Origin of the sequence: Microbacterium testaceum (assembly GCF_020781835.1) — a bacterium.
GTDB classification, from domain to species: domain Bacteria; phylum Actinomycetota; class Actinomycetes; order Actinomycetales; family Microbacteriaceae; genus Microbacterium; species Microbacterium testaceum_H.
In genome coordinates this window covers 1-188,522 of record NZ_JAJGNJ010000008.1, presented here as the reverse complement: position 1 = coordinate 188,522, position 188,522 = coordinate 1, and the positions used below count along the sequence as shown (strand labels likewise).

Here is a 188,522-nt window from a genome sequence, read left to right as displayed (position 1 = left end):
CCCAACCCACCCACCCGTCCAATCCACACCACACCCCGGGCGTGTCGCACCCCCACACACCCTGAAAAACCGCGGAATGACAACGATCGGGCGGCAGGTGGCGCGGTGGCGCCTCGCGGGGTCAGATCAGCGACGGGATCGATGACAGGGCGGACGCGGCATCCACCGATCCCCCGGTGAACTCGATTCCGCCGAAGAACATCGCCCCGATCACGAGCACGTAGACGAAAGCGATCGCGAGGAAGAGCACGGCCGAGCCGGCGATCGCCAGGAGCAGGGGAAGTCGAGATGCCATGCGTCCATTGTTCCGAACAGGTGGGAAGGGCAACGGGGGCTTGCGCGAGAACGGCCGAAGGCCGATACCTCCGTGGAGGTACCGGCCTTCGGTTGAGGGTGGAGATCAGCGGCCGCTGAGCTTCTCCCGCAGAGCGGCGAGGGACTCGTCGTCGGCGAGGGTGCCCTGGGCGGGCGACTCCGACGAGAACGAACCACCGAACGAACCCGAGTCGATCGGGTTGGCGGCCTCGGCCTCGAGGGCCTTGGCGACGGCGGCCTTGTGAGCCTCCCAGCGACCCTGGGCCGCGGCGTACTCCTGCTCCCACTGCTCGCGCTGGGCGTCGAAGCCCTCGAGCCAGGCACCCGACTCGGGGTCGAAGCCCTCGGGGTACTTGTACTCTCCGCGCTCGTCGTACTCGGTGACCATGCCGTACAGCGCCGGGTCGAACTCGGTGCCGTTGGGGTCGACCGACTCGTTCGCCTGCTTGAGCGACAGCGAGATACGACGACGCTCCAGGTCGATGTCGATGATCTTGACGAAGACCTCTTCGCCGACCGACACGACCTGCTCAGCGAGCTCGACATGCTTGCCGGACAGCTCGGAGATGTGCACGAGGCCCTCGATGCCGTCAGCCACGCGGACGAACGCACCGAACGGAACGAGCTTGGTGACCTTGCCCGGCGCGATCTGGCCGATCGCGTGCGTGCGGGCGAACACCTGCCACGGGTCTTCCTGGGTCGCCTTGAGCGAGAGCGACACGCGCTCGCGGTCGAGGTCGACCTCGAGGATCTCGACGGTGACCTCCTGGCCCACCTCGACGACCTCGGAGGCGTGCTCGATGTGCTTCCACGAAAGCTCGGAGACGTGGACGAGACCGTCGACGCCGCCCAGGTCGACGAACGCACCGAAGTTGACGATCGACGACACGGTGCCCTTGCGGACCTGACCCTTGTGGAGGTTGTTCAGGAACGTGGTGCGCGACTCGGACTGCGTCTGCTCGAGCAGGGCGCGGCGCGAAAGCACGACGTTGTTGCGGTTCTTGTCGAGCTCGAGGATCTTGGCCTCGATCTCCTGACCGAGGTACGGAGTGAGGTCGCGGACCCGGCGCAGCTCGATGAGCGAGGCCGGCAGGAAGCCGCGGAGGCCGATGTCGACGATGAGACCACCCTTGACGACCTCGATCACGGAGCCGGTGACCACACCGTCGTTCTCCTTGATCTTCTCGACGTCGCCCCAGGCGCGCTCGTACTGGGCGCGCTTCTTGGACAGGATGAGACGGCCTTCCTTGTCCTCCTTCTGGAGAACGAGGGCCTCGACGTGATCGCCGACGTTGACGACCTCGTTGGGGTCGACGTCGTGCTTGATCGAAAGCTCGCGCGAGGGGATGACACCCTCGGTCTTGTAACCGACGTCGAGGAGGACCTCGTCGCGGTCGATCTTCACCACGGTGCCCTCGATGAGGTCGCCGTCGTTGAAGAACTTCAGGGTCTTCTCGACCGCGGCCAGGAAGTCTTCAGCAGAGCCGATGTCGTTGATCGCGACCTGCTTGATGGCCGGGGCGGTCGTTGCGGTAGTCATGTAGTGGGTTGTCCTAGTTGGGTTTGGTGTCGGGCTTCGACTCTTGCGCCGCGATCCGGGGCGGATCACGCCGGCCGGAGCGTCTGCTGCCTGAGGGCGAGCGGATGCCACGAGCCGAAGCGAAGCGGAGTGTTTTCATGCGATGCCACACGGGCCGAGGCCCGGGCGTGCGGAACGAGCCACACGAGTGACACTCAAGGCTACCAGAGTCCGGGTCCGATTCGCCGGGCGAAGGCGACGATCCGCCGGGCTCAGCCGTGGGCGGGCAACCCAAGGGCGGGAAGCACGATCCTGTCGACGATCGAGACGAGGAACGATCGCGTCACCGGCTTGCGCTCCATCAGCAGGCGTTGCGCGACCATGGCCGAGCCGATCGACGAGATCAAGTCGACATCCACGTCTCCGGAAATCTCTCCGCGGGCGATGGCCCGCTCGATGAGCACGCGATTGGCCGCCCGCCGCGGCGCCACCAGGGCCTCCTCCGCAACCTCGGCGAGTTCGGGGGACGTGGACAGCATCGACACGATGCCCGCCATCACCCGCATCTTCCGCTGCGCGTCGGCGATCGAGGGCTCCTTGATCATGGCGACGAGGTCGCCGCGCAGCGTACCCGTGTCAGGAAGCGCCGAGACGTCGTACGCACCCTTCTTCATGCAGGCCACCGCGTCGATGACCAGGTCCGCCTTGGACGCCCACCGCCGGTACAGCGTCGCCTTGCCGGCACGTGCCCGCGTGGCGACCTCGTCGATCGTCATCCGCTCGAACCCGGTCTCGGCGAGAACGTCCAGTGCCGCCTCGAGGATCTCGGGATCGCGACTCAGGTCGCGCTTACGACCGAGGCGGGGCGCCTCGTTCACGGTGCGCTCGGGGGCCGTCGTCATCGAACGTCCTTCCGTCGGGTTGGTCCGAGCCTACGCCATTGCGGAACACAGTGTTTCAGAAACATTTCATTTCCGAAACTCAACAGTTCCGTATATGTTGTGCCCATGACCTCCTTCCCCGCCGCGCCATCCGCCGCGCCGGCCTCCTCGATCCCGTCCCGCCGGCGTTGGCTGACCCTCGCCATCGTCGGCATCGCCCAGCTGATGGTCGTCCTGGACGCGACCGTCGTGAACATCGCCCTCCCGTCCGCTCAGGCCGATCTCGGCTTCTCCGACGGCGACCGCCAGTGGGTCGTGACCGCCTACTCCCTCGCCTTCGGTTCGCTTCTCCTCCTGGGCGGGCGACTCTCCGACCTCTTCGGCCGCAAGCGCACCTTCATCACGGGCCTGATCGGCTTCGCCGCCGCCTCCGCGCTCGGCGGAGCGGCGCCCGACTTCGGCGTCCTCGTCGCCGCCCGCGCGCTCCAGGGCGTGTTCGGAGCCCTCCTGGCACCGACCGCGCTGGCGGTGCTGACCACCACCTTCACCATTCCCCGGGAACGGGCCCGCGCGTTCGGCGTCTTCGGCGCCATCGCCGGAGCCGGCGGAGCCGTGGGGCTCCTCCTGGGAGGATTCCTCACCGAAGCTCTCGACTGGCGCTGGAACCTCTACATCAACGTGGCGTTCGCGATCGCCGCGATCCTCGGCACGATCCTTTTCGTCGGCCGCGTCGAGAGCGACGGACCGCGGCCCCGCCTCGACCTCCCCGGCACGCTCCTGGTGTCCGCGGGACTGTTCGGCGTCGTCTACGGGTTCGCCAGCGCCGAAACCGAGGGTTGGGACTCCCCGTTCAGCTGGGTGCCGCTCGCAGTAGCCGTCGTGCTTCTCGCCGCGTTCGTGCTGTGGCAGCGCCGGGCCCGACACCCGCTCCTGCCCCTGACGATCGTGACCGAACGCAACCGTTCCGCGGCTTACCTGTCGATCCTCATCGCCGGGGCGAGCATGTTCGGCATCTTCCTCTTCGTCACGTACTTCCTCCAGGCGACGCTGCGGTTCAGTCCCATCCAGACGGGGCTGGCCTTCCTGCCGATGGTTGCGATGCTGGTCCTCGCGGCGCAGCTGTCCACGAACCTTCTGTTCCCCCGCCTCGGCGCGAAAATCATGGTTCCGGTGGGCATGATCCTGGGGGCGACCGGCATGCTGCTGCTGACACGTCTGACCGTCGACAGCATCTATGTGACCGACGTGCTGCCCGGGCTGATGCTCCTCGGTCTGGCCATGGGCTCGATCATGCCCGCGTCGATGCAGACCGCGACACTCGGGGTCGACCGACACTTCGCGGGTGTGGCGTCCGCGATGGTCAACACGAGCCAGCAGGTCGGCGGGTCCATCGGCACCGCCCTGCTGAACACCATCGCGGCCACCGCCACCACCGCCTACGTGAGCGAGCATCTCGCCGACGGGTCCGCAGCCCTCGGACCCGCGGCGGTCGCCGGTTACACGACCGCGTTCTGGTGGGGTGCCGCGTTCTTCGCGGTCGGCGCGCTCCTGTCGGCCGTCCTGTTCCGTCGTCGATCCCGCACCCCGCAGGCCACGGCGATGACGCCCGATGAGGCGAGCGAGGCCGTCGTCGTCGGATGAGCCGGTGGGGTCGAGGCCGCCGCGAGGCCGCCCCGACCCCACCGCCAATGAGCCACGGATCAGCCCTTTTCCCTCCCACCCAAAACGCAGTCCGCCCAGGTTCCGTCCAGACTCGCGTGCCAGGCTCCCCGTTTCGTGCCCGCTTTTCGCGGGTCGGACGTGCGAAACCCGCGCCGTCCCCCTGACACGAAACCGGTTATATGCGCTCTGATTCGACGCCCCCTTCCAACCGCCGCGACCGCCGTCTGGCTTCCCGCCGGGCACGTCGTCGGCCCGCACTGACCGCCGGCGTCCTCGTCGTCGGCGTGCTCGCGACAGCCGCCCTCACGGGCACCGCACCCCTGGCATCCGCCGCCTCCCCCACCGACCTCTCGTCGGCCTCGTTCCGTCTTGCCGCGTACAGCGCGCCGGCGACGACCGCCGCTCCGGAGGCCATCGCCGCCCGCGCCGCCGTGTCGGGAGCCGACACCACCGCACAAGCCGCGGCCTCGGTGCAGAACGACATCTCGGCGTCCGGTCTCGATATCGGACAGCCCGCCACGGTGGACACCACCGCGCTCGCCGCAGCGACTCAGCGCCTCACGGACGCGCAGTCGCTCCCCGCCACGTTCCTGCCCGAGTTCACCGCTGAGGTGACGGAGGCCGCGTCCGCCGTGGACCAGCGGGTCGCCGAACTGCGCGGCAGCCTCGACGCCGCCGTGGCCAAGAAGCAGGCTGAGGAAGCCGCCGAGAAGGCGCGTCAGGAGGCCGAGGCCGCCGCCCGCGCGAAGGCCGAGGAGGAAGCCGCCTCCGCGCGGGCGACATCCTCGACGGGTGGATCATCGTCCGCACCCGTCGCACGGCCCGCCGCCCCGACGGGCGGCGGTGGCTCCGGGGACAACAGCCCCGGGGGCGCCCAGGCCACGGCGCGCGGGATGCTCGCCGGCTTCGGCTGGGGCGACGATCAGTTCTCGTGCCTCGTGTCGCTCTGGAACAAGGAGTCGGGCTGGAACTACCGCGCCTACAACTCCGGGAGCGGTGCGTACGGCATCCCCCAGGCCCTGCCCGGCAGCAAGATGTCGTCCGCGGGTGCCGACTGGGAGACCAACGCAGCGACGCAGATCTCGTGGGGACTCGGGTACATCTCGGGTCGCTACGGCAGTCCGTGCGGGGCGTGGGGGCACTCGCAGTCCGTCGGGTGGTACTGACCCCGAAGGAACACCGAAGCGCCGTGCCGGGACCCCCGGTACGGCGCTTCGGTGTTCCTTCGGGTGGACGGCGCACGCGTGCGGAGAACGTCCGTGGCGGCCCGGACGTCGTGGCCGGGCTGCCGGACGGTTCAGGCCGCACCGGTGCGGGAGGTTCTCCCCCGTGTCCGGGCCGGTGTCACCGGGGTGATCATCGGCATCCGGCGTCCTGGCTCGTCATCCGCGGACCGCGCGTCGCCTCGCGGGCGGCGGCGGCCGATGGTCACCGACCGCTGCGCCGCGCGATCAGCCCCGCGAGGAGCGCGTGAGCCAAGGGCCCGATCGACACGACCATCAGGAGCGTGCCGAGGAACGCCTGCTCCGCCTGCAGCAGGATGCCGCCGAGGAGAAGTCCCGTGAACAGCACCGCCGAGACGACCCGACGCATCATGCGCTCCAGGTCGCGCAGACGGCGCTCGACCCGTGGCACCTGGGCGGAGACGCCCCCCTCCTCGACCCGGTCGATGAGGGCATCGAGCCGTCGTGGCAGGCGGGCGGTCAGCGCGGCGACGGACGCGGCCTCTCTGGCCAGCGCGTGAACGGTGTTGCCGCTCTCCTCGCGGATGAGGCGCTGGGCATAGGGCTCGACGGCGTCCCAGATGTTGAAGGCCGGATCCAGCGCGCTGCACATCCCGCTGGTCAGCGACATGGCGCGCACGATGAGGAGGAAGTTCTCGGGCAGTTGGAACGGAAGGGCGCGCACCACGTCGCCGAACTCGACGGCGAAGGCTCGGAACTCGCGCGGATCGACTTCCTGCAGTTCGGCGAACCCCATACCGCCGAAGCGCGAGAACAGTTGCGTCATCGCGCGTTCGAGTTGAACCGTGTCGGCGGACGGCAGAAGCACACCCACGTCGCGAATGCCCTCGACGAGGCCCTTCCCGTCGCGTGAAGCGGCGGCGATGAGAACCCGGCGAAGACCGCGGCGGAGAGTGGGCGGCACCTCGCCCATCATCCCGAAATCGATGAAGGTGAACCGCCAGGCCGGGGAGCCGGCATCCGTCGATCCGGAAATCGGCGTCACGAAGACGTTCCCCGGGTGCGGGTCGGCGTGGAAGAACCCGTCGTCGAAGAGCTGATCGAACATCACGCCCGCGAAGCGCGTCGCCACCTCGGTCGGGTCGATTCCCGCCGCGCGCAGGGCTTCGACGTCGTTGATCTTGATCGCGGTGACATCCTGCAGCGTGAGCAGTCGGCGGGTCGTGCGCTCCCACACGACGCCCGGCACCGCGACTCCCGCATCGCCGCCGAACTCCTGGGCGAACCGCTCGGAGTTCGCGGCCTCGTGGAGATAGTCGATCTCCTCCAGGCTCGTCGCGGCGAACTCCTCCACCAGCGCGGGCATGTCGACGCGATCGCGCACGAGTGCGACGCGACTGAGCCATCCGCCGACCTTGCGCAGGGCACGAAGATCGACGTCGACGATCCTGTCGATGCCGGGGCGCTGGATCTTGACGACGACCTCGCGCAGACCCGTGTCCTCCGCGAGCGCGTCGGTGAGGATGGCGCGGTGCGCCTGCCCGAGCGAGGCGGCCGCGAGCGGTCGCTCGTCGACGCTCGCGAACGCGCGCTCCAACGGCATCCCGAGCTCCTCCTCCGCTCGCGCCCGCATCTGCGCGAACGGCACCGACGGCACCTCGTCCTGCAGGCCCTCGAGCTCCTTCGTGATGACCGGCGGGAGCACGTCGAGCCGGGAGGACATGAACTGCCCGACCTTGATCATCAGACCGCCGAGGTCGATCGCCAGCGCGTGGAAGCGACGGGCGATCAGCTGCAGTCGGCGGGTTCGGCCTCGGGCGGAGATGCGCTCGAGGCCGAACCTGGGAAGGAACAGCTCGTACCACCAGGCCTGGACGAGGTAACGCGCGGCGAAGCGCGTGATGCGCCGGTAGCGGGCGCGCATGAGGGCGTCGTCGGTCATCGGATCTCCGGGATGCCGATGCCCCGGCGACTGCCGTCGGGCTCGGGCACCCTCAGCTCTGGGCGAGGATGGCGTAGAGCTTACGGCGGGCGTCGTCGAGGATCTCCACGGCCTCCGCGATCTGCTCCTTGTTGCCCGTCCGAGCCACCTGTGCCGCCGCCTGCGCGAGCTCGACGCCGGCCTTCGGCAGTGCCGTCATGCGGCCGCTGTCGCGGGTCGTCGCCGACTCCCAGGGCGCGGTGCGCTCGGTGGTCTCGTCGCCGGCGGCGGCTCGTCCCTCTTCGGTGAGCGAGTACGTCTTGCGACCGCCGGACTCCTCCGCGCGGACAAGGCCCTCGTCGGTGAGCAACTGCAGCGTGGGGTACACCGAACCGGGACTCGGCTTCCACGTGCCGCCGCTGCGCTCCTCGATCTCGCGGATGATCTGATACCCGTGCATGGGCTGCTCCAGCAGCAGCGAGAGAACGGCGGAGCGCACGTCCCCCTTGTTCATGCGCGAACCACCCGATGTCTTCTGCTCGAACTGCGCGCGCAGCTGCTCCATCGCGTCGAGGATGTTCGACATCGGCCAACCCTGACCGCCGGCGCCGCCACGAGCGCCGAAAGCATCTCCCAGGAACGAACCACTCATGATGACCTCCCGAAAAGCGGACCCCGGATGGGTCCAGCGATATACAACGATATATCGCTGGAGCGGGGCGCGGGCTGGGAATTCGGGATCAATACCAGTTGTTCGCCTGCGAGTGACCCCACGCCGAGCAGGGGGTTCCGTAGCCGCGTGAGATGTAGTCCAGTCCCCACTTGATCTGTGTCGCGGCGTTGTTCTGCCAGTCGTCGCCGAACGTGGCCATCTTGCTCCCGGGAAGCGATTGCGGGATGCCCGTGGCACCGCTGGGGTTGTAGGCCTGGTAGTTCCACCCCGACTCCTTGGTCCACAGCGATTCCAGGCAGGAGAACTGGTCCGCGCCCCAGCCGTACTGCTCGGCCGCGAAGGCCGCGGCGAACTCCTTCGCCCCCTCCGGAGTGTTGACTCGCGCGAGCGCCTCGGCCGCCTCCTTCTGACGCTGGGCCTCAGCCGCGGCCGCGGCCTCGGCCTGGCGCTTCGCCTCGGCGGCGGCGTCGGCCTCCGCCTTGGCGGCCACCGCGTCGTTGAGACTGTCGCGCAACTCGACGACGCGGTCGGCGACGCGCTCCGTCTCGGTCGCCACGTTCTGACTGAGGGCGGGAACCAACACGACCGGAAGGAGATCGGATGCCGACAGCCGGTCGGCCGCGGCCTCCAGCGCGGAGGTGTCGACCGTGGTGTCGCCGACCGCCAGCGGGAGTCCGGCCTGCGCGATGTCGGACTCGATGGTCGCGGCCTCCGTCAGCGTCGCCTGCGCGCGTGACCGTGCGGAATCGGCGTCTCCGACCACGCCTTCCAGCGTCGCCGCACCGGTGACCGGGACCGTGCGGAACGCGGGTGCCGAGAACGAGGATGCCGCAGCATCCGGGAGCGAGACTGGTGCGGCCGCGGCCAGTCCGGTCGTGGCTACGATGCCCAGCGCGACGCCGGCGCATGTGGCGGCGGCGGCGAGGGAACGGCGGGCGTGGTGGACGTGGCGGAGCTTGAGATCGGAACGCAGCAAAACGGGTGAGTCTTTCGTCGGGGGCGCGTCTCGTCGGGTACGAGCGCGGAAGCCGTGCCGTCGGGTCGACACGAGTCCCCGAGTGTGTGGCTCCGTTCTGAGCGTTATCTCTTCGTTACCTGAAAGCCCCGTGAGTGCCGCTGACGCGACCGCGGACTCGGAGCGACCCCCGCACGACGGACCGCCGACCATGTGGCACGTCGAAGGGCGCGTCGCAAATAGCCGCCCTGATCAGGAATTAACGAATGTCCGGATATACGGGACCGCGACGACCCCCCGTCGCTGAGAGTCGTCTCCGCCGCGCGAACGACGAACGGGCCGACAGGCGAGAAAAATCTCGCTCATCGGCCCGCTCGTGTGCGTTCAGAGGCGGTGATCGCGGCCCGCGCGCGGCGAGACCGTCATGCCCGGTGCGCGCGGTAGTAGCTCAGCAGCGCCGCGGTGGAGGCATCCTGAGACGCGAGAGCGTCATCATCGCCCTCGATCGCGGGCGCGATCTGCAGCGCGAGCTGCTTGCCGAGTTCGACGCCCCACTGGTCGAAGGAGTTGATGCCCCAGATCGTGCCCTGCGTGAAAGTGATGTGCTCGTACAGCGCGATCAACTGGCCCAGCACCGCCGGGGTCAGCGCCGGGGCGAAGATCGAGGTCGTCGGCCGGTTGCCGGGGAAGGTGCGAGCGGCCACGAGCGCACCCGTGGTCCCCTCAGCCTCCACTTCTTCGGCCGTCTTGCCGAAGGCCAGGGCCTTGGTCTGGGCGAGGAAGTTCGCGAGGAACAAGCCGTGCACGTCACGGCCGCCATCGGCGAGCGGGTAGGCGGGGTTCACGAAAGCGATGAAGTCCGCGGGGATGAGGCGCGTCCCCTGGTGGATGAGCTGGTAGAAGGCGTGCTGGCCGTTCGTCCCGGGCTCGCCCCAGAAGATCTCGCCCGTGTCGGTCGTGACCGGCGAACCGTCCCAGCGCACGGACTTGCCGTTCGACTCCATCGTGAGCTGCTGGAGGTACGCGGCGAAGCGGCTCAGCTGCTGCGCGTACGGCAGCACCGCGTGCGACTGCGCGCCGAGGAAGTTCGTGTACCAGACGTTCAGCAGGCCCATGAGGACGGGGACGTTCTGCTCGACGGGGGTGGTCGCGACGTGCAGGTCGACGGCGTGGAAGCCGCTCAGCAGTTCGCGGAACGCCGCGGGGCCGAAGGCAATCATGAGGGAGAGCCCGATCGCCGAGTCGACGGAGTACCGACCGCCGACCCAGTCCCAGAAGCCGAACGCGTTGGTGGGGTCGATGCCGAAGGCTTCGACCTTGTCGAGCGCCGTGGACACGGCGACGAAGTGGTGGGCGACCGCGTCGACCCGGGCCGCGTCGCTGTCGTCGATCGCGCCCGCCCCGGCGAGCCCCGCCCACAGCCAGTCGCGCGCGAGCCGCGCGTTGGTGAGGGTCTCGAGCGTCGTGAAGGTCTTCGACGCGACGATGAAGAGCGTCGTCTCGGGGTCGAGGTCGGCCGTCTTCTCGGCGATGTCGGTCGGGTCGATGTTGCTGACGAACCGGGCCTGGATGCCGGCATCCGCCGACGGCTTCAGCGCCTCGTAGACCATCACGGGACCGAGATCGGATCCGCCGATGCCGATGTTGACGACGTGCGTGACCTTCTTGCCGGTGACACCCCGCCATTCGCCGCTGCGCACGCGATCGGCGAACTCCGACATCGCGGACAGGACGGCCTGCACGTCGTGATCGACGTCCTGACCGTCGACGTGCAGCGCGGGCGTGGCGTCCGCGGGACGACGCAGCGCGGTGTGCAGGACCGCGCGATCCTCGGACGTGTTGAGGTGGACGCCGCGGAGCATCTCGGCGAACCGCTCGCGCACGCCCGTCTCGTCGGCGAGCGCCACGAGGGCCTCGAGGATCTCTGGCGTGACGAGGTTCTTCGAGAGGTCGACGTGCAGGTCGCCGACCGTGCGCGTGAAGCGGTCGACGCGACCGGGGTCGGCGGCGAACCATGCGCGCAGATCGGGGTCGAAGCTCTCGCGCAGGGCCGTGAGGCGGGTCCAGGCGGACGTGGTGGTGGGATCAACGGGAGCAGTCACGATCCCCACGCTAGCGACCTCCGGGGGCGCGGGAGTGCGGGATGACGAACGGAAAGGAAAAGGCTAGAGGTCGGATGCCCGGGGAGGAGGGGCGCTCACCACGGGCAGGGCGATCTCGCGCGTCCGATCCCACGGCTCCGTCCACCCCAGACGGTCGAACATGCCGTTCAGCAGCATCGCGGTGAAGCCCCACACCACGTGGATCCCGGCCGCGTGCGGCACGACGAACGCGGGGCCGCGCCACTCCCGGCCGTCGCGGCGGATCGTGGTGACTCCGCGCCGGGCCGGATCGACGAGGTCGGCGACGGGGGCGCGGAATACGGCGGCGGACTCCGCGGCATCCACCGCGCGCACGGGGGTCGGTCGCTCCCACCACGCGACGACCGGGGTGACGACGTGGCGCGAGTAGGCCAGCGGCACACGCGGCAGCGTCCCGATCACGCCGACGCCCGCGGGATCGAGGCCCGTCTCCTCCTGCGCCTCGCGGAGCGCGGCATCGACGGGTCCGGCGTCGTCCGGGTCGACGCGTCCGCCGGGGAACGCCACCTGTCCGGGATGTGCGCGCAGGGTGTCGGCGCGGGAGAGCAGGAGCACGTCGAGGTCGGACGGGACCGCGCGTGCGGTGTGGACGCTGGGCACGGCATCCAGGGTTCCGAAGAGGATGAGCACCGCGGCGTCGCGGGCGCCGCCGTCGACGGGCAGCGCGCGGAGCTCCGCGAACATCTCGCCCGTGCTGCCGTCGACGAGGGTCCGGAGGTCGTCGCGGGGGGAACGCATGCGGTCGAGGGTAGTCCTGGGACGCGTTCCCCGCCCGGGCAGGGGCGCACGTGTGAGGATGATCGCGGGAGGTGCCCGATGACCGAAGAACTCCACGCCGTGACCCTCGTCGTCGACATGCCCATCACCAAGATCGACGCCCTCGACGTCATCGCGTTCGCGGCCGACGGCGGGGTCGACGACGCCGGCACGTCGCATCCGCGGGTGTGGCTCGCTCCCCATGCCTGGGCCGAGGTCGAGATCCCGAAGTTCGCCGACCCCCCGCCGTTCGCGATCGACGTGTACTCCGACGTCTCCGGCGAGGTCGCGTGGGCGCAGGCGCGTCGCCTGCACACCGCGCTGGAGCGGCTGGGCTGGACCGTCGAGCCGCCGCGGGCCGGCGTGCGGTGACCGGGTCGGGACGGCGATGAGCATCGGCGACGCGCGGCGGCCGAGCCTGCTGTACGTGGAGGACGACGGGGAGATCTCCGCCATGACCATCGAGGTGCTCGGCGAGGTGTACGACGTCGCGCACGAGAGCGACGGTCTCGCCGCGCGCGACCGTGCGCTGCGCGAACGGTTCGACCTCATCGTGCTCGACCGCCGGCTGCCCGGGCTCGACGGCGAGCACGTCGTGGCGGCGCTGCGCACGGCACGGATCACCACGCCCGTCCTCCTTCTCACCGCGCTCGGTTCGATCGCCGACCGCGTCGACGGACTGGATGCCGGCGCCAACGACTACCTCGTGAAGCCGTTCGACTACGACGAGCTGCTCGCGCGGCTGCGCGCGCTGCATCGCGGCTTCCGCGCCGAAGGGCGCCGCCGCACGGTCGCCGGCTGGACGTACGTTCCGGATGCCGCGACCGTGTACTCCCCCGATGGCACGCGTGTCACCCTGACGGCGACCGAGAACGCGCTTCTGGAACTGCTGACCTCGAGTCCCGACCACGTGTTCTCGCGCGAGGAGATCGCGCACGACGTCTTCTCGTCGGTCGACGCGGTCACCTCCGTCGACACCTACGTCCACTACCTGCGACGCAAGTGCGCTCCCGACCTCGTCGAGACGGTGCGCGGACGCGGCTACCGCGCGGGCGGTGCGCGATGAGCGGCGCGGAGGACCGGCGGGTCGTCCGGCGCGCGGCTACGCGCGTCGGTCTGCTCGTCGGCGGCGCCTCGGCGATCGCGCTGACCATCGGCGTCGGGATCCTCGTCGCGATGCTGCTGGCGGGCGCGCGGCGCGAAGGCGACCGACACGGTCGGCCCGGCAGCCTCCCGGGCGACCGCATCGTGGTCGACTTCGACGATGTGCTGCCCTGGGTGCTCGGCCTCGGACTCGTGGGCGTCGCCGTGATCGGCGTGGTCGGATGGGCGGCATCCCGATGGTCGGTCCGCCCCCTCGACGAGGCTCTCCGGCGTCAGCGCGCCTTCGTCTCGGATGCCAGTCACGAGTTGCGCACTCCCCTCACGGCGCTGAGCAGCCGCGTGCAGATCGCGCAGCGGCGCCTCGCCCGCGGCGAACCGCTCGACGACACGCTCGATCGCCTCCGCCGCGACACGGACCTGATGGACGACATCCTCACCGACATGCTGCTCGCGGCGGAGGGAGCCGCATCCGCGGACGGTGCGACGGAGGTCGCGGAGGGGATCCGGAGCGCGGTCGCGGTCATCGCCCCGCTCGCCGCCGAGGCGGGGGTGACGATCGAGGCCGATGCGGGCCCGGCCGGGCTGCGGGCCGCGCTGCCGCCGGTCACCCTCACTCGCGTGTGCACGGCGCTCATCGACAACGCCGTGAGCCACGCCCCGAGCGGCAGCACCGTCACCGTGACGGCACGCGTCGACGACGACACGATCGAGGTTCGCGTCGCCGACGCGGGAAGCGGCATCCCGGTCGAGGACCGCGACCGCATCTTCGAGCGCTTCGCCCGAGGCGCGGAGTCGGGGCGCCGCCGCGGGTTCGGCCTGGGGCTCGCTCTCGTTCGAGAAGCCGCGACCCGTCACGGCGGGACGATCGCCGTGGAGAGCACGTCATCGCGCGGAACGGTGTTCCTCCTGCGGCTCCCCCGGGCGCAGTGACCCGTCGACCGGGTCGCGGAACCGGTCGATCTCGACGCCACCCGCCCAGCGGCGGACGCGGCCGTCGCTCCACACGATCCCGGATGCCACGGGCGCGGCGCGCACCGGATCGAGGTCGTCGATCCCGGTGACAGCGGCCACGGTGGCCCAGACGTCCGCGACGGCGACCGTGTCGGCGACGACCGTCGCGGACACGAGGCCCGGGATCGGTCGCTCGGACCGCGGGTCGACCAGGTGCGCCCCGCGTTCGGCCGTCCCCGAGGTCGCGACCGCGCCCTCGCCGACCGCGATCGTGGCGAGCACGGCGGAGGAGTCCTCGGGGTCGGCGACGCCGACGTTCCAGACGTGAGCGCTGCCCGGCGCGCGCAGCAGACGCATGTCGCCGCCCGCGTTGATCGCGGCGGCCTCGACGCCCGGGAGGCTCAGAACCCCGGTGAGCGCCGTCGCCGCGGCATCCACCGACCAGCCCTTCACGACCCCGGTCGGGTCGAACCAGCCGCGCCACCATGCGTCGAAGACGCCGCCGGTGTCGTCCCGCAGCCGTCGGCACAGCGTCTCGACCTCGCGCACGCGCGGGTCGACGTCGTCGAGGGCACGGAGTCCGTCGCGCAGCAGACTCACGTCGGAGTCGGGGCGGTAGGTCGAGAAGACGCGTTCGTCGTCCCGCATCCGCGCGATCACCGCGGCGACGGCGGCGTCCACCTGTGCGCGCACGTCGACGTCGGCCGTCGCGCGCCCTCGCACCTGAACGGTCACAACGGTGCCCATCACGGGCTCCACCACCGTGACCGACGGAAGACGCGAGCTCACGCCCGCGCCTCGTCCAACGCGGACTGCAGCGACGTGATGTACCCGCGGCTGGTGTAGGTGGCGCCCGAGACCATGTCGATGTCGGCCGACTGCGCGGCGAGGGTCTCCTCCACGAGGATCGGGACCGCCCGGGAGTTGATCTGCTGATCCCGCCCGTTCGCGGCCGGATAGACCGGCACCTGGACGTCGGTCACCGTACCGCCGGACACCGTGATCTGGACCTGGACGGGGCCGAACCGCGTGTCCGCGGCAGAACCGAGGTAGGTGCCGTCGGCCAAGCCCGACGTCGCCGGAGCCGCCGCGGCGGAGGACGAACCCGACGATTCCGACGAACCGGATGCCGACGCCGAGGGAGACGGCGAGGCCGACGCCGACGGAGACTCCGAGGCCGACGCCGAGGGGGACGGAGTCGCGCGCTGCGCCGACGCGGGCGCCGGCGTCGTGTCGGGCAGCGCTTCCGCGGACGCCGTCGCGCCGAGAGAGGTCCGGTAGCTGAACAGCAGCACGAGCCCCGTCAGCGTAGCCATCAGGGCGTAGAAGATCTTCTTCATGTCGGGTTCCCTCGCGCTCAGACGGTGAATGATTCGGCGTGGATGCGGGTGGATGCGACCCCGGCGCGGCGCAGGTCGGCGCGGACGGCATCCATCCACGGACCGGGTCCGCACAGGAACACGTCGTACTGGTCGAGGTCGGGCGCGACGTAGCGCAGGAGATCGGCGCCCTTCCACCCTGCATGTCCGGCAGGCAGCCACGGGGACACCCCGGGCGCGCGCGGCCCGACGAGAGCGGCGTACCGGAGGCCCCGATCGCGTTCGAGGCGCGCGATCTCTCCGCGGCGAAGCGCATCGCCCTCGGCGTGGTCGCGCACGAGCAGCGTCGCCTCTCCCGGCGCCCACGCCGCCTCCTCGGCCAGCGCGATCAGCGGCGCGACTCCGGCACCGGCGCCGATGAGGAGAAGCTTGCGGCCGATGCGGACGTCCGCGGTCATCTCGCCGTAGGGTCCTTCGATCAGCACCCGGGTGCCCGGACGGAGGGATGCCAGCCGGTGGGTGCCGTCCCCCACGAGCCGCGCCGCGACGGTCAGAGAGCGACCGTCCGGGGCGGCCGCGAGCGAGAACGGGTGGCCGCGGGTCCAGCCCGGGCCGTCGAGGAACCGCCACACGAAGAACTGGCCCGCGCGCACCGGCATCCGGTGAAGGCCCCGTCCCGCCATCGTGACGGCGACGCCGCGGTCGCCGTCGCGGGCGACGGTCGATACGCGGAGGTCGTGCCGCAGTGAGCGTGCGAGGGGCAGACCGACGCGGAAGACGAGCACCGCCACCGCCGTCGCGCCCCAGAGCGCCCACCAGTACACCGAGGCGAGGGGGTGGGCGGTGAAGTCGGCGCCCGTCCACAGCATGTGCGGGACGGCGAGCCCGACGCCGAGGTAGCCGTACAGGTGCAGCAGATGCCAGGACTCGTAGCGCAGCCGGCGCCGAGCCCGACGGATCGACGTGGCCACGACCAGGAGCAGCAGGAGCGTCCCCGCGGTGGCGAGCAGCATCCCGGGGTAGTCCCAGACGAACTCCCACAGCTGCACGAACGGGTTGATCCCCGCCGTCGCGGCGTATCCGAGGGTCTGCAGCACGATGTGCGCGGAGAACAACCAGAACGACCAGAAGCCGACGAAGCGGTGCATCCGCGCGATCCCGTCGCGCCCGAATCCCCGCTCGAACACGGGCACCCGGGCCATGAGCAGCACCTGGTAGAGCAGGAGGTTCGCCGACACGAGGCCGCTCAGGCGACCGAACGTGTTCAGGGTCTCCGCATCCAGGGCGATAAGAGCCTGGAGACCACCTCCCGCGACCCAGAGCGCCACCACGACGAGGCTCGTGAGCCAGATGATCGCGGTGGCGGCGAGGTGCCAGACGAGCCGGGCATGCGGACGTCCCACCCGAGAGCGCTCGCGGCGCGTGGCGACGAGACCCGCGGGGACGGGAACGGTGGTGGTGGCGGTCATGCCGTCAGGATGGCGGCACCCCTCCCAGACGACGCCAAGAATCCGGCATCCTGGGTCATCGCATAGGGAACGGATAGCTCCCTACGGGGCGAGGCCCACGAGTTCGGCGCTGCGATCCCAGAGCGAGCGCGCGAGAGCGGGGTCGTCAGCACGCCGATGGGTCGTGGCGGGCTTGTTGTTGGCGTAGAAGCCCCCCGGCTGCCAATCGACGCCGGGCTTGCCGAGCGCGAGCCACGTCAGGCGGGCACCGCCGACGTCGGTCGAGGTCATGAAGCGTTCTGCGAGAGGCCCGCCGTACAGGAACTTCCACGAACCGCTCGACGTCGACCCGAAGCTGGAGGCGATCACGCCGGGATGGAACGCGACCGCCGCCATCCCCGCATCGCCGAAACGCCGATGCAACTCCTTCGTGAAGAGCACGTTCGCGAGCTTGGCGTTGCCGTACGCGCGGGATGCCGAGTAGCGGCGCTCCCCCTGCAGGTCGTCGATGTCGAAGCGAGAGAACAGGCGCGCCGCCGCGCTCGAGGTCTGGATGACGGAGGCCCGCGACTCCAGCAGCGTCTCGCGCAGCAGGTTCGTGAGGAGGAACGGCGCGAGGTGATTCACCTGGAGCGTGACCTCGAACCCGTCGCCCGTGAGCTTCCGGTCACCGAAGATGCCGCCCGCGTTGTTGGCGAGCACGTCGATGCGGGGGAACTCCGCGCGCAGGGCGTCGGCGAGCGCACCCACCTGTGCGAGGTCGGAGAAGTCGGCGGTGAACGAGCGCACGCCGAGCGCGTCGGCGACCCGGCGCGTCTTGTCGGGATTGCGGCCCACGACCACGACCTCCTCGCCGATGTCGTGGAACTGGCGGGCGGCGGCCGCGCCGATTCCGTCGCTGGCTCCGGTGATCACGATCGTGCGGGGCATGGGTCCTCCAGGGGGTGTGGACCGGCCACGCTAGCGAGCCCACCGAGCAGAACCTGAGGGGTTGCCCCGCGGCATCCGGAACTCCCCCGAACTCACAGCCCGCTCCCAGCCCCGCGGGACCAAAACGACAGGGGCCCGCGTTCTCCTCAGTGATGCCCGAACCGGCATCGCAGGCGAAAGGACCACACCGTGACCACGGAGTACCGCAAGACGTCGGAGGCGCTGGGACGCCTCACCGACCGCCAGTTCGCCGTCACGCAGGACGACGCGACGGAGCCGCCGTTCCGCAACGAGTACTGGGACAACCACGAGCAGGGGATCTACGTCGACGTCGTGTCGGGGCAGCCGCTGTTCTCCTCCACGGACAAGTTCGACAGCGGATCGGGCTGGCCGAGCTTCACCAGACCGATCGACGCCGATGCCGTCGTGCAGAAGACCGACCGGACGCTGTGGATGACGCGCACCGAGGTGCGCTCGAGCGGAGCCGACAGCCACCTCGGTCATGTCTTCGACGACGGCCCCCGCCAGGCCGGCGGACTGAGATACTGCATGAACTCGGCCGCTCTGCGCTTCGTCCCCGTCGACGAGCTCGAGGCCCAGGGCTACGGTGCGTACCTGGCGCTCTTCCGCGAGAGCCGCGCCTCGTGACCCCCTTCTCCCTCTTCTCCCACCGCGATCGCAAAAGGAGCGACACCATGACCAGCGGACCCACCGACACCGGCGAGATCACCCGCCGCCCCGGCACCGAGACCGCCGTCCTCGCGGGCGGCTGCTTCTGGGGCGTCGAGGATCTCATCCGCCGCCAGCCCGGCGTGCTCGACACCCGCGTCGGCTACACCGGCGGCACCAACGATCACGCGACCTACCGCAACCACCCCGGTCACGCCGAGGCCGTCGAGATCGTCTTCGACCCCACGAAGACGTCGTACCGCGACATCCTCGCGTTCTTCTTCCAGATCCACGACCCGTCGAGCCTGAACCGTCAGGGCAACGACATCGGCACGAGCTACCGCTCGGCGATCTTCCCGCTCTCCCCCGAGCAGGAGCAGGTCGCGCGCGACACCATCGCCGACGTCGACGCGTCCGGCATCTGGCCCGCGAAGGTCGTCACGACCATCGAGCCCGAGGCTCCCTTCTGGGAGGCCGAGCCCGAGCACCAGGACTACCTGGTCCGCATCCCGAACGGCTACACGTGCCACTTCGTGCGCCCCGGTTGGGTGCTGCCCAAGCGCGAGAGTGCCACCGCGTAAGTCACGAGCGAGGGCCCGGATGCCATGGCATCCGGGCCCTCTGGCGTTTCCGGCACGCCGGCGGTTGGTACGGTGGCGGCACCATGGACATCCGGTTGGACACCGCGTCGTCGACGCCGCCTTTTGCGCAGGTGCGCGCGCAGATCATCGCGCTGATCGACGGCGGCGAGCTGCCGACCGGGACCCGACTCCCTCCCGTGCGCACGCTCGCGACCGACCTCGGCCTCGCGGCCAACACCGTGGCGCGCGTCTACAAAGAGCTCGAAGAGGCGGGCTTCGTCGAGACCCGCGGCCGGGCCGGGACGTTCGTCTCAGCCGGGACGGATGCCACGCGCGCCCGCGCCGCGGACGCCGCGGCCGCGTTCGCCCGCGCGATGCGCGATTTGGGCGTCGACGCGTCGGACGCGCTGGATCTTGCGCGGGCCGCGCTGGGGAACGAGCGCTGACTCAGCCCTGGCCGGGCGCGCCCCAGCGCGCACCGGGGCCGGGGTCCGCGCACGTCGCGTCGGCGGCGAGCGCGGCGACCTGCGCGCGGATGACGACCGATCCGTCGTCGATGCGCATGACGCTGAACACGATGCCCTCCTGGCTGTCGGGAGTGGGGAGTTCCCCCACGTTCATCTCGCCCGTGTTCCCGGCCGGGTAGTGCGGCATGAAGGGAATCGTCAGGCCGGGAGTCGGGTTCGCGGCCATCCAGTTCACGGTGTCGACGGCGTCGGCATCCGGGATCCGCCAGTACCCGGTGAGAGTGGCGACGGGGGTGCACGGCCAGGCTTGGTGGGAATGGAACGCCGGGACGTCCCCCGCCTCGACGCGAACGGCTCCCTCGGGCACCGAGGCGGAGTCGAGCCAGGTCTGGGCGCGTGCGACCGCGCCGGCGTCGGCCGTGGGGGTCGCAGACGCGGATGAATGGGGTGACTCCTGCGACGCGGGCGGCGGACCCGTGCGTGTCGGCGACGGGTCCGCACTCTCCGCCGGCGTGGCACATCCCGCGAGGACACCGACGAGAAGCATGCCGGCAATGACGAGGGGCCCCCGCCCCCGGGGTCGCGTACGCATGCCGCCACCCTACGGCGGATAGCGTGAGGATATGGCGCGGATCCTGCTCACCGGCATGTCGGGCGCGGGCAAGTCGACGTTGCTCGCAGAGCTCGCGCGGCGTGGTCATCACACGGTCGAGACCGACCTCGAGGGATGGACCGACGGGAACGGTGGCCCGTGGAACGAGGACCGGATGACAGGTCTGCTCGAGAGTCATCGAGACGTGGTCATCTGCGGAACGGCGGAGAATCAGGGTCGATTTCGCGCGTGGTTCGATCACGTGGTGCTCCTCAGCGCTCCCCTGGACGTGCTGATCGACCGGGTTCGCGCAAGGACAGACAACCCCTACGGGAGGACTCGCGCACAACAGGAGGAGATCCGGGGATACGTGCGAGACGTGGAGCCGGCGCTTCGCCGGATGGCGACGGTGGAGTTCGACGGACGCCGAGCGGTGAGCGACCTCGCTGACGCTGTCGAGGCCCTGACCTGACGAGTCGCAACCCCCGTCCCCGCCCTGACACGGATGCCTACGCTCGATACGTGAGCGGATACGACGTCGTGGTCATCGGAGCGGGGCTCGCCGGGCTGCGGTGCGCCACACGCCTCGCGGAAGCGGGGCGGGATGTCGTCGTCCTCGAAGCGGAGGACGCGGTCGGAGGGCGCGAACGCACCGACATCGTCGACGGATTCCGCCTCGATCGGGGATTCCATGTGCTCAACCCGGCGTATCCGGCGGTCCGACGGTGGGTCGACGTCGGCGCACTGGCGCTGCGGAGATTCCCGGTCGCTCTCGGCGTGCGGCTCGAAGACGGTGTGGCGAGGATCGCCCATCCCCTTCGCCAGCCGGCGACGATCCCGGCGTCGCTCGGGAGCGGGCTCGTTCGCCCCGCCGACCTGCTGCCCCTCGCGCGGTGGACGCTTCCCGTCCTGCTGAGTCCGCGCGCGGGGAAGCACGGACCGGATTGTCGACTCGCCGAGGCGTGGGATCGCGCGGGCCTGCGCGGACCGCTGCGCGAGAGCGTGCTCGAGCCCTTCCTCGCGGGCGTCCTCGCCGACGATCGACAGGAGACGTCCGACGTCTTCGTGCGTCTTCTCGTGCGCAGCTTCGCGCTCGGCGCCCCGGGCGTGCCCGCCGCGGGGATCGGCGCTCTCCCCACGCAGCTCGCCGACACCGCGCGGCGGGCGGGAGCCGGCATCCGCCTCTCTCATCGAGTGAGCGCCACCCGGCCGAACGGTCGGGGATGGCGTGTGGATATCGAGGGGATGGATGCCGTCGACGCCCGTGCCGTGGTGCTCGCCACCGGGCTCGCCCCTGGTCTGGACGTCCCCCTCCCCCGCCCTCGCGGGCTCCAGACGTGGTGGTTCGCCACCGACGAACGCCACAACGACGACGCGGCCCTGCGCGTGGACGGGCTGCGTCGCGGACCGATCGTGCACACCGCGATCGTGACCAACACCGCGCCGACGTACGCGCCGCGCGGTCAGCACCTCGTCGAGGCGACGACCGTGCTGCCCACCACGGCGACGGAATCGGACGTCCGCGGCCAGCTCGCCGAGCTGTGGGGAACCGACACCCGGCCGTGGCGACTGCTGCGACGCGACGACATCGCCGCCGCGCTCCCGGCGCAGCACCCGCCGCTGCAGCTGCGGCGCCCGGTCCGCCTCGGCGACGGACGGTACGTCGCCGGCGACCACCGCGACACCGCGTCGATCCAGGGCGCGCTCGTCTCGGGGCAACGGGCCGCCGAGGCCGTACTCGACGACCTCGGTCAGCGCTGAGCGAGCGCCTCCAGCGCCGCGCCGGTCACACGCCGCGTCGTCCACTCCTCCATCGCCTCGGCGCCGAGCGCACGGTAGAACCCGATCGCGGGCTCGTTCCAGTCCAGCACCGTCCACTCCAGGCGCGGGTACCCCTCCGCGAGACACTCCGCGGCGAGCGCCGACAGCAGCGCCACGCCGTACCCGTTCGAGCGGTACTGCTCGTGGACGTAGAGGTCTTCGAGCCAGATCCCGTGCTTCCCGGTCCACGTGGAGTACGTGAGGAACCAGATCGCGATCGCGCGGATCTCGCCGTCCCCACCGTCCACGACGAACGCGAACGCGCGGGGGTCGTCGCCGAACAACGTGGTCGTGAGCATCTCGACGGTGTTGTCGACGGCATCCGGTTCGCGCTCATAGTCGGCGAGGGCCTGGATGCACGCGAGGATGCCCGCCTCGTCGCCGGGGCGGGCGCGGCGCAGCACGGCGCCGTCGGTGAGTTCTGTCATGGCTGAGGCTCCCAGCTCTCAAGGGCGACGCGGCGGAAGTTCCCGCCGAGGACCGCCTGGATATCGGTGTCGTCCCACCCGCGGTCGCGCAGCGCCGCGCCCAGGCCGACGAAGGTCTCGGGCGGCATCCATTCGACCGGTCCCCAGGCGGTATAGCTCGCGTCGTACAACCCGGGGCTGTCGGCGAGCGCATCCCGGAAGGTCTCCCAGTCGAACGAGAAGTCAGTGCTCACCCCGCCGTGCCGGATGCCGATGACCTCCACGGCGTGTTCGATGTGGCGCACCATCGCCTCGAGCGTGGGGGTGTTGGGACCGAGGAAGATGCCGACGCCGGTGACGCCGACGACTCCCCCGGTGTCGGCGGCCGCGCGCGCCTGGTCGTCGGTGATGTTGCGGGGGTGGTCCCACACGGCCCGCATGCACGAGTGGCTGAAGACGACCGGGCGCGTGGACGCCGCGCACATGTCGAACGTCGTCCGCGCGCCGACGTGCGAACCGTCCGGCACCATTCCGTGGCGGTTCATCTCGGCGATGAGATCGCGGCCCCATCGGGACAGGCCGGGGTCGACGGTGTCCAAGCACCCGCCGCCGGCGGCGTTGGCATAGTTGTAGACCGGACCGAGGGTGCGCACGCCCCGCGCGACGAGGGTTGCGACGGCGTCGAGGTCGCCCCCGAGGGGCGCCGCGTCCTCGAGGTCGAACACGACGGCGGTGTCACCGGCCGCGGCGATGCGGTCGACGTCGGCGACCGACGCGGCGAGCTCCAGCCCGTCGATGCCGTCGATCTGCGCGCGGAAGGCGCGGAGGAGGGATGCCGTGACCTCGGGGCCGTGCGGGGCGTAGCCGACGTTGAGCGAGACGAGTCCGCCACCCGCCGGTCGGTAGCGGTGGAGCTCGCTCAGGTCAGCGGTCTCGACGAGCTCGGCGCACGCGTGCTGGTCCCACAGCATCAGGCGACGCCCGCGCGGGCGGACAACGCCGGGTCGAGGGCCTCGCGCTCGTCGAAGACGAAGCAGTCGCCCTTCCAGTGCGCGTCACCCTCGGCGGCGAACCAGCCGAGGATGCCGCCGTCGAGCTGGTACGCGTCGAGTCCCTGGTCGCGCAGGTACAGCGCCGCCTTCTCGCACCGGATGCCGCCCGTACAGAAGCTCACCACGGTCTTGCCGTCGAGGTCCGCGCGATGGGCGGTCGCGGCATCCGGGAACTGCGTGAACCGCTCGATGCGCCAGTCCCGTGCGCCGGCGAACGTGCCGTAGTCGACCTCGAACGCGTTGCGCGTGTCGACGAGCACGACCTCGCGCCCCTCGTCGTCGGTGCCGCGATCGAGCCAGCGGCGCAGCGTGGCGGGCGACACCGCCGGGGCGCGGCCGTCCTGCGGGCGCACCTCCGGCCGATCCATCCGGATGATCTCGCGCTTGACCTTCACGAGCAGTCGCCCGAAGGGCACGGCATCCGACCAGCTCTCCTTCGTCTGCAGCGCGGCGAAACGCGCGTCGGAGTGCAGCTCGTCGACGAACCCGCGAACGGGGTCGGCCTCCCCCGCGAGGAAGAGGTTGATGCCCTCCTCGGCGAGCAGGATCGTCCCGCGCAGCCCCGCGTCGGCGGCGCGCTCGCGGAGCACGGGCCGCAACGCCGCGGGATCGTCGATGCGCGTGAACAGATACGCCGAGACGTTGAGGACGGATGCCATGGCATCCAGGGTACGCAGAGCGCAAGGCGCCCCCGCGTGCACCGTCGACCTCGGTACCGTGACAGGACCGCTTCCTGGAGGTCCCGTGCCCGAAAGCCCCGCCGTGTCGGTCGTCATCCCCGTCCGCGACGACGCCGTCCCCCTCGCGGCGTGCCTCGAGGCGCTCGCCGCGCAGCAGCGACCCGCGGACGAGATCATCGTGGTCGACAACGCCTCGACCGACCGCAGCGGGGCCATCGCCCGGGCGGCCGGAGCACGCGTGGTGTACTGCAGCGAGCGGGGCATCCCTGCCGCCGCGGCCGCCGGGTACGACGCCGCGCGCGGCGAGCTCATCCTGCGGCTCGACGCCGACAGCCTTCCCGCCCCCGGATGGATCGCGCACATGACCGCCGCGCTGTCCGACCCGGCCGTGGATGCCGTCACCGCCGGCGCCGTGTTCCACGACGGTCCCGAGCGGCAGCGCCGGACGATGGCATGGGCGTTCCTGGGCACCTACACCGCCTTCGCCTTCCCGGCGCTGGGGCATGCGCCGCTGTGGGGATCGAACATGGCCTTCCGCCGTCGCGCATGGCAGAGCGTTCGCGACCGTGTACACCTGGATCCGAACCTGCACGACGACCTCGATCTGGCCTTCCACCTCGGCGAGCACCACCGCATCCGGATCATCCGGGGACGTCAGCAGATGCGCGTCTCGTCACGCACGGTGCGGCCGCGACGGTTCGCGAAAAGCTTCTCGCGCGGCATGGGCACGGTGTTCGCGCACTGGCCGCACGAGATCCCGCCGCTGCGGTGGGCCCGGCGGCTCGGCTGGCGCCGCTGATGACGGCCGTGCTGTTCCCGAACGTCGAGGCGCCCGACCTTCACGTGATGAGCTTCAACATCCGTCGACGGTTCGAGCGGATCACCTGGCCGCCCGAGGACCGCTGGGGCCTGCGCAAGCAGCGGCTGCGGGTGTTCCTGGGTGCGAACAAACCCCACGTCCTCGGATCGCAGGAGGCGCTGCCGGATCAGGCGCGGTGGGTGCAGGACTCGCTCGGCAGCTCCTACGGCCGGATCGGCCGCGGTCGCGGGAAGAACCGCGACGGCGAGGGCACGCCGATCTTCTACGACCGCGACCGCGTCGAGCTCCTGGACTGGACCCAGGTCGCCCTGTCCGATACGCCGGCGCTGGACGGTTCGACGGGCTGGGGCAACACGATCCCGCGGATCGCGGTGATCGCCCGCTTCCGCGACGCCGCGACCTCCGCCCCCTTCGTGTTCGTCAACAGCCACTTCGACGCGTTCTCGCGGCGCGCCCGCCGACGCTCGGCACGGTGGCTCGCGGACCTCGCCTCGGACGAAAACCTGCCCCTGATCTTCACCGCGGATGTCAACGCACCGGTGCGCTCGCGCGAGCTCGCGGCGATGTTCGAGGGCGGCGGTCTCGTGGACACGTGGTCGTACGCCCCCGCGCGACGCACCGTGGAGTGGGGCACCTTCAACAACTATCGCCGGCCGAGAGCCGGCGCACGCAGGATCGACGCCATCCTCGCCACCCCCGACGTCGGCGTGCGGGCGGTGGGGATCGATCCCCGCCCGACGGGCACGAGCTGGCCCTCTGACCACCTCTCCGTCCAGGCCGTGGTGCGGATCCCGGCGACGCGATGATCGCCGCGCTCTACGCCAATCTCCGGCGGCCCCCGCGCACCCCGTCGGAGTGGGCGGCGGATGCCGTCCGGGCCGCCGCGATCGTGGGCTTCGTGGTCGCGGCCGTCACCCTTCCCGCGACGGACGCAGCGGTCCTGTCGATGACGCTGCCGGCGGTCATGCTCGCGCGAATGCTGGGCCTCCGCGCAGGTTTCGACCTCGCCACCTGCCTGACCGTGATCGTGGCCGCGGGCAGCAACGTGATCGATCTCTACCGCGCGTGGACAGGGTGGGACCTCGTCGTGCACGCCGTGTGCACCGGAGTGTTGGCCGCCGTCGCGCTCGTGCTTCTCGACGACACCGGCGTCATCGCGCGAACCGGCCGACGCCGCACACCGATCGTGGTGGCCACGGGCGCGGGACTGGCCCTGAGCGCCGTGTGGGAGATGGTGGAGTGGTTCGGCTACCGCTTCATCACGGACAGCATCTTCGTCACCTACGACGACACGATCGGGGACATGGTCGCGGGCGGGATCGGGGCGCTGGTCGCCGGCATCCTGGCCTCCCGCCTCCCCCTGACGCGAGGCGATCGCGCGGCCGTCTGACCGCGCGATCGCCCCGTCCGCACGTCAGATGCGCCCGGCGACATCCCGGCCGACGAGGTCGCCATCAGGGTTCGGCTCGCTGAGCTGCTCGCCCGGGGCGGTCGATCCCTCCAGGGGCGGAAGCCCCGCCTCCACGCGCGCCCCGATCTCGGCATCCACGTTCTTCCAGTACTGCACCGCCCGGTCGCGCACGTCGGCCCGGGTGACTCCGCCGACATGCCCGGTGATCGTCTCCACCAGACGGTCGCGGGCGTCGGCCGACATGACCTCGCGCACGAGCGTGCCCGCCTGCCCGAAGTCGTCATCGTCGGGGTGGAGGGTCGCCGCCGATCGCACGAGTTCGCCATCGCTCTGCCACCCGCCATCACCGGCGCGTCGCGGGTCGGCGGCGGGACCACCGGCCGAGTTGGGGGCGTAGACCGGTACCTCGGGCGGGTTGTACTCGTAGCGCATCGCGCCCTCCTTGGAGTACGAGTGCACTTCCGTGTGCGGACGGTTGACCGGCAGCTGCTGGTAGTTGGTGCCCACGCGGTAGCGGTGCGCGTCGGCGTAGCTGAAAATCCGCGCCTGCAGCATCTTGTCGGGGCTGCCGTCGATGCCCGGCACGAAGTTCGACGGCTCGAACGCAGCCTGCTCGATCTCGGCGAAGTAGTTGCCCGGGTTGCGGTTCAGCTCCATCGTCCCGACCTCGATCTCGGGATAGTCGCTGTGCGGCCACACCTTCGTGAGGTCGAACGGGTTGAAGCGATAGGTCTTGGCATCCTCATACGGCATGATCTGGACCTTCAACGTCCAGGTCGGGAACTCGCCACGCTCGATCGCCGCATACAGGTCCCGGATGTGGAAGTCGGCGTCTTGTCCGGCGATCTGATCGGCGTCGTCCTGCGTGAGAGTCCGGTGTCCCTGGTCGGTGTGGAAGTGATACTTCACCCAGAACCGCTCACCGGCGGCGTTGATCCACTGGTAGGTGTGCGACCCGTACCCGTTCATGTGCCGCCAGGAAGCCGGGATGCCGCGGTCCCCCATGAGCCACGTGACCTGATGGGCGCTCTCGGGCGAGAGCGTCCAGAAGTCCCACTGCATGGTGTTGTCGCGAAGGTGGCTGCCGGGGAGGCGCTTCTGCGAGCGGATGAAGTCCGGGAACTTGATGCCGTCCTTGACGAAGAACACCGGGGTGTTGTTGCCGACGAGGTCGTAATTTCCCTCGGTCGTGTAGAACTTCAGCGCGAAGCCGCGCGGGTCGCGCCAGGTGTCGGGGCTGCCCTGCTCCCCCGCGACAGACGAGAAGCGCGCGAGCATCTCGGTCTCAACACCGGGTTGGAAGAGCGCTGCTCGCGTGTAGGCGGAGACGTCGCCTGTCGTACGGAACGTCCCGAACGCCCCGCCGCCCTTGGCGTGAACGACACGCTCAGGCACGCGCTCACGGTTGAACTGCGCGAGCTTCTCGATCAGATAGTGGTCGGTCAGGGCGATGGAGCCGTCGGCTCCGACGCTCTGCGAGTGCTCGTCGCTGGCGACGGGTGCTCCGTTGTTGGCGGTGGTGGGCTCGGACATGGCGCTCCTCACGTGAGATCCGGGGGACGCTCTCGACGCTACGCAGGCGTCCGCCGGCGGACGAGCCATTGCGTTCGCCGTCCGGAGCGCGTACCGTCCCGCGGCTGTCAATCCCCGGCTTTCGCGGTGTGCGCCTCGCGAGCATGGCGGGACCGGACGGAAGGAACAGGACATGTCGAAGGATCTGTCGAAGGGCGACCGCGTCAGCTGGGACACGCCCCAGGGACGCACGGAGGGCGAGGTCGTGGAGAAGAAGACGAAGGACTTCCAGCACGACGGCCAGAAGTTCACGGCATCCGACGACGAGCCGGCCTACATCGTGAAGTCGGAGAAGTCGGGCTCGACCGCCGCCCACAAGGGCTCCGCGCTGAACAAGCTCAAGAGCTAGCGCGTCCCGGGCTCCGGACCTGCGGTGACAGGGCGCATGGTGCGGCATGACCACACTGCGTTTCCGCCGATATATCCGGAGCCCCGCCCCGCCTTCCGCTGGGCCTGTCCGATCACCCCGCCCCCTCCCTCCGCTTGCGCATCTGCGCGAGCGCGAGAGACAGCCGGTGGTTCCCCGCGAGGACGTCCTCGTGTCTTTCCAGGAACTCCCAGTAGGCGTCGGTGAACACCGAGTCCTTGGCGTCCTGAGCCGACGGCCACCACGACCCCATCTTCTGCAGGTACGCCCCGCCCGAGACGTAGGGTTTCGTGGCGACGAGGCCGCCGTCGGCGAATTGGCTCATCCCCATGACGTTGGGCACCATGACCCAGTCGTAGGCGTCGACGAACAGCGCCAGGAACCACGCGTTGACCTCGCGGGGAGCGTATCCCTGCAGCAGGAACCAATTGCCGAGCACCATCAGCCGCTCGATGTGGTGCGCGTAGCCCCGCCGATGGACGCGCTCGAGCACCGTGCGCACCGGCACGGGGAGGTCGGAGGGCAGCCGCCGCCCCGAGTACCAGTACTTCTCCAGGCGGCTCTCCAGATGCAGCGCATTGACCCGTTCGAGTTCCGGGTGCGCCCGGTACATGCCGCGCATGTACTCCCGCCAGCCGATCACTTGCCGCACGAATCCCTCGACGGATGCCAGCGGTGCATCGGTCCGGGTGACCGCGGCGATCACCTCGTCGACGGTGAGCAGACCGATGTTGAGCATGGGCGAGATGACCGCATGGAACAGGAAGGGCTCGTCGGCCTTCATCGCGTCCTCGTACCGACCGAAGTCGGCGAGGCGCTCGGCGACGAACACCTCGAGCCAGGCGCGGGCAGCCTCGGGGGTGACGGGGAGCCAGAACTGCGTCGCGGAACCGGGATGATCGGGGAAGCGCTCGTCGACCTCGGCGATGACCGCCGAGGTGATCACGTCGTACTCCCGCACCGGCAGCGGTGGGATCTCGACGCCCTTCCTCGGCAGTGGCTTGCGATTGTCGGCGTCGAAGTTCCAGCGGCGCCCGACCGGTCTTCCGCCGTCCATCAGGATGCCGGTGCGCCGACGCTGCCAGTGGTAGAAGTCCTCCATGAGCGGCGCGGGGTGCTCGGCGAACCACTCGTCGACCTCCTCCTCGGGTGTGAGGAAGAGACCGTCCGGCAGGATGTCGGTCTCGACCCCGTGCGCCGCGCAGATCGCCGCGATGCGCTCGTCGACGGGGCGGTTCGGGTCACTCATCCACACCAGCTCGGTGACTCGATGCTTCCGGATGAGCCGCTCCAGGCCCGCTCGGAACGTGAGGTCGTCCGCCAGCGTGATCCGCCGCACGGTCCGCCCCTGCTCCTCGAGGCGCCTCGCGGTGTGGCGCATCGCCGACACCAGGAGCACGATCTTGTGCCGGTGATACGGCAGCTTCGCGAACCGCGGGGCCGACTCGATGAAGAAGAACTCCTCCACGTCGTCGTCGGCGAGCGCCGGATGCGCCGCGAACTGCTGCGTCGCGAGGATCAGGGCCGCCTTCACGCGCGCCGCCGTTGCTTCGCCGCGTCGGCACGGCATCCGCGGGAACAGTAGAGGACCTCGTCCCACTGGTCGCGCCCGCTCCAGCGTTTGCGGTCCGAGAAGGGTCTGCCGCAGTGGGCGCACGGTTTGGTGCGGGGTGCGGGTCGTGCCATGTGGTCATCGTGCCAGTGCCTCCCACCGCGGATCGGGGGCTTGCGCCGCGCACACGGAACGCGCTTGCGCAAGGGGTGTGCGTGCATCGGAGGACACTGATCGGGTGGATGCCATGACCTCCACACCGGACAGCACCCCCGACACCGCCGATCAGCCCGACGAGCTCGAGACGGCCGATCTTCCCGACATCCCCGACGGGACCGACGACGACGATGCCCCCGTGGACAACCCCTCCGGCGGCTGACGCCGCACGACCGGCCCGGGCACTCGCGCGGGTCGGTCTTCGCGTGTGCCGGCGGGCGCGCCGCGCCGACCTTCGCCGTCACGGCCTCGATCTCCGGGCGTCGCGAGCCCGCGCGAGCCGCGCCGCCACCTCTTCCTCACCCCACCGCGAACCGCGCGCCCCGAACCCGTATCCGTCCCGCGTACCCCCGCCCTGCAGCCAGGAAAGAGCCCTTAGGCCTGACGACGCATCCGTGCTACCGTGGAGTATTCGTTCTGGGACTTGCTTCATCGACGTCCGCCTCATCGTTGAGATGCCGGGCGCGCGGCACCGAGCCTTCATCGATGCGATTCCCTCCTCATCTCCGCGCGGTCCGCTCGGACCGACCTCCCGGTCGTCGTCGGGCCGCGGAAAGTTCGCGTGTCTGTCCTGCTCCCCCCGCCCCTGTCCTGGCGACAGGCCGATCGCGATGTCTTCGTCGCGACGGCCGAGTCGTCCTATGCCGGTTTCGTCGGCGCCGTTCCCGAGGGCTTCGAAGCCCAGGGTCCGCGCGGCGAAGACCTCGGCATCCATGAGTCCGCCGACGAGGCCCGTGCCGCCGTCGACGCCCACCGCGTCCGCACGACCGTTCCGGTCGCGCGACGTCCCCGTCCGCTCCGCATGCGTCGGAGCGGCGCCCACGGTCGCAGTTGCGGCCCGAAAAGAAAAAGGAAGAACACGATGGCCACTGGCACCGTGAAATGGTTCAACTCCGAGAAGGGCTACGGGTTCATCGCACCCGACGACGGCTCGGCCGACCTGTTCGCGCACTTCAGCGCGATCCAGGGCAATGGCTTCAAGGAGCTGCAGGAAGCACAGAAGGTCGAATTCGACGCCGAGCAGGGCCCCAAGGGCATGCAGGCGGCGAACATCCGCCCCCTCTGAGCTCACGCTCCTCAGCGAAGGCCGGGAGCGCCGCTGCGGCGGCGCCCCGGCCTTCGCCGCGTTCACGGGGCCATGACGGGCCGTCCTCGTGATGTCCGTGGGGTGACCGGTTCCGGTGAGTCTGCCGTGCGTGCCGGCGTATACCGGCGGCCCCATACGCGGCGACGTAGTGTGGGCCACAGCCCGGGCAATCGCTCCGGTTCCCGACTTCGGTCATCACCGCGAGGAGCATCTTCATCGCCTCCACCATCGCCGAGTCCCGACTCGGTCCCGTCCGACAGACGTATTCCGGCACCGCCGAATTCCCCCCGATCGCCAAGGCCTACACCGAGCTCTCACAGGTCGTTCGCGAAAGCGGGCTCCTGGCCCGCACCCCCGTCTTCTACGCGCTCGTCGCCGGCGCGGTCGCGCTCGGCTTCGGCGGCGCGATCACCGGCTTCGTCCTTTTGGGCGACAGCTGGTTCCAGCTCCTGATCGCGGCGGCCCTCGGCATCCTGTTCACGCAGGTCGCCTTCCTCGCCCACGAGGCCAACCACCGTCAGATCTTCGCCTCGGGAAAGGCGAACGACCGCCTGGCGCTGTGGATCGGCAACGGCATCGTCGGCATGAGCCAGTCCTGGTGGGCGACGAAGCACACCCGTCACCACGCCAACCCCAACCGTGTCGGCAAGGATCCTGACATCGAGATCGACACGATCTCCTTCCTCGACGAGGATGCCGCGACCGCCCGTGGCCTGCGCCGCTGGATCACGCTGCGTCAGGGCTGGCTGTTCTTCCCCCTGCTCACCCTCGAGGGCCTGAACCTCCATGCCCTCGCCGTACGCCACCTCGTCTCCCGAGGCGAGGTGAAGGGTCGCTGGACCGAGCTCGGACTGCTCGCCCTCCGCTTCGCCCTCTTCGTGGCCCCGGTCTTCGTGTTCCTCCCCCTCGGGATGGCCTTCGCATTCGTCGGCGTACAGCTGGCCGTCTTCGGCGTGTACATGGGCGCCTCCTTCGCCCCCAACCACAAGGGCATGGCCGTCATCGCCCCCGGTGCGAAGCTCGACTTCTTCAGCAAGCAGGTGCGCACCTCCCGCAACATCTCCGGCGGGTGGTGGGCGACCTGGCTCATGGGTGGGCTCAACTACCAGATCGAGCACCACCTGTTCCCGAACATGCCGCGGCCGCATCTCAGCCGTGCGCGGGAGATCGTGCGCGAGCACTGCGACACGCTGCAGGTACCGTACGTCGAGACGACGCTCCTGCAGTCGTATGGCATCGTCATCGCGTACTTGAACCGTGTGGGGTTGGCTGCCCGCGACCCGTTCGAGTGCCCGATGACTTCGGCGGCGCGCCGGGTCTGACCCCGCGCCGCCTCCCCGATCGCCGTTCCGCTTCCGCGGGACGGCGATCGGTCGTTCAGCCCCGCGGGACCTCGTGGAGCTCGAGGTCGCGCACGGCGCCGTCAGCGAGAGCGAGCGCCATCATCGTGCAATGCGGCTGGCGGCGACGGTCGGTCGGCGAACCCGGGTTCAGCAGCCGGAGGCCGCCCGGGGTGACCGTGTCCCACGGGATGTGGCTGTGACCGAAGACGAGCACGTCGGTCTCGGGGAAGGCGGCATCCATCCTCCGCTCCCGGCCGGCGGCGGCACCGGTCTCGTGAACCACCGCGAGGCGCACGCCCTCGACCTCGGCCCGCGCGACCTCCGGTAGCCGCGTCCGCAGGTCCGCGCCGTCGTTGTTCCCCCACACGCCCAGCACCGTGGCCAGGGCCCCGAGGTCGTCGAGCACCGACGCCGTGACCCAATCCCCGGCGTGCACGACGAGATCGACTCCGGAGGCCGCTCGACGCACGGCATCCGGAAGGCTCCGCGCCCGCTTCGGGACGTGCGTGTCCGCGATCAGGAGCAGGCGCGTCGTCATCGGGCTCACGCTACCGGCTGACTTGAGAGGATGGGGCGGTGACGATCCGCCGCCGCGCCCTCCTCGCCCTCCTCGTCGACGTCGTGTTCGTCGTCGTCTTCGCCGGGATCGGGCGGGCAACGCACGACGGCGACGTCCTGGGCCCGGGCGGGTCGGGTCTCGCCACGACGGCGTGGCCGTTCCTCGCGGGGCTGCTGCTCGGGTGGGTTGTGAGCCTGGCGTGGCGACGTCCCGCGGCGCCGGCGCGGACCGGACTCCCGGTGTGGGCCGTGACGCTCGTGGTCGGGATGCTGCTGCGCGCGCTGAGCGGTCAGGGCGTCGCGGCGGCGTTCATCGTGGTGGCGGGAATCACGTTGCTGCTCTTCCTCGTCGGCTGGCGCGGGATCGCCGCCCTCCTCGCCCGCCGCCGCGTCAGTCGATCAGCGTGACGTCGACCTGGATCTCGGCCGCGAGGTCCTGAAGATCCTCCACGATCTCGTCGAGCCCGCCCCCCTCGGCGAGCGTCGCGTTGACCGACGCCTCGAACAGGCGGCCGCCCGACATCGCGGCATCCATGGTCTGGGTCGACATCCGCTCGATGCTGGCGCCGCGAGTGCTCAGCGCGCCCGTGATCTCGCGCACGATACCCGGGCGATCGTTCCCCACCACCGTGAGCGCGACGGTGCGTGCCGTCGTCGCCGACACCGGGGCCGGCCCGTGCACCGTGACCCGGAGGGTACCCGCCGCCGCCTCCAGCGCGGTCCGCAGGTCGTCGGCCCGGTCGGATGCCACCGACACCTCCACGATCCCGGCGAAGGCGCCGGCGAGTTCGGCGAGCTCGCTCGTCTCCCAGTTGCCGCCGTGCGCCTCGACGATGTCCGCGAGGGAGGCCACGAGCCCCGCCCGGTCGTCGCCCACCACGGTGATCACGAGAGTCGTCATGCTCGAAAGCGTAGTCACCGGGCCCTGGTAGCGTGAGGCCTGGACCGGAGAGAGGGGGCACGGGATGATCGCGTCGTTCCTCGCCGCCCTGAACCTCCTGCTCGTCGCCGCGGACGTCGCGCTCGTCCCGGACGGCGGCACCTCTCCAGCACCCCTCCTCGCCCTGGCGCTCGCCGCCGCGGTCGTGCTCACCGTCGCCGTCGCCGTCGTGGTGTTCCGGCTCCTGGCCGGCGCCCCTCCCGTGCGGCCGACGCGCCCCATCGATCCCTCCGCTCCGCTCGCGCAGAGCGATCCCGACGCCGCCGGCCACCCGCGCCCGCGAGCTCCCGGACGCGCAGCCCCGGCCGCGTAGAACGCCCCGGCGCCGTCGACGGCGCCCGTGTGGCATCCCCTCGTGGCCGATCGCGCCCTGATCGCTTCCACGAACGGATACCTCCTTGGACCTCTTCGCCCTGCCGCCGCTCGCGGCCCTGCTCGACCTGACCACCCAGGGTCTGCTGACCCTCACCGCCCTCCTCTCCCCCGTCGCCGGGGGAGCCGCCGCCGCCCTGGCGGTCGTCCTCATCACGCTGGTCGTCCGGGCCGCGCTCATCCCCGTCGGGGTGTCGCAGGCACGGGCGGAGCGCGACCGCGCACGCCTCGCCCCGCGTCTGCGCGCGGTGCGCGAACGCTGGGGGAAGAACCCCGAACGCCTGCAGCGCGAGACGATGCAGCTCTACCGCGACGCGGGAGTCTCCCCCTTCGCGGGGTGCCTCCCGGTGCTCGCGCAGGCGCCCGTCGTCGGCCTGCTGTACGCCGTGTTCCTCCACTCGACGGTGGCGGGCCACGCCAACGCACTGCTCACGCAGCAGCTCGCGGGAGTACCGCTCGGAACGAGCCTCCTCACCGCCGTCGGGGGCGGGACGGCGGATGCCATGACCCTCGCGCTCGTCGGGATCATCGTCGCCGTGATCGCCGGCGCCGGCGAACTCACGCGGCGCTTCCTCCGTCCGCCGTTCGACCCGGCCACGCCGCGGTCCGTGGTCGTGATGACCGCGATACTGCCGTTCACCACCGCGGTGGTCGCGCTGTTCGTCCCCCTCGCCGCGGGCCTGTATCTCGCTGTCACGACGGTGTGGACCTTCGCCCAACGCCTGATCCTGCGGCGGTTCTACCCGATCGACGACGGGCGGGCGGCGTCCCGCCGGGGGGCCTGAGCGAGGTTCACCGCGGCCATGGCCAGCACGATGAGCGCGGCCCCGGCGGGGAACAGCATCGCCGTCTCGACCGAGACGCGCTCGGCGATCGCGCCGGTCACCGCCGACGACAGCGCCTGCGCGAGCGTCAGCGCCGAGGCGAGCACCGTCATCGTGGTGGCGGTGCGCCCGACCGGCGCACGGTGCCCCGCGAGGCTGAACAGCGTCACGAGCGACGGCCCGATGCCGACGCCCATGAGGCACAGCACTGCCGTCACGGTGACCACGGAACCGCCGACCGAGTACGCTCCGGCCGAGGCGAACAGCAGGCTCGCGAACGTCACGAGCCGCCACCGCAGCGAGAACCGCGTGGGGAGCACCGCCACCGCCAACGCGAGCACCGCCGACCCGACGCCCATCACGCCGTAGAGCAGGGCCCCCGCCTCGGCGGCGCCGCGCGCCTCCATGAACGCCGTGAGCGAGGTCAGGGTCGAACCGAAGAACGCGCCGACGCCCACGACCGCGACGACCAGCACCAGGAGGCGCGGCCGGAGCAGCTCGCGCGCGGGAGCCATCGCGCCGCGCTCCGATGCGACCGGCACCACCCGTCCGGTGGGGTGCAGCGCGAACGCCGTGACGAAGACGAAGCTGAGGACGGCCGCGGCGACGATCGGCGCCCACGGCGCGAGGACGGCCGCGAGGACCCCGACGACGAACGGTCCGATGACGAATGCGGTCTCGTCGGCGGCGGATTCGTACGCCATCGCGCGCGAGAACGTGCGCTCGCGGCGGTCGGGCGCGATCCGGTCGCCGATCAGCGCCATGACGCGGCTGCGCGACATCGCCGCCGTCTGCGGACCGGTGAGGCCGATCGCGACGGCGGCCGCGAGGACGAATCCGTCGCCGAGCGGCGAGTCGACGACCAGCGGGAAGAGCGCGAGCAGGATGCCGTTGGCCAGGCCCGTGGGAACGAGAACGCGCGACTGTCCGTACCGGTCAACCAGGTCACCGAGGATCGGACCCGCGACCACGACCCCGATACCGACGGCGGCCGACGTGAGCCCACCGAGCGCGACGGAGCCGCGGACGGCGACCACGAGCGCGAGGACGCCGACCGTCATCATCGCGAACGGCAGCCGGGCGACGAACGCGACCGGGAAGAACCAGAACCCCGTGTGGTGGATCAGCGAGCGGGACGCGACGGATGGAACGGGGTGGTGCATGGGGATCTCCGGGACAGGGGGCGGTGCCGCCTTGCCGGTCCGGTAGGTAGATGCACGAGGTGCGGCGGGCGAACCCGCACCGTTATTCTACAGAGCCCGTCCGCGGGAGGGCTCAGGAAACGAGCGCCACGACGGCGGCGACCACCGACGCGAGGGCCAGGACGAGGGCGATCGCGATCAGCACGGTGTGCACGATGAGGAACGGCGTCGGCTTCCCGGCGGCATCCCGGGCGCGGGGGTCCTTCGCGATCCGCGGGTAGAACCGGGGCCACACGACGGCGTTGAAGACGGCGTTGGCGAAGAGCAGGACGATGAGCAGCGGTTCCACGCTGCGAGCCTACGTGGGTGCGCGTCAGGTCGCGCAGACGATGCACCGCCGCGCCGTCGGCCGCACCTCGAGGCGCCCGTCGGCGATGGGCCGGCCGCACACCTCGCACACGCCGAAGACCCCGGATGCCACGCGCTCGCGCGCCGCGCGAATCTCCTCGCGCTCCGCACGCGCCTCGCGAGCCAGGGCGTCGACGTGCGCCCACTCCCCCGAGAGCGTCGACCCCTCGGGGTCGTGCTCGTCGTCGGCCGTGGCATCCGCGCGATCGCGCCGCAGGCTGTCCGCGTCGGCGGTCAAGTGCCGCAGACGCCGCTCGACGGCGTCGTCGAGCGCGTCGAGGAGCGCGGTGGCTCGGGTGGCATCCATCCCACGACGCTACTGCCGCCCACCGACACGGGGGCGGGACTGGATTCCGGGCGACCGGACCGACACGATCGGGGGATGGCCGACCTCACCAAGCACTGGACCCCGTTGTCCGTCGCGTTCCTCGTGCTGTCACTCCTCGGGCTCGTCGGAACGTGGACCTTCAACGTCCTCGCGGTCGTGCAGACGGTCGATTTCTTCGGCGACCTGGTGTCCAGCGGTCCCGCCGTGTCATCGATCAGCGTCGATCTGCTCATGGTCGCGGCGGCCGGCAGCGTCTTCATCCTCGTCGAGGGGCGACGCCTCGGCCTGCGGCACGCGTGGCTCTACGTCGTGCTGTCGGCGCTGACGGCCTTCGCTTTCACCTTCCCGCTGTTCCTGGCGATGCGGGAACGGAAGCTGACGGCCCGGGCCCGCGCGAACGCGTGAACCCGGGCCGGACGGGGTTCAGCGGCCGAGGCCGGCGCGCAGCCCCTCGACGAGCGGCGTCGTCGGGTGTCCGATCACACGGGCGAGGGTGCCGTCGGTCTGCGACAGCACGCCCCGGGCGATCGCGTCGTCGATGCCGGCGACGAACGCCGCGGTCCCGGCATCCAGACCGGCCTCCTGAAGACCGGCGGCGAGCTGCTCGACCGACACCGGCTGGTACGCGACGTCGCGGCCCAGGACCTCGGCCGCCGCGGCCGCGAGCTCGTCATACGTCCACGTCACGTCGCCGCCGAGCTCGAGTGTCTGGCCGGCGAGGTCGTCGGTCGTGAGGGCCACCGCGGCCGCTTCGGCGTAGTCACGGCGGTTCGCACTCGCCACACGCCCGGCGCCGACCGCGGCGACGATGACGCCGGAGTCCGCCGCGCGCGAGACGGCGTCGAGGTAGTTCTCGTTGTACCAGTTGTTGCGGAGGATCGTGGCTTCCAGTCCCGACGCCGCGATCGCGCGCTCGGTGGCGAGGTGGTCGGCGCCCAGGGCGTACTCGATCTCGTCGACGCGCGGTGCGCTGGTGTAGACGAGACGTTCGACGCCGGCCGCCCGGGCCGCGTCGACGACGTTGCGGTGGCCCGTCGCGCGATCGGGGTCCGTGCCGGAGATGAGCAGGACGCGCGTGACGCCCTCGAGCCCCGTGGCGAGGGTCTCCGGACGGGAGTAGTCGAACTCCACGACGCGGATGCCGCGCGCGGCGATGTCGTCGGCCTTCGCGGGGGTGCGGACGCCGGCGACGATGTCGGTCGCCGGGACGCCGCGCTCGAGGAGGGCGTCGACGACGTGGCGTCCGAGGTGGCCGGTGGCGGCGGAGACGAGGAGGGTCATGGGGTGTCCTTTCGATCGGTACGCCGGAGCCCAACGCGTCCCGAACCGCCGCATTCCGGAATGACGGTACCCACTTTCGGGTTAGGTACTCACATGATGGTGAGTCTCGCGGAGATCCGGGCGGAACGGCCGGACGTTTTCACCGAGGGGTGCCCCACCCGCACGGTCCTGGACCACGTGATGGGCAAATGGGGTGTGCTCGTCCTCGTCGCGCTCTCGGACGGGACGCAACGCTGGGGCGAGCTGCGCCGCAACATCACGGGCATCAGCGAGAAGATGCTTGCGAGCACCCTCAAAACGTTGGAGGCCGACGGCCTCGTGCGACGCACCGCCTACCCCGAGGTGCCGCCGCGTGTCGAGTACGCGCTCACCGACCTCGGACACGACCTCATGCGGCGCGTCCTGCCGCTCATGGAGTGGGTCGCCGACAACGCGGCGGAGATGCTGGATCGGCAGGACTGAGCGCCACCGCGTTCTACGCTCGTTCCATGCGCCTCCCGTTGCGACTCCCGAGCGAAAGCCTGAGCTTCCGCTCCCCGCGACGCGGACCGTTCCTGCAGGTCGCCAAGTCCGCGGTGGCGCTGATCGCCGCCTGGATCATCGCCGATCTCCTGGTGCCCGGGCCGCCGCCGATCTTCGCCGCGATCGCCGCGGTGCTGGTCGTGCAGCCCAGCATCAACCAGTCGTTCATCCGGGCGGTCGAGCGCAGCGTGGGGGTGATCGTCGGCGTCGTCATCGCCTCGCTCCTGGGCATCGTCCTCGGCTCGCCGACCTGGGTGATCCTCCTGGCCGGCGCCGTCTCGCTCGTCATCGCCTGGGCGCTGCGCATGTCGCCCGGCGCGACCAACCAGGTCGCCATCAGCGCGCTGCTGGTCCTGGCCCTCGGTACGGCGACCCCGAACTACGCACTCGATCGCGTCATCGAGACGGTCATCGGGGCGATCATCGGCATCGTGGTGAACACCGCGCTGGTCCCGCCGGTCCTCGTGCCGCCCGCCCGCGAGAAGCTCGACGTCCTCGGCCGCGAACTGGCGGCGGCGCTCGAGCGCCTCGCCGACGCGCTGGAGACCCCGCAGACCCGTGAGTCGCTCGAGGGCCTGCTGCTGGAAGCGCGCCTGCTCCGCCCGGTGCGTGACGCCGCCGCCGACGCCATCCGCGACGGCGCGGACTCCCTGTCGCTCAATCCCCGCAGTTCCCGGCACCGCGCCGATCTCGCCGATATGCAGGCCCGCCTGGACCGGTTCACGCCCGTCGTGACCCAGACGGTGGGGATGACGCGCGCCGTCTACGACGGCTACACCTCATCGATCGCGGACGACCCTTCGGTGCGCGCGATCGCCGAGCAGTTGCACCGCGCCGCCCACGACGTTCGACGGGATTTCTCCCTCGACCCGCCGTCGGCCCACGAGCCCCTCGCCGAGGAGCCCGCTCTGACGCGGCCGCTGCAGATCCGCACGCCCTCGACGGAGCACTGGGTACTCGTCGGATCGCTGTTGATGGACCTGCACAGGATCCACGAGAGTCTGCGCGAGGAGCAGGCCTGAGCGGCTGCTCACGGCCCCCGCACCGGAGAGCCCTGGTTGACTGGGCGCATGGGTACCGCGATGTTCCCGTTGGGAGCCGTTCTCTTCCCCCACACGCCCCTCGCGTTGCGGATCTTCGAGGAGCGCTACCTCGTGATGCTCGGCATGCTGCTCGACGAAGCCGACCCGGAGTTCGGCGTCGTCCTGATCGAACGCGGCACCGAGACCGGAGGCGGCGACCAGCGCTTCACCCTCGGGACGATGGCACGGCTCAGCCACGTCGTCCCGCAGGCAGGACAGATGTCGATCGTCGCGCGCGGAGCAGAACGCTTCGAGATCGTGCAGTGGCTCGAGGACGCCCCGTACCCGCGGGCGGAGGTGCGCCCCCTCCCCGACCTCGAGTGGAACGAGGCGCTCGCTCCGCTCCTGGAGGAGACCGAACGCATCGTGCGGCGGGTTCTCGGACGCGCACGCGAGTACGGCGTCGCGCGGTGGGACCCCGAGGTGGAGCTCTCCGAACAACCGCTGGAGCGCGCGTGGCAGGTCGCCGCGATCGCCCCGCTGGGCGAACTCGACCAGATGGAGCTGCTGCGCTCCCCGACCGTCGGCGGACTTCTGCGGGCGACGATCGATCTGACGCTGGCGGCCGAACCGCTGCTCGGCGATCCCGTCCCGGACGGCGTGATCGTCGTCACGGACGATCCCGACATCGACCCGGACGACGTCTGACGGTCGCCGCCGCTCACGCCTGGACGGCCGAGGATCCCGCCTCCGCGACGAGGGCCTCGGCGATCAGCGTGTCGCCCGCACCGAAACGGATGAAGCGGCCGATCGTCGCAGGCTGCACGAGCGCCGCGGCGATCACCGCAGCGACGTCGGCGCGCCCGACCTCGCCGTTGCCCTGCGGCGCCGTCGTGATGCGTCCGGTGGGCGGATCGAGCGTCAGGGTGCCGGGACCGAGGATCGTCCAGTCCAGATCGCTCGCGCGGAGGTGGTCGTCCGCGGCCAGTTTGGCATCGGCGTACGCGAAGAAGGGGTCGTCCTCCGGGATGCCGTGGTCCGGAGTCGAACCGATCCACGACACCATGACGAAGCGACGGACACCGGCCTCGGCGGCGGCATCGATGGCACGCTGGGCAGCGTCGCGGTCGACGGCGTACGTACGCGCGGCATCCCCTCCGCCCGCCCCGGCCGACCACACGACCGCGTCGGCGTCGGCGAAGGCTTCGGCCATCGCGGGCACATCGGCCTTCTCGACGTCGAGGACGGCGGGGTGTCCCCCCGCGCGCTCCACGTCGGCGGAGTGAGCGGGGTTGCGGATCACCGACACCGCCTCGTCGCCGCGCTCGGCCAGGAGTCCCGCGAGGTGGAGCGCAACCTTGCCGTGCCCGCCGATGATCACGATGCGTTCCATGTCACTGTCCTCCGACCTTCTCGACCGACATCTTCAGGATCACCCGGTCCGCGCGGTCCGGGGGCGCCTCCTGTCCGGCGTTGCCGTAGCGCTGCCCGAGCCGGACGTAGAACGCCCCTTCGGGATCGGCGACCTCCTCGACGAGGCGCCCGCGCACTTCGATGTAGCGATACGGCATGTCGGGGTCGAACACCATGAGGCTCATCGACGGGTTCGCCCGCAGGTTGCGGTACTTCTGTCGCGTCGTCGTGTGAGTGAACAGCACGTGCTCGCCGTCGAACTCGAACCACATCGGGTTGACCTGCACCGTCCCGTCGGGACGGACGGTGCCGAGCGCGCCGTAGTTCGGGTTCTCGAGCAGGTCGCGAAGCGCATCGGGGATCATGCGGGTCCTCTCGTCGGTGACTGGTCGCGAGCCTACGCGGCGGTCCCGACGCGTCGACCGGGGGTTGACCTCTCAGGTCGAGTCGCCGTCGACGTACACCCACCGGCCGGCGCGGCGGAGGAACCTGCTGCGCTCGGCGACCGCACCGCGCTCGTCGCCGCGGCGCCAGGTCGCACGGAAGGACACCGTCGCGGCATCCCCGTGCTCGTCCGCGTCCTCGACGACCAGCCCTTCCCAGACGGTGTCGTCGAACTCCAGCTCCGCGGGGCGGGTGCGCGGATGCCACGTGCGAGCGAGGTGGTCGGCGTCGTGCACCGCGAACGCGGTGTACCGCGAGCGCATGAGGCGTTCGGCCGAGGGTGCGGGGGCGCCATCGAGGAGCGGACCGCAGCACTCGCGGAACGCCGCGCGCCCGCACGGGCACGTCGCGGAACCGGCCGGTCTAAGGGACGAGGCACCGAAGGACACCCCGACACTCTAGGTTCTCGCCCGGTCCGCCGCTTCGTACGATGGGGCGAGGCGGCCCCTGCCCGTCGCCGGAAAGGCATGGCATGTCCGACCGTCTCATGCTCCTGGACACCGCATCGCTGTACTTCCGTGCGTTCTACGGTGTGCCCGACAAGGTCAGAGCCGACGACGGCACCTCCGTCAACGCCGTCCGGGGTCTTCTCGACATCATCGCCAAGCTCGTGACGTCCTACGAACCGACGCGGCTCGTGGCGTGCTGGGACGACGACTGGCGGCCCGCGTGGCGGGTGGCTCTGATCCCGACCTACAAGGCCCACCGAGTCGTGGAACTCGTCGACGGGGCACCCGATGTCGAGGAGGTGCCGGCCGCCCTCACCGCACAGATCCCGCTCGTCCGCGAAGCCCTCGGCGCGCTCGGCCTCGCCGTCGTCGGCGCCGCCGAGCACGAAGCCGACGACGTCATCGGCACGCTGGCGGAACGGGCGGACGTGCCTGTCGACATCGTCACCGGGGACCGCGATCTCTTCCAGCTCGTCGACGACGCCCGAGGCATCCGCGTCATCTATACCGCCCGCGGAATGAGCAACCTCGAGATCATCGACGACGCGGCCGTCCAGGCCCGCTACGGCATCCGAGCGGATCAGTACGCCGATTTCGCCGCGCTCCGCGGCGATCCCTCCGACGGGCTCCCCGGGGTCGCCGGCATCGGCGAGAAGTCTGCGGCGGCGCTCCTGGCCGCCTGCGGCGACCTCGACGGCATCCGGTCGGCGGCCGCCGATGTCAGCGCCGGCACGCCTGCGCAGCGCTCCAAGATCATCGCCGCCGGCGGCTATCTGGACGTCGCGCCGTCCGTGGTCCGCGTCGTTCGCGATCTCGACCTCGCCGCGATCGACGACCGCATCCTCGTCGACGAGGACCGTGCGGACGCGTCGACGGCCCTGGCCGAGCGCTGGAACCTGGGCTCGTCGATGTCGCGGGCGCTCGCCGCTCTGCGACGCTGATCGTGCGTCAGCGCTCGCGCGCGAGCCACTCGCGCAAGCGCGGGAGCGGCCACGTGGTCACGATGCGCTCCGGCGGCACTCCGGCCGCCTCCGCGCGCGCGGCTCCGTGATCCAGCAGCGACAGCTGCCCTGGGGCGTGCGCGTCGGAATCGATCGAGAACAGGCAGCCCTCCGCCACCGCGAGGGCCAGCAGGTCGTCCGGCGGGTCCTGACGCTCGGGCCGCGAGTTGATCTCGACGGCGACGCCGGACGCGGCGCACGCCGCGAAGACCGCTCGGGCATCGAATTCCGACGGCGGACGGGTCCCGCGCGACCCCTCGACGAGGCGCCCCGTGACATGCCCGAGCACGTCGACACGGGGGTTCGCGGCCGCAGCGACCAGGCGGCGCGTCATGGCGGTCGACTCCATGCGCAGCTTCGAATGGACGGATGCCACGACCACGTCGAGCTCGTTCAGGAGCGCATCCTCCTGGTCCAGGCCACCGTCGTCGAGGATGTCCACCTCGATTCCGGTGAGCAGCGTGAAAGCGCCGTCGGAGAACCCGTGGACGACATCGATCTGCGCACGCAGACGTTCGGGCGACAGGCCGTTCGCCACGGTGAGCCGCGGTGAGTGATCCGTCAGGGCGAGGTATTCGTGACCGAGCCGGCGCGCGGCCTCGACCATCGACTCGATGGGGGTGAGACCGTCGGACCAATCGCTGTGGCTGTGCAGGTCGCCTCGGAGGGCGGCGCGGAGCTCTCCCCCTCCGTCGACGCCCGCCGCGGCGCGCAGTGCGACGAGGCGCTCGGGTACGTCGCCCGCCAGGGCCTGCCGGATCACGGCGTACGTCGAGTCGCCGATTCCGGCCCGCCGACGCAGCCCGGGATCACGCAGTTCCGCATCGCTCAGGCCCTCGATCGCGGCCGCCGCCGTCCGGAACGCCTTCGACTTGTAGCGCGACGATCTCTCCCGCTCGAGCAGGTACGCGATCTCGGTGAGTGCGTCGAGCGGGTGCATGCTCAGCCCGCCAGCTCGCGAGTGGTCGCCACCCAGTCGTCGAGCTTGGCGAGCGCGCGACCGTCGTCGACGGCCGAGGCCGCGTCGGACATCGCCTCGGCCAGACGCTCCAGGATCGGCCGCTGCACCTCCGCGGCATCCTGGAACAACCGGTACGACACCAGGCCCGCCGCGGCGTTCAGGAGCACGATGTCCCGCACCGCTCCCGTCTCGCCCGCCAGCGTCCGCCGCACCACCTCGGCGTTGTGAGCGGGTGTGCCGCCGAGCAGATCGTCGATGTCGGCCAGCGGGATGCCGAGATCCCGAGGATCCAGATCGTGCTCGTGGACGTCGCCGCGGCTGATCTCCCAGAGGCGGCTGTGCCCGGTCGTGGTCAGCTCGTCGAGGCCGTCGTCGCCGCGGAACACCAGCGCCGTCGCGCCGCGCGTACGGAACACGCCCGTGATGAGCGGGACGCGGTCGAGGTGGGCGACGCCCACGGCGTTGGCCTCGGCACGGGCGGGGTTGCAGAGCGGCCCGAGGAAGTTGAAGACCGTCGGCACGCCCAGCTCGGAGCGCGTGGCCGCCGCATGGCGGAATCCCGGGTGAAAAGCGGCGGCGAACGCGAACGTGATGCCGGTGCGCTCGAGCGTGTCGGCGACGGCCTGCGGGTCGAGCGTGAGCGCGATCCCGAGCGATGACAGCACGTCCGACGACCCCGACGCCGAGCTGGCGGCACGGTTGCCGTGCTTGACGACGGGGACACCGGATGCCGCAGCGACGACCGCCGCCATCGTCGAGACGTTCACCGTGCCGTAGCGGTCTCCGCCGGTGCCGACGATGTCGAGCACCTCGGCCCGGACGGGCAGCGGGACAGCGGCCTCGAGGATGGCGTCGCGGAAGCCCACGATCTCCTCGACCGTCTCGCCCTTGGCCCGCAGCGCGACGAGGAACCCCGCCAGCTGGGAGGGCGTCGCCTCGCCCGACATGATGCAGCGCATCGCCCATGTCGACTCCGACACGCTGAGGTCGCGGCCCTGGAGCAGCGAGGTGAGCAGATCGGGCCAGGTGAAGCGTTCCGCCATGCCACGATCCTTCCACACACGAGGTGTCGCGCCACGTCCCGGCGCCGGCTCGGGAACCCGTTCCGCACCGGGGATTCCTCGCAGATTCTTAGGCTTCCCTAAGTCTCGACGATGGAATATCTCCAGCCGGAGATGGGAATATCGCGCCGTCGGATCGCGCATAATGGGATGGTGACGACCCCTGCGACGTATTCCCAGGCCGTGCGTGCCGTGAAGCGGCCCGACCCGGTCGCTGTCGGCACCATCGTGTGGCTGGGCAGCGAAGTCATGTTCTTCGCCGGCCTGTTCGCGATCTACTTCACCTTGCGCAGCACGTCCGCGCCCCTCTGGGCCGAAGAGACGCAGCTGCTCAACGTCCCCTTCGCGACCGTCAACACGATCATCCTCGTGCTGTCGTCGGTCACGTGCCAGATGGGCGTGTTCGCCGCCGAGCGGTACCAGCCGTACCGCACGGGCAAGCGCACCGGACTGGCCAAGTGGGGAATGGTGGAGTGGTTCTACCTCACCTTCATCCTCGGCGCGATCTTCGTGTCGGGTCAGGTGTGGGAGTACGCGACCCTGGTGGCCGAAGGCTTGCCCATCAGCGCCAACCCCTACGCTTCGGCCTTCTACCTGACCACCGGCTTCCACGCCCTGCACGTGACGGGTGGCCTCATCGCCTTCCTGCTCGTCATCGGCCGCGCATACGCCGTGAAGAACTTTGGTCGCAAAGAGATGACCACCTCGATCGTCGTGTCCTACTACTGGCACTTCGTCGACGTCGTCTGGATCGCGCTGTTCTTCGTCATCTACTTCCTGAAGTAAGAGAGCTGCACTCCACATGGCACGAGAGAAGAAGCCGCGTCGCTCCCACGGACGCCGCAGTCCCCTGGCCGCCGCTGCGCTGATCGGTATCGGTCTGCTGCTCACGGGCGGCATCTACGCGGGCGCGTCGGCCGCGATGGCCGCCACCGACACCCCCACGAGCGCCTCCAACTCGGCCAGCTCGGTCGAAGAGGGAGAGAAGCTCTTCCAGGCCAACTGCGCCACCTGCCACGGTCTCGACCTGCAGGGCAGCCAGCAGGGGCCGTCGCTGTTCGGCGTCGGCGAGCTCTCGGTCCACTTCCAGGTGTCGACCGGGCGCATGCCGCTCCAGGCCCAGGGCCCCCAGGCTCCGCAGAAGCCCGTGCAGTTCACGGATGAGCAGATCAACGCGATCGCCGCGTACGTGCAGTCCGCGGCTCCCGGACCCACGTACCCGGCGGCGGATGTCGTCGACGGAGAGGGCGACCTCTCGCACGGTGCCGAGCTCTTCCGCATCAACTGCGCCATGTGCCACAACGTGGCCGGTGCCGGCGGAGCCCTCACCGAGGGCAAGTGGGCCCCCGGTCTCCACGAGGTGACCCCGGTCAACATGTACGCGGCGATGGTCACGGGCCCGCAGAACATGCCGGTCTTCAACGACCTCAACCTCACGCCCGAAGACAAGCGCGACGTCATCTCGTACCTGATGTTCCTTCAGAAGTCCGAGTCCCCCGGCGGCTTCGCGCTCGGATCGCTCGGTCCGGTCTCGGAGGGTCTGTTCATCTGGATCTTCGGCATCGGAGCGCTCATCGCGCTCACCGTGTGGATCACGGCGAAGTCCAACTGATCGTCGTCATCGACATTACGTAACGTACGAGGAGCACCATGGCACACGAGGAAGACGCACTCGAGCACGAGAGGGCTTCATGGAAGCCCGGCTCCGGGCTCGCCGTCGCGGTTCCCGACCCCGTGCAGAACCCCGGTCTCCCGGGGCACCGCCAGCGCATGACCGACCAGGACCCCCAGGCGATGAAGCGTGCGGTCCGCACGGTCTACACCCTGTTCTACTTCTCGGTCGCGGCGAGCATCTGGGCGAGCATCGCCTACATGATCTTCCCGATCGAGTCGGGCGCGCTGATCGACATCCGCTACAACAACCTGTTCATCGGGCTGGGCATCGCCTTCGCCCTGCTGGCGATCGGCATCGGCGCGATCCACTGGTCGAAGTCGGTCATGGCCGACAAGGAGCACATCGAGGATCGCCACGCCACGCGCGGTCGTGACACCACGCGTGAGGGCGCGGTCAACGTCTTCGTCGAGGCCGACAAGGACTCCGGCTTCGGTCGGCGCGAGGTCATCCGCAACTCGCTCTTCGCGGCGCTCCTCGCCTCCGTGATCCCCGGGATCACGCTCTTCCGCGGTCTCGCTCCGCAGGATCAGGACCCGGTGACGCTGCTCAGCCACACGATGTGGGAGGGCGGCATGCGCCTCGCGCACGACCCCTCGGGTCGACCGATCCGCGCGGCCGATGTCACGCTCGGATCCGCCTTCCACGTGATCCCGGAGGAGCTCGCGGGCGTCGGTCACGACGAGGGCTACCTCGAAGAGAAGGCGAAGGCGATCGTCCTGCTCATGCGCCTGCAGCCCGAGCAGCTGAACCCCGAGACCAACCGCATGGACTGGACGTACGACGGCATCGTCGCGTACTCCAAGGTCTGCACCCACGTGGGCTGCCCCGTGGCTCTGTACGAACAGCAGACCCACCACCTCCTGTGCCCCTGCCACCAGTCGCAGTTCGACGTCGCCAACGGAGCGGCCGTCATCTTCGGCCCGGCTGCCCGTCCCCTGCCGCAGCTCCCGATCACCGTCGACGCCGAGGGCTACCTCGTCGCGCAGAGTGACTTCCAGGAGCCCGTCGGCCCCAGCTTCTGGGAGCGCTCATGAGCACCGCCACCCACCCCACGGAGAACGTGACCACCGAACCGGCGGTCTACTCGGGCCCGCCCAAGGCCGACCTCAACGGCAAGCCCCTGGGTGGCCGGTTCGTCGGTGCCGCAGCGAACTACCTGGATGAGCGCACGAGCATCTCGGGCATCGTCAAGGAGCTCGGTCGCAAGATCTTCCCGGACCACTGGTCGTTCATGCTCGGCGAGATCGCGCTGTGGAGCTTCGTCGTCGTGCTCCTTTCGGGCACGTTCCTGACGTTCTTCTTCCAGGCGTCCATGGTCGAGACGCACTACAACGGCGCCTACGAGCCCATGCGCGGCATCGCGATGTCGGCGGCCATGGAGTCCGCGCTGCACATCTCGTTCGACCTGCGCGGCGGCCTGCTGGTCCGCCAGATCCATCACTGGGCCGCCCTCGTCTTCGTGGCCGGCATCGGTGTGCACATGCTCCGCGTCTTCTTCACCGGCGCCTTCCGCAAGCCGCGCGAGCTGAACTGGGTCGTCGGCTTCATCCTCTTCATCCTCGCGATGGCAGAGGGCTTCACGGGCTACTCGCTCCCCGACGACCTGCTCTCGGGCAACGGCCTGCGCATCATCGACGGCATGATCAAGGGTCTCCCCGTGATCGGCACGTGGACCTCGTTCCTCCTCTTCGGCGGCGAGTTCCCCGGTACCGCGATCGTCGGACGCCTTTACACGCTGCACATCCTGCTGCTGCCCGCGATCCTCGTGGCGCTGCTCGCGGTGCACCTCATGTTGATGATCATCAACAAGCACACGCAGTTCGCGGGGCCGGCCCGTACGAACAGCAACGTCGTGGGCTATCCCATGCTCCCGGTGTACGCGTCCAAGATGGGCGGCTTCTTCTTCATCACCTTCGGCGTGATCGTGCTGATCGCCGCGCTCGTGACGATCAACCCGATCTGGAACTACGGTCCGTACGACCCCTCCCCGGTGTCCGCCGGAACGCAGCCCGACTGGTACATCGGCTTCGCCGACGGCATGCTGCGTCTGATCCCGCCGCACCTCGAATTCGTGCTCTGGGGCCACACGTGGTCGTGGAACATCATCATCCCCGTCGGCGTCCTGGGCCTGTTCATCGTCATCGTCATGATCTACCCCTTCATCGAGGCGTGGATCACCGGCGACAAGCGCGAGCACCACATCGCACAGCGTCCGCGCAACGCCGCCACCCGCACGGCGATCGGCGCCGCCGGTGTGACGTTCTACGCGGTCATGTGGGCTGCCGCATCGTCGGACATCATGGCCACGCACTTCCACCTCACGATGGAGGGCGTCATCCACGCCCTGCAGGCGCTGCTCATCCTCGGGCCGATCATCGCCTACTTCGTCACCAAGCGCATCTGCATCGCCTTGCAGAAGAAGGACCGCGAGATCGCGCTGCACGGCTACGAGTCGGGCCGTATCGTCCGCCTCCCCGGCGGCGAGTACATCGAAGTCCACCAGCCGGTGGACGAGTACGAGCGCTGGAAGCTGGTCGACAACGAGACCTACGAGCCCCTCGTGGTCCGTCCGAACGCCAAGGGCCAGATCCCGTGGCACCAGAACTTCCGCGCATCGATCTCGCGGTGGTTCTTCGAAGACCGCCTCACGCCGCTCACGCAGGCCGAGCTCGACGCCGCGGTGGCCCACCAGCACCACGAGCTCGATCACGTCGACCACGAAGAGGCCGACGAGATCGCGGGAGCCAACGCCCGCGCCGACGCCGAGGGGCGCCCGCACATGGCCGTCGGAGAACGCGCCGAGGTCGAGTTCCCCGCCCCCAAGGGCCTGGGCGAGCAGACCGACGGCCGCACGGACAAAGGCGAGTAGTTCCGCCACTCGAGGGAACCCCGGTGCTTCGGCGCCGGGGTTCCCTCGTTTTCGGAGCGGAGCCCGGACGCGCGTCGGACGGATTGGCAGGATGCCGGCGAGCGGTGGCACTCTTCGTGGCGCCCCGCGACGATCGTCGCGTCTATGGTGAAGCCATGACCGACCCCGCAGAGTACTTCTCCCGCCGGCTCGCCTTCGAGACCGACCCCTCCGACGTGTATGCCGCGCAGAAGGCGGGCGACCGTTTCGTCCTCGTGGACGTGCGCGGGGACGAGGCCTGGGCTCAGGGCCGCATCACCGGAGCGATCCACATGCCCTACCGGCAGATCGCTGAGCGGGCGCCGCGCGAGCTGGACGCCCAGGTTCCCGTCGTCGTCTACTGCTGGAGCCCCGGATGCAACGCCGGCCAGAAAGGAGCTCTCGAGTTCGCCCGGCTCGGGTTCTCGGTGCGCGAGATGATCGGCGGGTACGAGTACTGGGTACGCGAGGGGCAACCCTACGAGAACGACGAAGGGCCGTGCGAGCGCGTGTTCGACCCGACGGTGATGGTCGTCCGTCACTGACACCGGCCGGCGCGCGAGCGCTGACGTAAACTGCCTCGGTGGTGCACCCTCCCCTCGAGCCGTTCTCGTCCGGCTTCCTCGATCGTCCCGACGGAGCACGCCTGTACTGGGAGATGTCGGGCAACCCCCGCGGTCGTCCCGCGCTGTACTTACACGGCGGGCCAGGCGGGGGGCTCGGTCGCGGCGGCTATCGACGGCACTTCGATCCCGACCTGCACCTCATCGTCGGACTCGATCAGCGCGGCTGTGGCCGCAGCACGCCCTGGGCGTGCGAGGACCTCGACAGCCTTGCCGCGCAGACGATGGGTCATCTCATCGATGATCTGGAGGCGCTGCGCGCACACCTGGGTATCCAAGCGTGGCTTCTGCACGGAGTGTCCTGGGGGTCGACGCTCGCGCTCGCCTACGCTCTGGAGCATCCCACGCGCGTGACCGAGATCGTGAATCTCGCCGTGACGACAGGCGGGCGGTGGGAGATCGACTGGATCACGGACGGGATGCGACCGGTGTTCCCGGAAGCCCATGAACGCCTCCGCGCCCCGCTGCGATCCGATGAGCGAACGATCGAGGGGTACGCCCGCCTGCTCCGTGACGCCGACGCCGACGTGCGACGGGATGCCGCGGAGCGGTGGGACGCGTGGGAGGCGACGCATGTGTCCCTGGGTCCGCTGGCCACCCCCGGGCCTCTGCACGCGGATCCACACCATCGGCTGAACTTCGCCACCCTCGTGACCCACTACTGGGCTCGAGACTGCTTCCTGCCGGGAGAGCACGCGGTCTTGTCCCGGGCACACGAACTGGCAGGCATCCCCGGGGTGCTCGTGCATGGACGGCGTGACATCAGTGGACCGGTCGTCACCGCGTGGCAGCTCCAACGAGCGTGGCCGGGAAGCCGACTCGAAGTCGTCGAAGAAGACGGCCATGGCGGGCCCACCAGCGCCCATCTCGCCACGGAGGCGATCGACGGGTTCGCCCGTGGCGCGCAAGCCAGCTGAGACGAGAGCCCGATCCGTCAGGCGGTCTCGACGTCCTCAGTGAACCAGCGGGCCGCCGAGCCGAAGAAGATGGGCGGGGACGACGGAGCATCGTCGTCGACGACATCGCACACGACAACAGTGACGTTGTCGCGCGTCCCCGCTTGCAGGGCCAGTCCGACGGCCTCTGCGGCGGCAGATCGAGGGTCGTCGGCCCGCGCGACGAGGCGAGCGACGTCGGACTCGGGAACGTAGTCGGTGAGTCCATCGCTGCACAGGACCCACCGGTCCCCCGGCTGCGCCGCATGGGTGGCCACCGAGACGACATCGCCCTCGGATCCCGCGAGCGAGGCGGTGATGATGTTGCGACGCGGGTGCGCGGCTGCCGCTTCCGGCGAGATGATGCCGTGATCCACCAGTGCCTGTACGTACGAGTCGTCGCGCGTCTGCCGAGAGAACTCGCCGTCGCGGAGCAGATAGGCACGCGAGTCACCCGTATGTGCGAGCAACAACTCGGACTCCGTACCGAGGAAAACACCCGTGAAGGTCGTCGCCATCCCCTCGAGAGCGGGGTCGCGCTCGACGTGGGCTCGAATGTCCCAGTTGGCTTCTCGTACCCGCACGAGCAATCCGTCCGCATCCAGCCCGGTCCCCCGGGTTGCGACGAGACGGTGGACGAGCGCTGCAGAGGCCAGATCTCCCGACGGTCCTCCCCCGACACCGTCAGCCACCGCCGCACCCCAGGACGCCGCGAAAGCGGCGTCCTGGTTGGTGGGACGGTGGGCGCCGGCGTCCGAGACGGCGGCCGTATTCAACCGTAGCGGCACGAGATCAGCGCGCGAAGTACCCGCGGTAGTACTCGTAGACCCAGCCGACGATGGCGATCACGAAGATGCCGAAGGCAACGGGGACGAGCCAGCTGCCGACGGCCAGACCGATCGCGGCGATCGCCGCCGACCCAGCCAGGACGATGGGCCACCACGACCAGGGGCTGAACTCACCCATCTCGGGGTCGCCGTCGTCGATGTCGGCCGTCAGCGAGTCCTCGGGAAGCTCACCGCGCTGCGCTTTGAGCACGCGCGAGATGTAGAAGGCGATCATCGCCGACATCAGGCCAAGGAAGACCAGAGCCACCGTTCCGACCCACTCGACGCCGCCGTGCTGGATGAGGCTCCAGACGGTGTACACCGCGGCGATGAAGAAGCCGAAGCCCGCGAGGAGCCACCAGAGTCCGACATTGGTACGCATGAGTTACTTCACCTCTCCAGCGGCCGCGTCGACGACGGGAGCGTCCGGAGCGTCCTTCGCCGGTCCCACTCCGACCGGAAGACCGGCCTCGGGGTGGTTCAGGTCGAACGCGGGGCGCTCGCTACGGATGCGCGGGATCGACGTGAAATTGTGGCGGGGCGGCGGGCACGACGTCGCCCACTCCAGCGACGCGCCGTAGCCCCACGGGTCGTCGACCGTCACGCGCGGCGCTTTCCGGGCCGTGATCCAGACATTCAGGAGGAACGGGATCATCGAGGCCCCGAGGATCATCGATCCGACGGTGGAGACCTGGTTGCCCCACGTGAAGCCATCCGCGGCGGCGTAGTCCGCGTAACGACGAACCATGCCGTCGACGCCCAGCCAGTGCTGGATGAGGAAGGTCATGTGGAAGCCGACGAACAGCATCCAGAAGTGCACCATGCCCAGACGCTCGTTCAGCATCTTCCCGGTCCACTTCGGCCACCAGAAGTAGAACCCGGCGAACATCGCGAACACCACCGTCCCGAACACCACGTAGTGGAAGTGCGCCACCACGAAGTAGGAGTCGGACAGGTGGAAGTCGAGCGGGGGCGACGCGAGGATCACTCCGGTCAGGCCACCGAACACGAACGACACGAGGAAGCCCAAGGCGAACACCATCGGCGTCTCGAAGGTCACGGAACCGCGCCAGAGCGTGCCGATCCAGTTGAAGATCTTCACACCCGTGGGCACCGCGATCAGCATCGTCATGAGCGCGAAGAACGGCAGGAGCACACCGCCCGTGACGTACATGTGGTGGGCCCACACCGCCACCGACAGGGCGGCGATCGCGATCGTGGCGTAGACGAGCGTCTTGTACCCGAAGATCGGCTTGCGGCTGAAGACCGGGAAGATCTCGGACACGATGCCGAAGAACGGCAGCGCGATGATGTACACCTCGGGGTGCCCGAAGAACCAGAACAGGTGCTGCCACAGCAGCACACCGCCGTTCTCGGGGTTGTAGATCTGTGCACCCAGGACGCGGTCGGCGGCAGCGGCGAAGATCGCCGCAGCGAGCACAGGGAAGGCCAGCAGGATCAGGATGCTCGTGATGAGGGTGTTCCACGAGAAGATCGGCATCCGCCACATCGTCATGCCGGGGGCGCGCATCGTCAGCACCGTCGTGATGAAGTTGACGGCACCCAGGATCGTGCCGAAACCGCTGATGCCGAGACCGAGCATCCAGAGGTTGCCACCCACGCCGGGCGAGAAGCTGGCGTTGGCGAGCGGCTGGTAGGCGAACCATCCGAATCCGGCGGCACCCTGCGGGGTGAGGAAGCCCGAGACGGCGATGGTCGAGCCGAAGAGGAACAGCCAGAAGGCGAAGGCGTTCAGACGCGGGAACGCCACGTCGGGCGCCCCGATCTGCAGCGGCAGCAGCGCGTTGGCGAAGCCCGCGAACAGCGGCGTCGCGAACATGAGCAGCATGATCGTGCCGTGCATCGTGAACAGCTGGTTGTACTGCTCTTTCGTCGGGATGATCTGCATCCCGGGCTCGAACAGTTCGGCGCGGATGATGAGCGCCATCACGCCGCCGAGCATGAAGAACAGCACGGACGAGATCAGGTACATGTACCCGATGGTCTTGTGGTCGGTGGAGGTGATCCACTTGACGACCAGGTTGCCCTTCTGCTCGACACGCGTGCTGCTCAGCAGAGCGGCCTGGCGGGGCGGCAGGGTCGTCGGGCGCGAGGGGCCCGTTCCCTGGAGCGGAAGCGTCGTGGCCATGATCACTCGTTCCCTTCGGTGCCGGCCGTGCTGAGGTTCTGCAGGCGGGACAGATCACTGATGTCGCCGACGTCACCCGCCGCGCGCAGCGAGTCGAGGTAGTCCTCGTACTCGGCCTCGCTCACGACCTTGACGTTGAACAGCATGGCGGAGTGGTACTCACCGCACAGCTCGGCGCACTTGCCCTCGTACGTACCCTCACGGGTCGGAGTGAACGACCAGTAGTTCTCGCGTCCGAGGTACATGTCTTTCTTGTACAGGAAGTCGATGATCCAGAAAGAGTGGATCACGTCGCGGGAGCGGAGCTCGATCTGCACGGTCTTGTTGACGGGAAGGTACAGCGTCGGAACGTCCTCGAGGTCGTAGCCGTCGTCGGTGGCCGTGGCCTGGACGCCCATCGAGTAGACCGCGTCGGAGTTGTCCTCGCGCTCACCGTTGTACTGGAAGTCCCACGCCCACTGCTTGCCGTAGGCCGTGATCGAGACGTCGGGGTTCTCGTACTGCGTCTCGAGGGTGTTCTGGTCGCGGGCGGTGAAGGCGAAGAAGCCCACCACGAGGATCAGCGGCACGACCGTGTAGAAGATCTCGACCGGCATGTTGTAGCGCAGCTGCACCGGCAGCCCCGACTGGCCCTTGCGACGGCGATAGGCGATGACGGCCCACAGCATGAGGCCCCACGTGATGACGCCGACGGCGAGGAGCACGATCCACGAGTTGACCCACAGACCGGCGACCATGTCGGTGTGGTTCGTCGCGGGCGTTCCGTCGTCGACGAATCCGGGAAGGAATCCGTGCAGCTGCGACGTGGTGCAGCCGGAGAGAAGTGCGACGGAAGCGATCCCGACGGGGACGGCTGCCCAACGAAGGCGACGTTTGGAGGGCACAGTGCACCTTTCCGGGTCGTGGATGTTGCTCTCGACAGTCTAGAGCAACCTCTTACGGTTCTCTGGCCATTCGTCCAGCACCGAAGCATCGAAAACCCCCGGTTTCCGCGGTGTGATCCGCGTGTGCCGGGGGTCGTCGGATTCGGCGCCGAAGCGTCGTGGCGGCGTCAGTGGAAGCTGTCGCCGCAGGCGCAGGAGCCCTGCGCGTTGGGGTTGTCGATCGTGAAGCCCTGCTCCGAGATCGTGTCCTTGAAATCGATGCTCGCACCGTCGAGGTACGGCACGCTCATGTCGTCGACGATGACCTCCACACCATCGAAGTCGGCGACCTTGTCGCCGTCGAGGTAACGCTCATCGAAGTAGAGCTGGTAGATCAGGCCCGAGCATCCGCCCGGCTGCACGGCGACGCGCAGACGCAGGTCGTCGCGGCCCTCCTGGGACAGCAGGCTCTTCACCTTCTCGGCGGCGGCGTCGGTCAGGGCGACTCCGTGCTCGCGGGTGACGGCGTCGGGCGACAGTGTCGTGTCGGTCATGGCGTGGCCCTTCGGGTCGTTGGTCGCGGGGACGAGACGATTCTACGCCCGCCTCGCCCCCGTGGCCTCGATCAGATGGTGCGGCGGTTCAGACGTTCCAGGAGCAGCGCCTCCGAGACGAGCGCGTTGCGGAAGGTCTCCAGGTGCAGCGACTCGTTCGGGCTGTGAGCGCGAGCGTGCGGATCCTCCACGCCGGTGACCAGGATCTGCGCGCCGGGGAACTCGCGCACCAGATCGGCGATGAACGGGATCGACCCGCCCACGCCGACGTCGACCGCATCCACGCCGTAGCCGTCGGCGAAGGCCGCGCGCGCGTCCTCGACCGCCCATCCCCCGGTGTCCACGAGGAAGGCGTCGCCGCAGTCGATGTCGCTGAACTCGAGGTGCGCACCGAAGGGAGCGTGCGCGCGCAGGTGCGCCTCGATCGCTGCGAACGCCTCCTCGGCCGACTGCCCGGGCGCGACGCGCGCGCTGATGACGACGCGGGTCTGCGGGGCCAGGGTGTTGGATGCCGACTCGACCGGCGTGGCATCCCAGCCGGTGATGGTCACCGACGGCTTGTTCCACAGCCGGCTGAGGATGCTGTCGCGCCCGATCGGCGACACGCCCTCGAGCAGGCCCGACTCGGCGCGGAGGGTCTCCTCGTCGTAGGGCGGGGTCTCGGCGTCGCGCATCGCGAGCCCCTCGACCGCGACGGCTCCCTCGTCGTCCCACAGCGTCGCCAGGAGCTTCACCGTCGCGAGCATGGCATCCGGGACCGCGCCGCCCATCATCCCCGAGTGCGAGGCGTGGGCGAGAGTGCGGACGGTCAAGGTGAAGCGCGCGTTGCCGCGCAACGAGACGGTCAGCCCGGGGGTCTTCTCGTCCCAGTTGCCCGAATCGGCCACGACGATCACGTCGGAGCGCAGCACATCGGCGTGGTCGACGAGAAACTGCGCGAACGAACGCGAGCCGTACTCCTCCTCGCCCTCGATGAACACCGCGATGCCCAGGTCGAGGTCGTCGCCGAGGGCGTCCGCGAGGGCGCGGATCGCTCCGACGTGCACCATGATGCCGGCCTTGTCGTCGGCGGCCCCACGCCCGTACAGGCGGCCGTCACGAACCGTGGGTTCGAACGGCGGGGAGTCCCACAGCGCCTCGTCGCCGGGCGGCTGCACGTCGTGGTGCGCATACAGCAGCACGGTCGGTCGCCCGTTGCGGGCGGGGCGGGACGCCAGCACCGCGGGCTGTCCCCACTCGTCGGTACCGGGGATCGCGGCACGCGCCACCTCGACGCGCTCGAAGACGCCCGTGCCGCGCAGCAGATCCGCGACGGCGTCGGCGCTGCGCGCCACTCCGGACTGGTCGAACGCGGGCCAGGCGATGGAGGGGATGCGCACGAGCGCACCGAGGTCGGCGAGGGCTGCGGGGATGCCGTCGGACGCGGTGGCGCGCACGGCATCCTGCCGAGACAGGTCAGGGGTCATGCGGGTAATCTTAAGTCTCCGATCCAGCGAGCTCTCGAGGTTACCCGTGGCCAAGTCCCCTGCCCCCGTCCCCAACGACACCCCCGTCGCGCCGGATGTCACCGCTGCGGGCAAGGGCCGGGCGACGCCGTCCCGGGCCGAGCAGGAGGCAGCGCGCAAGCGACCCCTCGTGCCCGACACGAAGGAGGCCAAGGCCCGCGCGCGCGCCGAGCTCGCGGCGCAGCGCGAGAAGGCGCGCGTCGGCATGGCCGCCGGAGATGAGCGCTATCTCCCGGTACGAGACAAAGGTCCGCAGCGCCGGTTCGCGCGCGACTTCGTCGACGCGGGATGGCATCTCGGTGAGGGCGTCATGCCTTTCATGATCCTCGTGATCGTCATGACCCTCGTACCGAACGGCTTCTTCCAGTACTGGTCGTTCGTGGCGCTGTGGATCTTCATCCTCTTCGTCATCGGCGACATGATCATCACCTCGATCCGCGTCAAGCGCGCCGCGAAGGCGAAGTTCGGCGACGGCAAGGTCGAGAAGGGCCTCGGCTGGTACGCCGCGATGCGTACCGTGCAGATGCGGTTCATGCGCCTGCCCAAGCCACAGGTCAAGCGCGGTCAACACCCCGCGTGATCCGCTCCCGCTCCGACGGCGGCGTGTCCTTCGGGACGCGCCGCCGTCGCTTTGTCGGCGGAGACCGTATCAGGAACGCGCAGCGAGACAGCGATTGATCTGCCGCGCCCACAGCGGCCCGCGGTACAGGAAGGCGGTGTAGCCCTGCACGAGCGTGGCGCCGTGCGCGAGCCGCTCGCGCACGTCGTCGGCGGTCTCCACTCCCCCGGCCGAGATGACGGCGAAGTCCGCAGGGACGGCGGCACGCACGAGGTCGAGCACCTGGAGCGCACGCCGCTTCAGCGGCGCACCAGAGAGACCGCCGGCACCCGCGGCCTCGACGGTTGCGGTCGACGTGCGCAATCCCTCGCGTGCGATCGTGGTGTTGGTGGCGATGATGCCCGCGAGTCCGACGTCGACGGCGAGTCGGGCGATGTCCCCCACCTCGTCGTCGGCGAGATCGGGCGCGATCTTCACCAGCAGCGGTGTCGTCCCCGCGGCCTCGCGCACGGCGGTGAGGAGCGGACGCAGAGTCTCCACGGCTTGTAGGCCTCGGAGACCCGGCGTGTTCGGCGACGATACGTTCACGACGAGATAGTCGGCCAGGGGGGCCAGCAGCCGCGCACTGCGGACATAATCGGTCGTCGCGTCCTCGACGGCCACCGCCCGGCTCTTGCCGATGTTGACTCCCACGACAGGACGACGGCGGGAGCGGCGCAGCGCACGGAGCCGGCGCGCGGCGACCTCGGCACCGTTGTTGTTGAACCCCATCCGATTGATCACCGCACGGTCGGCCACCAGGCGGAACAGCCGCGGCTTCGGATTGCCCGGCTGCGGCAGCGCCGTGACCGTCCCCACCTCGACATGCCCGAAGCCGAGGGCCCCGAGGCCCCGCACCATCGTGACGTTCTTGTCGAATCCCGCGGCGACGCCGAACGGTGAGTCGAAGGTCAGGCCGAGCGCCTGCACCCTCGACGACGGGGCCGGCGCGGTCGCCGCCCGGACCACGGATGCCACCGGACCCACGCCCGCGACACGGATGACGAGGGCGCCCAGATGATGAGCGAACTCGGGATCGAGGCGACTCAGGACCGAGCGGAAGAGAAGGGGATACATCTCGGCCAGGCTACTGGACGTCGTCGATCCCGACGGGCGCGGCCGCCTCCCGCGCGGCGTGGTCGGCGCGCAGTTGCGCGATCGCCGCGTCGAAGTCATCGAGCGACTCGAAGGCCTGGTAGACGCTCGCGAATCTCAGGTACGCCACCTCGTCGAGCTCGCGCAACGGCCCCAGGATCGACAGGCCGATCTCGTTGGCCTCGATCTGCGACGAGCCCGTCTGCCGGATCGTCTCCTCGACCTGCTGCGCGAGCATCGCCAGATCGGCATCCGTCACCGGGCGCCCTTGACAGGCCTTCCGCACGCCCGACATGACCTTCTCGCGGCTGAACGGTTCGACGACACCGGAACGCTTGATGACGTTCAGGCTCGCCGTCTCCACGGTCGAGAACCGTCCGCCGCACTTCGGGCACTGACGGCGGCGCCGGATGCTGAGCCCGTCATCGCTCGTGCGGGAGTCGATGACGCGCGAGTCGGGGTTGCGGCAGAACGGACAATGCATGGAAGACCCCGATCAGTCGGCGAAGCGCGCCGTGACGGCCTCACCGTGGGCAGGCAGGGCCTCGGCCTCGGCGAGCGTGACGATGGACGCGTGCACCGCGGCGAGAGCGTCGCGGTCGTACTCGACGACCTGCTGCGGGCGCAGGAACGTCGCGGCCGACAGTCCGGCGGAGTACCGCGCCTGCCCGCCGGTGGGCAGGACGTGGTTGCTGCCGGCGAGGTAGTCGCCGAGACTGACCGGCGTGTACGGACCGACGAACACCGCTCCGGCGTTGACGTAGTCCTCCGGCCGGGGATCGGCGAGGTGGAGCTCGAGGTGCTCGGGCGCATAGGCGTTGCTGAACGCCGTGGCCTGCCCGATGTCGTCGACCAGCACGATCGCGGACTGCGGCCCGGCGAACGCGGCACGCACGCGCTCCGAGTGCCGCGTCGCGGCGACGCGCGGCTCGAGCGCTTCTCGGACGGCGTCGGCCAGATCGGGGGCATCGGTGACGAGGACGGCTGAGGCCTGCTCGTCGTGCTCGGCCTGACTGACGAGGTCGGCCGCGACCAGCGCCGCGTCGGCGGTGGCGTCGGCGACGACGAGGATCTCGGTCGCCCCGGCTTCCGAGTCGGTGCCGACGCGACCGGCGACCGCGCGTTTGGCGGACGCGACGAAGTTGTTGCCCGGCCCGGTGACGACGTCGACCGGGTGGAGGCCGAGCGAGGGGACACCGGACGCGAAGGCGCCGATGGCCCCGGCCCCGCCCATCGCGTACACCTCGGTCACCCCCAGCAGCCTCGCGGCGGCGAGGATGACGGGGTGCACACGTCCACCGAAGTCGGCCTGCGGAGGCGAGGCCAGCGCGACCTCGCGTACCCCCGCGACCTGCGCCGGGACGACGTTCATCACGACGCTCGAGGGGTAGACGGCCTTGCCGCCCGGCACGTACAGACCGACCCTGCGGACCGGCTGCCACCGCTGCGTGACTCGCGCACCGGGACCGAGCTCGGTCACCGCCGGTGCGGGCACCTGAGCGGCCGAAGCGATCCGTACGCGTCGAATGGCCTCGTCCAGCGCGGCGCGGATGCCGGGATCGAGGTCGGCGAGAGCCTCGTCGAGGTGGGCGGCGGGGACCGCGATGGCGTGATCGCTCACGCGGTCGAACGTCGCCGCCTGCTCGCGCAGCGCCTCTTCGCCCCGCCGGGCGACGTCGTCGACGATGCGTGCGGCGGTGGCCAGCGCCTCGTCGCGGGCCGCATCGGCCCGGGGCACGACAGCGAGGAATTCGGCCGGCGAGAGCACGCGGCCGCGCAGATCGATGGTGCGGAGCATTCCTCCAGGCTACCGGTCGGCGGTGAGCCGCCCACCGCGGGGCGGGCGGCTCACGGGCGGCGTTCAGCCGCGCGTCACTCCGTCGATGTCGTGCAGGTAGCCGATGCGGCCGTCGTCGTGTCGGATGACGAAGGTCTCGCCGCGGTCCTCGATCACGAGCGCCCACGCGGTCGGTCCGATCCGGAAGATCGGTGTGCCGTAGTCATCGACGACATCGCGCTCGGTGGGCGCGAGCGCCCAGAAGGCCTGGGGGTGCGGGTGACGCGGTGCCTCGTGCTCCGCCGTGGAGTCCGCGAATGCCGTGCCGCCGCCGGCGGCGATCACGTCGGTGTCGTGCGTGTCGCCGTGGGCCGGGAGGACCGAGGTGACCGGCTCCGCGTGTGCGGAGTGAGGCAGATCGGTGGAACCGGTGTAGCTGCCGGGGACCGAGCCGTGCTCCGCGGTCGCAGCGTGGTCGTTCTCGTGCTCGTGGGCCGCCGCCGCCGCAGCCGGCGCGGTCCGCACCGGACGGGGACGTGCCGGACGCGGGACGACGGCGCGCACCGGCCGCGCATTGCGGTGGGCGGGGGCCTCGGGCCGACCCTGGAAGTCCTGCTCGAAGGGCGGGATGATCGGCGCGAACACCGTCAGGACGACGTCCGCGAGCGCCAGCAACGCTCCGACCCAGACGACCCACGTCCGCGTCCAGATCCCGGTCTCTGCCGCCACCGACACGGTGTCCCACACCCACGAGACCCACACCAGAGCGGACACGGAGAACGCCACCGACGCGAACTGGTCGATGCCGAGCGATCCGACCCGGCGGATACCCTGCGGGGACAGGCGGCGGAGTGCGAGCAGACCGACAGCGACGGTGGGCAAGGCGACGGTCGGGATCCACCAGAGCCCCGAGAGCCAGACGTTGGTGCCGCCCCCGAGCACGCGCACGTTGGCGGGCAGGTTGTTCAGTGGGAAGAAGGACACCAGGAAGGTCACCGCCCAGATGCCGAGCAACGCGACCTCGCGAACCGAGAACGGTCCGACGCCGTACTGCGGGGCGTCGACGTCGCGGGGCGACGCGTCCTCCGCGGCGCGGTCGCGCAGTTCGGGCAGTTCGGTGTGCGTCGATCGACGCGCATTGACGTGGGACCGGGCATCGATGTGCTGTCCCGAGGCGACGGCGTCGTCTGCGTCGCGGTCGAGTTCGCCGCTGTCCGCGGTCGAGCGCGCACCGTGCTGGTCCGTGGCGACATCCCGGTCGTCCGCGGACGCGGGCGCGTCCGTCCGCCGGGCGGAGTCGTCGCCCGCCGCCGGGTCAGCGCTTCGCGTGGTCGGGTCGTCGTAGCGATCGGTCACGATGGTCCTTTCGTTCGGGCGCCGCGGCGCCCGTCATCACTGTGAGACTGCCGCGTCGCCTCGGGGTGCGCCCCGGGTTGACAACGCGTCCCTGAGCTCAGCCCAGGCAGTTGGGGCCGAGGAGTCCCTTGAGCTCTCCGAACAGATCAGCGGTCACCCGCACAGGCATAGGCACCTCGAAGACCTTGGCGGTCCCTCCTTTGTGCAACTTGAGAGTCACCTCCGTGTCGCCCGCATGACGCCGGAGCATCTGGGCGAGCTCGCCTACGAGTGTCTCGTTCGCCCGCTGCTCCGGAACGACGAGCGTCAGACCGCTGAGCGCGTCGAATCCCTCGAGGTCGGGGGCGAACGCGGACTGGGCGTGCAGGTTGAGGCCGTCGTCTCGCCGCGACACGCGACCGCGCACGACGAGGATGGAGTCGGCCTGCAGCACCGGCGCGAACTCGGCGTATGTCTTGCCCATGAACATCACGGTCACCTCGCCGTTGAAATCCTCGACGGTGACCATGCCGTACGGGTTTCCGCTCTGCTTGGCGACCCGGTGCTGCACGCTGGTGAGGAGCCCTGCCACCGTCACCTGGTCGCCGTCCTGCACGTCGTCGGAGGCGAGCAGGTCGTGGATCGACGTGGACGCGTGCTTGGCCAGTGGCACTTCGAGCCCCGCCAGCGGGTGGTCGGAGACGTAGAGGCCCAGCATCTCGCGTTCGAACGCGAGCTTGTCCTTCTTCGTCCACTCGGGGCGTTCGGGCACCTTCGCCACCTGCTGGGGCTCGTCCCACAGCGAGTCGAAGTCGAACCCCACCTCGCCGTTGGCCTCGCGACGCTTGTCGAGGACGGCGCCCTCGCACGCGTCCTCATGGATCTCCACGAGGGCGCGCCGCGTCGAGCCCAGGGAGTCGAAGGCCCCGGCCTTGATCAGGGATTCGACCGTGCGCTTGTTCGCGACGTGCAGCGGAACCTTGGAGAGGAAGTCGTGGAACGAGGTGTATTTGGCATCCTGACGGGCGGCCACGATCCCGTCGACGACGTTGGTGCCGACGTTGCGGACCGCCCCGAGACCGAAGCGGATGTCCTCGCCGACGGCCGCGAAGAACCGGATCGACTCGTTCACGTCGGGCGGCAGCACCCGGATGCCCATCCGGCGGCACTCGTTGAGGTACACCGCCATCTTGTCTTTCGAGTCGCCGACGCTCGTGAGCAGCGCCGCCATGTACTCGGCGGGATAGTGGGCCTTCAGGTAGGCCGTCCAGTAGGAGACGAGCCCGTACGCGGCGGTGTGCGCCTTGTTGAACGCGTAGTCGGCGAAGGACTCCAGGACCTTCCACAGCGTCTGCTGGGCCTCGTCGGAGAATCCGCGCTCTGTCATACCGCCGAAGAAGATCTCCTTCTGCTTGTCGAGCTCGGACTTCTTCTTCTTGCCCATGGCGCGACGCAGCAGGTCGGCCTGGCCGAGCGTGTAGCCGGCCACGCGCTGGGCAACGGCCATGACCTGCTCCTGGTAGACGATCAGGCCGTACGTGGTGTCGAGGATGTCGGCCAGCGGCTCCTCGAGCTCGGGATGGATCGGCTCGATCTCCTGCTGCTTGTTCTTGCGCAGGGCGTAGTTGATGTGCGAGTTCACGCCCATCGGCCCGGGGCGGTAGAGGGCGAGCACCGCCGAGATGTCCTCGAAGTTGTCGGGGCGCATGAGGCGCAGCAGCGAACGCATCGGTCCGCCGTCGAGCTGGAAGACGCCCAGGGTGTCTCCGCGGGACAGCAGCTCGTACGAGGCCGCGTCGTCGAGCGCGAGGTCTTCCAGGACCAGCGGGTGGCCGCGGTTGGCCTCGATGTTGTCGAGGGCGTCGTTGATGATCGTGAGGTTGCGCAGCCCGAGGAAGTCCATCTTGATCAAGCCGAGGGACTCGCAGGCGGGGTAGTCGAACTGCGTGACGATCTGGCCGTCCTGCTCGCGCCGCATGATCGGGATGATGTCGATCAGCGGTTCGCTGGACATGATGACGCCGGCGGCGTGCACGCCCCACTGGCGCTTGAGGTTCTCGAGCCCGAGCGCGGTGTCGAACACCGTCTTGGCCTCGGGGTCGGTCTCGATCAGCGTGCGGAATTCGCTCGCCTCCTTGTACCGCGGGTGCTCGGGGTTGAACATGCCGTCCAGCGGCATGTCCTTGCCCATGACCGCGGGGGGCATGGCCTTGGTGAGCTTCTCGCCCATGCTGAAGGGGAAACCCAGGACGCGGCCGGCGTCCTTCAGGGCCTGCTTCGCCTTGATCGTGCCGTACGTGACGATCTGCGCCACGCGCTCATCGCCGTACTTCTCCGTGACGTACTGGATGACCTCGCCGCGACGACGATCGTCGAAGTCGACGTCGAAGTCGGGCATCGAGACGCGGTCGGGGTTGAGGAAGCGCTCGAAGATCAGACCGTGCTGCAGGGGGTCGAGGTCGGTGATCTTCATCGCGTAAGCCACCATCGAGCCCGCACCGGAGCCGCGCCCGGGGCCGACCCGGATGCCGTGGTCCTTGGCCCAGTTGATGAAGTCCGCGACCACCAGGAAGTAGCCCGGGAACCCCATCTGCAGGATCACGCCGGTCTCGTACTCGGCCTGCTTCCGGACCGCGTCGGGGATGCCGTCGGGGTAGCGATCGCGCAGACCGTTCTCGACCTCCTTGACCAGCCAGCTGTCTTCGGTCTCTCCCGGGGGGACGGGGAAGCGCGGCATGTAGTTGGCGGAGGTGTTGAACTCCACCTCGCACCGCTCGGCGATCAGCAGCGTGTTGTCGCACGCCTCGGGGTGGTCGCGGAACACCTGCCGCATCTCGGCGGCCGACTTGACGTAGTAGCCGTCGCCGTCGAACTTGAAGCGCTTGGGGTCGTCGAGGGTCGATCCGGACTGGACGCACAGGAGTGCGGCGTGACTGGTCGCGTCATGTTGGTGGGTGTAATGCAGGTCGTTGGTCGCGACCAGCGGGATGTCGAGCTCTTTGGCGATCCGCAGCAGATCGGTCATGACCCGTCGCTCGATCGACAGACCGTGGTCCATGATCTCGGCGAAGTAGTTCTCTTTGCCGAAGATGTCCTGGAACTCCGCCGCCGCGGCCTTGGCCGCGTCGTACTGGCCGAGGCGGAGGCGGGTCTGCACCTCGCCGGACGGGCAGCCCGTCGTGGCGATGAGCCCCTTGCCGTACTTCTCGAGCAACTCGCGGTCCATGCGGGGCTTGAAGTAATACCCCTCCATGCTCGCCTTGGACGACAGGCGGAAGAGGTTGTGCATGCCCTCCGTGGTCTGCGAGAGCAGGGTCATGTGGGTGTAGGCACCGGCACCTGACACGTCGTCATCGCTCTGCTCGGGAGTGCCCCAGCGCACGCGCGACTTGTCGGATCGATGGGTCCCGGGCGTGACGTAGGCCTCGATGCCGATGATCGGTTTGATCCCGGCATCCTTCGCCGTCTTGTAGAACTCGAAGGCGGCGAAGGTGTTGCCGTGATCGGTGACCGCGATCGCCGGCATGCCCAGTTTGACCGCCTCCTGCACCATCGGACCGATGCGCGCGGCGCCGTCGAGCATCGAGTACTCGCTGTGCACGTGAAGGTGAACGAAGGAGTCTGCTGCCACCCGTCGAGTGTACGTTCCTCCCCCGACATCGACCTGGGTTAGCGTGGGCGCGTGCCGACTCCCGACTTCGTCCTGGAACTGCGCCGCCACGTCGGCACCAGCCCGCTCCCCCTCGTCGGGGTGACCGCCGTCATCGTCCGCGGCGACGACCTGCTCCTGGGGCGCCGGAGCGACAACGGTCACCTCACCCCGATCACGGGCATCGTCGACCCGGGCGAGGAACCGGCGGATGCCGCCGTCCGCGAGGCCGAGGAGGAGGCGGGGGTGCGCATCCGCGTCGAGCGCCTCGCGTGGGTGCATCAGATCCCCCGCGTCACCTACGCCAACGGCGACCAGAGCGACTACCTCGATCTGACCTTCGCGTGCGCGTGGGTCGACGGCGACCCGGAGCCGGTCGACGGCGAGATGACCGAGGTCGGGTGGCATCCGATCTCCGCGGTCGATCAGACCCTGGATGCCGATATGGCGGCGCGGGTGCGCGCGGCCCTCACCGAGGGACCGACGAGGTTCGAAGGCGGCCGCTGAGAGGACGTGCGCGGGGGTCAGACGCCGTCGCGCAGCACGTCGAGCGCGTGCTGCAGGTCGGGCGGGTAGGGCGACTCGAAGCTGGCCCACTCCCCCGTCGCCGGATGCGCGAAGGCGAGGCGGTGGGCGTGCAGCCACTGGCGCGTGAGCCCGAGACGCGCGGAGAGCGTGGGGTCGGCGCCGTACAGCGGATCCCCCGCGCACGGATGCCGGTGCGCGGCCATGTGGACGCGGATCTGATGCGTCCGGCCCGTCTCGAGATGGATCTCCAGCAGCGACGCCCGGGGGAACGCCTCGAGGGTCTCGTAGTGCGTCACCGAGTCCTTGCCGTCCGGAGTGACGGCGAACTTCCACGAGTGGTGGGGATGCCGCCCGATCGGCGCGTCGATCGTCCCGGCGAGCGGATCGGGGTGCCCCTGGACCACGGCGTGGTACACCTTGTCGACCGTGCGGTCCTTGAACGCCGCCTTGAGCAAGGTGTACGCCCGCTCCGTCTTGGCCACGACCATGAGCCCGCTCGTGCCGACGTCGAGGCGATGCACGATCCCCCGGCGCTCGGCCGCACCGCTCGTCGCGATGCGGAAGCCTGCGGCCGCGAGGGCGCCCAGCACCGTGGGACCTTCCCACCCCACCGACGGGTGCGCGGCGACACCGGCCGGCTTGTCGACCACGACGATGTCGTCGTCGTCCCACACGATCCCGAGGTCGGGCACCGCGACCGGAACCACCTCCGGGTCGCGCTTGGGCTCCCACTCGACGCTGAGCCACGTCCCCGCGCGCAGACGATCTGAACGCCCGACCGTGCGACCGTCGACGGTCACGCCCCCGGCATCGGCCACCTCGGCGGCGAAGGTACGCGAGAAGCCGAGCATCTTGGCCAGGGCCTGATCGACGCGTGCGCCCTCGAGCCCGTCGGGAACGGGCAGACTGCGGGAGTCCATGTCAGCGGCTACCCGGCTCGCCGGAGGTCTCGACCGGGTCGTTCGACGTCGCGGCCGCGCGGGAGGCACGCGTCTCGCGCGTCCCGTCGAGCCGGAGGCCGACGAGGACGAGGAGGGCGACGGAGATCATCATCGACACGATGAAGATGTCCGCCACGTTGTAGATCGCGGGCATCATCCACGGTGTCGAGATGAAGTCCACGACGTGCCCCACGGGGAATCCGGGCGCGCGGAGGAGTCGGTCGGTGAGGTTGCCGAGGACGCCGCCCAGGAGCAGCCCGAGCACGACGGCCCAGAGGCGCGAGCGCACGCGGGTGACCGCGAGGTACACGATGATGCCGGCCACGGCCGCGAGGGCGATGGTGAAGATCCAGGTGACGCCCTCACCGAGCGAGAACGCCGCTCCCGGGTTACGGACGAGATAGAACTGCAGGGCCTCGCCGATCACCGGCACGACGCGCTCCGGGGGGAGGCTGTCGATGGCGATCGTCTTGGCCAACTGGTCGGCGGCCAGCACCATCGCCGCGAGGATCGCGACGAGGGCGCCGGCCGCCGCCGAACGCAGAGGAGACCGACTGCGCAAAGAGTCGGCCTACAGACCGATCGCCGAGACGGGCGTCGAGCCCGACGACGAACCGGCGGTGTCGAGGTCGCGGAGCTGACCCTCGATGTAGGAACGCAGCTGCGAGCGGTAGTCGCGCTCGAAGTTGCGCAACTCGGTGATGCGGCCTTCGAGCGTGGTGCGCTCCTTCTCGAGTCGGGCACGCTCCTCGCGGCCCTGCTTTTCGGCCTCGGCGACGATCGACGCCGCCTGGGCCTGGGCCTCGGAGATGAGCTGGTCGCGCTGGGCCTTGCCCTCGGCCACGTGCTCGTCGTGCAGGCGCTGAGCCAGCTCGATGATGCCGGCGCTCTGCGCCGCAGGTGCCGCATCGGTCTCGGCGGGGGCCGGGGCGGGAGCGGCGGCCGGCACCTCGGCGACGACGGGCTCCGGGGCCTCGGAGGTCTCGGACGTCTCGGCGGCAGGGGCCTCGCCGGACTCGTAGGCGGCGAGCTTGGCCTTCAGCTCTTCGTTCTCGGCGATCGTCTTGCGCCATTCGACGACGATCTCGTCGAGGAAGTCGTCGACCTCGTCCGGGTCGAAGCCCTCCTTGAAGCGCACGTGCTGGAACTGCTTGGTGACGACGTCATCGGGGGTCAGTGCCATGGTGTTTCCTCTTTCGAGAGCTCTGAATGGGAACTGGGGGGTGTCGCACCGGGGCACACCGCTTCGGAACAGCATAGCCGCCGCCCTTCTCCGGTGTCGAAGGGCGGCGGCGAGACGAGGGTCACAGGGCCGCGAGCGACCGCGTGACGCTGAGGAGCAGGAAGCACGCGAACATCGTGATCGCGAAGGCGAAATCGATCGCGATCCCCCCGATCCGCAGGGGCGGAATCACCCGCCGGAGGAGGCGGATCGGCGGATCCGTGACCGTGTAGACGATCTCGGCCACGACCAGCATGGCGCCGCGCGGACGCCATTCACGGTTGAACATCGGGATGTACTCGAGGACCAACCGCGCCAACAGCAGGACGATGTAGATGAACAGAAGCGCGCTGAGGATGGAGCCGACCAGGCTCAGGACGGCCACGATCGATTACTGGGCTGCGAAGGGCGCGGCCTCGGGATCGGCCTGCGCGATCGCACCGTCGCCGGAGACGGCGATGTTCTCGGGCGAGAGCAGGAAGACCTTGCTCGTGACCCGCTCGATGCGGCCGTAGAGACCGAGCGACAGACCGCTCGCGAAATCGATCAAGCGGCGCGCGTCGGCGTCGCTCATCTGCGACAGGTTGATGATGACCGGGATCCCCTCGCGGAAATTCTCGGCGATCGTCTGCGCGTCGCGGTACTGCTTGGGGTGCACCGTGAGGATCTCGCTCACGGGACCGGCGGCGGGCTGACGCACCACGGCCGGACGGTGCAGCGGGGTCACCGGAGCGGCCTTCTCGACCGGCGCAGGCTGCACGGACTGCTTGCGCGCGACCGGCTGCGGGGCGGTCTCCTCATAGGTCTCCTCCTCGTCGGCGAGGCCCAGGTACACCATCGTCTTCTTGAGCGGGTTCGACATCGCATCCTCCGTTCGCTCGTCTGTTTCGAGGCTAGTCGCGCGAGGGGCGCGGACCCGTGATTGCGGAGCCGATCCGCAGGTGTGTCGCGCCCATGGCGATCGCCTCGGGGAAATCGCCTGTCATCCCGGCGGAGATCCAGGTCGCGTCCGGCACGACGCGCCGTGCCACGTCGGCGCAGCCGCGCAGGCGTTCGAAGGCGCGCGCGGGCTCTTCGTCGAGCGGGGCCACAGCCATGACCCCGCGCACTCGCAGCGCGTCGAGCCCGTGCACGTGCGTCGCCAGGGCTTCGACGTCGGCGGGCGAGACACCGCCGCGGCCGGGGTCGTCCGTCAGATTCACCTGGAGGAGCACGTCGAGCACGTCGCCCGCTCCGGCGGCGTTCAGAGCGTCGGCGATGCGCGGTCGATCGACGGAGTGGACGACGTCGGATGCCGCGCGCACGGGCCGGGCCTTGTTCGTCTGCGCCTGGCCGATGAAGTGCCAACGCATCCCCTCCGGGGAGCCGAGCTCCGCGCGCTTGGCCGTGAGCTCCTGCTGGCGGTTCTCGCCGACGTCGCGCACGCCGAGCGAATAGAGGTCGGTGATGAGCGAGACCGGGTGGAACTTGGTCACCACGATGCGGGTGATATCGGCGGGATCGCGACCCGCGCGGCGGGCGGCGTCGGCGATGCGGGCGTCGACGGCGGCGAGGCGGTCGGCGAGGGGGGCATCCATGCTTCTCTCCTTCGACGACGCAGCGGGCCCGGTGGAGACCCGGACCCGCTGCGTCAGTCGTTCGTGCTCACTTGAGGAAGTCGGGCACGTCCAGGTCGTCGTCGGCGAAGCCGGAGTCGTAGGACGTGTCGGGGACGCGCGCGGCGACGGGCGCCTGCTCAGGCGTCCGCTCCGACGTCTGCGCCTTCTGCTCCTCGGCGGCGTCGAGGTCGCGCGCGACGTCGTCGGCGGGGATCGCCGGCACCGCCGGGGCGGCCACCGGGCGCTGGGCGCCGACGGGGTCGATCCGCAGCGAGGGCTCTCCCCCGTCGAAACCGGCCGCGATGACCGTGACACGCACCTCGTCGCCGAGGGTGTCGTCGATGACGGTTCCGAAGATGATGTTGGCCTCGGGGTGCGCGGCTTCCTTCACCAACTGGGCCGCATCGTTGATCTCGAAGATGCCGAGGTTCGACCCGCCCTGGATCGACAGCAGGACACCGTGGGCGCCCTCGATGGAGGCTTCGAGGAGCGGCGATTCGACGGCCAGTTCGGCGGCCTTGATCGCGCGATCGGCACCGCGCGCCGATCCGATGCCCATGAGCGCGGAACCCGCGCCCTGCATGACCGACTTGACGTCGGCGAAGTCGAGGTTGATCAGACCCGGGGTCGTGATGAGGTCGGTGATGCCCTGCACACCGGCGAGCAGCACCTGATCGGCCGTGGCGAAGGCCTCGATCATCGAGATGCCACGGTCGCTGATCTCGAGCAGACGGTCGTTCGGCACCACGATGAGGGTGTCGACCTCTTCCTTCAGGCGCGAGACGCCGCCCTCGGCCTGGCTCTGGCGGCGACGACCCTCGAATGAGAACGGCTTGGTGACGACACCGATGGTCAGTGCGCCGATCGACTTGGCGATCTTGGCCACGACGGGTGCGCCGCCGGTACCCGTTCCGCCACCCTCACCCGCGGTGACGAAGACCATGTCGGCGCCGCGCAGCGCCTCCTCGATCTCCTCGGCGTGGTCCTCGGCGGCACGACGGCCCACCTCGGGATCCGCACCGGCCCCGAGGCCGCGCGTCAACTCGCGTCCGACGTCGAGCTTGACGTCGGCGTCGCTCATCAGCAGCGCCTGGGCGTCGGTGTTGATCGCGATGAACTCCACGCCGCGCAGGCCCAGCTCGATCATGCGGTTGACGGCGTTGACGCCGCCTCCGCCCACACCGACGACCTTGATGACGGCGAGGTAGTTCTGGTTCTGGCTCATGCCGGCCTCCGTTATCCCCGAACCTGAAACTCTAAACCTCATGTTGAGGGTTAAAGAATTGCCCGGTATGCAATTCCTTAGCTCGAAGGTAGGCGGACCCACCCACGACACCGGCCCGACACGCGGCGTGTCGGATTATCGCGGCGCGGATCAGCGGATGACGCCCGCCTCGGGCGAGGTGACGTCGTACTCGCGGGTGCGGTCGGGCGGGCTCTTCTGCATCAGGAGGTCCAGAACGCGCGCCTTCTCGACCGACCGGTCCGCACTCCCCCACACCACCCGGGTCCCGGTCGCGCCGAGCGTCAGCGTGACATCGTCCGGCGTGGACGCCGAGACGCCCGTGACCTGGGCCCGGATGCCATCCGGCAAGGCGCGCACGACGCGACCGACCGCGCGGAACGCGTCGGAATCGGTGCCGTCGGCGACCTCGATCACCGGCTGCCCGCCCGGAGCGGTGGGGGTCGTCGACAGCACGACGCCGGCCGCGTCCACGAGGGTGAACCCGGCCGGCGTCTCGATCACCCCGACCGGTGTGCGCTCGACGACCCGCACGACGAGATCGTGGGGCGGGCGGGCTTCCAACGTGTACGACTCGACGAGCGGGAATCGCACGAGCGCGGCCTTGACCGCGCTGTCGTCGACCAGCGCGAGCGGCGTGCCCACCTGACCGCTCAGCGCATCCGCGACCGCCGCGGCATCCAGCTGCGTCGTCCCCACGACCTCGACGCGCTCCACGGCGAAGAGCGGACTGTAGGCGGCGCCCGCCGTACCGAGCACCATCACCACGAAGGCGATGCCGACACCGATCCACATGCGGCGGCGCCGGCGCTGCCGGACGGTGAAGCGGCGCACCTCGGCGCGCAGCGCGCGGCGGCGCGCCCGGGACGCGCGCCACACGTCGCGCAACCCCAGATCGGCGTCCGGCGCCGTCGCGGCGGGCTCCGCGGCGGAGGGAAGCGGCAGGGGGACGACCTCGGCGTCGTGGACGCGCGCGGAGCCGGATCCCTCGCCCCGTTCGTCAGCGCCCCGCGGCGCGCCGGACGGCGACCCCGGGGCCGGGGGCAGGGGCGAGGGCCGACGCACGGCTCAGACCGCCGCGGCCTCGGTGCGGGAGAGCGCCTCGAGCACCTGCGGGATGATCTGATACACGTTGCCGCAGCCGAGGGTGATGACGTAGTCGCCGGGCCGGGCGATGCGGGCGGTGTAATCGGCGGCGCTCTGCCAGTCCGGCACGTAGTGCACATGGGACTGGTCGGCGAAGGCGTTGCTCACCAGCTCGCCCGTGACGCCGGGAACCGGATCCTCCCGCGCGCCGTAGACGTCGAGCATCACCGTGTGGTCGGCCAGGGCCTCGAGGACCTCGGCGAACTCGCGGTACATCTCCTGCGTGCGGGAGTAGGTGTGCGGCTGCTGGATCGCGATGATCCGCCCCTCGCCCACGACCGTGCGCGCCGCCGACAGCGCCGCGGCGACCTCGGTCGGATGGTGGGCGTAGTCGTCGTAGACGCTCACTCCGCGCTCGACGCCGTGCAGCTCGAAGCGCCGCACCGTGCCGCCGAACCCCTCGACCGCGCGGGCCGCCTCGGCGAGCCCGAACCCGAGGACGCGCAGCACAGCCACCGCTCCCGCCGCGTTCACGGCATTGTGGGCGCCGGGCACGCGCAGCCGCACATCGACGCTCTCGCCCCCCGCGGTCAGGGTGAAAGCGACCGGACCGTCGGTGCGCACATCGGTCAGACGCACGTCGGCGGCGGCATCCTCGCCGAAGGTCACGACGTTCGCGTGCGTCAGACGCGCCGTCACGGCGCGGGCGCCGGGGTCGTCGGCCGAGACCACCACGGCCTCGCGGGCCGCGTCGGCGAACCGAGCGAAGGCGGCGTCGAACGCCTCGCGCGAGCCGTAGTGGTCGAGGTGATCGGGGTCGACGTTCGTGATGAGGGCGACCGAGGTGTCATAGAGCAGGAACGTGCCGTCGGACTCGTCGGCCTCGATGACGAACAGATCGTCCGAGCCCGTGCCGCTGGAGGCGCCGAGGTCGGCGATGACACCGCCGTTGACGAAGGTCGGGTCGGCCTCGAGGGCCCGCAGCGCGGTCACGATCATGCCGGTCGAGGTGGTCTTGCCGTGTGCACCCGCGACGGACACGAGCCGCCGGCCGCCGATGAGCCAGTGCAGCGCCTGCGAGCGGTGGATCACGTGCAGGCCGCGCTCCTTGGCCGTGACGAACTCCGGGTTCTCCGGCCAGATGGCGCCGGTGTGGACGACCGTGTCGGCGTCACCGAGATGGGCCGCGTCGTGACCCACGTGGACCGTGGCTCCGCGCGCAGCGAGGTCGCGCAGCGCCGCGCTGTCGGCACGGTCGGAGCCGGACACCCGGATGCCGCGGTCGAGGAACATGCGCGCGAGTCCGGACATGCCCGAGCCGCCCACGCCGATGAAGTGCGCGGAGGTGATGGTCTCGGGGATGGGGAGGCTCAGGTCGGGTCTGATCATGACCTTGCGATCCTACGTCGCCCGGCCGACAGCCCGCCCCCGGCGCGCCCGTGCGGTCCGCCGCGCGGACGCGCCCGTGCCGTCCTGCGGACCCGGTCGGCGACACGCCGGGTCACGACACCGCGATACGGCGTGCCGCCGGAGACGTCCGCCGGACGGGCCGCCAGGCGCCGCGGCAGCGGTCGGCCGCTCAGCGCGCGAGCGCCGCGTCGAGGAGGCCGATGACGTTCTCGGTGCCGGCGCGCGTGCCGGTTCGCGCGGCGGCGGCGCGCATGAGCTCCCGCGCCTGGGCGTCGCGCAGCAGAGGGACGATCTCGGCCCGCACGCGGTCGGCGGTGAACTCCGCGTCGGCGATGAGGCGCGCTGCCCCCGCCCGCACGGCCGCGGCCGCGTTGAGGCTCTGCTCGCCGTTGCCGACCGCATAGGGCACGTACACCGCGGGGATGCCGAGGGCACTGATCTCGCTCACCGTCGCCGCGCCCGAGCGCGACACGATGAAGTCGGCCAGCGCGAAGGCGAGGTCCATGCGGTCGACGTACCTCACCAACGCGTACCCGGGCACGCCGGGGTCGGCGAGGTCGGACTTCTCGCCGGTCACGTGGAGCAGCTGCCAACCGGCCCCGAGGACGTCCTGCCACGCGCCGCCGAACGCTTCGTTCAGGCGCTGCGCCCCGAGCGAACCGCCGAAGACGAGGAGCGTGGGGGTCGTGGCATCCAGTCCGAAGTGCGCGGCCGCCTCGGAGCGCAGCGCCGCGCGGTCGAGGTCGACGATCTCACGGCGCAACGGCATGCCCACGACCTGCGCACCGCGCAGCGGCGTGCCCTCGAACGCCACGCCGACCCCGGCGGCCGCACGGGCACCCAGAACGTTCGCGAGCCCCGGCCGGGCGTTGGCCTCGTGCACGACGAACGGGACACGTTCCCATCGCGCCGCGACGTACGCCGGCGCCGAGGCGTATCCGCCGAAGCCGACCACCGCGTCCACACCGCGCTCGCGGATGACCCGACGCACCTGACCGATGGCGCGACGGAAGCGAGACGGGAACGCCGCCGCCGCGCGGTCGGGCCGCCGCGGGAACGGCACCTTGTCGACGAAGAGCAGCTCGTACCCGCGCAGCGGGACGAGCCGGGACTCCAGCCCCTCGCGCGTGCCGAGCACGAGCACCTCGTCGTCGGCGTTGCGCGCGCGGAGACCGTCAGCGACGGCGAGCAGGGGGTTCACGTGTCCGGCGGTCCCGCCGCCGGCCAGAAGCGTGGTCGTCACCCCTCGACCCTAACCAGAGCGACGGAACCCCGGATGCCACCGTGCCGGCACAGGCAGCGCCGGATCACGCGAACGGGACGAAACCACCACCCGCGACGGCGCGCGGACGCGGACCTCAGCGGAGTCGACGGGCGGGGGTCCGGGCGGGTGCCGCAGCCACAGCTCGGCGATCGGGCAGCGTCCGTGCGCACGAGAGCAGGACCCCGCACGCGATGAGCACCGACAGCAACGACGTGCCGCCCTGCGACATGAACGGCAGCGGAACGCCCAGGACGGGGAAGATGCGCAGCACGACGCCGATGTTCACCAGGGCTTGGCCGACGATCCACAGCGTGATCGCGCCGGCGACGATGCGCACGAAGGCATCGTCGGTGCGACGGATGATGTGGAACGCGCCGACGGCGAACAGGGCGAACAGGACCAGCACCACGAGGCATCCGATGAGCCCCAGCTCCTCCCCGATGATGGCGAAGATGTAGTCGTTGGCCGCGGCGGGGAGCCAGTCGTACTTCTCCTTGGAGTTGCCGAGCCCGAGGCCCAGCACTCCCCCGCTGGCCAGCCCCCACACGCCGTGCAGCGACTGGTAGCAGGAGGTGTAGTAGCACGACGCGTCGTCGGGGTCGAACAGGCTCGCGATGCGGGCCATGCGGTTCTCGCTGCCGAAAGCCGAGACGAGCACGACCGCGAGCGAGAGCACCGCGGGCACGATGAACATGCGCAGCTTGATCCCCGCGAAGAACAGCGCCCCGAGCACCACGAGCACGAGGATCATGACCGTTCCGAGGTCGCGTCCGCCGAGGACCGTGCCGATCACGAGTACGGCGACGGGGACGACGGGGATGAACACGTGCTTCCACGACGTCAGGAGGCGCCGTTTGCGGTAGAGCACCGCCGCCATCCACAGCGCCAGTGCGAGCTTGAGGAACTCGGCCGGCTGGAACTGGAACCCGGCGATCTGCACCCAGTTGCGGTTTCCGTAGGACTCGATGCCGAGGCCCGGGACGTAGACCAGCAGCTGGAACAGGGTCGCGAAGACGAGCACCGGCCACGCGATGCCCTTCCAGAACTGCATGGGCGCGCGGCTGAGGACGAACATCAGCGGGATGCCGACGACGGCGAAGATGCCCTGCTTGAGCACGTGATCGAACGGGTTCTGTCCGCCGTCGAGAGCCGAGGTCGCTGACAGCACCATCACGAGCCCGAAGCCGGTGAGCAGCAGCGCCGCCGATGCGATGAGCAGGAACTCGCTCGGCACGGGCTGGAAGGCGCGACCGAGCGAGACGCGAGCGGCCAGTCCCGAGCGTGCGGGTTCGTCCTCGGGGGCCTGTCGGGGCGGGGGTGCGGTGGTGGTCACGCGGTGTTCCCCCTAATCGTGCGGTCGGGCCGTTCCGTCGTCGTGACCGGCGATCCACGCCCGCACCGCGTCGGCGAATCGCTCACCGCGGTCGGAGTAGGAGGCGAACTGATCGAACGACGCCGCCGCGGGCGCCAGGAGCACGGTGTCTCCGTCCCGGGCCACGTCGGCCGCCAGTTCGACGACCCGTGCCATGACGTCTTCAGTCTCGGTGTGGTCGACCTCGAAGAGCGGAACCGCCGGGGCGTGTCGCTCGAACGCCGCGACGATCTCGCCGCGCTCGGTACCGATGACGATGGCCGCGCGGGTCGCGGCGCCGCGCGTGCGCACGAGGTCGTTGACGTCGACGCCCTTGAGGAGCCCGCCGACCACCCACACCGCGCCCGGATAGGCCGCCAGCGACGATCCCGCGGCATGGGGGTTCGTGGCCTTGGAGTCGTCGACCCAGGTGACGCCGCGGTGCGCGGCGACGACCTGGATCCGATGCGGGTCGAGACGGAACCGGTCGAGGGCGTCGTGGATGTCGGCCGGCGACACGCCGAGGGATCGCGCCAGGGCGCTCGCGGCGAGGATGTTCGACACGACGTGGGGAGCCGCCAGTCCGCGCTCGGCGAGATCGGCGACCGTGGTGAGCTCGAGAGCCGAGGTGGCGCGCTCCTCGAGGAATGCGCGGTCCACCAGGATGCCGTCCACGACACCGAGGTCGCTCGGCCCGGGGACGCCGAGGTCGAAGCCGATGGCGCGGGCTCCCTCGACGACCTCGGCCTCCTCGACCATCTCGCGTGTGACGGCATCGGCCTTGTTGTAGACACACGCGACGCGCGTCCGGGTGTACACGCCGGCCTTGGCGTCGCGGTACGCGGCCGGGCTGCCGTGCCACTCGAGGTGGTCGTCGGCGAGGTTCAGACACACGGCGGCGTGCGGGGACAGCGCATCGTCGCCGGTCTGCAGGTTGAGGTACCACAGCTGATGGCTGGAGAGCTCGACGACCAGGGCGTCGAAGCCGCTCGGATCGCGCACCGCGTCCAGCACCGGCGTGCCGATGTTGCCGACCGGCACCGCGCGCAGTCCGCCGGCGACGAGCATCTCGGCGGTCAGTCGCGTGGTCGTGGTCTTGCCGTTGGTCCCCGTGATGAGGACCCAATCGGCGGGCCGTCCGTCGGGGCGTACGACCTTGTCGCGCACGCGCCACGCCAGCTCGACGTCGCCCCACAGCGGGATGCCGGTGCGCTGCGTCCAGGTGATGAGCGGGTGCGAGGGAGGGAACCCGGGAGAGGCGATCACGACGTCGGGAGCGAAGTCCACGAGCACGTCGGGCACGGCGTCGAGCGGACCGACGTGAAGCTCGGCACCGATCACCGGAAGCAGACGGGCATACTCGGGGTCGGCCTTCTCGGTCACCACGAGGACCTCGACGCCGAGCTCGGCGAGGGTGTCCGCGACCGAGAACCCGGTCATGGACAGACCAAGCACCGCGACCTTGAGACCGTTCCAGTCGGCGTACCAGCTGTTCAGGGATGCCACCCGTTCCGCGCTCATACGCGCGCCAGCCATTCGACGTAGAAGAAGCCCACGCCCGAGACGGCGAGCAGGCCGGCGATGATCCACATGCGCACGACGATCGTCACCTCGGGCCACCCGCGCATCTCGAGGTGGTGATGCAGGGGGCTCATGAGGAACAGACGCTTCCCGCGGGTGATCTTGAAGTAGATGCGCTGAAGGATCACCGAGCCCGAGGCGATGACGTAGACGCCGGCGATGAGGACGAGCAGCAGCTCGGTGCGCGTGAGGATCGCCATCGCCGCGATGACCCCGCCGATCGCCATCGATCCGCAGTCGCCCATGAAGACCTTCGCCTTCGGCGCGTTCCACCACAGGAACCCGACGAGCGCACCGACGAACGAGGCCGACACGATCGCGAGGTCGAACGGGTCGCGGACGGCGTAGCACCCGGCCTGCACCGAGGGGTCGAGCACATCGGCGCACATCTGCTTGTTCTGCCAGAAGGCCATGAGGCTGTAAGCACCGACGACGAAGATCCCCGATCCGGCGGCCAGGCCGTCCAGACCGTCGGCGACGTTGACCGAGTTGGATGCCGCGGTGCCGATGAGCGAGATCCACGCGAGGTACAGCAGCCAGCCGAGGATCGGGCCCAGCGCGAACAGCGACAGCACCTGGATGTCGCGGAAGACGGAGATGTATTCCGACGCCGGGGTCTGGTCGACGGCGTTGGGGAAGTTCAGGGCGACGATCGCGAACGGCACCGTCACGATCACCTGTCCGGCGATCTTGCGCCACCCCGACAGGCCCAGGCTGTTCTGGAACCGGACCTTCATGTAGTCGTCGATGAAGCCGACCACGCCGAAGCCCAGCATCAGCCAGAGCACGAGCAGTCCCGACACGGTCGGCGGGTTGTTGCCCGCGTACGCCCCGATGAAGTACCCGATGATCGTGCCGAGGATGAAGATCGTGCCGCCCATCGTGGGCGTGCCGCGCTTGGCCCCGTGCGAGGGGTTGTGCACGTTCTCGGGCGTGCGGATGACCTGTCCCCAGCCCCACTTCCGGAAGCCCCGTAGGAACACCGGAGTGAGGAACAGTGTGAAGGCCAGAGAGATCCCCGCGGATGTCAGAAGTGATCTCACGCGAACGATTCTCCCAGACGGTCGCCGAGGAACCGCAGCCCGGCGGAGTTGGACGACTTCACCAGCACGCGATCGCCGTCGCGCAGCTCGCCGAGGAGGTAGTCGTAGGCCGAATCGGCATCCGGGAAGAACACGGCCTCGCCGTCCCACGACCCCTGGGCGATGGCCTCGAGGTACATGCGGCGAGCCTCCTGGCCGATCACCACGATGCGCTGGATGCGCAGGCGCACCGCGAGCAGGCCCACGCGATCGTGCTCCTCGTCGGCGTATTCGCCGAGCTCGCTCATCGCCCCGAGCACCGCGACCGTGCGCTCCCCGGGGCCGGTGATCTGCGCGAGCGTGCGGAGGGCGGCGGCCATGGAGTCGGGGCTGGCGTTGTACGCGTCGTTGATGATCCGCACCCGCTCCGATCCGAGGGGCTGCATGCGCCATCGCTCGGCCAGCTCGACGGTCGACAGGCGTGCGATGGCATCGGCCGCCGACACCCCCAGCGCCGTGGCCGCCGCGATCGCGGCGAGGGCGTTCATCACATGGTGCTCGCCGAGGACTCGCAGCTCGAGCGTGTGCTCCTCGCCGTCGACGACCAGCTGGGCTCGGGTTCCGGATGCCGACACCTCGACGTCGACGGCGCGCACGTCCGCGCGCTCACCGCGTCCGAACCAGCGGACCTGCTGGTTCCGTTCGCGGGCGATCGGTTCCATGGCCGCCACGCGCGGGTCGTCGGCGTTGAGCACCGCGAGACCGCCCTCGCGGGTGGCGCGCACGAGCTCGCTCTTGGCGTGGAAAGTCGACTCGATGCCGCCGAAGCCTCCCGCGTGGGCCATGCCGACCATCAGCACGACGCCGATGTCGGGGGTCACCAGGCCGGCGAGACGGGCGATGGCGCCGGGCGCGCTGGCACCGAACTCGCTCACGAGGAACCGGGTGTCCTCGGTCACCCGCAGCATCGTCAGCGGCGCGCCGACCTCGTTGTTGAACGAGGCGCGCGGGGCGACGGTGAGACCTTCGTCCGCGAGGATGCGCGCGAGGAGGTTCTTGGTCGTGGTCTTGCCGTTGGAGCCGGTGATGCCGACGATGCGCAGGTCGCCCGCGGCGCGCACGCGCGCGACCACGTCCCGCGCCAGCTCGCCGAGGGCGGTGACGACGTCGGCGACCACGACCTGGCTGACCGGCTGGTCGAGTTCGCGCTCGACCAGGGCGAGGGCCGCTCCGCGTTCGATCGCGGCCGGTACGAACAGGTGTCCGTCGGTGGTCTCACCGGGCTTGGCGACGAAGACGCCGCCGGGCTCGATGAGCCGAGAGTCGGTGTCGACGAGCCCGGAGACGGTGGTTTCGGGGGTGTCGTCGCCGTGCAGCACGAGGCGACCGCCGAGCACGGAGGCGATGTGGGAGAGGCTGGTGGGGATCATTGCTGTGTACGGACGCCCTTTCCGTTTCGGGGAGAGGCCGGCATCCGGCGTCTCAGCCGAACTTGGGCAGTTCGGGGGTGGTGGAACCGGACGGGATCACCCGATAGTTCTTGAGCACCTGGGTGAGCGCCTTCTGGAAGGCGGGGGCGTTGGCCGCAGACGACTTTACCGTTCGCGGTTCGTCGAGGTTGACCGCGACGATGTATTGCGGGTCGTCGGCGGGGGCGAAACCGATCATCGTCGTGAAGTACGCGTCGGGCTTGTAGGCGCCCGTGTTCGGGTCGGTCTTCTCACCCGTACCGGTCTTGATCGCCACGCGGTAGCCCGGGATGGCCACCTGTGAGGCCAGTGTCCCCTGCGTGGCGACGTTCTCGAGCATCTGCGACACCTTCGAAGCGGTGTCGGCGGAGATCACGCGCTCCCCCTCGGCGGACGGGACGTCGGTGACGGTGCCGTCCGCGGCGGTGCATCCTTCGACGAGGGAGAGGGGCATTCGCACGCCTCCGTTCGCGATCGTCTGGTACACACCCACCAGCTGCGGGATCGTCACCGCCAGACCCTGACCGAACGTGGTGTTGTAGAAGGTCTGGTCGCCCCACTCGTCGACGGGGTGCAGGATGCCGGCGGACTCACCCGGGAAGTCGATGGCGCTCGGCGTGCCCAACCCGAACTTCTTCATGTAGTCGTAGCGGGTCTGGGCCGGGATCATCTCGCCGAACTTGGAGATGCCGACGTTCGAGGAGTCGATGAGGACGCCGGTCAGGGTGTAGTTGTTCGCGCCGTGCGCGAAGGAATCGGAGACACGAGCGCCTCCGCGGAGCGTCTCCCTCGACGAGGCCGTGACGGTGGTGTCCATGGTGAAGGAGCCGCTGTCCAGACCGATGGCGGCGGTGAGCGCCTTGAAGGTCGAGCCCGGTTCGTTGGGGTCGGTGAACGCCCAGCTGCCCCGCTCCTCCGACGGCGTGGCCGTGGGGTTGTTGGGGTCGACCGTGGGGTACTCGGCCAGGGCGCGCACCTTTCCGGTCTTCGCCTCGACCACGGTGATCGCACCGCGCACCGAGCCGGTGTTCTGGACCTGCTCGGCGATGAGCTGTCCCATGTACCACTGCAGGTCGCGGTCGATGGTCAGCTTCAGGGTTCCGCCGTCGACGGCGGGCTCGGTCTGCACCTCGGTGCCCGGCAGCACGACCCCGTCGCGTCCCTGCTGGAACACCACCTCGCCGTCCCGCGAGGCGAGGCAGTCGTTGTCGGCGAGTTCCAGCCCCGCCAGCGCCTGTCCGTCGCTGCCGACGAAGCCGAGGAGGTTGCCCCCCACCGCGCCGTCGGGGTACACGCGGCCGGCCCTGGGCGGGAAGGTCAGGAACGGCAGTCCCAGCTCGGCCAGGGCCCGGTACTGCTCGGTCGAGACGTCCTCGGCGATGATCGCGTACCGCGAGCCGGGGTCGGCTGCCACGGCATCCGTCACGACCTTCTCGACCTCCGCCGCGTCCTGCCCGGTGACCTGCGCGATCTGCGCGGCGATGTCGGGCCACGTGCGCGTCGTCGCCTGCGTCTCGTCGTCGCCGCGATCGGCCACGCCCTGGACGGCCAGCATCGGGTCGACCTGGACGTCGTAGCGGTGCACGCTCGAGGCCAGCGTCACCCCGTTCTCGTCGACGATGGCGCCGCGCGAGCCGTACTCGACGCGGGAGTTCTGCAGCCCCATCGCCAGGGAGTCGTCCACGTGTTCGCGCGCGTTCACGACCTGGATGTCGACCAGGCGGACGACGAAGGCGACGAGCACGACGAGCACGATGGACAGGGCCACCACCGTACGTCGCCGCGGGGAGCGCGAGAGGGTCGTCGTCATGGGTTTATCGTGTCGCGGGCGTCGGCAGACCGTCGCTGATCGGAGGGGGTGTCGCCGAACCCGTGGCCGGAGCGCTCGGGTCGGCGGCGGCGCCGTCGGCCGGTACGGCGGTGTCGGGCTCGGCAGCCTTCTGCGGATCGGTCACGAGCGGGACGCCCGAGATGAGGGCGTTGCGCACCGATCCCCGCCCCATGGCATCCACCGAGGAGGCGCCCTCCGCGGGCTTGCCGGAGCCGATGACCGCTCCGTCGCTGAGTCGCAGGTAGGTCGGCGTCTCGTCGATGACCATGCCGAGGGCGGCGGCGTTGGCGGCGAGATACTGCGGCGAGTTCAAACCCGCCACCTCGTCGTACAGGATCTGCTTCTGGTAGGTCAGGTCGCGCTGCTGCTGGGTGAGCGAGGCGATCTCGAACGAGCTCTGCGTGGTGAGGATCGACAGACCCATCTGCACCAGGGCGATCGTGACCGCGCCGAGCACGGCGATGACGCCGAAGGCGCGGCGCGGGACGCGACGGCGCGCGGGCGCGTCGACGACGTGCAGGCGCCGGGGCTCTCGCACCGGGATGGGGAACTCCGGCAGGAACGCCGCGTCGATGGTCTGGGGAGCGCTCATGCGTCCTCCTGGATCCGCTCGGCCGCACGCAGACGCACGGGGGTGGCACGCGGGTTGACCGCGCGTTCGTCGTCACCGGCGAGTTCGGCGCCGCGTACGAGCAACCGGAACTTCGGGGCGTGCTCGGGCAGCTCCACGGGTAGCCCGCGCGGAGCAGTGGATGCCGAGGCCTCGGCGAACACGCGCTTGACCAGGCGGTCTTCGAGCGACTGGTACGACAGCACGACGATGCGCCCGCCGACACCCAGCACACTCAGCGCCGCCGGGATGGCGCGCTCGAGCACCGACAGCTCGGCGTTGACCTCGATGCGCAGTGCCTGGAAGACCCGCTTGGCGGGATGCCGCTCGTGCAGCACCGCGGCCGGTGTGGCCGCCTGGAGGATGTCCACGAGCTGACCGGTGCGCTCCAGCGGAGCCTGCTGGCGCGCGGCGATGATCGCGCGGGCGTAGCGGGCTGCGAGCTTCTCCTCGCCGTAGCGCTCGAAGATGCGGCGCAGGTCTCCCTCGCCGTAGGTGGCGAGCACGTGGGCGGCGGTGATCCCGGAGGTCTGGTCCATGCGCATGTCGAGGGGGGCGTCCTGCGCGTAGGCGAACCCGCGGGAGGCCTCGTCGAGCTGCAGCGACGAGACACCGAGGTCGAACAGGATGCCGTCGACCTTCTCGACCCCGGCCGAGGCCACTGCCGCGGCGATGCCGTCGTAGACCGTGTGGACGAACGTCGTGCGCCCCTCGAACCGCGCCAGGCGCTGACCCGCGATGCGGAGTGCGTCGGTGTCGCGGTCGAGCCCGATCAGTCGCGCGGTCGGGAAGCGCTCGAGGAACGCCTCGGAGTGGCCGCCCATGCCGAGCGTGGCGTCGACGAAGACGGCGCCGTCGCGGCTCAGGGCGGGCGCGAGCAGTTCGGCGCAGCGCTCGAGCATCACCGGGGTGTGGATGTCGCGGATGTCCATGATGACGGGGATCCATTCGTGGGCTCTGATCCCCATCCGCTCGACCTGGCGCCGGGGAAGTGCGTCAGGGCGTGCGGCTGGGAATCACAGCCGGCGATCAGAACAGTCCCGGGATCACCTCCTGCTCCATCTCGGCGTAGGTCTCTTCGTTGCTTTCGGCGTAGGCGTTCCAGGCACCGGCGTCCCAGATCTCGGCATGGGCGCCGACACCGGTCACGACGAGCTCGCGGTCCAGGCCGGCGTAGGCGCGCAACGCCGGGGGGACGGTGATGCGGTTCTGCCCGTCGGGCTTCTCGGCACTCGCCCCCGAAAGGAACATGCGCAGGAAGTCGCGGGCCTGCTTGTTGCTGAGCGGAGCCTCGCGGATCCGCTCGTGGACGCGCTCGAACTCCTCGGTGCTGAACACGTAGAGGCAGCGGTCCTGCCCCCGGGTGATCACCACTCCGGCTCCGAGATCGTCACGGAACTTCGCGGGCAGGATGACGCGCCCTTTGTCGTCGAGCTTGGGGGTGTGCGTGCCGAGCAGCATTCGGGCGTCCACCCCCTTCGTCCGGCCTGCGAAGTTTCCCCCACTTTACTCCACAGCCCTCCACTTCGCTATCGAAATGTGGGACTTCTGGGCGACTGCGGTGACGTGTATGGTCCGCACCGCGACCGATCAGCGCCCGCGCGATCCGCCCCATGGCGCGGGACGACACCCGCGCCGGGGCCGACAAGACCCTCCGGTGGAGGAAAAGGGAGGGCCACCGCATCACCGGGGCACAAAAAAACACCGGCTCCGAGGAGCCGGTGTCCGGTGAAGAGGTGGGAGGGTCAGCGACCTTCGTTGCGTCGATCCCATCGGTCGTTCATACGGTCCATGAACGATGCGCCCGACGCACGCGGGGCGCGGGGGCCGGAGGCGCCACGGACGGACGACAGTCGCGACGAGTTGCGCGTGGGGGTGACGGCGAAGACCACGCCGGCCACCATGAGAAGGAACCCGACGACACCGACCGCGATGCCCAGCACCCCGGTGTTGAAACCGATCGAGACGCCCGCGATGAGGGCGCCGAGACCGGCGAGCACGAGGATCGAGCCGAGGACGATGTTGCGATAGCTGAGCGCGCGACTGGGAGCGGTGACGACGTCGGCGTCGTTACTCATGAGATGGCGCTCCATCTCGTCCAGCAGACGCTGCTCCTGTTCGGAGAGTGGCATGCATCCCCCTCTATTGCTCAGTGCGTTCGATTCTACGCGGGGCGTGGATCACTAGGCTAGGCCCGTGCCGACCTCCCCGGAACCGATCGAGGCTGTTTCTCAGCGACTCGACAAGTTCGTGTCTGAACAGATATCGTACGCCTCCGGTCTGGGGACGGAAGCGGAGAAGATGGCCCTCGCGGGGGCCTCTTCGCTGCGGGGCGGGAAGCGCCTGCGGGCCCGATTCCTGCTCACCGCTCGCCGCGCCGTCGATGAGGTCTCCCCCGCAGAGCCGGTCGCGTCCGATGCGGCCGCGATCGGGGTCGCCGCAGCTCTCGAGGTCTTCCAGGCAGCCGCCCTCGTGCACGACGACCTCATCGACAACTCCGACACCCGGCGTGGCCAGCCGGCGGCCCATCGGGCGCTGCAGGCGGTGCACGAGGCGGCGGACTGGGCGGGCGACGCCGAGGCGTTCGGACGCTCCGGCGCCGTCCTGCTGGGTGATCTGCTCGTGGCCTGGAGCGACGATCTGCTCGAGGAGTCCCTCGACGGCGTCCCCACGGCGGGTCCGACCCGCCGCCACTACGCGCAGATGCGCCGCGATGTCACGATCGGTCAGTTCCTGGACGTCGCGGAGGAATCCGCCTACGTCGCCCACGCCGACGACAGCCACGCCGACCGCGCCCTGCGCGTGGCCTCGTACAAATCCGCGCGCTACAGCATCCAGAAGCCGCTGCAGATCGGCGCGGCCCTCGCGGGCGCCGACGACGCTCAGATCGAAGCGCTCGGCCGCTTCGGGCACGACATCGGCATGGCGTTCCAGCTCCGCGACGACGTGCTCGGCGTCTTCGGCGACAGCGCCGTGACCGGCAAGCCCTCGGGCGACGACCTGCGCGAGGGCAAGCGCACGGTCCTGGTCGCGTACGCGCGACACGCGCTGCCCGCCGACCGGCGCGCCGATCTCGACGGCATGCTCGGCGATAGGGGTCTGGATGCCGTGCGCATCCAGGCTCTGCAGCAGACGATCGTCGAGACGGGGGCGCTGGCGCGCACCGAGGAGCTCATCGCGCAGTACGAGCGACAGGCCGAGAACGCTCTCGACGGGGCACGCCTCGGCGATGGTGCCGTGGCGGAGTTGCGGGCGCTGGCGCGGGCGGCGACGCAGCGGACGTCCTGAACCGGCGGGTCGCCGCGGATGTCAGGCGAGGGTGGCCGCGACGCGACGCACTTCGCTCTTGCGTCCGGCCCGGAGAGCCTCGATCGGGGCCACCCCGATCGTCTCCTCCGGCTCCAGGAGCCAGTCGATGGTCTCGTCGGCGTCGAACCCGGCGTCGTGCAGCACGATGATCGTGCCGCGCAGCGACGGGAGCGGGCGGCCGTCGACGATGAAGACCGCCGGTACGCGGAGCACGCCGTCGCGGCGCGTGCCGATCAGGTAGCTCTCATCGAGCAGGCGGCGGACGCGTCCGAGCGGCTCCCCGAGCACCTCGACCAGGTCGGGAAGGGTCAGCCAATCGGTCGCGTAGCGGGGCGTCTCGGTCACCCTGCCACTATCTCATCCCGGAGCGCGTCCGACGCCGATCTCCCCTTCGGTCACATTCGTCACATCCGCCTCACGCGTTGACATCCGTCCCGCGCCATGCGACCGTGGCGGGCAGTCGGAAGAACGGATCCCCCACCATGCGACGACTCCCCGCCCTCCCCGCGCGCCCGCGCGCCCGAACGGTCTGGCCCGCTGCCGTGGCCGGCAGCATCGCTCTCGCACTCGCGGGCGAGAACGCCGCACACGCCGCGCCGCCGGCGTCCGCCCTGTCCGCCGTTCCGCCCTCGCCGCGCACGCTCGGCGCCCCGGCGCTCGCCACGGTCCCCGCCCCGGTGTCGTACACCGTGCAGCCCGGCGACACCGTGTGGGCGATCGCCCGCGCGCACGGACTCGACACCGCCACGGTTCTCAGCGCGAACGGCCTCGACGGGCGCACCATCATCCGGCCCGGGCAGGTGCTGAGCCTCGTCCCGTCCCCGCCCGCGGCGGGCACCTCGCCCGCACCCGCCTCACCCGTACCCGCCTCCCCCGCGCCCGCCCCCATGGTGGGCACGCACGAGGTGCGCCCCGGAGACACGGTGTCCGCGATCGCCTCCGCGAACGGCGTCTCGACGGATGCGGTCCTGGCCGCGAACGGCCTGACCCGTTCCTCGATCATCTACCCGGGCGAGACCCTGCAGATCCCCGCGGCCGGTTCGGGCGCCGCCGCGGGCTCCGTGGCATCCGCGGGTCCCGCGACGGCGCCGGGACTCGACGCCGAGCAGTCCGACAACGCCCGTCTGATCATCCGCATCGGACGTGAGCTCGGCGTATCCGACCGCGGCATCGCCATCGCGCTCGGCACCGCGATGCAGGAATCGTGGCTGCGCAACCTCGACTGGGGCGACCGCGACTCCTTGGGGCTGTTCCAGCAGCGCCCGAGCAGCGGCTGGGGTAGCCCCGAGCAGATCCTCGACCGCGAACGCTCGACCCGCGTGTTCTACGCGGGTGCCGCCGACCCGAACGGTTCGGCCACCCGCGGTCTCCTCGACATCCCCGGCTGGGAGAGCATGGCCTTCGCCGACGCCGCGCAGGCCGTGCAGATCTCGGCCTACCCCGACCGGTATGCGCAGTGGGAGTCTCCGGCGACGATGTGGCTCGCCGTTCTCGGCTGATGCGAAGGTGAGCCGTTCCCCGGGCTCCCAGGGCACGCTCCGTAGACTCGACCCGTGAGCACGAGTCAGCAGGCCGACCCGCTGATCGGCCGTCTCGTCGACGGCCGGTACCGGGTTCGCGCGCGCATCGCGCGCGGCGGCATGGCGACGGTGTACGTCGCCACCGACCTGCGTCTCGAGCGCCGGGTCGCGCTGAAGGTCATGCACGGCCACCTCAGCGACGACACGGTCTTCCAGAGTCGGTTCATCCAGGAGGCCCGCTCGGCGGCGCGACTGTCCGACCCGCACGTGGTCAACGTCTTCGACCAGGGCCAGGACGGCGACATGGCCTACCTGGTCATGGAGTACCTGCCCGGCATCACGCTGCGCGAGCTGCTCCGCGAGCACCGCCGCCTCACGGTCGATCAGACCCTGACGATCATGGATGCCATCCTCTCGGGCCTGGCGGCCGCCCACCGCGCCGGGATCGTGCACCGTGACGTCAAGCCCGAGAACGTGCTGCTCGCCGAGGACGGGCGCATCAAGATCGGCGACTTCGGTCTCGCGCGCGCGACCACGGCGAACACCGCCAGCGGCGCTCAATTGATGGGGACGATCGCGTATCTCGCGCCCGAGCTCGTCACCCGCGGAACCGCCGACGCCCGCAGCGACATCTACTCCCTCGGCATCATGCTCTACGAGATGCTCGTCGGCGAGCAGCCGTACAAGGGCGAGCAGCCGATGCAGATCGCTTATCAGCACGCCACGGATTCCGTTCCTCGCCCGAGCGCGAAGAACCCCGGCGTCCCCGAGCAGCTGGACGAGCTCGTGCTCTGGGCGACCGAGCGCGAGCCCGCCGAGCGCCCGCTCGACGCGGGGGCGATGCTCGAACGACTGCGGGAGGTCGAGAAGGAGCTCGGGCTGGCTCCGCAGGTCGCCCGCGCCGTCGCCGTCGGCACCGTGGCGGCGAGCGACGCCGAGTCCCGCGAGCTGACGAAGGTCCTGCCCCAGACCGCGGCGGCGCCCTCCACACCTGCCGAGAACGTCGACAACGCGACCCGCCTGCGCCAGCGCACCCGTCGACGCACCACGGGCGGTATCTGGCTGTTCGCCCTGGTCCTGATGCTCGCCGCCGGCGCGGCCACGGCCGGGTGGTGGTTCGGCTCGGGTCCGGGGTCGCTCGTGGCGGTGCCGGACGTCTCGCGCATGAGCTACGCCGACGCTGAGGCGCTGCTGACTCAGGAGCAGCTCGCCGCGCAACCGCAGGAGGTCAACGACCGCGAGATCCCGGCCGGTACGACCGTCGGTTCCGACCCCGAGGTGAACACACGGCTCGACAAGGGCACCGTCGTCACGGTGTTCGTCTCCATCGGGCCGGCATCCCACCAGATTGAGGCACTGGGCGGCCTACCAGCAGACGATGCCCGCGGCATGCTGAACAACGCGGTGGTGACCGTCGGCGACGACGCCCGCGAGTTCGCCGACGCTGACGTGGGCACCGTGCTCTCGGTCACCGTGACGCCCCGGGCCGGCGGCGAGCCGTTCTCGTGCACGGACGGCTGCACCGTTCTTGAGGGGGATTCCGCGTCGATGCTCGTCTCCAGCGGCCCAGTGCCGGATGTCGCCGGGCTCGGCGTCGACCGCGCAGTCCGCGAGCTCGAGGCCGCGGGCCTCCAGGTGTCGGGTGAACGTCCCACCGAGTACAGCAACTCGATCGACGAAGGAGCGGTCATCGGCATCCTGGACCGGCCGGAGGAAGGCAACTGGCGCCCCGGTGAGACCGTCACCCTGTTGATCTCGGAGGGGCCGCGGCCGATCGTCGTCCCCGACGTTTCGGGCCGAACGGTCGCGGAAGCGATGGATGCACTACGATCAGCCGGCTTCGAGCCGGGCACCGCCCTGCCCGAGCTGGTATGGGGCATCTTCACTGTCAGCCGCACCGATCCCGAGCCGGGAACGAGTCACCGTCCCGGCACGTCCGTGAGGGTGTTCAGCACAGGCTGATCCCGCCGATTCGGACAGAATGCCCCCGGGTCGCAACAACCCGGGGGCACTCTTGCCTGGACTCGTAGCCGCGGATCAGCGCTTCTCGAGCTCCTCGGCCACCAGGAACGCCAGTTCGAGGCTCTGGCGGTGGTTCAGACGCGGGTCGCACAGGCTCTCGTACCGCGTCGCGAGGGTGGCCTCGTCGATCATCTCCGACCCGCCGAGGCATTCGGTGACGTCGTCTCCGGTCAGCTCGACGTGGATGCCACCCGGGTGGGTGCCCACCTGGCGGTGCGCCTCGAAGAACCCGCGGACCTCGTCGACGACGTCGTCGAAACGCCGCGTCTTGTAGCCGGTCGGGGTCGTGATGCCGTTGCCGTGCATCGGGTCGGTGACCCACAGCGGCGTCGCCCCGGACGCGCGCACCGCCTCGAGCAGCGGCGGCAGGGCCTCGCGGATCTTGCCCGCGCCCATGCGCGTGATGAACGTGAGGCGGCCGGGCTCGCGCTCGGGGTCGAGCTTGTCGATGAGGGCGAGAGCGGTCTCGGGCGTGGTCGTCGGGCCGAGCTTCACCCCGATGGGGTTGCGGATCTTCGAGAAGTAGTCCACGTGCGCCCCGTCGAGTTCGCGCGTGCGCTCGCCGATCCACTGGAAGTGCGACGAGGTGTTGTATGCCAGACCGGTACGGGAGTCGATGCGGGTCATCGGGCGCTCGTAGTCCATGAGCAGACCCTCGTGGCCGGTGTAGAACTCCACGCGGGTCAGCTCGTCGAAGTTCGCACCCGCAGCCTCCATGAACTTGATCGCACGGTCGATCTCGGTCGCCATGCTCTCGTACGCCTGGTTGGCGGGATTGCTCGCGAAGCCCTTGTTCCAGCTGTGCACCTCACGCAGATCGGCGAAACCGCCCTGCGTGAAGGCGCGGATGAGGTTCAGGGTCGAGGCAGCCGTGTGGTAGCCCTTCAGCAGGCGCGCGGGGTCGGCCTTGCGCGATTCCTCCGTGAAGTCGTAACCGTTGACGATGTCGCCGCGGTAAGCGGGCAGCGTCACGTCGCCGCGCGTCTCGGTGTCGCTCGAACGGGGCTTGGCGAACTGCCCCGCCATACGTCCCATCTTCACCACGGGCATCGAGGCGCCGTAGGTGAGCACCACGGCCATCTGAAGGACGGTCTTGATGCGGTTGCGGATCTGTTCGGCGGTCGCGCCGGCGAAGGTCTCGGCGCAGTCGCCGCCCTGGAGGAGGAACGCCTGGCCCGCGGCTGCCCGGGCCAGTCGGTCACGGAGGATGTCGACCTCGCCGGCGAAGACGAGCGGCGGGAGGGTGGCCAGTTCGGCGGATGCCGCGGCCACCGCGGCCTCGTCATACCACTGGGGCTGCTGCTTGATGGGCAGGGTCCGCCAGTGGTCGAGGTCGTGGAGCTGCTGATTCACCCCTGAAGTCTAGTGGCGGCCCGACGGCGCCTTCGCCGCCTGAGCGCTGGCCAGACGGTCCTTCACGGTGGAGGCGTAGACGTCCTCGTACCGCTGCTCGCCCAGACGCTGCAGCGCCACCATGATCTCGTCCGTCACGGAGCGCAGGATGTAGCGGTCGCTCTCCATGCCCTCGAACCGGGAGAAGTCCAGCGGCTCCCCGATGACGATGCCGACGCGCCCGACCCGCGGCACGCGCTGGCCGATCGGCATGATCGCGCCGGTGTCCACCATCACGACCGGAATGACGGGGACCCGCGCCTCGAGCGCCATGCGGGCGATACCGGTGCGGCCGCGGTACAGCGTGCCGTCGGGGCTCCGGGTGCCCTCGGGGTAGATGCCGAGCAGCTCCCCGCGGCCGAGGACGCCCAGACCCGTATTGAGGGACGCCTCGGACGCCTTGCCTCCCGAGCGATCGATGGGCAGCTGGCCCGTCGCCGTGAAGAAGAGCCGGGTGGCCCAGCCCTTGAGACCCTTGCCCGTGAAGTAATCGCTCTTGGCGAGGAACGCCATGCGCCGGTCGATCATGAGAGGCAGGAAGATCGAGTCGGAGAACGACAGGTGGTTGCTGGCGAGGATCGCCGCACCCTCCCGAGGGATGTTGCGCCGGCCCACGATCCACGGACGGAACACGGCCTTGATGACCGGCCCGATGACCACGTACTTCATGAGCCAGTAGAACATCGTCAGCGTTCCTTCCCTGCGAGGTCGGCGACCCCGATGAGACCGGCGTCATTGCCCAGTCGCGCGATCGTGAACTCCGCCACCGGACGTTCACCGTACCCCGGGAGCGACGTCTCGTACGCGAGCTGGACCGGGACGAGGAGGTCGGCACCGAGCTGGGCGACTCCTCCGCCGATGACGAACAGCTCCGGGTCGAGCACGGCCTGGAACCCCCCGCAGGCCTCGCCGAGAGCCGTCGCGACACGGCGCAACGCCTCGACGGCACCCGGATCGCCCGCCAGCACGAGGCGCGACACCGCGGGCCCGGGGATGGCCCCCTTCTCCGCGCGCACCGCGGCCAAAGCCGCGCCGATACCGCCGTCGTCCGCGATGGCGTTCGCCTCGCGCTGCAGCGCGCGCCCCGAGGCGTACTGCTCGAGGCATCCGTTCTGGCCGCACCCGCACGGCAGGCCGCCACGCACGAAGCGCATGTGCCCCAGCTCACCGCCGATGCCGTGACCGCCGCGGAAGAGCTCACCGTTGGTGACGACGGCACCGCCGACCCCCGTGCCCATCGTGAGCATGACCATGTCCCGCACGCCGCGGCCCGCGCCGAAGCGGTACTCGCCCCAGCCGGCGGCGTTGGCGTCGTTCTCGATCGTCACGGGCGCTCCGAGGCGGCCCTCCAGGCGCGCACGCAGCGGCTCGTTGCGCCAGTCGATGTTCGGGGCGTAGATGACGGTGCTGCGGTCGCGGCTGATGAAGCCCGCGGCCGCGACTCCGATGGCGCGGATCTCGTACGCCCGGCGCAGGTGATCGGCCATGTCGACCACGGCATCCACGAGAGCGGCCGGATCGATCGGGGTGTCCACGCGGAGTTTCTCGACGATCGTGCCGTCTTCCTCGACGACGCCACCGGCGATCTTCGTGCCGCCGATGTCGATACCGATGTTGCGCACCCGCGCTCCCCTCCGGCCCGCCCCGCGGCTCGGCCCGCAGCAGTCTAGCCATCGCGGCGCACCCGCGCCGACACCGCCGGGGACCGCTGATTCCGCGGCGGTGTGCGACTAGACTCGATGGACCGATAGACCTTCTTTCCGGTACACAAAGGAGTTGCCGTGATCCAGTTCGACCTTCCCCCGGTCGTTCCCGCCGACCCGAGCGCGAACACGTCCGATCTGCTCGCCGACCGGGTGGCAGCCACACCCGACCGGCCCTTGTTCGCCGTTCCCGACGGAGCCGGGTGGCGCGACGTGTCCGCGCGCGACTTCGAGCAGCAGGTCATCGCCCTGGCCAAGGGATTCGTCGCCGCCGGCATCCAGCCCGGCGAGAAGGTCGCCTTCATCGCCCGGACGACCTACGACTGGACGCTCGTGGACTTCGCTCTGTTCTACGCCGGTGCCGTCATGGTGCCGGTGTACGAGACGAGCTCGCCCTCGCAGATCTCGTGGATCCTGTCCGACTCGGGCGCGATCGCCGCCATCGTGGAGTCCACCGAGCACGGTCAGCGCCTCGACGAGGTCCGCAGCGACCTTCCGCTCGTGCGCGAGGTGTGGGCGATGCACGCCGGCGACCTCGACGCGCTCGTGGCGCGCGGGACGTCCGTCGAAGACGCCGAGATCGCGCGGCGACGCTCGATCGCGAACAGCTCGGACATCGCCACGCTCATCTACACCTCGGGGTCGACCGGACGCCCGAAGGGCTGCGTCCTCACGCACGGGAACTTCGTCGAACTCGCGCGCAACTCGGCGAAGGCGCTGCACGAGGTCGTCGAGACCCCGGGAGCCTCGACCCTGCTGTTCATCACGACCGCGCACGTGTTCGCGCGTTTCATCTCGTTGCTGAACGTCCACGCCGGCGTGAAGACCGGACACCAGCCCGACACGAAGCAGCTGCTGCCGGCGTTGGGGACCTTCAAGCCCACGTTCCTCCTGGCGGTCCCGCGCGTGTTCGAGAAGGTGTACAACTCCGCCGAGCAGAAAGCCGAGGCGGGGGGCAAGGGCAAGATCTTCCGCGCCGCGGCCGCGGCCGCCGTCGAGCACTCCGAGCGTCAGCAGCAGGGCAAGCCCATCCCGTTCCTGCTGAAGATCAAGTTCGCCCTCTTCGATCGGCTCGTCTATTCCAAGCTGCGGGAAGCCATGGGCGGGCGCGTCGTCTACGCGGTGTCGGGATCCGCTCCGCTCGGCCCGCGCCTCGGGCACTTCTTCCGCAGCCTCGGCGTCGTCATCCTCGAGGGCTACGGCCTGACCGAGACGACGGCACCCGCGACCGTGAACCTCGCGACGAAGTCCAAGATCGGCACCGTCGGACCGGTCCTCCCGGGCGTCGGTATCCGCCTCGCCGACGACGGCGAGATCCAGGTGCGCGGCATCAACGTTTTTTCCGAGTACTGGCGCAATCCCGAGGCCACGGCCGAGGCGTTCGACGGCGAGTGGTTCAAGACGGGCGACATCGGCGCGTTCGACTCCGACGGCTTCCTGTCGATCACCGGGCGCAAGAAAGAGATCATCGTCACCGCCGGCGGCAAGAACGTCGCCCCCGCGGCCCTGGAGGACCCGATCCGCGCCAACCCGATCGTCGGTCAGGTCGTCGTGGTCGGGGACCACAAGCCGTTCATCTCCGCCCTCATCACGCTTGACCCCGAGATGCTGCCCACGTGGCTGGCCAACAACGGCCTCCCCGCCGACATGTCGCTCGCCGACGCGGCGAAGAACGAGACGGTGCGCGCCGAGGTGCAGGGCGCGATCGATCGTGCGAACACTCGCGTCTCACGCGCCGAGTCGATCCGGAAGTTCACGATCCTCCCCACGGAGTGGACCGAGGCCAGCGGGCACCTCACGCCGAAAATGAGCATCAAGCGCAACGTGATCGTCAGCGATTTCGCCGATGCCATCGAAGACATCTACGCGGTGCCGATCAACACCACCAACGTCTCGCTCCCCTGACCGCCCGCGAGAACAGGCCCGGATACGAGGACAGGCCGATCCTTCGCGGATCGGCCTGTTCTCGTGGCATCCCCTGTTCTCAGGACGGGATGCGCGGAGTCAGAACCAGTCGCTCTCGCGGATCTGGCGCATGGCCTCGCGGCGGCTGTCGGCCGGAAGACGTGAGAGGTACAGCTTTCCGTCGAGGTGGTCGGTCTCGTGCTGCAGCGCCTGCGCCAGCAGACCGTCCCCCTCGAGCACGACCTCATTGCCGTCGAGATCGGTGCCGACGACCTTCGCCCAGGGGTGACGCAGCGCCTCATGCCACAGCCCGGGCACGGAGAGGCATCCCTCCCCCACCGGTTCGGGCTCGCCCCGCGTCTCGACCAGGACGGGGTTCAGCACGTACCCGATGTCACCGTCGATGTTGTAGCTGAAGGCGCGCAGGCCGACGCCGATCTGCGGTGCGGCGACTCCCGCCCGACCCGGGGGCTGGACGGTGTCGAGGAGGTCGCGGACGAGGGCGCGGATGCCGTCGTCGATCACCTCGATGGGCGCGCTGGGCGCGCGCAGGACGGGGTCACCGAAGAGGCGGATGGGACGGACAGTCATGCCACGGCCGCCGGGGTGCGCAGGCCCTCCACCACGGCCGCGGCGAGCTCGCGCGCGGCCTGCCGTGTCGCAGGCTGCAGGTCGCGGAACACGATTGCACTGCCGGCGGCGACGTGGGCGTCGTACGGCATCCGGATGATGGCCCGCACACGGGTGCGGAAGTGCGCCTCGAGTTCGCTCTCGCGCACGAGGGGCGCGCCGGGACGGGCGGTGTTGAGCACGACGACGGCGTTGCGGACCCGGTCGGCGTAGCCGTTGGTCTCCAGCCAGGTGAGTGTCTCGGATGCCAGCCGCGCCTCGTCGACCGACAGCCCCGCCACCACCACGAGCGAGTCGGAGAGCTCGAGGGTGGCCTCCATGACGGAGTGCACGATGCCGGTACCGGTATCGGTGAGCACGATGGAGTAATAGTGCGCGGCGACATCGGCGACTCGGCGATAGTCCTCGTCGCTGAACGCCTCGGACACACGGGGATCGGAGTCGGATGCCAGGACGTCCAGGCGCGTCGTATCGCGAGCCACGATCGACGACACGTCGCTGTATCCCTCCATCTCGTCGTGCGCGCGCACGAGATCGCGGACGGTCCGACCGTTGGGCCGGCCGACGCGATCGGCGAGGGTCCCTCGGTCGGGGTTGGCATCGACCGCGATCACACGGTCGTCGCGCGCGTCGGCGAGAGCCATGCCCAGGAGCGAGGTCACCGTGGTCTTGCCGACCCCGCCCTTGCGCGAGAGCACCGGAACGAAACGCGCGTCACCCGGCAGAGGCGTCGCGATCCGGCGGTCGAGGTCTTTACGCGCCCGCGCGCGGCGACCGTCGCCGAGGTTGATGCGGTGCCGTGAGACCGAGTACACCAGCTGCTGCCACAGTCCCTCCGGTTCGGGACGGGAGATCTGCCGCGGATCGAGCAGGCGATCCGCGGTGAGCAGATCGGGGCTCTCGCGGCTGTCGTCGATCTCGCCGAGGCGCTTGGAGGTGAGTGTCACATCGGTGCCGGGTGTGCGAACCCGCTCCGTCGCGTGGACGCGGCTGGCGCGCGCCGCCTCGTCGGCCTGGTGCACCTCGCGGCGCGTCAGCGGAACGGTGCCGATCACGCCGGTGGTGGCCCGTTCGGCGCGGGTGCGGGGCACGGGGCCGGTCGCGGGAGCGGACTCCGGCGCCGATGCGGCGGCGGGCTCGGGTGCAGCGGCAGGGCGCGCGGCGGATCCCGGCTCGACCGCGTCCGCAGGCTCGGGCGTATCGGTGCCCTCCGGTGCGGTCGCCTGCTCCGCGGCAGGCGTCGCAAGGTCGCCGGCGGCGTCCGCGGCGGGCTCCGGTGCGGCGAATTTCCCCGCGGCGGGAACGGCGGTGTCGTCGGCGCGCACGGCGGTGTCGTCGGCAGGCTCCGGCGCGGCGGCGGCGGGCGGCTCGATGGAGTCGGCGGGCTCCGGCGCGGCGGCGGCGGGCGGCTCGATGGAGTCGGCGGGCTCGCTCGGTTCGGCGTGCTCGGGCTCGTCAGCGTCATCGGCCGCGTGGGCACCATCGGCCGTGCCGACGCCATCCGCCGCGTCGGCGCCCTCGGGCTCCGTGTGCTCGGCCGCGACGGGCTCGGGCTCCTCGCCGACGGGCTCGGGCTCGTCGGCGACGGGATCGGCCGGGCGGTCCTCCGCGTCGAGGTCGTCGGCGTCGTCGACGTCGGACGGCTCGCCGGCGCCGTCGTGATCGGGCGAGGCGGCAGCCGCGTCCGCGTTCTCGTCCGGCGTCGCCTCGCTCGGGTCGGCCGCGGCATCCCCGCCGGCCGGCTCAGCGGCGCCCTCGTCGGGCACGATCTCGGCGTCGTGGACCTCGGCGCCGGCGTCGTCCGGTTCGGCCGCGTCGTGCGGCTCGAGGATGATGTCGCCGGTGTGCAGTTCCTCGAGTTCGGGGTCGCGCGTGGGTGCGGCGACCTCGGGTTCGGGGACGTGCGTGAGCAGCGGCGGCTCGCCGGCATCGGGCACGTGCACGATGCCGACGACCTCGAAGCCGCGGGATTCGGGGTCGATGATCGGCATCTCGTCTTCGACGACGTCGTCGTCGACGTCGTCCTCGTCGGACACGGGCAGGTCGACGTTGACCTGTGCGATGTGTCCGCCCAGGATGCTGATGCTGGACGTTTCGAGCGATCCGCTGTCGTCGAGGACACCGTGTTCGGCGCCGTCGTCGGGGGTCTCGTCGGTGCGGTCGGGGGTCACTGCAGTCTCCAAAAGGGAAAGGGGGCGCGAAGAGCGCCCCCTTTCAGGCTACTGCGCCGGACGGACGACGAGCAAAAGGTCGCCGGCCTCCACCTGCTGCGTGGCCCCGACGGTGAGGCGTTCGACGACGCCGTCGACCGGGCTCGTGATCGCGGCCTCCATCTTCATCGCCTCGATCGAAGCCACCGGCTGACCCGCGGCGACGCGGTCTCCGACCGCGGCCTTGAGAGTCACCACACCCGAGAACGGCGCTGCCACCTGGCCGGGCTTGGACGTGTCGGCCTTCTCCGCCTGCCGCGCCTCGACGTCGATGGAGCGATCACGCACGAACACCGGGCGCAACTGCCCGTTGAGCGTGGTCATGACAGTGCGCATGCCCTTGTCGTCGGCATCACCGATCGCCTCGAGGCCCACGAACAGCTGCACGCCGCGCTCGATCTCGACCGTGTGCTCGCCTCCGGCGCGAAGGCCGTAGAGGTAGTCGGCGGTGTCGAGGACGCTGAGGTCGCCGTACGTCGCTCGCGTCTCGAGGAACGTCCGGGTCGGCGCCGGGAAGAGCAGCGAGTTCAGCCGTGCCCGACGCGTCGCCGAATCGCCCGCGAGAGCCGCCGTGTCCTCATCGGTGAGCGCCGTGACGCCCACCTTCACGTCGCGACCGGCGAGCACCTTGGACCGGAACGGCTCCGGCCACCCGCCCGGGAGGTCGCCGAGCTCGCCCGCCATGAACGACACGACCGAATCCGGGATGTCGTATTTCTCGGGACTGCGTTCGAAATCGTCCGGGTCGGCCTTGACCGCCGCGAGGTGCAGGGCGAGATCGCCCACGACCTTCGACGACGGGGTGACCTTCGGAACCCGCCCCAGGATGCCATCGGCCGCGGCGTACATGTCCTCGATGAGCTCGAAGTCGTCCGCCAGGCCGAGGGCGATCGCCTGCTGGCGGAGGTTCGACAGCTGCCCGCCCGGGATCTCGTGGTGGTAGACCCGCCCCGTGGGACCGGGCAGGCCCGACTCGAAGGGGCGGTACAGATGACGCACCGCCTCCCAGTACGGCTCGAGGTCGGAGACCGCAGCCAGGTCGAGGCCGGTGTCGCGCTCGGTGTGGGCGAGCGCGGCGACGAGGGCCGACAGCGACGGCTGGCTCGTCGTGCCCGACAGGGGAGCCGCGGCGGCGTCGACGGCATCCGCCCCCGCCGCCGAAGCGGCGAGAAGTGTCGCGAGCTGACCGCCTGCGGTGTCGTGCGTGTGCACGTGCACGGGGAGGTCGAACCGTTCGCGCAGCGCCGCGACCAGGCGTGCCGCTGCGGCCGGGCGCAGGAGTCCCGCCATGTCCTTGACCGCGAGGATGTGGGCGCCCGCCGCCGCGATCTGCTCAGCGAGCCGCAGGTAGTAGTCGAGCGTGTACAGGTCCTCGCGCGGGTCGAGCAGGTCCCCGGTGTAGCAGACGGCGACCTCGGCCACGGCGGACCCGGTGGCCAGCACCGCGTCGATCGCGGGCCTCATCTGCGAGACGTCGTTGAGCGCGTCGAAGATCCGGAAGATGTCGATCCCGGATGCCGCGGCCTCGGCGACGAAGGCATCCGTCACCTCCGTCGGGTACGGGGTGTACCCGACGGTGTTGCGCCCCCGCAGGAGCATCTGGATCGCGACGTTCGGCAGCGCCTGACGCAGCGCGTCGAGCCGTTCCCACGGGTCTTCGCCGAGGAAACGCAGGGCGACGTCGTACGTCGCGCCGCCCCACGCCTCGACCGAGAGGAGCCCGGGCGTCAGGCGCGCGACGTAGGGCGCGACGCGGGCGAGGTCGCGCGTGCGCACGCGCGTGGCCAGCAGCGACTGGTGAGCGTCGCGGAAGGTCGTCTCGGTGACGGCGAGGGCGGTCTGCTCGCGCAGGGCGCGCGCGAACCCGACCGGCCCGAGCTCCTGCAGACGCTGTCGCGAACCGGCCGGCGCCGGCGCGACCAGATCGATCGCGGGGAGCTTGCTGCCCGGATCGACCGACAGCGGGTTCTCGCCGTTCGGGCGGTTGACCGTGGTGTCCACGAGCCAGGACAGGATCTTGGTGCCGCGGTCCTTCGACTCGCGGCCCTTCAGCAGCTCGGGACGCTCGTCGATGAAGGAGGTGCTGAGGTCGCCGGCGACGAACGCGGGGTCGTCGAGCACGGCCTGCAGGAACGGGATGTTGGTCGAGACGCCGCGGATGCGGAACTCCGCCAGGGCGCGGCGTGCCCGCGCGACCGCCGCCCCGAAATCGCGCCCGCGGCACGTGAGCTTGGCGAGCATCGAGTCGAAGTGGGGGCTGATCTGCGAACCGGCGGCGGTGGTGCCGCCGTCGAGGCGCACCCCCGCTCCGCCCGGCGACCGGTACGTCGTGATCTTGCCCGTGTCGGGACGGAAGCCCTGCGTGGGGTCCTCGGTCGTGATGCGGCACTGCAGCGCCGCGCCCCGCAACCGGATGCGGTCCTGGGTCAGGTCGAGGTCGGTGAGGGTCTGCCCGGCCGCGATGCGCATCTGCGACTGCACGAGATCGACGTCCGTGACCTCCTCGGTGACGGTGTGCTCCACCTGGATGCGGGGGTTCATCTCGATGAAGACGACCTCGCCCGCCCGCGGGCCCGCCGTTTCGAGCAGGAATTCCACCGTCCCGGCGTTCTGGTAGCCGATCGAGCGTGCGAACGCGACGGCGTAACGGTGGAGGTCCTCCCGCACGGCGTCGTCGAGGTTCGGCGCCGGCGCGATCTCGATGACCTTCTGGTGGCGGCGCTGCACCGAGCAGTCGCGCTCGAACAGGTGGACGTTCTCGCCGGTGGCATCCGCCAGGATCTGCACCTCGACGTGACGCGGGCGCTGCACGGCCTGTTCGAGGAACATCCGCGGGTCGCCGAAGGCGCTCTGCGCCTCGCGCATGGCCTCGGCCAGCGCCGGGGCGAGCTCGCCCGGCGACTCGACACGGCGCATGCCCCGACCGCCGCCGCCGGCGACGGCCTTGGCGAACAACGGGAACCCGATTCCCTCGGCCTGCGCGACCAGTGCGTCGACGTCGTCGGAGGCCGCCGTCGACCTCAGCACGGGGACGCCCGCGGCGATCGCGTGCTCCTTGGCGGTGACCTTGTTGCCCGCCATCGACAGCACCGCGGCCGGCGGACCGATGAAGGTGATGCCGTGGGCGGCGGCCTTCTCGGCCAGCTCCGGGTTCTCCGACAGGAAGCCGTAGCCGGGGTAGATGGCATCCGCCCCGCACTCGCGGGCGACGCGGATGATCTCGTCGACGTCGAGATAGGCGCGCACCGGATGCCCGCGTTCACCGATCTGATACGCCTCGTCGGCCTTCAGCCGGTGGAGGGAGGCACGATCCTCGTAAGGGTAGACCGCGACGGTGCGGGCTCCTACCTCGTAGGCGGCGCGGAACGCCCGGATGGCGATCTCTCCGCGGTTGGCGACCAGGATCTTCGAGAACATGCACACCTCACGTCAAGCAGGCGGAGCTGAATGTGCTCACAGCCTAGGGGAAGGTAACGTAGACGCTCGTGCACGTACTCTCCGTCAGCTCTTTGAAAGGCGGGGTCGGCAAGACGACCGTGACGCTCGGGCTGGCATCCGCCGCCTTCGCACGTGGCGTTCGCACCCTCGTCGTCGACCTCGACCCGCAGTCCGATGTGTCCACCGGCATGGACATCCAGGTCGCCGGCCGGTTGAACATCGCCGACGTCCTGGCCAACCCGAAAGAGAAGGTCGTCCGTCAGGCGATCACCTCGAGCGGCTGGGCCAAGGTCCACCCCGGCACGATCGACGTGCTCATCGGCAGTCCCTCGGCGATCAATTTCGACGGACCCCACCCGAGCGTCCGCGACGTGTGGAAGCTCGAGGAGGCCCTCGCCACGATCGAGTCCGAATACGACCTCGTCCTGATCGACTGCGCCCCGTCGTTGAACGCGCTGACGCGCACCGCGTGGGCGGCGAGCGACCGCGTCATCGTGGTCACCGAGCCGGGCCTGTTCTCCGTCGCCGCCGCCGACCGCGCTCTGCGCGCCATCGAAGAGATCCGGCGCGGCCTCTCCCCCCGTCTGCAGCCGCTGGGTGTCGTGGTCAATCGCGTCCGCCCGCAGTCGATCGAGCACCAGTTCCGCATCAAGGAGCTGCGCGACATGTTCGGCCCCCTCGTCCTGAACCCCCAGCTGCCCGAGCGCACGTCGCTGCAGCAGGCGCAGGGCGCGGCGAAGCCGCTGCACGTGTGGCCCGGAGACTCCGCGCAGGAACTGGCCGCCGACTTCGACGCGCTGCTCGACCGCATCGTCCGCACCGGCCGCATCCCCGTCGCCGGCGACACCCCGCAGTCCTAGCCGCGTCTGTCGCAGCGGGCGGGTCGCCCCGTGGCACGGCGACGGGCCCGGTCGACGTGCGCGTCGTGCTCGTCAGAGGATCCCCGGATGCCGAGGCGTCCGAGGTTCCGACGTCTCCGGGGTCGCGTCAGGCGGTGCGAGCGGCGCGACGCGCGGCGAGCTCGTCGACGGCCTCGGTCGCGGACTCGAAGTCCACGAGCGTCGACTCGACCTCGCGCAGGACCTTGCCCACGGCGATGCCGAACACGCCCTGGCCACGACTGACGAGGTCGATCACCTCATCGTTCGAGGTGCACAGGTAGACCGACGCGCCGTCGCTCATCAGGGTGGTGCCGGCCAGGTCGCGGATCCCGGCGGCCCGGAGCTGATCGACGGCCGTGCGGATCTGCTGCAACGAGATGCCGGTGTCCAGAAGGCGCTTGACGAGCTTGAGCACGAGGATGTCGCGGAAGCCGTAGAGCCGCTGCGAACCGGAACCGCTCGCTCCGCGCACGGTGGGGACGACGAGTTCGGTGCGGGCCCAGTAGTCGAGCTGGCGGTACGTGATCCCGGCGGCCCGCGCCGCGACCGCTCCACGGTAGCCCGTGTCGTCGTCCATCTCGGGCAGTCCGTCGGTGAAGAGGAGATCGGTGGCGAAGCGGGGTTCACCGAGTGCGTCGCCAGCGTTCATGCTCGCGTCCCTCCTCATCGGCTCGTTGCTTCCACGCTAGATCAGCGAGGGGCCCCCGGCAACGACATCCGGCCCGAGGGGGTCGGCGTGTCGCGATCAGGACAGCATCCGGTCGATGGCCTCGCGCACGAACAGGGTCCGCACCTCGTCCAGACGCGCGGCCAGCTCGGGCGCGAGCTCGCTCGCCCGCGCGCGGGAGGCCGCGTCGGGGCGACGCAGCAGCGCCGCCAGTGCCGACTCGACGAGGGCGGCCTCGCGCTCGGCGCTCTGCCGCAGCGACCGCACGTGCCGCGGTTCGATGCCGTGGCGATCCAACGCCACGAGCGTGCGCAGCAGGGCCACGGTCTGCTCGGAGTAGGTCTCGGCTCCCGTGATCACGCCGGTGCTGATCGCGTCGTTGAGCAGCTGCGGGGCAGCGCCCGCCGCCGACAACAGCTCGTCGCGACGGTAGCGCCGGGGGGCGTTGGTCATCGACGCGATCGCCGTGGGCGGGGCGGGGTTGCGGCCCGCGTCGACGTCGGCGAGGTAGTCGCGGATGACCGCCAAGGGGAGGTAGTGGTCGCGCTGCAGCGTCAGCGCGACACGCAGACGTTCCAGGTCGGCGGGCGAGAACTTCCGGTAGCCCGATTCCGTCCGCGTGGGCGAGACGATGCCCTGCACCTCGAGAAAGCGAAGCTTGCTGGAGGACAGCGCGGGGAACTCCGGTGTGAGTCGCGCGAGGACCTGTCCGATGCTCAACAGCCCCGAGGCCGCCGGACGACCGCGGGCGGGGGCTGCCGCCATCAGTGCTCTGCCGACGGGAGGTCGACGGGCGAGCCGAAGAAGTTCAGCCGGAACTTGCCGATACGCACCTCGGCACCGTTGACCAGCGCGGAGCGGTCGACGCGCTCGCCGTTGACGTAACTGCCGTTCAGCGAGCGCTGATCCACGATCTCGAAGGCGCTGCCGGCGCGGGTGATCTCGGCGTGCCGGCGGGACACGGTGACGTCGTCGAAGAAGATGTCGGCCTCGGGATGCCGGCCGACGGTCGTGACGTCGGTGTCGAGCAGGTAGCGGGCACCGGTCGTCGGACCGGAGCGCACGATCAACAGCGCCGCACCCGAGGGCAGCGCGTCGATCGCCTCGAGCTCGGCCTCGGTGAGGTCGGCACCGAACGGGACGAAAGAAAGATCGGCATCGTGGCCGAACGTCTGAGTCGTGTCGTGCGACCGATCGGACGCGGCGGCGTCCGCGGCGCGTCGAATGTCATCGCGCTCGAATCTGCGGGTCTCGTCCACGGCTTCTCCTTCTTCTCCACCATAGCCGACCGACTCCGAGCTGGAGCGGTCGATCGACCCTCGCACAGGTCATGGGATGTACGTCTTCTCCCGACATCGGAGACCGAACCGCTTTCGGGCAGCGGCTCGGTTCGACGGGGGACACTCGAACCTATCCACCCGGGGTCGGCCCTGTCGAGTCCGGGCCGCTGCGCGTGTCACCCGCCCCGGGCCTTCGTTCCCAGGCCCCGTACGAGTGCGCTCGCTAGGGTCGGTGGCGTGATCACGACCTCCGCGCCGCGTCGGCGCGCCCTGCCCGCCGTCCTGGCCACCGTCGCCGTCGCGCTCGCGGCGCTTCTGGCCCCCGCCGCGCCTGCATCCGCGCACGACGAGCTGGTGTCGTCCGACCCTTCCGCCGACGCGGTCCTCGACGCGCTGCCCGCCCAGATCACCCTCACGTTCAGCGCAGATGTCCTCGATGCGGAGGGAGCGACCGTCATCCAGGTGACGGATGCCGAAGGCACCGTCCTCACCGACGGCGCACCGGAGGTCGCGGGCACCGTCGTCACGCAGGCCCTGGCAGGCCCGGCGTCCGGCGCCGTCACCGCCGTCTGGCGTGTGGTCTCCAGCGACGGGCACCCCATCGACGGCACGTTCTCCTTCACCGTCCCGAGCGCCCCGACGCCCACGGCGACCCCGACCCCCACGGCCTCCCCGTCGACGACGCCCTCGCCGGAGCCGACCGTGACGGTCACGGCGACACCGGCGCCGGCGGAGAACACCTCGGATGCCTCTCCTCTGCCGTGGATCCTGCTCGCCGTCGCCCTGGTCCTGGTCATCGGGGCCCTCGTCTGGCTGCTCGTCGCACGGGCCCGCGGGGGCTCCACCGGACGCGGCTCAGCCGGCAGCGTCGAGCGATAGGCTTTCCGCATGCCTCATTACGATCTGGTCATTCTTGGTGCGGGTCCCGGCGGGTACGTCGCGGCCGTGCGCGGCGCGCAGCTGGGGCTGTCGGTCGCGATCGTCGAAGAGAAGTACTGGGGCGGTGTGTGCCTGAACGTGGGCTGCATCCCCTCGAAGGCGCTGCTGCGTAACGCCGACCTCGCCCACACCTTCCACGCCAAGGCCGACCTGTTCGGCATCTCCGGCGACGTGCACTTCGACTTCGGGAAGGCGTTCGACCGGTCCCGCACGGTCGCGGCCGGACACGTCAAGGGCATCCACTACCTGATGAAGAAGAACAAGGTCACCGAGTACGAAGGCCGCGGCCACTTCACCGACGACCACACCCTGAAGGTCACCAAGGCCGACGGGTCGACCGAGCAGGTCACCTTCGACAACGTCATCATCGCCACCGGCTCCACCGTCCGACTGCTCCCCGGGGTCACCCTGAGCGAGAACGTCGTCACCTACGAGGAGCAGATCCTCAACCGCGAGCTCCCCTCCTCGATCGTCATCGTCGGCGCCGGCGCGATCGGCATGGAGTTCGCGTACGTGATGACCAACTACGGCGTGAAGGTCACCATCATCGAGTTCCTCGACCGGGCCCTCCCCAACGAAGACGCCGAGGTCTCCAAAGAGATCCAGAAGCAGTACAAGGGCTACGGCGTCGACATCCTCACCTCCACCAAGGTCGAGACGATCACCGACCACGGCGACAAGGTCACGGTCACCTACACCGGCAAGGACGGCGCGCAGGGCTCCATCGACGCCGACCGGGTGCTGATGTCCATCGGCTTCGCCCCCAAGGTCGACGGGTTCGGCCTGGAGAACACCGGTGTGAAGCTCACCGAGCGTGGTGCGATCGACATCGACGACCACATGCGCACCAACGTCCCCCACATCTACGCCATCGGCGACGTCACCGCCAAGCTGCAGCTCGCGCACGTCGCCGAAGCCCAGGGCGTCGTCGCCGCCGAAACCATCGGGAACGCCGAGACGCAGACCCTCGGCGACTACCGCAACATGCCCCGCGCCACCTTCTGCAACCCGCAGGTCGCCTCCTTCGGCCTCACCGAGCAGCAGGCCCGCGACGCCGGCCACGACATCAAGGTCGCGAAGTTCCCCTTCTCGGCCAACGGCAAGGCCAACGGCCTGGGCGAGCCCGTCGGGTTCGTCAAGCTCGTCGCCGACGCCGAGACGCTCGAGCTCATCGGCGGCCACCTCATCGGCCCCGACGTCTCCGAACTCCTCCCCGAACTCACCCTCGCCCAGAAGTGGGACCTCACCGCTCTCGAGGCCGCGCGCAACGTGCACACCCACCCGACACTGTCGGAGGGCCTGCAGGAAGCCTTCCACGGTCTCGTCGGCCACATGATCAACCTCTGACCCGACCGGTCGCAACGATCGACGGCCCCCGTCCCGCTCTCCGGAGCGGGGACGGGGGCCGTCGGTCGTTCAGGTCGGAGGGCGGGCTCAGTGTCCGAGGGTGCGGGCGAGCTTGGACGCGGATGCCGCGGGCCGACCGCCCGCGGCGAACACCGCGGCGTCCACGGCGGCGAACAGCGCCGCACGACCCGTCTCGTCCGCCGGCCCGGCGGGACCGAGTTCGACCTCCCACTCGCGCCATTCGGACTCCACACCGCGGCGCTCGTCGCGCGCACGGACACGGTCGTCGACGAACTCCGCGACCACGCCGCCCTCTGCGTCGAGCAGAGCATAGGCGGTGCGGTGGTTGCGCACGCGCGCGAGCGGCACGAACGGACCTCGCGCCCAGGCGACGACGGCATCCTGGATCTCGTCGGGGACCACCGGATCGGCATCGGGGTCGTCGACGCGACCCAACGGCCAGTGGGTCTCGGACCGCCCGCCTGCGGCGGGGGCCTTGATGTGCCAGCCCTCGTCGGGTCCGCCCTGCCTGCGCCGTACGGCGACACCCGCGCAGGCCAGGCGGGTGTCGGCCGTGTCGACGTAGCGGGCGTCGAGGTCACGCGGCTCCGGGTCGCCGACGCGAACGACCCCGGGGAGGTTCGACCAGTCAGGAAGGGGCGTGTCGACGTCGACGTCGTACGTGGACTCGATCTCGACCGACGACGACCCCGGGGATGCTGCGCTCAATCGTCGCGCTCGTTCGCTTCGCGATTGATCTCCTCGGTCTCCTCGATGTAGGTGAAGACCGCCTGGGTCGGCCCGTCGGAGTCGCCGGTGTTCTCGAGCCCGCCGTCGCGGCGGTAGACCAGCTGTCCTTCGCTGTAGGGCATGATCAGCGTGTCGTCGGACTCGTTCTCGAGCGGGATCACCTGCCCGTCGAGCGGGCCTCCGGTCAGTCGTGCGATAGCCATGGGCCCAGCGTAGACCGGCCACTCCGGCGCGGTCCGCGCCTTGACACCCCTCCCCTAGACTCGCTCGGGTGACGAGCGCGGACCTCCCCGGCGACAAGCCGTTCCTGCTCCTCGCGACCCGGGCGCAGGACCTCCCCGCCGACGAGGAGTACGCGCTCTTCCTCCGCTTCACGGGTCTGCCGCCCGAGCGTCTGCGGCGCGTGCGGCTGGAGCGCGAGCCGATGCCCGAGATCGACCTCGACGAGGTCGCCGGGATCGTGGTCGGAGGCAGCCCGTTCAACGCCTCCGATCCGTGGGAGAAGAAATCCGCGGTGCAGCGACGCGTCGAAGCCGAGATGGCGGCGCTCGTCGACGCGGTGGTCGCTCGCGACGCACCGTTCCTCGGCGCCTGCTACGGGGTGGGCACCCTCGGCACACACCTGGGTGCTCCGATCGACGGCACGTACGCCGAGCCGATCAGCGTCGTCGAGGTCTCGCTGTCGGACGCGGGGCGTGCCGATCCGCTCCTGGCCGGGATGCCCGACACCTTCCCGGCGTTCGTGGGGCACAAGGAGGCCATTGCCGCGCTCCCGGACACCGCCACTCTGCTGGCGTCCTCGGCCACGTGCCCCGTCCAGATGTTCCGGGTCGGCCAAAACGTCTACGCCACGCAGTTCCACCCCGAGCTCGACCTCGACGGCATCGTCACGCGCATCCACGCGTACGCGTCGTACGGATACTTCGCGCCGGACGAGCTCGATCTCACCCTGGCCGCCGTGCGGAGCGCACCCGTGACGGCCACCGGCCGCATCCTGCGCGCGTTCGTCGAGCGCTACGCCCGCTGAGCCGGGGTCCGCCGCACGACGGGCACAGCCGCGGTGAACGCGGGTCGCACGCGGCGCAGCTGCGGTTCCAGCCCGAGGTCGACGAGCACGATCCGGCCGGCGAGCCCCGGGCCGTCCCCGCGCAGAAGTCCCGCCTTGACGGCTCCGAACGTCACCGTGATCTCGGCGGGGAGCACCGCGGCATCCGTCTCCCCGGTGTCCGGGTGCAGACCGCTCGGGACGTCGACGGCGATCACCCGCACGCGCCCATCGACGACCGCGGGGCGCAGCACCTCGACGACGGCGCGGGCGGTCCCCCGCAACCGGGAATCGGCGGAGGCGCCGATGCCGAGGATGCCGTCGACCACCAGGACGTGGTCGGCGGCGGCGGCGCAGATGTCCGAGGCGTCGCGAAGGCGCGCGCCCGTGGCCAGCGCACTGTCGAGCGCTTCGCGGTGCACCCGGTCGCGAGTGAGCACGATGTCGACGCGAGGCGCCGCCCGGGCGAACTCCGCGGCGGCGTACAGCGCGTCCCCACCGTTGTCGCCGGAACCCGCGAGGACCAGGACGGGACCGGGGTGCACAGCCAGTTCCTCTTCCACCACACGCGCCAGAGCACGCGCGGCCTCGCGCATGAGCGGACGCCCGGCGGCCAGGAGGGGGGCCTCCGCCGCGCGGATCGCGTCGGCGGTGTACGCCAGCACGCGTCCGCCCCCGCCGGGGCCGATCGGGATCACGACGGCGACCGCTGCTTCTCGAGCGTCTCGCGTTCGTGCACCGCAGCCTCGCGGGCGGCGTTCAACTCGCTCGCCGCCGCCTGCACCTGTCTCTCGGCGCGCTGAACCCGGAACTGGATCAGGGTGGCAGCCCCGTACTTCGCGCGAACGCGGTCCTCGTCCTCCTCGTGCCCCACGGTGATATACGCGCCCGCAAGGAGAATGACCTGGCTGGAGAGGTTCAGCCACAGCAGCAGGGCGATGAGGGCCGCGAACGTGGCCAGGAGCGGGTTGCTGCCTGCTCCCCCGACGAACAGACCCGACAGCTGCTGCAGCGCGACGAGCCCGACCCCGCCGAGCAGGGCGCCGCGCAGCAGCGTCGCCCGCCGCACGTGCAGGCCCGACAGCAGCGCGAACGCCGCGGCGATCACGGCGGTGTCGAGGGCGAGCACCACGATCGTGGAGATGAGCCAGGTCAGGATGCCGCTGACCCACGAGTCCGCCGAGATGCCGAGCAGGTCGCGGACGACGGTGAGCCCCGCCGTGGCGAGGAAAGTGACGCCCGCCGCGGCGGCGAGCGCCACGCCGATGCCGATCGCCATCAGGAGATTGCGCAGGAGCACCCACACGATGAACGTGTCCTCGGTCGTGACGTCCGCGATCTGTCGCAACGCCGAACGGAGCGAGCCGACCGCTCCGATCGCGGCGCCGATCAGACCGATGGATCCCACGACGCCGGCGACGGTGAAGCCGGCGGGTGCTTGGATCGCGGTGACGTCGATCAGACCGTCGGGACCGACCAGGCCGGGGATGACGCCGTCGACCGCGCGGACGAGGGCCGACAGCGCGTCCGGGTTGCCCGAGAGCCAGAGTGCCGCGAACGAGAAGCCGATGAGGACCCCGGCGAAGACGCTGAAGAGCGTGCGATAGGTCACGCTGTCGGCGAGCATGGGTCCGCGTCGCCCCGAATAGACGAGGTACGCGCGCACGAGACGCCGCTGCAGCGCCCACGCGGTGACGCGGCGGATGAGGTCAGCCATTGCTCCAGGCTAGGGGGCGCCGGTTCTGTCCGGACGGGGTTGACCGGACGGCGAATTCGGGCGAGGCGCTCAGGTCAGGGTGCCCAGAAGCGTCCACCACGTCCCGAGCAGCAGCGGGGGTCCGAACGCGAAGGCCGTGCGCCGGGCTCCGGCCAACAGCACGCCCGCGGCCGCGGCCGCGCCGCAGGCGAACCCCGCGAGGAGCCCCGAGACCACGGCATCCGGTCCCCACCAGCCCAGATGCGCACCCGCGAGCGCGGCGAGCGTGACGTCTCCGCCGCCGAAGCCGGCGGGCCGGACCAGGTGCGGCACGAGACAGACGACGAACGCGGATGCAGCCCCGCCCCACACGCCCGGGATGCGCTCGCCCTCTCCTCCCGAGAGCGCGGCGGCGGTCAGCACGATGAGGGCGAACGCGAGACCCGGCAGCACGACAGCGTGCGGGAGCCGCTGCCGACGGACGTCGATGACGGCGAGCACGACGCTGAGCAGCGCGAACACGGCGAGAGCGGCGCCGAGCACGGGCGGGGTCCGCTATGCGTCCAGCACGGACAGCTCGACCAGGACGATCGCCGTGGGCGCGATGCCCTCGCGCTCTCGGACTGCCCGCTTGAGGGGGAGGACGTACGCACCGTCGGACTGGGGGAACACCGATGTCCGCCACGTCGACGCGCCGATCGTCGCTTCGACGCGGACACCGCCGAAGCCGCGCCGATACGTCTGCGTCTCACGGATGGCGTCGCTGAGATCGAGCGGCAGCGCGACGAAGTACCAGTCGCTGTCGAGTCTCGCCTCCCACCGGAAGACCTCTCCCTCGAACTCCACGATCACGCTGTCTCCTCCCGACGGCGTCACCCTACCCGGCGTCGTGAGCGCCCCGGCCGCGTTCTCCCCGGGGAGGAGCCGTCACCGCGGCAGGAGTCCGGCCGCCCGCGCGGGTTCGGCGTACGCCCGCGCGAGCGTGGCGACCGTGTCGTGCGCGTTGAGGCCGCTGGGGTTGGGCAGTACCCACGTCATGACGCCGCCGATGCCCTCGGCCTGCCGTCCGGCGACGGCTCGGGGGCGGTCGAATCCCTGCCGGTACGCCGTGAGTCCGACGACCGCGACGACCCGCGGCGCGAGAGCGGCCACGCGCGTCTCCAGCGACGCAGCGCCCGCGCGCAGCTCGTCCCGACTCAACTCGTCCGCGCGCGCGGTGGCGCGGGCGGCGAGGTTGGTCACCCCGACTCCCGCGGCGAAGACCATGCGGCGGTCCGCGTCGTCGAGCGGCCCCGTGAAGGCCGGCAGGCGCGGCAGGATCCCGGCCTCCACGAGCGCGGGCCAGAACCGGTTCCCCGGGCGGGCGAAGGCAGTGCCGGTCGCAGCCGTCCACAGCCCGGGGTTGATGCCGACGAACAGCAGTCGGAGCCCCGGGCCGGTGAGATCGGGGATCGTGGCATCCCGGAACGACTGCAGCTCGGCGCGCGAATACCCCATGACACCACTATGACCACTTCACCGCGCGCGGCGGAGGGCTGTGGGAGGATCGGCGGGATGGATGCCGTGCCCGCGCTCACCGAGATCCCGTCGCCGCAGTTCGTCATCGTCGGCGACAACATCCGCCTCGCGACGTACTCCTGGGGCGATCCTGATGCCGAGACCGTGCTGTGCGTGCACGGCTTCGGGTCCAGCACGCGCGACAACTGGGTCAACACCGGCTGGATCCGAGACCTGCTGCGCGCCGGATTCCGCGTACTGGCGGTGGATCAGCGCGGTCACGGACTGAGCGACAAGCCCCACGACGCGAACAGCTACCGTATGACCGCGCTCGTCTCCGATCTGGTCGCTGTGCTCGACACCTACCTGGTCGACCAGGTCCGCTACCTCGGCTATTCCCTCGGCGGTCGCGTCGGCTGGCAGCTCGCCGTCGACGCGCCCGAGCACGTCGAACGGGCGGTCCTGGGCGGCATCCCCGACGGCCGCCCCCTCGCGCGGCTGCAGGTCGAGCAGGCCCGGGCGTTCCTCGACCGCGGCGAGGCGGTCCAGGATGCCACCACCCAGCGCTACATGGCTCTGGCCGAACGCGTCCCCGGCAACGACCTTCGGGCACTCGTCGCGATCGCCGAGGGGATGCGGCTCGGCGAGACCGATCCGGACCCGGCCGCTCCCCCGCGGCAACCGGTGCTCATCGCCACCGGCACCGAGGACCCCATCCACGATCAGTCCGCGCGTCTGGCGCGACTCCTGCCGCAGGGGGAGTTCGTCGACATCCCGGGGCGACACCACGTGAACGCCCCCGGAGCACGCGCCTTCCGCGAGGCGGGTATCGCGTTCCTGTCGCGCGAGATCTGACCCGCCTCAGCCTCAGCCGCAGACGTACACCGTGGCCGGCGCGCCGGACGCCTCTGCGCAGTTCTGCTGCACCCAGGTGCGGATCTGCGCCGAGGCGGTCCCGGCGGTTCCCGCGTCGGCCGTCGCCCCCGCGGTCCCGCCCATCCGGTCGTCGCCGCCGACGACGAAGCGCAGCTCGCCGCTGTCGACGAGCGAGACGAAACGGTCGAGGGTCGGCACCGCATCGGTCCCGTTGAATCCACCGATCGGCAGGACCGCCTCGCCGTCGGAGGCGACGATGAGCTGCGCGGCGCTCTGCGCCCCGAAGGCCGCGGCGAGATACGTCGCTCCGTCACGGTTCTCCTCGAGCCACGTCAGCAGGGCGGCGGTGTCACCGGTCCCGCCCGCTGCCCCCGCCCCGCCCGCGGCACCGGCCCCGCCGGGCGCGCCCCCGCCGTTTCCGCGCCCCGGTGCGGCGCCGCCGCGGGGACCGGGGAACGCCCGCGACCCGCCCGCGTCGGCGGACATGTTCTGCCCGCCCGTCGCTGCGCCGGAGCGCCCGCCGAAGGCTCCCGGACCGCCGAAACCGGACGCCGTCTCCGACACCCCGCCGGCGACCGGGTTGATGGCGCTGGGGTGGGCGATGGTGACCGCCGACCACACCGCCGGGGTGAGCAGCAGGCCCACGACCAGGGCGGCGGCCGTGACGAGGCGAGCGCGCTGACGCGCGAGCAGCAGCACGATCGCGGCGACCGCCGCCGCCGCCTGAGCGATGGCCACAGGGAGGCTGTACCCGCCGACGGAGATCCCGATACCGACCGCTGTCGCCGCCGCGACCGCGACGACCGTCACCGCGGGCCAGATGATGCCTTTCCGCGCAGTCCAGGCCAGTGCGGTCGCGACGACGAGCGCGAGGGGCACCGCGAGGGCTGCCGTGTAGAACTGGTGCATCCCGGCGACCACCGAGAACATCGCGACGAAGGTCAGCGTCCAGACCGTCAGCAGCAGGGTGAGAGCCCGGGGGAAGCGGAGGAGCCACAGCACGACGAGCGAGACGATCGCCGCCGGGATCAGCCAGGCGATCTGGCCGGCCAGCTGCGCGTTGAACAGGCGCAGCAGACCCGGCTCGCCCGAGAACGGCGGAGTGAACGACTCGTACGCCGAGCTGTCGGATGTGGCGGCGAACCGCCCGAGACCGTTGTATCCGAACACCATCTCCCACGGATCGTTGCCGATGGTGCTGCCGATGTACGGGCGGCTCCCGGTCGGGATGAGCGCCACGATCGCCACCCACCACAGCGAGGCCACGGCGCTGACGACACCCGCGACGAGCAGGTGTCCGACCCGACGCCCCCAGGACTGCGCCGTGCACAGGTAGGCCGCGGCGAGCGCGGGCCAGACCGCCCACGCCTCGAGCATGTAGAACTGGAACGACAGCCCGACCGATGCGCCCGCGATCACGAGCCAGCCCAAGCTGCGTGAGTGCACGGCTCGGACGGCCGCCCAGGCGGTGATCGCGAGGCCGAGCACGAAGAACGACTCGGGTTGGTTGGAGCGCGAGACCGCGACGAGGATCGGCGTCACCGCCACGATCGCGCCGGCCAGCAGACCCGCCCGGACTCCGCCGAGTCGTCGCGCCGTCACGGCGGTGACGAGTGCCGCCCCCACGGCCGCGAGGGCGTTGGGGAGGATCACCGTCCAGGCCGAGTACCCGAACGCTTTCACCAGGAGCGCCGGGATCCAGAACGATCCCGGGATCTTGTCGAGTGTGACGGTTCCCGCCGGGTCCATGGCCCCGAAGAAGAAGTTCGACCACGACTGGCTCATCGACACCGCGATCGCGGCGTAGTACTCCGACGGCGTTCCGTCCCACACCTGCCAGGCGGTGAGGACCAGGGACACCAGGGCGATGACGGCCAGACCCCACGGCCAGGCGCCTCCGCGCGCGCGGGTGGCCGGGACACGGCGGGAGATCGGGGTCTGCGGCAGGCTCAGAACGGCGGTCACCGGCGCATCGTAGGCAGCCGAGCACGAGACACCGCCCAGCGGGGCCTATGGGTGGGCGATGGATGCCGCGAAGCGGCCGGTCAGTCGGCGTCCACGCTCAGTCGCGGCGCGCTCGGAGCCGCGGGCGCGGCCACCTGCAGACCGACCCGGACCGTCTGTCCGGCCGCGAGCGAGCCCGCCCAGCCATCGCCGCGGCAGGTGACGGTCGACGAGCGGATGCCGCACGTCATCCCCCAGGCGGTGGTCACCGCCGTCGCCCCCGGCGATTCCCATGACACCGTCCACGAAGCGACCGGCCCCGCTGCCTGGACCGTGAACTCGCTCACGTACCCGGTCGCCCATGCGCTCTGCGGGATCCAGGCCACGGCGACGGACGCCGGCGCGGAACTCCCCGTGGGGCGCGGGGTCGGCGTCGGGGTCGGCGACGGTTTGGGAGTCACCGACGGCTTCGGCGTCGCGGACGGCTTCGGCGTCGCCGACGGCTTCGGCGTCGCGGACGGCTTCGGCGTCGCCGACGGCTTCGGCGTCGCGGTCGCGGTGGGCCGCGGCGCCGGGGTCGACTGCGGCGCGGGCGCGAGGAGGGGACGCAGAGCGTCGAGCTTCGCGGTCTGCGTGGTGCGCCAGTCGTCGGCGAGCAGGCCGCCGGTGTCGCCGCTGTTGGGGTTGAACGACCAGTAGGCGTAGCTGATCTTGCGCTCGGCGACGTAGTCGACCAGGGCCGTCAACCAGGCCCTGTCGCTCGCGGTCTCGAACTTCGTACCGAACTCCCCGAGCAGAACCGGAGCGATGTTCTCCTTCGCGAGGTAGCCCCAATTGGCATCCCAGAGCGCCGGAAGATTCGCCGGGTACCGCGGGTCCGAGAACCACGCCTGTCCGTGCACCGTGGCGGGATAGTCGTGGGGCGAGTAGACGACGCGGTTCTTCACCGACAGCGTCATCGGCGCGCTGCGGACGTCCTTCAGCCCGCCGCCCCACCACGTGTTCGAGCCGTCGTTCTGACGCTCGACCCCCTCGACGACGATCAACAGGCGCGGGTTCACGGCCAGCACCGCGTTGGCTGCCCGCGTGGCGGCGGCGCGCCAGTCGCGCGCGGGGTCGCCGCAGTTCCAACAGGCCGGACCGTGCGGTTCATTGTGCAGGTCGACACCGATGACCGTGGAGTTGTTCTTGTACCGGGCGGCGAGCATCGTCCAATCGTCGATCCACCGCTTCTCGGGGTACTGCGCGGTGTACCAGAGCTCGCTCTGCGCACCCGAGTCGGGCCGGTGGCGGTCGAGGATCACCGACAACCCGTGCGCTCTGGCCCGGGCGATGACGGTGTCCAGGAGGCGCAGGGGCGTCAGGCCGACCAGGCCGGGATTGGCGTCGGCGTTGATCGAGGTGGTCTGCGTCGCCGCCAGGCACTCGTTCGAGAAGGGCAGCCGCACGGTGGTGAAGCCCATCGCCGCGATCTTCGCCAGGCCCTCGTCGAGCGAGATCGTCCACAGCCCGTGGGGAGCGCAGTTCGACGTCTCCATGCCGAACCAGGCGACGGCCTTGATCGTGTACGGGGTGCCGCTGGAGGTGACGATGGTCGAGCCCCGCGTGGACAGCCAGCCCGGCAGCGTGGCGGCGGAGGCCGCGGGAGCGGCGAGCGACCCGACGAGCAGAAGGACGGCGACCGAGGCGACGGCGGCCGCCCGCGTCCACACGCGCCGCACCCACGTCTGCCGCTCAGCCATCTCCGCGCCCCTCGTCCCGGTCATCGTAACGGTCACGGCCCTCCGGTGACGCTCACCGCGGGTCGGTCGATCCGGGTGAGCGATGCGCCCGGTGCACGACGAGGGCGAGGTGCAGGGCGGCCACGACCTCGCCGTCGTCGAGGTCGACCCCCAGCATCCGCTCGGCGAGGTCGAGGCGCTGGTAGAACACCGACCGGGACACGTGGGCCGCGGCGGCGGCCGCCGTGCGGTTGCCGGGGTGCGCGACGATCGCGGAGAGCGCCGCGAGCAGATCTCGCCGGCGCGCGGGCGGGGCGGTGAGCACCGGCGCGAGGAGGTCCTCACCGTGCTCGAGGAGTCTGTGATCGCCCCGCAGCGACGACACGAAGCGGACGAGCGGATGCCGCGCGACCCAGTGCACCTCGCCCTCGGGGAGATCGCCCACCTCGGCCAGGTCCAGCGCCTGCGCGAGCGAGTCCAGCGCGCGGGCGACCGCCGCCTCGCCGAAGCCGTCGTCCACGCGCGGTCCGATCGAGAGCCGGGGGGACGGTCCCTCTCCTCGCAGCCGCGCGCGGAAACGTTCGGCCGCCGCCCCGGCGAACGTCGTCGTCGCGGGGACGGCCAGAAGCACCGGCATCCATCCCGCGGCTCGCTCGCTCGCACCCCGCGGCGAGCCGCACAGGGCGCGGCCGCCGAGATCGACCGCGGCGGCCTCGACGTCGGCGGCGGTGGCTCCGTCGGCGGCCAGGCCGAACAGCACCGCACCGGGCAGGTCTATGTGCGCGGCGCTGAGCAGCGCCACGACCTCCTCGGCGGATCCGTAGCGGCCGCCCAGCAACGCGTCCATCAAACGGCGTCGGCCCAGGCGCGCCCAATCCTCGCCGTCCGGATCCGCGAGGCGCCCCAACGCCAGCGCCGTCGCGCCCTGCTCCAGCACGGCGCGACGTCCGGCCGGATGCCCCGGGCCCGCGAGCGCGACCAGCGTCGCCCAGCGGATGCCGCGCGCCTCCACCGGCACGATCGAGCGACCGTCGTCGCCGTCGGCGCCGAATCGACGCGACCTCTCCTGCCAGTCGCGCAGCACGGCGGGGTCGGCATCCGCGAGCTCGGCCACGATGACCTCGTGCGCGAGCGACTCCAGGACGACGGGCGCCCCGAGCGTGTGCGCGAGGCGCTCCACGATGTAGTCGGCGGGAGCGCCCCGGAGCGCGAGGGATGTGAACAGCGTGCGCACGTCGTCACGCGCCCGCAACGCCGCCGTCTGGTCGTCGATGATGCGTCGGTGCACCTCCTCGGTCACGCTCACGAACTTGATCTCGCGGTGCAGGGCGATCAGTGCCAATCCCGCCTCGGCCGCGGACTCGACCACGACGGCGGGCACGTAGCGGTAGTGGGCGCCGAGCTCGATCACGATCCCGACGAGGCCCGCCCGCACGAACTCGGCCACGAGCGCACGGAGATCCGCGGGTTCGGCCGGCCACGCCGAGGCCGTCGTGAGCAACAGCTCGCCGCCCTCGAGCAGCCGCGCCACTCCCGGGCTGTCGGACACGTGCACCCACCGCACGGGCGCCGAGAGCGCCGTCCCCCCCACGAGCACCTCGGGCGCGCCCGCGGTCAGGGCCGAGGACTCCAGCACCTCGGCGAGCGTGGGAAGACCGCGCTCGGGGAGTGATCCGGCGACATCCGGACGATCTGTCCGAGAGTGCCCGTCTTTGCGACGATCAGCCACGCGCATTCCCCCGTCTCTCTGCCGCAGAATCGGCAGTGAACACCCTACGGCGCCCCCGGTCGATCTGTCCGGCCGGCCGAGATCTCGAGGAGGATCCGCATGACCGTCATCCACCACCACATCAACGGCGAAGCCCGCGGTGCCGCGGAGCGCACGGGCGACGTCTTCGACCCCGCCACGGGTGCCGTGCAGGCGCAGGTCGCGTTCGCCTCCGCCGCGGAGGTCGACGAGGCCATCGCCGCCGCCGCGGCGGCCCTCCCCGCGTGGCGGGCCACGAGCCTCATCAAGCGCGCCGACGTGTTCTTCCGGCTGCGCCACCTCCTCGTCGAGCGCACCGACGAGCTCGCCGCGATCATCACGGCCGAGCACGGCAAGGTGCTCTCCGATGCCAAGGGCGAGATCAGCCGCGGCATCGAGAACGTCGAGTTCGCCGCGGGCCTGGTGCACCTGCTCAAGGGCGAGCACGCCGAGCAGGTCAGCCGCGGCGTCGACGTGCACTCGGTGAAGCAGCCGGTCGGTGTGGTGGCCGCGATCACCCCGTTCAACTTCCCCGCGATGGTGCCGCTGTGGATGACCGCCTCGGCGATCGCCTGCGGCAACACCGTCGTGCTCAAGCCCAGCGAGAAGGACCCCTCGGCCGCCGTCTTCCTCGCGAAGCTGTACGAGGAGGCGGGTCTCCCCGCCGGTGTGCTCAATGTCGTGCACGGCGACAAGGTCGCCGTCGACGCGCTGCTGGACTCCCCCGCCGTCCGCGCGGTGAGCTTCGTCGGCTCCACCCCGATCGCGAAGTCGATCTACTCGCGTGCCGCCGACAACGGCAAGCGCGTGCAGGCCCTGGGCGGCGCGAAGAACCACATGGTCGTCATGCCCGACGCCGACCTCGACTCGGCCGCCGACGCCGCCGTCTCGGCCGCGTACGGCTCGGCCGGCGAGCGCTGCATGGCCGTGTCGGTTCTCGTGGCGGTGGGCGACGACGTCGCCGACGCCCTGATCGAGAAGGTCGCCTCGCGCATCGAGGGTCTGAAGATCGGCCCCGGCACGGATGCGACGAGCGAGATGGGCCCGCTCATCACCCGTGAGCACCGCGACAAGGTGGCCTCGTACGTCACGGGAGCCGCGGACGAGGGAGCCGAGGTCGTCGTCGACGGTACGACGCAGGAGTTCGAGGGCGACGGCTTCTTCATCGGCGTCTCGCTTGTGGACCGCGTCGCCCCGGGCATGAAGGTGTACGACGACGAGATCTTCGGGCCCGTCCTCTCGGTCGTGCGCGTGACGAGCTACGACGAGGCCGTCGAGCTGATCAACACCAGCCCGTTCGCGAACGGCACCGCCGTGTTCACGCGCGACGGCGGCACCGCGCGCCAGTTCGAGTTCGACATCGAGGTCGGTATGGTCGGCGTCAACGTGCCGATCCCCGTCCCGGTGGGGGCGTTCTCGTTCGGCGGGTGGCGCAACTCGCTCTTCGGCGACTCGCACATCTACGGCCCCGAATCGATCCACTTCTACACGCGCAGCAAGGTCGTCACCACCCGGTGGCCCGACCCCAGCGAAAGCCAGATCAGCCTCGGCTTCCCGAGCAACCACTGACACGCGGCATCCGGAAAGGAATGACGATGACCCTCACCTCCCCCGACCTCGCCGCCGACGCGCAGGTCCGCGCCGACGACCGTGCGCACGTCTTCCACTCGTGGAGCGCGCAGGCGCTCATCGATCCGCTCCCGATCGCCGGCGGGGAGGGCTCGACGTTCTGGGACTACGCCGGCAACAGCTACCTCGACTTCTCGTCGCAGCTGGTGAACCTCAACCTCGGCCATCAGCACCCCGACCTGATCGAGGCCATCCAGCGCCAGGCGGGCGACCTCGCCACGATCCAGCCCGCCATGGCCAACCGCACGCGGGGCGAACTGGCGCGGCTCATCTCGGAGGTCGCTCCCGCGGGCATGTCCAAGGTGTTCTTCACCAACGGCGGGGCGGATGCCAACGAGAACGCCGTCCGCATGGCGCGCCTCGTGACCGGCAAACGCAAGGTGCTGGCGATGTACCGCAGCTACCACGGGAACACCTCCACGGCCATCACGCTGACCGGCGACCCGCGCCGCTGGGCGAACGAGCCCGCCGACGCCTCGGTCGTGCACTTCTTCGGGCCGTACGCGTACCGGTCGGCGTTCCACTCGGCATCCGAGGAGGAGGAGACCGCCCGTGCGCTCGAGCACCTCGAGCAGACGATCATCCTCGAGGGCGCCTCGACGATCGGCGCGATCATCCTCGAGACCGTCGTCGGCACGAACGGCGTCCTCGTGCCGCCGCCCGGCTACCTCCCCGGCGTGCGGGCGCTGTGCGACAAGTACGGCATCGTCTACATCGCCGACGAGGTCATGGTCGGCTTCGGCCGCATCGGCGAGTGGTTCGCCGTCGACGCGTTCGACGTGGCGCCCGACCTCATCACCTTCGCGAAGGGCATCAACTCCGGCTACGTTCCGCTGGGCGGAGTGGTGATCTCGGATGCCATCGCGAGCCACTTCGACACGGTGACCTTCCCCGGCGGCCTGACGTACTCGGGCCACCCGCTCGCGTGCGCTCCCGGCATCGCGACGTTCGAGGTGTTCCGCCGCGACGGGATCCTGGAGCGCGTGCGCGACCTCGGCGAGCGCGTCGTCGGCCCGCGCCTGCGCGAGATGGCCGAGAAGCACCCGTCGATCGGCGAGGTGCGTGGACGCGGCCTGTTCTGGGCGATCGAGCTCGTCCGCGACCGCGAGACGCGCGAGCCGCTCGTGCCGTTCAACGCGGCCGGCGCCGACGCGGCACCCATGACGGCGTTCGCCGCCGCGTGCAAGAAGGCGGGCCTCTGGCCGTTCACGCACTTCAACCGCGTGCACGTCGCCCCACCGCTGGTCATCACGGAGGACGAACTCGTCCGAGGCCTCGACATCATCGACGAGGCGCTCGCCATCGCCGACGAGGCGGCCGCGTCGTGAGGATCCTGCAGAACGTCGTCGACGGCGTGTCGACGCCGTCGACCGGCCGGCTCCTCGACCTCGTGAGCCCGGTCACGGGCGAGGTCTACGCGCACGCGCCGTGCGCGACCGCGGAAGAGGTCGATGCCGCTTTCCAGGCGGCATCCCGCGCCTTCGCGTCGTGGCGGCTGACGACGCCGGCCGTGCGGCAGCTCGCGCTCTTCCGTCTCGCCGACGCGCTCGCCGACCACGCCGAGGAGTTCGCCGACCTGGAGTCGGAGGACACCGGAAAGCCCCGCGCGACGCTCGTCGCCGACGAGATCGATCAGTCCGTCGACCAGCTGCGGTTCTTCGCCGGAGCCGCGCGTGACCTCGACGGGCGCGCCGCGGCGGAGTACGCCGAGGGGTTCACCTCGTACGTGCGGCGCGAGCCGATCGGCGTCGTCGCGCAGGTGACGCCGTGGAACTACCCGCTGAACATGGCGATCTGGAAGATCGCGCCGGCGATCGCGGCGGGGAACGCCGTCGTGCTCAAGCCCAGCGAGACCACGCCGCAGACGACCGTCCGGCTGGCGGAACTGGCATCCGAGATCCTCCCGCCGGGGGTGCTCAACGTCGTGCTCGGCGACCGCGAGACCGGCCGGGCGCTGGTCGAGCACCCCACGCCGCAGCTCGTGGCGATCACCGGCTCGGTGCGCGCGGGCATGCAGGTCGCCGAGTCCGCGGCGCGGCAGGTCAAGCGCGTGCACCTGGAACTCGGCGGGAAGGCCCCGGCGATCGTCTTCCCCGACGCCGACCTGGAGGCCGCGACCGCGGGGATCGCGCAGGCCGCCTTCTTCAACGCCGGACAGGACTGCACGGCGGCGACGCGCGTGCTCGTCCACGCGTCGCTGCACGACGACCTGGTGGAGCGCCTCGTGACCTACGTCGCAGAGAACGTCCGCACGGGTGCTCCCGACGACCCCGCCGCCTTCTTCGGACCGGTGAACAACCCCGATCAGCTGGCGCGGGTGCAGGGGTTCGTCGACCGGCTGCCCGCGCACGCGCGCGTGGCCACCGGCGGACACCGCGTCGGCGACACCGGCTGCTTCTTCGCGCCCACGATCGTCACGGGCCTGCGGCAGGACGACGAGCTCGTGCAGCAGGAGGTGTTCGGCCCGGTCCTCGCGGTGCAGTCGTTCGACGACGATGCCGAGGCGCTGGCGATGGCCAACGACGTGCCGTATGCGCTGGCGGCATCGGTGTGGACGCGCGAACACGGCAGGGCGATGCGCTTCAGCCGTGACCTGGACTTCGGGTGCGTGTGGATCAACGCGCACATCCCGTTCGTGTCGGACATGCCGCACGGCGGGTTCAAGCACTCCGGCTACGGCAAGGACCTCTCGGTGTACGGCTTCGAGGACTACACGCGCATCAAGCACGTGATGTCCAGCCTCGCCTGACGCCTCTCAGGCGTCGGGCGGCTCCGCCGCGTCGGGGCCGTCCGACGCCGTCGCATCGCCCGCCGCCGTCGCATCGCCCGCCGCCGGCGCGTCCCGGAGAGCCGCGACGCGCCGCGCGTGGTCGACGGCGCCCTCGAAGCCGGCATCCGGGTCGTCCATGAGCGCACGCGTCGCGAGGGCGTGGACGCGGACGCCCTCGTCCTCCGACCCCGCCGCGACGTCGACCGCCGCACCCGCCTCCTCGCCGATCATGACGAACGCGCGGCTGAGGCTTCGCCGCGTCTCGATGTCGCCCCGGCCCAGGTGCGTCGCGAGCGCGTCGGCGAGGGCGGCGCGCTCCCCGTCCGGCACGAGGCCGGCCGCAGCCCGCCATGCCGCGCGCGCCACGGCCGACTCCTCGTCGTGCAGCAGCGCGGGGGTGATCGCAGACCAGGTCGCCGGGTCGCCGATCTTCGACAGCGTGTGCAACCCCTGGCTCCGGGCCTGCGGGAAGGGCGACCCGAGTTCGGGCAGGATCGCGGCCACCACGGCGGAGGGGTCGTGCCGCGTGAGAGCCCACGTGAGCATGTCGCGGACGAAGAAGTCCGGTTCGACGGCGCACCGGGCCACCAGGACATCGATGAAGGCGTGGTTCGGGCGCGTGCCGGCGTCCATGGCCGCGCGCAACCGTTCCGAGGCATCCGCGCGTTCGAGGGCGGCGCGCAGACCCGCCGTGATGTCGCCGTCGTTCATTCGCGGTCCGTCCTTCCGTCGCCCGGCACAGCTTGCCACCCGCCGCCACCCGCGTCGACCGCTCCGGGGCCCGACCCGCGTCCGTGAAGGCATCCCCGGTTCTATGAACGACGGTTTCCGCGTTGTTACGGCCTGGTGAAAGTCAAATCCATCATTGAAACGGCGGATGAACGACTGATACCGTCGCCCATCATGAGCATTCCCGCCGATCGACGCCCTGTCCTCGACAGTGTGTCGAAGGCCATCGTCGAACAGCTCCAGGAGGACGGCCGCCGCTCGTACGCCGAGGTCGGCAAGGCCGTCGGCCTGAGCGAGACGGCCACCCGCCAGCGCGTGCAGAAGATGCAGGACGCGGGCATCCTCCAGATCGTCGCGGTCACCGATCCGCTGCAGCTCGGCTTCGCCCGCCAGGCGATGATCGGCGTGCGGGTCTCGGGAGACACCCGCGTGGTCGCGGCCGAGATGGCCGAACTGCCCGGTGTGACATACGTCGTCTCCACCGCCGGCTCGTTCGACCTTCTCGTCGAGGTGGTGTGCGAGAGCGACGACGACCTCATCGACCTGCTCAACGACCGCATCCGGTCGCTGCCCGACGTCGTGGCCACCGAGACGTTCGTGTACTTGAAACTCCACCGACAGCTCTACAACTGGGGAACGCGATGACGCTTCACGAAATCGACCTGCACACCGACCTCCAGGCCAAGGCCCGCGACCACCTCTGGATGCATTTCGCGCGCCAGTCGGTGATGACCGAGGGTCCCGGGGTCCCCATCATCGTCAAGGGCGAGGGACACCACATCTGGGATGCCGAGGGCAAGCGATACATCGACGGTCTCTCGGGCCTGTTCGTCGTCAACGCCGGTCACGGCCGCCGCCGCATCGCCCAGGCGGCCGCCAAGCAGGCCGAGGAGCTGGCGTTCTTCCCGCTGTGGTCCTACGCGCACCCGGCCGCCATCGAACTGGCCGACCGCATCGCGCACCTCGCCCCCGGCGACCTCAACCACGTGTTCTTCTCCACCGGCGGCGGCGAGGCCGTCGAGACGGCGTTCAAGCTCGCCAAGCAGTACTGGAAGACGCAAGGGCGGCCGACCAAGCACAAGGTCATCTCCCGCGCGATCGCCTACCACGGCACCACGCAGGGCGCCCTGGCCATCACGGGCCTCCCCGTGATGAAGCACATGTTCGAACCGGTCACCCCCGGCGGTTTCCGCGTGCCCAACACGAACTTCTACCGCGCCGAGGAGTCCGGTTTCGGCGGCGGGACGCCCGAGGAGTTCGGTCTGTGGGCGGCCGACCGCATCGAGCAGATGATCCAGTTCGAGGGCCCCGAGACCGTCGCGGCGGTCTTCCTCGAGCCGGTGCAGAACGCCGGCGGATGCTTCCCCGCCCCGGCCGGCTACTTCCAGCGTGTGCGCGAGATCTGCGACAAGTACGACGTCCTCCTCGTCAGCGACGAGGTCATCTGCGCCTTCGGCCGTCTCGGCTACTACTTCGGCGCGGAGGCGTACTCCTACCAGCCCGACATGATCACGTTCGCCAAGGCGGTGACCAGCGGATACTCGCCGCTGGGCGGCACGATCGTCAGCGATCGCGTGTACGAGCCGTTCGCGCACGGCGACGCCTCGTTCCCCCACGGCTACACCTTCGGCGGCCATCCCGTCTCCGCGGCGGTCGCGATGGAGAACCTCGACGTCTTCGAAGAGGAGGGGCTGCTGCAGAACGTGCGCGCGAACTCCCCCGTGTTCCGTTCGACGCTGGAGAAGCTGCTCGATCTGCCGATCGTCGGCGACGTGCGCGGCGACGGCTATTTCTTCGGGATCGAGCTGGTCAAGGACAAGGTCACGAAGGAGACGTTCGACGACGACGAGTCCGAGCGTCTGCTGCGCGGCTTCCTCTCCAAGGCGCTGTACGACGCCGGTCTCTATTGCCGCGCCGACGACCGGGGCGACCCGGTCATCCAGCTCGCCCCGCCCCTGACGATCGGTCCGTCCGAGTTCGATGAGATCGAGCAGATCCTGCGCTCGGTCCTCACCGAGGCCTGGACGCGCCTCTGACGGTCGAGCGGATGCCACCCCACCCCGGTGGCATCCGCTCCCCCGTCATCCGCTCCCATCCCGAGCGGTGCACCAGACGCTCTACCCGACATCATTCATCCGGTCGGATCCGCCGATCCCGACCCGCACCCTCCAGGAGAAGCCACGAACGAGAACATCGGCGCCACTGTGGCGCCCCCGTCCAGTTCGGGAGCCAAGCTCGCCCGCACCCTCGGCCTGTGGTCGATCGTGGGTCTGGGGCTCGGCTACATGACCCCGACCGTCGTCTTCGACACCTTCGGCCTCGTCGCCGAGGAGACCAGCAACGTCGTGCCCGCCGCCTACGCGGTGGCCCTCGTCGTGCTGGTGTTCACCGCCGTCAGCTACGGCAAGATGGTCCGCGCCATCCCGAGCGCCGGGTCGGCCTACACCTACGCTCGCGAGTCGATCCATCCCGGCGTCGGTTTCGTCGTCGGCTGGACCGCGCTGATCGACTACATGCTGCTGCCGATGGTGAACGCCCTGATCCTGCGCAGCTACATGGAGGCGCTCTTCCCCGACATCCCCGGCTGGATCTGGGTGGTCGTCTTCACCGCGGGCGTCACGGGCGTCATCTACCTGACCATGCGGGGCACCTCGAACGTCAACATGATCCTGCTGGTGTTCTCGATCCTCGTGATGGCGGTCTTCGTCGTGATGGTGGTCGTCCAGCTGGTCGGCGGCGCCGGAGCCGGCACGCCGGTGTCGCTCACCCCCTTCGTCCACAGCGAGGTCCAGTTCGGTGCGGTGCTCGCGGGCGCCACGATCGTGTGCTTCTCGTTCATCGGGTTCGACGCGGTGTCGATGTACTCGGAGGAGGCGAAGACGCCCAAGATCATGCCGCGTGCGATCGTGCTGACGCTCGTCGCCGGAGGCGTGATCTTCCTCATCGCCTCGTACGTGACGCAGTTGCGCTTCCCGGACTCCGCCGCCTTCCCGCCGGAGGCCATCGAGGACAGCACGCTGCCCGAGATCGGTGTCCAGGTGGGCGGTCCCGTGCTGCAGGCCGTGCTCACCGCCGCGGGCTTCGCGGCGACGCTCGCGTCGTGGCTGGCCTCGCACGCCTCGGTGTCGCGCATGCTCATGGTGATGGGCCGTAACAACGTCCTGCCCCGCCGCATCTTCGGGTTCATCAACCCCAAGACGCACACCCCGACGATCTCGATCATCATCGTGGGCCTGGTGAGCCTGCTCGCGATCTCGTTCACGCTCGAGCAGATCGCGGCGTACATCAACTACGGCGCCCTGATCGCGTTCACCTTCGTGAACATCTCGGTCATCGCGTGGTTCGCGGTCCGCCAGGGTCTGCGCAAGACGCCGGGCGACATCTTCCGGTACATCGTGATGCCCGGGATCGGCATGCTGCTGACGGGGCTGCTCTGGGTGAACCTGGACGGACACGCCCTCATCGGCGGTCTCATCTGGACCGGCATCGGCGTGGTCTACCTCGTCATCCTCACCCGCGGGTTCCGGCGCCCCATCGCGTCGTTCGACGAGAACCAGCCGGTCACGGGCGTCAACAAGACGGTCCCGGGCCCGCGCTCGGAGATCTGACGCCGCACCGCTGAGGCCGCGGCATCCTTCTTCGGAGGGATGCCGCGGCCGCCACGTTCCGCCATGGGTCTGCCGTGTCCGCCGGTCCGTCGCGCCGGTCTCCGGAGATCCGCCCCCGATGCGGCCCGCCGCCGCGGCAACGAGGCACCGGCAGCGACATTCTCCGGAGTCCGGCCCATCCCGGCCGAACCCCCGGGATGCCCGACCGATGGCGGTCAGGGTCCGAGACGGTCCCGGCGCCGGGCGAGAGTCGCGCCCTCCGGGCATGCTCCGCCGGTACCGGACGGGGCCCCGCCCGCCCCGCCGGTAGACTCGAGCCAGTGAGCACGACCCGCGCCGAAGCCGCCTACCTGCGCTCGGTCACGGCTTTCAAGAACCCGATGCTCGACCTGCTGCACGGGCGGTTCGCGCCGTTCGTCGTGGCCGTTCTGTCGAACGTCTTCTCGCCGGACCGTCCCGCCGTGGCCGTCGCCGATGCCCACGTCGAGGTCGCCGAGGCGATCGACGAACTGCGCGCGGCCGGCTACGACACCGAGGACGACCGGCGCATCCCGGCCGGCTCGGCCCGCGACATCTGTCGCGGCTGGGTGCGCGTGGGCTGGCTGAGTCTGCAGATCGAGGACGACGTGGAGGTCTACCGCCTGTCCGCGCACGCCGTGGGTGCCCTCGAGATCGCCGGTCGCGCAGGCGGAGGTCGCGCGCGCGTCTCGCGCTCACGCGTGCGCACCCTGCTCGACGCGGTCGAGCGCCTCGCCCGCGATGCCGAGACCGACCCCGCGCGGCGCCGGGAGGCGCTGCTCGCGGAGAGAGCGGCCCTGGACGCGGAGATCGCCGCGCTCGAGGAGGGCGTGATCGAACCACCCGACGACGAACACCTCCTGGAAGAGGCCGAGAACGTCATCCACCTCGCCCGGGAGCTGCCCGCCGACTTCTCGCGTGTGGCCGAATCGATCGCCGCGATGCAGCGCGACGTTGTCGCCGAGCTCCGACGCGACGCCCGTCCGACGGGCGACGTGCTGCGGGAGTACCTCGAGCGCGGTCGCCACGTCATGCAGGCCACCCCCGAGGGACGCGCGTTCCAGGGCGCGCTGCGCCTCATCGGCGACCCCGAGCACATCGACGATCTCACCGAGCAGTTGCACGCCGTGCTCACGCAACCCTTCGCACGCCTGATGACATCGGAGCAGCGCGGAGAACTGGATGCCATCGCCCGGCGCGTCGAAGCCGGCGTCCTCGAGGTGCTCACCGCGCAGCGGCGCGCATCGCACGTCATCACCGCCCAGGTGAAGACGCACGATCCGATCCGCGACCGGCAGGTCGACGACCTGCTGCGCTCGGTGATGGCGGGTCTGCACCGCTGGAGTCAGACGAGGGCCCCGGGCCGCGTCGAGCCGGTGCGCACGCTGCCCCTCGCCGACATCGGTCACCTCCGCCGTTCGCTCAGCGACATCCGCCCGCCCGGTGCCCCCGAGCCGTTGTCGACCGACGAGGCCGAAGTGGAGTTCGTCGATGCCGACACGCGCGCCTGGGGCGGCCCGCACTACGCCGAGCTCGAACGCTACGTCGGGACGCTCGGCGACCGGTTCGACTTGGCCGAGGCCTTCGCCGGCGCCGACGCGCGCACGCGCCGCCCCGTCGACCTCGTGGGCCTTCTCGAGATCGCCCACCGCGGCGGGATCTCCGAGGGCGACGAGGTATCCGTCGTCGAGGCCGTGCGCCCTGACGGCACCACGCGCCGCTTCGCCTTCACGGCGGTCACCGCCGTCCGTCCGACAGAAACGGATGCCGATGACTGACATCGACACGTCCGCCGCGGCCGTCCCCGCCCCCGGCGACGACACCCCCGCCTTCATCGCCCCCGTCGCGATGGAGAACGACCCCGATGCCCTGTTCGCCGGGGATCGCGGCATCCTGGACGCCGACGTACGCCGGGTGCTCGTACGCATCCTCCAGCGCCGGTTCCTGATGGCTGAGAGCTCCCCCGCCGAGTGGAGGCTGCTGCTCGAGCATCAGCAGATGATCGAGTCCCGCCTGAACGACCTGTTCGTGCGGCTCGTGGTCGACCATGAGCGCGGTGTGGCCTACAAGGAACAGGTGCGCAGCGACGAGGTCGACGTGCCGATCCTGCTGAAGGACGAGGCGTACTCGCGCGCCGAGACGCTCGTCCTGGTGTACCTGCGCACGGTGTTCCAGCGCGAGACCACCGCGGGTGCGCCATCCGCGCGGGTGGACGTCGAAGAGGTCGAGCAGACCGTGCTGACGTACTTCGCCGAGACCGACGGCACCCGGGCCAGCCAGCAGCGCGCTGTGCGGACCGCGATCGCGCGGCTCGATCGCGAGGGCATCATCGAGGAGGAGTCCGAGGGCCGCTACCGGATCGGGCCGCTCATCGAGATCGTCCTGAGCGCCGAGGTGCTGCGCGATCTGCAGCGCTGGCTGGACGCGCAGACGGCGGATGCCAACGCCCCCGGCGACCGCACGACCGAGACCGTGGCATCCGGGACCGCAGACATCTTCGAGGGAGAGCCCGCATGACGATGCTCGAGACGCTGTTCGGACTCATCCCCGCCGCCTCGCGCGGACAGCAGTGGGTCGCCGAAGAGCTCCAGCTGATCAACTGGGGCGGCTACGACGGCGAGCACCGCGTGCGCTTCGCGCCGACCGCGACCCTGCTGTGCGGAGGTTCCGGATCGGGCAAGTCCACGCTCATGGACGCCTACGTCGCGCTCATGATGCCGCACACGACCCCGTTCAACGGCGCCTCCAACGGCGCGGTCGTCGGGCGCCCGCGCGGGCAGGAGCAGCGCAACATCCTCTCCTACGGCCGCGGCAAGCTCGACGAGTCGCGCACCGACGAGGGCACGAAGGTCCGGGTACTGCGCGGCGACGGCGCCGACACGTGGACGGCGATCGCGATGACCTGGGCGGACCACGACGGCGCCCGCTTCACCGCGGTACGGGCGTGGTACATCCCCGCGTCCGCCCGTGTGCTCGACGACGCCGTGAAGGTGCGCGGCACGATCCACGGCGGCTTCGATCTGCGCGGTCTCGAGGGGGCAGCACGCCAGCATCTGTCCGATGCCGCCGTCCGCGCGACCGGTCTGGACACGCTCGCGACCGACCGCGAGTTCTCGGCGCGGCTGCACGCCGTGCTCGGCATCGGTGCCGCCGGGGCCGGGGCGAAGGCGATGAGCCTTCTCGCCCGCATCCAGGCGGGACAGCAGATCACCACCGTCGACGACCTCTACAAGCGCATGGTGCTCGAGGAGCCCGAGACCCTCGCCACCGCCGAAGCCGTGGTCGCCCACTTCGACGGGCTCGAGAGCACCCGCACCCGCATGCTCGAAGCGCGACAGCAGGTGCGCGCGCTGCAGCCGATCCGCACGATCACGGCCCGCATCGACGACGCCGCGGAACGCGTGCGCATCATCGAGGCGCTCGGTCGGTTCAACGACCCGGCTTCGCGCGCATCGCTGTGGCGGGCGCAGCGGCGCATCGACCTGCTCGGCGCCGTCGAGGACGAACTGCGCGAGCGCACCCACGCCACCGACGCCCTCGTGCGCGAACGCCAGGCCCTCGCCGACGCGGCGGAAGCGGAGCGAGACGGGCTCGGCGACGTGCTGCGTGCCGCCGGCGGCGACCGGCTGGACGCCGCCCAGCGGGAGCTGCGCGGGTGGGAACGCCGTCGCTCGGAGATGCAGCGCGACCGCGACCGGTTCGAGGTCGCGATCGCCGCGCTGGGCGTCGAGGTCGCGAACGCGACGCAGTTCGCCGCGCTCGCTGACGACGCACGGCGCACCCTCGGCGACACGGATGCCAAGACCGACGTGCGGGACGCGTTCGTCGCCGCCAGCAGCCGACACACCGCCCTGAGACAACAGCTCGCCGCGCTCGAGGCCGAGCACCGCCGCACCCAGACCCGGGACGACAACATCCCGCCGCGGTTGCACGAGGCGCGCGAGGCGCTCGCCGAGGCGGCGGGTCTCACGGCGGCCGAACTACCCTTCGTCGCCGAGCTCGTGGACGTGCGCACCGAGTTCGAGCCGTGGCGCGGGGCGTTCACACTCGCACTCGGCGGCTTCGCGACGACCCTGCTCGTCGACACCGCGCACCTGGCATCCTTCCGCGCGGCGATCGACGGCGTGCGCCTGTCGGAGCGTCTGCGGTTCGAGGGCGTGACCACGGGCCTCCCCGAGCGCACGGGACTCGATCCCGCGACGCTCCCCGGCCGCCTGGACTACCGCCCCTCCCCCTTCACCGGATGGCTGCAGGACCGCTTGGAGCAGCAGTTCGCCTTCGTGTGCGTGGATGCCGCCCGCGACCTGTCGCAGCACCGGATGGCCCTCACCATCTCGGGACAGAGCAGCCAGGGCGCGCGAGGAGCGCACGGCGGTTCGGCGCGGCAGAGCGTCCTCGGGTTCTCCAGTCGCGTGCGGCTCACCGAGCTCGGCGACGAGATCGCCGGCGTCCGACGGGACCTCGAGCGCGCGAAGGCCGCCGTCGACGAGGCGGCCGCAGCGCTGGACGCGTTCGACGATCGCCGCAGCGCCTTCGAGAAGATCGCCGACCTCACCTGGGACCAGGTCGACACGGCATCCGTGGATCGCGAGATCGAGCGCTGGACCGAGACGATCACCGAGATCACCGCCGGGAACCCGCGCATCGCCGAACTCCAGGAGCAGATCTCGGGCACGCGCGCCCGCGCCGCTCGTCTGCGGGAGGAGATCGGCGGCGCGAAGACGGAGCAGCAGCGGCTCGCCGCCCGCTGGGCCGAGATCACCGACGAGGTCGACGCCGCCCACGTGCGCCTCGAAGAGGCCGAGGACGCCGGTCTCACCCTCACCGACGACGAGGCCGCCTACCTCGACGCCCTCTTCGTCGCACCCGACGGCGACGCCGCGTCTCCCTCGCAGCGTCTCGCGCGCTTCGACGCGGCGCTGGAATCGGCGTCGAAGCGGCTGCTCGAAGACCAGCGGGCCGCGCAGGAGACCTGGGGCGAGCAGCGCGAAGGCCTGCGCCGCACACTCACGGCCTTCATCGACCGGTGGCCGAGCCCGAATCTTCTCGCCGACCCCGACGAGTCGCTCGGCGACTTCGAGCGCATCCTCACCGACCTCGAGGCGAGCGGGCTGCACGAGCTGGAGGCCGAGTGGCGTGACAGTCTGCTGCGTCTGTCCGGCAACGACCTCACGAACCTCGACGCAGCGCTGACGCGGGCGCTCCGCGAGATCCGCGACCGCATCGCACCCATCAACGACATCATGCGCGACCTTCCGTTCTACGACGACGATCACCGCCTGCAGATCGTGCCGCGCGAGAGCCAGTCCGAGGTACGGCGACGCTTCCGTCGGGAACTGCGCGATGTGCGCGCGGCCATCGACGCCGCCTCCAGCGACGAGGAACGCGAGGCCGTCTACGGCCGGATGGCACGCCTCATCGGCCGCATCCGTCCCACCGCGCCCGATTTCGCCGACCTCGTCGACGTACGCAATCACGTGCGCGTGAGCGCCGAGCGCTTCCGCGCCGACACGGGCGAGCACGTCGCGCTCTACGACCACATCGGCGAGAAGTCCGGCGGCGAGTCGCAGGAACTGATCGCCTTCATCGTCGGAGCCGCTCTGCGCTACCAGCTGGGGGATGCCGGCGCCGAACGTCCGCGCTACGCCCCGGTGTTCCTCGACGAGGCGCTCATCAAGGCCGATGCGCACTTCACCAAGCGCGCGATCGGCGCCTGGCGCGGCCTCGGGTTCCAGCTCGTGATCGGTGCACCCAACGACAAGTACAGCGCGATCGAGCCGCACGTCGATGTCGAGTACGACATCCTCAAGGACACCCGCGGGCGCTCGTGGGCCAAGGCGAAGGTGGCGCTGCCGGCCTGACCCGGGTGCGCATCCTCCGCGATGCGCACAACCTCAGCCGCGATCGCCGCGCGAGAGCTGACCTTGTGCGCATCTCTGCGGCAGCGGCGACGCCTCCTATGCGGTGAGGAGAGGCGCGGCCGGAACGCCGCGGCCGTGCCCGACCGCGAGAGCCCGCGTCGGCGCAGTGCCGTACAGCTCGCCCAGGCGCAGATCGCCCAGAGCCGGCTCTGCCGCCACTCGGGCGGCGATCGACCGAACGAGCAAGACGGTCGAGGGCGCTCCGGCGGCATCCGAGCCCAGGGCGTGCTCGACGGTGTCGAGCAGTCCTCTCAACCGCTCGTCGTGACAGCGGGCGTCGTCGGCACCCAGCCAGGCGAGGAGGTCGGAAAGAGTCCACTTTGAATCGATTGGACTCCACTCCGGGCACATACGTGTCTCAATTGGTTCCATTGGATCACAGTGACGCATCCACCTTGGGGATCGAAAGGTTCCACTCGACCATCGGTGGACCGTTCTCTCCGCCGAGAGGAGCGTTCTCGACGGACAGCGTCGTGGTTCCGCCGGCGGACTCTTCCACGCGGCCCGCCGCGTGCACGCCCACAGCGAACGAGCCCTCGGGAATTCCGCGCCCGGTCCCTACGCTGTGTGCTGAGGGCGCGGTGGAAGGCGGTTGGGATGCAGGGACTCGAAGTCACGGTGCTGCTCGGGCTGGCGATACTCCTGGGCACGGTGCTGGCCCCGCGGCTGCGCGTGGCGACACCGCTGGTCCTGCTGGTGATCGGGCTGGCTCTGGGCTTCGTCCCGGAGCTCCGGCAGATCGAGCTGCCACCGGAGACCGTGCTGCTGCTGTTCCTCCCGGTCCTGCTGTTCCGGGAAGCATGGACGACCTCGCTGCGCTCCGTGCGCCGTTCGCTGCGATACATCGTGCCGATGAGCACCCTCCTCGTCGTGGCATCCGCGTTCGCCGTCGCCGGTGTCGCGACATGGATGGGCGTGCCATGGGAGGCTGCGCTCGTGCTGGGCGCGGCGGTCGCTCCCCCCGACGCCACCGCCGTCGCCGCCCTCGGACGCCTCCTCCCCGAGCGCACCTTCATGAAGCTCAAGGCCGAGAGCCTCACCAACGACGGAACCGCGCTGGTGCTCTACTCCATCGCGGTGTCGCTCCTCATCGGCGACCAGATCACCCCGTGGGAGATCACCGGGATGGTGCTGGTGTCCTACCTCGGCGGCGCGGTCGCCGGTGTGGCCGTCGCCGCACTCGCCTTCCTGGCGCTGCGGCGCATGGAGTCCACGCTCACGATCAACCTGACCCTCGCACTCGTTCCGTTCGTGGCGTTCCTGCTCGCCGAGGTCGCGCACGCCTCGGGAGTGCTCGCGGTCGTGTTCGCCGGCCTCATCGTCGCGTGGATCTCTCCACGGATCACCACCGCCATGTCGCGGAGATCGGCGGATGCCACCTGGCCCTTCGGTGTCTACCTGCTCAACGGCGCGCTCTTCGTGCTCATCGGCCTCGAGATCCAGCTGGTGCTGCACGAGATCTCGCCGTCGGAGATCGGGGTCCTGCTGCTCATCACCGTGGCGGCCTGGATCGTGCTCGCCGTCGTGCGCTACCTCTTCCAGTGGCTGTTCTCTCCGTTCTCCCGCCCCGCCACGGGATCGTCCCGGTCGGTGCGGCACCGATCGCGCGTGGTGAGCACGGTCGCGGGCTTCCGCGGCGGCGTCTCGCTCGCGATCGCCCTGTCTGTTCCGCTCACCATGGCCGACGGCTCACCCGTCCCGGGCCGAGAGGCCGTCGTGTTCATCACCGCGGGCGTGATCGTGCTGACCCTGCTCGTGCAGGGGCCGCTCCTGCCGGCGGTGATCCGGTGGGCGAACCTGCCGTCCGACGACGCCGCGATCGAGGAGTTCGAGCTCGCCCAGCGGGCGATCTCCGGAGCGGCCCTCGCCGCCCTCGACGACCTCGCCGCCGAGCACGGGATCAGCGACGTGGTGAAGGACCGCGCGCGACGCGAGGGCTACGAGCGTCTCGAGCTGGCGAACGCCCGCGCCCTGGCACGCCTGCGCGCGGCGGAGGAGCGCGACCGCGACGACGACGACATGATGGTCGGCGACGACGAAGCCGCCTCCCGGATGGGTCCCGTACCCCCCGGCCCGGACGGGGACGACGACGGCCGGCGTCCCGCGGGGCGGTTGGAGATGATCGCCGTCAGCGACGACATCGACCTGACCCAGCGCTCGCCGCTGATCCGGCACCGCGAAGCGACACGACTGCGTCTGGCGATCCTCGACCGTAAGCGCGAGGTGCTGCTGCGGCTGCGCCGCGAGGGCACGATCGACGACCTCGTCGCACGCCGGATCCTCGCCGACCTCGACATCGAAGAGATCCGGGCGCGCGGCATGGACAAAGCCGCGGACTGACGGTCGCGCGACGACGCCACCGGTCGCACGGGCCCTCCTGGCACGGTCGTCGGCTACGCCATAATCCCCCCATGTACGGACAACGTCTCGCCCGATGGGAGCGCGCGGCGCAGTGGCCGCTGGTCGTCGCCGCCCTGGTGTTCCTGGCCGCATACGCGGCGCAGATCCTCGCCCAGCCGCAGGGCCTCGTGGAGACCATCGCCGAGGTCCTCCTCCGGGCGACGTGGGCGATCTTCCTCCTGGACTACGTGGTGCGCATCATCATCGCCGAGAACCGATGGCGCTGGTTCTGGCGGCACCTCCTGGACCTCGCGATCGTCGCCCTGCCGGTGTTCCGTCCGCTCCGCCTCATGCGGTTCTTCACGATCATCGCCCTCGTCCAGCGCAACACCGAAGCGATGCTGCGCGGGCGCGTGGTCGTCTACATGATCGGCGCGACGGCACTGACGGTGTTCGTGGCCGCGCTCGCCGTGTTCGATGCCGAGCGGGGCGGGGGCGGTCCGATCGACTCCTTCGGCGACGCGATCTGGTGGTCGTTCGAGACCATCACCACCGTCGGTTACGGCGACTACTTCCCCGTCACGGTCACGGGTCGCATCGTGGCGGTCGGCCTCATGATCGGCGGAATCGCCTTGATCGGTGTCGTCACGGCGACCCTGGCGTCGTGGATCGTCGAACGCGTGTCGGTCGAGGCGGAGCAGGTGTCCGTCGAGGCGGAGCAGGCATCGGTGGCGACCGAGACCCAGGTCGAGGCGATGCGCGCCGAGATCGCCGAGCTGAAGGAGCTGCTGCGCGGGACGCGGTCTCCCTGAGCGGACGTGCCGACGAGCGCGCGGTAGGTGGCCCGACGTCACCCCGTGCCGCGCATGGCGGGGCCCCTCACTGCCCCGGCTGCACCACTCCGCTCTCGTACGCGGCGATCACCAACTGCGCCCGGTCGTGCGCACCGAGCTTGAGCATCGTGTTCTTCACGTGCGTCTTGGCCGTATGGGGCGAGATGAACAGCGCCGCAGCGATCTCGTCGTTGGAGCGACCCCGCCCGATCAGGCGCAGCACCTCACGCTCGCGCTCGGTGAGCGCGTCGAGAGCGGGGGCGGGACGCGCGGGCTCGGATGCCGCGCCCCGCACGTACTTCTCGATCAGCGACCGCGTGGCACTGGGCGAGAGCAGCGCGCCGCCGTCGTGCACCGCGCGCACCGCGTGCACGATGTCCTCCGGCTCGGCGCCCTTTCCGACGAACCCGCTCGCCCCCGCGCGAAGAGCCGCCACGACGTAATCGTCCTCCTCGAACGTCGTCAGGATGAGGACGCGGGTCTCCGCGAGGTCGGGGTCGCCGCAGATGCGGGCGGTGGCTTCGATGCCGTCCATCCGTGGCATCCGGATGTCGCACACCACCACGTCCGGGCGAAGACGACGCGCCAGGTCGACCGCGGCCTCGCCATCGGCGGCCTCGCCCACGACATCCACCCCCGGGGCCGAGTCGAGAAGATCGCGCACGGCGACGCGGATGAGGGCCTGGTCGTCGACGACGAGCACCGAGGTCACGTGTCACCTCCCCGGGATGTCGACGGCTGCGCGAGCGGGAGGCGGGCGGCGAGACGGAACCCGCCCGGCGCGGGACCCGCTTCGAGAACGCCCCCGACCGAGTCGACGCGCTCGCGCAGGCCGACGAGGCCGAAGCCGGACGGCGGGAGCTCGGCAGCCGCCGGGATCCGATCGACGGGATTGGTCACGACCACCTCGAGGTCGTCGCCGTCGCGTCGCAGCAGAACGTGGACACGACGCGCGGCGCCGTGCTTGAGGGCGTTGGTCATCCCCTCCTGGACCACGCGGTACGCGACGATGTCGACGCTCAGCGGGAGCTCGGCCGCCGCTGCGGGCAGTCCGATGTCATCGCGCACGATCGCGTCCCAGCCCGCCACGCGCACCGACTCGACGATGTCGGCCAACCGGGCCAGGCCGGGCTGCTCGCGGGCGTCGACCTCGTCCGGGGTCCGCAGGACGGTGAGCATCGAGCCGATCTCGCCGAGCACCTCGCGCGACGCCGTCCGGATGGTCGCGAGGGCCTCGCGCGCACGCTCGGGGCGGGTCTCGAGCGCCGAGGAGGCGACCCCCGCGTTGAGGCTGATCACGGAGATCTGGTGCGCCACCGCATCGTGGAGATCGCGCGCGATGCGCAGGCGCTCCTCGGTCACGCGACGGCGAGCCTCCGCCTCGCGCGTCTGCTCCGCCCGACGGGCGCGCTCGATCACCGCGCGCATGTACGCGTGACGCGAGCGCGCGGCATCCCCCAGGGCTCCGGCGAGCGCGGCGATGAGTCCGACTTGGAGGAACCGGGTGTCCATGTCCGTCGTCAGGGTCACCACGATGCTCCCGGCCACGACGATGGCGACGGCGGCGATCCCCACCGGCGCTGCGGCGCGGCGGTTCAGCCGCGCGGCCACGCCGTACGACGCGATCGCGATCGCGACGGCGGCGCCCGGCGCGAGTGTGCCGAGAACCAGTGCCGCGAGATACAGCGCGACGCAGACCGCCAGGACGGTACGCGGGAAACGGCGACGCAGCAGCAGGACCGCGGCGGGCAGGAGCGCGAGCGCATACACCAGCGGGCCCGAGGGGCGGAGCTCGGGGAAGGGAACGGGGGCGAACACCGGCACGATCACGAACACCGCGATGACGGCATCCCGAACCCCCGGAGGGACCGGCGGCACGAGGCGCGGCACCGGGTCGGCGGTCGGAGCTGCTCGCATCCTCCCAGTCTGACGGTCCGCCGCGCGCGGGACCATCGCCGTGCGGGGGCAGACGAAGATCCCCCGGTGGGGGTAGGCGTGCACCCCTCCGGAGCGACGCGCGATGCGGTGGCGACGGCGAGGGTGGGGACCATGACACCCGACACCCCTCCCCCGCTCCTCTCGGTCGTCGACCTGCACAAGTCGTACGGCCGCGGCTCCACCCGCTTCGACGCCCTGCGTGGCGTGTCCCTCGACATCCGTCGCGGTGAGAGTCTCGCGATCGTCGGCAAGAGCGGCTCCGGGAAGTCCACGCTCATGCACCTGCTCGCCCTGATGGACGCCCCCACCAGCGGCACGGTCGCCTTGGACGGGACGGATGCCGCGACCCTCCGCGGCCGACGCCTGAACCGGACGCGCAACAAGACCTTCGGCTTCGTGTTCCAGCAGTTCTTCCTCACTCCCAACGCCTCCGTTCTGGAGAACGTCGTCCTCCCGCTCAAGATCGCCGGGGTCGGGCGGGCCGAGCGCAGACGCCGCGGGATGGCCGCGCTCGCCGAGCTCGACATGCAGGACAAGGCGAAGAACAAGGCGACCGCCCTCTCGGGCGGTCAGAAGCAGCGCGCCGTCATCGCACGCGCCCTCGTCAACGACCCGCGGGTCATCTTCGCCGACGAGCCCACGGGAAACCTCGACTCGACGACCGGTGCCGTCGTGGAGGACATCCTGTTCCGCCTGAACCGGGAGCACGGGATCACGCTCATCGTCGTGACCCATGACGAAGACCTGGCGGCCCGATGCGACCGCCGTATCCAGATCCGCGACGGCGTCATCGTCGCCGAGGAGACGAGCGCAGCGTGAAGACCCCCGATCTGATCTCCACAGCCTTCTCCAACACGTTCCGGTCGAAGACGCGGACGATTCTGACGGTGCTCGCGATCTTCGTGGGGGCCTTCACCCTGACGATCACGAACGGCTTGGGCACCGGCATCAACCGTTTCATCGACGACACCGTGTCCTCGATCGGCGCGTCGAACGTCCTGATCGTCTCCAAGACGTCCACCAACGATCCGACCTCCACGGCCCCGCAGAAGTACGATCCGGATGCCATCGCCTCGGCGCAGACGGACGCGAGCCGGCCCGGGACCTCGAACACCGTGTCGGCACTGACCGATGCCGACATCACCGCGATCGGGAACATCGACGGGGTCGAGAGCGTGACCCCCGTCCGCTCCGCGTCGATCGATTACGTGCAGTATGACGGCGGTGATCGATACATCGCGTCCGCCGGCGGCATCATCGGCGGTCAGACCCCGCAGCTGTCGGACGGTGTCGCGCCCGACGACTCGGCGGACGAGCTGGAGGTCGCCCTCCCCGCCGCGCTGGTGTCGCCCCTGGGCTTCGCGGACGACGCCGACGCCATCGGAAGGACGGTCACCATCGCCGTCACGGACCCGCTGCGCACGCAGCACCTCGTCGAAGCCACGGTCACGGGGATCACCGAGGGAGCGTTCACCACCACGACGAGCCTGACCACCAACACCGCCCTGCAGGACGCCCTCTACACCGCTCAGAACACCGGCGTCCCGCAGGATCAACTCGACCGGTACGCCACCGCGAGCGTGCAGCTGTCGTCGACGGCGACCGCGGCGCAGATCGACACGGTGAAAGACTCCCTGTCGGATGCCGGTTACACCGGTCGCACCGTCGCCGATCAGCTCGGCACGTTCCAGGCCGTCATCGACGGCATCGTGCTGGTGCTGAACGCGTTCGCGGTCATCGCCCTGCTGGCGGCGAGCTTCGGCATCGTCAACACATTGCTCATGTCGGTCCAAGAGCGGACGCGCGAGATCGGTCTGATGAAGGCGATGGGCATGGGGAGCGGACGCATCTTCTCCCTCTTCAGCCTGGAGGCCGTTGTCCTCGGCCTGCTGGGCAGCGTCTTCGGGGCGGCCGTGGCCATCGGGGTGGGAACCGCGGTCAGCGCGCAACTGACCGCGACGCTCTTCAGCGATCTCCCCGGTCTCCAGCTCATCGCGTTCGACGCCGCGTCGATCGTGGTGACGTCGCTGGCGATCATGGGCATCGCGTTCCTCGCCGGAAGCCTCCCCGCCGCTCGCGCGGCCCGCGCCGACCCGGTGGAGTCTCTCCGGTACGAATAGCCCGCGCAGAAAGGCCCCGCGGTCCGCGATCGCGGGGCCTTCACTCGTCTCCGGCCCGCGAGGCACAGGTTCCCGCGCCACGTGGGTTGCGCACGCATCCGCCCGAGCCAATACCATGCATACATGGTCGCCCGCGCGAGAGAGATCTCCCCGCAGCTCGTCGCGCGCGAGATCGACGCCGCGCTGCGGACGGCGATCGGACGACGACTGAACAAATGGGGAAGGAAATTCCGACTCCCTCCCCTGAGGTGGACGATCGAGCACTGGGAGGGCTACGTCACCCTCGTCGGCACGCCCCCTCGCCGGCGTCTGCGGAGAAGATCGATCGCCGCCCGCTGGGCCTCCCGACTGCACTTGGAATCGACGAGCGGGCGCGATGCGCACTGGCACCTCGCCGCTGAAGGGTGGCATCTGGAGGTCCATTCGTGAACCGCCGCCGACATCCGAGCCCGCGTCGTCACCATGTATGCGTGGTATTGTCCCCACGGGCGCCGGGGGGCTTGCGGGGGTGAAACGCAATCGAGGGCGTGAGCCCCCCGGCGGAACGCCCGCGAGATTGGTGTCACATGCATGGAGAGCAGTGGCCGGCCGACACAGGCTGCCCGAGGTGGTGCAACGGCGAGCACGAGCAGTCCGAGCCGTGCGACATGTCACATCGGAGCGATCCCTGGCTCGTCCCCGCGGTCGAGCGACGGGCGGGACCCGACGGGAGGGACTTCGATCGCGTCGCCTCCACCGACCTCACCGTCGGGATCGAGTCACGCTGGGGGGACACATGGGTGTGGATCACCCCCGAGGACAGCGTCCGGCGCAGCATCATCCTCAGCAAGGAGAGTGCGCAACGCCTCCACCGCATGCTGACCACGATCTTCGGAGACGTGGCGATGTGACCCGCCGGGGGCGGCGAGACGCCCGGGCGTGGATCACTGAGCGCCAGGAAGGAGATCCACCGTCGGCAACGGCAGCAGATCGCATACGCCGACCTCGAGGACCAGGGCGAGCGAGACCAGAGTCTGCATGCGCGGATTCGCGGCAGTGCCCGGGTTGGACTCGCCCTTCTCCAGCTTCTGATACGTGAACGTGGACAGGCCCGCAGCATGCGCGACGCGCTCCTGGGTCAACCCCGCGCGAAGCCGAGCGCGCTGCAGGTTCATGCCGAGCAGCCGTGAATACTCCACCCACGGGTCAGGCGAGCCGTTGCCTACCACGAGACAAGGCTGTCGGAAAGCCAGGTACACATCGCCCCGCCAGTGTGGCACGTTAACGATCCGTTATCGCGCGCTCCCCACCGTCGTTAGAATGCGCGTGAACCTTGGCGTGTCGGATCGATCGCAGCGCGCGTGGGAGCAGGAATCCCGTGAACTCACTGCTCAACTCCGTCACCACGCTCCGAGGGAGCTCCGCTCGGACGGCCGCCTCGGTCAACGACAGGTCGCCGGACATGTAGCGCAGAACGCTGACGATCGCCACGTTCACCTCGACCCGCACGACATCGAGCCGCGATCCTGTTGCCCCCGCGTTCTCCGGCATCCAGCCCCTCCCCCGGCTTCAGCGTCACCCCCCTCAGATATACCACGTATACATGGTTCAGCGGGGTGTATCCAGAACGAGCGTCACGCCGGGACGGGGATTCGGCGCCGCTCGATGCGCGCGCGGCGGCAGAGAAGCCACGCGCACGCGACGCCCTGCACCATGACGATGGCGCTGATGGTCGACGCGATGATCCCGGCGGACTGGTCGGCGGCGGTGAGCAGATCGAAACCGGCGTGCCAGAGCAGCACCGGGACGATGCTCCACCGCGCTCCGACCGTCATCCAGGCCAGCAGGTACGAGCCGCACACGAGCGCCAGCATCCATCCGACGATCCCCGCGCCCATGGCCATGTACGTGGGGTTGAAGAAGAACGCGGGCGCATGCCACACGATCCACACCGCGGCGACGATCAGGGCCGACCAGAACACCGACAGCCGACGCGACAACGCGGGCAGCAGCCAGCCCCGCCAACCGGCCTCCTCACCCAGACCGAATGTCAGCACCCACACGACGGTCACCGCCGGCCACGCCACACCCGGAAGTTTCTCGGTCAGCCCGAACGAGGCGGCATCCGGCCAGCCGCCCGTGACGAACAGGACCGCGACCCACGCGATCGCGAGGTAGGCCAGTGGCATCCCGATTCCCGCGACCCACCACACCCCGCCGAACCGCACCGAGAATGTCCGGCGCGCCCACGAGGCGAGCCCCGTGGCACCGCTCTCCCACCACGCTGCCGCCACGGCGGCGCACAACGGACCCGACGAGGCGAGGAAGAACGTCCACGGCATCCGCTCGATGCCCGTGGTCCGGGCCTGCACGAGGATCGGCGTCCAGATCGCCCACGTGACGGCGAAGGCCACGAACAGGAAGACGGCGATCCCGCCGCGGCGGGAGGACCGGGTCGGTTGCGGTGCCATGCCAGACGTTCCCTCCTGTGCGCGGGGTGCGAAGCGGAGGTGTTCGCCCGCACCACGACAGTGATACCGGTCGCGGGTGCGCCGGAGGCAGGACCAAAGGCCCTCGCGGAGCGGATGGATGCCGGCGGCGAAGGACGCCGTCCGGACCCGCCTTCCGGCCCCGGTGGCCGGGCGGCCGCTTCCGCTCCTCCGGGCCCGCCGGATCTGCGCACGGCCGGCCCGTCGCCGGGATCACGGCCGAGGAAGCCGCCGACGGTATCCGTCGCCCGGGACCCGACGCCCCCGCGGCCACCACCATGCCGCTCGCCCGAGCAGGGTCATCACGGCCGGGACGAACAGCAGCCGGATCACGGTGGCATCCACGAGCACCGCGGCGGCCAGCCCGACACCGAACACCTTGATGACGGGGTTGGTGTCGAAGGTGAAGCTCACGAACACCGCGATCATGATGATCGCCGCCGCCGAGATCACCCCGCCCGTCTCGGCGAGACCGCGCGTCGTGGCGGCGCGCGCATCCCTGTCGCGCAGCCACGCCTGTCGCATCGACGTCAGCAGGAACACCTCGTAATCCATCGACAACCCGAAGAGCACGGCGAACAGCATCATGGGCACGTAGGGGTCGATCGGCATAGGACCGTCCAGGCCCAACAGCTCGACCCCGTGCCCCTCCTGGAACACCCATACGAGCACCCCGAACGCGGCGGCGATGGACAGCAGATTGCACAGCGCCGCCTTGATCGGCAGAAGGATCGAGCGGAAGGTGAAAGCGACGAGGACCATCGACGCGGCGATCACGATGCCGATGAGCCACGGGAGACGCTCCGAGATGCGATCGCTCAGGTCGATGCGCGTCGCCACCGCACCGCCGATGTGCGCGTCCACCGCGGACGTGGGGATCACCTCCGTGCGCAGTGCAGCGACGAGGGCGGCCGTCTCCTCTTCGCTCGGTCCCGTCGTGGGCGTCACCTGCATCGTCACCACGCCGTCTCGCGGCACGGGAGGCGAGACGGCCGCGACGTCCTCGCGCGCCGCGACGTCTGCCGCCAGGCGCTGCCAGTCCGGAAGCTGTGCCTCTCCTCCCTCGGCCACGAGGAGCAGGGGTGCGTTCTCACCGGCGCCCCAATACTGAGCCGTGAGGTCGAACGATTCCCGCTGGTTCGACCCCGGAAGGGCGTCGCCGGCGCTGGACTGCCCGAACTGCAGGGAGAGAGTCGGCAGCGAAAGGACGACGAGCACGATCACCGCCGACAGGCCCGCGATGACCGGATGCCGCGTCAGTCGCGGCGCGAGGCGCTCCCAGGCGCCACGTCGCGCCTGCGGGGTCGCACTCGGCTCCGCGCCCTCCGCGTCCGTCGATCGCGCGGCGCGCGTCCCCCGTCGTTCGCGCCGGGCCAGCGCGCGGTGCCCGATCGCCGCCAGCACGGCCGGCGTGAGGGTGAGGGTCGCCGCGACGGCCACGAGCACCACCATGGCGGTGGCGTAGCCGAGCCAGGCGACGAACTCGACGCCGGAGATGACGAGGCCGAGCGCGCAGATCGCCACGGTGATGCCGGCCATCATCGCCGCCTCCCCCGCCGTGTGGCCGGTGGTGGCGGCGGCCTCGACCGGATCCTCCCCCTCGCTCAGGGCCGAGCGGAAGCGGGACAGCAGGAAGAGCGTGTAGTCGATCCCGACGCCGAGCCCGATCATGATCGCGAGGGTCACGGCGCTTTCCGAGATCGTGAAACCGTGGCTCAGCAGCCACACCGATCCCACCCCGCCCGCGACGGCGATGATGCCGGTGGCGACCGGAGCGAGCGCGGCGAGCGCGGATCCAAGGGCGAAGAACAGGACGATCAGGGCCGCGACGACACCGACGAGTTCGCTGTTCACGCCGCCGGCACGGTCGAGCTGCGTACCGAGCGGAGCACTGATCGCGACCTCCAGCCCCGCGTCGCGGGCGGGATCCAGGGCCGTGTCGATGTCCTCCTGCCACGCGCGTCCCTCCTCCTTCGGGTCGCCGGAGACCGTCAGCACGAGTGCGTCCCCGCCCTCGGCGAGAGTGCCCGCGCGCGTCGCGGCCGCAGGGTCGTCGAGCGGATTTCCGATCGTCTCTCCCGTCACGGCCTCGAGACCCTCGACGACGCCGTCGACGACATCGGCCTGCGCCCGCAGATCGGCGCCCGCCAGGACGATGCGGCTCGTCGGGGCGGTGTCCTCGTCCGTCCCGCCATCCCCCTCGAGCAGGTCCGCCGCGATCTGGCTGTCGCTGCCGGTGACTTCGAGGTCGTCCTGCAACGCCGGACCGACGATGTACGCGGTGGTGAACAGCGCGCCGACCGCGACGACCCAGGCGGCGATCGTGAGCCAGCGATGACGCGCGCACATACGCGCGAGAGAGGAGACGAAGTGCTTCATGTCAGCCTTCCTGGTCGGAGGAGTCGGGACTATGGGTGGGGCCGGGGGTCTCCGGGCGGTGCGTGGATGCCGAGGGGCCCAGGCACTCGCGCACGGCCGCGAACCCGGTACCGGTCCCCTCGTCACCGGTGTCGCGGGTAAGGGGCAGGCCCAGCGAGAGCACGGCCGCGCCGGCGCGGAGCTGGACGTCGTCGACCTGGACTCCCGGCAGCGAGATGGGGATGCCGTCGAGCAGCCGATCGGCGAGCCCGGCACCTGCGCCGTCGCGCCCGGAGAGCATCGTGAGTGCACGCTCGGCCGGGAGCGAGATGCCGGCCGCGCTGACCGAGTCGGCGACGAGGCGCCACCCCGCGCCATCGTGCTGGACCACGAGCAGAACCTGCACGGGCACCGGCGCCCCGCCCAGCGTGCGCTCCGTCTCGACGACGAGCCCACCCGCCACCGCGCTGACGGTGAGGTCCTGATCCGACCGGCACTCCACGAGGGCATCGAGCGCCGCATCCGCGACGGTCAGGCGCACCCCGATCGACCCCGAGGAGAGCTGCCACAGGGCCGAGCCGTCTCCCACCGCGACGGAGATCCCCGGCATGGACTCACTCAGCGAGGCCGCTCGCGCCTCCAGCTCCCCGCGCGCGACCGTCTCGGCGACGACCAGGCCCGATGCCGCGAGCAGTGCACCGGCGGCACCGGTCCAGATGAGGGCGCGGGCACGTGTGGAGACCATGCCCCCATGCCAGCGGGCGCACCTCCCGGGAACCGGACGGGGCCCTGACGATCGGCTGACGGATCAGCGGGATGCCGCGGAAGGCAGTCGCACCGTGACGCGTGTCCCCGCACCCGGCTCCGATTCCAGCGCGACCACGCCGCCGTGCGCGACGGCGATCGCCTCGACGATCGCGAGCCCGAGACCACTGCCCGCGCGCCGGTCGCCGCTGACGAAGCGCTCGAAAGCGCGGTCGCGCAGGTCGGGCGCCATCCCGACGCCGTCGTCGGCGACGACGAGAACCGCGGTCTCGCCCTCCTCGCGCACATCGATCGTGATCGAGGCGTGGGGACCGGCGTGCCTCAGGGCGTTGCCGACCAGGTTGCGCACGAGCTGCGCGATCGCGTGGGGGTCACCGTCGATGACGACGGGCCTGTCGGTGATCACGGCGACGGCGGCGTCGGGAGCCAGGAGCGCCGCGTCCTCGACGGCGGCGCGGCAGACCTCCCGCAGATCCACACGTTCGCGCACGGGTGAGGTCGCCTCACTGCGGGCGAGCAGCGCGAGACGGTCGACCAGGACGCCCATCCGCTCCGACTCCTCCGAGACGCTGCCGAACGCCCGCTCGGTCGTCTCCGCGTCGTCCGGACGCTGGAAGTGCAGCTGGGTCCAGCCCTGGATCTTCGTGAGGGGCGTCCGAAGCTCGTGCGATGCGTCCGCGACGAACGTCCGCAGTCGACGCTCCGTGGCATCCCGCCGTCCGTCGAGACGCTCGATCGCCCGGGCGACGCTCTCCGTCTCACCGAACTCGCCGGCCGGTGAGGCCGCCAGGTCAGTCAGGTGCGACTGCTCGACGCGGTCCGCGAGCACCGTCAGCGACCGCGTCGTCCGCGAGACGACGAGGGTCACGACGACTCCGGCGAGGGCGAGCACGACCGCCAGGACGGCGAGGGCGGCCAGGGCGAGCGCCGTCACGAGCCGATCGGCGGCCTCCATCCCGACGCCGACGAGCGCTGTGGAGACGGGAGTGGCGGTGCCGTCGTCATAGACCGTGCCGGGCGGCAGGTCGACGCGCGTGAACAGCGCGCTGCGCCCGGCGATCTCCGCGCGAGCCGTCTCGTCGCCGTGCACGGCCCCGGCGACGTCCTCGAGGTCGGCGAACGGGATCGCGGTGTCGGCCGAGGCGGCGACGAGCTGCCCGTCGGCGTCGAGGAGGGCGACCACCGTCGAGCCGACGTTGGCGGCGCGCAGCTGCGCATCATCGATGATCAGCCCGCCCCGTTGGAGTTGCGGCCAGGTCGTGACGGTCTGCGCGGTCACCCGCACCTGCGTCTCGGCGGTGCGCAGAGTGATCAGCCCCACGCCCCACACGCTGGCGATCGCGAGCACGATACCGGCGACGGCCACGACGATCAGGATGCGACGTCGGAGCGTGCGCACCATCGACGGACGGGCGGACTCGCTCACGGCTCCTCGCGCAGACAGTAACCGAAGCCGCGGACGGTCTGGATCAGCGGCCGGCGGCCGGCGTCCACCTTGCGCCGAAGCGTCGAGACGGCCTTCTCGACCACTTCGCCGTTGCCGCCGAAGTCGTAGCGCCACACGTGGTCGAGCAGCTGACCGCGCGAGAGCACCCGCTCGGCGTTCTCCAGCAGGAACCGCAGCAGGCGGAGCTCGGTCGGGGTCAGCGCCACGATGTCCCCGCCGCGGCGCACGCGATGGCCCGCGAGATCGAGCTCGAGGTCGGCGTAGCGCAGGACGTCGGGCTCGTCGGCGGGTACCGCCCGGCGACGCACGGCGTCGATGCGGGCGAGCACCTCCGATACGTGGAACGGCTTCGTCAGGAAGTCGTCGGCCCCCAGCCGCAGGCCCGCGACGCGCGCTTCGACGTCGTCCACCGCGCTGAGCATGACGATGGCCGCGGAGGGAGCCGCCGTGCGCAAGGCGGTGACGATCTGCACGGCGTCGACGTCGGGCAGCAGTCTGTCCAGGAGGATCGCGTCGAACTCCTCGCCGCGCGCCAGACGCAGGGCCTCAACGCCGGTCGCTGCGCTCTTGACGATGCGTCCGGGAGCGGAGAGGACCGACGCGAGCAGGACGCGGATGCCGTCATCGTCGTCGACGACGAGCACCCGGGTGGGCGGCTCGTCGTTCTCGCGCGGGGTCATGACCTCGATGCTAGGGCGCAAGCGCCATGGGGTCGGGCGTGCCCGCCCGACCCCATGCCGTCAGAGGGTGGCCAGGAGCTCCTCCATCGTGGCGATCTCCGCCGTCTGCGAATCGACGATGGTGCGGGCGAGCTCGACGACATCGCCGTTGCGGCCTTCGTCCACCTCGTCCTGTGCCATGTCGACGGCGCCGCGATGGTGCTCGATCATCTGCTGGAGGAAGAGACGGGAGGCCTCGGTCCCCTCGGCGGCCTCCAGGGCCTGCATGTCGGATTCGGACATCATGCCGCCACCGTGATCCATGCCGGCCATGCCGTCCATGGACACGCCCCAGTCGCGCAGCCAGCCTTCCATCTGCTCGATCTCCGGCTGCTGCGCGGCTTTGATCTGCTCCGCGAGGGCGACGACACGCTCGTCGACGCCGCTCTTGGACAGCAGCACATCCGCCATCTCAACGGCCTGCTGGTGGTGCGGGATCATCATCGTCAGGAACATCACATCCGCCTCCGAGGCGTCCGCCCCGGGGCTCTGCGTCGCGGTCGTCCCCGAGCCGTGGTCCATGCCGGGCATGGATCCGGAGCCGCCGGCACCGGAGCAGCCGGCCAGGGCGAGGATCGCTGTCAGGGAAAGTGCGGCCGTGGCCGCGAATCGCGTCTTCATCTCTCTCGTTTCTGTCGTCGTGCCCGTTCTCGGGCAGGGGTGGTGCGTTCTCGTCCGGGCGAGAGACGCACTCACCTACGACTGATGCAGAGAGCTGTGAGAGAAGGCGGCGGCAGAGATCGGAGCAGATGGTGCGTCGGAGCGAGCACCGCACGGGCACCCGCGAGGCGGCTGCGGCGAAGGGAACGCGCGCCGATCGCGGCGATCAGGACGACGGCGACCAGAAGTCCGAGGACACAGGCCATCCACACCGCCGAGTGATCCGTCGGGCACCCCGCGCATCCGGGGTCGGCCGTCACGTCGACGGATCCGATCCCGGCCCCCGCGTCGACGGGCGCGGTGCCGTGCGCGCTCACGCCGTGGTCGGCGGCGACGGCGACGGTCCCGTGGTGCCCCGAGATGGTGCCGTGGGTGTTCAGAACGTGCATGGACAGAAGTCCCGCTGTGACGGCAGCCGCGATCAGAAGCGCGGCGAGCAGGGAGGACCGTCGCCTGTGCGCGGCGCGCACGATTTCGGCGACGGCGAGCAGCGACATGTCGACCTCCCGAGATCCAGCGTAACGACGCCGGCGCACGGGTGGGCCCGCCCGCCGCCGGCCCGTCGATGTGCGCGGGCACCGGGAACGCGGGCGGGCCGCCGTGTTCCGCTTCTCAGGAGTTCTGTCCGACGGATTCGGGGTGCAGCACCACCTTGGTCCAGCCGTCGTCACGCTTGTCGAAGTGCTCGTAGGCGCCGGGCGCGTCGTCGAACCCCAACTCGTGACTGACGATCCACGACGGGGTGGCCTTCCCTCCGGCGATGAGATCGCGCAAGGGGCGGTTGTAGCGCTTGACCGGGCACTGCCCGCTGCCGAGTTTCTGACCACGGAACCAGAACTCGCCGAAGTCGAAGGCGACCTTGCCCTGCGTGGCCAGGTCGTCCGACGCGCCGGGGTCCTGTGGGACGAAGACCCCCACCACGCCGATCTCGCCGGTGAAACGGACCGACTTCACCAGGCGGTTCAGTGTGAGCGCCGGGTCCTCCTCGCCGCCCGGGTCGTGGGCTTGATAACCCACGCATTCGCACCCGTTGTCGGCCCCGAGTCCCATGGTCATGTCCATGACGGCTTCGACGGGGTCCACTTTCGAGTCGTCGATGGGTATTGCGCCGATCTCCTCGATCATGCGCAAGCGGTCGGGGTGCCGATCCACGACCATGACCCGTCCAGCGCCCTTGAGGATCGCGGAGTAGGCGGCCATCGCCCCGACCGGTCCGGCGCCGTAGATGACCGTCTGATCGCCGGGCTTGACGTTGGCCAGTTCGGTGGCGTGGTACCCGGTCGGGAAGATGTCCGCCAGCATGACGTAGTCCGTCTGCTTCTGTTCGGCATCCTCCCCCAGTCGGAGGCAGTTGAAGTCGCCCCACGGGACACGCAGCAGTTCCGCCTGGCCGCCGGCCCAGGGCCCCATGTCCGCGAACCCGTATGCAGCCCCCGCCCAGCTCGGGTTCGGCTGAGCGGTCAGGCAATAGTTGGTGAAGCCACGCTCGCAGTTCTTGCAGTGTCCGCAGGCGACGTTGAACGGCAGCACCACCCAATCGCCGACGCGGACCTTGTCGACGCCGTCGCCGACCTCGATCACCTGGCCCATGTTCTCGTGTCCGAACCATCGGCCGGTCTCGAAATCGGTTCGACCTTCGTACATGTGCAGGTCGGACCCGCAGATGTTCGTGGTGGTGATACGGACCAGCACGTCGGTGGGCCGCTCGATGCGTGCATCCGGCACGTCGAGCACGCTCACCTGGCGCGGTCCTTCGTAAACGACAGCTTTCATGGTCTTGCCTTCCAGTGAGGGGGTGGATGCCACGGTGAGGCGATCGGGCCGGTGGGCCGGCTCCCCCCGAACGCCCGCGACGCGCGCTCGGGGAAGCTGTCGTTCCGCTACGGCTGGAAGACCGCGCGCACGCAGCCGTCCGTCTTCTCCTTGAACATCTCGTACCCCTGGGGCGCCTCGTCCAGCGGCATGATGTGCGTCGCGAGATGTTCGGTCACGAGTTCGTCGCGCGACATCCGTTCGAGCAGCATCGGGATGTAACGATGCCCGTGCTGTTGCGCGCCACGGAGGGTGAGCCCCTTGTTCATCAGTGGGCCGAGCGGGAACTTGTCGACGACACCCCCGAAGACGCCGAGAACGAAGACGCTTCCCCCCTTGCGCGCGGCGAAGATCGCCTCGCGAACGGCTGTCGGACGATCGGTCTGCAGTCGGAGCTGCTGTTTGATCTGGTCGTACGCGAAATCGACGCGGTTCGAATGCGCCTCCATCCCGACCGCTTCGATGCAGACGTCCGGACCGCGTCCTCCCGTGAGCTCCCGAAGCTCGGCGAGCACTTCGCTCGTCTCGTAGTTGATGGTCTCGGCACCGATGATGTCCGCCGCGTGCGTCAGTCGCTCCTGGTAGCGGTCGATCACGATCACGCGCTCCGCCCCCAGGAGGAGGGACGCCCGCGCGGCCATCTGTCCGACACCTCCCGCGCCCCAGACCGCGACGGTGTCGCCGGGCTTCACCCCGCCGAGGTCCGCGCCCATCCAGCCGGTGGGCGCGGCATCCGAGGCGAACAGCGCTCGCGCGTCGCTCACGTTCTCGGGGACGGTGAACGCCCCCTGATCGGCGTAGGGGACACGGATGTACTCGGCATGGCTCCCCGCCCACCCGCCCAAGGCGTGCGAGTAGCCGTAGCAGCCGCCGGGCGCCTGCCCCCACAGCATCTCCGGGATCCCGGCGTTGGGGTTGCCGTTGTCGCACAACGAGTACAGCTCGTTCGTGCAGTACCAACACTTCCCGCAACTGATGAACGAGCACACCACGACGCGGTCGCCGACGCGATGTCGGGTCACCCCGGATCCGATCTCCACCACCTCACCGAGGAACTCGTGCCCGAGCACATCTCCGGCGCGCATCGTCGGTACGTAGCCGCCGAGGAGATGCAGATCCGACCCGCACGTCGTGGTCAGGATGACGCGCACGATGATGTCCTGGTCGTTCAGAAGCCCGGGGTCGTCGACGGTCTCTACCTCGAGCTTGTTCACCCCGGTCCAGCACAGAGCCTTCACAGCACACCCTCGCCCTTCGCGTCGTCTTCCGCCTTGTCCACGAGAGCGCCGAAGAGACTCACCGAACGGTGACCGTGCGGCCGAGGCTTCACTCGCAACACCTCCCCGGTCTCGAACAGCTGCTTGGCGTCGCGCAGCGCGGTCCGCAGCGCCTGGTCGGGATCGTCGTCCGAGAGCTCGGCGCCATCGCGGAGGCGAGCGTGCACCTCGAAGCCCCTGTCACCCGGGGCGGGGGCGATCCGTACCTCGAGCGCGTCCCGGAGCCGCTCGAGGGGCGGCGGATAGCCGCCCTCGGCGAAGGCGTCGGCGTCGCCCAGGATGGTCACCGCCTTCCACCCCTGCGGATGCCTCCCGTCTCCCGCGGAATCCCGCCGCTCCCGCACCATCGACCTGGCCACCAGCCCGGCGGCCACTCCGACCGCACCCACCGCTACCGCTGCCTTCACGCCCATGCTCGTCTCCCTCGCGACCGTCGACGATGCCGCCGATGAGCGCTCATGGTGGGAGCGCAGGGCACCGATGGTTCAGGGGGTTACGGCCGCGGCGAGATCGGAGGACAATCGGCGAGTGACTCTGCGTCGGTCACACGGTGACACGGGCGCGGGGCTCGGATGCCCTCGCGGCCGTCGCGTCCGACACGCCCGCCCGACGCACGTCCGCGAGCCACTCGTGACGTGTCTGCTCGGTGCTCAGGCGCACCTCCGGCAGGCGCGTGACCCCGGTCGTTCGGATGCCGCAGTACCCGAGGACCGCTCGGGTCAGGCTCGTCTCCGCGGCGTTCCGATACCGGAGACGGTTCCACCATCTCGGCGAGTCCATGGTCATGATGATGCGCGCGGTGCGTCCGGTCAGGAGACGGTCCCATCCGCGACCCTCAGGGTGCGCGCGGAACGCCGCGCCGGAGAGGAAGACGCGGTCGATGAACGCCTTCAACGCCGCGGGGTAGGTGCCCCACCACTGGGGGTGGACGATGACGAGGTGGTCGGCCCACAGGAGGTCATCGAGGTACCGCGCGACCTCGGGCTCCAGCGGCAGATCCGTCTCATCGCGCGGCGCACGCAAGGCGGCGCGCAGGGTCGGGTGGGCGGGGATGGGATCACGGGCCAGATCGATGGTCCGGATCTCGGCTCCGCGCGATGACGCCCCCTCCGCGTACGACGCGGCCAGCGCGTGCACGAGGGAGTCGGGAAGCGGCGTTCCGATGACGATGAGGATGCGGGCGGGGGCACTCACGGCAACTCCTTCTGTTCGAGGATGCGGGTCAAACCACTCAGACGCTCGTTGAGGGCCGCGATGGTGACGGACGTCCCCGCCGCTCCCCCGGCGTCCTCGGCGAAGACCGCGGCGAACTCTCCTTCGAGTTCGCCTCCGGCGCTGCGCACCAGCTCGATCGCGGCGGCGGTCGGCGTGAGATCGACGCGACGGCCCGGACCGTGAGCGGTGATGAGCCACCCGCCGGCGACCAACGACGGCACACGCTTACTCACCGCGGCCTTGCTCACCCGCAGGCACCGCGCGAGTCCGGTGATGTCCACCGGGCTCTCCTCCACCAACGCGGCGAGGAACTCGAAGAGATTGAACGAGACTCCGTGGTGTCGCTGCAGGTAGGCGTCCGCATAGGCGTCCATCGCCGCCACCAGTTCGTGCAGGGTCACCGTGAGACGTTCGGCCATGAGGACGAGTCAACCAGTTGACTCAAGATATGTCAACAGGTTTACTCGACGGGTCGATGCGCGGGAGTACCGTTGATCGCGTGACGCACCCTCAGTGGCATCCCTCCGACGACGGCATCAACTTCCACACCCGCAAATGGGTCAAACCCGAGGACCTCAACGCCAACGGCACCCTCTTCGGTGGCAGCCTGCTGCGCTGGATCGACGAAGAGGCGGCGATCTACGCGATCATCCAGCTCGGCAACTACCGCGTGGTGACCAAGCTCATCTCGGAGATCAACTTCGAGGCATCCGCCCTCCAAGGCGACCTGATCGAGATGGGGCTGACCGCGACGCACTTCGGGCGCACGTCGCTCACGATGCGCGCCGTCGTGCGGAACATGATCACGCGCAAGCGAATCCTCACGATCGAGCGACTCGTCTTCGTGAGCGTCGACGAAGACGGCAAGCCGAAGCCCCACGGATACACCGACATCACGTACGACCGCGACCGGATGCCACACGAGCACCCCGCGACGGGGAGTATCCGCATCGAGTAGGCGCTGACGCTAGCGGAGCGAGCGGGTCAGGCACGAGAGTACGCCCATTCATCCCGAGCGGCGTGGCGTTGACGACGATCGCGGCGCCCGCGTCCCGGTCTTCGGCGACCCAGCGGAAGCCGTACGCCTCTGCGAGCGCGGAACCCGTCTCGGCGAGCGGCGGAACCCGCCTCGGCGTTGCGCGCCAGCTCGGTGACGATGTCGGTCGTGGCGAACGACTCATAGACGAAGTCGAGATCCCGTTCGGCGTACGGGCCAATCATGGGAAGGCTCGGGCCGTCGCACGCACGGGCAGGCGCACACCACGGGCGAACCCACGCCACGGACACGTACATGTACACGCACACCCAGACCGCACAACCGGCGCGCCCGACCCACGTCAAGGCGCGCCCGACCCGTCAGAACGGGGCGAGTTCTGCGGTGGGTGGGGGCGGCGGATCAGGGACGAACCGGACTGCCGGGGAGTACGGAAAAGGTTCATCGATGTACACCTTCCCCGTCGGAGATGTCCACTCGAGCACACCCCCGGCGAGCTGTCTCACCCGCCAGCGGGTGAACTGCTTCTGCGTGTGGTGCCTCTGGCAGAGATGGCAGAGGTTGCACACCTCGGTCTTGCCACCGAGCGCGGCGTCATGCGTGTGGTCGACCTCGCACCGCACGGCGGGAGCGGTGCACCCCGGCCACCGGCAGTGCCGGTCGCGGGCACGGAGGTAACGGTCGATTGCGGCGGTGCGCTGATAGGTGTCGACGTGCAACACCGACCCGGTGATCGGGTGGGTGATCACACGGTCCCACGGCAACGACGTCGCCTCGGCGATCGCTCGCGCCGTTTCCGCGTCGACGGGGCCGTGCCCGACGAGCCCGGCCGGGTCGAGGTTCTCTTCGCCGGGTTGCAGCATCGTCAGGGCCGGGACCACGACCTGCACCTTCGCACGAATCGCCCCGAGCGTGCCGGGGCCGTCGTCGCCGCGAGTCGGGTCGGCGTCGGGCGCCGCTGTCAGCAGGAGGTCGGCGAGGATGTCGGCGCGCACCTGATCGACCGTGCGGACGTCGGCCTCGACGGGCGGCGCACCGGGCTCGGACGACGCGGCGGGACGGGCATCGATGAGCGCGCGACCCTGCTGGGTGAGCCGGTCGTAGATTCCCACCGCGAGCACGGTCGGCAAGGAGGCGATGAGATCCGACATCCCGTTCTCGCCGGGCACGACTCTCACGTTCCGCGTCGTGCGCGCAGCCCGATGCCGTTCGGCGATCGTCGTGGGCTGCAGCCGTTCGGCGAGAGCCGCAAGACGGGTCCTCAGCCGCCCGGGGCTCATTCCCTCGGCGGTGGTGACCGCGAGCACATCGAACTCGCCACGCCGCTCCACGGGCACCGGGCGCCCGGCATCCACGATCGCCCACACGTGTTCTCGCGACAATGCCCCCGCCTGCCATGCGGCGAGCGTCACGGGGAAATGGTCGACGAGCTCCACCGCACGACCGATCTGCGCCTGCACCGATCGGTCGGAGAGGTGCTCGGCCGCGGCGATCTCGGATGCCACCTCGCGCAACGCCATCTCCGCCGCCTTCGACGACGCGCGCTGAGCAGCCATCGCGTCGAACGCGAGATGCCCGGCGCGAGCCAGTGCCCGCACCCGCCGCGCCTCGGCGGCGGCGACCCCGGCGTCGGCCGCGAGCACCTCACTCAGCACCGACGACAGGTCGTCGTGCCCACCGTGGGGTGCTGATTCGGGGTTCGCGGGGAGCATGTCTGCATGCTAGCGACGACCTCCGAAATCGCCCCGCATCGGGGAGGCCAAATGGGGACAACTCCCGAGATCCCTGCCTGGGGAGGAACGGTCCCGACCTCGCCGCCCCGCACCCGCACCCATGCGTGGCGCTTCGCGGCGGGTCGTCGTCCAAACTCCTTCATGAACGAGGACCGCACCATCGAGGGCGCGCACACGATGATCGACATGGGGCCGCGGGAGTTCGCCAGCGGCGCGGTCACCCGCGCCGGGGAGGGGACGTAGGTGTCCCACACCCTCGCGCCCGGGGACGCCGGTCCCGCCAGCGAGGACAGATTCTGCACCGACGACGTGTCGATCCTCGCGCACGGCAACGACGCGTGGCCGACCATCCACCCCGGCGACGTGTCGCTCTTCGCCCCGTACGTGTCCGCGGACACGCGTGACAGAAAAGACGAGAGGCTCGGGCGGGAGCCGTCTCCCCGGCGTGTACGTTCGCGGGCCGCGATATGCGGCCTATCCGTTTGCGCCTGCCCCGGGGCCCGCCTCTACCGTGGACGAACCGACCCGGAAGGACCCGCGTGACCGAAGAGATCGAGCAGAACTGGCAGAGCTGGACCGGATTCGCCATCGTGGCCGGCGTCGCCGTGGGTGTGGTGATCGCGATCATGATCGTCGTGAGCGTGTCGCTCGCCCTCATCGGCCGGAGGAAGAGGTGGGCGGCGCGGCTGCGCGATCGGGTGAGCTGGCCGTTCCGCATCACTTTGCTGCTCCTCGCCGTCACGGTGTCGATGTCCGCACTTCCGATCAGCGACGATCTCCGCGGCGGGCTGCAGCACCTCTTCGGCATCCTGGTGATCATCGCGGGGGCGTGGTTGCTGGCCCAGCTCTTCCTCTTCTTCGTCGACAGCGGGAGCCAGCGCTACAAGCTCGCCGAGAGCGACACGTTCTCGGCGCGCAAGATCCGTACCCAGCTGGAGATCGTGCGGCGCCTGGTGATCGTGGTGATCGTCGTCGTCGCGGCCGGCGGGATCCTCATGACCTTCGATGCCGTGCGCGCCGTCGGCGCGAGTGTGCTGGCCTCGGCCGGTATCGCCTCGATCGTCGCGGGCTTGGCCGCGCAGTCGGTGCTGAGCAACCTGTTCGCGGGCGTCCAACTCGCCTTCAGCGAGGCGATCCGCGTGGGCGACGTCGTCGTCGTCGAGGGCGAGTACGGCCGCATCCAGGAGATCACGCTCAGCTACGTCGTTCTCGAGCTGTGGGATCAGCGGACCCTCGTCCTTCCGTGCACGTACTTCACCACGAACCCGTTCGAGAACTGGACCAAGCTCGGGCGCGCCCTCCTGGGCACCGTCTTCTTCGACCTGGACTGGCGCATTCCCGTCGATCAGATGCGCAGCGAGCTCGAAAGGATCCTCGGCGAGACCGAGCTGTGGGATCGCGCCGCCCACGGCGTCCAGGTGACGGACGCCGTCGGCGGACTGCTGCAGGTGCGCATCCTCGTGAGCGCCGACGACTCGGGCCGTCTGTGGGACCTGCGGTGCCTCGTGCGCGAGAAGCTCGCCGAGTGGGTGCGCACCGCGCATCCCGAAGCCCTCCCCCTGCAGCGGGTGCGGATCGACGAGAAGCCGATCGATGCAGCCGTCGTCCGGTGACCCCACCCCACGCGCACCCCTTCCTGATCCGAGGGATCAGACGTTCGGCAACCCTCTCGTGCACACGCACCCGAGGCGTAGCATGCGCGTACACGGGAGCCCTGCGCGGCATCCGATCACCCTGTCAGGACAAGAGCACGGGAGACCTCGATGGACACGATGATGATGATGAAGTCCATGCCCAAGGGCGAGATGACCATGGACATGGATGCCATGCAGGAGTGCCTGCAATCGCTGAACGCGTGCGCGATGGCGGCGGCGATGTGCGCCGGCAGCGACATGATGCACGGCGCGGAGATGGCGAAGTGCTGCGCCCTGTGCTCGAACATGGTCGAGATGGCTCAGGCGACGATGCACATGATGATGCGCCCCGCCGGCATGGACATGGACGTGATGAAGGCCATGATGACGGCCTGCATGACCATGGGCAAGGCGTGCGCCGAGGAGTGCCGCATGCACGCCGACATGGACGAGATGTGCCGCTACTGCGCCATGGCGTGCGACGACATGGTCATGAAGTGCGAGGCCATGATGGCCTCGATGTCCGCCTGACGACCTAGGCGAGGCGCGCGGTCGTGAGGATGGCCGACGCGCTGAGGAGTTCTGCCACCGGGTGGTAGCCGACCGGCTCCCCCGCCGCGATGTCGACCGCCGGGCCGACGACGCGCACGCGGACGGTGCTGCCGTCCAGTAGCGCGATCGTCGCCTCGGCGCCGTCGGCGTCCGTGACGATCCCGTCCCACCAGGCGGAGGGGTTGGCTGCAGCCATGCAGCGCTGGATCGGGTGGACTGTCGACGAGATCGTGCGGGACATGGCTTCACCTGCCTTCGGGGTTGCGATGAGTCGAAGGTACGGGATGCCGCGAACGCGGGCGCGGGGCGTCGTAGCGGGGCGTAACACCCGGGCCCACGGCGCGTCATGCCGTCACGGCGTCGAGGGCCGCGTCGATGTCGGCGACCAGATCGAGCGGGTCCTCCTCGCCCAGCCGACCATCACCGGAGAACGGAACAGACACCGCATGCAGTTCGCCCATTTCGATCACCTGGTCCTCACCGTCGAGTCCGTCGAGGCATCCGTGGCCTTCTACAGCCGGCTGGGATTCGAGTACGTCGAACAGGACGGGCGCCATTCGATGCACTTCGCGCAGAACAAGATCAACCTGCACCCCGCCGCGAGGCCGGTCGCACCGTTCGCCGCCTGCCCCACCCCGGGCAGCGGAGACTTCTGCATCGTCGTGCACGACACCATCGAGACGATCGTCGCCGACCTCGACTCCGCCGGCGTCGCGATCGAGGTCGGCCCCGTCCGCCGCAACGGCGCACAGGGACCCATGACCAGCGTCTACCTGCGCGACCCCGATGGGAACCTCGTCGAGTTCGCCACGTACGTGCGTTGACGGCTGCGCGGACGGCGGAGTTTCCGCGCGGTGCCGGCAATCCGGACCCGGATGTTCCCATCCGGACGAGAACGGTCTGTATGAGACCGATGGCGTCCAGCAGTGCCGTGCTGTGCCGCCGACGCAGCGCCCGGCGCACGGTGCGTGGCCGAAGCGCCCCGCGTCAGCTCTGCGCGGCGGCCCATTCGGCGACGCGGCGAGCACTCTCGTCCTCGGAGATGTCCTCGACACGAGTCATGATCGACCAGCGGATGCCGAAGGGGTCTCGGATGCTGGCGTAGCGGTCGCCGGACACGAAGTTCGCGGTGGGCTCGCGCACGGTCGCGCCCCTCTCTTCCGCGGAAGTGACCACGCCATCGACGTCGGGCACGTACAGCCCCAAGGAGTAGCAGTCGTCGTCACCGGCGGGCGGGGCGACGAGATGGTAGTCGGGCGACGGCTCTCCCAGCTGCAGCAGACCATGCCCGAAGTCGAGGACCGCGTGCACCACGACGCCCCCCGGCTCCGTGACGTCGACGACACGGGCGCCGAACACGTCTCGGTAGAACGCGATCGCCTCTCGTGCGCCGGGGATCGCCAGAAACGGGGTGATGCTGCTGGCACCTCGAGGGGTGCCGTGGTCGGTGTGTTCACCGTGCGCTGCGTGTGTCATGCGCACGAAGGTACGGCTGCCACCTCGCCCCGCGCTTGCAGATTCGCGCCAATGCCGATCGGATAGCGTGAGTCGATGGACGGCATCCCGGCGGCCTCACGTGGCGTGTTGTACCCGACCCGCCTCCCGACCTTCCACCGCGAGCCCGCGGAGGGCGACGTGGCAACGTTCGTGCGGTGGTTCTGGATTCCGGAGTGGGACCTCGAGCCGGGGCGCACGTCGCGGCAACATCTGATCGGATTCCCGGCGGTGAACCTGGTCATCGAGAACGGCACGGTGGGCATCGCCGGTCCGACCACGCGCTCTTCCGTCCGTGACCTGACGGGCACGGGATGGGCCGTGGGGGCCCTGCTGCGCCCGGCGGCGACGCCCGCGATCGTCGAGCACGTCGGTCTGATTCGCGACCGCTACGACGAGGTCGACCTCCCCGACCTCGCGGCGGCCGTCGGCTCCGCGATGAACACCGATGCCCCGTCGAGCCAGCGCCGCCGCGCCGCGATCGCCGCCGTCACGGACTGGCTTCTGCACCGCTTGGATGCGCCGACCGACGAGGCGCTCCTGGCGAATCGAATGCTCGAGACGGCCGAGACCGATCGCGAGGTGCGCACCGTCGGCGACCTTGCCGCGCGCCTGCGCGTCTCGACTCGGAGCCTCCAGCGACTCGCCGCGACCTACGTCGGCGTGCCACCGTCCGCCCTGATCCGCCGTCGCCGGCTCCAGGAAGCCGCGGAGCGGATTCGACAGGACCCCGGCCTCGACCTGACCCGGCTCGCGCACGAATACGGCTACGCCGATCACGCGCATCTGACGAACGATTTCCGCACGGCTCTCGGCTTCACCCCGAGCGGCTACCGGCATGCCCTGCCGCGAGTGCAGACGGGGAATCGGTCCGGCGCATCGGACGGAAGCGGCCGTCACTCGCCCACATCGACGGTCAGCCGACAAGGTCGGACACGCGCTGTTCGCTGACCCCGAGCATGAGCAGGCTCGTCGTGGCCGCTGCCCGCGCATCGAGGTCGCGATCGCCTCGACTCTCGTCGGCGATTGCGAACACGATCGCGGAGGCAAGACGCGCAAGCGTCTCGGACGGGAGGTGCGTTCCGAAGACACCGTCGTTCTGCCCCTGGAGGATCACACTCGCGATCTCGCCGTCGACCGAGCGCAGGACGGCGTGGATCTCGTCGCCGTGATCCCCGCGCCTCAGTTCCAGGAGCACGCGATAGCGGTGGGCAAGGGGCCAGAGCTCGCCGACGAATCGCGCCCAGATTGCATCCGGAGCTGATGCAGCACCGATCGCACCGTCCAGCAAGATCGCCATTTCGTTCGCCGCTTCCGTCGCGAGCGCCCGGATGAGGTCGCCCCGGGCCGGGAAGTAGCCGTAGACCGTCCGTCGGACGACGCCCGCTGCTGCGGCAACCTCGGCCATGCTCGCGTCCGGCTTGCGTCCGAGGAGGTCACGCGCGACGTCCAGGATCCGACCACGCGTCGCTTCCATCGCCCGCTCACGCGCCTCGTCGACCGCCATGATGACGATCATTGCACACGTGTGTGCAATGGGTGTACCGTGCCGACGGAAGCCGTTGCACACACCTGTGCAACGAACACCTGCTCCACAGGATCCGTAGGAGGCTCCCCATGCAGACCCACCCCTCCACGAGGTTCCGGCCATTCACCGTGTCCGTCCCGGAGGAAAACGTTCGCGACCTCCGGACACGGCTCCGCAACACGCGCTGGCCAGACCCTGAGACCGTTGACGACTGGTCGCAAGGGGTTCGTTCGGACCATCTCCGGAGCCTCGTGGACGATTGGCAGCGGCACGATTGGCGGCGGTTCGAGCACCGGATCAACCAGTACCCGCAGTATCTGATCGAGATCGACGGGCTCGACGTCCACTTCCTCCATGTCCGGTCACCGAACGCCGGGGCGCTGCCGCTGATCCTGACCCACGGCTGGCCGGGTTCGGTCATCGACTTCCTGCCGATGATCGGCCCCCTGACCGATCCCGTCGCTCACGGCGGTCGCCCCGAGGACGCGTTCGACGTCGTCATCCCGTCCCTGCCGGGTTTCGGGTTCTCCGGCAAGCCGACGAGCACCGGCTGGACGGTCGACCGGATCGCGGGCGCGTGGGCGGAACTGATGCGGAGCCTCGGGTACACCCGATGGACAGCGCACGGCGGCGACTGGGGTGCCGTGGTCACGTCGGCTCTCGCGGCCGCGGCACCGGAGGGGCTGCTCGGCGTCCATCTCAACACGCCCTACGCGTTCCCGGAGCAGATCCCGACATCTCTGACGCCCGAGGAGCAGCACGCCGTCGACACCCTCGCGCTCTACCAGGGCCCCCTCGGCGGGTCGAATCATCTGCAGGGCACCCGACCGCAGACCCCGGGGTTCGCCCTCGCCGATTCGCCGGTGGGGCAGGCCGCGTGGATCTACGACAAGTTTCAGTCGAAGACCGACAACCAAGGCCTCGCCGAGGACGCGATCCCGCTCGAGAGCATCCTCGACACGATCTCTCTGTACTGGTTCACGAACACGGCCGCCTCATCTGCGCGCATCTACTGGGAGAACCGGGCGCTGACCATGGCCGGCCCGACTCTGACACTGCCGGTCGCCGTGTCGATCTACCCGAAGGACATCCCGCTGCTCGCCCGCAGCTGGGTCGAGGAGAAGTACCGCACCCTCATCCACTTCTCCGAAGCCACGGCCGGTGGCCACTTCGCTGCGCTCGAGCGGCCGATCAGCCTGGTCGAGGAGATCCGCACCGGACTCAGGACCCTTCGGAGCGCACCCGCGTCGCGGTGATGGACCTCGCTGTCACTCAGCGGCCGCGTATCGGCGTCGCGCCTCGAGCACCTCGCTCACGTGTCCCACGGACCACTGCCACCCGCCGTCAGGGCCGAACGGGCGTCGCGGCTTTGACACCGACCACAGTTGCCCACGGCCGCACGGTCCACGACGTGACCAGTCCCGACGTCACGTACGGGTCCGCTGATGCGAACGTGCTCGCCAGTCCCACCGCGTCGTCGCCCTGAAAGACGAGGAGCCCTTCGTATGGCCCGGTACCGACCGCGCCGCCGAGCACCAACTCCCCGCGGTCCGCAGCCGCCCACGCGAGAACGAGATGCGCCGACCGGAACCGTTCACGAGCCTCGAGGTAGTCGTCGCCGTAGGTGTACTGCAGAACTGCGTGCGCCATGGCTCGAATCTATCGGGGGGCGGCCACGAAGGTCGTCGGCGAGCAACCGGTTGAGAAAGGCACGAACGGCAGAACCCGTCGTGTCTCGCTCGCGATCTCTCGGGATGTCGGTGACGAGCTCAGGGATCGACCGATAGCGAGGAGCCGCTCAGCGCTGCGTCCTGGGACGCGCTGGTCGGGAGGTGTTCTCTCGTGAGATCTCGAAGCAATCCCACCGCGGGATGGCACGGGCGCCGAAGAGGTCCGGCGAGAACGAGCGTTCGCCGGATGGTCTGAGCCAACGGCACCATCCCCAAGGCGCCGGGCAGCATCGTCTTCGCGAGGGTCGGCATGACAGTGATGCCGAGTCCCGCCTCGACCATTGCCATCAACGTGGTCAACTCCCTCACTCGCTGCGTCGGGTGATAGGGCAAGGAAGAGACCCGGTGGAGCTCTTTGATCTGGGGCTCGCACCCTGCGGTGGAGACGAGGAGAGGGTCGTCCAGCAGCTCGGCGAGGAGACGCGGTTCTGGGCCGAAGAGTGGATGATCGACCCGGACGACCGCACGAAACTCGTCGCGAGCAACGACGACGTGGTCCGCCGACGGCTCAGGGTCGATGAGGATGGCCGAATCGACGGCGCCGCTTTCGAGCCAGTCGGCGACTTCGAGGTCGTCGCCCTCGAGCAGCGTGACCCGGACATGAGGCGCATGGGCGCGCCAGAGGGCGAGCAGCGAGGGGACGAGCCCGTGCCCGACGGTCGGGGTGATGGCGAGTCGGATCGACCCAGCCAACTGCGCCGGCGCAGCGACGGCAGCGTCGAAGGCGTTCGCCGCAGCAAGAGTCGCGCGAGCGTGGGGCAGCAGTCGCGAGCCGTGCGAAGTGAGACCGACAGGACCCCGGCGCACGAGCGCAGCTCCCAGCTGACGCTCCAAGGTCGCGAGCGTGTGCGACACCGAAGACTGGCTCATCCCGAGCACGTCCCCGGCAGCGGCGAAGCCGCCCTCGTCCACGACTGCGACGAAGACTCGCATCTGCTGCAGCGTGGCACCCACGTCGACCCCCATGAATGTTTTACATATCCAGATGAACGACATCTGTTTGATTCATTATGCGTTACCCGTCGAGACTGGCGCTGATGACGCTGTGTCCGAGGTTTCCATGACGAAGGGGGATCTGCCGATGAGGCCGGCCAGCCGGTTGACGGTGCCGATGCAGTTCGCGGCGCTCGCGCTCGTATGGGGAGCGAGCTTCCTGTTCATGAAGGTGGCGCTGGAAGGCCTGTCCGCCATACAGGTGGTGTTCGGGCGGCTTGCTCTGGGCTCCCTCATATTGGCGATCGTGATGGCATCCACTCGGCGTCGCTGGCCCCGCGAGCCGCGGGTCTGGGGCCATCTGACGGTTGTTGCCATCCTGTTGTGCGTGGTGCCGTTCTTTCTGTTCGCCTGGGCGGGACAGCACATCGACTCGGGACTGTCGAGCATCTACAACGCGACCACCCCCATCACCACCCTCCTCGTGTCCTTCGTCGCCCTCCCCGACGAGAGGTTGACGCGTACACGCATCGTCGGCGTGGTCATTGCCGCCGCGGGGGTGGTCCTCGTCGCCGCACCGTGGGCCGTGTCGGGGCACGCGTTCGCGGCGACGTCGTTGCTCGCCCAACTGGCATGCCTGGGCGCGACGACCTGCTACGGTCTGGGCTTCGTCTACAGCCGCCGTTTTCTTCGCGGGCACGACCACGACGCGACCACGATCGCGGCCACTCAGATCACGATCGCCGCGGTCATCGCGGCCCTGCTCGTCCCGTTCCTGGGGTTCACGCCGATCGAGTTGAGTCCCCCCGTCGTGGCCAGCATGGTCGTTCTCGGAGGTATCGGCACAGGCATCGCGTACATCTGGAACACCCGGATCATCCGGACCTGGGGCGCCACCCTCGCCTCCACGGTCACCTACGTGACGCCCGTCGTTGGAGTCACCCTCGGGGTGCTGGTCCTTCACGAGACGCTGCACTGGAACGAGCCTGTCGGCGCAGCGCTCGTGATACTCGGGATCCTGACCAGTCAGGGGTACCTCAAAGGCAGCATCAGAACCTCGACGAGGGGACCGAGCGAAGACCACCGAGAGCCGTCGCCGGACATGACGAAGCCCTGGTCGAGAGGACGAGCGGTGAGGAAGGAAAGATAAGGTCATCGGTGATGGACATTCCTCTCCTCGGCCGCGTGACGAACGCGCACTCCGTCGGAGATCGGTGAGATCCGAGGTGATCGGATCGGACACGGCGTCGACGGTTCCCGGTTTCGGCAATCACTCGGAACTGATCGTCAGTGGGAGACAAGGAAAAGAGCGTCGTTCTCACCCCGTCGTCGGGTCGGCGACGTCGCTCAGCACGGCATGACGAAAGCGCCCGTCTTCGGTGAGCATCTCTTCGGATGAGAACTCGATGGCCCGGATGCCAGGGGGTCGGCCGTTCCGCGTGCTCTGGGCGGCGAATGCCACGTCCAATCTCGCCGACGGCATCGCCTTCGTCTCGATTCCTCTGCTGGCGACCTCGCTGACGGACGACCCTCGGTGGGTGGCCGGCCTCGCGACGCTGTACGCCCTCGTGCGGCTCCTCGGCGCGCTGCCCATCGGGGTGTGGGTGGACAGGCTCGACCGACGCCGCATTCTGATCGTCGCCAACCTGCTTCGGGGAGCGGCCGTCCTCGGTCTGGCGGTCTGCGTGCACTTCGACGTCGGCGGACTGGTCCTCCTTTACGCGGCGTTCGCCGTGATCGGGACTCTCGAGAGCGCGGCCGACAACGCGGCGGTGTCCCTCGTCCCGAGCATCGTGGCGACCCGCGATCTCGACAGGGCGAACGGACGCCTGTCGGCTGCGCAACTCGTCGCCGACGAGTTCGCCGGCCCGCCGCTCGGCGGTCTGCTGTTCACGGTGGCCGCGGCCGTCCCGGTCTTCGCGATGGGTGGCCTGTGGGCCGCGGCGGGCCTGGTCGCCCTGGGCCTTCCGATCCGCCGCGTCGTGGCATCCGATGCGCCGGAGACTCCGCGGCGATCGGTGGCGAGGGAGGCTGCTTCGGGCGCGTCCTGGCTCGTCCGTCACCGTGTCGTCGGAGGCCTCGCGCTCGTCGGTGGCCTCGCCAGCGTCGGCTACATGCTGCCGTTCTCGATCCTCGTCGTGTTCGCCCAGGAGCAGCTCGGTCTCGACGGCACGGGATACGGCGTGATCCTCGCCGTCTCAGCGCTGGGTGGTCTTGTCGGCTCCTTTGTGACGCCGCGCATCCGCCGCCGCATCGGGTATCGGTGGACGATCGTGCTGAGCCTGCTCATCGGGGCGGCGTCCCTGTTCGCTCTCGCCGTCACGCGCGACGCCGTGGTCGCCGCCGCGCTCCTGGCTGCCTATATCCTCCACGCGGTGGTCTGGGGCATCTGCTCGACGTCACTCCGCCAACGCCTCGTGCCGGAGGAACTGCGCGGTCGCGTCAATGCCGCGACCCGACTCGCCGGTCTGCTCGGTCTCGCCCTCGGCTCGATGCTCGGCGGCGTCCTCGCCGTGGTGCACATCGCTCTGCCTGTCGCGGTCGGCGGCGCTGCCTTCGTCTTCTGCGCCGGCATCGCCCTCTTGATGCTCCGCGTCGTCGACGACGACTGACCGCGAACCACGGCGCGCTCCGTGCGGGCTGAAGGCCGTCACCTCCTCAGGTGGCGGGGAGCAGCGCGGGCACGGGCGTTAACATGCCCAGACCGATCATGACGAGACCGCTCACCCGCTCGATCGTTCCGGTCACGCGTGGTCGCGCGAGCCAGCGGTTGGCGGCGTCGGCGGCCAGCACGAGACACACGAGATACACGTACACGACAGCGGCAACCGTGCCCCCGAGAACCACGACGACGAACAACGGGTGCGCCCCGGGCGGGGTGTAGCCGGGGAACAAGGCCAGGAAGAACAGTCCGGTCTTCGGGTTCGACAGGGATGTCAGGATGCCGGCACCGTCTCAACGAGCCATACGACGGCCGCGGTCGTCGAACGCCAGACATCGACATCCGGAACGAGCAGGTCGACGCCCCGCCCCGACTCCTCGAGGGATACCACCGGCATGAGCTCGCGGTGGACGACTTCTTCGCGGTCCTCCCCCTCTCCCACCCGCTCGCCACGGAGTCTCCTATCGCGCTGGGCGAGTTGCAGCACGAACCGTGGATCGACCACGACATCTACGACAGCCCGACGGGGCAGATCATCGCCACAGCCTGTCAAGCCGCCGGATTCGTGCCTCGCTACTCGGCTCGCCTCGACGACCACCACGCCACTCTCAGCCTCGTCGCCGCGGGCCTGGGCATCACCGTCCTCCCACGCCTCGCTCTCCTCGATCTCCCTGCGACCGTGATCGCCCGGCCGCTGCATCACCCGGCCGTCCAACGCCGAATCGTCGCCCACACACGGCGCAATCCCCGCAACCACCTCCTGATCGCGGCCGCGCTGACCGCATTGCGGGAGCAGACGCGAACCCCGGCCTAGGAATCGGACGAACCGTCGTCCTGTTGCCGTGATCATGAGCCTTTCGCGCGTCGTCATCGTTCACGGGTACTCCGCCACCCCAGCGGACCACTGGTTCGGATCGCTGGCCAAGGCGATGGACAGTGAAGGAGTCGCGGTTCGGATACCAGCACTACCAAACCCCGGTGCACCAGATCTCGAAGAATGGATCACCGCAGTCGGCCGGGCCATGGGCATTCCGGACGAGAGCACGGGAATCGTCACGCACAGCCTCGGCGGCGTAACCGCCCTGCACGCTCTGGATCGACTCCCTGGGCAGTGGCGTTTGGGGGCGTTCATCGCCGTGGCAGGGTTCGTCTCACCGCTGCCGACGCTCCCGGAGCTCGATTCCTTCACCGCGGTCCGGCCGGATGTCGAGCGCACCGCCGCACGCACGGCCCACCGATCGGTCCTGTTGTCCGACAACGACACGTATGTCCCGGCTGCACACACAGCAACGCTCGGGCGTGCCCTGCGCGCAGAGGCGATCACCGTCCCGGGCGCTGGACACTTCCTCACCGAGGAGGGTGTCACAACCCTCCCCCAGGTCGCGGAACGATTACTCGCCCTCTGAGGGGTCTTGCGCAAGGAATGGTGTGAGGGCAGCGACGAGCGCGCGGGGCTCCTCTTCCGCGATGTGATGCCCGGAGTCGATGCCGACACCCTGTAGGTCATCGGCCCAGTCGCGCCAGATGACGAGCGGGTCGCCGTAGAGGTCTTCAAGGTCGTCTCGCAGCGACCACAGACACAGCAGCGGCATCGTGAGGCGGCGGCCCGCTCGTCGATCCGCCTCCTCGTGCTTGCGGTCGATGGTCAATCCGGCGCGGTAGTCCTCGAGCATCGCGCGGACCACGCCAGGGTCGTGAATCGCTGCTCGCCACTCAGCGTGATTCTCGCCCCCCATCACAGCGGGGTCGCCCGAATACCAGGCGTCCGGGTCGGCGTTGATGACGCGTTCCGGTAGCCCGGGTTGCGCATAGAAGAACCAGTGCCACCATCGCATCGCGAATCGCGCGTCCGCCCGACGCAGGTGCTCGCTGATCGGGATGCAATCCATCAGCACCAGTCGCTCGACGCGCTCCCAGTTATCCAGCGCAAGCCGAAACGCAACATAGCTACCGCGGTCATGACCGACGACCGCGTACCGGTGATGACCGAGTGCGCTCATCAGCGCAGCAAGCACACCCGCGGCAGCACGTTTTGAATGCGCGGCATGGTCGTCCGTCGGCGCGGGCGCCGTGGAACGCCCGTACCCAGGCAGATCGGGGACGACGACGGAGAAGCCGGCGTCCACCAGCTCGGGTGCGACGCGATGCCACGTCGACCCCGTACGCGGATGCCCGTGCAGCAGCAGGACAGCGGGGCCATGCCCCGCCCGGCGAACCCGGAGAGCGCACTCTCCGACGACGACGGTCTCATCGATGAAGTCGCGGAACATCACACCAGCCTTGCACGCAATCGACCTCACTCCTCTGCGATCTCGCCCCGGTACGCCACAAGGTGGCCGCGACCCGTTGGGTGGGCTCAGTCTTGCCCGCCCATGAGGTGTTTCCACAGGTCGGCCCACTGCTGCGGGCCGAGGTCACGCGGCAGCGCGTCGGCGCCGACACCAGCTTGCGTCAGGTGTCGTTTCGCCGCTGGCCGTGAGCAGCGGCGCACCGTCGCGAGAATCGACCCCATGCCCCGACCCTTCGCCGTGAACACCTCGCCGACAAAGCGTTCGTAGGCGCGCCTGTGCGCGAGAGGCACGAGCGGGGACCCCCGCCTGGTGATGGACAGGATGCCGCCGTCGACGCTGGGGGCGGGCCGGAATGCGTGCGACGGTACTCGGCCGTGCAGGGTGAACGCGAACCACGGGGCAGCCTGAGCGGTCATCAAGGTGCCGCCGCCAACGCCTGCACGCTTGCGAGCGACCTCCCATTGGGTCAGAAGCACGGCGTCACGCCAGCCCGGCCGTTGGAGCAGACGACGCAGGATCGGCGTCGTCAGGTGGAAGGGGATGTTGCCGGCGATGACCGGCGCATCGAGCGGATGCCGCAGGGCGTCCGCGTGCTCGACATGAACCCCCGCGTGAGCGCGGCGGAGTGCCGCGATGCGGCGCTCGTCGATATCGATCGCGGTGAGGCCGCGGCCGAGACCGGCGAGCCCTGTCGTGAGGGCTCCGCCGCCGGCGCCGATTTCGAGGATCGCCCCCTCGGTGGTGGCGACGAGTGCGACGATGCGGTCGATGGTGGGTTGGTGGATGAGGAAGTTCTGGCCGAGTTCGTGGCGGCCGCCGTGGACGGAACGGGTACGCATGAGCGCTCCAAAGGAAGATTCGGAGCACCCCGACGAGCGGGTACGCAGAAGGACGCGCTGCCGGGGTGCGAGGACATCCCGGAAGACGGCGCGATCACGCGAAGATCAGCGACGCGCCGTCAGGAGCGGCGGTCGCGGATCGAATAGACGAACGCCGTCATCGGCGCTGCGTTCATCGTTCCCATACCCGACAGTCTACCGGCCACAAACGTTCCGCCCCAGACTTCCGGAAGCGGTCGTCTTCGGCGGCAAGAGCATCTGAAGATGTCTGCGGTCACGCGCCTCCTACTATTGCTGGATGACCGCGCCCCACCGGGTTCTCCCGGAGATGATCGAGCCCTCGCGGAGATCTCGTTCGAGTGCTGGGCCGGGAGCAACGACCCCGGCGACCCCTAGGCACAGGACCGCGCGTTCTTCGGGCCGCCCACCCATGCGCGGGCGGAAGACGTGATCGTGACGACGAGCGAGGGTCGGCCAGTTGGCTATGTCCGAACGGGCTACGACCCACCGGTGCCACGTGGATGGCCGACGCCGGCATCCCGCTGCACGTCCTCCAGGACATCCTCGGCCACGCCTCCGTCGAGACCACCCGCGCATACGTGCACCCCGACGACCGGCACCTCGCATCAGCAGCGGAGCAAGCCAACGCCTTCCTGGCCCGATCCTCCAAGGCAAGCAGACCGAGCCGGCGCGAGGCGTCGAGGTCACTGTGACGGGTAGCCAGAAGCCACGATCAGATGCTCTGGTCCCCTTTTGGTCCCCTTATCCACAGGCGACGACTTCTAGAGAGCCAGCGACGCCCTCCGCCGTCCACGGGCTGGCGCCGATACCATCGCGAGGGGACCAGTGGGGGACCAACGAAAACCCGTCGCCAGACACGACGAAGCCCTGATGAAAATATCTTCTCATCAGGGCTTTTCCGTCGGGATGACAGGATTTGAACCTGCGACCCCTTGACCCCCAGTCAAGTGCGCTACCAAGCTGCGCCACATCCCGTTGTTCAGTTTTCGACAGTCCCGCCGCTTTCACTCACCTGACCAGAGTCACGTGCGCTACCCGGCTGAGACACATCGTGTCACCCGCGAGCGGGCAACTCGATTATCTTACCCGCTTCATGCACTGCCCGCGAACCGGCCGAGCCCCGGGCGTGTGCACCGAAAAGCAGCGAGCCCAGGCGAAGCGCAACCCCCCATCGCGTCCCTTGCCCGTGTCCGAACCCCTCGCTAGCGTCGCGGCATGGCCATCGAGATCCTCCCCGCGACCGACGAACGCTTCGACGACGCCGAGACGGCGCTCGACAGCGGCGACGGCCCCGAGTGCCAGTGCCAGTGGTGGCTGCTGCCGAACGGCCCGTGGAAGGAAGCCTCGGTCGCCGACCTCACCGCGATGTTCCGCGCCGAGGTCGCCGGAGATCGTCCACCGGGGCTGATCGCGTACGTCGATGGCGAGCCGGCCGGGTGGGTGCGTGTCGGCCCGCGCATCGCCCAAGCGCGGCTCGCCCGTACGCGCGATGTCACCGGCTCCACGAAAGAGCCGCTCGATGACGACGATGTCTGGGCAATCACCTGCTTCGTCGTGCGCGAGAAGCACCGCGGCGCCGGCCTCATGAGCGGCCTTCTGGATGCCGCCGTCGAAGCCGCCCGCGATGGCGGGGCGCGCGTGGTCGAGGGGTATCCGCTCGACCCCACCGCCGCGAAACGCTCGGCGAACCAGCTGTATCGCGGCACCGTCTCCGTCTTCGAGGGCGCGGGCTTCACCGTCGTCGACCGCCCCAAGCCGGATCGCGCCCTCGTGTCCCTGACGCTTCGCGACTGACCCGTCGGACCTACGATGGAGGTTCGCCCGAAGGAGCCTCGATGACGGATGCCACGACCTCCGCACGCGTCGACGCGTGGCTATGGGCCGTGCGCGTCTACAAGACGCGGTCGGCCGCGACCACGGCCTGCCGCGCGGGCCATGTGCGCGTCAACGGCGACCGGGCCAAGGCTGCTCAGCCCGTCCGGCCCGGCGACGAATTGCGCGTCCGCATTCAGGGGTTCGATCGCATCCTCGTCGTGAAGAAGACGATCGCCAAGCGTGTCGGCGCGGCCCTTGTCGCCGAGGCGGTCGACGACCGCACTCCCCCGCCACCGCCGCGCGAAAGCATGCCGTTCGTCCCGGTCCGCGACCGCGGCGCCGGCCGTCCCACCAAGCGCGACCGCCGCGACATCGAAAAGCTCCGCGGCCGCGACACGTTCTAACCGGCGACTACGGCAGCTGCTCGCGCAACCACCGCGCACCGCGCACCGATGCGCCGAGTTCCTCGACGCGGGCCGCGAGCCCGCGGTCGCTCGTGACCACCACGACGGGCGCCCACGACGCCACCAGCTTCTGTGCGAACGCGACGATCTCGTCATCCCCCGACCCTTCGGCCCGGGAGATGATCACCTCGTCGCCCTGAACATCCGCCGCGCGCGCCTCCCCTTCCAGCACCGCCGACACGGAGGGGAACCACCGCGTCGCCGCGAGACCGAGGCGCTCGGCATCCACTCCGTCGATCGCGAGCCGCGACAACCGAGTCAGAAGACGCTCCGCCGCGCCGGCGCGGTCGTTCCACCAGCCGTCGGGCACCGACCCCATGACGTTGGCGACGTCGACGATCACCGCGGGACGCATGGAAAGGGCCTCGCGGAGCATCGGCCACGCGGCCGCGAACCCCGGATGCAACGGACGGGATGCCACCTCGTCGATCGGAACCCACTCCAGCGCGACGCTCTCGGGGTCGCTGATGACAGGCTCGAACGGTTCCGTCACGTCGGCGACGAGGGTGGTGTACGTCCAGATGCCGAGGTCGAGGACGCTCTCGAACCGGGGGTGCACGGCATCCACGGGGACACCCGCCTCTTCGGCCGACTCGCGCAGAGCTCCGTCACGCGCGGACTCGCCCTCGTGCCGTGCGCCGCCGGGCAGCGCCCACGTGTCGCCGAAGTGACTCCACGAGACCCTGTGCTGCAGCAGCACGCCGCGTTCCGCGTCGACGGCGAGCAGCCCGGCGGCTCCGAATCGTCCCCAGTACTTCTCGCCCGTGGGCGCGACCACCCACGCGTCGCCGGGATCGCGGGGTCCGTGCGGACGCCGCGGTTCACCGGGAGCGGGAGGCTGGATCGTCATCCTCCCCAGCCTGGCACAGCCGCGGGCGCCGGGACGCGCCGCACGTCACGTGCCGCCACGTCCTCCGCGGGACTTCATCGCGCCGACACCCCCTGCACACCGCGTAGAGCTTGTCGGTGCGAGGCGGTCTCGGCATCCACTCGCCTCCGGGCACGAACGACGACGCGCCCCGAACCGATACGGATCGGGGCGCGTCGGTGATGTCGTCAGTCGAAGCGGGCGCCCTGCGGGTTGGAGTCCAGGAGCATGAACACCAGGAGGATGATCCCGCCGACGAACGGGACGAAGGCGATGAAGATCCAGAAGCCACTGCGGTTGGTGTCGTGCAGGCGACGGACCACGAGGGCGAGGTACGGCACGATGGTCGCCAGCGACCACAGACCGTAGATGACGTAGAAGACCAGGCCGAGGCCGGACGGGCCGACCGGCTCGCCGAACTCGTTGACGGTCGGGCCGCTCGTAGCCAGCGCGAGGACCGACAGCACGATGCCGACGACAGCCATCACGAGCACCCACCACCAGTACTCGCTGCGGCTGGCGCGGCCGCTGAAGGTGGCGTACTTCTTGAAGAACCGCTGCACGGCGGCCCCGATCGGCGCCCCGTAGTACGGCTGGTTCAGGGCCGGGGCGGTCTGCGGATTGGTCACGATGATCCCCCATCACGGCATCGAAGGGATGCCACTCCGGCGAACCGGAATGGCCCGCCGGTCCGGACTCTATCGAGTGCCGAGGTCCGACAGCAGAACATGACGCGAGGACGCGCCGGAGGCCGCGGCCGCCGGCGGGTGGACCGCCTCGCGGAGCTCATCCCCGACACGCCGATGCACGGCATCCCTCACCGGCGTGTCCCCCACAGACTCCGCACGACGGCCCGCACCCCGACCCACACCAGGTCCCACCCCGACCCGCACGACGGCATCGACCCGGATGCCACGGAACGACCCGCCACACCGACGAACGCCCCGCCCTCTCGACGAAGGACGGGGCGTTCGCGCGAAACCTCAGCGCTGGCGCTTCTCGCGGATGCGCATGTTCAGCACGATCGGGGTGCCCTCGAACCCGTAGATCTCGCGCAGACGCCGCTGAATGAACCGGCGGTAGCCCGGGTCGAGGAACCCGGTCGTGAACAGCACGAATGTCGGCGGACGCGTGGACGCCTGCGTGCCGAACAGGATGCGGGGCTGCTTCCCGCCCCGCAGGGGGTGCGGGTGCTCGGCGACGAGCTCGGCCAGGAAGGCGTTGAACTTGCCCGTCGGGATGCGCTGATCCCACGACTCCAGCGCCGTCTCGAGCGCCGGGACGAGCTTGTCGAGGTGCCGGCCGGTGCGCGCCGAGATGTTCACGCGCGGCGCCCACGTCACGTGGGCGAGATCCTGCTCGATCTCGCGCTCGAGGTAGCGGCGGCGGTCGGCGTTCTCCATGTCGTCGTCGTTCAGGCGGTCCCACTTGTTGAACGCCAGCACGAGCGCGCGGCCCGACTCCAGGACCAGGTCGATGATGTTGAGGTCCTGCACGCTGATCGGCTGCGACACGTCGAGCACGACGACGGCGACCTCGGACTTCTCCAGCGCTGTCGAGGTGCGCAGCGACGCGTAGAAGTCGGCGCCCTGCTGCAGGTGCACACGACGACGGATGCCGGCGGTGTCGACGAGCGTCCAGAGCTTGCCGCCGAGCTCGACGACCTCGTCCACGGGGTCGCGGGTGGTGCCCGCGAGCTCGTTGACGACGACGCGCTCTTCGCCGGCGGCCTTGTTCAGCAGCGAGGACTTGCCCACGTTCGGGCGGCCGAGGATCGCGACGCGGCGCGGGCCGCCGATCTCGTACTTGGCGACGGCCGAGACCTGCGGCAGCACCTTCATGAGCTCGTCCAGCAGGTCGGCGACCCCGCGACCGTGGATGGCCGAGACGGGGTGCGGCTCACCGAGTCCGAGGTTCCAGAGAGCGGCTGCCTCGGGCTCCTGACGGGCGTCGTCGACCTTGTTGGCCACGAGGAACACGGGCTTCTTGGTCTTGCGCAGCAAACGGACCACGTGCTCGTCGGTCGCGGTCGCGCCCACGGTGGCATCCACGACGAACAGCACGACGTCGGCGAGGTCGATCGCAACCTCGGCCTGTGCGGCCACCGAGCGATCGATGCCGCGGGCGTCGGGCTCCCATCCGCCGGTGTCGACGAGCGAGAACCGGCGGTCGAGCCACTCGGCCTTGTAGGTCACGCGGTCACGGGTCACGCCCGGGGTGTCCTCGACGACCGCCTCGCGGCGCCCGAGGATGCGGTTCACCAGCGCCGACTTCCCGACGTTCGGGCGGCCGACGATCGCCACGACCGGCAGCGCGGGCAGGAACTCGATGCCGTCTTCGCCCGAGGCGAGGCCCGCGAGCAGCTGTGCGTCCTCCTCGTCGAGGTCGAAGTCCTCCAGGCCGGCGCGCAGCGCCTGCGCGCGCTGCTCCGCCAAGACCTCGTCCAGCTCGGCCATCTTCTCGGCGAGCTGGTCGGGCCCGCCTTCGTACTCGTCGTCAACGCCCATCGCGGGCTCCCATCGTGGAGTCGACGACGTCCAGCACGGCGTCGACGGTCTGTTCGAAATCGAGGTGGGTCGAGTCGACCACCCGCACGCCGGGGGCGGCGGTGAGGAAGTCGACGACCGTGGAATCAGCGGCATCCCGCTTGTGCAGCGCCGCCGCGACGGCTGCGGCGTCGTGAGAGGTGAGCTCGGCGCTGCGTCGTGCGGCGCGCACCTCGGGCGCCGCGGTCAGCAGGATGCGCACCGGCGCATCGGGGTACACCACCGTGGTGATGTCGCGGCCCTCCACCACGACACCGCGCAGACCCGAGGATGCCACGAGCCGACGGAACAGATCGTTCACCGCCTGCCGCACGGCGGGGACCCGAGCGACCCCGCTCACGGCATCCGTCACACGGGGATCGCGGATCGCGGTGGTGACGTCGGTGCCGCCGACGCGGACCCAGCGGTCGGCCGGGTCGAGCGAGATGGCATAGTCGAAGTCGCCGAGCACCTCGAGCACCGCCGTGGCATCCGACGTATCGCTGCCGTGCTCCAAGGCGTGCCACGCGAGCGCCCGGTAGGCGGCGCCGGTGTCGAGGAAGCCGAAACCCAGACGCGTGGCCGCGGCCTTCGAGACGCTGGACTTGCCGCTGCCGGCCGGACCATCGATCGCGACGACGGCGACCGGCGCGTCGGCGGAGGGCTTGGTGAGGGGCTCAGTCATGGGTGGTGCTCGCAATCCGCCATCCGCGCTGCTGGAGCCCGTCGACGGCTCGGCGGACGGCGTCGGGGACGACGCTGATCTCGGCCAGACCGAAGGGCGCCCCGGGCGAGTGCTCGAGACGCAGGTCTTCGACGTTGACGTCGAGGTCGCCCAGTTCGCCGAAGAGGCGACCGAGCTGACCGGCGGTGTCGTCGACCATGACGACGAACGTGTCGAATCGACGGTTCTGGCCGTGCTTGCCCGGAAGGCGCTCGACGCCCTCGTTGCCACGGCGGATCGTGTCGGCCACCGTCCGGCGGGCGCCGGGGGCGTCGGGGGCGCGCAGCGCCGCGGCGACCTCGCTCAGATCGGCGGAGAGCTTGTCGAGCACCTCGACCACCGGTGCCGCGTTCGCGCCGAGGATCTGCACCCAGAGCTCGGGGGCGGATGCCGCGATGCGCGTGGTGTCGCGCACTCCCTGTCCCGCCAGGCGCAGCGAGCCGTCCGGCGCCGAGACGAAACGCCCGGCGAGCAGGCTCGCCACCAACTGCGGGACGTGCGACATGAGCGCGACGGACTCGTCGTGCTCTTCGGGCGTCATCTCGATGAGCGTCGCCCCGAGGTCGAGGGCGAGCCCTTCGACGAGCGAGAGGTCGTGCGCCGAGGTCTCACCGTCGCGGCAGACCACCCAGGGGCGCCCGACGAAGATGTCGGCCCGCGCGGAGATCGCGCCCCCGCGCTCGCGCCCGGCCATGGGATGCGAACCGATGTAGTGCGTCAGATCGACGCCGCGCGAACGCAGCGTCCGCAACGGCTCGAGTTTGATGCTCGCGACGTCGGTGACGACGGCGTCGGGGTAGGTCTCCAGTTCGCGCTGCACGACATCGGCGACCACGTCGGGCGGCACGGCCACCACGATGAGGTTCGGGCGATCGTCCTCGCGCGCGGCACGTCCCGCGCCGTAGTCGATCGCGAGCCGCAGCTGCGACGGGGAGGTGTCGGCGAGAACGACGTCGACGCCGAGGGCGGTGAGGGCGTGACCGACGCTCGCCCCCAGCAGGCCCGATCCCACGACGCGCACCGTGCCGCTGGTGCGGGTCGCCAACGGCGCCTCCGCGCGCGCGGACGTTCCGTACGGTTCGGTCATCGGGTCTCCTGCTGCCCAGGCGGTGACGCTCGCACCGCGCGGCGCCCGAGGGTCACTCGGCCGGAGCGGCCGGAGTGTCGCCGTCTCGACGAGACAGCGTGAGCAGTGCGCCGCGTTCTACTGTAGTCAACTCGCGGGCCTTCCCCACCGGGAGAGTTCCCAGGTGGAGCGGACCGAACTGCCGACGGACCAGCTCGACGACGGGGTGCCCGACCTCGGCCATCATGCGTCGCACGATGCGGTTGCGTCCGGAGTGCAGCGTCAGCTCCACCAGGCTCGCGCCCTTCGAGGCATCCAACAGCCGTGCTTTGTCGGCCGCGATGGGGCCGTCCTCGAGTTCGACGCCCTTGGTCAGCCGAGCGATCGTCTGCGGTGTCACGAGTCCGTCGACCTTCGCGATGTAGACCTTCGTCACGCCGAACGAGGGGTGCGCGAGCACGTGGGCGAGGTCGCCGTCGTTCGTGAGCACGAGCAGCCCGCTCGTGTCGGCATCCAGACGCCCGACGTTGTACAGACGCTCGGGCCACTCCTTCGTGAAGCGCCGCAGGTCCGGCCGCCCCCGGTCGTCGCTCATCGAGCTGACGACCCCGGTCGGCTTGTTGAGGATCACGTACCTCTTGGAGGCGTCCAGCTGCACCGCGACGCCGTCGACGTCGACGAGGTCGCTCTCCGGGTCGATGCGCGAACCGAGCTCGGTGACCACCTGTCCGTTCACCCGGACGCGTCCCTCGACGATCATCTGCTCCGACACGCGGCGCGAGGCCACGCCGGCGTTCGCGAGCACCTTCTGCAGGCGTACGCCTTCGTCGTTCATCTGAGCACCTCTCCGTCGAATCCGTCCGCGCCGTCGTCGAGCAACGGCGAGATGTGGGGCAGCTCGTCGAGCGAGTTGATGCCCAGGTTCACCAGCAGCTGATCGGTGGTGCCGTAGTGGATCGCACCCGTGTCCGGGTCGGTGAAGACCTCGGTGATCAGTCCGCGCGCGAGCAGGGTGCGGACGACCGAGTCGACGTTCACGGCGCGGATGGATGCCACCTGCCCGCGCGTCACGGGCTGTTTGTAGGCGATGACGGCCAGGGTCTCCAGCGCCGCCTGCGACAGCCGCGACGGCGCCTGGGTGTTGACGAACTCCCCCACGACATCGTCGTACTCCTCGCGGACGTACAGCCGCCAGCCGCCGCCGACCTCGCGCAGCTCGAAGCCGCGCCGGGGTCCGCCGGTCTCGCCGTCGTAGTCGGCGACGAGGCCCTCGATCGCCTGACGCACCGCCGGTACCGGCGCGGCGACCGCGGCGGCGAGGCTCACCAGGCTCTGCGGCTCGTCGAGGATCAACAGGATCGCCTCCAGGCGACGAGCCACGGATGCCGTGTCGCTCGGGCGCGCGGGCGTGACGGCGTCCGTCTCGGTGGCGGTGTCATCGGTCATAATCGGCTCCCAGGGCGGCGAGGTTCTCTTCCGACCACCTCTCGGCGGTCCAGCGCAGCGTCAACTCTCCCAGGGGTTCCAGCTGCTCGAACGACAGCGCGGAGTGACGGTACAACTCGAGGATGGCGAGGAACCGCGCCACGACCACGCCCGTCTGCGCCACTCCGGCGACGAGGTCGCGGAAGTTCAGCGTCCCCGCGCCGCGGAGCAGGGTGACGACGATCGCGGCCTGCTCGCGGATGCTCACCAGCGGCGCGTGCAGGTGGTCGAGCCCTACCGTCGGCGGCTGCTTCGGCGCGAGGGCGACCACCGCGAGCGCGGCGAAGTCCTCGGCGCTGAGGGTCCACACCAACTCCGGCACGGCGCTGCGGTACTTCTCGTCCAGACGGACGTTGCGGGTGTGACGGCGGTCCTCGCGCTGCAGGCAGCGGGCGAACCACGCCGAGACCTCTTTGAAGGCCCGGTACTGCAGCAGGCGCGCGAACAGCAGGTCGCGGGCCTCGAGCAGCGCCACGGACTCGGCATCCACCAGTTCGCCCTGGGGCAGGAGACCGGCGATCTTCATGTCAAGGAGCGTCGCGGCCACCACGAGGAACTCGGATGCCTCGTCCAGGTCACCCGCGGGACCGAGAGCCCGCAGATACGCGATGAACTCATCCGTGACACGGCTGAGCGCGACCTCGGTGATGTCGAGCTCGTGCGCCGAGATGAGGTTCAGCAGCAGATCGAAGGGTCCGTCGAAGACGGGCAGCGAGACGCGGAACCCGGCGGCCTCGTCGGTAGCGGATGCCGCCTGCGCAGCGTCGGCACCCTCCGGCGCCGTGGCGGGAACGCTGTCGTCAGGCGACGGCGCCACGGGCGACCAGCTCCCGCGCCAACCGCATGTAGGCCTGTGCGGCGGCGTGCTCGGGCGCGAACTCGGTGATCGGCATGCCCGAGACCGAGGCATCCGGGAACTTCACCGTGCGCCCGATGACCGTTTCGAGAACGTCGTCGCCGAACGCTTCGACCACGCGCTCCAGCACTTCGCGCGAGTGGAGCGTGCGCGGGTCGTACATCGTCGCGAGCACGCCGTCCAGCTCGATCGCGGGGTTGAGACGGTCGCGGACCTTGTCGATCGTCTCGATGAGGAGGGCGACACCGCGCAGGGCGAAGAACTCGCACTCGAGCGGAATGAGCACACCGTGGGCCGCGGTGAGCGCGTTGACGGTGAGGAGGCCGAGCGAGGGCTGGCAGTCCACGAGCACGACGTCGTAGTCGGCGGCGACCTTGCGGAGCACGCGAGCCAGGATCGTCTCGCGGGCGACCTCGTTGACCAGGTGCACCTCGGCGGCCGACAGGTCGATGTTCGCCGGGATGAGGTCGAGACCCTCGACACGGGTGTGGACGATGGCCTCGTGCGGGTCGCGTTTGGTGTCCAGCAGCAGATCGTAGATCGTGGGCACATCGTGGGTCTGGATGCCGAGGCCCGCCGACAGCGCACCCTGCGGGTCGAAATCGATCGCGAGCACCCGGCGACCGTAACCGGCCAGCGACGCGGCGAGGTTGATCGTGGTCGTCGTCTTGCCGACGCCGCCCTTCTGATTGCACAGGGCGATGATGCGTGCGGGGCCGTGGCTGTCGAGCTTCGGCGGCGTGGGGAAACCGTTGTACGGCCGTCCGGTGGGTCCGAGGATGACCTCGTCCGCGCTCTTCGCCGTCCCCTTCGTGCTCGCCGACACCGAGTCTCCCGCCTTCGTCATAACCGTCCCGAGTCTACCCGCCGCCCCGCCGCACGCCGGGAGACCCGCGGCGTACCCGCACAACAGCCGCCGCCCGGGCCGGTCGCCGGGTTCAGCGCGCTCGCGGGTGCGCGGTGGCGTAGACGTCGCGGAGCGCGTCGACCGACACGTGAGTGTAGATCTGCGTCGTGGCGACCGAGGCGTGCCCGAGGAGCTCCTGCACCACGCGGACGTCGGCGCCGCCCTGCAGCAGGTGGGTCGCGAAGGAGTGCCGCAGCGTGTGCGGCGAGACGTGCGCGGTGAGTCCCGCGCGCTCGGCGGCCGCCTGGATGATGAGCCACGCGCTCTGACGCGACAGCGGCGCACCCCGCACGCCGAGGAACAGCCGCGGCGTCGCACGCCCCTTCGCCGCCCAGCCGGGGCGCACGCGCGTCAGGTAAGCCTCGACCGCCGCGCGGGCGTACGACCCGACCGGCACGATGCGCTCCTTCGCCCCCTTGCCCCGTACGCGAAGCACATCTCCGTGCGCGGTGTCGTCGACGTCGAGCTGCACGATCTCCGACACGCGGGCCCCCGTGGCGTAGAGCAGTTCGAGCAAGGCCCGGTCGCGGACGGCCGACGCGTCCGCCGCGGTCGCATCCGCCGATCCCGGCGCCGGTCCCGCGGCATCCAGGAGCTGCTCGACCTGACCGATCGACAGCGCCTTCGGCAGACGGCGCGGGGCCTTCGGGGGACGCAGCCGGCCGCTCGGATCGGCGGCGGAGCGTCCCTCCCGCACCAGGAACCGGTGCAGCCCCCGCACCGAGGACTGCAGGCGCGCGAGCGACGACGCGGCCGGCGGTGGCTCGGCCGCCGCCCGCTCCGCGGCGAAGTCGGCGACCATCCCCGGTGTCACGCCATCCGCGTCGTCGACACCGCGCTCCCCCAACCAGGCCCTGTACACCGCGAGGTCGCGGCGATACGCCGCGACGGTGTGGTCGGACAGCCCGCGCTCGAGCGCGACATGGCGCAGGTACGTCTCGACCGCGCGCTCGAGCTCCACGTCAGGCCGACGCGGCCTCGCGGCGCAGCACCTCGCCGGCGGCGAGGACCCCGGTGGCCAGGATGCCGTTGCGCAGGCGCCCCGCGAGCACCCCGTCGATCACATCGGCCAGCGGCACGCGCTCGACCCGCATGTCGGACTCCTCGTGCTCCCGCTCGTAGTCGGTCACGACGTCCGAGAGCCCGCGGGCGAGGAAGATGTGCACGACCTCGTCGTTGCCGCCGGGGGTGGTGTGGACCGAGACGAGGTGCTGCCAGTGCTCGGCCGCGAGGTCGACCTCTTCGGCCAGCTCACGCTGGGCCGTCTCCACGGGGGGCTCGCCGGCCACGTCGAGCAGCCCGGCCGGGATCTCCCAGTCGCGCTCCTTGATGGGCTGCCGGTACTGCTGGATGAGCACGACACGACCGTCGTCGTCGAGCGCGACGACCGCGGCGGCCCCCGGGTGCTCGACGTACTGGCGGGTCATCTCGCCGGCTCCGTACCGCACCGTGTCGGAACGGACGTCCCACACGGCGCCCCGGTACACGAGGTCGCTGGCGACGACCTCCAGGTCGACGGGCTCGTCGCGCAGCGACTCCATGTCAGTCCTCCTCGACGTCGAAAAGCTCGCTCGAGCGGTGACGCTCGAGCGCCGCGCCGACGAGACCGCGGAACAGCGGGTGCGGCTGGGTCGGCCGCGACCGAAGCTCGGGGTGAGCCTGTGTGGCGATGTAGTACGGGTGCACATCGCGCGGGAGCTCGACGTATTCCACCAGGTCGAGATCGGGGTTGAGACCCGAGAACACCAGGCCCGCGTCGCTGAGCTGCTGACGGTAGGCGTTGTTGACCTCGTACCGGTGGCGGTGGCGCTCGGACACCCGGTTCGCCCCGTACACCTCGGCGGCGAGCGACCCCTCGGCCAGGTCGGCCGGGTACAGGCCCAGGCGCATGGTTCCGCCGAGGTCGCCGCTCTGGAGGATGTCGATCTGCTCGGCCATCGTGGCGACGACCGGGTGAACGGTGTCCGGGTCGAACTCGCTCGACGAGGCGCCCTCGAGCCCGGCGACGGTGCGTGCGTATTCGATCACCATGCACTGCAGGCCCAGGCAGATGCCGAGGGTCGGGATGCCCTGCTCGCGCGCGAAACGCAGCGCTCCGAGCTTGCCCTCGATGCCGCGGATACCGAAGCCGCCCGGAACGATGATGCCGTCCACGGCCGAGAGGGCCTTGGCCGCTCCCTCGGGCGTCTCGCACAGGTCGGACGGGATCCAGGTGATCTTCACGTGCGTCTCCTGGGCGAAGCCGCCGGCCTTGATCGCCTCGGTCACCGACAGGTAGGCATCCGGAAGGTCGATGTACTTTCCGACGAGGCCGATCGTGACCTCGTGCTTCGGGTTGTGCACCGCCTGCAGCACGCGCTGCCACCGCGACCAGTCGACGTCCGCGGCCTTGTCGATGCCGAGCGCGTCGACGATGTAGGCGTCCAGACCCTGGTCGTGCAGCATCGTCGGGATGTCGTAGATGCTCGGCACGTCGACCGCGTTCACCACGGCGTCCTCGTCGACGTCGCACATGAGCGCGATCTTCCGCTTGTTCGACTCGGTCACGGGCCGGTCGCTGCGCAGCACGAGCGCGTCGGGCTGGATGCCGATCGACCGCAGCGCCGCGACGGAGTGCTGGGTGGGCTTGGTCTTCTGCTCACCCGACGCGCCCATGAACGGCACGAGCGAGACGTGCACGAAGAAGACGTTCTTGCGGCCGAGTTCGTGGCGGATCTGCCGCGCCGACTCGATGAAGGGCTGCGACTCGATGTCGCCGACAGTGCCGCCGATCTCGGTGATGATGACGTCGGGCTGCGGCGACTCGGTGGCCTGCAGCCGCATGCGCCGCTTGATCTCGTCGGTGATGTGCGGGATGACCTGGACGGTGTCGCCGAGGTATTCGCCGCGGCGCTCGCGCGCGATCACCTGCGAGTAGATCTGACCGGTGGTGACATTGGCCGCCTGGCTCAGCTCGATGTCGAGGAAGCGCTCGTAATGACCGATGTCGAGGTCTGTCTCGGCCCCGTCGTCGGTGACGAACACCTCGCCGTGCTGGAACGGGTTCATCGTCCCCGGATCCACGTTGAGATAGGGGTCGAGCTTCTGCATGACGACGTGGAGACCGCGCGCCGTGAGAAGGTTGCCGAGGCTGGCCGCCGTCAGGCCCTTGCCGAGAGAGGAAACCACTCCTCCGGTCACGAAGATGTGCTTCGTGGTGAAGGTCGATGCCGTGGTGTCGTCTGAATGTCCCGCGTCCGAAGTCTGCATCACGGGCTTCGATCCTATCAGTCGTCTCGGAGGGTGGCGGCGCGCAGCGCGCCGCGCGATGAGGGAAGTCTGACATCGGCCACCGACACGCGTGTCACCCGGACATGACGATCCCGTGTCGCCCGCGCGGGGTCACCGGACGGCGCGGCCGGTCTCCAGCAGCTCTCGCGCGTGGGTGAGAGCGGCGTCCGAGTCACTCAGGCCCGACAGCAGACGCGCCATCTCGGCCTCGCGCTCGGCGCCCTCGAGTCGACGGACACTGGATGCCGTCACCGCACCGTCGCTGCCCTTGACGACCGTGAGGTGGTTACCGGCGAAGGCCGCGACCTGCGCGAGGTGCGTGACCGCGATGACCTGGGACGACTCCGCGAGACGTGCCAGTCGCCGCCCGACCTCGATCGCCGCGGCCCCGCCGATCCCGGCATCCACCTCGTCGAAGACGAACGTCGGCACCGGATCGACGCCGGCGATGACGACCTCGATCGCCAGCATCACGCGGCTGAGCTCGCCGCCGGAGGCGCCGCGCGACACCGGCCGCGGATCGGCACCGGGGTGCGGGGCAAGCAGGATCGCGACGTCGTCGCGTCCATGGGCTCCGGGAGTCGTCGACGGGCTCACCTCGACGGTGAGTCGCGCATCCGGGAGGGCGAGCGCGTGGAGCTCCTCGGTCACGGCCGTCCCGAGCCGCTCGGCGGCTTCGAGTCGCGCCGCGGTGAGCGCCTCGGCGGCGGAGTCGAGCTCGGCCGCCGCGGCATCGCGCTGGGCGACGAGCCGCTCGATCCGGTCGCCGTCGTCGTCGAGCTCGACCAGCCGTGCCGATCCGGTCTCGAGCAGGGCGATGGCGGCCTCCACCGAGCCGTGCGCGCGCGCCAGCGCCGCCAGCACGCCTCGCCGTTCGTCGACCGCTGCGAGCTCGTGCGGTCCGGACTCATCGAGGTCGGCGAGGTAGCCCGACAGCGCGACCGCGGCGTCGGTCGCGCGGTAGCCCAGGTCGGCGACCTGCTCCCCGATCGCTGCGAGCGCCGCGTCGCTGCCCGACACGCGCTCGAGCGCGCGGCGCGCCTCGGCAAGAAGCGTCACCACGTCGGGGGTGTCGTCGTCGCTGGAGAGGACCGCGTGGGCGCTCGACGCAGCCACGCGCAGCTCCTCCGCGTTCGCCAAGCGCTCGGCGCGGCGCGCGAGCTCCTCCTCCTCGCCGGGAACCGGTGCGGCGGCCTCGATCTCGGCGATCGCCGCGCGTAGCTCCTCCGCCTCGCGGGCACGATCATCCCGGTCCGCGGTCAGCGTCGTCAACTCGGCATCCAGGGTCCGCCAGGTGTCCCACGCCGCGCGATAGGCCGCTCGCGCGCCAGCGACCGGGTCTCCCCCGAAGCGGTCGAGCGCGTCGCGCTGAGCGGATGCCGAGCGCAACCGAAGCTGATCGGACTGCCCGTGCACCACGACGAGGTCGTCGGCGAGGTCGGCCAGGACGCCGGCGGGCGCCGTCCGTCCGCCCACGGTCGCCCGTCCCCGGCCCTCACTGGACACGGTGCGCCCGAGATACAGCTCAGCGGCGCCGTCGCCGAGAGGCTCGATGTCTCCCCCGGCCTCACGTACGCGGGCGGCGACGGGTCCGTCCTCGGGGACGACCCACACGCCCTCCACCGCCGCCTGCGCCGCGCCCGAGCGCACGGCGCCCGAGTCCGCGCGCTGGCCGAGCAGCAGCCCGAGACCCGTGACGACCATCGTCTTACCCGCACCGGTCTCGCCGGTGATGGCGGTGAACCCCGGGCCGATCGGCAGCGTCGCGTCGGCGATGACGCCGAGATCGCGCAGGCGCATCTCCTCGATCACGGCATGCCCCCCAGAGCGCCGCGCCATCCCGTGACGGGCAACCGGAACTTCCGCACCAGCCGGTCGGTGAACGCCGCCGGGTGCAGACGCGCAAGCCGCACGGGCCGTGACGAGCGCCGCGCCACGACGCGGGCTCCCGGGGGGAGCTCGTGCGAGCGACGTCCGTCGCACCACAGGATGCCGCTCCCGCTCGTGCGCTCGAGCACCTCGACCGCGACCGTGGCCTCGGGGCTGACCACGAGCGGCCGTGCGAACAGCGCGTGCGCCGACAGCGGCACCACCGCGATCGCCTCGACCGTGGGCCAGATGACGGGGCCTCCGGCGGAGAAGTTGTACGCCGTCGACCCCGTGGGAGTCGACACGACGATCCCGTCGCACCCGAAGGAGGACAGGGGCTTGCCGTCGACCTCCATCACGACCTCGAGCATGCGCTCGCGACTCGCCTTCTCGACGGTCGCCTCATTCAGCGCCCAGGTCTCGAAGACCACCCGATCGTCGGCGTCGAGCACCTTCACCGCGAGGGCGAGGCGTTCCTCGACGCGATAATCGCGCGCGATGACGCGGCGCACCGCGTCGTCCATGTCGTCGCGCTCGATCTCGGCGAGGAAGCCGACGTGGCCCATGTTGATGCCCAGGATGGGCGCGGTGCCTCCACGCACCGTCTCGGCGGCGCGGAGGATCGTGCCGTCGCCGCCGAGCACGATGGCGAGCTCGAGGTCCTCGACCCCCACCTCGACACCGAGCGTCTCGACGCCCGCCAGCGAGAGCCGTTCGGCGAGTTCGGGACGGTCGTCCGCGGAGACCACGGGCACGGCACCGGCGGCCCGCACCGCCGAGAGCACGCGCTGCGCCGCCTCGACGGTGTCGTCGCGGCGGGCATGGACGACGAGCAGGATTCGGCGTTCGCTGGGGGTCATCGGCTTCCGGTCAGTCGGGTCACGGTGCTCTCCCATTCTGAGGGGTCGGCGCCCCGGGTGTCCGAGAACCACGCCACGTACTCCTGGTTGCCGTGCGTGCCCGCGATCGGCGACGCGATGAGCCCGGCCGTGCGCAGCCCCACGTCCCACGCCGCCCAGAGCACGCCGTGCACGGCGTCGGATCGCAGGGCGGGGTCGGTCACGAGGCCACCCTTCACCGCCGTGCGCCCGACTTCGAACTGGGGCTTGATCAGCAGCAGCACGTCGGCCGCCGGCGCCGCCGTCCCGACCACGGCGGGAAGCACGTGATGCAGGGAGATGAACGACAGATCGCCCGTGACGAGACTCGGCCGCTCGAGGACTCCGGTGGCGGCGGCGAGGCTGTCGGCGGTCATGAAGCGCACGTTATACCCCTCGACCGACACGACCCCGATGTCGGCGGCCACGGCTGGGGACAACTGCCCGTGGCCGACGTCGACCGCCATCACGGGCGTCGCGCCGCGCTCGCGGAGCACCTGGGTGAACCCGCCCGTCGACGCCCCGAGGTCCAGGGCCACGCGACCACCGGGGTCGACCGCGAACGCGTCGAGGGCCGCGATGAGTTTGTGCGCCCCCCGGCTGACGTAGTGGTCGCTGACGGCCACATCGATGCGCGCGTCGTCGTCCACGCGGACAGAGGGCTTGACGACGCCGCGCCCGTCGACGGTCACGAGCCCCGCGGCGATGAGTTGCGCAGCATGCGTGCGCGAACGCGCGAGACCGCGTGCGGCCAGCTCGGCGTCCAGCCGCCCGCTCATCCGTCGGCCGGCGTCGCCGCCCCCGATTCGAGCCGGCGCGCGAGCTCGTCGTGCAGTGCCGCGTATGCGTCCGCGCGTGTGTCGAGGGGCTGCTCCTCGATGATGCGCAAGCGGCCGATCAGTTCGGCGTCGGCATCGGTCTCGCGGTGGTCCGACATGGATGCCATCGTATCGGCGTCAGCGCACGCGGAACGGATCCGCATACAACTGCTCCGGCACGCGGAACCCGAAGATGGCGCGACCGGAGCCCCAGATCGCCGCCGCGCCGGCGCGCAGCAGGTCGATCTGCCGGTCCCCCGCCGACAGGATGCGCAGGTCGACACCGTCGACCTCGACCACCGCGTCGCCCACGCGCGTGCGGGTGCCCTTGACGATCGTGGCGGGGTAGGGCTCGAACAGCTGCCGCAGATCGGCGACGATGAAGTCCGGTCGCTGACTGGGGATGGCGGCGAGGAGTTGCTTCGGCCGGTCGATCCCTGTGAGCACGTGCACCGCCTTCATACCCGCAGCCCGCGCGCCCTGCACGTCGGTGTCGAGCCGGTCGCCGATGAACAGCGGCGACTGCGCGCCCGTGCGGGCTACGGCGACGTCGAAGATCGGGCGTTCCGGCTTACCGGCGACCGTGGCCAGGCGTCCGACGGCGGTGTGGACGGCGGAGACCAGTGTGCCGTTGCCCGGCGCGATGCCCCGGGCCTGCGGGATGGTCCAGTCGGTGTTGGTCGCCACCCACGGAATACCCCCCTCTTCCGGCGGCGTCGCCAGTGCGTACGCGGCCTCCGCGAGCTGCTGCCAGCCGACCTCGGGCGCGAAGCCCTGCACGACGGCTGCCGGAGCGTCGTCGGCGCTGCGCGTGACGACGAACCCTGCCTTCTCGACCTCGACGACCAGGCCCTCTCCCCCGACGACCAGCAGGGTGGAGCCGGCGGGCACGAGGTCGGCGAGCAGCCGCATGGCGGCTTGCGGACTCGTGACGACGTCCTCTGGCGCGACCCGCAGTCCGAGCGAGGTGAGGTGTTCGGCGACGGAGGCATCCGTCCGCGACGCGTTGTTCGTGATGTACCCCAGTCGGCGCCCCTCGTCGGCGGCGCGATTCAGGCTCTCGACCGCGTGCGGCAGGGCGCCCGGACCGGCGTAGACCACGCCGTCGAGATCAGCGAGGACGACGTCGACGCCGTCCAGCGGAGTCGGAGCAGGCTTGCCGCGCCCGAACATCATCCCCTGTCTTCCTGTCCTTCGCCGGCGTCCCCGACGCTGTCCTCCTGCACGGGGATGACACCGGATGCCACGTCCACACTGCCGTCGTCATCGACGAGTTCGATCTCCTCGACGACGATGACCTCGCGATCGGCGACGCCCGCGGCGGCATCCAGCGCCTCCGCAGCGACCTCCGCGCGACGGAACCATTCCGCAGCCTCGTCCGTGCGACCGAGTTCTTCGAGCACGGCGGCCCGGGCGGCGAACAGCGCCGGGCTCCATTCGAACGCGCGGTCCGGGTCGGCCTCGGGGATCTCGAGCTCCTGCAGCGCCCGATCGGCCTGCCCGAGATCGAGACGGGCCCCCGACATGGCGATGGCGAGCTGCGCCCGCACCGCCGCCGGCAACGTGGAACGCTCGACCGAGCGTCCTTCTTCGAGAGCACGGTCGGGACGTCCGACTCCGCGCTCACTGTCGACGATCAACGGAAGCTGTTCGTCTGATCCCGAGATGCGGCGGTGGGTCCGCAGCTCGCGCAAGGCGAGCGCGAAGTCACCGACCGCATAGGCGGTGATGGCGACCGTCTCGCGGACGATGGCCACGCGACCCGCACTACGCGACGCCGCCAAGGCGTGCTGGTGCGCCAGGTCGGGATCGTCGTCGATCAGACGGGATGCCATCACCAGGTGACGGGCGACGTTCTCGGCATTGTCCTTGCTCAGTGTCTTCAGCTCATTGCGCGCGGCCCCGGGAAGATCGCGCGCGGTGACGTCCTCCGGGATGACCGGTCCCCGCTCTCGCCGGTCCTGCGGTGGGCGCGTGGCACGACCCTCGGAGCGGTCGAAGCGCCGGGGAGCGCCGGCTCCCGGACGTCGGTCGCCGGAGGGGCGACGGTCGCCGCCCGAGCTGAAGGGGCGTGCCTCGCCATCCCTGCGCGGGCGCCGCGCGCCGTCGCCGTCCGGCCGCGGACGGCGGTCACCCTCGCGGCGGGCACGACCGGGCGCCTCACCGTCACGGCGGAACGGCCGAGCGTCACCCTCGCGGCGAGGACGACCGTATCCACCCTCGGGAGAACGACGCTGACCACCGTCGCGGTTCGGGCGCGCGTCTCCGTTTCCGGTACGCGGACGTCCATCGCCGTCCCGTCGCGGCCGGGGGGTGCTCTCTCCATCGCGCCGTGCGGTGCGGTCGTCTCGATCCCGGCGCGGGCGGACGGGGCCGTCACCGTCCCGGCGGAAAGACCGGGCCGAGGAGTCCCGTGCGGGACGGGAACGCCCGGCGCGACTCTCGCCCCCCGAGGCGGAACGGTGTCGGGACCGGTCGTCGGGGCGACCTCCGTTGACGTTGCGCTCGTTGGCGTCGTCGTTCGACATGACGATCCTTCCCCCGGAAATGTGTCCGTATATGCGAAATGGCCACCCAGCGTTGGGTGGCCATCTCGTGTGAAGAAGTCCGGCGGTGTCCTACTCTCCCACAGGGTCCCCCCTGCAGTACCATCGGCGCTGAGAGGCTTAG

General features: G+C 70.3%; 195 protein-coding genes, 1 tRNA gene and 1 rRNA gene. 70 read left to right on the top strand and 127 right to left on the bottom strand.

All coding sequences use genetic code 11. From position 1 onward, the window contains the following. Window positions 1–121: 121 nt before the first annotated feature. The 3 genes from LL239_RS13190 to LL239_RS13180 form a co-directional block, all read right to left on the bottom strand. Window positions 122–295 carry a hypothetical protein gene (locus tag LL239_RS13190; protein ID WP_228163896.1) on the bottom strand — a complete coding sequence of 58 codons (174 nt, stop codon included), beginning with the start codon at window positions 293–295 and terminating at the stop codon, window positions 122–124. 105 nt (window positions 296–400) lie between these two features. Beyond that, entirely contained in the window at window positions 401–1,855 is a 1,455-nt protein-coding gene (gene rpsA / locus LL239_RS13185; RefSeq protein ID WP_077049967.1) for a 30S ribosomal protein S1, read from the bottom strand. Between the two features lie 251 nt (window positions 1,856–2,106). After that, entirely contained in the window at window positions 2,107–2,736 is a 630-nt protein-coding gene (locus tag LL239_RS13180) for a TetR/AcrR family transcriptional regulator (RefSeq protein WP_228163895.1), read from the bottom strand. Between the two features lie 105 nt (window positions 2,737–2,841). Here LL239_RS13180 and LL239_RS13175 point away from each other — a divergent pair, with 105 nt between their 5' ends. Both LL239_RS13175 and LL239_RS13170 read left to right on the top strand, forming a co-directional pair. Further along, window positions 2,842–4,356, top strand: coding sequence for an MFS transporter (locus LL239_RS13175; protein ID WP_228163894.1), 1,515 nt, complete (start codon window positions 2,842–2,844; stop codon window positions 4,354–4,356). A 200-nt stretch (window positions 4,357–4,556) separates the two neighbouring features. Continuing rightward, window positions 4,557–5,543 carry a lytic transglycosylase domain-containing protein gene (locus LL239_RS13170; RefSeq protein ID WP_228163893.1) on the top strand — a complete coding sequence of 329 codons (987 nt, stop codon included), beginning with the start codon at window positions 4,557–4,559 and terminating at the stop codon, window positions 5,541–5,543. Window positions 5,544–5,805: 262 nt separating this feature from the next. Here LL239_RS13170 and LL239_RS13165 read toward each other — a convergent pair whose 3' ends face one another. The 5 genes from LL239_RS13165 to LL239_RS13145 form a co-directional block, all read right to left on the bottom strand. Next, window positions 5,806–7,503 (bottom strand): ABC1 kinase family protein, encoded by a 1,698-nt coding sequence (locus LL239_RS13165; protein ID WP_228163892.1) that lies wholly within the window; start codon window positions 7,501–7,503, stop codon window positions 5,806–5,808. A 52-nt stretch (window positions 7,504–7,555) separates the two neighbouring features. Then, window positions 7,556–8,134 (bottom strand): PadR family transcriptional regulator, encoded by a 579-nt coding sequence (locus LL239_RS13160; protein ID WP_228163891.1) that lies wholly within the window; start codon window positions 8,132–8,134, stop codon window positions 7,556–7,558. Window positions 8,135–8,222: 88 nt separating this feature from the next. Then, on the bottom strand, window positions 8,223–9,131 hold the full coding sequence (locus LL239_RS13155) for a phospholipase (RefSeq protein ID WP_228163890.1): 909 nt from the start codon (window positions 9,129–9,131) through the stop codon (window positions 8,223–8,225). Window positions 9,132–9,532: 401 nt separating this feature from the next. Continuing rightward, window positions 9,533–11,215, bottom strand: coding sequence for a glucose-6-phosphate isomerase (pgi, locus tag LL239_RS13150; RefSeq protein WP_228163907.1), 1,683 nt, complete (start codon window positions 11,213–11,215; stop codon window positions 9,533–9,535). Window positions 11,216–11,275: 60 nt separating this feature from the next. Next, a complete protein-coding gene (locus tag LL239_RS13145; RefSeq protein WP_374197636.1) occupies window positions 11,276–11,989 on the bottom strand; it encodes an NUDIX hydrolase in 714 nt (237 codons plus the stop codon). A 78-nt stretch (window positions 11,990–12,067) separates the two neighbouring features. Here LL239_RS13145 and LL239_RS13140 point away from each other — a divergent pair, with 78 nt between their 5' ends. From LL239_RS13140 to LL239_RS13130, 3 genes are read left to right on the top strand one after another with little or no spacing between them, the layout of a single operon-like run. After that, window positions 12,068–12,379 (top strand): hypothetical protein, encoded by a 312-nt coding sequence (locus LL239_RS13140; RefSeq protein ID WP_228163889.1) that lies wholly within the window; start codon window positions 12,068–12,070, stop codon window positions 12,377–12,379. A 16-nt stretch (window positions 12,380–12,395) separates the two neighbouring features. Then, a complete protein-coding gene (locus LL239_RS13135; RefSeq protein ID WP_228163888.1) occupies window positions 12,396–13,073 on the top strand; it encodes a response regulator transcription factor in 678 nt (225 codons plus the stop codon). After that, entirely contained in the window at window positions 13,070–14,041 is a 972-nt protein-coding gene (locus LL239_RS13130; protein ID WP_228163887.1) for a sensor histidine kinase, read from the top strand. The genes LL239_RS13135 and LL239_RS13130 overlap by 4 nt, the downstream gene beginning before the upstream one ends. Here the strand turns inward: LL239_RS13130 and LL239_RS13125 are convergent. From LL239_RS13125 to LL239_RS13110, 4 genes are all read right to left on the bottom strand, one after another. After that, window positions 13,994–14,851 (bottom strand): FAD:protein FMN transferase, encoded by an 858-nt coding sequence (locus LL239_RS13125; protein WP_228163886.1) that lies wholly within the window; start codon window positions 14,849–14,851, stop codon window positions 13,994–13,996. The two genes, LL239_RS13130 and LL239_RS13125, sit on opposite strands and share 48 nt — an antisense overlap. Then, window positions 14,848–15,402, bottom strand: a complete 555-nt coding sequence (locus LL239_RS13120) for an FMN-binding protein (protein ID WP_228163885.1) — start codon at window positions 15,400–15,402, stop codon at window positions 14,848–14,850. The genes LL239_RS13125 and LL239_RS13120 overlap by 4 nt, the downstream gene beginning before the upstream one ends. Before the next feature lie 17 nt (window positions 15,403–15,419). Further along, complete coding sequence (locus LL239_RS13115) at window positions 15,420–16,850, bottom strand: ferredoxin reductase family protein (protein ID WP_228163884.1); 1,431 nt, start codon at window positions 16,848–16,850, stop codon at window positions 15,420–15,422. A gap of 81 nt (window positions 16,851–16,931) precedes the next feature. Beyond that, the gene (locus tag LL239_RS13110; RefSeq protein WP_228163883.1) at window positions 16,932–17,759 is read right to left on the bottom strand and encodes an SDR family NAD(P)-dependent oxidoreductase; all 828 of its coding nucleotides are present in this window, start codon (window positions 17,757–17,759) and stop codon (window positions 16,932–16,934) included. A 189-nt stretch (window positions 17,760–17,948) separates the two neighbouring features. Here LL239_RS13110 and msrB point away from each other — a divergent pair, with 189 nt between their 5' ends. From msrB to LL239_RS13095, 3 genes are all read left to right on the top strand, one after another. Beyond that, window positions 17,949–18,407: a peptide-methionine (R)-S-oxide reductase MsrB gene (gene msrB / locus LL239_RS13105; RefSeq protein ID WP_228163882.1), complete on the top strand. Its 459-nt coding sequence runs from the start codon at window positions 17,949–17,951 to the stop codon at window positions 18,405–18,407. Between the two features lie 47 nt (window positions 18,408–18,454). After that, window positions 18,455–19,009: a peptide-methionine (S)-S-oxide reductase MsrA gene (gene msrA, locus LL239_RS13100; RefSeq protein WP_228163881.1), complete on the top strand. Its 555-nt coding sequence runs from the start codon at window positions 18,455–18,457 to the stop codon at window positions 19,007–19,009. Window positions 19,010–19,092: 83 nt separating this feature from the next. After that, the gene (locus tag LL239_RS13095) at window positions 19,093–19,455 is read left to right on the top strand and encodes a GntR family transcriptional regulator (protein WP_228163880.1); all 363 of its coding nucleotides are present in this window, start codon (window positions 19,093–19,095) and stop codon (window positions 19,453–19,455) included. A gap of 1 nt (window position 19,456) precedes the next feature. Here LL239_RS13095 and LL239_RS13090 read toward each other — a convergent pair whose 3' ends face one another. Beyond that, on the bottom strand, window positions 19,457–20,068 hold the full coding sequence (locus LL239_RS13090) for a hypothetical protein (RefSeq protein ID WP_228163879.1): 612 nt from the start codon (window positions 20,066–20,068) through the stop codon (window positions 19,457–19,459). A 31-nt stretch (window positions 20,069–20,099) separates the two neighbouring features. Between LL239_RS13090 and LL239_RS13085 the strand changes: the two genes are divergently transcribed. Next, on the top strand, window positions 20,100–20,540 hold the full coding sequence (locus LL239_RS13085; protein ID WP_228163878.1) for an AAA family ATPase: 441 nt from the start codon (window positions 20,100–20,102) through the stop codon (window positions 20,538–20,540). 50 nt (window positions 20,541–20,590) lie between these two features. Beyond that, window positions 20,591–21,829: an NAD(P)/FAD-dependent oxidoreductase gene (locus LL239_RS13080; RefSeq protein WP_228163877.1), complete on the top strand. Its 1,239-nt coding sequence runs from the start codon at window positions 20,591–20,593 to the stop codon at window positions 21,827–21,829. Here LL239_RS13080 and LL239_RS13075 read toward each other — a convergent pair. The 3 genes from LL239_RS13075 to LL239_RS13065 are packed head-to-tail and all read right to left on the bottom strand — an operon-like array spanning window position 21,820 to window position 24,007. After that, window positions 21,820–22,317 carry a GNAT family N-acetyltransferase gene (locus LL239_RS13075; RefSeq protein WP_228163876.1) on the bottom strand — a complete coding sequence of 166 codons (498 nt, stop codon included), beginning with the start codon at window positions 22,315–22,317 and terminating at the stop codon, window positions 21,820–21,822. The two genes, LL239_RS13080 and LL239_RS13075, sit on opposite strands and share 10 nt — an antisense overlap. Further along, window positions 22,314–23,267 (bottom strand): dipeptidase, encoded by a 954-nt coding sequence (locus LL239_RS13070; protein WP_228163875.1) that lies wholly within the window; start codon window positions 23,265–23,267, stop codon window positions 22,314–22,316. Before LL239_RS13070 ends, LL239_RS13075 begins: the two co-directional genes overlap by 4 nt. Beyond that, complete coding sequence (locus LL239_RS13065) at window positions 23,267–24,007, bottom strand: sulfurtransferase (protein ID WP_228163874.1); 741 nt, start codon at window positions 24,005–24,007, stop codon at window positions 23,267–23,269. The genes LL239_RS13070 and LL239_RS13065 overlap by 1 nt, the downstream gene beginning before the upstream one ends. Window positions 24,008–24,092: 85 nt before the next feature. Between LL239_RS13065 and LL239_RS13060 the strand changes: the two genes are divergently transcribed. From LL239_RS13060 to LL239_RS13050, 3 genes are read left to right on the top strand one after another with little or no spacing between them, the layout of a single operon-like run. Further along, the gene (locus LL239_RS13060; protein WP_228163873.1) at window positions 24,093–24,827 is read left to right on the top strand and encodes a glycosyltransferase family 2 protein; all 735 of its coding nucleotides are present in this window, start codon (window positions 24,093–24,095) and stop codon (window positions 24,825–24,827) included. Then, window positions 24,827–25,654: an endonuclease/exonuclease/phosphatase family protein gene (locus LL239_RS13055; RefSeq protein WP_228163872.1), complete on the top strand. Its 828-nt coding sequence runs from the start codon at window positions 24,827–24,829 to the stop codon at window positions 25,652–25,654. The genes LL239_RS13060 and LL239_RS13055 overlap by 1 nt, the downstream gene beginning before the upstream one ends. Continuing rightward, the gene (locus LL239_RS13050) at window positions 25,651–26,238 is read left to right on the top strand and encodes a hypothetical protein (RefSeq protein ID WP_228163871.1); all 588 of its coding nucleotides are present in this window, start codon (window positions 25,651–25,653) and stop codon (window positions 26,236–26,238) included. The genes LL239_RS13055 and LL239_RS13050 overlap by 4 nt, the downstream gene beginning before the upstream one ends. A 24-nt stretch (window positions 26,239–26,262) precedes the next feature. Here LL239_RS13050 and LL239_RS13045 read toward each other — a convergent pair whose 3' ends face one another. Further along, window positions 26,263–27,792 (bottom strand): catalase, encoded by a 1,530-nt coding sequence (locus tag LL239_RS13045; protein ID WP_228163870.1) that lies wholly within the window; start codon window positions 27,790–27,792, stop codon window positions 26,263–26,265. A 172-nt stretch (window positions 27,793–27,964) separates the two neighbouring features. Here LL239_RS13045 and LL239_RS13040 point away from each other — a divergent pair, with 172 nt between their 5' ends. Further along, entirely contained in the window at window positions 27,965–28,180 is a 216-nt protein-coding gene (locus LL239_RS13040; protein WP_228163869.1) for a hypervirulence associated TUDOR domain-containing protein, read from the top strand. Window positions 28,181–28,292: 112 nt separating this feature from the next. On the opposite strand, the gene LL239_RS13035 is transcribed toward LL239_RS13040, so the two are convergent. Together LL239_RS13035 and LL239_RS18150 are read right to left on the bottom strand one after the other, a co-directional pair. Continuing rightward, window positions 28,293–29,732, bottom strand: a complete 1,440-nt coding sequence (locus LL239_RS13035; protein WP_228163868.1) for a cryptochrome/photolyase family protein — start codon at window positions 29,730–29,732, stop codon at window positions 28,293–28,295. Next, a complete protein-coding gene (locus tag LL239_RS18150) occupies window positions 29,729–29,884 on the bottom strand; it encodes a DUF2256 domain-containing protein (RefSeq protein ID WP_374197635.1) in 156 nt (51 codons plus the stop codon). Before LL239_RS18150 ends, LL239_RS13035 begins: the two co-directional genes overlap by 4 nt. Before the next feature lie 113 nt (window positions 29,885–29,997). Between LL239_RS18150 and LL239_RS17850 the strand changes: the two genes are divergently transcribed. From LL239_RS17850 to LL239_RS13025, 3 genes are all read left to right on the top strand, one after another. After that, window positions 29,998–30,129, top strand: coding sequence for a hypothetical protein (locus tag LL239_RS17850; protein WP_267189221.1), 132 nt, complete (start codon window positions 29,998–30,000; stop codon window positions 30,127–30,129). A gap of 699 nt (window positions 30,130–30,828) precedes the next feature. Further along, window positions 30,829–31,032, top strand: coding sequence for a cold-shock protein (locus LL239_RS13030; RefSeq protein WP_026095524.1), 204 nt, complete (start codon window positions 30,829–30,831; stop codon window positions 31,030–31,032). Window positions 31,033–31,262: 230 nt separating this feature from the next. Then, entirely contained in the window at window positions 31,263–32,375 is a 1,113-nt protein-coding gene (locus tag LL239_RS13025; RefSeq protein ID WP_374197638.1) for a fatty acid desaturase family protein, read from the top strand. Between the two features lie 55 nt (window positions 32,376–32,430). On the opposite strand, the gene LL239_RS13020 is transcribed toward LL239_RS13025, so the two are convergent. Beyond that, the gene (locus LL239_RS13020; protein WP_228163867.1) at window positions 32,431–32,934 is read right to left on the bottom strand and encodes a metallophosphoesterase family protein; all 504 of its coding nucleotides are present in this window, start codon (window positions 32,932–32,934) and stop codon (window positions 32,431–32,433) included. Window positions 32,935–32,972: 38 nt separating this feature from the next. On the opposite strand from LL239_RS13020, the gene LL239_RS13015 reads away from it, so the two are divergent. After that, on the top strand, window positions 32,973–33,362 hold the full coding sequence (locus LL239_RS13015; RefSeq protein WP_228163866.1) for a DUF3054 domain-containing protein: 390 nt from the start codon (window positions 32,973–32,975) through the stop codon (window positions 33,360–33,362). Here the strand turns inward: LL239_RS13015 and LL239_RS13010 are convergent. Next, window positions 33,346–33,855, bottom strand: a complete 510-nt coding sequence (locus LL239_RS13010) for a glycine cleavage system protein R (protein ID WP_228163865.1) — start codon at window positions 33,853–33,855, stop codon at window positions 33,346–33,348. The genes LL239_RS13015 and LL239_RS13010 overlap by 17 nt on opposite strands. A 64-nt stretch (window positions 33,856–33,919) precedes the next feature. Between LL239_RS13010 and LL239_RS13005 the strand changes: the two genes are divergently transcribed. Next, the gene (locus tag LL239_RS13005; protein ID WP_228163864.1) at window positions 33,920–34,207 is read left to right on the top strand and encodes a DUF6412 domain-containing protein; all 288 of its coding nucleotides are present in this window, start codon (window positions 33,920–33,922) and stop codon (window positions 34,205–34,207) included. Window positions 34,208–34,292: 85 nt separating this feature from the next. Continuing rightward, window positions 34,293–35,051, top strand: a complete 759-nt coding sequence (locus LL239_RS13000) for a YidC/Oxa1 family membrane protein insertase (RefSeq protein ID WP_228163863.1) — start codon at window positions 34,293–34,295, stop codon at window positions 35,049–35,051. Here LL239_RS13000 and LL239_RS12995 read toward each other — a convergent pair. From LL239_RS12995 to LL239_RS12985, 3 genes are all read right to left on the bottom strand, one after another. Beyond that, window positions 35,006–36,253, bottom strand: coding sequence for an MFS transporter (locus tag LL239_RS12995; protein ID WP_228163862.1), 1,248 nt, complete (start codon window positions 36,251–36,253; stop codon window positions 35,006–35,008). The genes LL239_RS13000 and LL239_RS12995 overlap by 46 nt on opposite strands. A 112-nt stretch (window positions 36,254–36,365) precedes the next feature. Further along, window positions 36,366–36,581, bottom strand: a complete 216-nt coding sequence (locus tag LL239_RS12990) for an SCO4848 family membrane protein (RefSeq protein ID WP_228163861.1) — start codon at window positions 36,579–36,581, stop codon at window positions 36,366–36,368. Window positions 36,582–36,605: 24 nt separating this feature from the next. Further along, the gene (locus LL239_RS12985) at window positions 36,606–36,947 is read right to left on the bottom strand and encodes a TraR/DksA family transcriptional regulator (protein WP_228163860.1); all 342 of its coding nucleotides are present in this window, start codon (window positions 36,945–36,947) and stop codon (window positions 36,606–36,608) included. Between the two features lie 75 nt (window positions 36,948–37,022). On the opposite strand from LL239_RS12985, the gene LL239_RS12980 reads away from it, so the two are divergent. Next, window positions 37,023–37,373 (top strand): DUF2834 domain-containing protein, encoded by a 351-nt coding sequence (locus LL239_RS12980; RefSeq protein WP_228163859.1) that lies wholly within the window; start codon window positions 37,023–37,025, stop codon window positions 37,371–37,373. Window positions 37,374–37,391: 18 nt separating this feature from the next. Here LL239_RS12980 and LL239_RS12975 read toward each other — a convergent pair whose 3' ends face one another. After that, window positions 37,392–38,249: an SDR family oxidoreductase gene (locus LL239_RS12975; RefSeq protein WP_228163858.1), complete on the bottom strand. Its 858-nt coding sequence runs from the start codon at window positions 38,247–38,249 to the stop codon at window positions 37,392–37,394. 93 nt (window positions 38,250–38,342) lie between these two features. Here LL239_RS12975 and LL239_RS12970 point away from each other — a divergent pair, with 93 nt between their 5' ends. Genes LL239_RS12970 through LL239_RS12960 form a run of 3 tightly spaced genes read left to right on the top strand, consistent with a single transcriptional unit; the run spans window position 38,343 to window position 40,501 of the window. Next, complete coding sequence (locus LL239_RS12970) at window positions 38,343–38,711, top strand: winged helix-turn-helix transcriptional regulator (RefSeq protein ID WP_228163857.1); 369 nt, start codon at window positions 38,343–38,345, stop codon at window positions 38,709–38,711. A 26-nt stretch (window positions 38,712–38,737) separates the two neighbouring features. Further along, window positions 38,738–39,793: an FUSC family protein gene (locus LL239_RS12965; RefSeq protein WP_228163856.1), complete on the top strand. Its 1,056-nt coding sequence runs from the start codon at window positions 38,738–38,740 to the stop codon at window positions 39,791–39,793. Between the two features lie 48 nt (window positions 39,794–39,841). Then, complete coding sequence (locus tag LL239_RS12960) at window positions 39,842–40,501, top strand: LON peptidase substrate-binding domain-containing protein (protein ID WP_228163855.1); 660 nt, start codon at window positions 39,842–39,844, stop codon at window positions 40,499–40,501. 13 nt (window positions 40,502–40,514) lie between these two features. Here the strand turns inward: LL239_RS12960 and LL239_RS12955 are convergent, their stop codons facing one another. The 3 genes from LL239_RS12955 to LL239_RS12945 all read right to left on the bottom strand — a co-directional run bounded on the left by LL239_RS12955 (window position 40,515) and on the right by LL239_RS12945 (window position 42,039). Next, on the bottom strand, window positions 40,515–41,186 hold the full coding sequence (locus LL239_RS12955; protein WP_228163854.1) for an NAD(P)H-binding protein: 672 nt from the start codon (window positions 41,184–41,186) through the stop codon (window positions 40,515–40,517). Between the two features lies 1 nt (window position 41,187). Next, window positions 41,188–41,571, bottom strand: coding sequence for a PPOX class F420-dependent oxidoreductase (locus tag LL239_RS12950; RefSeq protein ID WP_228163853.1), 384 nt, complete (start codon window positions 41,569–41,571; stop codon window positions 41,188–41,190). Window positions 41,572–41,643: 72 nt separating this feature from the next. Next, entirely contained in the window at window positions 41,644–42,039 is a 396-nt protein-coding gene (locus LL239_RS12945) for a YchJ family protein (protein WP_228163852.1), read from the bottom strand. 83 nt (window positions 42,040–42,122) lie between these two features. Between LL239_RS12945 and LL239_RS12940 the strand changes: the two genes are divergently transcribed. After that, window positions 42,123–43,040, top strand: coding sequence for a 5'-3' exonuclease (locus LL239_RS12940; protein WP_228163851.1), 918 nt, complete (start codon window positions 42,123–42,125; stop codon window positions 43,038–43,040). Between the two features lie 7 nt (window positions 43,041–43,047). Here LL239_RS12940 and LL239_RS12935 read toward each other — a convergent pair whose 3' ends face one another. Beyond that, a complete protein-coding gene (locus tag LL239_RS12935) occupies window positions 43,048–44,040 on the bottom strand; it encodes a PHP domain-containing protein (RefSeq protein ID WP_228163850.1) in 993 nt (330 codons plus the stop codon). Between the two features lie 2 nt (window positions 44,041–44,042). Further along, window positions 44,043–45,104, bottom strand: a complete 1,062-nt coding sequence (gene trpD / locus LL239_RS12930; protein ID WP_228163849.1) for an anthranilate phosphoribosyltransferase — start codon at window positions 45,102–45,104, stop codon at window positions 44,043–44,045. Between the two features lie 168 nt (window positions 45,105–45,272). Between trpD and ctaE the strand changes: the two genes are divergently transcribed. The 6 genes from ctaE to LL239_RS12900 all read left to right on the top strand — a co-directional run bounded on the left by ctaE (window position 45,273) and on the right by LL239_RS12900 (window position 51,224). Beyond that, the gene (gene ctaE, locus LL239_RS12925) at window positions 45,273–45,908 is read left to right on the top strand and encodes an aa3-type cytochrome oxidase subunit III (RefSeq protein ID WP_228163848.1); all 636 of its coding nucleotides are present in this window, start codon (window positions 45,273–45,275) and stop codon (window positions 45,906–45,908) included. A 16-nt stretch (window positions 45,909–45,924) separates the two neighbouring features. Then, the gene (qcrC, locus tag LL239_RS12920) at window positions 45,925–46,734 is read left to right on the top strand and encodes a cytochrome bc1 complex diheme cytochrome c subunit (RefSeq protein ID WP_228163847.1); all 810 of its coding nucleotides are present in this window, start codon (window positions 45,925–45,927) and stop codon (window positions 46,732–46,734) included. A 38-nt stretch (window positions 46,735–46,772) separates the two neighbouring features. Beyond that, a complete protein-coding gene (gene qcrA, locus LL239_RS12915) occupies window positions 46,773–47,831 on the top strand; it encodes a cytochrome bc1 complex Rieske iron-sulfur subunit (RefSeq protein ID WP_228163846.1) in 1,059 nt (352 codons plus the stop codon). After that, window positions 47,828–49,666, top strand: coding sequence for a cytochrome bc1 complex cytochrome b subunit (gene qcrB, locus LL239_RS12910; RefSeq protein WP_228163845.1), 1,839 nt, complete (start codon window positions 47,828–47,830; stop codon window positions 49,664–49,666). The genes qcrA and qcrB overlap by 4 nt, the downstream gene beginning before the upstream one ends. Before the next feature lie 155 nt (window positions 49,667–49,821). Next, on the top strand, window positions 49,822–50,229 hold the full coding sequence (locus LL239_RS12905; protein ID WP_228163844.1) for a rhodanese-like domain-containing protein: 408 nt from the start codon (window positions 49,822–49,824) through the stop codon (window positions 50,227–50,229). Window positions 50,230–50,267: 38 nt separating this feature from the next. Continuing rightward, window positions 50,268–51,224, top strand: coding sequence for an alpha/beta fold hydrolase (locus LL239_RS12900; protein ID WP_228163843.1), 957 nt, complete (start codon window positions 50,268–50,270; stop codon window positions 51,222–51,224). A gap of 17 nt (window positions 51,225–51,241) precedes the next feature. Here the strand turns inward: LL239_RS12900 and LL239_RS12895 are convergent, their stop codons facing one another. From LL239_RS12895 to LL239_RS12870, 6 genes are all read right to left on the bottom strand, one after another. Then, window positions 51,242–52,018, bottom strand: coding sequence for a PP2C family protein-serine/threonine phosphatase (locus tag LL239_RS12895; RefSeq protein WP_228163842.1), 777 nt, complete (start codon window positions 52,016–52,018; stop codon window positions 51,242–51,244). Window positions 52,019–52,034: 16 nt separating this feature from the next. Continuing rightward, window positions 52,035–52,451 carry a cytochrome c oxidase subunit 4 gene (locus tag LL239_RS12890; protein WP_228163841.1) on the bottom strand — a complete coding sequence of 139 codons (417 nt, stop codon included), beginning with the start codon at window positions 52,449–52,451 and terminating at the stop codon, window positions 52,035–52,037. A gap of 3 nt (window positions 52,452–52,454) precedes the next feature. Then, on the bottom strand, window positions 52,455–54,218 hold the full coding sequence (ctaD, locus tag LL239_RS12885; RefSeq protein WP_228163840.1) for an aa3-type cytochrome oxidase subunit I: 1,764 nt from the start codon (window positions 54,216–54,218) through the stop codon (window positions 52,455–52,457). A gap of 2 nt (window positions 54,219–54,220) precedes the next feature. Then, complete coding sequence (gene ctaC / locus LL239_RS12880; protein ID WP_228163839.1) at window positions 54,221–55,102, bottom strand: aa3-type cytochrome oxidase subunit II; 882 nt, start codon at window positions 55,100–55,102, stop codon at window positions 54,221–54,223. Between the two features lie 167 nt (window positions 55,103–55,269). Further along, on the bottom strand, window positions 55,270–55,635 hold the full coding sequence (gene erpA, locus LL239_RS12875; RefSeq protein WP_228163838.1) for an iron-sulfur cluster insertion protein ErpA: 366 nt from the start codon (window positions 55,633–55,635) through the stop codon (window positions 55,270–55,272). 71 nt (window positions 55,636–55,706) lie between these two features. Beyond that, on the bottom strand, window positions 55,707–57,101 hold the full coding sequence (locus tag LL239_RS12870) for a dipeptidase (protein ID WP_228163837.1): 1,395 nt from the start codon (window positions 57,099–57,101) through the stop codon (window positions 55,707–55,709). A gap of 46 nt (window positions 57,102–57,147) precedes the next feature. Between LL239_RS12870 and LL239_RS12865 the strand changes: the two genes are divergently transcribed. Beyond that, on the top strand, window positions 57,148–57,720 hold the full coding sequence (locus LL239_RS12865; protein WP_228163836.1) for a DUF3043 domain-containing protein: 573 nt from the start codon (window positions 57,148–57,150) through the stop codon (window positions 57,718–57,720). A 69-nt stretch (window positions 57,721–57,789) separates the two neighbouring features. On the opposite strand, the gene LL239_RS12860 is transcribed toward LL239_RS12865, so the two are convergent. The 5 genes from LL239_RS12860 to dnaE form a co-directional block, all read right to left on the bottom strand. Further along, window positions 57,790–58,815: a quinone-dependent dihydroorotate dehydrogenase gene (locus tag LL239_RS12860; protein WP_228163835.1), complete on the bottom strand. Its 1,026-nt coding sequence runs from the start codon at window positions 58,813–58,815 to the stop codon at window positions 57,790–57,792. A gap of 10 nt (window positions 58,816–58,825) precedes the next feature. Beyond that, window positions 58,826–59,317 (bottom strand): transcriptional regulator NrdR, encoded by a 492-nt coding sequence (gene nrdR, locus LL239_RS12855; protein WP_228163834.1) that lies wholly within the window; start codon window positions 59,315–59,317, stop codon window positions 58,826–58,828. Window positions 59,318–59,329: 12 nt separating this feature from the next. Then, window positions 59,330–60,631, bottom strand: a complete 1,302-nt coding sequence (gene hisD, locus LL239_RS12850; RefSeq protein ID WP_228163833.1) for a histidinol dehydrogenase — start codon at window positions 60,629–60,631, stop codon at window positions 59,330–59,332. Window positions 60,632–60,694: 63 nt separating this feature from the next. Continuing rightward, window positions 60,695–61,966 (bottom strand): hypothetical protein, encoded by a 1,272-nt coding sequence (locus tag LL239_RS12845; RefSeq protein WP_228163832.1) that lies wholly within the window; start codon window positions 61,964–61,966, stop codon window positions 60,695–60,697. A 97-nt stretch (window positions 61,967–62,063) separates the two neighbouring features. After that, window positions 62,064–65,528, bottom strand: coding sequence for a DNA polymerase III subunit alpha (gene dnaE / locus LL239_RS12840; RefSeq protein ID WP_374197637.1), 3,465 nt, complete (start codon window positions 65,526–65,528; stop codon window positions 62,064–62,066). A gap of 99 nt (window positions 65,529–65,627) precedes the next feature. On the opposite strand from dnaE, the gene LL239_RS12835 reads away from it, so the two are divergent. Beyond that, entirely contained in the window at window positions 65,628–66,101 is a 474-nt protein-coding gene (locus LL239_RS12835; protein ID WP_228163830.1) for an NUDIX domain-containing protein, read from the top strand. A gap of 17 nt (window positions 66,102–66,118) precedes the next feature. On the opposite strand, the gene LL239_RS12830 is transcribed toward LL239_RS12835, so the two are convergent. The 19 genes from LL239_RS12830 to LL239_RS12740 all read right to left on the bottom strand — a co-directional run bounded on the left by LL239_RS12830 (window position 66,119) and on the right by LL239_RS12740 (window position 84,882). Next, complete coding sequence (locus LL239_RS12830; RefSeq protein WP_228163829.1) at window positions 66,119–67,042, bottom strand: RluA family pseudouridine synthase; 924 nt, start codon at window positions 67,040–67,042, stop codon at window positions 66,119–66,121. Window position 67,043: 1 nt separating this feature from the next. Then, window positions 67,044–67,625, bottom strand: a complete 582-nt coding sequence (gene lspA, locus LL239_RS12825; RefSeq protein ID WP_374197634.1) for a signal peptidase II — start codon at window positions 67,623–67,625, stop codon at window positions 67,044–67,046. 9 nt (window positions 67,626–67,634) lie between these two features. Then, a complete protein-coding gene (locus tag LL239_RS12820; RefSeq protein WP_228163828.1) occupies window positions 67,635–68,246 on the bottom strand; it encodes a DivIVA domain-containing protein in 612 nt (203 codons plus the stop codon). Window positions 68,247–68,367: 121 nt separating this feature from the next. Continuing rightward, window positions 68,368–68,670 (bottom strand): YggT family protein, encoded by a 303-nt coding sequence (locus LL239_RS12815; protein WP_022877736.1) that lies wholly within the window; start codon window positions 68,668–68,670, stop codon window positions 68,368–68,370. Between the two features lie 6 nt (window positions 68,671–68,676). Further along, window positions 68,677–69,147, bottom strand: a complete 471-nt coding sequence (locus LL239_RS12810) for a cell division protein SepF (protein ID WP_228163827.1) — start codon at window positions 69,145–69,147, stop codon at window positions 68,677–68,679. Between the two features lie 31 nt (window positions 69,148–69,178). Beyond that, complete coding sequence (locus tag LL239_RS12805) at window positions 69,179–69,862, bottom strand: YggS family pyridoxal phosphate-dependent enzyme (RefSeq protein ID WP_228163826.1); 684 nt, start codon at window positions 69,860–69,862, stop codon at window positions 69,179–69,181. A 67-nt stretch (window positions 69,863–69,929) separates the two neighbouring features. Beyond that, window positions 69,930–71,108: a cell division protein FtsZ gene (gene ftsZ / locus LL239_RS12800; RefSeq protein WP_228163825.1), complete on the bottom strand. Its 1,179-nt coding sequence runs from the start codon at window positions 71,106–71,108 to the stop codon at window positions 69,930–69,932. A gap of 150 nt (window positions 71,109–71,258) precedes the next feature. Then, window positions 71,259–72,191 carry an FtsQ-type POTRA domain-containing protein gene (locus tag LL239_RS12795; RefSeq protein ID WP_228163824.1) on the bottom strand — a complete coding sequence of 311 codons (933 nt, stop codon included), beginning with the start codon at window positions 72,189–72,191 and terminating at the stop codon, window positions 71,259–71,261. Window positions 72,192–72,194: 3 nt separating this feature from the next. Then, entirely contained in the window at window positions 72,195–73,601 is a 1,407-nt protein-coding gene (gene murC / locus LL239_RS12790) for a UDP-N-acetylmuramate--L-alanine ligase (protein ID WP_228163823.1), read from the bottom strand. 190 nt (window positions 73,602–73,791) lie between these two features. Beyond that, window positions 73,792–74,865, bottom strand: a complete 1,074-nt coding sequence (locus LL239_RS12785) for a UDP-N-acetylglucosamine--N-acetylmuramyl-(pentapeptide) pyrophosphoryl-undecaprenol N-acetylglucosamine transferase (RefSeq protein ID WP_228163822.1) — start codon at window positions 74,863–74,865, stop codon at window positions 73,792–73,794. Window positions 74,866–74,980: 115 nt separating this feature from the next. Continuing rightward, on the bottom strand, window positions 74,981–76,219 hold the full coding sequence (ftsW, locus tag LL239_RS12780; RefSeq protein WP_228163821.1) for a putative lipid II flippase FtsW: 1,239 nt from the start codon (window positions 76,217–76,219) through the stop codon (window positions 74,981–74,983). A 12-nt stretch (window positions 76,220–76,231) separates the two neighbouring features. Beyond that, entirely contained in the window at window positions 76,232–77,758 is a 1,527-nt protein-coding gene (gene murD / locus LL239_RS12775) for a UDP-N-acetylmuramoyl-L-alanine--D-glutamate ligase (RefSeq protein ID WP_228163820.1), read from the bottom strand. Then, on the bottom strand, window positions 77,755–78,861 hold the full coding sequence (gene mraY / locus LL239_RS12770; protein ID WP_228163819.1) for a phospho-N-acetylmuramoyl-pentapeptide-transferase: 1,107 nt from the start codon (window positions 78,859–78,861) through the stop codon (window positions 77,755–77,757). The genes murD and mraY overlap by 4 nt, the downstream gene beginning before the upstream one ends. After that, window positions 78,858–80,270 (bottom strand): UDP-N-acetylmuramoyl-tripeptide--D-alanyl-D-alanine ligase, encoded by a 1,413-nt coding sequence (locus LL239_RS12765; protein ID WP_228163818.1) that lies wholly within the window; start codon window positions 80,268–80,270, stop codon window positions 78,858–78,860. Before LL239_RS12765 ends, mraY begins: the two co-directional genes overlap by 4 nt. Window positions 80,271–80,322: 52 nt before the next feature. Continuing rightward, window positions 80,323–82,119, bottom strand: coding sequence for a peptidoglycan D,D-transpeptidase FtsI family protein (locus LL239_RS12760; protein WP_228163817.1), 1,797 nt, complete (start codon window positions 82,117–82,119; stop codon window positions 80,323–80,325). Window positions 82,120–82,123: 4 nt separating this feature from the next. Beyond that, window positions 82,124–82,732 (bottom strand): hypothetical protein, encoded by a 609-nt coding sequence (locus tag LL239_RS12755; RefSeq protein WP_228163816.1) that lies wholly within the window; start codon window positions 82,730–82,732, stop codon window positions 82,124–82,126. Beyond that, window positions 82,729–83,682 (bottom strand): 16S rRNA (cytosine(1402)-N(4))-methyltransferase RsmH, encoded by a 954-nt coding sequence (rsmH, locus tag LL239_RS12750; protein ID WP_228163903.1) that lies wholly within the window; start codon window positions 83,680–83,682, stop codon window positions 82,729–82,731. Before rsmH ends, LL239_RS12755 begins: the two co-directional genes overlap by 4 nt. 97 nt (window positions 83,683–83,779) lie before the next feature. Then, window positions 83,780–84,211, bottom strand: coding sequence for a division/cell wall cluster transcriptional repressor MraZ (gene mraZ, locus LL239_RS12745; protein WP_228163902.1), 432 nt, complete (start codon window positions 84,209–84,211; stop codon window positions 83,780–83,782). Window positions 84,212–84,495: 284 nt separating this feature from the next. After that, window positions 84,496–84,882: a DUF3040 domain-containing protein gene (locus tag LL239_RS12740; protein ID WP_228163815.1), complete on the bottom strand. Its 387-nt coding sequence runs from the start codon at window positions 84,880–84,882 to the stop codon at window positions 84,496–84,498. A gap of 118 nt (window positions 84,883–85,000) precedes the next feature. On the opposite strand from LL239_RS12740, the gene LL239_RS12735 reads away from it, so the two are divergent. Then, window positions 85,001–86,038: a polyprenyl synthetase family protein gene (locus LL239_RS12735; RefSeq protein ID WP_308218582.1), complete on the top strand. Its 1,038-nt coding sequence runs from the start codon at window positions 85,001–85,003 to the stop codon at window positions 86,036–86,038. 21 nt (window positions 86,039–86,059) lie between these two features. On the opposite strand, the gene LL239_RS12730 is transcribed toward LL239_RS12735, so the two are convergent. Beyond that, entirely contained in the window at window positions 86,060–86,404 is a 345-nt protein-coding gene (locus LL239_RS12730) for an Rv2175c family DNA-binding protein (protein WP_228163813.1), read from the bottom strand. 137 nt (window positions 86,405–86,541) lie between these two features. On the opposite strand from LL239_RS12730, the gene LL239_RS12725 reads away from it, so the two are divergent. Together LL239_RS12725 and pknB are read left to right on the top strand one after the other, a co-directional pair. Next, window positions 86,542–87,558, top strand: a complete 1,017-nt coding sequence (locus tag LL239_RS12725) for a LysM peptidoglycan-binding domain-containing protein (RefSeq protein WP_228163812.1) — start codon at window positions 86,542–86,544, stop codon at window positions 87,556–87,558. A 54-nt stretch (window positions 87,559–87,612) separates the two neighbouring features. Then, a complete protein-coding gene (gene pknB, locus LL239_RS12720) occupies window positions 87,613–89,541 on the top strand; it encodes a Stk1 family PASTA domain-containing Ser/Thr kinase (protein ID WP_228163811.1) in 1,929 nt (642 codons plus the stop codon). A 75-nt stretch (window positions 89,542–89,616) separates the two neighbouring features. Here the strand turns inward: pknB and LL239_RS12715 are convergent, their stop codons facing one another. From LL239_RS12715 to LL239_RS12705, 3 genes are read right to left on the bottom strand one after another with little or no spacing between them, the layout of a single operon-like run. Continuing rightward, window positions 89,617–90,954, bottom strand: a complete 1,338-nt coding sequence (locus LL239_RS12715; RefSeq protein ID WP_228163810.1) for a class II 3-deoxy-7-phosphoheptulonate synthase — start codon at window positions 90,952–90,954, stop codon at window positions 89,617–89,619. A gap of 9 nt (window positions 90,955–90,963) precedes the next feature. After that, window positions 90,964–91,677 carry a lysophospholipid acyltransferase family protein gene (locus tag LL239_RS12710; RefSeq protein ID WP_228163809.1) on the bottom strand — a complete coding sequence of 238 codons (714 nt, stop codon included), beginning with the start codon at window positions 91,675–91,677 and terminating at the stop codon, window positions 90,964–90,966. Between the two features lie 2 nt (window positions 91,678–91,679). Further along, on the bottom strand, window positions 91,680–92,615 hold the full coding sequence (locus LL239_RS12705; protein ID WP_228163808.1) for an ROK family glucokinase: 936 nt from the start codon (window positions 92,613–92,615) through the stop codon (window positions 91,680–91,682). A 159-nt stretch (window positions 92,616–92,774) separates the two neighbouring features. Here LL239_RS12705 and LL239_RS12700 point away from each other — a divergent pair, with 159 nt between their 5' ends. Continuing rightward, entirely contained in the window at window positions 92,775–94,601 is a 1,827-nt protein-coding gene (locus tag LL239_RS12700) for an AMP-dependent synthetase/ligase (protein WP_228163807.1), read from the top strand. A gap of 99 nt (window positions 94,602–94,700) precedes the next feature. On the opposite strand, the gene LL239_RS12695 is transcribed toward LL239_RS12700, so the two are convergent. From LL239_RS12695 to LL239_RS12685, 3 genes are read right to left on the bottom strand one after another with little or no spacing between them, the layout of a single operon-like run. Further along, the gene (locus LL239_RS12695; RefSeq protein ID WP_228163806.1) at window positions 94,701–95,192 is read right to left on the bottom strand and encodes a peptide deformylase; all 492 of its coding nucleotides are present in this window, start codon (window positions 95,190–95,192) and stop codon (window positions 94,701–94,703) included. After that, entirely contained in the window at window positions 95,189–97,402 is a 2,214-nt protein-coding gene (locus LL239_RS12690; protein ID WP_228163805.1) for a nucleotide-binding protein, read from the bottom strand. Before LL239_RS12690 ends, LL239_RS12695 begins: the two co-directional genes overlap by 4 nt. Window positions 97,403–97,450: 48 nt before the next feature. Then, window positions 97,451–100,858 carry a pyruvate carboxylase gene (locus LL239_RS12685; protein ID WP_228163804.1) on the bottom strand — a complete coding sequence of 1,136 codons (3,408 nt, stop codon included), beginning with the start codon at window positions 100,856–100,858 and terminating at the stop codon, window positions 97,451–97,453. A 68-nt stretch (window positions 100,859–100,926) separates the two neighbouring features. Here LL239_RS12685 and LL239_RS12680 point away from each other — a divergent pair, with 68 nt between their 5' ends. After that, window positions 100,927–101,739 carry a ParA family protein gene (locus LL239_RS12680; protein WP_228163803.1) on the top strand — a complete coding sequence of 271 codons (813 nt, stop codon included), beginning with the start codon at window positions 100,927–100,929 and terminating at the stop codon, window positions 101,737–101,739. A gap of 127 nt (window positions 101,740–101,866) precedes the next feature. Here LL239_RS12680 and LL239_RS12675 read toward each other — a convergent pair whose 3' ends face one another. From LL239_RS12675 to LL239_RS12665, 3 genes are all read right to left on the bottom strand, one after another. Then, window positions 101,867–102,409 carry a MerR family transcriptional regulator gene (locus tag LL239_RS12675; protein ID WP_077049868.1) on the bottom strand — a complete coding sequence of 181 codons (543 nt, stop codon included), beginning with the start codon at window positions 102,407–102,409 and terminating at the stop codon, window positions 101,867–101,869. A gap of 96 nt (window positions 102,410–102,505) precedes the next feature. Next, window positions 102,506–103,192, bottom strand: a complete 687-nt coding sequence (gene ftsR / locus LL239_RS12670; protein ID WP_228163802.1) for a transcriptional regulator FtsR — start codon at window positions 103,190–103,192, stop codon at window positions 102,506–102,508. After that, the gene (locus tag LL239_RS12665) at window positions 103,192–103,686 is read right to left on the bottom strand and encodes an FHA domain-containing protein (protein ID WP_228163801.1); all 495 of its coding nucleotides are present in this window, start codon (window positions 103,684–103,686) and stop codon (window positions 103,192–103,194) included. Before LL239_RS12665 ends, ftsR begins: the two co-directional genes overlap by 1 nt. Window positions 103,687–103,944: 258 nt before the next feature. Here LL239_RS12665 and LL239_RS12660 point away from each other — a divergent pair, with 258 nt between their 5' ends. Further along, on the top strand, window positions 103,945–104,586 hold the full coding sequence (locus LL239_RS12660) for a copper resistance CopC family protein (protein WP_228163800.1): 642 nt from the start codon (window positions 103,945–103,947) through the stop codon (window positions 104,584–104,586). 9 nt (window positions 104,587–104,595) lie between these two features. Next, window positions 104,596–105,993, top strand: a complete 1,398-nt coding sequence (gene lpdA, locus LL239_RS12655; protein ID WP_228163799.1) for a dihydrolipoyl dehydrogenase — start codon at window positions 104,596–104,598, stop codon at window positions 105,991–105,993. A gap of 87 nt (window positions 105,994–106,080) precedes the next feature. Here lpdA and LL239_RS12650 read toward each other — a convergent pair whose 3' ends face one another. Next, complete coding sequence (locus LL239_RS12650; RefSeq protein ID WP_228163798.1) at window positions 106,081–106,722, bottom strand: CYTH domain-containing protein; 642 nt, start codon at window positions 106,720–106,722, stop codon at window positions 106,081–106,083. Then, complete coding sequence (locus LL239_RS12645; protein ID WP_228163797.1) at window positions 106,719–106,946, bottom strand: response regulator; 228 nt, start codon at window positions 106,944–106,946, stop codon at window positions 106,719–106,721. Before LL239_RS12645 ends, LL239_RS12650 begins: the two co-directional genes overlap by 4 nt. A 68-nt stretch (window positions 106,947–107,014) precedes the next feature. Here LL239_RS12645 and LL239_RS12640 point away from each other — a divergent pair, with 68 nt between their 5' ends. Next, window positions 107,015–107,770 carry a glutamine amidotransferase gene (locus tag LL239_RS12640; protein ID WP_228163796.1) on the top strand — a complete coding sequence of 252 codons (756 nt, stop codon included), beginning with the start codon at window positions 107,015–107,017 and terminating at the stop codon, window positions 107,768–107,770. Here the strand turns inward: LL239_RS12640 and LL239_RS12635 are convergent. The 5 genes from LL239_RS12635 to LL239_RS12615 form a co-directional block, all read right to left on the bottom strand. Beyond that, window positions 107,758–108,486: an NAD(P)H-hydrate epimerase gene (locus LL239_RS12635; protein WP_228163795.1), complete on the bottom strand. Its 729-nt coding sequence runs from the start codon at window positions 108,484–108,486 to the stop codon at window positions 107,758–107,760. The genes LL239_RS12640 and LL239_RS12635 overlap by 13 nt on opposite strands. Then, entirely contained in the window at window positions 108,483–109,505 is a 1,023-nt protein-coding gene (locus LL239_RS12630) for a YihY/virulence factor BrkB family protein (RefSeq protein WP_228163794.1), read from the bottom strand. Before LL239_RS12630 ends, LL239_RS12635 begins: the two co-directional genes overlap by 4 nt. A gap of 69 nt (window positions 109,506–109,574) precedes the next feature. Continuing rightward, entirely contained in the window at window positions 109,575–110,027 is a 453-nt protein-coding gene (locus LL239_RS12625) for a prepilin peptidase (protein ID WP_228163793.1), read from the bottom strand. 12 nt (window positions 110,028–110,039) lie between these two features. Then, window positions 110,040–110,336 carry a DUF1905 domain-containing protein gene (locus LL239_RS12620; protein WP_228163792.1) on the bottom strand — a complete coding sequence of 99 codons (297 nt, stop codon included), beginning with the start codon at window positions 110,334–110,336 and terminating at the stop codon, window positions 110,040–110,042. A gap of 75 nt (window positions 110,337–110,411) precedes the next feature. Continuing rightward, window positions 110,412–110,981, bottom strand: a complete 570-nt coding sequence (locus LL239_RS12615; RefSeq protein WP_228163791.1) for a mismatch-specific DNA-glycosylase — start codon at window positions 110,979–110,981, stop codon at window positions 110,412–110,414. 57 nt (window positions 110,982–111,038) lie between these two features. On the opposite strand from LL239_RS12615, the gene LL239_RS12610 reads away from it, so the two are divergent. Then, window positions 111,039–111,836: an alpha/beta fold hydrolase gene (locus tag LL239_RS12610; protein WP_228163790.1), complete on the top strand. Its 798-nt coding sequence runs from the start codon at window positions 111,039–111,041 to the stop codon at window positions 111,834–111,836. Between the two features lie 12 nt (window positions 111,837–111,848). Here the strand turns inward: LL239_RS12610 and LL239_RS12605 are convergent, their stop codons facing one another. The 3 genes from LL239_RS12605 to LL239_RS12595 form a co-directional block, all read right to left on the bottom strand. Beyond that, on the bottom strand, window positions 111,849–113,822 hold the full coding sequence (locus LL239_RS12605) for an ArnT family glycosyltransferase (RefSeq protein WP_228163789.1): 1,974 nt from the start codon (window positions 113,820–113,822) through the stop codon (window positions 111,849–111,851). 80 nt (window positions 113,823–113,902) lie between these two features. Next, a complete protein-coding gene (locus LL239_RS12600) occupies window positions 113,903–115,543 on the bottom strand; it encodes a cellulase family glycosylhydrolase (RefSeq protein ID WP_228163788.1) in 1,641 nt (546 codons plus the stop codon). Between the two features lie 52 nt (window positions 115,544–115,595). After that, window positions 115,596–117,251: a PucR family transcriptional regulator gene (locus LL239_RS12595; RefSeq protein WP_445241965.1), complete on the bottom strand. Its 1,656-nt coding sequence runs from the start codon at window positions 117,249–117,251 to the stop codon at window positions 115,596–115,598. Window positions 117,252–117,350: 99 nt separating this feature from the next. Between LL239_RS12595 and LL239_RS12590 the strand changes: the two genes are divergently transcribed. From LL239_RS12590 to LL239_RS12580, 3 genes are read left to right on the top strand one after another with little or no spacing between them, the layout of a single operon-like run. Continuing rightward, complete coding sequence (locus LL239_RS12590) at window positions 117,351–118,838, top strand: CoA-acylating methylmalonate-semialdehyde dehydrogenase (RefSeq protein WP_228163786.1); 1,488 nt, start codon at window positions 117,351–117,353, stop codon at window positions 118,836–118,838. A 26-nt stretch (window positions 118,839–118,864) separates the two neighbouring features. Then, a complete protein-coding gene (locus LL239_RS12585; RefSeq protein WP_228163785.1) occupies window positions 118,865–120,226 on the top strand; it encodes an aspartate aminotransferase family protein in 1,362 nt (453 codons plus the stop codon). After that, window positions 120,223–121,647 (top strand): aminobutyraldehyde dehydrogenase, encoded by a 1,425-nt coding sequence (locus LL239_RS12580; RefSeq protein WP_228163784.1) that lies wholly within the window; start codon window positions 120,223–120,225, stop codon window positions 121,645–121,647. Before LL239_RS12585 ends, LL239_RS12580 begins: the two co-directional genes overlap by 4 nt. 6 nt (window positions 121,648–121,653) lie before the next feature. Here the strand turns inward: LL239_RS12580 and LL239_RS12575 are convergent, their stop codons facing one another. Then, entirely contained in the window at window positions 121,654–122,379 is a 726-nt protein-coding gene (locus LL239_RS12575; RefSeq protein ID WP_228163783.1) for a HEAT repeat domain-containing protein, read from the bottom strand. 192 nt (window positions 122,380–122,571) lie between these two features. Between LL239_RS12575 and LL239_RS12570 the strand changes: the two genes are divergently transcribed. From LL239_RS12570 to LL239_RS12545, 6 genes are all read left to right on the top strand, one after another. Then, entirely contained in the window at window positions 122,572–123,042 is a 471-nt protein-coding gene (locus LL239_RS12570; RefSeq protein ID WP_228163782.1) for an Lrp/AsnC family transcriptional regulator, read from the top strand. After that, window positions 123,039–124,433, top strand: a complete 1,395-nt coding sequence (locus LL239_RS12565; protein ID WP_228163781.1) for an aspartate aminotransferase family protein — start codon at window positions 123,039–123,041, stop codon at window positions 124,431–124,433. The genes LL239_RS12570 and LL239_RS12565 overlap by 4 nt, the downstream gene beginning before the upstream one ends. Before the next feature lie 216 nt (window positions 124,434–124,649). Further along, window positions 124,650–126,005 carry an APC family permease gene (locus LL239_RS12560; RefSeq protein WP_228163901.1) on the top strand — a complete coding sequence of 452 codons (1,356 nt, stop codon included), beginning with the start codon at window positions 124,650–124,652 and terminating at the stop codon, window positions 126,003–126,005. A 320-nt stretch (window positions 126,006–126,325) separates the two neighbouring features. Continuing rightward, window positions 126,326–127,801 (top strand): DUF3375 domain-containing protein, encoded by a 1,476-nt coding sequence (locus LL239_RS12555; protein WP_228163780.1) that lies wholly within the window; start codon window positions 126,326–126,328, stop codon window positions 127,799–127,801. Then, window positions 127,794–128,540: a DUF4194 domain-containing protein gene (locus LL239_RS12550; protein WP_228163779.1), complete on the top strand. Its 747-nt coding sequence runs from the start codon at window positions 127,794–127,796 to the stop codon at window positions 128,538–128,540. Before LL239_RS12555 ends, LL239_RS12550 begins: the two co-directional genes overlap by 8 nt. After that, entirely contained in the window at window positions 128,537–131,884 is a 3,348-nt protein-coding gene (locus LL239_RS12545; RefSeq protein ID WP_228163778.1) for an ATP-binding protein, read from the top strand. The genes LL239_RS12550 and LL239_RS12545 overlap by 4 nt, the downstream gene beginning before the upstream one ends. 96 nt (window positions 131,885–131,980) lie before the next feature. On the opposite strand, the gene LL239_RS12540 is transcribed toward LL239_RS12545, so the two are convergent. Then, a complete protein-coding gene (locus tag LL239_RS12540; RefSeq protein WP_228163777.1) occupies window positions 131,981–132,316 on the bottom strand; it encodes a hypothetical protein in 336 nt (111 codons plus the stop codon). Window positions 132,317–132,541: 225 nt separating this feature from the next. Between LL239_RS12540 and LL239_RS12535 the strand changes: the two genes are divergently transcribed. Both LL239_RS12535 and LL239_RS12530 read left to right on the top strand, forming a co-directional pair. Beyond that, window positions 132,542–134,284 carry a Na+/H+ antiporter gene (locus LL239_RS12535; RefSeq protein ID WP_228163776.1) on the top strand — a complete coding sequence of 581 codons (1,743 nt, stop codon included), beginning with the start codon at window positions 132,542–132,544 and terminating at the stop codon, window positions 134,282–134,284. Between the two features lie 71 nt (window positions 134,285–134,355). After that, entirely contained in the window at window positions 134,356–135,096 is a 741-nt protein-coding gene (locus LL239_RS12530; RefSeq protein WP_228163775.1) for a potassium channel family protein, read from the top strand. A gap of 67 nt (window positions 135,097–135,163) precedes the next feature. Here the strand turns inward: LL239_RS12530 and LL239_RS12525 are convergent, their stop codons facing one another. Together LL239_RS12525 and LL239_RS12520 are read right to left on the bottom strand one after the other, a co-directional pair. Next, window positions 135,164–135,829, bottom strand: a complete 666-nt coding sequence (locus LL239_RS12525) for a response regulator transcription factor (protein WP_228163774.1) — start codon at window positions 135,827–135,829, stop codon at window positions 135,164–135,166. After that, window positions 135,826–137,034 carry a sensor histidine kinase gene (locus LL239_RS12520; RefSeq protein WP_228163773.1) on the bottom strand — a complete coding sequence of 403 codons (1,209 nt, stop codon included), beginning with the start codon at window positions 137,032–137,034 and terminating at the stop codon, window positions 135,826–135,828. The genes LL239_RS12525 and LL239_RS12520 overlap by 4 nt, the downstream gene beginning before the upstream one ends. Window positions 137,035–137,166: 132 nt before the next feature. On the opposite strand from LL239_RS12520, the gene LL239_RS12515 reads away from it, so the two are divergent. The 4 genes from LL239_RS12515 (at window position 137,167) to LL239_RS12500 (ending at window position 140,065) form a co-directional block, all read left to right on the top strand. Continuing rightward, window positions 137,167–137,874 (top strand): ABC transporter ATP-binding protein, encoded by a 708-nt coding sequence (locus tag LL239_RS12515; protein ID WP_228163772.1) that lies wholly within the window; start codon window positions 137,167–137,169, stop codon window positions 137,872–137,874. Beyond that, on the top strand, window positions 137,871–139,175 hold the full coding sequence (locus LL239_RS12510; protein WP_228163771.1) for an ABC transporter permease: 1,305 nt from the start codon (window positions 137,871–137,873) through the stop codon (window positions 139,173–139,175). The genes LL239_RS12515 and LL239_RS12510 overlap by 4 nt, the downstream gene beginning before the upstream one ends. A 123-nt stretch (window positions 139,176–139,298) precedes the next feature. Next, complete coding sequence (locus LL239_RS12505; protein WP_228163770.1) at window positions 139,299–139,604, top strand: hypothetical protein; 306 nt, start codon at window positions 139,299–139,301, stop codon at window positions 139,602–139,604. 218 nt (window positions 139,605–139,822) lie between these two features. Further along, complete coding sequence (locus LL239_RS12500) at window positions 139,823–140,065, top strand: hypothetical protein (protein WP_228163769.1); 243 nt, start codon at window positions 139,823–139,825, stop codon at window positions 140,063–140,065. Between the two features lie 33 nt (window positions 140,066–140,098). On the opposite strand, the gene LL239_RS12495 is transcribed toward LL239_RS12500, so the two are convergent. The 13 genes from LL239_RS12495 to LL239_RS12435 form a co-directional block, all read right to left on the bottom strand. Further along, entirely contained in the window at window positions 140,099–140,383 is a 285-nt protein-coding gene (locus tag LL239_RS12495; RefSeq protein WP_228163768.1) for a helix-turn-helix transcriptional regulator, read from the bottom strand. A gap of 405 nt (window positions 140,384–140,788) precedes the next feature. Further along, window positions 140,789–141,625 (bottom strand): CPBP family intramembrane glutamic endopeptidase, encoded by an 837-nt coding sequence (locus tag LL239_RS12490; RefSeq protein ID WP_228163767.1) that lies wholly within the window; start codon window positions 141,623–141,625, stop codon window positions 140,789–140,791. A 231-nt stretch (window positions 141,626–141,856) separates the two neighbouring features. Next, complete coding sequence (locus tag LL239_RS12485) at window positions 141,857–144,022, bottom strand: MMPL family transporter (protein WP_228163766.1); 2,166 nt, start codon at window positions 144,020–144,022, stop codon at window positions 141,857–141,859. A 1-nt stretch (window position 144,023) separates the two neighbouring features. Next, window positions 144,024–144,746: a hypothetical protein gene (locus LL239_RS12480; RefSeq protein WP_228163765.1), complete on the bottom strand. Its 723-nt coding sequence runs from the start codon at window positions 144,744–144,746 to the stop codon at window positions 144,024–144,026. A 63-nt stretch (window positions 144,747–144,809) separates the two neighbouring features. Beyond that, the gene (locus tag LL239_RS12475) at window positions 144,810–146,192 is read right to left on the bottom strand and encodes a sensor histidine kinase (protein WP_228163764.1); all 1,383 of its coding nucleotides are present in this window, start codon (window positions 146,190–146,192) and stop codon (window positions 144,810–144,812) included. Further along, a complete protein-coding gene (locus tag LL239_RS12470; protein ID WP_228163763.1) occupies window positions 146,189–146,893 on the bottom strand; it encodes a response regulator transcription factor in 705 nt (234 codons plus the stop codon). The genes LL239_RS12475 and LL239_RS12470 overlap by 4 nt, the downstream gene beginning before the upstream one ends. A 60-nt stretch (window positions 146,894–146,953) precedes the next feature. Next, on the bottom strand, window positions 146,954–147,553 hold the full coding sequence (locus tag LL239_RS12465) for a DUF305 domain-containing protein (protein WP_228163762.1): 600 nt from the start codon (window positions 147,551–147,553) through the stop codon (window positions 146,954–146,956). A gap of 71 nt (window positions 147,554–147,624) precedes the next feature. Further along, on the bottom strand, window positions 147,625–148,089 hold the full coding sequence (locus LL239_RS12460; protein ID WP_228163761.1) for a DUF6153 family protein: 465 nt from the start codon (window positions 148,087–148,089) through the stop codon (window positions 147,625–147,627). Between the two features lie 115 nt (window positions 148,090–148,204). After that, entirely contained in the window at window positions 148,205–149,365 is a 1,161-nt protein-coding gene (locus LL239_RS12455; RefSeq protein WP_228163760.1) for a glutathione-independent formaldehyde dehydrogenase, read from the bottom strand. 107 nt (window positions 149,366–149,472) lie between these two features. Continuing rightward, window positions 149,473–150,642 (bottom strand): zinc-dependent alcohol dehydrogenase, encoded by a 1,170-nt coding sequence (locus tag LL239_RS12450; protein WP_228163759.1) that lies wholly within the window; start codon window positions 150,640–150,642, stop codon window positions 149,473–149,475. Further along, window positions 150,639–151,094 (bottom strand): hypothetical protein, encoded by a 456-nt coding sequence (locus tag LL239_RS12445; RefSeq protein WP_228163758.1) that lies wholly within the window; start codon window positions 151,092–151,094, stop codon window positions 150,639–150,641. The genes LL239_RS12450 and LL239_RS12445 overlap by 4 nt, the downstream gene beginning before the upstream one ends. A gap of 130 nt (window positions 151,095–151,224) precedes the next feature. Continuing rightward, window positions 151,225–151,875: an NAD(P)H-dependent oxidoreductase gene (locus LL239_RS12440; protein ID WP_228163757.1), complete on the bottom strand. Its 651-nt coding sequence runs from the start codon at window positions 151,873–151,875 to the stop codon at window positions 151,225–151,227. Next, window positions 151,872–152,315, bottom strand: a complete 444-nt coding sequence (locus LL239_RS12435) for a transcriptional regulator (RefSeq protein ID WP_228163756.1) — start codon at window positions 152,313–152,315, stop codon at window positions 151,872–151,874. The genes LL239_RS12440 and LL239_RS12435 overlap by 4 nt, the downstream gene beginning before the upstream one ends. Before the next feature lie 80 nt (window positions 152,316–152,395). Between LL239_RS12435 and LL239_RS12430 the strand changes: the two genes are divergently transcribed. Then, window positions 152,396–152,854, top strand: a complete 459-nt coding sequence (locus LL239_RS12430; RefSeq protein ID WP_228163755.1) for an acyl-CoA thioesterase — start codon at window positions 152,396–152,398, stop codon at window positions 152,852–152,854. Between the two features lie 398 nt (window positions 152,855–153,252). Here LL239_RS12430 and LL239_RS12425 read toward each other — a convergent pair whose 3' ends face one another. Continuing rightward, window positions 153,253–154,602, bottom strand: coding sequence for an HNH endonuclease (locus LL239_RS12425; RefSeq protein ID WP_228163754.1), 1,350 nt, complete (start codon window positions 154,600–154,602; stop codon window positions 153,253–153,255). Window positions 154,603–155,162: 560 nt separating this feature from the next. Between LL239_RS12425 and LL239_RS12420 the strand changes: the two genes are divergently transcribed. After that, window positions 155,163–156,236 carry a mechanosensitive ion channel family protein gene (locus tag LL239_RS12420; RefSeq protein ID WP_228163753.1) on the top strand — a complete coding sequence of 358 codons (1,074 nt, stop codon included), beginning with the start codon at window positions 155,163–155,165 and terminating at the stop codon, window positions 156,234–156,236. Window positions 156,237–156,386: 150 nt separating this feature from the next. Beyond that, window positions 156,387–156,788, top strand: coding sequence for an aldehyde dehydrogenase (locus LL239_RS12415; RefSeq protein ID WP_228163752.1), 402 nt, complete (start codon window positions 156,387–156,389; stop codon window positions 156,786–156,788). A 4-nt stretch (window positions 156,789–156,792) separates the two neighbouring features. Here the strand turns inward: LL239_RS12415 and LL239_RS12410 are convergent, their stop codons facing one another. After that, window positions 156,793–157,050, bottom strand: a complete 258-nt coding sequence (locus LL239_RS12410) for a nuclease (RefSeq protein WP_228163751.1) — start codon at window positions 157,048–157,050, stop codon at window positions 156,793–156,795. A gap of 205 nt (window positions 157,051–157,255) precedes the next feature. Here LL239_RS12410 and LL239_RS12405 point away from each other — a divergent pair, with 205 nt between their 5' ends. After that, window positions 157,256–157,633, top strand: a complete 378-nt coding sequence (locus LL239_RS12405; RefSeq protein ID WP_228163750.1) for a VOC family protein — start codon at window positions 157,256–157,258, stop codon at window positions 157,631–157,633. A 163-nt stretch (window positions 157,634–157,796) separates the two neighbouring features. Here the strand turns inward: LL239_RS12405 and LL239_RS12400 are convergent, their stop codons facing one another. Further along, the gene (locus tag LL239_RS12400) at window positions 157,797–158,285 is read right to left on the bottom strand and encodes a VOC family protein (RefSeq protein ID WP_228163749.1); all 489 of its coding nucleotides are present in this window, start codon (window positions 158,283–158,285) and stop codon (window positions 157,797–157,799) included. A 75-nt stretch (window positions 158,286–158,360) separates the two neighbouring features. Here LL239_RS12400 and LL239_RS12395 point away from each other — a divergent pair, with 75 nt between their 5' ends. Beyond that, complete coding sequence (locus tag LL239_RS12395; RefSeq protein ID WP_267189219.1) at window positions 158,361–159,254, top strand: AraC family transcriptional regulator; 894 nt, start codon at window positions 158,361–158,363, stop codon at window positions 159,252–159,254. Here LL239_RS12395 and LL239_RS12390 read toward each other — a convergent pair. Beyond that, the gene (locus tag LL239_RS12390; protein WP_228163748.1) at window positions 159,220–159,822 is read right to left on the bottom strand and encodes a TetR/AcrR family transcriptional regulator; all 603 of its coding nucleotides are present in this window, start codon (window positions 159,820–159,822) and stop codon (window positions 159,220–159,222) included. The two genes, LL239_RS12395 and LL239_RS12390, sit on opposite strands and share 35 nt — an antisense overlap. Window positions 159,823–159,920: 98 nt before the next feature. Here LL239_RS12390 and LL239_RS12385 point away from each other — a divergent pair, with 98 nt between their 5' ends. Further along, window positions 159,921–161,087, top strand: a complete 1,167-nt coding sequence (locus LL239_RS12385) for an epoxide hydrolase family protein (protein WP_228163747.1) — start codon at window positions 159,921–159,923, stop codon at window positions 161,085–161,087. Between the two features lie 88 nt (window positions 161,088–161,175). Here the strand turns inward: LL239_RS12385 and LL239_RS12380 are convergent, their stop codons facing one another. Beyond that, window positions 161,176–161,481 (bottom strand): YciI-like protein, encoded by a 306-nt coding sequence (locus LL239_RS12380; RefSeq protein WP_228163746.1) that lies wholly within the window; start codon window positions 161,479–161,481, stop codon window positions 161,176–161,178. Window positions 161,482–161,600: 119 nt separating this feature from the next. Further along, window positions 161,601–162,557 carry a LysR family transcriptional regulator gene (locus LL239_RS12375; protein WP_228163745.1) on the bottom strand — a complete coding sequence of 319 codons (957 nt, stop codon included), beginning with the start codon at window positions 162,555–162,557 and terminating at the stop codon, window positions 161,601–161,603. Window positions 162,558–162,642: 85 nt separating this feature from the next. On the opposite strand from LL239_RS12375, the gene LL239_RS12370 reads away from it, so the two are divergent. Next, window positions 162,643–163,644 carry a DMT family transporter gene (locus LL239_RS12370; protein ID WP_228163744.1) on the top strand — a complete coding sequence of 334 codons (1,002 nt, stop codon included), beginning with the start codon at window positions 162,643–162,645 and terminating at the stop codon, window positions 163,642–163,644. Window positions 163,645–163,873: 229 nt separating this feature from the next. Beyond that, window positions 163,874–165,106, top strand: a complete 1,233-nt coding sequence (locus LL239_RS12365) for an MFS transporter (protein ID WP_228163743.1) — start codon at window positions 163,874–163,876, stop codon at window positions 165,104–165,106. Window positions 165,107–165,152: 46 nt separating this feature from the next. On the opposite strand, the gene LL239_RS12360 is transcribed toward LL239_RS12365, so the two are convergent. Together LL239_RS12360 and LL239_RS17845 are read right to left on the bottom strand one after the other, a co-directional pair. Beyond that, the gene (locus LL239_RS12360) at window positions 165,153–165,389 is read right to left on the bottom strand and encodes a hypothetical protein (RefSeq protein ID WP_267189218.1); all 237 of its coding nucleotides are present in this window, start codon (window positions 165,387–165,389) and stop codon (window positions 165,153–165,155) included. A gap of 41 nt (window positions 165,390–165,430) precedes the next feature. Continuing rightward, window positions 165,431–165,553, bottom strand: a complete 123-nt coding sequence (locus LL239_RS17845; protein ID WP_267189217.1) for a hypothetical protein — start codon at window positions 165,551–165,553, stop codon at window positions 165,431–165,433. 9 nt (window positions 165,554–165,562) lie between these two features. On the opposite strand from LL239_RS17845, the gene LL239_RS12355 reads away from it, so the two are divergent. Both LL239_RS12355 and LL239_RS12350 read left to right on the top strand, forming a co-directional pair. Next, on the top strand, window positions 165,563–165,970 hold the full coding sequence (locus LL239_RS12355; RefSeq protein WP_308218581.1) for a LysR substrate-binding domain-containing protein: 408 nt from the start codon (window positions 165,563–165,565) through the stop codon (window positions 165,968–165,970). A gap of 34 nt (window positions 165,971–166,004) precedes the next feature. Beyond that, the gene (locus tag LL239_RS12350; RefSeq protein WP_228163742.1) at window positions 166,005–166,562 is read left to right on the top strand and encodes an RBBP9/YdeN family alpha/beta hydrolase; all 558 of its coding nucleotides are present in this window, start codon (window positions 166,005–166,007) and stop codon (window positions 166,560–166,562) included. Here LL239_RS12350 and LL239_RS12345 read toward each other — a convergent pair. Continuing rightward, window positions 166,548–167,426: an alpha/beta fold hydrolase gene (locus LL239_RS12345; protein WP_228163741.1), complete on the bottom strand. Its 879-nt coding sequence runs from the start codon at window positions 167,424–167,426 to the stop codon at window positions 166,548–166,550. The two genes, LL239_RS12350 and LL239_RS12345, sit on opposite strands and share 15 nt — an antisense overlap. Before the next feature lie 86 nt (window positions 167,427–167,512). Next, the gene (gene erm, locus LL239_RS12340; RefSeq protein WP_228163740.1) at window positions 167,513–168,286 is read right to left on the bottom strand and encodes a 23S ribosomal RNA methyltransferase Erm; all 774 of its coding nucleotides are present in this window, start codon (window positions 168,284–168,286) and stop codon (window positions 167,513–167,515) included. A 359-nt stretch (window positions 168,287–168,645) separates the two neighbouring features. Between erm and LL239_RS12335 the strand changes: the two genes are divergently transcribed. Next, window positions 168,646–168,999 (top strand): tyrosine-type recombinase/integrase, encoded by a 354-nt coding sequence (locus LL239_RS12335; RefSeq protein ID WP_228163739.1) that lies wholly within the window; start codon window positions 168,646–168,648, stop codon window positions 168,997–168,999. Between the two features lie 209 nt (window positions 169,000–169,208). Here the strand turns inward: LL239_RS12335 and LL239_RS12330 are convergent. Then, window positions 169,209–169,282: transfer RNA gene (locus tag LL239_RS12330), tRNA-Pro, on the bottom strand. Window positions 169,283–169,522: 240 nt separating this feature from the next. On the opposite strand from LL239_RS12330, the gene LL239_RS12325 reads away from it, so the two are divergent. Further along, window positions 169,523–170,101: a GNAT family N-acetyltransferase gene (locus LL239_RS12325; RefSeq protein WP_228163738.1), complete on the top strand. Its 579-nt coding sequence runs from the start codon at window positions 169,523–169,525 to the stop codon at window positions 170,099–170,101. Window positions 170,102–170,142: 41 nt separating this feature from the next. Next, window positions 170,143–170,526: an RNA-binding S4 domain-containing protein gene (locus tag LL239_RS12320; RefSeq protein ID WP_228163737.1), complete on the top strand. Its 384-nt coding sequence runs from the start codon at window positions 170,143–170,145 to the stop codon at window positions 170,524–170,526. 7 nt (window positions 170,527–170,533) lie between these two features. On the opposite strand, the gene LL239_RS12315 is transcribed toward LL239_RS12320, so the two are convergent. From LL239_RS12315 to rrf, 19 genes are all read right to left on the bottom strand, one after another. Continuing rightward, window positions 170,534–171,436, bottom strand: a complete 903-nt coding sequence (locus tag LL239_RS12315) for an NUDIX hydrolase (RefSeq protein WP_228163736.1) — start codon at window positions 171,434–171,436, stop codon at window positions 170,534–170,536. Between the two features lie 206 nt (window positions 171,437–171,642). After that, the gene (locus tag LL239_RS12310; protein ID WP_228163735.1) at window positions 171,643–172,083 is read right to left on the bottom strand and encodes a DUF805 domain-containing protein; all 441 of its coding nucleotides are present in this window, start codon (window positions 172,081–172,083) and stop codon (window positions 171,643–171,645) included. 354 nt (window positions 172,084–172,437) lie between these two features. Continuing rightward, window positions 172,438–173,961: a ribosome biogenesis GTPase Der gene (gene der, locus LL239_RS12305; RefSeq protein WP_228163734.1), complete on the bottom strand. Its 1,524-nt coding sequence runs from the start codon at window positions 173,959–173,961 to the stop codon at window positions 172,438–172,440. Beyond that, window positions 173,951–174,664, bottom strand: a complete 714-nt coding sequence (gene cmk, locus LL239_RS12300) for a (d)CMP kinase (protein WP_228163733.1) — start codon at window positions 174,662–174,664, stop codon at window positions 173,951–173,953. Before cmk ends, der begins: the two co-directional genes overlap by 11 nt. After that, the gene (locus LL239_RS12295) at window positions 174,657–175,790 is read right to left on the bottom strand and encodes a prephenate dehydrogenase (protein WP_228163732.1); all 1,134 of its coding nucleotides are present in this window, start codon (window positions 175,788–175,790) and stop codon (window positions 174,657–174,659) included. The genes cmk and LL239_RS12295 overlap by 8 nt, the downstream gene beginning before the upstream one ends. A 52-nt stretch (window positions 175,791–175,842) precedes the next feature. After that, entirely contained in the window at window positions 175,843–176,604 is a 762-nt protein-coding gene (locus tag LL239_RS12290; RefSeq protein WP_228163731.1) for a pseudouridine synthase, read from the bottom strand. Further along, window positions 176,601–177,215, bottom strand: a complete 615-nt coding sequence (gene scpB, locus LL239_RS12285) for an SMC-Scp complex subunit ScpB (protein WP_228163730.1) — start codon at window positions 177,213–177,215, stop codon at window positions 176,601–176,603. Before scpB ends, LL239_RS12290 begins: the two co-directional genes overlap by 4 nt. Then, window positions 177,205–178,071, bottom strand: coding sequence for a segregation and condensation protein A (locus LL239_RS12280; RefSeq protein WP_228163729.1), 867 nt, complete (start codon window positions 178,069–178,071; stop codon window positions 177,205–177,207). The genes scpB and LL239_RS12280 overlap by 11 nt, the downstream gene beginning before the upstream one ends. Then, window positions 178,055–178,957, bottom strand: coding sequence for a ParA family protein (locus tag LL239_RS12275; protein ID WP_228163728.1), 903 nt, complete (start codon window positions 178,955–178,957; stop codon window positions 178,055–178,057). Before LL239_RS12275 ends, LL239_RS12280 begins: the two co-directional genes overlap by 17 nt. Window positions 178,958–179,048: 91 nt before the next feature. Beyond that, window positions 179,049–179,978, bottom strand: coding sequence for a site-specific tyrosine recombinase XerD (locus LL239_RS12270; RefSeq protein ID WP_228163727.1), 930 nt, complete (start codon window positions 179,976–179,978; stop codon window positions 179,049–179,051). Window position 179,979: 1 nt separating this feature from the next. Further along, on the bottom strand, window positions 179,980–180,558 hold the full coding sequence (locus tag LL239_RS12265) for an NUDIX domain-containing protein (RefSeq protein ID WP_228163726.1): 579 nt from the start codon (window positions 180,556–180,558) through the stop codon (window positions 179,980–179,982). A 1-nt stretch (window position 180,559) separates the two neighbouring features. Next, window positions 180,560–182,266: a CTP synthase gene (locus LL239_RS12260; RefSeq protein ID WP_228163897.1), complete on the bottom strand. Its 1,707-nt coding sequence runs from the start codon at window positions 182,264–182,266 to the stop codon at window positions 180,560–180,562. Between the two features lie 132 nt (window positions 182,267–182,398). Continuing rightward, window positions 182,399–184,099, bottom strand: coding sequence for a DNA repair protein RecN (recN, locus tag LL239_RS12255; RefSeq protein WP_228163725.1), 1,701 nt, complete (start codon window positions 184,097–184,099; stop codon window positions 182,399–182,401). Continuing rightward, a complete protein-coding gene (locus tag LL239_RS12250; RefSeq protein WP_228163724.1) occupies window positions 184,096–185,016 on the bottom strand; it encodes an NAD kinase in 921 nt (306 codons plus the stop codon). Before LL239_RS12250 ends, recN begins: the two co-directional genes overlap by 4 nt. Then, window positions 185,013–185,813, bottom strand: coding sequence for a TlyA family RNA methyltransferase (locus LL239_RS12245; RefSeq protein WP_228163723.1), 801 nt, complete (start codon window positions 185,811–185,813; stop codon window positions 185,013–185,015). Before LL239_RS12245 ends, LL239_RS12250 begins: the two co-directional genes overlap by 4 nt. Next, window positions 185,810–185,971 carry a hypothetical protein gene (locus LL239_RS12240; RefSeq protein ID WP_228163722.1) on the bottom strand — a complete coding sequence of 54 codons (162 nt, stop codon included), beginning with the start codon at window positions 185,969–185,971 and terminating at the stop codon, window positions 185,810–185,812. Before LL239_RS12240 ends, LL239_RS12245 begins: the two co-directional genes overlap by 4 nt. A gap of 19 nt (window positions 185,972–185,990) precedes the next feature. Beyond that, window positions 185,991–187,028, bottom strand: coding sequence for an HAD-IIA family hydrolase (locus tag LL239_RS12235; protein ID WP_228163721.1), 1,038 nt, complete (start codon window positions 187,026–187,028; stop codon window positions 185,991–185,993). After that, the gene (locus LL239_RS12230) at window positions 187,025–187,687 is read right to left on the bottom strand and encodes a hypothetical protein (RefSeq protein WP_228163720.1); all 663 of its coding nucleotides are present in this window, start codon (window positions 187,685–187,687) and stop codon (window positions 187,025–187,027) included. The genes LL239_RS12235 and LL239_RS12230 overlap by 4 nt, the downstream gene beginning before the upstream one ends. Before the next feature lie 770 nt (window positions 187,688–188,457). Continuing rightward, a 5S ribosomal RNA gene (gene rrf, locus LL239_RS18205) occupies window positions 188,458–188,522 on the bottom strand; the annotation flags it as partial.

Bases quoted from the DNA above. Each gene is read 5' to 3' on its own strand.
- LL239_RS13190 (WP_228163896.1), bottom strand. From the start codon at position 295: ATGGCATCTCGACTTCCCCTGCTCCTGGCGATCGCCGGCTCGGCCGTG.
- rpsA (WP_077049967.1), bottom strand. From the start codon at position 1,855: ATGACTACCGCAACGACCGCCCCGGCCATCAAGCAGGTCGCGATCAAC.
- LL239_RS13180 (WP_228163895.1), bottom strand. From the start codon at position 2,736: ATGACGACGGCCCCCGAGCGCACCGTGAACGAGGCGCCCCGCCTCGGT.
- LL239_RS13175 (WP_228163894.1), top strand. From the start codon at position 2,842: ATGACCTCCTTCCCCGCCGCGCCATCCGCCGCGCCGGCCTCCTCGATC.
- LL239_RS13170 (WP_228163893.1), top strand. From the start codon at position 4,557: ATGCGCTCTGATTCGACGCCCCCTTCCAACCGCCGCGACCGCCGTCTG.
- LL239_RS13165 (WP_228163892.1), bottom strand. From the start codon at position 7,503: ATGACCGACGACGCCCTCATGCGCGCCCGCTACCGGCGCATCACGCGC.
- LL239_RS13160 (WP_228163891.1), bottom strand. From the start codon at position 8,134: ATGAGTGGTTCGTTCCTGGGAGATGCTTTCGGCGCTCGTGGCGGCGCC.
- LL239_RS13145 (WP_374197636.1), bottom strand. From the start codon at position 11,989: ATGCGTTCCCCCCGCGACGACCTCCGGACCCTCGTCGACGGCAGCACG.
- LL239_RS13140 (WP_228163889.1), top strand. From the start codon at position 12,068: ATGACCGAAGAACTCCACGCCGTGACCCTCGTCGTCGACATGCCCATC.
- LL239_RS13135 (WP_228163888.1), top strand. From the start codon at position 12,396: ATGAGCATCGGCGACGCGCGGCGGCCGAGCCTGCTGTACGTGGAGGAC.
- LL239_RS13130 (WP_228163887.1), top strand. From the start codon at position 13,070: ATGAGCGGCGCGGAGGACCGGCGGGTCGTCCGGCGCGCGGCTACGCGC.
- LL239_RS13120 (WP_228163885.1), bottom strand. From the start codon at position 15,402: ATGAAGAAGATCTTCTACGCCCTGATGGCTACGCTGACGGGGCTCGTG.
- LL239_RS13115 (WP_228163884.1), bottom strand. From the start codon at position 16,850: ATGACCGCCACCACCACCGTTCCCGTCCCCGCGGGTCTCGTCGCCACG.
- LL239_RS13110 (WP_228163883.1), bottom strand. From the start codon at position 17,759: ATGCCCCGCACGATCGTGATCACCGGAGCCAGCGACGGAATCGGCGCG.
- msrA (WP_228163881.1), top strand. From the start codon at position 18,455: ATGACCAGCGGACCCACCGACACCGGCGAGATCACCCGCCGCCCCGGC.
- LL239_RS13095 (WP_228163880.1), top strand. From the start codon at position 19,093: ATGGACATCCGGTTGGACACCGCGTCGTCGACGCCGCCTTTTGCGCAG.
- LL239_RS13090 (WP_228163879.1), bottom strand. From the start codon at position 20,068: ATGCGTACGCGACCCCGGGGGCGGGGGCCCCTCGTCATTGCCGGCATG.
- LL239_RS13085 (WP_228163878.1), top strand. From the start codon at position 20,100: ATGGCGCGGATCCTGCTCACCGGCATGTCGGGCGCGGGCAAGTCGACG.
- LL239_RS13075 (WP_228163876.1), bottom strand. From the start codon at position 22,317: ATGACAGAACTCACCGACGGCGCCGTGCTGCGCCGCGCCCGCCCCGGC.
- LL239_RS13070 (WP_228163875.1), bottom strand. From the start codon at position 23,267: ATGCTGTGGGACCAGCACGCGTGCGCCGAGCTCGTCGAGACCGCTGAC.
- LL239_RS13065 (WP_228163874.1), bottom strand. From the start codon at position 24,007: ATGGCATCCGTCCTCAACGTCTCGGCGTATCTGTTCACGCGCATCGAC.
- LL239_RS13055 (WP_228163872.1), top strand. From the start codon at position 24,827: ATGACGGCCGTGCTGTTCCCGAACGTCGAGGCGCCCGACCTTCACGTG.
- LL239_RS13050 (WP_228163871.1), top strand. From the start codon at position 25,651: ATGATCGCCGCGCTCTACGCCAATCTCCGGCGGCCCCCGCGCACCCCG.
- LL239_RS13045 (WP_228163870.1), bottom strand. From the start codon at position 27,792: ATGTCCGAGCCCACCACCGCCAACAACGGAGCACCCGTCGCCAGCGAC.
- LL239_RS13040 (WP_228163869.1), top strand. From the start codon at position 27,965: ATGTCGAAGGATCTGTCGAAGGGCGACCGCGTCAGCTGGGACACGCCC.
- LL239_RS18150 (WP_374197635.1), bottom strand. From the start codon at position 29,884: ATGGCACGACCCGCACCCCGCACCAAACCGTGCGCCCACTGCGGCAGA.
- LL239_RS17850 (WP_267189221.1), top strand. From the start codon at position 29,998: ATGACCTCCACACCGGACAGCACCCCCGACACCGCCGATCAGCCCGAC.
- LL239_RS13030 (WP_026095524.1), top strand. From the start codon at position 30,829: ATGGCCACTGGCACCGTGAAATGGTTCAACTCCGAGAAGGGCTACGGG.
- LL239_RS13020 (WP_228163867.1), bottom strand. From the start codon at position 32,934: ATGACGACGCGCCTGCTCCTGATCGCGGACACGCACGTCCCGAAGCGG.
- LL239_RS13010 (WP_228163865.1), bottom strand. From the start codon at position 33,855: ATGACGACTCTCGTGATCACCGTGGTGGGCGACGACCGGGCGGGGCTC.
- LL239_RS13005 (WP_228163864.1), top strand. From the start codon at position 33,920: ATGATCGCGTCGTTCCTCGCCGCCCTGAACCTCCTGCTCGTCGCCGCG.
- LL239_RS12995 (WP_228163862.1), bottom strand. From the start codon at position 36,253: ATGCACCACCCCGTTCCATCCGTCGCGTCCCGCTCGCTGATCCACCAC.
- LL239_RS12985 (WP_228163860.1), bottom strand. From the start codon at position 36,947: ATGGATGCCACCCGAGCCACCGCGCTCCTCGACGCGCTCGACGACGCC.
- LL239_RS12980 (WP_228163859.1), top strand. From the start codon at position 37,023: ATGGCCGACCTCACCAAGCACTGGACCCCGTTGTCCGTCGCGTTCCTC.
- LL239_RS12975 (WP_228163858.1), bottom strand. From the start codon at position 38,249: ATGACCCTCCTCGTCTCCGCCGCCACCGGCCACCTCGGACGCCACGTC.
- LL239_RS12970 (WP_228163857.1), top strand. From the start codon at position 38,343: ATGATGGTGAGTCTCGCGGAGATCCGGGCGGAACGGCCGGACGTTTTC.
- LL239_RS12965 (WP_228163856.1), top strand. From the start codon at position 38,738: ATGCGCCTCCCGTTGCGACTCCCGAGCGAAAGCCTGAGCTTCCGCTCC.
- LL239_RS12960 (WP_228163855.1), top strand. From the start codon at position 39,842: ATGGGTACCGCGATGTTCCCGTTGGGAGCCGTTCTCTTCCCCCACACG.
- LL239_RS12955 (WP_228163854.1), bottom strand. From the start codon at position 41,186: ATGGAACGCATCGTGATCATCGGCGGGCACGGCAAGGTTGCGCTCCAC.
- LL239_RS12950 (WP_228163853.1), bottom strand. From the start codon at position 41,571: ATGATCCCCGATGCGCTTCGCGACCTGCTCGAGAACCCGAACTACGGC.
- LL239_RS12940 (WP_228163851.1), top strand. From the start codon at position 42,123: ATGTCCGACCGTCTCATGCTCCTGGACACCGCATCGCTGTACTTCCGT.
- LL239_RS12935 (WP_228163850.1), bottom strand. From the start codon at position 44,040: ATGCACCCGCTCGACGCACTCACCGAGATCGCGTACCTGCTCGAGCGG.
- trpD (WP_228163849.1), bottom strand. From the start codon at position 45,104: ATGGCGGAACGCTTCACCTGGCCCGATCTGCTCACCTCGCTGCTCCAG.
- ctaE (WP_228163848.1), top strand. From the start codon at position 45,273: ATGGTGACGACCCCTGCGACGTATTCCCAGGCCGTGCGTGCCGTGAAG.
- qcrC (WP_228163847.1), top strand. From the start codon at position 45,925: ATGGCACGAGAGAAGAAGCCGCGTCGCTCCCACGGACGCCGCAGTCCC.
- qcrA (WP_228163846.1), top strand. From the start codon at position 46,773: ATGGCACACGAGGAAGACGCACTCGAGCACGAGAGGGCTTCATGGAAG.
- qcrB (WP_228163845.1), top strand. From the start codon at position 47,828: ATGAGCACCGCCACCCACCCCACGGAGAACGTGACCACCGAACCGGCG.
- LL239_RS12905 (WP_228163844.1), top strand. From the start codon at position 49,822: ATGACCGACCCCGCAGAGTACTTCTCCCGCCGGCTCGCCTTCGAGACC.
- LL239_RS12890 (WP_228163841.1), bottom strand. From the start codon at position 52,451: ATGCGTACCAATGTCGGACTCTGGTGGCTCCTCGCGGGCTTCGGCTTC.
- ctaD (WP_228163840.1), bottom strand. From the start codon at position 54,218: ATGGCCACGACGCTTCCGCTCCAGGGAACGGGCCCCTCGCGCCCGACG.
- erpA (WP_228163838.1), bottom strand. From the start codon at position 55,635: ATGACCGACACGACACTGTCGCCCGACGCCGTCACCCGCGAGCACGGA.
- LL239_RS12870 (WP_228163837.1), bottom strand. From the start codon at position 57,101: ATGACCCCTGACCTGTCTCGGCAGGATGCCGTGCGCGCCACCGCGTCC.
- LL239_RS12860 (WP_228163835.1), bottom strand. From the start codon at position 58,815: ATGTATCCCCTTCTCTTCCGCTCGGTCCTGAGTCGCCTCGATCCCGAG.
- nrdR (WP_228163834.1), bottom strand. From the start codon at position 59,317: ATGCATTGTCCGTTCTGCCGCAACCCCGACTCGCGCGTCATCGACTCC.
- hisD (WP_228163833.1), bottom strand. From the start codon at position 60,631: ATGCTCCGCACCATCGATCTGCGCGGCCGCGTGCTCTCGCCGGCCGAA.
- dnaE (WP_374197637.1), bottom strand. From the start codon at position 65,528: ATGCTCGACGGCGCCGCGCGCATCGGTCCGATGGTGCAGGAGGCGGTC.
- LL239_RS12830 (WP_228163829.1), bottom strand. From the start codon at position 67,042: ATGGACTCCCGCAGTCTGCCCGTTCCCGACGGGCTCGAGGGCGCACGC.
- LL239_RS12820 (WP_228163828.1), bottom strand. From the start codon at position 68,246: ATGGCACTGACCCCCGATGACGTCGTCACCAAGCAGTTCCAGCACGTG.
- LL239_RS12810 (WP_228163827.1), bottom strand. From the start codon at position 69,147: ATGTCGAACCCGCTCAAGAAGACGATGGTGTACCTGGGCCTCGCCGAC.
- LL239_RS12805 (WP_228163826.1), bottom strand. From the start codon at position 69,862: ATGGATGCCCCCCTCGCCGACCGCCTCGCCGCCGTCGACGCCCGCATC.
- ftsZ (WP_228163825.1), bottom strand. From the start codon at position 71,108: ATGAGCCAGAACCAGAACTACCTCGCCGTCATCAAGGTCGTCGGTGTG.
- murC (WP_228163823.1), bottom strand. From the start codon at position 73,601: ATGATCAGACCCGACCTGAGCCTCCCCATCCCCGAGACCATCACCTCC.
- murD (WP_228163820.1), bottom strand. From the start codon at position 77,758: ATGAGCGCGGAACGGGTGGCATCCCTGAACAGCTGGTACGCCGACTGG.
- LL239_RS12765 (WP_228163818.1), bottom strand. From the start codon at position 80,270: ATGATCCCCACCAGCCTCTCCCACATCGCCTCCGTGCTCGGCGGTCGC.
- LL239_RS12760 (WP_228163817.1), bottom strand. From the start codon at position 82,119: ATGACGACGACCCTCTCGCGCTCCCCGCGGCGACGTACGGTGGTGGCC.
- LL239_RS12755 (WP_228163816.1), bottom strand. From the start codon at position 82,732: ATGAGCGCTCCCCAGACCATCGACGCGGCGTTCCTGCCGGAGTTCCCC.
- rsmH (WP_228163903.1), bottom strand. From the start codon at position 83,682: ATGGACATCCGCGACATCCACACCCCGGTGATGCTCGAGCGCTGCGCC.
- mraZ (WP_228163902.1), bottom strand. From the start codon at position 84,211: ATGCTGCTCGGCACGCACACCCCCAAGCTCGACGACAAAGGGCGCGTC.
- LL239_RS12740 (WP_228163815.1), bottom strand. From the start codon at position 84,882: ATGCCACTCTCCGAACAGGAGCAGCGTCTGCTGGACGAGATGGAGCGC.
- LL239_RS12725 (WP_228163812.1), top strand. From the start codon at position 86,542: ATGCGACGACTCCCCGCCCTCCCCGCGCGCCCGCGCGCCCGAACGGTC.
- LL239_RS12710 (WP_228163809.1), bottom strand. From the start codon at position 91,677: ATGTTCTACTGGCTCATGAAGTACGTGGTCATCGGGCCGGTCATCAAG.
- LL239_RS12695 (WP_228163806.1), bottom strand. From the start codon at position 95,192: ATGACTGTCCGTCCCATCCGCCTCTTCGGTGACCCCGTCCTGCGCGCG.
- LL239_RS12685 (WP_228163804.1), bottom strand. From the start codon at position 100,858: ATGTTCTCGAAGATCCTGGTCGCCAACCGCGGAGAGATCGCCATCCGG.
- LL239_RS12675 (WP_077049868.1), bottom strand. From the start codon at position 102,409: ATGAACGCTGGCGACGCACTCGGTGAACCCCGCTTCGCCACCGATCTC.
- ftsR (WP_228163802.1), bottom strand. From the start codon at position 103,192: ATGGCGGCAGCCCCCGCCCGCGGTCGTCCGGCGGCCTCGGGGCTGTTG.
- lpdA (WP_228163799.1), top strand. From the start codon at position 104,596: ATGCCTCATTACGATCTGGTCATTCTTGGTGCGGGTCCCGGCGGGTAC.
- LL239_RS12645 (WP_228163797.1), bottom strand. From the start codon at position 106,946: ATGGCTATCGCACGACTGACCGGAGGCCCGCTCGACGGGCAGGTGATC.
- LL239_RS12630 (WP_228163794.1), bottom strand. From the start codon at position 109,505: ATGGCTGACCTCATCCGCCGCGTCACCGCGTGGGCGCTGCAGCGGCGT.
- LL239_RS12615 (WP_228163791.1), bottom strand. From the start codon at position 110,981: ATGGGGTATTCGCGCGCCGAGCTGCAGTCGTTCCGGGATGCCACGATC.
- LL239_RS12610 (WP_228163790.1), top strand. From the start codon at position 111,039: ATGGATGCCGTGCCCGCGCTCACCGAGATCCCGTCGCCGCAGTTCGTC.
- LL239_RS12600 (WP_228163788.1), bottom strand. From the start codon at position 115,543: ATGGCTGAGCGGCAGACGTGGGTGCGGCGCGTGTGGACGCGGGCGGCC.
- LL239_RS12590 (WP_228163786.1), top strand. From the start codon at position 117,351: ATGACCGTCATCCACCACCACATCAACGGCGAAGCCCGCGGTGCCGCG.
- LL239_RS12585 (WP_228163785.1), top strand. From the start codon at position 118,865: ATGACCCTCACCTCCCCCGACCTCGCCGCCGACGCGCAGGTCCGCGCC.
- LL239_RS12575 (WP_228163783.1), bottom strand. From the start codon at position 122,379: ATGAACGACGGCGACATCACGGCGGGTCTGCGCGCCGCCCTCGAACGC.
- LL239_RS12570 (WP_228163782.1), top strand. From the start codon at position 122,572: ATGAGCATTCCCGCCGATCGACGCCCTGTCCTCGACAGTGTGTCGAAG.
- LL239_RS12565 (WP_228163781.1), top strand. From the start codon at position 123,039: ATGACGCTTCACGAAATCGACCTGCACACCGACCTCCAGGCCAAGGCC.
- LL239_RS12550 (WP_228163779.1), top strand. From the start codon at position 127,794: ATGACTGACATCGACACGTCCGCCGCGGCCGTCCCCGCCCCCGGCGAC.
- LL239_RS12545 (WP_228163778.1), top strand. From the start codon at position 128,537: ATGACGATGCTCGAGACGCTGTTCGGACTCATCCCCGCCGCCTCGCGC.
- LL239_RS12540 (WP_228163777.1), bottom strand. From the start codon at position 132,316: ATGGAACCAATTGAGACACGTATGTGCCCGGAGTGGAGTCCAATCGAT.
- LL239_RS12535 (WP_228163776.1), top strand. From the start codon at position 132,542: ATGCAGGGACTCGAAGTCACGGTGCTGCTCGGGCTGGCGATACTCCTG.
- LL239_RS12530 (WP_228163775.1), top strand. From the start codon at position 134,356: ATGTACGGACAACGTCTCGCCCGATGGGAGCGCGCGGCGCAGTGGCCG.
- LL239_RS12520 (WP_228163773.1), bottom strand. From the start codon at position 137,034: ATGCGAGCAGCTCCGACCGCCGACCCGGTGCCGCGCCTCGTGCCGCCG.
- LL239_RS12515 (WP_228163772.1), top strand. From the start codon at position 137,167: ATGACACCCGACACCCCTCCCCCGCTCCTCTCGGTCGTCGACCTGCAC.
- LL239_RS12505 (WP_228163770.1), top strand. From the start codon at position 139,299: ATGGTCGCCCGCGCGAGAGAGATCTCCCCGCAGCTCGTCGCGCGCGAG.
- LL239_RS12500 (WP_228163769.1), top strand. From the start codon at position 139,823: ATGTCACATCGGAGCGATCCCTGGCTCGTCCCCGCGGTCGAGCGACGG.
- LL239_RS12490 (WP_228163767.1), bottom strand. From the start codon at position 141,625: ATGGCACCGCAACCGACCCGGTCCTCCCGCCGCGGCGGGATCGCCGTC.
- LL239_RS12485 (WP_228163766.1), bottom strand. From the start codon at position 144,022: ATGAAGCACTTCGTCTCCTCTCTCGCGCGTATGTGCGCGCGTCATCGC.
- LL239_RS12480 (WP_228163765.1), bottom strand. From the start codon at position 144,746: ATGGTCTCCACACGTGCCCGCGCCCTCATCTGGACCGGTGCCGCCGGT.
- LL239_RS12470 (WP_228163763.1), bottom strand. From the start codon at position 146,893: ATGACCCCGCGCGAGAACGACGAGCCGCCCACCCGGGTGCTCGTCGTC.
- LL239_RS12465 (WP_228163762.1), bottom strand. From the start codon at position 147,553: ATGAAGACGCGATTCGCGGCCACGGCCGCACTTTCCCTGACAGCGATC.
- LL239_RS12460 (WP_228163761.1), bottom strand. From the start codon at position 148,089: ATGTCGCTGCTCGCCGTCGCCGAAATCGTGCGCGCCGCGCACAGGCGA.
- LL239_RS12455 (WP_228163760.1), bottom strand. From the start codon at position 149,365: ATGAAAGCTGTCGTTTACGAAGGACCGCGCCAGGTGAGCGTGCTCGAC.
- LL239_RS12445 (WP_228163758.1), bottom strand. From the start codon at position 151,094: ATGGGCGTGAAGGCAGCGGTAGCGGTGGGTGCGGTCGGAGTGGCCGCC.
- LL239_RS12435 (WP_228163756.1), bottom strand. From the start codon at position 152,315: ATGGCCGAACGTCTCACGGTGACCCTGCACGAACTGGTGGCGGCGATG.
- LL239_RS12425 (WP_228163754.1), bottom strand. From the start codon at position 154,602: ATGCTCCCCGCGAACCCCGAATCAGCACCCCACGGTGGGCACGACGAC.
- LL239_RS12415 (WP_228163752.1), top strand. From the start codon at position 156,387: ATGGACACGATGATGATGATGAAGTCCATGCCCAAGGGCGAGATGACC.
- LL239_RS12410 (WP_228163751.1), bottom strand. From the start codon at position 157,050: ATGTCCCGCACGATCTCGTCGACAGTCCACCCGATCCAGCGCTGCATG.
- LL239_RS12405 (WP_228163750.1), top strand. From the start codon at position 157,256: ATGCAGTTCGCCCATTTCGATCACCTGGTCCTCACCGTCGAGTCCGTC.
- LL239_RS12400 (WP_228163749.1), bottom strand. From the start codon at position 158,285: ATGACACACGCAGCGCACGGTGAACACACCGACCACGGCACCCCTCGA.
- LL239_RS12395 (WP_267189219.1), top strand. From the start codon at position 158,361: ATGGACGGCATCCCGGCGGCCTCACGTGGCGTGTTGTACCCGACCCGC.
- LL239_RS12390 (WP_228163748.1), bottom strand. From the start codon at position 159,822: ATGATCGTCATCATGGCGGTCGACGAGGCGCGTGAGCGGGCGATGGAA.
- LL239_RS12385 (WP_228163747.1), top strand. From the start codon at position 159,921: ATGCAGACCCACCCCTCCACGAGGTTCCGGCCATTCACCGTGTCCGTC.
- LL239_RS12380 (WP_228163746.1), bottom strand. From the start codon at position 161,481: ATGGCGCACGCAGTTCTGCAGTACACCTACGGCGACGACTACCTCGAG.
- LL239_RS12375 (WP_228163745.1), bottom strand. From the start codon at position 162,557: ATGTCGTTCATCTGGATATGTAAAACATTCATGGGGGTCGACGTGGGT.
- LL239_RS12370 (WP_228163744.1), top strand. From the start codon at position 162,643: ATGAGGCCGGCCAGCCGGTTGACGGTGCCGATGCAGTTCGCGGCGCTC.
- LL239_RS17845 (WP_267189217.1), bottom strand. From the start codon at position 165,553: ATGCCGGTGGTATCCCTCGAGGAGTCGGGGCGGGGCGTCGACCTGCTC.
- LL239_RS12350 (WP_228163742.1), top strand. From the start codon at position 166,005: ATGAGCCTTTCGCGCGTCGTCATCGTTCACGGGTACTCCGCCACCCCA.
- LL239_RS12345 (WP_228163741.1), bottom strand. From the start codon at position 167,426: ATGTTCCGCGACTTCATCGATGAGACCGTCGTCGTCGGAGAGTGCGCT.
- erm (WP_228163740.1), bottom strand. From the start codon at position 168,286: ATGCGTACCCGTTCCGTCCACGGCGGCCGCCACGAACTCGGCCAGAAC.
- LL239_RS12325 (WP_228163738.1), top strand. From the start codon at position 169,523: ATGGCCATCGAGATCCTCCCCGCGACCGACGAACGCTTCGACGACGCC.
- LL239_RS12320 (WP_228163737.1), top strand. From the start codon at position 170,143: ATGACGGATGCCACGACCTCCGCACGCGTCGACGCGTGGCTATGGGCC.
- LL239_RS12315 (WP_228163736.1), bottom strand. From the start codon at position 171,436: ATGACGATCCAGCCTCCCGCTCCCGGTGAACCGCGGCGTCCGCACGGA.
- der (WP_228163734.1), bottom strand. From the start codon at position 173,961: ATGGGCGTTGACGACGAGTACGAAGGCGGGCCCGACCAGCTCGCCGAG.
- cmk (WP_228163733.1), bottom strand. From the start codon at position 174,664: ATGACTGAGCCCCTCACCAAGCCCTCCGCCGACGCGCCGGTCGCCGTC.
- LL239_RS12295 (WP_228163732.1), bottom strand. From the start codon at position 175,790: ATGACCGAACCGTACGGAACGTCCGCGCGCGCGGAGGCGCCGTTGGCG.
- LL239_RS12290 (WP_228163731.1), bottom strand. From the start codon at position 176,604: ATGAACGACGAAGGCGTACGCCTGCAGAAGGTGCTCGCGAACGCCGGC.
- scpB (WP_228163730.1), bottom strand. From the start codon at position 177,215: ATGACCGATGACACCGCCACCGAGACGGACGCCGTCACGCCCGCGCGC.
- LL239_RS12275 (WP_228163728.1), bottom strand. From the start codon at position 178,957: ATGACGAAGGCGGGAGACTCGGTGTCGGCGAGCACGAAGGGGACGGCG.
- LL239_RS12265 (WP_228163726.1), bottom strand. From the start codon at position 180,558: ATGGAGTCGCTGCGCGACGAGCCCGTCGACCTGGAGGTCGTCGCCAGC.
- LL239_RS12260 (WP_228163897.1), bottom strand. From the start codon at position 182,266: ATGCAGACTTCGGACGCGGGACATTCAGACGACACCACGGCATCGACC.
- LL239_RS12250 (WP_228163724.1), bottom strand. From the start codon at position 185,016: ATGACCCCCAGCGAACGCCGAATCCTGCTCGTCGTCCATGCCCGCCGC.
- LL239_RS12245 (WP_228163723.1), bottom strand. From the start codon at position 185,813: ATGAGCGGGCGGCTGGACGCCGAGCTGGCCGCACGCGGTCTCGCGCGT.
- LL239_RS12240 (WP_228163722.1), bottom strand. From the start codon at position 185,971: ATGTCGGACCACCGCGAGACCGATGCCGACGCCGAACTGATCGGCCGC.
- LL239_RS12235 (WP_228163721.1), bottom strand. From the start codon at position 187,028: ATGATGTTCGGGCGCGGCAAGCCTGCTCCGACTCCGCTGGACGGCGTC.
- LL239_RS12230 (WP_228163720.1), bottom strand. From the start codon at position 187,687: ATGGCATCCCGTCTGATCGACGACGATCCCGACCTGGCGCACCAGCAC.